The sequence below is a fragment of the Rhizobium sp. 268 genome (assembly GCF_036571585.1).
Lineage (GTDB): Bacteria > Pseudomonadota > Alphaproteobacteria > Rhizobiales > Rhizobiaceae > Rhizobium > Rhizobium redzepovicii.
The window spans coordinates 111,365-339,765 of the sequence record NZ_JAPPSO010000008.1 but is presented as its reverse complement, the minus strand read 5'-3'; the positions used below and the strand labels follow the sequence as shown (position 1 = coordinate 339,765).

207 protein-coding genes, 4 tRNA genes, 2 pseudogenes and 1 riboswitch (2 of these 214 running past the window's edge) are annotated in these 228,401 nt (G+C 61.6%); of the genes and pseudogenes, 102 read left to right on the top strand and 111 right to left on the bottom strand.

The features are described from left to right. Positions 1 to 3, bottom strand: the beginning of a protein-coding gene (locus OS035_RS18140) for an N-acetylmuramoyl-L-alanine amidase (RefSeq protein ID WP_097627257.1). The gene continues 1,272 nt to the left of window position 1, outside the view; 3 of the gene's 1,275 nt are visible here — the first part of the coding sequence; its start codon is at positions 1 to 3; its stop codon lies beyond the left edge, outside the window. 625 nt (positions 4 to 628) lie between these two features. Here OS035_RS18140 and OS035_RS18135 point away from each other — a divergent pair. Beyond that, positions 629 to 3,532: an Rne/Rng family ribonuclease gene (locus OS035_RS18135; RefSeq protein WP_097627255.1), complete on the top strand. Its 2,904-nt coding sequence runs from the start codon at positions 629 to 631 to the stop codon at positions 3,530 to 3,532. Between the two features lie 141 nt (positions 3,533 to 3,673). Further along, complete coding sequence (locus OS035_RS18130; protein WP_097627292.1) at positions 3,674 to 3,883, top strand: type II toxin-antitoxin system VapB family antitoxin; 210 nt, start codon at positions 3,674 to 3,676, stop codon at positions 3,881 to 3,883. A 285-nt stretch (positions 3,884 to 4,168) separates the two neighbouring features. On the opposite strand, the gene OS035_RS18125 is transcribed toward OS035_RS18130, so the two are convergent. Further along, entirely contained in the window at positions 4,169 to 5,827 is a 1,659-nt protein-coding gene (locus OS035_RS18125) for an acyl-CoA dehydrogenase family protein (protein WP_097627253.1), read from the bottom strand. A gap of 179 nt (positions 5,828 to 6,006) precedes the next feature. Here OS035_RS18125 and OS035_RS18120 point away from each other — a divergent pair, with 179 nt between their 5' ends. From OS035_RS18120 to rpmG, 9 genes are all read left to right on the top strand, one after another. Continuing rightward, positions 6,007 to 6,963 (top strand): aspartate carbamoyltransferase catalytic subunit, encoded by a 957-nt coding sequence (locus OS035_RS18120; RefSeq protein ID WP_097627251.1) that lies wholly within the window; start codon positions 6,007 to 6,009, stop codon positions 6,961 to 6,963. Then, complete coding sequence (locus OS035_RS18115; protein ID WP_097627249.1) at positions 6,960 to 8,249, top strand: dihydroorotase; 1,290 nt, start codon at positions 6,960 to 6,962, stop codon at positions 8,247 to 8,249. Before OS035_RS18120 ends, OS035_RS18115 begins: the two co-directional genes overlap by 4 nt. 61 nt (positions 8,250 to 8,310) lie before the next feature. Further along, on the top strand, positions 8,311 to 8,931 hold the full coding sequence (plsY, locus tag OS035_RS18110; RefSeq protein WP_097627247.1) for a glycerol-3-phosphate 1-O-acyltransferase PlsY: 621 nt from the start codon (positions 8,311 to 8,313) through the stop codon (positions 8,929 to 8,931). Beyond that, on the top strand, positions 8,931 to 10,073 hold the full coding sequence (gene dprA / locus OS035_RS18105) for a DNA-processing protein DprA (RefSeq protein WP_097627244.1): 1,143 nt from the start codon (positions 8,931 to 8,933) through the stop codon (positions 10,071 to 10,073). Before plsY ends, dprA begins: the two co-directional genes overlap by 1 nt. A 171-nt stretch (positions 10,074 to 10,244) precedes the next feature. Next, the gene (gene topA, locus OS035_RS18100) at positions 10,245 to 12,899 is read left to right on the top strand and encodes a type I DNA topoisomerase (RefSeq protein ID WP_097627242.1); all 2,655 of its coding nucleotides are present in this window, start codon (positions 10,245 to 10,247) and stop codon (positions 12,897 to 12,899) included. Between the two features lies 1 nt (position 12,900). Further along, entirely contained in the window at positions 12,901 to 15,273 is a 2,373-nt protein-coding gene (gene rnr / locus OS035_RS18095; protein WP_331813948.1) for a ribonuclease R, read from the top strand. 71 nt (positions 15,274 to 15,344) lie between these two features. After that, complete coding sequence (locus tag OS035_RS18090) at positions 15,345 to 15,797, top strand: DUF983 domain-containing protein (protein WP_331813947.1); 453 nt, start codon at positions 15,345 to 15,347, stop codon at positions 15,795 to 15,797. Positions 15,798 to 16,051: 254 nt separating this feature from the next. Then, positions 16,052 to 17,236 (top strand): MFS transporter, encoded by a 1,185-nt coding sequence (locus OS035_RS18085; RefSeq protein ID WP_054181885.1) that lies wholly within the window; start codon positions 16,052 to 16,054, stop codon positions 17,234 to 17,236. A gap of 92 nt (positions 17,237 to 17,328) precedes the next feature. Then, complete coding sequence (gene rpmG / locus OS035_RS18080; RefSeq protein WP_003587245.1) at positions 17,329 to 17,496, top strand: 50S ribosomal protein L33; 168 nt, start codon at positions 17,329 to 17,331, stop codon at positions 17,494 to 17,496. 746 nt (positions 17,497 to 18,242) lie between these two features. Here the strand turns inward: rpmG and OS035_RS18075 are convergent. After that, entirely contained in the window at positions 18,243 to 19,616 is a 1,374-nt protein-coding gene (locus OS035_RS18075) for a PleD family two-component system response regulator (protein ID WP_097627236.1), read from the bottom strand. Between the two features lie 18 nt (positions 19,617 to 19,634). Next, the gene (locus OS035_RS18070; protein ID WP_003547430.1) at positions 19,635 to 20,006 is read right to left on the bottom strand and encodes a response regulator; all 372 of its coding nucleotides are present in this window, start codon (positions 20,004 to 20,006) and stop codon (positions 19,635 to 19,637) included. Between the two features lie 132 nt (positions 20,007 to 20,138). Here OS035_RS18070 and OS035_RS18065 point away from each other — a divergent pair, with 132 nt between their 5' ends. Together OS035_RS18065 and OS035_RS18060 are read left to right on the top strand one after the other, a co-directional pair. After that, positions 20,139 to 20,447, top strand: coding sequence for a DUF3572 domain-containing protein (locus OS035_RS18065; protein ID WP_097627234.1), 309 nt, complete (start codon positions 20,139 to 20,141; stop codon positions 20,445 to 20,447). A gap of 11 nt (positions 20,448 to 20,458) precedes the next feature. Then, on the top strand, positions 20,459 to 21,127 hold the full coding sequence (locus OS035_RS18060) for a hypothetical protein (protein WP_097627289.1): 669 nt from the start codon (positions 20,459 to 20,461) through the stop codon (positions 21,125 to 21,127). Here the strand turns inward: OS035_RS18060 and OS035_RS18055 are convergent. Then, positions 21,102 to 21,689: a GNAT family N-acetyltransferase gene (locus OS035_RS18055; RefSeq protein ID WP_331813944.1), complete on the bottom strand. Its 588-nt coding sequence runs from the start codon at positions 21,687 to 21,689 to the stop codon at positions 21,102 to 21,104. The two genes, OS035_RS18060 and OS035_RS18055, sit on opposite strands and share 26 nt — an antisense overlap. A 75-nt stretch (positions 21,690 to 21,764) precedes the next feature. Here OS035_RS18055 and OS035_RS18050 point away from each other — a divergent pair, with 75 nt between their 5' ends. Next, complete coding sequence (locus tag OS035_RS18050; protein ID WP_331813943.1) at positions 21,765 to 23,057, top strand: DNA polymerase IV; 1,293 nt, start codon at positions 21,765 to 21,767, stop codon at positions 23,055 to 23,057. A 92-nt stretch (positions 23,058 to 23,149) separates the two neighbouring features. Beyond that, positions 23,150 to 24,406: a L,D-transpeptidase family protein gene (locus OS035_RS18045; protein WP_331813941.1), complete on the top strand. Its 1,257-nt coding sequence runs from the start codon at positions 23,150 to 23,152 to the stop codon at positions 24,404 to 24,406. Positions 24,407 to 24,464: 58 nt separating this feature from the next. On the opposite strand, the gene dnaE is transcribed toward OS035_RS18045, so the two are convergent. Then, complete coding sequence (dnaE, locus tag OS035_RS18040) at positions 24,465 to 27,962, bottom strand: DNA polymerase III subunit alpha (RefSeq protein WP_097627228.1); 3,498 nt, start codon at positions 27,960 to 27,962, stop codon at positions 24,465 to 24,467. A gap of 503 nt (positions 27,963 to 28,465) precedes the next feature. On the opposite strand from dnaE, the gene OS035_RS18035 reads away from it, so the two are divergent. Further along, complete coding sequence (locus OS035_RS18035) at positions 28,466 to 28,930, top strand: DUF5680 domain-containing protein (protein ID WP_097627226.1); 465 nt, start codon at positions 28,466 to 28,468, stop codon at positions 28,928 to 28,930. 8 nt (positions 28,931 to 28,938) lie between these two features. On the opposite strand, the gene OS035_RS18030 is transcribed toward OS035_RS18035, so the two are convergent. From OS035_RS18030 to OS035_RS17905, 26 genes are all read right to left on the bottom strand, one after another. Continuing rightward, a complete protein-coding gene (locus tag OS035_RS18030; protein WP_097627223.1) occupies positions 28,939 to 29,622 on the bottom strand; it encodes an ABC transporter ATP-binding protein in 684 nt (227 codons plus the stop codon). A 14-nt stretch (positions 29,623 to 29,636) separates the two neighbouring features. Further along, complete coding sequence (locus OS035_RS18025) at positions 29,637 to 30,941, bottom strand: lipoprotein-releasing ABC transporter permease subunit (protein ID WP_097627221.1); 1,305 nt, start codon at positions 30,939 to 30,941, stop codon at positions 29,637 to 29,639. Between the two features lie 15 nt (positions 30,942 to 30,956). Then, on the bottom strand, positions 30,957 to 32,279 hold the full coding sequence (gene proS / locus OS035_RS18020) for a proline--tRNA ligase (RefSeq protein WP_064838076.1): 1,323 nt from the start codon (positions 32,277 to 32,279) through the stop codon (positions 30,957 to 30,959). 593 nt (positions 32,280 to 32,872) lie between these two features. Next, positions 32,873 to 33,148: a DUF1467 family protein gene (locus OS035_RS18015; RefSeq protein WP_097627219.1), complete on the bottom strand. Its 276-nt coding sequence runs from the start codon at positions 33,146 to 33,148 to the stop codon at positions 32,873 to 32,875. 131 nt (positions 33,149 to 33,279) lie between these two features. Further along, on the bottom strand, positions 33,280 to 33,684 hold the full coding sequence (mce, locus tag OS035_RS18010) for a methylmalonyl-CoA epimerase (RefSeq protein WP_097627217.1): 405 nt from the start codon (positions 33,682 to 33,684) through the stop codon (positions 33,280 to 33,282). 2 nt (positions 33,685 to 33,686) lie between these two features. Next, positions 33,687 to 35,357, bottom strand: coding sequence for a ribonuclease J (locus tag OS035_RS18005; protein ID WP_310806122.1), 1,671 nt, complete (start codon positions 35,355 to 35,357; stop codon positions 33,687 to 33,689). Between the two features lie 17 nt (positions 35,358 to 35,374). Next, a complete protein-coding gene (locus tag OS035_RS18000; RefSeq protein ID WP_310806121.1) occupies positions 35,375 to 36,139 on the bottom strand; it encodes a biotin--[acetyl-CoA-carboxylase] ligase in 765 nt (254 codons plus the stop codon). After that, complete coding sequence (gene nuoN, locus OS035_RS17995; protein WP_003587266.1) at positions 36,139 to 37,584, bottom strand: NADH-quinone oxidoreductase subunit NuoN; 1,446 nt, start codon at positions 37,582 to 37,584, stop codon at positions 36,139 to 36,141. Before nuoN ends, OS035_RS18000 begins: the two co-directional genes overlap by 1 nt. 18 nt (positions 37,585 to 37,602) lie before the next feature. Then, complete coding sequence (locus OS035_RS17990) at positions 37,603 to 39,114, bottom strand: NADH-quinone oxidoreductase subunit M (RefSeq protein ID WP_097627212.1); 1,512 nt, start codon at positions 39,112 to 39,114, stop codon at positions 37,603 to 37,605. Beyond that, positions 39,114 to 41,114 carry an NADH-quinone oxidoreductase subunit L gene (gene nuoL, locus OS035_RS17985; RefSeq protein WP_310806120.1) on the bottom strand — a complete coding sequence of 667 codons (2,001 nt, stop codon included), beginning with the start codon at positions 41,112 to 41,114 and terminating at the stop codon, positions 39,114 to 39,116. Before nuoL ends, OS035_RS17990 begins: the two co-directional genes overlap by 1 nt. Positions 41,115 to 41,121: 7 nt before the next feature. Continuing rightward, positions 41,122 to 41,430, bottom strand: a complete 309-nt coding sequence (gene nuoK, locus OS035_RS17980) for an NADH-quinone oxidoreductase subunit NuoK (RefSeq protein WP_049734055.1) — start codon at positions 41,428 to 41,430, stop codon at positions 41,122 to 41,124. A 22-nt stretch (positions 41,431 to 41,452) separates the two neighbouring features. After that, on the bottom strand, positions 41,453 to 42,067 hold the full coding sequence (locus tag OS035_RS17975; protein WP_003573901.1) for an NADH-quinone oxidoreductase subunit J: 615 nt from the start codon (positions 42,065 to 42,067) through the stop codon (positions 41,453 to 41,455). A 140-nt stretch (positions 42,068 to 42,207) separates the two neighbouring features. Beyond that, positions 42,208 to 42,699, bottom strand: coding sequence for an NADH-quinone oxidoreductase subunit NuoI (gene nuoI / locus OS035_RS17970; RefSeq protein WP_003587270.1), 492 nt, complete (start codon positions 42,697 to 42,699; stop codon positions 42,208 to 42,210). Positions 42,700 to 42,739: 40 nt separating this feature from the next. Further along, on the bottom strand, positions 42,740 to 43,783 hold the full coding sequence (nuoH, locus tag OS035_RS17965) for an NADH-quinone oxidoreductase subunit NuoH (protein ID WP_003587271.1): 1,044 nt from the start codon (positions 43,781 to 43,783) through the stop codon (positions 42,740 to 42,742). A 12-nt stretch (positions 43,784 to 43,795) separates the two neighbouring features. Continuing rightward, positions 43,796 to 45,877 (bottom strand): NADH-quinone oxidoreductase subunit NuoG, encoded by a 2,082-nt coding sequence (gene nuoG / locus OS035_RS17960; RefSeq protein ID WP_131711061.1) that lies wholly within the window; start codon positions 45,875 to 45,877, stop codon positions 43,796 to 43,798. A 223-nt stretch (positions 45,878 to 46,100) separates the two neighbouring features. Beyond that, entirely contained in the window at positions 46,101 to 46,769 is a 669-nt protein-coding gene (locus OS035_RS17955) for a 5' DNA nuclease (RefSeq protein WP_331813937.1), read from the bottom strand. A gap of 2 nt (positions 46,770 to 46,771) precedes the next feature. Further along, positions 46,772 to 48,076 carry an NADH-quinone oxidoreductase subunit NuoF gene (gene nuoF / locus OS035_RS17950; RefSeq protein WP_003558451.1) on the bottom strand — a complete coding sequence of 435 codons (1,305 nt, stop codon included), beginning with the start codon at positions 48,074 to 48,076 and terminating at the stop codon, positions 46,772 to 46,774. 10 nt (positions 48,077 to 48,086) lie between these two features. Continuing rightward, on the bottom strand, positions 48,087 to 49,253 hold the full coding sequence (locus OS035_RS17945) for an NADH-quinone oxidoreductase subunit E (protein WP_097627204.1): 1,167 nt from the start codon (positions 49,251 to 49,253) through the stop codon (positions 48,087 to 48,089). 16 nt (positions 49,254 to 49,269) lie between these two features. Beyond that, complete coding sequence (locus OS035_RS17940; RefSeq protein WP_097627202.1) at positions 49,270 to 49,542, bottom strand: hypothetical protein; 273 nt, start codon at positions 49,540 to 49,542, stop codon at positions 49,270 to 49,272. Further along, a complete protein-coding gene (locus tag OS035_RS17935; protein ID WP_012557331.1) occupies positions 49,542 to 50,732 on the bottom strand; it encodes an NADH-quinone oxidoreductase subunit D in 1,191 nt (396 codons plus the stop codon). Before OS035_RS17935 ends, OS035_RS17940 begins: the two co-directional genes overlap by 1 nt. 63 nt (positions 50,733 to 50,795) lie before the next feature. Next, positions 50,796 to 51,185 carry a four helix bundle protein gene (locus OS035_RS17930; RefSeq protein ID WP_097627200.1) on the bottom strand — a complete coding sequence of 130 codons (390 nt, stop codon included), beginning with the start codon at positions 51,183 to 51,185 and terminating at the stop codon, positions 50,796 to 50,798. Between the two features lie 34 nt (positions 51,186 to 51,219). Further along, positions 51,220 to 51,822, bottom strand: a complete 603-nt coding sequence (locus OS035_RS17925; RefSeq protein ID WP_097627198.1) for an NADH-quinone oxidoreductase subunit C — start codon at positions 51,820 to 51,822, stop codon at positions 51,220 to 51,222. A gap of 18 nt (positions 51,823 to 51,840) precedes the next feature. Beyond that, positions 51,841 to 52,425 carry a NuoB/complex I 20 kDa subunit family protein gene (locus OS035_RS17920; RefSeq protein WP_097627196.1) on the bottom strand — a complete coding sequence of 195 codons (585 nt, stop codon included), beginning with the start codon at positions 52,423 to 52,425 and terminating at the stop codon, positions 51,841 to 51,843. Further along, a complete protein-coding gene (locus OS035_RS17915; protein ID WP_007626195.1) occupies positions 52,416 to 52,781 on the bottom strand; it encodes an NADH-quinone oxidoreductase subunit A in 366 nt (121 codons plus the stop codon). Before OS035_RS17915 ends, OS035_RS17920 begins: the two co-directional genes overlap by 10 nt. 247 nt (positions 52,782 to 53,028) lie before the next feature. After that, positions 53,029 to 53,105 (bottom strand) — tRNA-Asp (locus OS035_RS17910). Between the two features lie 82 nt (positions 53,106 to 53,187). Then, positions 53,188 to 53,264, bottom strand: a tRNA-Asp gene (locus OS035_RS17905). Between the two features lie 383 nt (positions 53,265 to 53,647). On the opposite strand from OS035_RS17905, the gene OS035_RS17900 reads away from it, so the two are divergent. Beyond that, positions 53,648 to 53,723, top strand: a tRNA-Val gene (locus tag OS035_RS17900). A gap of 771 nt (positions 53,724 to 54,494) precedes the next feature. Here OS035_RS17900 and OS035_RS17895 read toward each other — a convergent pair. Both OS035_RS17895 and OS035_RS17890 read right to left on the bottom strand, forming a co-directional pair. Beyond that, positions 54,495 to 55,043, bottom strand: a complete 549-nt coding sequence (locus tag OS035_RS17895) for a glutathione peroxidase (protein WP_012557329.1) — start codon at positions 55,041 to 55,043, stop codon at positions 54,495 to 54,497. A 131-nt stretch (positions 55,044 to 55,174) separates the two neighbouring features. After that, the gene (locus OS035_RS17890) at positions 55,175 to 55,534 is read right to left on the bottom strand and encodes a hypothetical protein (RefSeq protein ID WP_097627195.1); all 360 of its coding nucleotides are present in this window, start codon (positions 55,532 to 55,534) and stop codon (positions 55,175 to 55,177) included. Between the two features lie 163 nt (positions 55,535 to 55,697). Between OS035_RS17890 and OS035_RS17885 the strand changes: the two genes are divergently transcribed. Beyond that, positions 55,698 to 56,303, top strand: a complete 606-nt coding sequence (locus OS035_RS17885; protein WP_097627193.1) for a class I SAM-dependent methyltransferase — start codon at positions 55,698 to 55,700, stop codon at positions 56,301 to 56,303. On the opposite strand, the gene OS035_RS17880 is transcribed toward OS035_RS17885, so the two are convergent. Then, entirely contained in the window at positions 56,304 to 56,705 is a 402-nt protein-coding gene (locus OS035_RS17880; protein WP_097627191.1) for a (R)-mandelonitrile lyase, read from the bottom strand. 250 nt (positions 56,706 to 56,955) lie between these two features. Between OS035_RS17880 and OS035_RS17875 the strand changes: the two genes are divergently transcribed. Further along, positions 56,956 to 57,942: an aldo/keto reductase gene (locus OS035_RS17875; RefSeq protein WP_097627189.1), complete on the top strand. Its 987-nt coding sequence runs from the start codon at positions 56,956 to 56,958 to the stop codon at positions 57,940 to 57,942. A 257-nt stretch (positions 57,943 to 58,199) separates the two neighbouring features. On the opposite strand, the gene OS035_RS17870 is transcribed toward OS035_RS17875, so the two are convergent. The 6 genes and pseudogenes from OS035_RS17870 to clpP form a co-directional block, all read right to left on the bottom strand. Next, complete coding sequence (locus OS035_RS17870) at positions 58,200 to 60,398, bottom strand: esterase-like activity of phytase family protein (protein WP_331813934.1); 2,199 nt, start codon at positions 60,396 to 60,398, stop codon at positions 58,200 to 58,202. An 82-nt stretch (positions 60,399 to 60,480) separates the two neighbouring features. After that, positions 60,481 to 61,400: pseudogene (locus OS035_RS17865) on the bottom strand (DMT family transporter). 84 nt (positions 61,401 to 61,484) lie between these two features. Continuing rightward, a riboswitch (FMN riboswitch) is annotated at positions 61,485 to 61,637 on the bottom strand. A gap of 120 nt (positions 61,638 to 61,757) precedes the next feature. Beyond that, positions 61,758 to 62,033: a DNA-binding protein HupB gene (gene hupB / locus OS035_RS17860; RefSeq protein ID WP_003573937.1), complete on the bottom strand. Its 276-nt coding sequence runs from the start codon at positions 62,031 to 62,033 to the stop codon at positions 61,758 to 61,760. Positions 62,034 to 62,239: 206 nt separating this feature from the next. Then, the gene (lon, locus tag OS035_RS17855) at positions 62,240 to 64,657 is read right to left on the bottom strand and encodes an endopeptidase La (RefSeq protein ID WP_097627185.1); all 2,418 of its coding nucleotides are present in this window, start codon (positions 64,655 to 64,657) and stop codon (positions 62,240 to 62,242) included. A 421-nt stretch (positions 64,658 to 65,078) separates the two neighbouring features. Next, complete coding sequence (clpX, locus tag OS035_RS17850; RefSeq protein WP_003573940.1) at positions 65,079 to 66,356, bottom strand: ATP-dependent Clp protease ATP-binding subunit ClpX; 1,278 nt, start codon at positions 66,354 to 66,356, stop codon at positions 65,079 to 65,081. 301 nt (positions 66,357 to 66,657) lie between these two features. Next, on the bottom strand, positions 66,658 to 67,287 hold the full coding sequence (gene clpP / locus OS035_RS17845; protein ID WP_003573944.1) for an ATP-dependent Clp endopeptidase proteolytic subunit ClpP: 630 nt from the start codon (positions 67,285 to 67,287) through the stop codon (positions 66,658 to 66,660). Positions 67,288 to 67,703: 416 nt separating this feature from the next. On the opposite strand from clpP, the gene OS035_RS17840 reads away from it, so the two are divergent. Both OS035_RS17840 and OS035_RS17835 read left to right on the top strand, forming a co-directional pair. Beyond that, positions 67,704 to 68,957 carry a GGDEF domain-containing protein gene (locus tag OS035_RS17840; protein WP_097627184.1) on the top strand — a complete coding sequence of 418 codons (1,254 nt, stop codon included), beginning with the start codon at positions 67,704 to 67,706 and terminating at the stop codon, positions 68,955 to 68,957. Positions 68,958 to 69,085: 128 nt separating this feature from the next. Continuing rightward, on the top strand, positions 69,086 to 70,330 hold the full coding sequence (locus OS035_RS17835; protein WP_097627182.1) for a cytochrome P450: 1,245 nt from the start codon (positions 69,086 to 69,088) through the stop codon (positions 70,328 to 70,330). A gap of 196 nt (positions 70,331 to 70,526) precedes the next feature. On the opposite strand, the gene OS035_RS17830 is transcribed toward OS035_RS17835, so the two are convergent. From OS035_RS17830 to OS035_RS17815, 4 genes are all read right to left on the bottom strand, one after another. Beyond that, positions 70,527 to 72,656, bottom strand: coding sequence for a bifunctional diguanylate cyclase/phosphodiesterase (locus tag OS035_RS17830; protein ID WP_097627180.1), 2,130 nt, complete (start codon positions 72,654 to 72,656; stop codon positions 70,527 to 70,529). Positions 72,657 to 72,890: 234 nt separating this feature from the next. Then, entirely contained in the window at positions 72,891 to 73,235 is a 345-nt protein-coding gene (locus OS035_RS17825) for a cupin domain-containing protein (protein WP_097627178.1), read from the bottom strand. A 23-nt stretch (positions 73,236 to 73,258) separates the two neighbouring features. Further along, positions 73,259 to 74,542: an O-acetylhomoserine aminocarboxypropyltransferase gene (locus OS035_RS17820; protein WP_097627177.1), complete on the bottom strand. Its 1,284-nt coding sequence runs from the start codon at positions 74,540 to 74,542 to the stop codon at positions 73,259 to 73,261. 143 nt (positions 74,543 to 74,685) lie between these two features. Next, a complete protein-coding gene (locus tag OS035_RS17815; protein ID WP_097627175.1) occupies positions 74,686 to 75,114 on the bottom strand; it encodes a CoA-binding protein in 429 nt (142 codons plus the stop codon). A gap of 118 nt (positions 75,115 to 75,232) precedes the next feature. Between OS035_RS17815 and OS035_RS17810 the strand changes: the two genes are divergently transcribed. Together OS035_RS17810 and OS035_RS17805 are read left to right on the top strand one after the other, a co-directional pair. Beyond that, the gene (locus OS035_RS17810) at positions 75,233 to 75,556 is read left to right on the top strand and encodes a hypothetical protein (RefSeq protein WP_097627173.1); all 324 of its coding nucleotides are present in this window, start codon (positions 75,233 to 75,235) and stop codon (positions 75,554 to 75,556) included. A 475-nt stretch (positions 75,557 to 76,031) separates the two neighbouring features. Next, entirely contained in the window at positions 76,032 to 76,868 is an 837-nt protein-coding gene (locus OS035_RS17805) for an EamA family transporter (protein WP_097627171.1), read from the top strand. On the opposite strand, the gene OS035_RS17800 is transcribed toward OS035_RS17805, so the two are convergent. Continuing rightward, entirely contained in the window at positions 76,869 to 77,693 is an 825-nt protein-coding gene (locus tag OS035_RS17800) for an enoyl-CoA hydratase (protein WP_097627169.1), read from the bottom strand. 96 nt (positions 77,694 to 77,789) lie between these two features. Beyond that, positions 77,790 to 78,020, bottom strand: coding sequence for a DUF1127 domain-containing protein (locus OS035_RS17795; protein WP_097627167.1), 231 nt, complete (start codon positions 78,018 to 78,020; stop codon positions 77,790 to 77,792). A 22-nt stretch (positions 78,021 to 78,042) separates the two neighbouring features. Here OS035_RS17795 and OS035_RS17790 point away from each other — a divergent pair, with 22 nt between their 5' ends. From OS035_RS17790 to rpsI, 3 genes are all read left to right on the top strand, one after another. Beyond that, the gene (locus OS035_RS17790) at positions 78,043 to 78,993 is read left to right on the top strand and encodes a LysR family transcriptional regulator (RefSeq protein ID WP_179867136.1); all 951 of its coding nucleotides are present in this window, start codon (positions 78,043 to 78,045) and stop codon (positions 78,991 to 78,993) included. Positions 78,994 to 79,321: 328 nt separating this feature from the next. After that, on the top strand, positions 79,322 to 79,786 hold the full coding sequence (rplM, locus tag OS035_RS17785) for a 50S ribosomal protein L13 (protein WP_003573970.1): 465 nt from the start codon (positions 79,322 to 79,324) through the stop codon (positions 79,784 to 79,786). A gap of 1 nt (position 79,787) precedes the next feature. After that, the gene (gene rpsI / locus OS035_RS17780) at positions 79,788 to 80,255 is read left to right on the top strand and encodes a 30S ribosomal protein S9 (protein ID WP_003587370.1); all 468 of its coding nucleotides are present in this window, start codon (positions 79,788 to 79,790) and stop codon (positions 80,253 to 80,255) included. 220 nt (positions 80,256 to 80,475) lie between these two features. Here the strand turns inward: rpsI and OS035_RS17775 are convergent, their stop codons facing one another. Next, positions 80,476 to 82,446 (bottom strand): acyltransferase family protein, encoded by a 1,971-nt coding sequence (locus OS035_RS17775; protein ID WP_097627165.1) that lies wholly within the window; start codon positions 82,444 to 82,446, stop codon positions 80,476 to 80,478. Positions 82,447 to 82,828: 382 nt separating this feature from the next. Between OS035_RS17775 and cml the strand changes: the two genes are divergently transcribed. From cml to OS035_RS17755, 4 genes are all read left to right on the top strand, one after another. Next, a complete protein-coding gene (cml, locus tag OS035_RS17770) occupies positions 82,829 to 84,019 on the top strand; it encodes a CmlA/FloR family chloramphenicol efflux MFS transporter (RefSeq protein ID WP_097627163.1) in 1,191 nt (396 codons plus the stop codon). A 261-nt stretch (positions 84,020 to 84,280) separates the two neighbouring features. Further along, positions 84,281 to 85,243 carry an agmatinase gene (gene speB / locus OS035_RS17765; protein WP_097627161.1) on the top strand — a complete coding sequence of 321 codons (963 nt, stop codon included), beginning with the start codon at positions 84,281 to 84,283 and terminating at the stop codon, positions 85,241 to 85,243. Positions 85,244 to 85,301: 58 nt separating this feature from the next. After that, a complete protein-coding gene (gene argC, locus OS035_RS17760; RefSeq protein ID WP_097627159.1) occupies positions 85,302 to 86,234 on the top strand; it encodes an N-acetyl-gamma-glutamyl-phosphate reductase in 933 nt (310 codons plus the stop codon). 4 nt (positions 86,235 to 86,238) lie between these two features. Continuing rightward, positions 86,239 to 87,030, top strand: coding sequence for a sulfite exporter TauE/SafE family protein (locus OS035_RS17755; RefSeq protein ID WP_097627157.1), 792 nt, complete (start codon positions 86,239 to 86,241; stop codon positions 87,028 to 87,030). Positions 87,031 to 87,049: 19 nt separating this feature from the next. Here OS035_RS17755 and OS035_RS17750 read toward each other — a convergent pair whose 3' ends face one another. Next, positions 87,050 to 88,153 carry a COX15/CtaA family protein gene (locus tag OS035_RS17750; RefSeq protein WP_097627155.1) on the bottom strand — a complete coding sequence of 368 codons (1,104 nt, stop codon included), beginning with the start codon at positions 88,151 to 88,153 and terminating at the stop codon, positions 87,050 to 87,052. A gap of 115 nt (positions 88,154 to 88,268) precedes the next feature. Between OS035_RS17750 and OS035_RS17745 the strand changes: the two genes are divergently transcribed. Further along, positions 88,269 to 88,478, top strand: coding sequence for a DUF2842 domain-containing protein (locus OS035_RS17745; protein WP_003573983.1), 210 nt, complete (start codon positions 88,269 to 88,271; stop codon positions 88,476 to 88,478). A gap of 118 nt (positions 88,479 to 88,596) precedes the next feature. After that, positions 88,597 to 89,838, top strand: coding sequence for a GNAT family N-acetyltransferase (locus OS035_RS17740; protein WP_097627154.1), 1,242 nt, complete (start codon positions 88,597 to 88,599; stop codon positions 89,836 to 89,838). A 62-nt stretch (positions 89,839 to 89,900) separates the two neighbouring features. On the opposite strand, the gene OS035_RS17735 is transcribed toward OS035_RS17740, so the two are convergent. After that, positions 89,901 to 92,075 (bottom strand): GumC family protein, encoded by a 2,175-nt coding sequence (locus OS035_RS17735; protein ID WP_183781174.1) that lies wholly within the window; start codon positions 92,073 to 92,075, stop codon positions 89,901 to 89,903. Positions 92,076 to 92,267: 192 nt separating this feature from the next. Between OS035_RS17735 and OS035_RS17730 the strand changes: the two genes are divergently transcribed. Genes OS035_RS17730 through OS035_RS17715 form a run of 4 tightly spaced genes read left to right on the top strand, consistent with a single transcriptional unit; the run spans position 92,268 to position 96,865 of the window. Continuing rightward, positions 92,268 to 92,843: a polysaccharide biosynthesis/export family protein gene (locus OS035_RS17730; RefSeq protein ID WP_003573986.1), complete on the top strand. Its 576-nt coding sequence runs from the start codon at positions 92,268 to 92,270 to the stop codon at positions 92,841 to 92,843. 3 nt (positions 92,844 to 92,846) lie between these two features. Then, a complete protein-coding gene (locus OS035_RS17725) occupies positions 92,847 to 94,016 on the top strand; it encodes a glycosyltransferase family 4 protein (protein ID WP_097627150.1) in 1,170 nt (389 codons plus the stop codon). Positions 94,017 to 94,070: 54 nt separating this feature from the next. Next, entirely contained in the window at positions 94,071 to 95,636 is a 1,566-nt protein-coding gene (locus OS035_RS17720) for an undecaprenyl-phosphate glucose phosphotransferase (RefSeq protein ID WP_097627148.1), read from the top strand. After that, positions 95,633 to 96,865 (top strand): O-antigen ligase family protein, encoded by a 1,233-nt coding sequence (locus tag OS035_RS17715; RefSeq protein ID WP_097627146.1) that lies wholly within the window; start codon positions 95,633 to 95,635, stop codon positions 96,863 to 96,865. Before OS035_RS17720 ends, OS035_RS17715 begins: the two co-directional genes overlap by 4 nt. Positions 96,866 to 96,883: 18 nt before the next feature. Here OS035_RS17715 and OS035_RS17710 read toward each other — a convergent pair whose 3' ends face one another. From OS035_RS17710 to OS035_RS17700, 3 genes are all read right to left on the bottom strand, one after another. Further along, on the bottom strand, positions 96,884 to 97,714 hold the full coding sequence (locus OS035_RS17710) for a carbohydrate ABC transporter permease (protein ID WP_097627144.1): 831 nt from the start codon (positions 97,712 to 97,714) through the stop codon (positions 96,884 to 96,886). Then, positions 97,714 to 98,607 (bottom strand): carbohydrate ABC transporter permease, encoded by an 894-nt coding sequence (locus OS035_RS17705; protein ID WP_097627142.1) that lies wholly within the window; start codon positions 98,605 to 98,607, stop codon positions 97,714 to 97,716. The genes OS035_RS17710 and OS035_RS17705 overlap by 1 nt, the downstream gene beginning before the upstream one ends. Before the next feature lie 131 nt (positions 98,608 to 98,738). Beyond that, entirely contained in the window at positions 98,739 to 100,073 is a 1,335-nt protein-coding gene (locus OS035_RS17700) for an extracellular solute-binding protein (protein ID WP_331813931.1), read from the bottom strand. A 177-nt stretch (positions 100,074 to 100,250) separates the two neighbouring features. Here OS035_RS17700 and OS035_RS17695 point away from each other — a divergent pair, with 177 nt between their 5' ends. Continuing rightward, on the top strand, positions 100,251 to 100,865 hold the full coding sequence (locus OS035_RS17695) for a GNAT family N-acetyltransferase (protein WP_097627138.1): 615 nt from the start codon (positions 100,251 to 100,253) through the stop codon (positions 100,863 to 100,865). A 20-nt stretch (positions 100,866 to 100,885) separates the two neighbouring features. On the opposite strand, the gene OS035_RS17690 is transcribed toward OS035_RS17695, so the two are convergent. After that, positions 100,886 to 102,643, bottom strand: a complete 1,758-nt coding sequence (locus tag OS035_RS17690; protein ID WP_097627136.1) for a glycogen debranching protein — start codon at positions 102,641 to 102,643, stop codon at positions 100,886 to 100,888. A 360-nt stretch (positions 102,644 to 103,003) separates the two neighbouring features. On the opposite strand from OS035_RS17690, the gene OS035_RS17685 reads away from it, so the two are divergent. The 3 genes from OS035_RS17685 (at position 103,004) to OS035_RS17675 (ending at position 104,770) form a co-directional block, all read left to right on the top strand. Continuing rightward, on the top strand, positions 103,004 to 104,185 hold the full coding sequence (locus OS035_RS17685; RefSeq protein ID WP_097627134.1) for an ROK family transcriptional regulator: 1,182 nt from the start codon (positions 103,004 to 103,006) through the stop codon (positions 104,183 to 104,185). Positions 104,186 to 104,234: 49 nt separating this feature from the next. Beyond that, positions 104,235 to 104,528 (top strand): helix-turn-helix domain-containing protein, encoded by a 294-nt coding sequence (locus OS035_RS17680; protein WP_097627132.1) that lies wholly within the window; start codon positions 104,235 to 104,237, stop codon positions 104,526 to 104,528. A gap of 92 nt (positions 104,529 to 104,620) precedes the next feature. Then, complete coding sequence (locus tag OS035_RS17675) at positions 104,621 to 104,770, top strand: hypothetical protein (RefSeq protein ID WP_097627130.1); 150 nt, start codon at positions 104,621 to 104,623, stop codon at positions 104,768 to 104,770. Between the two features lie 3 nt (positions 104,771 to 104,773). On the opposite strand, the gene OS035_RS17670 is transcribed toward OS035_RS17675, so the two are convergent. Next, on the bottom strand, positions 104,774 to 104,986 hold the full coding sequence (locus OS035_RS17670; RefSeq protein ID WP_029872887.1) for a hypothetical protein: 213 nt from the start codon (positions 104,984 to 104,986) through the stop codon (positions 104,774 to 104,776). Positions 104,987 to 105,182: 196 nt separating this feature from the next. On the opposite strand from OS035_RS17670, the gene OS035_RS17665 reads away from it, so the two are divergent. After that, complete coding sequence (locus OS035_RS17665) at positions 105,183 to 105,416, top strand: DUF982 domain-containing protein (RefSeq protein ID WP_097627128.1); 234 nt, start codon at positions 105,183 to 105,185, stop codon at positions 105,414 to 105,416. Between the two features lie 2 nt (positions 105,417 to 105,418). Here the strand turns inward: OS035_RS17665 and OS035_RS17660 are convergent, their stop codons facing one another. Further along, positions 105,419 to 105,637: a hypothetical protein gene (locus OS035_RS17660; protein ID WP_165503912.1), complete on the bottom strand. Its 219-nt coding sequence runs from the start codon at positions 105,635 to 105,637 to the stop codon at positions 105,419 to 105,421. 564 nt (positions 105,638 to 106,201) lie between these two features. Here OS035_RS17660 and OS035_RS17655 point away from each other — a divergent pair. Further along, on the top strand, positions 106,202 to 106,834 hold the full coding sequence (locus OS035_RS17655; protein ID WP_097627127.1) for a class I SAM-dependent methyltransferase: 633 nt from the start codon (positions 106,202 to 106,204) through the stop codon (positions 106,832 to 106,834). 80 nt (positions 106,835 to 106,914) lie between these two features. Here OS035_RS17655 and OS035_RS17650 read toward each other — a convergent pair. The 7 genes from OS035_RS17650 to bcsN all read right to left on the bottom strand — a co-directional run bounded on the left by OS035_RS17650 (position 106,915) and on the right by bcsN (position 117,038). Then, a tRNA-Pro gene (locus tag OS035_RS17650) sits at positions 106,915 to 106,991 on the bottom strand. A gap of 96 nt (positions 106,992 to 107,087) precedes the next feature. Further along, complete coding sequence (locus tag OS035_RS17645) at positions 107,088 to 107,756, bottom strand: HAD family hydrolase (RefSeq protein ID WP_097627125.1); 669 nt, start codon at positions 107,754 to 107,756, stop codon at positions 107,088 to 107,090. A 101-nt stretch (positions 107,757 to 107,857) separates the two neighbouring features. Continuing rightward, a complete protein-coding gene (locus OS035_RS17640; protein ID WP_097627123.1) occupies positions 107,858 to 110,263 on the bottom strand; it encodes a cellulose synthase in 2,406 nt (801 codons plus the stop codon). After that, entirely contained in the window at positions 110,260 to 111,303 is a 1,044-nt protein-coding gene (locus OS035_RS17635) for a glycosyl hydrolase family 8 (RefSeq protein ID WP_097627121.1), read from the bottom strand. The genes OS035_RS17640 and OS035_RS17635 overlap by 4 nt, the downstream gene beginning before the upstream one ends. Continuing rightward, a complete protein-coding gene (locus tag OS035_RS17630) occupies positions 111,300 to 113,753 on the bottom strand; it encodes a cellulose biosynthesis cyclic di-GMP-binding regulatory protein BcsB (RefSeq protein WP_097627119.1) in 2,454 nt (817 codons plus the stop codon). The genes OS035_RS17635 and OS035_RS17630 overlap by 4 nt, the downstream gene beginning before the upstream one ends. Further along, positions 113,750 to 115,942 (bottom strand): UDP-forming cellulose synthase catalytic subunit, encoded by a 2,193-nt coding sequence (gene bcsA, locus OS035_RS17625; protein ID WP_097627280.1) that lies wholly within the window; start codon positions 115,940 to 115,942, stop codon positions 113,750 to 113,752. Before bcsA ends, OS035_RS17630 begins: the two co-directional genes overlap by 4 nt. A 109-nt stretch (positions 115,943 to 116,051) precedes the next feature. Then, positions 116,052 to 117,038 carry a cellulose biosynthesis protein BcsN gene (gene bcsN, locus OS035_RS17620; RefSeq protein WP_097627117.1) on the bottom strand — a complete coding sequence of 329 codons (987 nt, stop codon included), beginning with the start codon at positions 117,036 to 117,038 and terminating at the stop codon, positions 116,052 to 116,054. Between the two features lie 326 nt (positions 117,039 to 117,364). Here bcsN and OS035_RS17615 point away from each other — a divergent pair, with 326 nt between their 5' ends. Then, positions 117,365 to 117,679 carry a DUF1236 domain-containing protein gene (locus OS035_RS17615; protein ID WP_097627115.1) on the top strand — a complete coding sequence of 105 codons (315 nt, stop codon included), beginning with the start codon at positions 117,365 to 117,367 and terminating at the stop codon, positions 117,677 to 117,679. A gap of 148 nt (positions 117,680 to 117,827) precedes the next feature. On the opposite strand, the gene OS035_RS17610 is transcribed toward OS035_RS17615, so the two are convergent. Then, on the bottom strand, positions 117,828 to 119,474 hold the full coding sequence (locus OS035_RS17610) for an ATP-binding protein (protein ID WP_097627113.1): 1,647 nt from the start codon (positions 119,472 to 119,474) through the stop codon (positions 117,828 to 117,830). Positions 119,475 to 119,744: 270 nt separating this feature from the next. On the opposite strand from OS035_RS17610, the gene OS035_RS17605 reads away from it, so the two are divergent. Then, entirely contained in the window at positions 119,745 to 120,092 is a 348-nt protein-coding gene (locus tag OS035_RS17605) for a response regulator (protein ID WP_097627111.1), read from the top strand. 192 nt (positions 120,093 to 120,284) lie between these two features. Here the strand turns inward: OS035_RS17605 and OS035_RS17600 are convergent, their stop codons facing one another. The 6 genes from OS035_RS17600 to OS035_RS17575 all read right to left on the bottom strand — a co-directional run bounded on the left by OS035_RS17600 (position 120,285) and on the right by OS035_RS17575 (position 124,726). Next, entirely contained in the window at positions 120,285 to 120,824 is a 540-nt protein-coding gene (locus OS035_RS17600; RefSeq protein WP_183781160.1) for a MerR family transcriptional regulator, read from the bottom strand. A gap of 150 nt (positions 120,825 to 120,974) precedes the next feature. After that, positions 120,975 to 121,313 carry an integration host factor subunit alpha gene (locus OS035_RS17595; RefSeq protein ID WP_003578475.1) on the bottom strand — a complete coding sequence of 113 codons (339 nt, stop codon included), beginning with the start codon at positions 121,311 to 121,313 and terminating at the stop codon, positions 120,975 to 120,977. Positions 121,314 to 121,418: 105 nt separating this feature from the next. Next, positions 121,419 to 122,390, bottom strand: coding sequence for a beta-ketoacyl-ACP synthase III (locus OS035_RS17590; RefSeq protein ID WP_037073922.1), 972 nt, complete (start codon positions 122,388 to 122,390; stop codon positions 121,419 to 121,421). A gap of 20 nt (positions 122,391 to 122,410) precedes the next feature. Then, positions 122,411 to 123,457 carry a phosphate acyltransferase PlsX gene (gene plsX, locus OS035_RS17585; RefSeq protein ID WP_012557284.1) on the bottom strand — a complete coding sequence of 349 codons (1,047 nt, stop codon included), beginning with the start codon at positions 123,455 to 123,457 and terminating at the stop codon, positions 122,411 to 122,413. A 98-nt stretch (positions 123,458 to 123,555) separates the two neighbouring features. Continuing rightward, positions 123,556 to 124,110, bottom strand: coding sequence for a YceD family protein (locus tag OS035_RS17580; RefSeq protein WP_097627106.1), 555 nt, complete (start codon positions 124,108 to 124,110; stop codon positions 123,556 to 123,558). A 10-nt stretch (positions 124,111 to 124,120) separates the two neighbouring features. After that, positions 124,121 to 124,726, bottom strand: coding sequence for a ubiquinol-cytochrome C chaperone family protein (locus OS035_RS17575; protein WP_097627104.1), 606 nt, complete (start codon positions 124,724 to 124,726; stop codon positions 124,121 to 124,123). Between the two features lie 186 nt (positions 124,727 to 124,912). On the opposite strand from OS035_RS17575, the gene OS035_RS17570 reads away from it, so the two are divergent. Continuing rightward, positions 124,913 to 125,446 carry an outer membrane protein assembly factor BamE gene (locus OS035_RS17570; protein WP_097627102.1) on the top strand — a complete coding sequence of 178 codons (534 nt, stop codon included), beginning with the start codon at positions 124,913 to 124,915 and terminating at the stop codon, positions 125,444 to 125,446. 91 nt (positions 125,447 to 125,537) lie between these two features. Here the strand turns inward: OS035_RS17570 and OS035_RS17565 are convergent, their stop codons facing one another. The 4 genes from OS035_RS17565 to OS035_RS17550 form a co-directional block, all read right to left on the bottom strand. Then, positions 125,538 to 127,676 carry a sodium-translocating pyrophosphatase gene (locus tag OS035_RS17565; protein WP_097627279.1) on the bottom strand — a complete coding sequence of 713 codons (2,139 nt, stop codon included), beginning with the start codon at positions 127,674 to 127,676 and terminating at the stop codon, positions 125,538 to 125,540. A gap of 198 nt (positions 127,677 to 127,874) precedes the next feature. Continuing rightward, positions 127,875 to 128,357, bottom strand: a complete 483-nt coding sequence (gene nusB, locus OS035_RS17560; protein ID WP_054181836.1) for a transcription antitermination factor NusB — start codon at positions 128,355 to 128,357, stop codon at positions 127,875 to 127,877. 3 nt (positions 128,358 to 128,360) lie between these two features. Beyond that, on the bottom strand, positions 128,361 to 128,816 hold the full coding sequence (locus OS035_RS17555) for a 6,7-dimethyl-8-ribityllumazine synthase (RefSeq protein ID WP_097627100.1): 456 nt from the start codon (positions 128,814 to 128,816) through the stop codon (positions 128,361 to 128,363). A gap of 46 nt (positions 128,817 to 128,862) precedes the next feature. Continuing rightward, positions 128,863 to 129,030, bottom strand: a complete 168-nt coding sequence (locus OS035_RS17550) for a hypothetical protein (protein WP_165503913.1) — start codon at positions 129,028 to 129,030, stop codon at positions 128,863 to 128,865. A gap of 130 nt (positions 129,031 to 129,160) precedes the next feature. Between OS035_RS17550 and OS035_RS17545 the strand changes: the two genes are divergently transcribed. The 9 genes and pseudogenes from OS035_RS17545 to rfbA all read left to right on the top strand — a co-directional run bounded on the left by OS035_RS17545 (position 129,161) and on the right by rfbA (position 137,505). Then, entirely contained in the window at positions 129,161 to 129,520 is a 360-nt protein-coding gene (locus OS035_RS17545) for a hypothetical protein (RefSeq protein ID WP_097627098.1), read from the top strand. 175 nt (positions 129,521 to 129,695) lie between these two features. Next, positions 129,696 to 130,214, top strand: coding sequence for a cupin domain-containing protein (locus tag OS035_RS17540; RefSeq protein WP_097627096.1), 519 nt, complete (start codon positions 129,696 to 129,698; stop codon positions 130,212 to 130,214). A gap of 10 nt (positions 130,215 to 130,224) precedes the next feature. Continuing rightward, a complete protein-coding gene (locus OS035_RS17535; RefSeq protein WP_097627094.1) occupies positions 130,225 to 130,740 on the top strand; it encodes a GNAT family N-acetyltransferase in 516 nt (171 codons plus the stop codon). Between the two features lie 294 nt (positions 130,741 to 131,034). Further along, on the top strand, positions 131,035 to 131,841 hold the full coding sequence (locus tag OS035_RS17530; RefSeq protein ID WP_097627092.1) for a hypothetical protein: 807 nt from the start codon (positions 131,035 to 131,037) through the stop codon (positions 131,839 to 131,841). A gap of 253 nt (positions 131,842 to 132,094) precedes the next feature. Beyond that, positions 132,095 to 134,106 (top strand): annotated as a pseudogene (locus tag OS035_RS17525) (glycosyltransferase family 1 protein). Beyond that, a complete protein-coding gene (gene rfbC, locus OS035_RS17520) occupies positions 134,096 to 134,674 on the top strand; it encodes a dTDP-4-dehydrorhamnose 3,5-epimerase (protein ID WP_097627088.1) in 579 nt (192 codons plus the stop codon). The pseudogene OS035_RS17525 and the gene rfbC overlap by 11 nt, the downstream one beginning before the upstream one ends. 6 nt (positions 134,675 to 134,680) lie before the next feature. Further along, a complete protein-coding gene (gene rfbB, locus OS035_RS17515; RefSeq protein ID WP_097627086.1) occupies positions 134,681 to 135,736 on the top strand; it encodes a dTDP-glucose 4,6-dehydratase in 1,056 nt (351 codons plus the stop codon). 1 nt (position 135,737) lies between these two features. Then, entirely contained in the window at positions 135,738 to 136,625 is an 888-nt protein-coding gene (gene rfbD, locus OS035_RS17510) for a dTDP-4-dehydrorhamnose reductase (protein WP_331813930.1), read from the top strand. A gap of 10 nt (positions 136,626 to 136,635) precedes the next feature. Next, positions 136,636 to 137,505 carry a glucose-1-phosphate thymidylyltransferase RfbA gene (gene rfbA / locus OS035_RS17505; protein ID WP_331813929.1) on the top strand — a complete coding sequence of 290 codons (870 nt, stop codon included), beginning with the start codon at positions 136,636 to 136,638 and terminating at the stop codon, positions 137,503 to 137,505. Positions 137,506 to 137,543: 38 nt separating this feature from the next. On the opposite strand, the gene OS035_RS17500 is transcribed toward rfbA, so the two are convergent. From OS035_RS17500 to OS035_RS17470, 7 genes are all read right to left on the bottom strand, one after another. Then, positions 137,544 to 138,155 carry a riboflavin synthase gene (locus OS035_RS17500; RefSeq protein WP_097627080.1) on the bottom strand — a complete coding sequence of 204 codons (612 nt, stop codon included), beginning with the start codon at positions 138,153 to 138,155 and terminating at the stop codon, positions 137,544 to 137,546. Further along, the gene (gene ribD, locus OS035_RS17495; protein ID WP_131711064.1) at positions 138,155 to 139,369 is read right to left on the bottom strand and encodes a bifunctional diaminohydroxyphosphoribosylaminopyrimidine deaminase/5-amino-6-(5-phosphoribosylamino)uracil reductase RibD; all 1,215 of its coding nucleotides are present in this window, start codon (positions 139,367 to 139,369) and stop codon (positions 138,155 to 138,157) included. Before ribD ends, OS035_RS17500 begins: the two co-directional genes overlap by 1 nt. Before the next feature lie 3 nt (positions 139,370 to 139,372). Beyond that, on the bottom strand, positions 139,373 to 139,849 hold the full coding sequence (gene nrdR / locus OS035_RS17490) for a transcriptional regulator NrdR (protein WP_003547190.1): 477 nt from the start codon (positions 139,847 to 139,849) through the stop codon (positions 139,373 to 139,375). A 9-nt stretch (positions 139,850 to 139,858) separates the two neighbouring features. Next, the gene (gene glyA, locus OS035_RS17485) at positions 139,859 to 141,157 is read right to left on the bottom strand and encodes a serine hydroxymethyltransferase (protein WP_097627076.1); all 1,299 of its coding nucleotides are present in this window, start codon (positions 141,155 to 141,157) and stop codon (positions 139,859 to 139,861) included. 215 nt (positions 141,158 to 141,372) lie between these two features. Beyond that, positions 141,373 to 142,674 carry a L,D-transpeptidase family protein gene (locus OS035_RS17480; protein WP_097627074.1) on the bottom strand — a complete coding sequence of 434 codons (1,302 nt, stop codon included), beginning with the start codon at positions 142,672 to 142,674 and terminating at the stop codon, positions 141,373 to 141,375. Between the two features lie 444 nt (positions 142,675 to 143,118). Then, entirely contained in the window at positions 143,119 to 143,634 is a 516-nt protein-coding gene (gene ldtR, locus OS035_RS17475; protein WP_003574072.1) for a transcriptional regulator LdtR, read from the bottom strand. A 129-nt stretch (positions 143,635 to 143,763) separates the two neighbouring features. Then, positions 143,764 to 144,201 carry a DUF6163 family protein gene (locus OS035_RS17470; protein WP_041671367.1) on the bottom strand — a complete coding sequence of 146 codons (438 nt, stop codon included), beginning with the start codon at positions 144,199 to 144,201 and terminating at the stop codon, positions 143,764 to 143,766. Between the two features lie 220 nt (positions 144,202 to 144,421). On the opposite strand from OS035_RS17470, the gene hemB reads away from it, so the two are divergent. The 4 genes from hemB (at position 144,422) to OS035_RS17450 (ending at position 147,937) form a co-directional block, all read left to right on the top strand. Further along, positions 144,422 to 145,435, top strand: coding sequence for a porphobilinogen synthase (gene hemB / locus OS035_RS17465; RefSeq protein ID WP_012557209.1), 1,014 nt, complete (start codon positions 144,422 to 144,424; stop codon positions 145,433 to 145,435). A 180-nt stretch (positions 145,436 to 145,615) separates the two neighbouring features. Beyond that, positions 145,616 to 146,074 (top strand): RDD family protein, encoded by a 459-nt coding sequence (locus OS035_RS17460; RefSeq protein ID WP_003574079.1) that lies wholly within the window; start codon positions 145,616 to 145,618, stop codon positions 146,072 to 146,074. Positions 146,075 to 146,278: 204 nt separating this feature from the next. Next, the gene (locus OS035_RS17455) at positions 146,279 to 147,055 is read left to right on the top strand and encodes an arginyltransferase (RefSeq protein ID WP_097627072.1); all 777 of its coding nucleotides are present in this window, start codon (positions 146,279 to 146,281) and stop codon (positions 147,053 to 147,055) included. After that, positions 147,056 to 147,937: a DMT family transporter gene (locus OS035_RS17450; protein WP_097627070.1), complete on the top strand. Its 882-nt coding sequence runs from the start codon at positions 147,056 to 147,058 to the stop codon at positions 147,935 to 147,937. It abuts the gene before it with no gap. A gap of 10 nt (positions 147,938 to 147,947) precedes the next feature. Here the strand turns inward: OS035_RS17450 and OS035_RS17445 are convergent, their stop codons facing one another. Both OS035_RS17445 and parC read right to left on the bottom strand, forming a co-directional pair. Further along, entirely contained in the window at positions 147,948 to 148,406 is a 459-nt protein-coding gene (locus OS035_RS17445; RefSeq protein WP_012557206.1) for an SRPBCC family protein, read from the bottom strand. 243 nt (positions 148,407 to 148,649) lie between these two features. Further along, the gene (gene parC / locus OS035_RS17440) at positions 148,650 to 150,905 is read right to left on the bottom strand and encodes a DNA topoisomerase IV subunit A (protein WP_097627068.1); all 2,256 of its coding nucleotides are present in this window, start codon (positions 150,903 to 150,905) and stop codon (positions 148,650 to 148,652) included. A 234-nt stretch (positions 150,906 to 151,139) separates the two neighbouring features. On the opposite strand from parC, the gene OS035_RS17435 reads away from it, so the two are divergent. Next, complete coding sequence (locus tag OS035_RS17435; RefSeq protein WP_097627066.1) at positions 151,140 to 152,327, top strand: hypothetical protein; 1,188 nt, start codon at positions 151,140 to 151,142, stop codon at positions 152,325 to 152,327. An 87-nt stretch (positions 152,328 to 152,414) separates the two neighbouring features. Here OS035_RS17435 and OS035_RS17430 read toward each other — a convergent pair whose 3' ends face one another. Beyond that, the gene (locus tag OS035_RS17430) at positions 152,415 to 153,056 is read right to left on the bottom strand and encodes a TetR/AcrR family transcriptional regulator (protein WP_097627063.1); all 642 of its coding nucleotides are present in this window, start codon (positions 153,054 to 153,056) and stop codon (positions 152,415 to 152,417) included. 66 nt (positions 153,057 to 153,122) lie between these two features. Between OS035_RS17430 and OS035_RS17425 the strand changes: the two genes are divergently transcribed. Further along, positions 153,123 to 154,292 (top strand): serine hydrolase domain-containing protein, encoded by a 1,170-nt coding sequence (locus OS035_RS17425; protein ID WP_131711065.1) that lies wholly within the window; start codon positions 153,123 to 153,125, stop codon positions 154,290 to 154,292. A 68-nt stretch (positions 154,293 to 154,360) separates the two neighbouring features. On the opposite strand, the gene aspS is transcribed toward OS035_RS17425, so the two are convergent. Beyond that, complete coding sequence (gene aspS / locus OS035_RS17420) at positions 154,361 to 156,151, bottom strand: aspartate--tRNA ligase (protein ID WP_097627059.1); 1,791 nt, start codon at positions 156,149 to 156,151, stop codon at positions 154,361 to 154,363. A gap of 244 nt (positions 156,152 to 156,395) precedes the next feature. On the opposite strand from aspS, the gene OS035_RS17415 reads away from it, so the two are divergent. From OS035_RS17415 to OS035_RS17400, 4 genes are all read left to right on the top strand, one after another. Further along, positions 156,396 to 157,787 (top strand): multicopper oxidase family protein, encoded by a 1,392-nt coding sequence (locus tag OS035_RS17415; RefSeq protein ID WP_097627057.1) that lies wholly within the window; start codon positions 156,396 to 156,398, stop codon positions 157,785 to 157,787. A gap of 129 nt (positions 157,788 to 157,916) precedes the next feature. Then, positions 157,917 to 159,062 (top strand): ribonuclease D, encoded by a 1,146-nt coding sequence (gene rnd / locus OS035_RS17410; RefSeq protein WP_097627055.1) that lies wholly within the window; start codon positions 157,917 to 157,919, stop codon positions 159,060 to 159,062. A 121-nt stretch (positions 159,063 to 159,183) separates the two neighbouring features. After that, positions 159,184 to 160,245, top strand: coding sequence for an adenylate/guanylate cyclase domain-containing protein (locus OS035_RS17405; RefSeq protein ID WP_097627053.1), 1,062 nt, complete (start codon positions 159,184 to 159,186; stop codon positions 160,243 to 160,245). 106 nt (positions 160,246 to 160,351) lie between these two features. After that, complete coding sequence (locus OS035_RS17400) at positions 160,352 to 161,710, top strand: esterase-like activity of phytase family protein (RefSeq protein ID WP_097627051.1); 1,359 nt, start codon at positions 160,352 to 160,354, stop codon at positions 161,708 to 161,710. A 289-nt stretch (positions 161,711 to 161,999) separates the two neighbouring features. Here OS035_RS17400 and ppx read toward each other — a convergent pair whose 3' ends face one another. The 4 genes from ppx to OS035_RS17380 all read right to left on the bottom strand — a co-directional run bounded on the left by ppx (position 162,000) and on the right by OS035_RS17380 (position 167,630). Continuing rightward, positions 162,000 to 163,520 carry an exopolyphosphatase gene (ppx, locus tag OS035_RS17395; protein WP_097627049.1) on the bottom strand — a complete coding sequence of 507 codons (1,521 nt, stop codon included), beginning with the start codon at positions 163,518 to 163,520 and terminating at the stop codon, positions 162,000 to 162,002. A gap of 12 nt (positions 163,521 to 163,532) precedes the next feature. Continuing rightward, the gene (locus OS035_RS17390) at positions 163,533 to 165,737 is read right to left on the bottom strand and encodes an RNA degradosome polyphosphate kinase (RefSeq protein ID WP_097627047.1); all 2,205 of its coding nucleotides are present in this window, start codon (positions 165,735 to 165,737) and stop codon (positions 163,533 to 163,535) included. Between the two features lie 62 nt (positions 165,738 to 165,799). Then, positions 165,800 to 166,513 (bottom strand): DnaA regulatory inactivator HdaA, encoded by a 714-nt coding sequence (gene hdaA, locus OS035_RS17385; protein ID WP_097627046.1) that lies wholly within the window; start codon positions 166,511 to 166,513, stop codon positions 165,800 to 165,802. Beyond that, positions 166,506 to 167,630, bottom strand: coding sequence for an AI-2E family transporter (locus tag OS035_RS17380; protein WP_097627044.1), 1,125 nt, complete (start codon positions 167,628 to 167,630; stop codon positions 166,506 to 166,508). The genes hdaA and OS035_RS17380 overlap by 8 nt, the downstream gene beginning before the upstream one ends. A gap of 246 nt (positions 167,631 to 167,876) precedes the next feature. Between OS035_RS17380 and purM the strand changes: the two genes are divergently transcribed. Then, positions 167,877 to 168,950, top strand: coding sequence for a phosphoribosylformylglycinamidine cyclo-ligase (gene purM / locus OS035_RS17375; protein ID WP_097627042.1), 1,074 nt, complete (start codon positions 167,877 to 167,879; stop codon positions 168,948 to 168,950). Then, the gene (purN, locus tag OS035_RS17370; RefSeq protein WP_097627040.1) at positions 168,947 to 169,618 is read left to right on the top strand and encodes a phosphoribosylglycinamide formyltransferase; all 672 of its coding nucleotides are present in this window, start codon (positions 168,947 to 168,949) and stop codon (positions 169,616 to 169,618) included. The genes purM and purN overlap by 4 nt, the downstream gene beginning before the upstream one ends. 315 nt (positions 169,619 to 169,933) lie before the next feature. Here purN and OS035_RS17365 read toward each other — a convergent pair whose 3' ends face one another. From OS035_RS17365 to OS035_RS17350, 4 genes are all read right to left on the bottom strand, one after another. After that, entirely contained in the window at positions 169,934 to 170,440 is a 507-nt protein-coding gene (locus tag OS035_RS17365; RefSeq protein WP_131711067.1) for a hypothetical protein, read from the bottom strand. 104 nt (positions 170,441 to 170,544) lie between these two features. Continuing rightward, positions 170,545 to 171,714: an alpha-D-ribose 1-methylphosphonate 5-triphosphate diphosphatase gene (locus OS035_RS17360; protein ID WP_183781136.1), complete on the bottom strand. Its 1,170-nt coding sequence runs from the start codon at positions 171,712 to 171,714 to the stop codon at positions 170,545 to 170,547. A gap of 147 nt (positions 171,715 to 171,861) precedes the next feature. Continuing rightward, entirely contained in the window at positions 171,862 to 172,452 is a 591-nt protein-coding gene (locus OS035_RS17355) for an NUDIX domain-containing protein (RefSeq protein ID WP_097627036.1), read from the bottom strand. Then, positions 172,449 to 174,587, bottom strand: a complete 2,139-nt coding sequence (locus tag OS035_RS17350; RefSeq protein ID WP_097627278.1) for a molybdopterin-containing oxidoreductase family protein — start codon at positions 174,585 to 174,587, stop codon at positions 172,449 to 172,451. The genes OS035_RS17355 and OS035_RS17350 overlap by 4 nt, the downstream gene beginning before the upstream one ends. An 81-nt stretch (positions 174,588 to 174,668) precedes the next feature. On the opposite strand from OS035_RS17350, the gene OS035_RS17345 reads away from it, so the two are divergent. Beyond that, on the top strand, positions 174,669 to 175,541 hold the full coding sequence (locus OS035_RS17345) for a 23S rRNA (adenine(2030)-N(6))-methyltransferase RlmJ (protein WP_097627034.1): 873 nt from the start codon (positions 174,669 to 174,671) through the stop codon (positions 175,539 to 175,541). Positions 175,542 to 175,594: 53 nt separating this feature from the next. Further along, a complete protein-coding gene (locus tag OS035_RS17340) occupies positions 175,595 to 176,191 on the top strand; it encodes a glutathione S-transferase family protein (protein WP_097627032.1) in 597 nt (198 codons plus the stop codon). Positions 176,192 to 176,269: 78 nt separating this feature from the next. On the opposite strand, the gene OS035_RS17335 is transcribed toward OS035_RS17340, so the two are convergent. Continuing rightward, complete coding sequence (locus tag OS035_RS17335) at positions 176,270 to 176,905, bottom strand: outer membrane protein (protein WP_097627030.1); 636 nt, start codon at positions 176,903 to 176,905, stop codon at positions 176,270 to 176,272. Positions 176,906 to 177,270: 365 nt separating this feature from the next. Between OS035_RS17335 and OS035_RS17330 the strand changes: the two genes are divergently transcribed. The 5 genes from OS035_RS17330 to OS035_RS17310 all read left to right on the top strand — a co-directional run bounded on the left by OS035_RS17330 (position 177,271) and on the right by OS035_RS17310 (position 181,830). Continuing rightward, positions 177,271 to 178,038 (top strand): SDR family oxidoreductase, encoded by a 768-nt coding sequence (locus OS035_RS17330; protein ID WP_331813928.1) that lies wholly within the window; start codon positions 177,271 to 177,273, stop codon positions 178,036 to 178,038. After that, complete coding sequence (gene uvrC, locus OS035_RS17325) at positions 178,035 to 180,077, top strand: excinuclease ABC subunit UvrC (RefSeq protein ID WP_097627026.1); 2,043 nt, start codon at positions 178,035 to 178,037, stop codon at positions 180,075 to 180,077. Before OS035_RS17330 ends, uvrC begins: the two co-directional genes overlap by 4 nt. A gap of 204 nt (positions 180,078 to 180,281) precedes the next feature. Continuing rightward, on the top strand, positions 180,282 to 180,872 hold the full coding sequence (pgsA, locus tag OS035_RS17320; RefSeq protein ID WP_003587473.1) for a CDP-diacylglycerol--glycerol-3-phosphate 3-phosphatidyltransferase: 591 nt from the start codon (positions 180,282 to 180,284) through the stop codon (positions 180,870 to 180,872). Beyond that, complete coding sequence (gene moaD / locus OS035_RS17315; RefSeq protein ID WP_097627024.1) at positions 180,869 to 181,123, top strand: molybdopterin converting factor subunit 1; 255 nt, start codon at positions 180,869 to 180,871, stop codon at positions 181,121 to 181,123. Before pgsA ends, moaD begins: the two co-directional genes overlap by 4 nt. Before the next feature lie 245 nt (positions 181,124 to 181,368). Then, complete coding sequence (locus tag OS035_RS17310) at positions 181,369 to 181,830, top strand: molybdenum cofactor biosynthesis protein MoaE (protein WP_097627277.1); 462 nt, start codon at positions 181,369 to 181,371, stop codon at positions 181,828 to 181,830. Between the two features lies 1 nt (position 181,831). On the opposite strand, the gene OS035_RS17305 is transcribed toward OS035_RS17310, so the two are convergent. Next, positions 181,832 to 182,728: a branched-chain amino acid ABC transporter permease gene (locus tag OS035_RS17305; protein ID WP_097627022.1), complete on the bottom strand. Its 897-nt coding sequence runs from the start codon at positions 182,726 to 182,728 to the stop codon at positions 181,832 to 181,834. 64 nt (positions 182,729 to 182,792) lie between these two features. On the opposite strand from OS035_RS17305, the gene OS035_RS17300 reads away from it, so the two are divergent. Both OS035_RS17300 and OS035_RS17295 read left to right on the top strand, forming a co-directional pair. Continuing rightward, positions 182,793 to 183,338 carry a CGNR zinc finger domain-containing protein gene (locus tag OS035_RS17300; RefSeq protein ID WP_097627020.1) on the top strand — a complete coding sequence of 182 codons (546 nt, stop codon included), beginning with the start codon at positions 182,793 to 182,795 and terminating at the stop codon, positions 183,336 to 183,338. After that, the gene (locus OS035_RS17295) at positions 183,335 to 183,838 is read left to right on the top strand and encodes a hypothetical protein (RefSeq protein WP_097627018.1); all 504 of its coding nucleotides are present in this window, start codon (positions 183,335 to 183,337) and stop codon (positions 183,836 to 183,838) included. The genes OS035_RS17300 and OS035_RS17295 overlap by 4 nt, the downstream gene beginning before the upstream one ends. A gap of 89 nt (positions 183,839 to 183,927) precedes the next feature. Here the strand turns inward: OS035_RS17295 and ndk are convergent, their stop codons facing one another. Next, positions 183,928 to 184,350 carry a nucleoside-diphosphate kinase gene (gene ndk / locus OS035_RS17290; protein ID WP_003574140.1) on the bottom strand — a complete coding sequence of 141 codons (423 nt, stop codon included), beginning with the start codon at positions 184,348 to 184,350 and terminating at the stop codon, positions 183,928 to 183,930. A gap of 81 nt (positions 184,351 to 184,431) precedes the next feature. Next, positions 184,432 to 185,121 (bottom strand): glutathione S-transferase family protein, encoded by a 690-nt coding sequence (locus OS035_RS17285; protein ID WP_097627016.1) that lies wholly within the window; start codon positions 185,119 to 185,121, stop codon positions 184,432 to 184,434. Between the two features lie 139 nt (positions 185,122 to 185,260). Between OS035_RS17285 and OS035_RS17280 the strand changes: the two genes are divergently transcribed. The 6 genes from OS035_RS17280 to OS035_RS17255 all read left to right on the top strand — a co-directional run bounded on the left by OS035_RS17280 (position 185,261) and on the right by OS035_RS17255 (position 193,121). After that, positions 185,261 to 185,770 (top strand): DinB family protein, encoded by a 510-nt coding sequence (locus OS035_RS17280; protein WP_331813927.1) that lies wholly within the window; start codon positions 185,261 to 185,263, stop codon positions 185,768 to 185,770. A gap of 134 nt (positions 185,771 to 185,904) precedes the next feature. Next, on the top strand, positions 185,905 to 186,954 hold the full coding sequence (locus OS035_RS17275) for a GGDEF domain-containing protein (RefSeq protein WP_097627012.1): 1,050 nt from the start codon (positions 185,905 to 185,907) through the stop codon (positions 186,952 to 186,954). Positions 186,955 to 187,066: 112 nt separating this feature from the next. After that, positions 187,067 to 188,950, top strand: a complete 1,884-nt coding sequence (locus tag OS035_RS17270) for an ABC-F family ATP-binding cassette domain-containing protein (protein ID WP_097627276.1) — start codon at positions 187,067 to 187,069, stop codon at positions 188,948 to 188,950. Positions 188,951 to 189,128: 178 nt separating this feature from the next. Beyond that, the gene (locus OS035_RS17265) at positions 189,129 to 189,971 is read left to right on the top strand and encodes a polysaccharide deacetylase family protein (protein WP_097627010.1); all 843 of its coding nucleotides are present in this window, start codon (positions 189,129 to 189,131) and stop codon (positions 189,969 to 189,971) included. Between the two features lie 66 nt (positions 189,972 to 190,037). After that, positions 190,038 to 192,080 (top strand): prolyl oligopeptidase family serine peptidase, encoded by a 2,043-nt coding sequence (locus OS035_RS17260; RefSeq protein WP_331813926.1) that lies wholly within the window; start codon positions 190,038 to 190,040, stop codon positions 192,078 to 192,080. Between the two features lie 114 nt (positions 192,081 to 192,194). Beyond that, on the top strand, positions 192,195 to 193,121 hold the full coding sequence (locus OS035_RS17255; protein ID WP_097627006.1) for a Gfo/Idh/MocA family protein: 927 nt from the start codon (positions 192,195 to 192,197) through the stop codon (positions 193,119 to 193,121). 132 nt (positions 193,122 to 193,253) lie between these two features. On the opposite strand, the gene OS035_RS17250 is transcribed toward OS035_RS17255, so the two are convergent. Both OS035_RS17250 and OS035_RS17245 read right to left on the bottom strand, forming a co-directional pair. Then, the gene (locus tag OS035_RS17250; RefSeq protein ID WP_097627004.1) at positions 193,254 to 193,703 is read right to left on the bottom strand and encodes a DNA polymerase III subunit chi; all 450 of its coding nucleotides are present in this window, start codon (positions 193,701 to 193,703) and stop codon (positions 193,254 to 193,256) included. Then, positions 193,703 to 195,193: a leucyl aminopeptidase gene (locus OS035_RS17245; RefSeq protein WP_097627002.1), complete on the bottom strand. Its 1,491-nt coding sequence runs from the start codon at positions 195,191 to 195,193 to the stop codon at positions 193,703 to 193,705. Before OS035_RS17245 ends, OS035_RS17250 begins: the two co-directional genes overlap by 1 nt. A gap of 144 nt (positions 195,194 to 195,337) precedes the next feature. On the opposite strand from OS035_RS17245, the gene OS035_RS17240 reads away from it, so the two are divergent. The 7 genes from OS035_RS17240 to rsmA all read left to right on the top strand — a co-directional run bounded on the left by OS035_RS17240 (position 195,338) and on the right by rsmA (position 203,777). After that, positions 195,338 to 196,111, top strand: a complete 774-nt coding sequence (locus tag OS035_RS17240) for a phosphatase PAP2 family protein (protein ID WP_183781124.1) — start codon at positions 195,338 to 195,340, stop codon at positions 196,109 to 196,111. Between the two features lie 100 nt (positions 196,112 to 196,211). Then, a complete protein-coding gene (gene lptF / locus OS035_RS17235) occupies positions 196,212 to 197,393 on the top strand; it encodes an LPS export ABC transporter permease LptF (protein WP_097627275.1) in 1,182 nt (393 codons plus the stop codon). Then, positions 197,390 to 198,478, top strand: a complete 1,089-nt coding sequence (gene lptG, locus OS035_RS17230; protein WP_097626997.1) for an LPS export ABC transporter permease LptG — start codon at positions 197,390 to 197,392, stop codon at positions 198,476 to 198,478. The genes lptF and lptG overlap by 4 nt, the downstream gene beginning before the upstream one ends. Continuing rightward, positions 198,478 to 200,805 (top strand): LPS-assembly protein LptD, encoded by a 2,328-nt coding sequence (locus tag OS035_RS17225; protein WP_097626995.1) that lies wholly within the window; start codon positions 198,478 to 198,480, stop codon positions 200,803 to 200,805. The genes lptG and OS035_RS17225 overlap by 1 nt, the downstream gene beginning before the upstream one ends. A 165-nt stretch (positions 200,806 to 200,970) precedes the next feature. After that, positions 200,971 to 201,915 (top strand): peptidylprolyl isomerase, encoded by a 945-nt coding sequence (locus OS035_RS17220; protein WP_097626993.1) that lies wholly within the window; start codon positions 200,971 to 200,973, stop codon positions 201,913 to 201,915. Between the two features lie 6 nt (positions 201,916 to 201,921). After that, positions 201,922 to 202,950 carry a 4-hydroxythreonine-4-phosphate dehydrogenase PdxA gene (gene pdxA / locus OS035_RS17215; protein WP_097626947.1) on the top strand — a complete coding sequence of 343 codons (1,029 nt, stop codon included), beginning with the start codon at positions 201,922 to 201,924 and terminating at the stop codon, positions 202,948 to 202,950. Continuing rightward, complete coding sequence (gene rsmA / locus OS035_RS17210) at positions 202,950 to 203,777, top strand: 16S rRNA (adenine(1518)-N(6)/adenine(1519)-N(6))-dimethyltransferase RsmA (protein ID WP_097626945.1); 828 nt, start codon at positions 202,950 to 202,952, stop codon at positions 203,775 to 203,777. The genes pdxA and rsmA overlap by 1 nt, the downstream gene beginning before the upstream one ends. A 1-nt stretch (position 203,778) precedes the next feature. On the opposite strand, the gene gmk is transcribed toward rsmA, so the two are convergent. From gmk to fabD, 7 genes are all read right to left on the bottom strand, one after another. Next, positions 203,779 to 204,441, bottom strand: a complete 663-nt coding sequence (gene gmk, locus OS035_RS17205; RefSeq protein WP_003587504.1) for a guanylate kinase — start codon at positions 204,439 to 204,441, stop codon at positions 203,779 to 203,781. Positions 204,442 to 204,444: 3 nt separating this feature from the next. After that, entirely contained in the window at positions 204,445 to 205,332 is an 888-nt protein-coding gene (locus OS035_RS17200; RefSeq protein ID WP_097626943.1) for a YicC/YloC family endoribonuclease, read from the bottom strand. Positions 205,333 to 205,350: 18 nt separating this feature from the next. Beyond that, positions 205,351 to 206,589 carry an endolytic transglycosylase MltG gene (gene mltG / locus OS035_RS17195; protein ID WP_097627274.1) on the bottom strand — a complete coding sequence of 413 codons (1,239 nt, stop codon included), beginning with the start codon at positions 206,587 to 206,589 and terminating at the stop codon, positions 205,351 to 205,353. A gap of 186 nt (positions 206,590 to 206,775) precedes the next feature. Beyond that, positions 206,776 to 208,038 (bottom strand): beta-ketoacyl-ACP synthase II, encoded by a 1,263-nt coding sequence (fabF, locus tag OS035_RS17190; RefSeq protein ID WP_097626941.1) that lies wholly within the window; start codon positions 208,036 to 208,038, stop codon positions 206,776 to 206,778. Between the two features lie 93 nt (positions 208,039 to 208,131). Further along, on the bottom strand, positions 208,132 to 208,368 hold the full coding sequence (locus OS035_RS17185; RefSeq protein WP_003547058.1) for an acyl carrier protein: 237 nt from the start codon (positions 208,366 to 208,368) through the stop codon (positions 208,132 to 208,134). Between the two features lie 286 nt (positions 208,369 to 208,654). Then, entirely contained in the window at positions 208,655 to 209,392 is a 738-nt protein-coding gene (gene fabG, locus OS035_RS17180; protein ID WP_097626939.1) for a 3-oxoacyl-[acyl-carrier-protein] reductase, read from the bottom strand. Between the two features lie 38 nt (positions 209,393 to 209,430). Beyond that, positions 209,431 to 210,375 (bottom strand): ACP S-malonyltransferase, encoded by a 945-nt coding sequence (gene fabD, locus OS035_RS17175; protein ID WP_097626937.1) that lies wholly within the window; start codon positions 210,373 to 210,375, stop codon positions 209,431 to 209,433. 214 nt (positions 210,376 to 210,589) lie between these two features. Between fabD and OS035_RS17170 the strand changes: the two genes are divergently transcribed. The 6 genes from OS035_RS17170 to OS035_RS17145 all read left to right on the top strand — a co-directional run bounded on the left by OS035_RS17170 (position 210,590) and on the right by OS035_RS17145 (position 216,237). Next, positions 210,590 to 211,633, top strand: a complete 1,044-nt coding sequence (locus tag OS035_RS17170; protein ID WP_097626935.1) for an aldo/keto reductase — start codon at positions 210,590 to 210,592, stop codon at positions 211,631 to 211,633. 314 nt (positions 211,634 to 211,947) lie between these two features. Beyond that, positions 211,948 to 212,415 (top strand): 30S ribosomal protein S6, encoded by a 468-nt coding sequence (rpsF, locus tag OS035_RS17165; RefSeq protein ID WP_003574183.1) that lies wholly within the window; start codon positions 211,948 to 211,950, stop codon positions 212,413 to 212,415. Between the two features lie 14 nt (positions 212,416 to 212,429). Continuing rightward, positions 212,430 to 212,678, top strand: a complete 249-nt coding sequence (gene rpsR, locus OS035_RS17160) for a 30S ribosomal protein S18 (protein WP_003547038.1) — start codon at positions 212,430 to 212,432, stop codon at positions 212,676 to 212,678. Positions 212,679 to 212,892: 214 nt separating this feature from the next. Beyond that, positions 212,893 to 213,813, top strand: a complete 921-nt coding sequence (locus OS035_RS17155; protein WP_442967703.1) for a DUF2232 domain-containing protein — start codon at positions 212,893 to 212,895, stop codon at positions 213,811 to 213,813. A gap of 21 nt (positions 213,814 to 213,834) precedes the next feature. Continuing rightward, on the top strand, positions 213,835 to 214,413 hold the full coding sequence (gene rplI, locus OS035_RS17150) for a 50S ribosomal protein L9 (protein WP_049733920.1): 579 nt from the start codon (positions 213,835 to 213,837) through the stop codon (positions 214,411 to 214,413). A 327-nt stretch (positions 214,414 to 214,740) separates the two neighbouring features. Next, complete coding sequence (locus tag OS035_RS17145) at positions 214,741 to 216,237, top strand: replicative DNA helicase (protein WP_049734132.1); 1,497 nt, start codon at positions 214,741 to 214,743, stop codon at positions 216,235 to 216,237. Between the two features lie 25 nt (positions 216,238 to 216,262). On the opposite strand, the gene OS035_RS17140 is transcribed toward OS035_RS17145, so the two are convergent. From OS035_RS17140 to OS035_RS17130, 3 genes are all read right to left on the bottom strand, one after another. Continuing rightward, on the bottom strand, positions 216,263 to 216,565 hold the full coding sequence (locus OS035_RS17140; RefSeq protein WP_183781116.1) for an AzlD family protein: 303 nt from the start codon (positions 216,563 to 216,565) through the stop codon (positions 216,263 to 216,265). Further along, positions 216,562 to 217,266, bottom strand: a complete 705-nt coding sequence (locus OS035_RS17135; RefSeq protein WP_183781113.1) for an AzlC family ABC transporter permease — start codon at positions 217,264 to 217,266, stop codon at positions 216,562 to 216,564. Before OS035_RS17135 ends, OS035_RS17140 begins: the two co-directional genes overlap by 4 nt. 67 nt (positions 217,267 to 217,333) lie before the next feature. Beyond that, complete coding sequence (locus OS035_RS17130) at positions 217,334 to 218,155, bottom strand: AraC family transcriptional regulator (protein ID WP_097627273.1); 822 nt, start codon at positions 218,153 to 218,155, stop codon at positions 217,334 to 217,336. Between the two features lie 281 nt (positions 218,156 to 218,436). On the opposite strand from OS035_RS17130, the gene alr reads away from it, so the two are divergent. After that, complete coding sequence (alr, locus tag OS035_RS17125) at positions 218,437 to 219,603, top strand: alanine racemase (protein ID WP_183781110.1); 1,167 nt, start codon at positions 218,437 to 218,439, stop codon at positions 219,601 to 219,603. Positions 219,604 to 219,611: 8 nt separating this feature from the next. Here alr and OS035_RS17120 read toward each other — a convergent pair whose 3' ends face one another. Next, a complete protein-coding gene (locus OS035_RS17120) occupies positions 219,612 to 220,247 on the bottom strand; it encodes a LysE family translocator (protein ID WP_331813925.1) in 636 nt (211 codons plus the stop codon). A gap of 164 nt (positions 220,248 to 220,411) precedes the next feature. Between OS035_RS17120 and radA the strand changes: the two genes are divergently transcribed. The 4 genes from radA (at position 220,412) to OS035_RS17100 (ending at position 224,982) form a co-directional block, all read left to right on the top strand. After that, on the top strand, positions 220,412 to 221,812 hold the full coding sequence (radA, locus tag OS035_RS17115) for a DNA repair protein RadA (protein WP_097626923.1): 1,401 nt from the start codon (positions 220,412 to 220,414) through the stop codon (positions 221,810 to 221,812). 90 nt (positions 221,813 to 221,902) lie between these two features. Continuing rightward, a complete protein-coding gene (locus tag OS035_RS17110; RefSeq protein WP_097626921.1) occupies positions 221,903 to 222,523 on the top strand; it encodes a CvpA family protein in 621 nt (206 codons plus the stop codon). Between the two features lie 150 nt (positions 222,524 to 222,673). Then, positions 222,674 to 224,164 (top strand): amidophosphoribosyltransferase, encoded by a 1,491-nt coding sequence (gene purF, locus OS035_RS17105; RefSeq protein WP_097626919.1) that lies wholly within the window; start codon positions 222,674 to 222,676, stop codon positions 224,162 to 224,164. Between the two features lie 77 nt (positions 224,165 to 224,241). Further along, positions 224,242 to 224,982: an SDR family NAD(P)-dependent oxidoreductase gene (locus tag OS035_RS17100; RefSeq protein ID WP_097626917.1), complete on the top strand. Its 741-nt coding sequence runs from the start codon at positions 224,242 to 224,244 to the stop codon at positions 224,980 to 224,982. Between the two features lie 7 nt (positions 224,983 to 224,989). Here the strand turns inward: OS035_RS17100 and OS035_RS17095 are convergent, their stop codons facing one another. Continuing rightward, positions 224,990 to 225,718 (bottom strand): glycoside hydrolase family 25 protein, encoded by a 729-nt coding sequence (locus OS035_RS17095; protein WP_183781104.1) that lies wholly within the window; start codon positions 225,716 to 225,718, stop codon positions 224,990 to 224,992. 303 nt (positions 225,719 to 226,021) lie between these two features. Between OS035_RS17095 and cysS the strand changes: the two genes are divergently transcribed. The 3 genes from cysS to OS035_RS17080 all read left to right on the top strand — a co-directional run. Beyond that, positions 226,022 to 227,413: a cysteine--tRNA ligase gene (gene cysS, locus OS035_RS17090; RefSeq protein WP_183781100.1), complete on the top strand. Its 1,392-nt coding sequence runs from the start codon at positions 226,022 to 226,024 to the stop codon at positions 227,411 to 227,413. A 208-nt stretch (positions 227,414 to 227,621) separates the two neighbouring features. After that, a complete protein-coding gene (locus OS035_RS17085) occupies positions 227,622 to 228,098 on the top strand; it encodes a GFA family protein (RefSeq protein ID WP_097626909.1) in 477 nt (158 codons plus the stop codon). Further along, positions 228,095 to 228,401, top strand: the 5' portion of a protein-coding gene (locus tag OS035_RS17080; RefSeq protein ID WP_097626907.1) for a GFA family protein. The gene runs 182 nt beyond the window's last position; the window shows 307 of its 489 coding nt (coding positions 1-307); it begins with the start codon at positions 228,095 to 228,097; its stop codon lies off the right edge, out of view. Before OS035_RS17085 ends, OS035_RS17080 begins: the two co-directional genes overlap by 4 nt.

Genomic DNA, 228,401 nt, shown 5'->3' with positions numbered 1-228,401 from the left:
CAATAACCCGCCACACCCTATCTGTATTGCGATGGAGCCGACGCGGCCGCGTCGAACGTCGCCTGGACGAAACACCCTTTGCGGCCCGCCGAATCGCAATCACTCTATCCCCAGTTTCTATGCGTTACGAAATCCATCAATATTATGGCACATTTGGCTTTTCCCTTGCTATTGTGACACAGAAAACATACAACGAATTTTAGGGTAAAGTGTTGACGGGATAGAGTCGCCGCAAAGGCTGCCAGCCAGATCAGGACCTGGCGCCACCACCGGTCATCGTCCGCCGTCTCATGCGCTTCATCCCTAGAACTGGATCCTGATTTTCCGGCTTATTGTCGGAATTCATTGGTGGATCAGCCACCACGCTCTCAGGGAGCAAACTCATCGGACCCGAACGGGTCTTCGTATTTGTCGATCACGCTTGGTTGTTGATGGTTTCGCAGCAGGTTTTATCTGAAGTGTACAGGCCCCGGACCGAAATGGTTCCGGCTGCGGTCTGGCTGCTGCCCTCCCCCTCGCATCAGGCGCGACTTTCATTATCCGGCGCGGCTACAGTGGACCGCATTCTTTCTGTTTCAACAGCAGTCGGGAATGCGCTCTCGCGGCCACGCCGAGGAGCACAGCTTACATGGCAGACAAAATGCTTATCGATGCGTCTCACGAGGAAGAGACGCGCGTCGTTGTCGTTCGCGGGAACCGCATAGAAGAATTTGACTTCGAGTCGCAGCACAAGAAGCAGATCCGCGGCAACATCTATCTGGCAAAGGTAACGAGGGTCGAGCCCTCGCTGCAAGCCGCTTTCGTCGATTACGGCGGCAACCGGCACGGCTTCCTGGCCTTCGCCGAAATCCATCCCGACTATTATCAGATACCGCTTGCCGACCGTCAGGCGCTGCTTCGGGCCGAGGCCGAGGAGCATCGCCGCGATGAAGATGTCGAGCATGTCGAAACCGCGCCGATGGTCGATCTTTCCAAGCAGGATCAGCCGGATGTCGGCATCGTGCCGGCAGAGGCGCCGGAAACGGCTGCTGCGACGGAAGAGCCGGCAGCGGCAGCGGTAGAGGCCGCTGCATCGCCCGAGGCCGCTGAGGAAGCGCCGGCCAAGAAGGCCAGACCGCGCCGCAGCCGCAAGAAGGCAGCCGAGCCGGCTGCCGAGACGACCGCGACCGAGGACGCCGTTCCCACAGACGTCGAAGCCGAAGGCGCTTCGAGCGTCGACAACGAGGATGACGGCTCGACCGGCGGCGCGATGGCCGCCATGGTGGAAACAGACTCGATCTCCGAAGACGTCGACACCAGCAAGCGTCGCCACGATGATGACGACGATGATGACGATCACGGCGAAGAGGAAGTCATCGAATCCGTCGGCGCCGAAGACGCGATGGAGGAAGTGCCGGATCGCGTGCAGCGCAAGCCGCGCAAGCAGTACCGCATCCAGGAAGTCATCAAGCGCCGCCAGATCCTGCTCGTCCAGGTCGCCAAGGAAGAGCGCGGCAACAAGGGTGCAGCGCTCACCACCTATCTATCGCTTGCCGGCCGCTATTCCGTGCTGATGCCGAACACGGCGCGCGGCGGCGGCATTTCCCGTAAGATCACCAACCCGGCCGACCGCAAGCGCCTGAAGGAAATCGCGCGCATGCTCGAGGTGCCGCAGGGCATGGGCGTCATCCTGCGCACGGCCGGCGCCAACCGCACCAAGGTCGAGGTCAAGCGCGACTTCGAATATCTGATGCGCCTCTGGGAGAACGTGCGCACGCTGACGCTGGCGTCCACGGCTCCCTGCCTCGTCTATGAGGAAGGCTCGCTGATCAAGCGCTCGATCCGTGACCTCTACAACAAGGATATCGGCGAGATCATTGTTGCCGGCGAGGAAGGCTATCGTGAAGCGAAAGACTTCATGAAGATGCTGATGCCGAGCCATGCCAAGGTGGTTCAGCCCTATCGCGACATTCACCCGATCTTCTCGCGCTCCGGCATCGAAGCCCAGCTCGACCGCATGCTGCAGCCGCAGGTGACGCTGCGCTCCGGCGGCTACCTGATCATGAACCAGACGGAAGCGCTGGTTTCGATTGACGTCAACTCCGGCCGCTCGACGCGCGAACACTCGATCGAGGACACCGCGCTGCAAACCAACCTCGAAGCCGCTGAGGAAATCGCCCGCCAGCTTCGCCTGCGCGACCTCGCCGGCCTGATCGTCATCGACTTCATCGACATGGAAGAGAAGCGCAACAACCGCGCTGTCGAGAAGAAGCTCAAGGAATGCCTGAAGAACGATCGCGCCCGCATCCAGGTCGGCCGTATCTCGCATTTCGGCCTGCTGGAAATGTCGCGCCAGCGCATCCGTGCCTCGGTTCTCGAATCGACGACGCAGGTCTGCTCGCATTGCGGCGGCAGCGGCCATGTGCGTTCGCAGTCCTCCGTCGCGCTGCATGTCCTGCGCGGTATCGAGGAATATCTGCTCAAGAATACCACGCACAATATCAGCGTACGCACCACGCCTGACATTGCGCTCTACCTGCTCAACCACAAGCGCCAGACAATCATCGATTACGAAAACCGTTTCGGCGTCGCTATCGTCATCGATGCGGACGGTTCGGTCGGGGCGCAGCATTTCGCCATCGATCGCGGCGAGGCCGTGGAGAACCCGGTCAAGATCGAGACGCTCTTCAATTTCGCAGCCATTCCCGAGGATGACGACGACGACATCGTCATCGAAATGGATGAGGAAGAAGACGAGGAACTCGAGGAAAAGCCGGCAGCCACTGAGCGACCCGTCGCGGCACGCTCCGAAGGCGAAGGTGACGGCAACCGCAAGCGCAAGCGCCGCCGGCGCCGGCGCGGCCGCAACGGCAATGCCGAGCAGCCGGCATCGGCAGCAGGCGAAGCCGGCGACGAGGATGAAGACGGCGACGACGAGGGCGGCGAAGGTGATGAAACCACCGAAGCCACGTCCGAGACGCTGGCTGAGAGCGAAGAATCGCAGCGCCGCAAGCGCCGCCGTCGCGGCAAGCGCGGCGGCCGCCGCAACCGCGCCGAGGACGGTTCCGAACTGACGGCCGGCGAAGCCGGTGAAGACAATGGCGCTGACGGGGGCGGCGAAGAGAGCGAAGGCGACGACGTTTCGAACAACGGCGCTGCTGGAGAAGCCGAAACAGTCGAAGCGGTTGCCGAGCAGGCTGGCGAAAGCCAAGCCGCAGCTGCCGCTGTCGAGGGTGCGGCTGTTGTCACCGAGGATGTGAAGCCAGCCCGGGGCCGCGGCCGCCGCAAAGCCGCCCCAGCGCCTGTGGAGGAGCCAGTAGCAGAAGCAGCTCCTGTCGCCGAAGCCGAGCCGGAGCTGGTCGAGGCCTCCGCCGATCTCGAAACGCCCGCTCAGGAAGAGGCCCCGGAAGAGGCAAAGCCAGTTCGCGCCAACCGCGAATCCAACATCACCTCCTCCGAGCCGACTGTGAAATCCACCCGCAGCGAAAATGGCGAAAGCGACGACGGCAAGCCGAAAAAGGCCGGCTGGTGGCAGCGCCGTGGCTTCTTCTGAACGCTGATTTTCGGACGTAAATGATCAATCCGGCCGCGGCGACGCGGTCGGATTTTTGCTTGTGGCAACGGTACCTTCAGTGAAGTTGAACCCCAAGGGATGGGCGTGTACCTTCATCATATTGGTACAGCCGAGGTTGTCATGCGGACGACGATCGATATCGATGACGGCTTGCTCGACGCAGCAATGATCGTCACGGGATTGGCGACAAAAGATGCCGCCGTCGAACAGGCTTTGCGAAACCTCATCGAGAAGCACCGCCGGAAAAATGCGATCGCCGATCTCGCAGGCATAGGCTGGGAGGGCGACCTGGAAGAGAGACGTTGCGACCAGCCGGACGACGGACAGTGATCGTCATCCACAGTCGGTGGTGGATCGTGCATCAGCGCGGGACAAGTGTGGCCAGCCAGGTCCGGGAGATCGTCGACACCCCCCTCATCCGCCTGCTGGCACCTTCTCCCCGCGCGCGGGGAGAAGGTGATATGCCGCAACGTCTCCATCCGTCGCCAGTGTCTCGCGGGGCACGTCCCCTCGCCCCGTTTACGGGGAGAGGGTTAGGGTGAGGGGCAGCCGTCGGCGCAGCGCTTCGCTATCGATTGGATCGACGAGGCGAGGTGAACAATACGCCGCCTGTGGTCAGCCCGCCGGCGGATAGAGCAGGTCGACGATGTAGCTGGCGTCGAAGCGGGAATCGAGCATGCCGTAGGTGGAGCGCCAGCCGCCGGCAAGGCGCGTCTCGATGAAGGCATCGGCAATGCGCCCAGCGCCCAGCCGATAGAGTTCGGCGGCACCGGCGGCAAGCGCCAGCTGCTCGACGAGCAGGCGCGCGGCCCCCTCGTCCTGTTCGCAGAGCGCGATTGCAGCGCGCAGCACGTCGATCGTCTTCTTGCCGGCCGGACCGAGATCGCGGGCAAGACCAGCGAACACCGTCTCGAATAGGTCCTTGCCGCGGTTGAGCACGCGCAGCACGTCGAGCGCCATGACGTTGCCGGAGCCTTCCCAGATGGCGTTGACGGGAGCTTCGCGGTAATGGCGGGCGATCGGGCGTTCCTCGATATAGCCGTTGCCGCCGATGCATTCCATCGCCTCGTAGATCAGCGCCGGCGCGATCTTGCAGCACCAGTATTTGGCGACCGGCGTCATGACGCGGGCATAGGCTGCCTGCTCGGCATTGCCACGCGCCTTGTCGAAGGCGTCGGCCAGACGGAAGGACAGTGCGGTGGCGGCGGCGACATCGAGCGCCATGTCGGCCAGCACGCGCGTCATGATCGGCTGGTTGACGAGCATCTTGCCGAAGACGTTGCGGCCGCGGGTGTGGTGTACGGCTTCGGCCAGCGAGGCGCGCATCATGCCTGACGAGGCCAGCGCGCAGTCGAGCCGCGTCAGCGTCACCATGTCGAGAATGGTGCGGATCCCGGCATCCGCGCCGCCGAGCAGGAAGCCGAAGGTATCGGTGAACTCGACCTCGGCAGAGGCGTTGGATCGGTTGCCGACCTTGTCCTTCAGCCGCTGGAACTGCAAGCCGTTGGCCGAACCATCCTCCAGCAGCCGCGGCACGAGGAAGCAGCCCATGCCCTCCTTCGTCTGCGCCAGCATGATGAAGGCATCGCTCATCGGAGCGGACATGAACCATTTGTGGCCGGACAGCCGGTAGATGCCTTCGCTGACCTTTTCGGCAGCACTGCGGTTGGCGCGCACATCCGTGCCGCCCTGCTTTTCCGTCATGCCCATGCCGATGGTGACGGCGGATTTCTGCATGGCGGGTTTGTTCGACGAATCATATTTGCGCGAGAGGATTTTGGGCGCCCAGTCCTTCTGCACCGCGGCCGAGGCCGAGAGCGCGGCAACGGAGGCGCTGGTCATCGTCAGCGGGCAGAGATGGCCGGATTCCAGCTGCGCGGTCAGATAGAAGCGGGCGGCGCGAACCTTGTGGGCCTGATCCTTGGCATCGGCATCGGCCTGCGGATCCCAGACGGAAGAATGCAGGCCGACCGACATGGAGCGGCGCATCAGTGCATGCCAGGCCGGGTGGAATTCCACGACGTCGAGGCGCTCGCCGCGCGGACCGTGGGTGCGCAGCTGCGGCGCGCCCTGGTTTGCCATGCGCGCCAGCTCCTGCGCCTCCGGCGAGGTGACGTAGCGGCCCATGTTTTCCAGGTCTTCGCGAATGCCGCGCGGCAGGGCCGCCGTCAGATCGACGATCAGCGGATCGGACCGATAGGCGTTGATGCCAGACCACAGGCTCGGCTGGTTGAGTTCTGCGAGTTTTTCGTCAGTCCGGTTGGCGGAGGTCATAATTCGCTTCTAGTGTAAGAACCCGGCAAAGGGAAACCGGAAGTTATGATTCGGTTCATTCTGCTCTATCGGAATTCTGGCGAAAATGCATGGGGACATAAGCCTTTGCCCACAGCGCATGCTTGCCCCGGCGGGCCGCACTCTTTATAGACCCGCCAGAGACAGCAAGAGGCAGGGTCATGGTCTTTTTCCCCCACCGCCACCTCATCGGCATTAAGGGCCTCACCGAGCAGGATATCACCTATCTGCTCGACAAGGCCGACGAAGCCGTCAAGATCAGCCGCCAGCGAGAGAAGAAGACATCGACGCTGCGCGGACTGACGCAGATCAACCTCTTCTTCGAGGCATCGACACGCACGCAGGCCTCGTTCGAACTTGCCGGGAAGCGGCTCGGCGCCGACGTCATGAACATGTCGGTCGGCAATTCCTCGGTGAAGAAGGGCGAGACGCTGATCGATACGGCGATGACGCTGAATGCGATGCGCCCCGACGTGCTGGTCATCCGCCATTCGAGCGCGGGGGCGGCCGCCCTTCTCGCCCAGAAGGTCTCCTGCTCGGTCGTCAATGCCGGCGACGGGCAGCACGAACATCCGACCCAGGCGCTGCTCGATGCGCTAACGATCCGCCGCGCCAAAGGCAAGCTCCCGCGCATCATCGTGGCGATCTGTGGCGACGTGCTGCATTCGCGGGTGGCGCGCTCCAATATCCTGCTGCTCAATGCGATGGGCGCCCGCGTGCGCGTCGTCGCGCCCGCCACTCTGCTGCCCGCCGGCATCGCCGATATGGGCGTCGAGGTCTTCCATTCGATGAAGGAAGGACTGAAGGACGCCGATGTGGTGATGATGCTGCGGCTGCAGCGCGAACGCATGTCCGGCGCCTTCGTGCCTTCGGTGCGCGAATACTATCATTTCTACGGGCTCGACGCCGAAACGTTGAAGGCGGCGAAAGAGGATGCGCTAGTCATGCATCCCGGCCCGATGAACCGCGGCGTTGAGATCGCCTCCGAGGTGGCGGACGGTCCGCAGAGCGTGATCGCCGAACAAGTGGAAATGGGGGTCGCGGTGCGAATGGCGGTGATGGAGACGCTGCTCGTATCGCAGAACCAAGGCCCCCGAACCGATGGATTGAAGGCATGAGCAACCCGATCGTCCTCCAGAACGTCCGCATCGTCGATCCCTCGCGCAATCTCGACGAGGTGGGTTCGATCATCGCCGCAAACGGGGTGATCCTGGCTGCCGGCAGCGCGGCGCAGAACCAGGGCGCGCCCGAAGGCGCTGATATCCGCGACTGCGCCGGCCTTGTCGCCACGCCCGGCCTCGTCGATGCGCGCGTCCATATCGGCGAACCCGGCGGCGAGCACCGCGAAACGATCGCCTCGGCGAGCCGGGCGGCCGCAGCCGGCGGCGTCACCTCGATCATCATGATGCCGGACACCGATCCCGTCATCGACGACATCGCGCTCGTTGAATTCGTCAAGAAGACGGCGCGCGACACCGCTGCCGTCAACGTTTATCCGGCCGCCGCCCTGACCAAGGGGCTTGCCGGCGAGGAGATGACGGAGATCGGCCTGCTGATGCAAGCAGGCGCCGTCGCCTTCACCGACGCCCATTCCAGCGTCCACGACACGCAGGTGCTGCGGCGGATCATGACCTATGCGCGCGAATTCGGCGCCGTCATCTGCTGCGAAACGCGCGACAAATATCTTGGCGCCAACGGCGTCATGCATGAGGGGCTTTTCGCCAGCTGGCTCGGGCTCTCCGGCATTCCAAGAGAAGCCGAGCTGATCCCGCTCGAACGCGATCTCAGGATCGCAGAGCTGACACGCGGCCGGTATCATGCCGCGATGATCTCGGTGCCGCAGTCGGTCGAGGCGATCGAACGCGCCCGCAGCCGCGGCGCCAAGGTGACCTCAGGCATCTCGATCAACAATCTGGCGCTCAACGAAAACGACATCGGCGAATATCGCACCTTCTTCAAGCTCTACCCGCCGCTGCGCCCGGAAGACGACCGGGGCGCCATGGTCGAGGCGTTGGCACGCGGCGAGATCGATATCATCGTCTCCTCGCACGACCCGCAGGATGTCGATACGAAGCGACTGCCCTTCGGCGAGGCTGAAGACGGGGCGATCGGCCTCGAAACCATGCTGGCGGCGGCTCTGAGGCTTCACCATGGCGGCCAGGTGAGCCTGATGCGCCTGATCGACGCCATGTCCACCCGCCCGGCTGAGATTTTCGGCCTCCCCGCCGGCACGCTGAAGCCGGGGGCTGCGGCCGATATCGCGCTGATCGATCTCGATGAGCCTTGGCTTGTCGCCAAAGACATGCTTCTCTCGCGCTCGAAGAACACGCCGTTCGAAGATGCGCGCTTCAGCGGGCGGGCGGTCGCGACATATGTCTCGGGAAAGCTTGTCCACGCGCTTTAGGAAACGGTGTCCTTAAAAAACGGGATATTAGGGATAGGCCACGGAGGGGCTGAGGCGGTATATGTTATCCAATCTCATGTCATGGCAGATCACGCTGCCGATCGCGCTTGCCGCCGCCGTCATCGGCTATCTCTTCGGCTCCATTCCTTTCGGCCTGATCCTGACGCGCGCCGCCGGGCTCGGCGACGTGCGCAGCATCGGCTCCGGCAACATCGGCGCGACCAATGTGCTGAGAACCGGAAATCGCAAGCTCGCGGCGGCGACGCTGCTGCTCGATGCGCTGAAGGCATCGGCGGCGGCCTGGGTCGTCGGTTACTTTCTCGGTGAGGAGGCTGCGATCATCGCCGGCTTCTTCGCCTTCATCGGCCACCTCTTCCCGGTCTGGATCGGCTTCAAGGGCGGGAAGGGCGTCGCCACCTATATCGGCACCCTGCTCGGCGTCGCACCGATCATGGTAGTGCTCTTCGCCGCCGTCTGGCTGGCAATCGCCTTCACCACCCGCTATTCCTCGCTGTCGGCGCTGGTCGCCATGCTTGTCATCCCGGTTGCGCTGTGGATATTGGGTAATGAAAAGGTTGCAGCCGTCATGGCGATCATGACGCTGATCTCCTACTGGAAGCACAGGGCGAATATCTCCCGGCTGATGGGCGGCACGGAAAGCAAGATCGGGGCGAAGGGATAATGGATGCGCTGAGCGCGGGACCAAAAGGCACTGTGCTGAGCGAACGGCAGAGAATTGCCTGGCTGCGCCTCATCCGTTCCGACAATATCGGCCCGGCGACCTTTCGCGACCTCATCAATCATTTCGGTTCGGCCGAGGCGGCGCTTGCGGCGTTGCCGGAGCTTTCGGCGCGCGGCGGTGCGACGCGGGCAATCCGTATCGCCAGCGAGGCCGAGACGCATCGGGAGCTGGAGGCGGCGCATCGTTTCGGCGCCCGCTTCGTCGGCATCGGCGAGCCGGACTATCCACAGGCGCTGAAGCAGATCGACGGCGCGCCGCCGCTGCTGGCCGTCAAGGGCACGCTTGCCGCCGCCAAACGACCTGCTGTCGGCGTCGTCGGCTCGCGCAACGCCTCGATCGCCGGCGCCAAATTCGCGGCGATGGTGGCCCGCGACTGCGGCCGGGCTGGATATACCGTCGTCTCGGGCCTGGCGCGCGGCATCGACACATCGGCGCATCGGGCAAGCCTGGAGACGGGCACGATCGCGGCCCTTGCCGGCGGTCTCGACCAACCCTACCCGCCGGAGAATATCGGCCTGCTTGCGGAGATAACCGGCGGCAACGGCCTGGCGGTCAGCGAAATGCCTTTCGGCTGGGAGCCCCGCGCCCGTGATTTCCCGCGGCGGAACCGGCTGATCGCCGGCATCGCGCTCGGCCTCGTCGTGGTGGAAGCGGCAACGCGCTCGGGATCGCTGATCACCGCCCGCCTTGCCGGCGAGTTCGGCCGGCTGGTATTTGCCGTACCGGGCTCACCGCTCGATCCGCGCTGCCATGGCACCAACGGCCTGCTCAAGGACGGCGCTTCGATCGTCACCGCACCCGCCGATGTCATCGAGGCCTTGGCGCCGCTTGTGCAATTCGAGCTGTTCCCGTCGTCGATGGCGGAGGAGCCGCCGCGTGACGGCGGGGCAATGACGATGCCGCCCGGCGATACGGATCGCAATCGCATCATCGATGCGCTCGGGCCGACGCCGGTCGAGATCGACGATATTATCCGCCACACCGGACTGTCGGCATCGGCGGTCTATCTGATCCTGCTGGAACTCGACATCGCAGGCAGGCTGCACCGGCATCAGGGCGGTCTCATCTCGCTTTCCGATTGAGCTTTGCGCGATACGGGCCGGCCGCTTTGCAGCAGCCGCAAGACGTAAAATTGTAGCTAACCCCTTGACCGCAGCGATTTCCCTGTCCATGTCGGAGGGCCGACATCCATGTTGCGGTGTGTGTTGCGCTGGTTTCAACGCTGGCGTCGTTTCCTTTTTTAGAGAATCATCATGAATGTTGTAGTGGTGGAATCGCCTGCCAAGGCCAAGACGATCAACAAGTATCTGGGTTCGGGATACAAAGTGCTCGCCTCCTTCGGCCATGTGCGCGATCTGCCTGCCAAGGATGGCTCGGTCCTCCCCGATCAGGATTTCGAAATGCTTTGGGAGGTCGACGGGGCCTCGGCCAAACGGATGAAGGATATCGCCGACGCGGTGAAATCTTCCGACGGCCTTTTTCTCGCGACCGACCCGGATCGCGAAGGCGAAGCGATTTCCTGGCACGTCCTCGACATGCTCAACAAGAAGCGGGTGCTGAACGGCAAGCCGGTCAAGCGAGTCGTCTTCAACGCGATCACCAAGAAGGCGGTGCTCGACGCGATGGCCGATCCGCGCGACATCGACGTGCCGCTGGTCGACGCCTATCTCGCGCGCCGCGCGCTCGACTACCTCGTTGGCTTCAATCTTTCGCCGGTCCTCTGGCGCAAGCTGCCCGGCGCACGCTCCGCCGGCCGCGTCCAGTCGGTGGCGCTTCGCCTGGTCTGCGACCGCGAATCCGAAATCGAGCGGTTCATTTCGGAAGAATACTGGAACATCTCGGCGCTGCTGAAGACGCCGCGTGGCGACGAGTTCGAGGCAAGGCTGGTTTCGGCCAACGGCAAGCGGCTGCAGCCGCGCGCGATCGGCAACGGCGAGGACGCGGGCCGCCTGAAGGCGTTGCTGGACGGCGCGAGCTATGTCGTCGACACGGTCGAAGCCAAGCCGGTCAAGCGCAATCCCGGACCGCCATTTACGACCTCGACCTTGCAGCAGGCTGCCTCCTCCAATCTCGGCTTCTCCGCATCGCGCACCATGCAGATCGCCCAGAAGCTTTATGAAGGCGTCGATATCGGCGGCGAGACCGTCGGTCTCATCACCTATATGCGAACCGACGGCGTGCAGATGGCGCCCGAGGCGATCGAGGCGGCGCGCCGCGCCATCGTCGACCAGTTCGGTGAGCGTTATATGCCTGAAAAGGCGCGCTTCTATTCCACCAAGGCCAAGAACGCCCAGGAGGCGCACGAGGCGATCCGCCCGACCGATTTCTACCGCTCGCCCGACCGCGTGCGCCAATTCCTCGACGCCGACCAGATTCGGCTCTACGACCTGATCTGGAAGCGCGGTATCGCCAGCCAGATGGCCTCGGCCGAAATCGAGCGCACGACGGCTGAAATCACCGCCGACAACAAGGGCGAGAAGGCCGGGCTGCGCGCCGTCGGCTCGGTCATCCGCTTCGATGGCTTCATAGCCGCCTATACCGATCAGAAGGAAGACGGCGAGCAGAGCGACGACGGCGACGAGGGTGGCCGCCTGCCGGAGATCAATGCGCGCGAGACGCTCGCCAAGCAGAAGATCAATTCGACCCAGCATTTCACCGAGCCGCCGCCGCGCTACTCAGAAGCCTCGCTGATCAAGAAGATGGAAGAGCTCGGCATCGGCCGCCCCTCTACCTATGCCGCGACGCTGACGACGCTGCGCGACCGCGACTATGTGACGATCGACAAACGCAAGCTGATCCCGCAGGCCAAGGGCCGGCTGGTGACGGCTTTCCTCGAAAGCTTCTTCACCAAATATGTCGAATACGACTTCACCGCCGATCTCGAGGAAAAGCTCGACCGGATTTCCGCCGGCGAGCTGAACTGGAAGCAGGTGCTGCGCGATTTCTGGAAAGATTTCTTCGCCCAGATCGAAGACACCAAGGAACTGCGCGTCACCAATGTGCTCGATTCGCTGAACGAGGCGCTGGCGCCGCTGGTCTTCCCGAAGCGGGAAGACGGCAGCGATCCCCGGATCTGCCAGGTCTGCGGCACCGGCAACCTGTCGCTGAAGCTCGGCAAATACGGCGCCTTCGTCGGCTGCTCGAACTATCCGGAATGCAATTACACCCGCCAGCTCTCCTCCGAAAACGGCGGAGAAGCGGATGGTGCCGCCCTCAACGAACCGAAGAACCTCGGCACCGATCCGACGACCGGCGAGGAACTGACGCTGCGCTCTGGCCGCTTCGGCCCCTATATCCAGCGCGGCGACGGCAAGGAGGCCAAACGCGCTTCGCTGCCGAAGGGCTGGAAGCCTGAGGACATCGACTACGAAAAGGCGATGGCGCTGATTTCGCTGCCGCGCGATATCGGCAAACATCCGGAATCGGGCAAGATGATCTCGTCTGGCATCGGCCGCTATGGGCCGTTCCTGCTGCATGACGGTTCCTATGCCAATCTGGAAACGATCGAGGATGTGTTCTCGGTCGGCCTCAACCGCGCCGTGACCGTCATTGCCGAAAAGGCAAAACAGGCGCCGGGCCGCGGTTCGCGCGGCACGCCGGCGGCGCTGAAGACGCTCGGCGATCATCCCGATGGCGGCGCCATTACTGTTCGCGACGGCAAGTACGGTCCTTACGTCAACTGGGGCAAGGTCAACGCCACACTGCCCAAGGGCAAGGATCCGCAGGCCATCACCGTCGAGGAAGCGCTGGCGCTGATCACGGAAAAGGCCGGCAAGGCGCCTGCGGGCAAGACGAGCAAGGCGAAAGCCAAGCCGAAGGCGGCGGCGGCCGAAGCCAAGACCACCAAGACGGCGGCCAAGCCAAAGGCAACGAAGGCGAAAGCGCCCGCGAAATCGAAAAAGAGCTGACGTGAGCAGAATACCGCGCGACAGAACGAACCCTGCGGGCAAGCGCCCGGGCAAGATCGGCCGTGCCGGCAAGGATGCTCCCGCCGTCGAGCCGCTGAATATCGTCCACGGCGCGCTGCCGTCGCGGGAGGTGATCCTGCGCTTCATCGCCGATCATCCGCAGAAAGCTTCCAAGCGGGAACTCGCCAAGGCTTTCGGGCTGAAGGGCGACAGCCGCGTCGAGCTCAAGCACATGCTGCAGGAGCTCGAGCAGGAAGGCATGCTGCAGAAGAACCGCAAGTCGCTAATCCGCCCCGGCGCGCTGCCGCCGGTCACCGTTCTCGATATCACCACGCGCGACAAGGACGGCGATCTGATCGGCCGGCCGGCGGAATGGCCCGAGGATCAGGGTGTCGCGCCCGCCGTCGCCATCCGCCAGCAATCGCCCGCAGGCCGCCAGGGCAAGGGCAAGGCACCGGTCGCCGGCCTCGGCGACCGCATTCTGGCGAAGATCTTCCCGGCCGTCGATCGCGGCGGGCCGGCCTATACGGCGCGGATCATCAAAGTGATCGACAAGCGCCGCGGCGCCTCGATGGGCGTTTTCCGCGCAGCACCCGGCGGCGGCGGCCGGCTGCTGCCGATCGAGCGGCGCGGCGAGGAGATGGTCATCGATCCAGACTTCACCGGCGGTGCCAAAGACGGCGACCTGGTCGAGATCGAAGTCGCCCGTCTCGGGCGCTTCGGCCTGCCCCGCGCCAAGGTGCTTTCGGTCGTGGGTTCGGTCGGCTCGGAAAAGGCGATCTCGATGATCGCCATCCATGCGCACGGCATTCCGCATGTCTTCCCGCCAGCCGTCATCGCCGAGGCGGAGGACGTAAAACCGGCGACGATGTCGCATCGCGAGGACTGGCGCGACGTGCCGCTGATCACCATCGATCCGGCCGATGCCAAGGACCACGACGACGCCGTCTATGCCGAACTCGACCCCTCGCCCGACAACCCCGGCGGCGTCATCGTCACCGTGGCGATTGCCGACGTCTCCTGGTATGTCCGCCCGAAGTCGCCGCTCGACCGCGAGGCGCTGAAGCGCGGCAACTCGGTCTATTTCCCGGATCGCGTCGTGCCGATGCTGCCGGAGCGCATTTCCAACGATCTCTGCTCGCTGAAGGAAGGCGTCGACCGCCCGGCGCTTGCCGTGCGCATGAGCTTTTCCGGGGAAGGCCGCAAGATCGGCCACACGTTTCATCGCGTCATGATGAAGAGCGCGGCCAAACTCTCCTACCAGCAGGCGCAGGCGGCGATCGACGGCAAGCCGGACGACAAGACCGGGCCGATGCTCGAGCCGATCCTGAAGCCGCTCTGGCACGCCTACGAGGTGATGAAGCGCGGCCGCGACCGGCGCCAGCCGCTGGAACTCGATATGCCGGAGCGCAAGATCCTGCTGAAGCCCGACGGCACCGTCGACCGGGTCCACGTGCCGCCGCGGCTCGACGCGCACAAGCTGATCGAAGAGATGATGATCCAGGCGAACGTCGCCGCCGCCGAGACCCTGGAAAAGAAACGCCAGCCGCTGATCTACCGCATCCATGACGGGCCGACGCTTGCCAAGCAGGAAATCCTGCGCGAGTTCCTGGCGACGCTCGGCATCCCGCTTGCCAAGGGCGGCAATATGCGCGCCAACAACTTCAACGGCATTCTGGCGAAGGCCGACGGCACGCCGCACCAGACCATGGTCAACGAGATGGTGCTGCGCTCGCAGAGCCAGGCGATCTACGGCCCCGAGAATATCGGCCATTTCGGCCTCAACCTGATGAAATACGCGCATTTCACCTCGCCGATCCGTCGTTACGCCGATCTCATCGTGCATCGCGCCCTCGTCGGCTCGCTCGGCTTCGGCGAAGGCGGCATCACGACAGAGGAAGAGGCAGCGCTCGACGATATCGCCGCGGAAATTTCGACCTTCGAGCGCCGGGCGATGGCGGCCGAGCGTGAGACGGTCGACCGGCTGATCGCGCATCATTTGAGCGGACGCGTCGGCGAGGAATTTGCCGGGCGGGTCTCGGGTGTTACGAAATCCGGGCTTTTTATCGCCCTGCCGGAGTATGGCGCCGACGGTTTCGTCCCGATATCGACGCTCGGCACCGACTATTTCATCTATGACGAGGCGCATCAGGCGCTCTCGGGTGAACGTACGGGGCTCGGCTATCGCCTTGGCGACAACGTCACGGTGAAGCTTGCCGAAGCAATCCCGCTTGCCGGCGCGCTTCGGTTCGAGATGGTCAGCGAAGGGCGCGCGATGCCGGCGGCGGTGCGCTCCTTCCACAAAGCCGGCCGCCGCGACCGGGGCCCGCTTCGCAAGAAGCCGGGAACGAGGCCACCGCGCGGGCGGCATTGAAATGTTCCGGCTGTCCGAAAGCGGCATTGGGCGAGATTCACCAGCCTATGCGGCCTGAAGAGGAAGATGCGATGAGCACACCGACCGAACCGGTCGTCCGCTATGGCGACAGGCCCGAGGCCGAGCGTCCGCTGGGACGCTCCATCCTGCGCGGGCTGGTGAACCGCTGCCCGGCCTGCGGCAGCGGCAAACTTTTCCGTGCCTTCCTGAAGCCGGTCGATCATTGCGCGGCCTGCGGCGAGGCGATGCATCACCAACGCGCCGACGACCTGCCGCCCTACATCGTCATCCTCGTTCTCGGACACGTCGTGGTCGGCGGCTACATGCTGACCGACATGACCTTCGTGCTGCCGATATGGGTGCATATTGCCATCTGGGCACCGATCACCGTCATCACCGCGCTCGCCTCGATCCAGCCGATCAAGGGCGGCGTCATCGGCCTGCAATGGGCGCTGCGCATGCACGGTTTCGGCGGCGAGAGCGATGGTCCGGACGATTATGACATCCCCGGACGCCCGGAGTGATCACTTTCACCTTCCAGACATATTTACCGTGTAGTGCCAGCGCTCCACCGACCACCACCCAAATGCGGCAGCCGACGATCCTCAACCCGACATGGTAAGCATTTCTTGGCCGAACGGGCTTTACATTCCGCAGATGGTCACTCACATCGGAAATACTGCGAAGCGGCATCCGTCACCCGGATTTGGCACGTCTGTGTCTATCTGTCCGACGGGGACCGGCCGATTCGCTCGCGCAGCTTTCTAAGGATGGATAAATGTCTCAGCCGAGAAACGGCACACCGGGCGATGTCGAGGAAATCCATTGGCCTTCTCTGGTGGCAGCCATCTCGTCGATCTCAGCCGTTGGCATAGCAATCGGCCTCGGGCTCCCGCTTCTTAGCATCATCCTGGAAAAACGCGGCATCTCGTCTACACTGATCGGGCTGAACACGGCGATGGCAGGCGTCGCGGCGATGGCCGCCGCACCCATCACCACCAGGCTCGCGCATAAATACGGCGTTGCGCCGACTATGCTCTGGGCGGTGCTGATTTCGGCGCTGAGCGCGCTTGGGTTTTATTATGCCCAGGATTTCTGGATGTGGTTTCCGTTGCGTTTCGCCTTTCACGGCGCAACGACGACGCTGTTCATCCTTTCCGAATTCTGGATCAATGCCGCCTCGCCGCCGTCCAAACGCGGCTTCGTGCTCGGCATCTATGCGACCGTGCTTTCCCTCGGCTTTGCGGCCGGGCCGCTCTTGTTTTCGATCCTCGGCAGCGACGGCATCTTCCCCTTCCTGATCGGCGCCGGCGCTATCCTGCTGGCCGCCATTCCGATCTTCATTGCCCGCGACGAGAGCCCGGTGCTCGAGGAAAAACCGGAGCTGCATTTCATGCGCTACGTCTTCCTGGTGCCGACGGCAACGGCGGCGGTCTTCATCTTCGGCGCGGTCGAAGCGGGCGGCCTGTCCCTGTTCCCGATCTTTGCCGTACGCGCCCATTTCACCGAATCGCAGGCCGCACTTCTGCTTACCATGATGGGCGTCGGCAATGTCATCTTCCAGATCCCGCTCGGCCTGCTTTCCGACCGCATTCCCGACAAGCGGCCGCTTCTGGCCGGCATGGCGCTGATGGGCTTCGTCGGTTCGATGATGCTGCCGCTGCTGGTTGACAACTGGCTGCTGATGGCCGGGCTCCTGCTTTTCTGGGGCGGCTGCGTCTCCGGCCTTTATACGGTCGGCCTCAGTCATCTCGGCTCACGGCTGACGGGCTCCGACCTTGCGGCGGCCAATGCCGCCTTCGTCTTCTGTTATGCGATGGGAACCGTGGCCGGGCCGCAGGCAATCGGTGCGGCGATCGATGTCGCCGGAAATAACGGTTTTGCCTGGGCGATTGCCGCATTCTTCGGCCTCTACGCCCTACTTTCCGGCATCAGACTGATGTTCATTCGAAAACGGACTTGACTTTTCGGGCGGGATTCGTAGTTTCGCGCCAGAATTTGCCGTGGAGCCCATCCGGCTTCCACGGCTTTCATTTTCTTAAAGGCAGGACGACCATGGCCAAGGCTACAACAATCAAGATCAAGCTGCTGTCGACAGCCGACACCGGTTTCTTCTACGTCACGACGAAGAACAGCCGTACGATGACGGACAAGATGACGAAGACGAAGTATGACCCGATTGCTAAGAAGCACGTCGAGTTCAAGGAAACCAAGATCAAGTAATCACTTGGTTGCCGGATTTCGCAAAAAGCGCGCGCCCTCGGGTTGCGCGTTTTTTATTGCCCGAATTGGCCCTCTTGAAAATGACAGCGCAAACAGAAAAACGCCGCCCTTCCATCTTCGGGAAGTGGCGGCGTTTTCTTGAAAGGGGGTCGGCCAGCATGCAAAACGGCACGAGGAACCGCTATAACTTGCCTACTAGCCGACCGACCCCACGACCCAGGAGATGCGGCGGACCTGAGCATCATGGGGTATCGACAACTCCTCAGCGGGAGCGCTTCTCTTATGAGCCGATAATTTGCGCAAAAATGAAAGAAAATCAACAAATTCTTAATGATGATTTTTGCGGACTTGATTCTATGGTTAAAAGTCCAGTTTTGGTACATACAAAGATTTATCGCCTCTGCTTAGGGATGAAGCCTAGACGCTGACCCACCCAAGAAATTCGACAATATAACGTAATAACCTACACCTGCCCTCCCCCTACGTGATGTGGTGCGGCGGGACTCTATTTCAGCCCATCGGCCGAAGGCGGTTTTTATAGTCGGGGTTTTATTTTTAGCTATGGCCGGACGCCTTCAAGACTATCGGGCAGCGGCGCATCCGCAGCAAAGCCGGAAATCCATTTTTGGGCTATTTGACTGCAAATTTTTCACGCCGCGCTGTGCGGGCGAGCATTAAAAATCGGTAATAGTCCGCTTACCACGGTGGAAAACCCATAAACGGCACATAAGGCGACAGCTGATTCGTCAGGCCGCGGCAGCGACGACGCGATTGCGGCCGGTATTCTTGGCTTCGTAGAGCGCAAGATCGGCCTGCTTCATCAGCTGATCCGGGGTCAGCACCGAACCGACGCGCGACGCGATGCCGAAGGAAGCGGTGACATTCAGCGCCTCTCCCGCGTGTTTCAGCCTGAAGGGCGCGTTTTCGACGGCCGCCCGCAGGCGCTCGGCGACAGCGGCGGCAATTTCCGGCGAGGTATCCGGCATGACGACGACGAATTCCTCCCCGCCGTAGCGGCAGGCGAGATCGGCGCCGCGAATGGTCGAGCGGACACGATTGGCAAATTCCCGCAGCACTTCGTCGCCGCCGTCATGACCATAGGTGTCGTTCACCTGCTTGAAGCGGTCGATATCGGTGATCAGCACCGAAAGCGGCCGGCCGCGCGCCATCGAACGGTTGAAGAGCACGTTCAGGTGATTGTCGAGATAGCGCCGGTTATAAAGGCCGGTCAGCGGATCGGTCACGGCAAGCTCGATCGTCTGCTTGACGCTGGCGCGCAGGCGGTCGTTGCAGCGCTTGCGACGGATCTGCGTCAGGCTGCGGGCAACAAGCTCGTTGGGATCGACCGGGCGGATAATGTAGTCGTTGACGCCGAGATCGAGCGCACGCACGACCATCTCGTCCGCGCCCTGCTCGGTGATGATCAGGATCGGCAGAAAGCGCGTGCGCTCCAGCGAGCGCAGCTGCGAGCAGAGGCGCAGCGGATCATAATCGTCGAAATTGGCGTTGACGATGACGAGGTCGAACGGGCTTTCGGCCGCCTCGAAGAGCGCTGCCTGCGGATCGGAAAGGGCAAGCACGTCGGCGACGGGCTTCAGCGCCTTGATGATGCGCTCCTGCGAATTGGCGCGGCCGTCGACGAGCAGGATCTGACCGGTCTCGTCGGCACGGCCCTCGCCTGCCCGCATGAGGTCGTCGATGCCCATCGTATGGGCGGTGTCGGCGCGGATGCGCAGTTCATCGCTCAACGTCTTCAGCCGCAGCAGGCTCTTCACCCGTGAAATCAGCTGAAGGTCGTTGACGGGCTTGGTGAGGAAATCGTCGGCGCCGGCCTTCAGGCCGCGGACGCGGTCGGCCGGCTGATCAAGTGCCGTGACCATGACGACAGGGATATGGGCGGTCTTGCGGCTGGCCTTCAGCCGCTCGCAGACCTCGAAACCATCGATGCCGGGCATCATGATGTCGAGCAGGATCAGATCGACCTGGTTGCGCTCGCAGATCGCCAGCGCCGTGTAGCCGTCGGCCGCGGTCATCACGTCGAAATACTCCGCAAGCAGCCGCGCTTCGAGCAGCTTCACGTTGGCCGGAATATCGTCAACCACCAGTATTCGCGCAGTCATAGCTGTCTTTCCGATGCGTCAGGCATCGCCCAGATAGGTCTTGATCGTCTCGATGAATTTCGGAACCGAGATCGGCTTAGAAACATAGGCTTCGCAGCCGCCCTGGCGGATCCGCTCCTCGTCGCCCTTCATCGCGAAAGCCGTGACGGCGATGACGGGAATCACGTGCAGCTCGTCGTCTTCTTTCAGCCATTTCGTGACTTCGAGGCCGGAGACCTCGGGAAGCTGAATATCCATCAGGATGAGGTCGGGGCGATGCTTGCGCGCCAGATCGAGCGCCTCCATGCCGTTTCTGGTCTGGATCGTGGTATAGCCGGACGCCTCGATGAGGTCGCGAAAGAGCTTCATGTTGAGCTCGTTATCTTCTACAATCATCACCTGTTTGGGCATGACAAGCTGTCCCTACGTCCGTTCGCGCAGCGGTTCGTCCCATGAGAAAGGCACATGCGGACAAGAGCTCCGTGAAACCGATAGCGCACGCTAGCGGCATTTGGTTGAAGAAAAGGTAACTTACCCCTCGAAATGCAAAGCAACTTCAAGACTTCGAAACAACAGGCCGCCGACCCGCACGCGACCGCGATCGCCGTGCTCGGCTGGCTTGCCGACGACCCCGACATGTTCGGCCGATTTCTTGCGCTGACCGGTGTCGCGCCCGGCCAGGTGCGCAGCGCCGTCAACGACCCCAGCTTTCTCGCCGGCATGATGGATTTCCTGATGAACCACGAACCGACGGCGATGGCTTTTTGCGCGGCGAGCGGCATCAGCCCGGAAGCGGTCACTGCCGCCTGGCAGCATTTCTCTTCGCCGGGCCTCGATTCCGGGGAATATTGACGGTGACCGGCATGGGGGAACTCGATATCTCGCATATCCGGCTCGGCAAACGGCCGCTGATCGTCTGCGACGTCGACGATGTCGTGCTGCAGTTCATCGGCCCCTTCCAGCTTTTTCTTGAAAGCCAGGGTCATGCGTTCCTGCCGCGCTCGTTCCGGCTCCACGGCAACATCGTCTCGCAGACGGATGGCGCGGAGATCGAGGATCAGCAGGTCAGCCGACTGATCGAGGAGTTTTTCGAGGCGCAGGAGCTGTGGCAGACGCCGCTCGATCGCGTCGTCGAAACGCTCGGCCGGCTTTCTGAGGCCGCCGACGTGCTTTTCCTGACGGCCATGCAGCCGCGGTTCCAGGATCAGCGCCGCCGCCTCCTCGACCGGATCGGCCTGCTTTTTCCACTGCTTGCCAGCGAAGAGCCCAAGGGGCCGATCGTTCACGCATTGCATGCCAGCCGCTCCCTTCCCGTCGTCTTCATCGATGATATGGCGCGCAATCTGCATTCCGTTAGGGAACATGTTGCCGATTGCCTGCTGATTCACCTGATGCCCGACTCTCCCGTTCATCGTTTCGCGCCGGCGGCCGCCGACGGCATCACCCGCGTCAGCGACTGGACTGATGCCGCCGCGCTGATCGAGGCGCATTTCCTTGCCGGCGCTTTCAGCCCTGCAGTTCCAGCCGCATGAGCGGACGGCCGTCCTTGCGCCGAGCCACCGTCTCAAAACCGGCCGCGTCGAAGATCGCCGTCGAGCCGATGCAGAGAGTCACCGATTTCGACTGCTTCACATGATCGATCGGACAGGCCTCGAGCAGCCGCGCGCCCTGGCGCCGGGCGTGATCGATCGCTAGGGAAAGCAGGCGATGGCTCATGCCCTTGCCGCGCAAGCGCGGTAGCAGGAAGAAGCAGCTGACGGCCCAGATCGACGGATCGTCCGCATCGCTCTCCTCCAACGGCCGCGAGACCGTGCGCGAAGAATTGAACTGCGGCACGTCATGGCGCGGCCCGACCTGGACCCAGGCGACCGGCGCGCCGTCGGCATAACAGAGAATGCCCGGCGGCGGCCCGGCCTTGATCCGGTCGTGCATATGCGCCTTGCGCTCGTCGGCCGCCATCTTCGTTCTGATCGCATGCGGCAGGCGCAACGCGAGGCACCAGCAATTGTAGAAGGCACCCTGCGGCCCGAACAGGGTTTCGAAATCGTCCCAGCGTTCTGCCGTTACCGGTTCGAAACGAAGATCGTTATCCAAAGGCAAAGCTCCCGCCTCTCTTGAGACTCGGAAGCTTAAGGCGTAGTCTCGCGGCGTTCAACCTTTGTTCTCATGATGACGCCCGCGCCCGACAAGACACCCGGCTTCTGTCGCGACTGCCTTGCCGAGCAGAAGGGCGAGGCGCGCCGTTGCGTGTCCTGCGGCAGCCCGCGTCTGGTGCGCCATCGGGAGCTCTATGCCTTGACGCTTGCGCATATCGATTGCGACGCCTTCTATGCGGCCGTCGAGAAACGCGACAATCCGGATCTTGCCGACAAGCCTGTGATTGTCGGCGGCGGCAAACGCGGCGTCGTCTCCACCGCCTGCTATATCGCCCGCATCCACGGCGTGCGGTCGGCGATGCCGATGTTCAAGGCGCTGGAAGCCTGCCCTCAGGCGATCGTCATCCGGCCGGACATGGAAAAATACGTCCGGGTCGGGCGCCAGGTGCGCGCCATGATGCAGGATCTGACGCCGCTGGTGCAGCCGCTGTCGATCGACGAGGCCTTCCTGGAGCTCGGCGGTACCGAGAGGCTGCATCACGATCCGCCGGCCCGTACACTCGCCAAATTCGCCCGCCGGGTCGAAAAGGAGATCGGCATCAGCGTGTCGGTCGGGCTTTCCTATTGCAAATTCCTCGCCAAGGTCGCCTCCGACCTGCAGAAGCCGCGCGGCTTTTCCGTCATCGGGCGTGAGGAAGCGGTCGAGTTTCTGGCGCCGCGTCCGGTCACTACGATATGGGGCGTCGGCAAGGCCTTTGCGGCGACGCTGGAAGCGGACGGCATCCGCACCATTAGCCAGTTGCAGCAGATGGAGGAAAACGACCTGATGCGCCGCTACGGCAGCATCGGCCAGCGGCTCGCCCGGCTTTCGCGCGGCATCGACGACCGTGAAGTGCATCTCAATGATGCGGCCAAGAGCGTTTCATCGGAGACCACCTTCTTCGAAGATATCTGGCGTTATGACGATCTAGTGCCGATCCTGCGCAATCTCTCGGAAAAGGTCTCCTGGCGGCTGAAGAAAAACGACATCGCCGGCCAGACAGTGGTCCTGAAGATGAAGACCGCCGACTTCAAGTTACGCACGCGCAACCGCAAGCTCGAAGACCCGACCCAGCTTGCCGACCGGATCTTTCGCGTCGGGCTTGAGCTTCTCGAAAAAGAAACCGACGGCACGAAGTTCCGGCTGATCGGCATCGGCGTCACCGATCTCGGCGATGCCGCCCGCGCCGATCCGCCCGATCTCATCGACCGGCAATCGGGCCGGCGGGCGGCCGCCGAAGCGGCGATGGACAAGTTGCGCGACAAGTTCGGCAAGAACACCGTCGAGACCGGCTACACCTTCGGCAGTGGCAAGCGCGATCACTAAAGCGTGAGGCGTGAGCGCCGTGCGACCTATAAAATCTTCCTTAAACTTCGTCCCATAATGTGCCGGGCAAGTATTGCGTATGGTTGGCTATCATGTTCTCGCGTCTCGTCTTCGGCCTCGGCTTGCTGTCGGCCACCGCACTCGTGCACCCTGCTCTGGCCGCGGACGCGCGCACGCTGCAGATCATCGTCTCGAAGGACAAGCAGTCGCTTGCGGTCTATGACGGCACCGAGGTCGTCGCGACCTCGAAAGTCTCAACCGGCAAGGACGGACATACGACGCCGAGCGGTATCTTCTCGGTGCTCGAAAAGCAGAAATACCACGAATCCAATCTCTATTCGAACGCGCCAATGCCCTTCATGCAGAGGCTGACATGGTCGGGCATTGCGTTGCACGAATCCAATTCCGTGCCGCGTTATCCGGCCTCGCACGGCTGCGTGCGCATGCCCGGCGCCTTTGCAAAAAAGCTATACGGGATGACCGAGCCCGGCATTCCCGTCATCATCAGCGATGGCGAAGTGGTGCCGCAGCCGATCGACCATCCGACCCTTTTCCATCCGCAGGCGCCGGCGCCGATGCTTCTGCTTTCGGATGTCGAACTGCGGCCTTCGATGCCCGACAGCCCGGGCACACCGGTGCAGGTGGCGATGAACGACACGGCTGCGATGCCGATGCCGGCAGCACCGCCGGTTGCAGCGCCCGAAGCGGAGCGGCCATCCGAACCGATCAGCATGCTGATCACCCGCCGCACGTTGCGCGAGACGGTGATCGACATCCAGACGCTGCTGAACCAGCTCGGCTTTTCCGCCGGCGTTCCGGACGGGTTGCTCGGGCCGGCGACCGTGCAGGCGATCAAGGCGTTCAAGACGCTGCGGCCGGCGGAATTTGCCGGCGACAGGAGCCTCATCTCCGACACGCTGCTGAAATCGGTCTATGCCGCAACAGGCAAGGGCGAGCCGCCGAACGGCGTCATCATGGTGCGCCGGGCGTTCAAGCCGATCTTCGAAGCGCCAGTGACGATCGCCGATCAGGGCTTGGCGCTTGGCACGCATTTCTTAACGCTGCATGCACTCGATGAAAAGGCCGGTTCGGCGGATTGGCTCGGCATCACGCTCGAAAACAATCTCTCCCGCGAGACGATGAAGCGGCTCGGCGTCACCAATCAGGAAAGCTCGATCGTCAGCGGCAGGCCGATCGCCCGGTCGCTCAACCGCATCACGATCCCGGAGGAGACCCGGCACAGGATCGAGGCGCTGATCGCACCCGGCTCGACGCTGACGATCTCCGATACCGGCCTTGGCCGGGATACCGGCGAAGGCACGGATTTCATCACCATCACCCGGGGTTGATCGCAATCACCCCGGGATGATCAAATCGCCCAGGGTGATGTGCATCACCCCGAGATGATCAGACAAGCTCGACATCGACAACACCGGGCGCGGCGCGAAGAGCGGCGGCGATCTCCGGCGTGATGCGGTATTTCTCAGCCAGCGCCACTTCCACCTCGCGTTTGCCCTCCTCCTTGATGACGATGAAGGAAACGAGGCCATCGCCCCTGGCGTTGAGATGGCCGGCGACCATCTTCAGCGGCCCGGAATCTCTGATATAGACGCGCAGCGCCTTCTGCATCTGCAGCGACTTTTCCTCCAGCGACTGGATCGTCTGGATGCGCAGGCCAATCCCCTCCGGCCGCTCCTCGCCGGTGGCGGTCAGCACGAAGGATTTTCCCGACTCCAGCACGTCGCGGTACTGGTTGAGCATTTCCGAAAACAGCACCGCCTCGAACTGGCCCGAAGAATCGGAAAAGACGATGATGCCCATCTTGTTGCCGGTGCGGGTCTTGCGCTCCTGCTTCGAAATGACGGTGCCGGCGAGGCGCGCATTGAAGGCGCCCTGTTTGATCGCCTGGGAAAATTCGGCAAAGGTCTGCACCCGCATCTTCTGCAGGAGGTTGTTGTAGGAATCGAGCGGGTGGGCGGTGAGATAGAAGCCTAGCACCTGGAATTCCTTGAGCAGCCGCTCGGAGGCAAGCCAGGGCGAAAACGGTGGAAGGGAAATCTTCTCGGGCCCCGAGGTCAGCGTGCTGCCGAAAATATCCGACTGGCCGCTCAGCTTGTTCTCCTGGGCGCGCTGGGCATAACCGAGGATGCGGTCGAGGCCGGCTGAAAGCTGGGCGCGATCGGTGCCGAAACAATCGAAGGCGCCGGCAAAGATCAGGCTTTCCAATACACGGCGGTTGACCTGGCGCGGATCGATGCGCAGGCAGAAATCCTCGATGCCGGCAAAGGGCTTGTCGCCACGCACCTCGACGATATGGTCGACGGCGGATTCGCCGACGCCCTTGAGGGCGGCCAGCGCGTAATAGATGCGGTTGTCACCGGTCTGGAAATGGCGGAAGGACGTCTGCACCGAGGGTGCGATCACCTCGATGCCTAGCCGCTTGGCATCCTGGCGGAAGTCATTGACCTTTTCCGTGTTGGACATGTCGAGCGTCATCGAGGCGGCGAGGAATTCGACCGGATAATGCGCCTTCATATAGGCCGTCTGGTAGGAGACGATCGCGTAAGCAGCGGCATGCGACTTGTTGAAGCCGTAATTGGCGAACTTCGCCAGCAGTTCGAAGATATTGTCGGCTTGCGGCTTCGACACGCCGTTCTTGACGGCGCCGACGACGAAGCGTTCGCGCTGCTGGTCCATCTCGGCCTTGATCTTCTTGCCCATGGCGCGGCGCAGAAGATCGGCCTCTCCGAGCGAGTAACCGGACAGGACCTGGGCGATCTGCATCACCTGTTCCTGATAGACGATGACCCCTTGGGTTTCCTTGAGCAGGTGGTCGATCATCGGATGGATCGATTCCAGCTCTTCGTCACCGTGCTTGCGGGCATTGTAGGTCGGGATGTTCTCCATCGGACCCGGGCGATAGAGCGCCACCAGCGCGATGATGTCCTCGATGCAGTCCGGCTTCATGCCGATCAGCGCCTTGCGCATGCCGGCACTTTCCACCTGGAACACGCCGACCGTCTCGCCGCGCGACAGCATCTCGTAGGTCGGTTTGTCGTCGAGAGGAATGGCCGCGAGATCGACCTTGATGCCGCGCTTGGCGACGAAATCGACGGCGACCTTCAACACCGTCAGCGTCTTCAGGCCGAGGAAGTCGAATTTGACGAGGCCGGCCTGCTCCACCCACTTCATATTGAACTGGGTGACCGGCATGTCCGAGCGCGGATCGCGATACATCGGCACCAGCTTGGACAGCGGGCGGTCGCCGATGACGATGCCGGCGGCATGGGTCGAGGCATGGCGGTATAGCCCCTCGATCTTCTGGGCGATGTCGAGCAGGCGGGCGACGACCGGCTCCTTCGCCGCCTCCTCCTGCAGCTTCGGCTCCTCCTCGATCGCCTTGGAGAGCGGCGTCGGATTGGCCGGGTTGTTCGGCACCAGTTTGCAGATCTTGTCGACCTGGCCGTAGGGCATCTCCAGCACGCGGCCGACGTCACGAAGGGCGGCGCGCGCCTGCAGCGAACCGAAGGTGATGATCTGCGCCACCTGCTCGCGGCCATACTTGGCCTGGACGTAGCGGATCACCTCTTCGCGGCGGTCCTGGCAGAAGTCGATGTCGAAGTCCGGCATCGAGACGCGTTCCGGATTGAGGAAGCGTTCGAAGAGCAGCGAAAACCGCAGCGGATCGACGTCGGTGATCGTCAAAGCGTAGGCAACCAGGGAACCCGCGCCCGAACCGCGGCCGGGACCGACCGGAATGTCGTGCTGCTTGGCCCATTTGATGAAGTCGGCAACGATCAGGAAGTAACCGGGAAAACGCATGCGCTCGATGACGCTGAGTTCGAAATCCAGCCGCTCGCGATAATCCTTTTCCTCGTAGCCCGGTGACATGCCGAGCGTCGAAAGCCGCATATCCAGCCCTTCCACAGCCTGGCGGCGCAGTTCGCTCGCCTCGGCGCGTTCAGCCTCCTCGGCGTCGTCAGTCGCGCCGGTGAAGCGCGGCAGGATCGGCTTTCGCGTCTTCAGCACGAAGGAGCAGCGCTTGGCGATCTCGATCGTGTTTTCCAGTGCTTCCGGCAGATCGGCGAAGAGCTTGGCCATCTCGGCCCGGCTCTTCAGATAATGGTCCGGGGTCAGGCGAAAGCGGCTGTCGTCGGAGACGATGGCATTGTGGGCGACCGCCATCAGCGCATCATGGGCGTCGTAATCGTCGCGTGTCGGAAAGAAGGCCTCGTTGGTCGCAACCAGCGGCAGGTCATTGCTATAGGCGAGGCCGATGATCTTTTGTTCGTGACGTTTGTCGTAAGTGCCGTGCCGCTGCAATTCGACGTAGAGCCTGTCGCCGAAGAGACGTTTCAGCACAAGCAGCCGGGCCTCCCCCTGCGCGGGATGGCCTTCCTTGATCGCCGCGTCGACAGGCCCGGTCAGGGCGCCGGTCAGGGCGATCAGCCCTTCCGTGCCGGCCTCCTCCAGCCAGGAGGCACGGATATGGATAGCCTGGTTGCTTTCACCGCCGAGATAGGCGCGGCTGACGAGATCGACCAGTCGTTCGTAACCGGCATCCGTGGCGGCGAGAAGAACGATCGACGGCAGCTTGACCAGCGCCTGCTGGCCGCCGCGCTTTTCCGTTTCCAGCCCGTCTTCCATGTCGATCGAGACCTGGCAGCCGATGATCGGCTGCAGGCCGTCGTCCATCGCCTTCTGGGAGAATTCCAGCGCGATGAACAGATTGTTGGTATCGGTGATGGCGATCGCCGGCTGGCTGTCGCCGGTTGCCTTGTAGAGGATCTTCTTCAGCGGCAAGGCGCCTTCGAGAAGCGAATAGGCGGAGTGGACCCTCAGGTGGATGAAGCCCGGCGTGCCGCCGATCGCCTCACCCGTAGAACCCTTTGCCGTATCCGCCATGTCATGCCTTCCCAATCACCCGAATGAGTCGGACGCATTGTCGGCATAGAGGGCGATGATGTCCAGAACAAGTCCCGCTTGCGGACCGCATGATGGCCATGCGGTCCCCTGAAAACTTTAGATCGCCATGACGATGAGCGAGAAGCTGGCGACGAACATTGCGATGGAGGTGAATGCTGCGATATCACGGATCATGTCAGTCATTTGGCTCTCCTTTACTCGTTATGTTTTCAATTTGTTCGATTTATGTTCCATTGTCAACAGGAATCTTTTCCTTCTTTCTTGCGTTTTAAAATCCAGGACGCGAATCGCGAATCGATGAGAGTGCCAAGCGATACGATGGGCTGCGCCTGTTCTCTCGCGATCGGTGACGGATCGGACAGGCTACTCAAACGGCAGTGCGCCTCTCGCAGCGACCCGCCTTGCTTGCCGTTTTTGTTCTGTTTCTGTTCTTTACATGCCGCAGCATATTTGCCAGCATCCGGCCGAGAGGAGAACGGGATATGCTCGACATTGCAATGCTCAATGAATTCGTCGTGGAGGCCAAGGCTGCGACCTATGTCGGCGGCGGTGTGCCGCGCGTGCCCTGCCGGCCGGGTGCCCACGATATCGGCTATGAGTGCGGCGACTGGCGCTATCTCGACAGCTACTTTGGCGGCACCGATTTCGCGGGACAGGAGGTTGTCTGGTTTGCCGGGGAGCCTGTCTGGGTGATGAATTATTTCGGCTGGATCGTTGTCCCTGAGCTCATCGACGGCGCTGCCGCCGGCGCGGTGATCAAGGCGGCACTTTCAGCCATGTATCAGCAGGGGCGCTTTCTCGGCGGAATGGAATTCGATCATGCGTTCGGCCGCTACATCGATCACAGCGAAGGGAACTGCGAGCGGTTCAGCGGCAATGAATGCATCATGGTCGATGACCGGAAAGCCTATATGCTCGATTATCGCGGCGGGCTAGTCATCCCCTGACCTCAGTTTCAGAAATCGACGATCTTGCCATCCGAGATGGTCACACGCCGATCCATGCGGCGGGCGAGTTCGTGATTGTGGGTGGCGATGAGGGCCGCGAGGCCGGACTGGCGCACCAGCGCCTCCAGCGCATCGAAGACGTAGCTTGCCGTTTCCGGGTCGAGATTGCCGGTCGGCTCATCGGCAAGCAGCAGGGTCGGCGCATTGGCGACGGCCCGGGCGATCGCCACGCGCTGTTGCTCGCCGCCGGAGAGTTCGCCAGGGCGATGGGCGCCGCGGTGGCCGATGCGCATGTAATCGAGAAGCTGGCCGGCCCGCTCTCCGGCTTCCTTCCAGGACAGCCCGGCGATTAGCTGAGGCATCATGATGTTCTCAAGTGCGGAAAATTCCGGCAGCAGGTGGTGGAACTGGTAGACGAAGCCGATTTCGCTGCGGCGGATCGCGGTGCGTTTCTCATCGCTCAGGCCGTCACAGGCATGGCCGCTGATGTTGACTTCACCGCCGTCCGGATGCTCCAACAGGCCGGCGATATGCAGCAGGGTCGATTTGCCGGTGCCGGAGGGAGCGACGAGAGCGACGATCTCGCCCTTCGACATCGAAAAATCCGCGCCCTTCAGGATCGGCAGCAGCGTATCGCCCTGCCCGTAATGGCGCTCGACGCCGGTAAGCTTGAGAACGACGTTGCGTTTCATAAAGGCGGCATTCCTTATTCGTAGCGCAGGGCCTGCACCGGATCGAGCCTGGACGCGCGCCAGGCCGGAAAGATGGTCGCGATGAAGGAGAGCGTCAGCGCCATGATGACGATCGAGATCGTTTCGCTGAGCTGCATCTCGGCCGGCAGCTGACTGAGGAAATAGACCTGCGGATTGAAGATCACCGTGCCTGAAATCCAGGAGAAGAACTGACGGATGGATTCGATGTTGACGCAGACGAGAACGCCGAGCAGCACGCCGGCAACAGTGCCGACGATCCCGATCGCCGCCCCGGTCATGAAGAAGATGCGCATGATCGCGCCGGCGCTGGCGCCCATGGTGCGCAGAATGGCGATATCGCTGCTCTTGTCCTTCACCAGCATGATCAGGCCGGAGATGATGTTCAGAGCCGCGACAAGCACGATCAGCGTCAGGATCATGAACATGACGTTGCGCTCGACCTGCAGCGCCGAAAAGAAGGTCTGGTTGCGCTGGCGCCAGTCGGTGAGGTTGATCTGGCGGCCGGCCGCTTCCTCCACCTTGGGCCGCAGAGTGTCGATATCGTCGGGGTGATCGACGAAAAGCTCTATCGACTGCACCAGACCCTCGGCATTGAAATAAAGCTGCGCTTCCTCGAGCGGCATGAAGATGATCGAAGAATCATATTCCGACATGCCGATCTCGAAGAGGCCGGAGATCTTATAGGACTTAACGCGCGGGCTGACGCCCATCGGTGTAATGTCACCATCCGGCGAGGTCAGAGTGATGAGGTCGCCGACGCTCAGGCCGAGCTGGTTGGCCATGCCGGTGCCGATCAGCACGCCCTGGCCGGAGGCAAAACCGACCATGTCGCCGGATTTGATGTTCCCGGAGATCGTCTTGAGCTTGGTCAGGTCCTCGGCGCGGGCGCCGCGCACCAGCGCGCCGGTGCTACCACCGGCCTGGGCGGAGGCGAGCACCTGGCCTTCCACCAAAGGCAGCGCCATCTTCACTCCCGGTACGGCAGCGAGCCTGCTGGAAAGGTCGGCATAATCGGTGAAGGGGCCATCGGACGGCTGGACGATCATATGGCCGTTGATGCCGAGGATGCGCGAGACGAGCTCGGTGCGGAAGCCGTTCATGACGGCCATGACGATGATCAGCGTCGCAACACCGAGCATGATGCCGACGAAAGAAAAGCCGGCGATCACTGAGATAAAAGCTTCCTTGCGGCGGGCGCGCAGGTAGCGCCACGCCACGAGGCGTTCGAAAGTGGAAAATGGCTTGCCAGCCGGACCCAAGCCGGATTTCGAACTCCGGTCCACTGCTGCCTCTGCCATTTCGCCTCCGTTTCCTTAAGCCACGAACCTGTTGATCGCCGCTTCGATGGTCATCGTTTCGCGGGCGCCAGTCTTGCGGTCCTTCACTTCGACCTCGCCGTTGGCGACCGCGCGCGGGCCGGCGATGATCTGGACGGGTACGCCGATCAGGTCGGCGGTCGCGAATTTCGTGCCGGCCCGGTCGTCGGTATCATCGTAGAGCACATCCTTGCCGGCCTTGGTGAGCGCCGCATAGATCAGCTCGCAAGTATCGTCGCAGGCTTGATCGCCCGCCTTCATGTTGATCACCACGATATCGAAGGGCGCGACCGAGGCCGGCCAGATGATTCCGTTGTCGTCATGCGATGCTTCGATGATGGCGGGAACAAGGCGTGTCGGGCCGATACCGTAGGAACCCATGTGAACGAAGTGTTCCTTGCCGTCGGGGCCCTGCACTTTCGCGCCCATCGCCTCGGAATATTTCGTGCCGAAATAGAAGATGTGGCCGACCTCAATGCCGCGCGCCGACAGGCGCTCGCCTTCGGGGACGGCGTTGAAGGCCGCCTCGTCGTGCATTTCCGAAGTCGCCGCATAGAGCGAGGTCCACTTGTCGAAGATCGACTTCAGGCCCTCGACGCTGTCGAAATCAGTGCGGTCGTCGGGAATATCGAAGCCGACGAAATCCTTGTGGCAGAAGACCTCGGATTCGCCGGTATCGGCGAGGATGATGAATTCGTGGCTGAGATTGCCGCCGATCGGGCCGGTATCGGCGCGCATCGGAATGGCGCGCAGGCCGAGCCGATCGAAGGTTCTGAGATAGGCGGCGAACATCTTGTTATAGGAATGCTCCGCCCCTTCGCGCGTCAGATCGAAGGAATAGGCATCCTTCATCATGAATTCGCGCGAGCGCATCGTGCCGAAGCGCGGACGGATCTCGTCGCGAAACTTCAGCTGGATGTGATAGAGATTGAGCGGCAGGTCCTTATAAGATTTGACGGAGGAGCGGAAAATATCCGTCACCATCTCCTCATTGGTGGGACCATAGAGCATCGGCCGATCCTGGCGGTCCTTGATGCGCAGCATCTCCTTGCCATAGGCGTCGTAGCGGCCGCTTTCCTGCCAGAGTTCGGCCGATTGTAGGGTCGGCATGGACAACTCGATTGCGCCCGCCCGGTTCTGCTCGTCGCGAATAATGGCGTTGACCTTGTCGAGCACGCGTTTGCCGAGCGGCAGCCAGGAATAGATGCCCTGCGACTGCTGGCGGATCATGCCGGCGCGCAGCATCAGCCTATGGGAGACGATTTCCGCCTCCTTGGGGTTTTCCTTGAGGATGGGCATGAAATAGCGGGACAGACGCATGGCGGATTCCGAAGCAGTTGAGATCCCGCAGCAGGCGGAATCGAAAGACAATGGTTAATGTCGGGAGCGTTCATAGCCGCTTCGCGGCAGGAAGGAAACCCGCAACTGATGCCGGCAACCTCCCGCACGCGCATGTTCGGCCCCGCAAAATGACAGGGCATGAAAAAGCGCGTGTTTATAAGGACTTAAACGAAAATCTTGTCAACAGAAAAATTTTGCTAGAGTGTAGCAAAAATGCAAAAAAAGCTAATGACAAAGCCCAATGTTTGAGCTAGCTTTAGCTCACAAAACAGGCAGGAAGGATAAATTCTTGCCGAATTCGCGGTCAAGTCTTGGGAGGATCAGATCTTAGGCGCGCTCGTCGCTGCCCCGGCAACGGTTACAGATCACGCGATACTTAAAACAAGGCTTTTAGCCTTGTTTTTTTTTGGCTTTTCGGCTTCATCCGACCCCAAAAATCCAGCCAACTACCGTAAGGGAATGATGCTCATTCCGTAACGGCAGCTCTTTTGCCGCAACACCATGACGCTGGTATGACGAATGTCGCTTTTTAATGATATACATATGCCCAAAGTTTGGGCAAAAGTTTGATCTTAATAGAAGCTCGGCCCTAGTTGTGGAAGGGCATCGAAGCCCCAGCCGAAATAGGTGTCGCAGACATACCAGGTGCCGTAGACCAGAGCCGAGATCAGCGTCGTCAGCGAAAAGGTGAAGACGGCACGAAAGCGGCTCGGCGCGCTTGGAACGGTGCCGAGCACGACATCATTGTCCTCGGCCTGGGTGCGCAGACCGATCGGCAGGACAGCGAAAAGCGTCATCCACCAAATGATGAAGTAGACGGCAAATCCCTGAAGAAATATCTGGAGCATTGGGGTTCCCGGTGGTGTCGCGCCGACAGACGTTCTGTCACTTTGAGCTAGGCGCCCTTATACGGCGGAATGGCAGCCAACTCAAAGCCGATGAAGCGCTTGGCCGCCTTGAGGGCATTCTGCCGCAGGCTTCACGCCTGTTCGAGTTCGATCAGCGTGCCGAAGAAATCCTTGGGATGCAGAAAAAGCACCGGCTTGCCATGCGCGCCGGTCTTCGGCTGGCCGTCGCCGAGCACCCTCGCCCCGGCCGCGACCAGCCGATCACGCGCAAGCAGGATATCGTCCACCTCATAACAGATGTGGTGCATGCCGCCGGACGGGTTCTTTTCGAGGAAGGCTGCGATCGGCGAGGTTTCCCCAAGCGGCTGCAGCAATTCGACCTTCGTGTTCGGCAATTCGACGAAGACGACGGTGACGCCGTGTTCCGGCAGAGCCTGCGGCTGCGATACGGCAGCACCCAGCGTGTCGCGATAGGCGGCCGTCGCCGCTTCCAGATCGGGAACGGCGATGGCGATATGGTTTACCCGGCCAAGCATGGTCAGACCTTGGTGACGAAGGCGGTGACAATCGGCTTCTTGCCCCAGGCATGGTTGGCAGCGGCGCGGATAGCGCGGCGGACGGCCTCCTGCACCATGTCGATATCCTTGCGACGGGCGCGCGGAATGCTTTCGATAGCACTGATCGCCGCATCGAAGAGCGTATCTTCCATCTCTTCGCCCTCGTCGTCGTAGACAGGCAGGCCGATCGAAACGAGATCGGGATCACCGACGATGTCATAACGGGCGTCGAGCACGACGCTGACTGCGACATGGCCAACATAGGAGAGCTTCTTGCGCTCGCCGATCCCCATCTCGTCGAAATCGCCGATCAGCGAGCCGTCCTTGTAGATGCGGCCATGCGGCGCCTGGCCGATCACCTCGGCGGGGCCGGGTGCCAGCCGCAGAATGTCGCCGTTGCGCACCCTCGGCACGATGGCGATGCCGGATTGCTCGGCAAGTTCCTTATGCGCCGTCAGATGCGTCGCCTCACCATGCACCGGCACGACGATCTTAGGCCGCGTCCACTCATACATCCGCTGCAGCTCGTTGCGGCGGGGATGGCCGGAAACGTGAACCAGCGCCTCGGTATCGGTGATGATGTGCACGCCCTGCTCGACGAGGCCGTTCTTGATGTCCTGGATCGCCTTCTCGTTGCCGGGAATGGCGCGGGAGGAAAAGACGACGATATCGCCTGCCGCAAAGGCAACGTTGCGCATCTCGTCGCGGGAGAGCTTGGCAAGCGCTGCCCGTGCCTCGCCCTGGCTGCCGGTCAGGATGACGACGACCTTATCGCGCGGGATGTAACCGTATTCCTCCTCGGAGATGAAGGGTTTCACGCCCTCCATCAGGCCGATATCCTGGGCGACGTCGACAACCCGCTTCAGCGAGCTGCCGAGCAGCAGCACTTCGCGGCCAGCCGCCTCGGCCGCCTCGGCGACGGTGCGGATGCGCCCGACATTCGACGAGAAGGTGGTGATCGCCACCCGGCCTTCGGCATCTTCGATGATCTTGCGCAGGCTTTCCGAGACATCCTTTTCGGAGGGCGAAACACCGTCGCGCAGCGCATTTGTGGAATCGCACATCAGCGCCAGCACGCCCTCGTCGCCGAGCTGGCGGAACCGCGTCTCATCGGTCAGGGGGCCAAGCGAGGGCTCGTGGTCGATCTTCCAGTCGCCGGTATGGATGACATTGCCGGCCGGCGTGCGGATCATCAGCGACATCGGCTCGGGGATCGAATGGTTGACGGCCACACCTTCGATGTTGAAGGGGCCGACATTGATGGTGTCGCCTGCCTTGAACGGCGTCACCGGCACTTCGCCGATCCTGGCCTTTTCGAAATTGCGCTTGGCTTCGAGCAGACCAGCGGTAAAGCCCGAGGCATAGACCGGCACGTTCAGGCCCGGCCAGAGATCAGCGAGCGCGCCATAGTGGTCTTCATGCGCATGCGTGATGATGATCGCCTTGAGATTCTTGCGCTCACTGGCGAGGAAGCGGATATCGGGCAGCACGAGGTCGACGCCCGGCAGGTCGGGGCCGGGAAAGGTGACGCCGCAATCGACCATGATCCATTGGCGATGCTCGGGCGGGCCGTAGCCATAAAGAGCGAGATTCATGCCGATCTCGCCAACGCCGCCCAGAGGCAGGAATACCAACTCGTCCTGTTTCGCCATAATTTTCGTTTTTTCCGCTATCCAAAAAACACATCACCGGCAGCAATGGGCATTATCCTGCCAGTGCCGGTATCGAGCATCAACAAGCCATTATCATCAATTCCGGCGAATTGTCCGGAAATCGATCTGTCCGGCAAATTCACCGTGATCTTTTCGCCGATGCCGCAGGCGATCGCGCGCCAGCGTGCTGTGATCTCGGCGATGCCCCGGCCCTCGTCCCATTGATCAAGCACATCCGCCATCGCCGCGAAGAGATGGGCGAAGAGTTCTTCCGGCGACGCCGCACTTGCATGGTCACGCAGGCAAGTGACGGGATAGAGCGGATTATCCGGCATGACCGAGACATTGATGCCGATGCCGACGATCAGAGCGTAACGGCCGTCCGGTAGCCTCTCGCCTTCGACGAGAATGCCGCAGGTCTTCTTGCGGCCGATGAGGATGTCGTTCGGCCATTTGACCTCGAGCGGCTCGGCGCCCGGCGGCAGCACATGGCGGATCGCCTGGTGCACGGCAACGGCGACGGCAAGCGGCAGGGAACTCAGGCGCTCCATCGGCGCCGGATCGATCAGCAATAGAGAGGCGTAGAGATTGCCGCGTTCGGACACCCAGAGCCGGCCGCGGCGGCCGCGGCCGCCGGTCTGCCGTTCGGCCGTCACCCAGAGATTGCCGCCGTCGCCCGCCCGAGCCCGGGCAAGGCATTCGCTGTTGGTGGACGATGTTTCCGACAGAGCCTCGTGCCTGAAATCGCCGAGCGATATCCGGCGCCGTCCGTCGGAAGCCATCAAAAGAGCGTCGCGGCGGCCAGCTCTGCCGCGCCGCCGATCGGGCCGCCGATTAGGACATAGGCGGTGACGAAGAGGCCGGAGAGACCGAAGACCAGACGCAACGAACCGGAGACGCGGGCGAATTCGCCGGTCGCCTCATCGAACCACATCAGCTTGATGACGCGCAGATAATAGTAAGCGCCGACGACCGAGGCGAGAACGCCGATGATGGCAAGCGCATACAGCTTGGCTTCAATGGCAGCGACGAAGACGAAGTATTTGGCGAAGAAGCCGGCGAGCGGCGGAATGCCGGCAAGCGAGAACATCAGCGCCGTCAGCACCACCGCCATGAACGGGTTGGTGGTGGAGAGGCCGGCGAGATCGTTGACCTCCTCGACCACGGTGCCGTCCTTGCGGCGCATCGACATGATGATCGCAAAGGTACCGAGGGTCATGACCATATAGATGACCATGTAGAGCATGACACCGGAAACACCGGTCTGATTGCCGGCGGCAAGGCCGACCAGCGCATAGCCCATGTGGCCGATCGAGGAATAGGCCATCAGCCGCTTGATGTTCTTCTGGCCGATCGCGGCAAAGGAGCCGAGCAGCATCGAAGCGATCGAGATGAAGACGACGACCTGCTGCCAGTCGGCCAGAACCGGCTGGAAGGCAGTGATGACGATGCGGGTCATCATTGCCATGGCGGCAACCTTGGGGGCTGCGGCCAGGAAGGCGGTGACCGGCGTCGGCGCGCCTTCATAAACATCCGGCGTCCACATATGGAAGGGAACGGCGGAGATCTTGAAAGCGATGCCGGCGAGGATGAAGACCAGGCCGAAGATCAGACCGAGCGAACGCGCACCCTCGACCGAAAGCGCCTGGGCGATCTCGGAGAAGTGGGTGTGGCCGGTAAAACCGTAGACCAGCGACATGCCGTAGAGCAGCATGCCGGAGGAAAGCGCGCCGAGGACGAAATATTTCAGACCGGCTTCGGTCGACTTCAGGCTGTCGCGGTTGATCGCGGCAACGACATAGAGCGCCAGCGACTGCAGTTCCAGCGCCAGATAGAGCGAGATCAGGTCGTTGGCCGAGATCATCAGCAGGATGCCGAGGGTCGCCAGCACCAGCAGAACCGGGAACTCGAACTTGTCGAGCTGATTTTCCCTGGCATGGCCCATCGTCATGAACAGGGCAACCAGTGAACCGATGAGCGCTACCAGCTTCATGAAGCGCGAGAAGCCGTCGGCCATGTAGACGCCGCCATAGGCAAGGCCTTCCGCCGGCACGAAGAGCAGCCACAGACCGGCGGCGAGCAGCAGGACGATGGCGAGGCCGGTGACGACGAGGCCAGACCGCTCGCCTGAGAAGACGCCGACCATCAACAGGACAAGGGCGCCGACCGCGAGGATGAGCTCCGGCGCGGAAAGATGCAGACTGAGGAGAATTGTTTCAGCGGTCATGTCCGATAAGTCCCGTCATCAATTCATAGACAGCGCAATATTCTGCGCTGCGTGCACGGCGGCCGTGTAGTTGTTGACCAGCAGATCCACCGAGGCGGCCGTCGCATCGAAGACCGGGGCCGGGTAAACGCCGAAGAAGATGGTCAGTGCGACCAGCGGGTAGAGGATCAGCTGTTCGCGTCTGGAGAGATCGAGCAGCGCCTTCAGCTTTTCCTTCTCGAGCGCGCCGAAGATCACCCGGCGATAAAGCCAGAGCGCATAGGCGGCCGAAAGGATGACGCCGGTGGCGGCAAAGAGCGCGACCCAGGTGTTGACCCGGAAGACACCCAGCAGCGTCAGGAATTCACCGATGAAGCCCGATGTGCCGGGAAGCCCGACATTGGCCATGGTGAAGACCATCATGGCGACGGCATACTTCGGCATGTTGTTGACGAGGCCGCCATAGGCGTTGATCTCCCGGGTGTGGGTGCGGTCGTAGACGACGCCGACGCAGAGGAAGAGCGCGCCGGAGACGATGCCGTGTGAGAGCATCTGGAAGATCGAGCCCTGAACACCCTGCATGTTGGCGGCGAAAATGCCCATGGTGACATAGCCCATGTGCGCCACCGAGGAATAGGCGATCAGCTTCTTGATGTCGTCCTGCATCATCGCCACCAGCGAGGTGTAGATGATGGCGATGACCGACAGCGCGAAGACGAACGGCGCGAAATAATCGGATGCGACCGGGAACATGCCGAGCGAAAAGCGGATCAGACCGTAGCCGCCGAGCTTCAAGAGCACGCCGGCCAGGATCACCGAGCCCGCCGTCGGCGCCTGAACGTGGGCATCCGGAAGCCAAGTATGAACCGGCCACATCGGCATCTTCACCGCAAAGGAGGCGAAGAAGGCAAGCCATAACCAGGTCTGCAGCGCCGGCGGGAACTTATAGGCGAGCAGCGCGGTAATGTCGGTCGTGCCGGCCTGCCAGTACATCGCCATGATGGCGAGCAGCATCAGCACCGAGCCGAGCAGCGTATAAAGGAAGAACTTGTAGCTCGCATAGACACGGTCCTTGCCGCCCCAGACGCCGATAATCAGGAACATCGGAATGAGGCCCGCCTCGAAGAAGACGTAGAACAGCACGATATCGAGCGAGACGAAGACGCCGACCATCATCGTTTCCAGGATGAGGAAAGCGATCATGTATTCCTTCAGGCGCTTCTCGATCGAGAGCCAGCTCGCCAGCACGCAGAAGGGCATCAGGAAGGTCGACAGAATGATGAACAGCATGGAGATGCCGTCGGTGCCGACATGATAGCCGATGCCGGTGCCGAGCCAGTCATGCTTCTCTACCATCTGGAAGCCCGGATTGGCATTGTCGAAGCCGATCCAGATGAAGAGCGAGACGACGAAGGTGAAGACGGTGGTGATCAGCGAGATCCACAGCACGTTCTTCCGGCCGCTCGCGCTCTCGCCGTTCATCAAGAGCAGGAGCACCACGCCGACGAGCGGCAGGAAGGTGACCGTTGTAAGAATAGGCCAATCGGTCATCAGAAGGAACTCCCGAGCATCATCCAGGTAACAAGCGCCGCAATGCCGATCAGCATGGCGAAGGCGTAGTGATAGAGGTAACCGGTCTGCAGGCGGACGACGCGGTCGGTGACGGCGACGACCCGGGCGGCCACGCCGTTCGGGCCGTAGGTGTCGATGACGCCGACATCACCCTTCTTCCACAGGAAGCGGCCAAGCGCCTTGGCGGTGCGGACGAAGAGGAAATCGTAGAGTTCGTCGAAGTACCACTTGTTCAACAGGAACTGATAGAGAACCCGGTGCTGCCTGGCGAGGGTGCGCGGCGTCTGCGGCGAACGGATATACATGTACCAGGCAAGGGCGAAGCCGAGCAGCATGGCGATGAAGGGGCTCAGGCCCACGAGCGCCGGCACGTGATGGAACTGTTCGACGAGTTCGTTCTCGGCGCCGGTGAAGAGCGCGCCCTTCCAGAACTCGGCATATTCCTCGCCGTAGAAGCGACCTTCGAAGATCACGCCGGCAAGCACAGCGCCGATCGCGAGGAGATAGAGCGGCACCAGCATGACCTGCGGCGATTCATGAACGTGGTGCATCACTTCGTGCGAAGCGCGCGGCTTGCCGAAGAAGGTCATGAAGATCAGGCGCCAGGAGTAGAAGCTCGTAAACAGAGCCGCGATGACCAGCAACGAGAAGGCAAAGCCTGCGACCGGCGAATGCGAAGCATAGGTCGCCTCGATGATCACGTCCTTGGAGAAGAAGCCGGCAAAGCCGATCGGCGTGAAGGGAATGCCGACACCGGTAATCGCCAGCGTGCCGATGATCATCAGGCCGCCTGTAACTTTGATATGCGGCCAAAGCCCGCCCATGTAGCGCATGTCCTGCTCGCCATCGACGGCATGGATGACTGAGCCGGCGCAGAGGAACAGCAGCGCCTTAAAGAAAGCATGCGTGAACAGATGGAAGATCGCCGCGCCGTAGGCCCCGACCCCGAGCGCCACGAACATGTAGCCGAGCTGCGAGCAGGTCGAATAGGCGATGACGCGCTTGATGTCGTTCTGCACCAGGCCGACCGTCGCCGCGAAGAAGGCGGTGATGGCGCCGATCACCGTGACGACGACGAGTGCGTCCGGCGACAGTTCGAAGAGCGGCGACATGCGGGCGACGAGGAAGACGCCGGCGGTGACCATGGTGGCGGCATGGATGAGGGCCGAGACCGGGGTCGGGCCTTCCATGGCATCAGGGAGCCAGGTGTGCAACAGGAACTGCGCCGACTTGCCCATGGCGCCCATGAATAGCAGCAGGCAGACGCCGGTCAGCGCATGCGCCTTGTCGAGCTGCATGCCGAAGAGGTTGAGGATCACTTCGCTCGCCTCGCCGCCGCCTTCATGCGGGGCGAAGTTCGAGGCATTGGCGAAAATCGTGTCGAAGTTGATCGAACCGAACAGCACGAAGACGCCGGCAATGCCGAGCACGAAGCCGAAGTCGCCGACGCGGTTGACGATGAAGGCCTTCATCGCCGCAGCCGTTGCCGACGGCTTCTTGAACCAGAAGCCGATCAGCAGATAGGAGGCAAGACCGACGCCTTCCCAGCCGAAAAACATCTGCGCCAGGTTGTCGGCCGTCACCAGCATCAGCATGGCGAAGGTGAAGAGCGAGAGATAGGCGAAGAAGCGCGGGCGATGCGGATCGGTGTGCATGTAGCCGATCGAATAGACGTGAACCAGCGTCGAGACCGTGTTGACGACGATCAGCATGACGGAGGTCAGCGTATCCACGCGCAGCGACCAGGAGACGTCGATGCCGCCGGACTGGATCCAGCGCAGCACCTCGACCTTGATCGGCCCGCCTTCGCCGTGGCCCATGCCGACGGTGAAGAAGACGTACCAGGAGAGGATGGCGGCGATAACCATCAGGCCGCTGGTGACATATTCCGAAGCCTTGGCGCCGATGGCGCGGCCGAACAGGCCGGCGACGATCGCACCGATCAAGGGAAGAAAGACGATAGCCTTATAGAGGAACATGAGCCACTCAGCCCTTCATCATATTGACGTCTTCGACCGCGATCGAGCCGCGGTTGCGGTAGAAGACAACGAGAATTGCAAGACCGATCGCCGCTTCGGCAGCCGCCACCGTCAGGATGAACAGCGCGAAAACCTGGCCGACGATGTCGTTCAGGAAGGAGGAGAAGGCGACCATGTTGATGTTGACGGAAAGCAGGATCAGTTCGACCGACATCAGGATGACGATGACGTTCTTCCGGTTCAGGAAGATGCCGAACACGCCGAGCGTGAAGAGGATGGCGCTGACCGTCAGGTAGTGGGAAAGTCCGATGACCATGTTCTTTGTTCCTTGACCTGCCTTAGACGCCCTGCCCGGGCTTGACCGACACCACCTCGACGGCGGTGGCGGGCGTGCGGGCAACCTGCCTCGGGATATTCTGACGCTTGATGTTGGTGCGGTGCCTCAGCGTCAGCACGATGGCGCCGATCATCGCGACCAGCAGCACCAGACCGGCGATCTCGAAGAAATAGACGTAGTTGGTGTAAAGCACGTCGCCGAGAGCAGCCGTATTCGTGCGCTCGCTGAGCGCCGGGATCGGCATGGCGACGGATTTGGCGATCTCAGGCGAGATGACGCTGCCGCCGATGACGACGATCAGCTCGGCTGCGAGAATGATCCCGATCAGGCCGCCGATCGGCGCATATTCGAGAACCCCTGCCCTGAGCTCGGTGAAGTCGATATCGAGCATCATCACCACGAAGAGGAAGAGCACGGCGACGGCGCCGACATAGACGACCAGCAGGATCATCGCGAGGAATTCGGCACCGAGCAGCAGGAAGAGGCCGGCCGCGTTGAAGAACACCAGGATCAGGAACAGAACCGAGTGAACCGGGTTCTTCGCCCAGATGACCATGAACGCCGACGCCACCGCGACAAAGGCGAAAAGATAGAAAAATAGAGCCTGCAGACCCATGTTGGTGCCTTTTTCATCTTCCCCCGGGCAGCCGGGAGTTTTTCTGCCCGATAGAGTTTGCGCGGCTGACCGGCAAAGCTCCTGTGCATATTGACCGCGACCGGAGCAGCAAAGCTCCCTTGCGGCATTTCAAAACTCGATCAGCGGTACGGCGAGTCGATCGCGATATTGCGGGCGATTTCGCGCTCCCAACGGTCTCCGTTGTCGAGAAGGCGCGCCTTGTCGAAATAGAGCTCTTCGCGGGTTTCCGTCGCAAATTCGAAATTCGGCCCTTCGACTATCGCGTCGACGGGGCAGGCTTCCTGGCAGAAGCCGCAATAGATGCACTTCACCATGTCGATGTCGTAGCGCACCGTGCGGCGGGTGCCGTCGTTGCGGCGCGGACCGGCCTCGATGGTGATGGCCTGGGCAGGACAGATCGCCTCGCAAAGTTTGCAGGCGATGCAGCGTTCCTCGCCGTTCGGATAGCGGCGCAGCGCATGCTCACCACGGAAACGCGGGGAAACCGGTCCCTTTTCGAAGGGATAGTTGATCGTCGCCTTCTGGCGGAAGAAATAGCGCATCGACAGAAAGAACGCGCCGAAGAATTCCTTGAGGAACAGCGAGCTGATGGAGCTGGACAAGCTTCCCATCTTCAACCTCCAATTTTGCCGGAAACGAGAGAGGGCGTCATCATGCCCATCCCATCAGCTTCAGCACGAATGCAACGATGATGACCATGGCGAGCGACAGCGGCAGGAAAACCTTCCAGCCGAGGCGCATGAGCTGGTCGTAGCGATAGCGCGGGACGAAAGCCTTGACCATCGCGAACATGAAGAACACGAAGCAGGCCTTCAGCATGAACCAGATGATGCCCGGGACCCAGTTGAGGATCCAGATGTCGACCGGAGGCAGCCAGCCGCCGAGGAAGAGGATCGTCGTCAGCGAGCACATCAGGCAGACGGCCGCATATTCGCCGAGCATGAACATCATGTATGGCGAGGAGCCGTATTCGACCATGAAGCCGGCAACGAGTTCCGATTCGGCTTCCGGAAGGTCGAAGGGCGGACGGTTCGTTTCGGCGAGCGCCGAAATGAAGAAGATGATGAACATCGGGAAGAGCGACAGCCAGTGCCAGTCGAGGAACGACGCCGGCAGGCCGAGCATGGTGCCGAGGCCGGTATGCTGCGCATTGACGATATCGGTCAGGTTCAGCGAACCGACGCAGAGAAGCACGGTGACGATGACGAAGCCGATCGAGACTTCATAGGACACCATCTGTGCGGCCGAACGCAGCGCGCCGAGGAACGGATACTTCGAGTTCGAAGCCCAGCCGCCCATGATGATGCCGTAGACCTCGAGCGAGGAAATCGCGAAGATGTAGAGGATGCCGACATTGATATTGGCAATCACCCAGCCGTCGGCAAGCGGCACCACCGCCCAAGTGGACAGTGCCAGAAGCACCGTCACCAGCGGGGCAAGCAGGAACACCGCCTTGTTGGCGCCGGCCGGAATGATCGGCTCCTTGAAGACGAATTTCAGAAGGTCGGCGAAAGACTGGAAAAGGCCGAAGGGGCCGACGACGTTCGGGCCGCGGCGCAGCTGCACGGCCGCCCAGATCTTGCGGTCGGCGAGCAGAACATAGGCGATGAAGACGAGCAGGCAGACCAGAAGCAGCAGCGACTGACCGATCATGATGATCGCCGGCAAGACATAGGTCGAAAAGAAAGAATCCATAGTCCCCTGCCCTTACTCTGCCGCGACTTTGAAGTTGTTGCGGGCCAATGCCGAGCACTCCGCCATCACTGCCGAGGCCCGCGCTATCGGGTTCGTCAAATAGAAGTCTTTCACCGGCGACGCAAACCCTGACTTGTTCATCTTGCCGGCTTTTTTCGCAACTGCGGCAATTTGGGCGCTATCGGTTTCGGCGATCTCGTCGATGGCGGCGAAATGCGGGAAAGTGGCATAGAGCCGGACGCGCAATTCGCTCAGCGAATCGAAGGGAAGCTTCTTGCCGAGCACGTCGGAAAGGGCGCGGATGATGGCCCAGTCCTCGCGGGCGTCGCCTGGCGCAAAGCCTGCGCGGTTGCCCATCTGGACGCGGCCTTCGGTGTTGACCCAGGTGCCGGACTTTTCAGTATAGGCTGCGGCCGGCAGGATGACGTCGGCATGATGGGCGCCGTTATCACCATGCGAACCGATATAGACGGTGAGCTTGGCCTTCTTGGCGGTGAAATCGAGTTCGTCGGCGCCGAGCAGGAAGAGCACATCCATCGCCGTCAGCATTTCGGCGGCATTGACGCCCTTGGCACCCGGCACGAAGCCGAGGTCGAGGCCGCCGACGCGCGAGGCGGCGGTGTGGAGGACGGCAAAGCCGTTCCAGCCTTCGACGACTGCGCCGACCGAACCGGCAAGCTTGGCGGCGCTGGCGAGAACACCGGCGCCGTCGGTGCGCGACAGCGCGCCCTGGCCGATGATGATCATCGGCTTGGCCGCGTTCTTCAGCACCTCGGCGAAGGCGTGGCCGCCGTCAACCAGATCCTTCAGCGTGTCCGGACCGCCGCCTAGATAGTCATAGCTATAGCGCAGTTCGCCCGGCTCGCCGATGACGCCGATCGGGAACTTGCCGCGGCGCCAGCGCTTGCGAATACGGGCGTTGAGGATGGCTGCCTCGAAACGCGGATTGGCGCCGATGATCAGCAGCGCGTCGGCCTGGTCGATGCCGGAAATGGTCGGGTTGAAGAGGTAGCTTGCACGGCCGAGCGACGGATCGAGTGCCGCCCCATCCTGCCGACAGTCGAGATTAGCGGATCCGAGCGATTTCACCAGTTCGGAAAGCGCATACATTTCCTCGACCGAGGCAAGGTCGCCCGCGATCGCGCCGATCTTGTCGCCCGATGTGGCGCCGACGGCGGCCTTGATGGCGCCGAAGGCTTCAGCCCAGGTGGCGGGCTGCAGGCGGCCGTCGCGGCGGACATAGGGTCGGTCGAGGCGCTGGGTCTTCAGGCCGTCCCAGATGAAGCGGCTCTTGTCGGAGATCCACTCTTCGTTGATCGCCTCGTTGACGCGCGGCAGGACACGCATGACTTCGCGGCCGCGGGTGTCGACGCGGATCGCCGAACCGACGGCATCCATGACGTCGATCGATTCGGTCTTGTTCAATTCCCAGGGACGCGCGGTGAAGGCGAAGGGCTTGGAAGTCAGCGCGCCCACGGGGCAGAGGTCGACGACATTGCCCTGCAGTTCGGAGGTCATTGCCTGTTCGAGATAGGTGGTGATCTCGGCATCTTCGCCGCGGCCGATCAGGCCAAGCTCGGAAATCCCGGCGACCTCGGTGGTGAAGCGGACGCAACGCGTGCAGTGGATGCAGCGGTTCATCACCGTCTTGACCAACGGGCCGATATACTTGTCTTCGACGGCGCGCTTGTCTTCCTGGTAACGCGAGGTGTCGATGCCGAAGGCCATCGCCTGGTCCTGCAGGTCACATTCGCCGCCCTGGTCGCAGATCGGGCAATCGAGCGGATGGTTGATCAGCAGGAATTCCATCACGCCTTCGCGGGCCTTCTTGACCATCGGCGTGTTGGTGAAGACCTCGGGAAGTTCGCCGTTCGGGCCGCCGCGGATGTCGCGTACGCTCATGGCGCAGGAAGCCTGCGGCTTCGGCGGGCCGCCCTTCACCTCGACAAGGCACATGCGGCAATTGCCGGCAACCGACAGGCGCTCATGGAAGCAGAAGCGCGGAACCTCGGCACCGGCATCCTCACACGCCTGCAACAGCGTGAAATGATCCGGAACTTCGATCTCGTTGCCGTCAATCTTCAGTTTTGCCATCGTCGCTCAGTCCTGTTTCCCGTTTGCCTGATGACGGCAAACAAACCTATTTTTGCAACAGTCTCATTGCCAAGCCGGATCTTTCGTCCTGCCGACATCTGATGCCGCCCAAATTCTCTGTCGCGTGTTCCAGGTCCGGAACCCGCATCGGCTTCTGCAGCGTGAGGCCCCCGCCCGTCCGCCGATCTGCCCATTTTTCCGGCCGATTGCACGGCCGGACAGTTCATTTCTTGCGGCGCGCCCGCCCGGCCAGAACTTTCGCCTGGCCGCTCCAGTCGTCGCGACCGATGCGGCCGTTGAAGCCAAGCTCGGCGTCGAGACGGGCGATGTCCTCATCGTTCCAGCCGGCAATTTCGGCGAAGCTGCAAATGCCCCTGGCGTTCAGCACCTGCTCCAGCTTCGGGCCGATGCCGGCGATCAGCTTCAGATCATCGGCCTTTTTCGCTCGCGCGACCGGTTTTGCCTTCTCAGCCGGCTTCGGCTGGCTTGCCGGTACCGGTTCGCTGACCGGCCTGACAACCGTCAATTTCGGCCCTGCCCTCTTCGCGGCCGCCGGCTTGACGACAACCTTCACGGCAGGGCGAATATTCTCCGGACGGATCTCGACGTCGGGCGTGAGTTCGTCCGGCGGCGTATCATCGAGGGCGGCAGCGACCTTGCCGGTCGTTTCCAGCGCGCTCTGGAAGGCGCCGAAGAAGGCGCCCGCCATCTGCGTCGAGAGGCCGAAGCCGATCGCCGTTGCAGCGGCAAAGGCGGCGGCCGGATGCGCCATCAGCGGATGCACGGGCATTGCCCGTGCATTTTCCAGCATCTCGGCGGCGAGACGGCCGAAGCCGGCCGCGAAATCGGCGGCGTCTTCCTTCTTTCCACTCTTCGATGCGTTGTCCGCCATGATTATTCAGCCGCCTCCAGAACCGCGCCATGATCGAGAGCGCTTGCCGTATACTGGTCGATGCGCTTTTCGATCTCGGGACGGAAGTTACGGATCAAACCCTGCACCGGCCATGCGGCGGCATCGCCGAGCGCGCAGATGGTGTGGCCTTCGATCTGCTTGGTCACCTGGAACAGCATGTCGATTTCGCGCTTCTGGGCATTGCCCTTGGCCATGCGCTCCATCACGCGCCACATCCAGCCCGTGCCTTCGCGGCAGGGCGTGCACTGGCCGCAGCTCTCATGCTTGAAGAAGGCGGAGATGCGGGCGATAGCCTTGATGACGTCGGTGGACTTGTCCATGACGATCGCGGCCGCCGTGCCGAAGGAGGAGCCGACGCCACGCAGGCCGTCGAAATCCATCGGGCAGTCGATGATGTCCTTGGCCGGCACGATCGGGCAGGATGCGCCGCCCGGAATGACGGCGAGCAGATTGTCCCAGCCGCCGCGGATGCCGCCGGCATGGCGGTCGACCAGTTCGCGGAAGGTGATGCCCATTTCCTCTTCGACCGTGCACGGCTTGTTGACGTGACCGGAGAGCATGAACAGCTTGGTGCCGACATTGTTTGGGCGGCCGATGGCCGAGAACCAGCCGGCGCCGCGGCGCAGGATCGTCGGGGCAACGGCGATCGATTCGACGTTGTTGACAGTTGTCGGGCAGCCGTAGAGGCCCATATTGGCCGGGAAAGGCGGCTTCAGGCGCGGCTGGCCCTTCTTGCCCTCGAGGCTTTCGAGCAGCGCGGTTTCCTCGCCGCAGATATAGGCGCCTGCGCCGTGATGGACGAAGATGTCCATGTCCCAGCCGAGCTTGTTGTTCTTGCCGAGCAGGCCGTAATCATAACATTCGTCGATCGCCGCCTGCAGCGCTTCGCGCTCGCGGATATATTCGCCGCGCACATAGATGTAGGCGGCATTGGCGCCCATGGCGAAGCTGGCGACGACGCAGCCTTCGATCAGCGTATGCGGATCGTGGCGCATGATATCGCGGTCCTTGCAGGTGCCGGGCTCCGATTCGTCGGCATTGACGACGAGGTAATGCGGGCGGCCGTCGCTTTCCTTCGGCATGAAGGACCATTTCAGGCCCGTGGGAAAGCCGGCGCCGCCGCGGCCGCGAAGGCCCGAGGCCTTCATCTCGTTGATGATCCAGTCGCGGCCCTTTTCGAGGATCTGTTTGGTGCCGTCCCAGTGGCCGCGGCTCATTGCGCCCTTCAGGGACTTGTCCTTGAGGCCGTAGATGTTGGTAAAGATGCGGTCTTTATCTTGTAACATGCTTCACCTCTTACCGCGGCTTCTTGCCGAAGACCTTGATATATTCCGCTTCGCCGCCCTTGGCGAGCGCCTTGGCCTGCTTGACCCAGTCGTCGCGCTCGATGCGGCCGCGGAAGTTCAGGTAGCCGTCGACCCATTCGCGTTCGGCCTTCTTCCAGCCCGCGACCTGCGAGAAGGTGAAGATGCCGATTTCGTTCAGCGTCGCCTCGATCTTCGGGCCGACGCCGGAGATCATCTTCAAGTCATCCGGCGCGGCGGGTTTTTCGATGCCGGCCGGACGGTTCTTGTCGGTGAGCGCAAGCCTTGCCGCCGGGGCGGCTTCGGCCTTGGCGGCAGCCACCGGTGCCGGTTCGGCGGGCGCAGTGCCGGAAACCGGCTGCTGCTCGGCAGCCTTGGCATTCCTGGCAGCCGCCTTCGGCGCCGTTGCCGGCGTCTTCAGGGCGGCGTTGGTTTCGGCATCGGTGCTCTTCGGGCGGGCAGCCTCGGAGGGCGGAACCGGAGCGGCGTCGACCGGAGCCGAAATGCTTTCGGCATCGGCCTTCTTGGCGCGCGTCCTTGTCTTCGGCTCTTCCGTCGTCAGCGAGGTTGGGCCGCCTTCGGGTGCCGAGAAAATCCGGTCGATCTGGGTGCCGGGCCTGATGCTCGCGCCATTGCCGGTGGCAAAGGTATCGATGATTTCTTCGAGACGCGCCGGCGTCAGGTCTTCATAGGTGTCCTTGCCGATCATCACCATCGGGGCGTTGACGCAGGCGCCAAGACATTCGACCTCTTCCCAGGACAGCGTGCCCTCGGCATTGCGCTCGAAGGCGTGGGCGTGGATCTTGCTCTTGCAGACCGACATCAGCGCTTCCGAGCCGCGCAGCATGCAGGGCGTCGTACCGCAGACCTGGACATGGGCGCGGGTGCCGACAGGATGCAGCTGGAACTGCGTATAGAAGGTCGCGACCTCGAGCACCCGGATATAGGCCATATCGAGCATGTCGGCGATCTTTTCGATCGCCGCGCGCGTGACCCAGCCGTCCTGCTCCTGTGCCCGCATCAACAGCGGGATGACCGCCGACTGCTGGCGGCCGGCGGGGTATTTCTGGATCGTCTTGTCCGCCCAGACCGCATTTTCATCGCTGAAAGCGAATGCGGCAGGCTGAAATTGATCTTCGGCTAATCGACGAACGGACATTCTTCCTCACGCCTTGTCAGTTTAGGGTTCCACACCGCGAAGCGGTCAAAGACTGCATTTCGCAGGCATAGGCCGACTGGTCTTTCTGCATAAACACTACGAATTTGCTGCCATTCGGAATGGCAGCCTTGATTTGATAGCCCTTGGACAAAAGATCGCCCATGGACGTTTGCGCCGCCGGCGGCGTCACTTCCTTACGGCCCAGCGGCGTGCCGAGCGTATCGGTCTCCTGGGCCGAAACCCCGGATGCCGCAAGAAGAAGTACGACAGCAAGCGGCAGACGCTGCATCAGCGGTCCACCTCGCCGAAGACAATGTCGAGCGAGCCGAGCACGGCTGCGACGTCGGCAAGCTGGTGGCCGCGGCACATGAAATCCATCGCCTGCAGATGCGCATAACCGGGCGCACGGATCTTGCAACGATAGGGCTTGTTGGAGCCGTCGGAGACAAGATAGACCCCGAACTCGCCCTTCGGCGCTTCGACCGCGGCGTAAACTTCGCCGGCCGGCACGTGGTAGCCTTCGGTATAGAGCTTGAAGTGGTGGATCAGCGCTTCCATCGAGCGCTTCATCTCACCGCGCTTCGGCGGCACGACCTTGCCGTCGATCGACGAGAAGGGACCGGTTTTGGCATCCGACAGCAGACGGTTGACGCATTGCTTCATGATGCGGACCGATTGGCGCATCTCGATCATGCGGATCAGGTAGCGGTCGTAATTGTCGCCGTTCTTGCCGATCGGAATGTCGAATTCGAGATCGGAATAACATTCGTAAGGCTGCGAGCGACGCAGATCCCAGGCAGCGCCCGACCCGCGCACCATGACGCCGGAGAAGCCCCAAGCCCAGCAATCCTCCAGCGAGACGACGCCGATATCGACGTTGCGCTGTTTGAAGATGCGGTTGCCGGTCAACAGATTGTCGATATCGTCGAGCGCCTTCAGGAAGGGATCGCACCAGTCGCCGATATCCTGGACGAGCTGTTCCGGCAGATCCTGATGGACGCCGCCCGGTCGGACATAAGCGGCGTGCATGCGCGAGCCGCTGGCGCGCTCATAAAACACCATCAGCTTTTCACGCTCTTCGAAGCCCCAGAGCGGCGGCGTCAGCGCGCCGACGTCCATAGCCTGCGTCGTGACGTTCAAAAGATGCGAGAGGATGCGGCCGATTTCCGAATAGAGAACGCGGATCAACTGGCCGCGAATCGGGATCTCGATGCCGAGCAGCTTTTCCACCGCCAGCGCATAGGCATGCTCCTGGTTCATCGGCGCGACGTAGTCGAGACGATCGAAATAGGGCACGGCCTGAAGATAGGTCTTGGTTTCGATCAGCTTCTCGGTGCCGCGATGCAACAGGCCGATATGCGGATCAACCCGCTCCACAATTTCGCCGTCAAGCTCCAGGACAAGACGAAGAACGCCATGTGCCGCCGGATGCTGCGGTCCGAAATTGATGTTGAAGTTGCGGACGTTATGTTCGGTCATGGCGATTAACTCGCTTAGAGTGAGTAGTGAATAGTGAGCAGTGATTAGTTTTCATCACTCTCGCTATTCGTCAGCTTTCCTGTGCTGAACGCTTCGGATAAGCGATCCCAGCATCTTTCCAATTTCGTCGCATTGGTCGAGCAATTCGTCCAAGGCCGAGGCTTGAAGAACGCCAATTCTTCCGGCGATGATCAAATGCGTCTCCAACTCTTTCAACGAGCCCTGTGCGATCTTGAGAAATTGGGCAAACGAACCTCGATTTTCTCTTCCGTATCCCTCCGCGATGTTCGCGGCCACGGAAACGGAAGATCGTCTAATCTGGCTGGTCATTCCATAGATCTCTTCGCGCGGGAAGGTTCTCGTCACCTCATAACAAACGACAGACAGCTCGATAGCAAATTGCCAGACTTTCAAATCACGGTAGGAACTTATTTTCCCGTTCGTTACCCAAATATCTGCCCACTATTCACTACCAACTAATCACTACTCACTGCTTCGCCTTCTCATCCCCCGGCAACACATACTCCGTCCCCTCCCAAGGCGACATGAAGTCGAAGTTGCGGAATTCCTGCTTCAACTCGACCGGCTCGTAGACAACGCGTTTGGCGGCGTCGTCGTAGCGGACCTCGACGAAACCGGTCGTCGGGAAGTCCTTGCGCAGCGGATGGCCTTCGAAGCCGTAGTCGGTCAGGATGCGGCGCAGGTCCGGATGGCCGGTGAAGAGCACGCCGTACATGTCCCAGGTTTCGCGCTCGAACCAGTCGGCGCCGGGATGGACGGCGCAGGCCGACGGAACCGGCGTATCCTCGTCGGTTGCGACCTTGACGCGGATGCGCAGATTCTGCTTCGGCGACAGCAGGTGATAGACGACGTCGAAACGCAGCTCGCGCTGCGGCCAGTCAACGCCGCAAATATCGATCAGGTTGACGAAACCGCATTTGGCGTCGTCGCGCAGGAAGGTCAGAAGCGCGATCAGGTTTTCACCCGTCGTCGTCAGCGTCAGCTCGCCATACTTCATCTGCGATGCGGCGATCAGATTGCCGCGCACTTCGCCAAGGTAGGACGCAAGCTCAGTCAGGGCTTCACTCATATGCCTTGTCCTTAACCCTTAGCGTTCGATCGTGCCGGTGCGCCGGATCTTCTTCTGCAGCAGAAGCACGCCGTAGAGCAGCGCCTCTGCCGTGGGGGGACAGCCCGGCACATAGATATCGATCGGCACGATGCGATCGCAGCCGCGCACCACCGAATAGGAATAGTGATAATAGCCGCCGCCATTGGCGCAGGAGCCCATCGAGATGACGTAGCGCGGCTCGGGCATCTGGTCGTAGACCTTGCGCAGAGCGGGCGCCATCTTGTTGGTCAGCGTGCCGGCGACAATCATGACGTCGGACTGGCGCGGCGAAGCGCGGGGCGCAAAACCGAAGCGCTCGACGTCGTAACGCGGCATCGACAGCTGCATCATTTCGACGGCGCAGCAGGCCAGACCGAAGGTCATCCACATCAGCGAGCCGGTACGGGCCCAGTTGATCAGCTCGTCGGTCGAGGTGACGAGGAAACCCTTGTCGGCAAGCTCATTGTTGATCTCGCCGAAAAATGCGTCGTTGCTGCCGATCGGCTTGCCTGTGGCGGGATCGATGATCCCCTTCGGCTGCTGGGCGACGAGCGGCTGATTGCTCACAGGGGTCACTCCCATTCCAGGGCTCCCTTTTTCCATTCATAGATAAAGCCGATGGTCAGCACGAAGAGGAAGACCATCATGGACCAGAAGCCGAACCAGCCGATGGCGCCGAAGGAAACGGCCCAGGGGAAGAGGAAGGCGACTTCGAGGTCGAAGATGATGAAGAGGATCGACACGAGGTAGAAGCGGATGTCGAACTTCATGCGGGCGTCGTCGAACGCGTTGAAGCCGCATTCGTAAGCCGAGAGCTTTTCCGAATCGGGCGCTTTGAAAGCGACGGCGAACGGCGCAATGAGCAGCGCCAGGCCGATAACGAGAGCGATAGCGATGAAGATAGCGATCGGAATATAGGAACTGAGCAGTTCAGTCATCATGTTCATCCCTGCTTGCCGGAGGCGCCAGGCGGCGCATTTGGGCAAATGCCCGGCAAGCGAACGTGCGTTGCAACAAGCCGTGGTTAGCGCAGCCGACGCCCCGGCGCAAGAGATTTACAGAGGCAATTCGACGCGCCGCGCGCGGACATTATCAAGCAGATGCAACGATGTCGCGACAAATCCACACAAACCGATTCAAGCTGCATGCCTGACCCCTGGAAAGTGCATGGCTTTCGAAAGAGAATGGCGCGAGTGACGGGGCTCGAACCCGCGACCTCCGGCGTGACAGGCCGGCACTCTAACCGACTGAGCTACACCCGCGCATTGATCGGCCTTTTGCGGCCGCTGGGATGAAGAAACCGGACAAACGACAAATCACATTTGCGTTCTACAAGACTTGAAATGGCGCGAGTGACGGGGCTCGAACCCGCGACCTCCGGCGTGACAGGCCGGCACTCTAACCAACTGAGCTACACCCGCAATTCATTTCAAGCAGTCCGGATGCCTTCGCACCCTCACCAAAACGGCTGCCCGTTTCGATGAGCGGCTAACTACGGGGTTCGTCTTTTAGTGTCAAGCAGGTTTGGAGACAAAACCATGACAGTCGTTTGAATTGTTTCGGCAAGGCCGGCAATTCCCCTACCCACTACGACACTGACGCCCGATCGAAGCCGGCAGCGCGGTCGACGTCGACAGGCCCCCTCCCCTTTATCCACAGCCCGGTGACGCCCGATCGCCATCACAAGGAGCGGGACCGCCACCAAAAAAATCAAAAAATCTTCACAAACACTCTTGCGGTTTTGCCGCGATCCGCATAGATCACGGCCACCAACGCGGCAGGCCGATCCGGCTTCGTCAGCGATGGGCGATTAGCTCAGTTGGTAGAGCGCCTCGTTTACACCGAGGATGTCGGGAGTTCGAGTCTCTCATCGCCCACCATTTTCTCCCTTACGTGCCAAATCGCAGCTTTCGCAGTGGGATGTCTCAGCTGCGTCGTGATGTATTTGGAATTCCAATTGGATCCATTGGCGCGTCCGGCAGGTCGCGATGCGGCGCGGCGTCTGAAATCAGCACTCCACCAGAACGGACTACTCCGGGCGCGGCGCCACCTCCTATTGGGCGAATGGATGGGCGCGGGCAAAAGTGTGAGAATTCACCGCCCGGAAAATCTCCGCGCTTGCTACACCTGGAGGTGTTCCATGAGGACTCTCTGCTCCGCACTGACGCTGTGCATCGCGGTCGCTCTTTATGCGCCAAGCGCCAGATATGTCAGCCTGCCCGGTTACGCCTTCAAAACGAATCCGCAATGCCAGCGCCACGAACCAAAGACGCGGTTTGACAGAAGGTGCGACTGGCCGAGGGTGGGCTTCAAGGACTTTACGCCCCCGCTTGTGACCGTGCTTGGGATCTGAAGCTCAGCCTCTTTACGAATCATCGCAGTCCTGGCGCGTTTTGCAGCCGAAGGGCATTCATGGCTCGGTGACTGCGACAGTGTTTCTGATCGTGGCGAAATGCCTTGGCTCAGACTTCCTACCAGACTCTATATAGCCCTTCGGAATCCCGAAATTGGTTGCGGGATTGAAATCATTGCATGATTTTTTCTGTCGACACCGTGCGAAACGCTGCGGATTTCGGAATCCCGAAGCGGGGAATTTCGGGATTCCGAAGTGGCGTTCTGGAATCGTGACAGCCGGGCTCATCGCCGACCATTCACCCCTTCGCCAGTTCTTTATCCACCGCCGAGACCAGCCGCGAATCATCGGCCGTCACGTCAGGCGCGAATCGGGCGGCAACTTTACCGTCGCGGCCGATCAGGAATTTTTCGAAGTTCCAGAGAATGTCGTCCTCGTCGCCGCCCGATATGCCGTGGGATTTCAGGCGTTCGCGCATCGGGCCGTCACCTGTGGTCTTCACACCGGACTTGGTCAGTTGCCGGTAGAGCGGGTGCTGGGTCTCGCCCTTGACCGAAATCTTCGAGAAAATCGGGAAAGTGACATCGTAGGTGCTGGTGCAGAAGTCGAGGATCTCGGCGTCGGTGCCGGGCTCCTGACCCTTGAAGTCGTTGGCGGGGAAAGCGGCGATGACGAAGCCGCGCTCGCGCTTTTCGCCGTAGAGCTTTTCGAGACCCTCATATTGAACGGTCAGCCCGCATTTGGAGGCGACGTTGACGACCAGGAGCACGCGGCCCTTGTATTCGCTGAGTGTGGTTTCACGACCATCCACTGATTTGACAGGGATATCCAGCACATTGCCTGCCATGGGAACCTCCAAATTGATAAGATATGTCTCGCCAACTTAGCGATATCGCCGCCGTTGTCATCAACGTCGGAATCAACTCGGCGTTAGCAGGACGCCGGTGCGGGCTACGGCCTGCATCGGCGGTCAGCACATCAGGCGGGGGATGTTTCCTTCACGTCGTCGAGCAGGAAGTGCACAACGATATAATCCGTCTTGTAATGGCGACCGCTGTCGGACACGGATTCGACGCTGCCGCCGTCCTTCGGGTGCCAGGAGTGGTAATGGGGGTTGGTGGTGATCAGTGTGATGGCCTTGCCTTCCAGGGCTTCCTCGCCAAGCCGGAAGCGCATCTCGGCCAGCGGCCAGATCCGCTCGTAATCCGCCATGCTGATGCGCGCCTTCAGCGCCTTGCGATTCAGCGGTGCTTCGCCGGCCTCTGCGGGTGCTTCCAACATCACCTCCTCGGCTCCGTTGATGATGGCGTTGAACTCTTCAGGCCACATGCGTCTCATGAAATCGCTCCTCCCGGGGCTCTCGTCAGTCCACAGGTGAAACTTAGCGATTTGTTCGAAAGAAGCAAATTCCCGTCATGTGGTTGTCATCGAGGTCGGCTGCTCCTACGTTCGCCGCAGACCGCATCAGGGCCGTCAGACGCCCGCAATCCCGAGATCAGAGATGAAGACACGTGAAGACAGGCAGGCACTCCGGGCGAGCATGCCGCGCACCCCGCTCAGCGCTCATCATATGGAAAATGCCCGCCTGCTGCCGGATCGCGGCGAGCTGCTCTACCGGATCCCGAACGGCGGCATCGGCGTCGAGGTCGGGGCTGCCTTCGGCGAATATACGGCGGAGATTCTGGAAAAGAATCGCCCAGCGCAGCTCTACCTCATCGATCCCTGGTCGATGGACCGCTACAGCTCCGGGTTCGATACGATCCACACCAAGTTCGCGGCCGAGATCGACGCCGGCCGGCTGCATCTGATGCAGGGTACGTCGCTGGAAAAGCTCGCCGAATTCGAGGACGATTTCCTCGATTGGGCCTATATCGATACCGATCATTCCTTCGAGCTCACCTGGCAGGAACTGCTGCTCTGCGAAAAGAAGGTGAAGCGGACGGGGCGCATCGCCGGGCACGACTTCTGCACCGGCAACACGGTCAAGCCGATCGTCTATGGCGTCGTCGAGGCGGTCACCAAGTTCTGCAAGGATTACGGCTGGCAATTCGAGTTTCTGACGGTCGAATCACATGCGCATTTTTCCTATTGCCTGAAACGGCTCTGATCAGCTTTTGCCGAAATATTGCGCGTCGCTGACCTGTTCCATCCAGTCGACATGCTTGCCGTCCAGCGCCTCGTGAATGGCGATGTGCGTCATCGCCGTATCCTCGCCAGCGCCGTGCCAATGTTTCTCGCCCGGCGAAAACCAGACCGTGTCGCCGGCGCGAATCTCGCGGATTTCCCCGCCCCAGCTCTGGGCGAGGCCCTTGCCAAAAGTGACGATCAGCGTCTGGCCGAGCGGATGCGTGTGCCAGGCGGTGCGGGCGCCGGGCTCGAAAGTAACCGAGGTTGCCTTCACCCGGGCCGGTGCCGGCGGCTCCATCAGCGGGTCCTGGCGAACAGCGCCGGTGAAATAGTCGGCCGGCGGCGTCATCGAGGGGCGAGAGCCGGCGGGTTTGATCTCCATGATCTTTCCTTTTCCATTCCATTGCAGTTGAAGCCTTGTAATCCGACGATATTTCATCGAGGCGACCAATCAAGGCCGGATCGACAATTGCCGCATCCTCGCCCGGCTGATAGGCCAATCTCTTTCATCACCTAAAGCGCGTCACATTGAACTTGGTTGATGCGATGCGCTTTAGTTCTCTGTTTTTACGCATGTCGCTATCCCGGAACCGCTGCACACTTCCGGGCAACATGCATTGGGAGAATTTCTCATGAAACACCATGCTTTCGGCCGCATGCCCTTCACGGTCACCAATGTCGGCTTCGGCGCCTGGCAGATCGGCGGCTCATGGGGCGATATCAGCGAAGCGGATGGACGCGCGGCGCTGAATGCCGCACTCGATGCCGGCATGACCTTCATCGATACAGCCGACGTATATGGCGACGGCCGCTCGGAAAAGATCATCGCCGACGTGCTCAAGACGCGTGGCGGCCAGCGCCCGATGGTCGCCACCAAGGCGGGCCGCCGGCTCAACCCGCATGTCGCCGAAGGTTATACCAAGGCCAATCTCGAAGGCTTCATCGACCGCAGCCTTGAGAATCTTGCCGTCGACAGCCTCGACCTCGTGCAGCTTCACTGCCCGCCGCGCGAGGTGTTTTACCAGCCGGAGGTCTTCGAAGGTCTCGACGCGCTGCAGAAGGCCGGCAAGATCAGGGGTTATGGCGTTAGCGTCGAAAAGGTCGAGGACGGGCTGAAGGCGATCGAATATCCCGGCGTCGTCAGCATCCAGATCATCTACAACATCTTCCGCCAGCGCCCCGACCACCTGTTTTTCCAGGAGGCGCGCCGCAGGAACGTGGCGATCATCGCCCGCGTGCCGTTGGCCAGCGGTCTGCTCTCCGGCAAGATCACCAGGGAAACGCACTTTGCCAGCGACGACCACCGCAATTTCAACCGTCACGGCGAGGCCTTCGACGTCGGCGAGACCTTTGCCGGCGTGCCCTTCGAGGTCGGCCTGCAGGCGGTGGAGGAGGTGCGCAAGCTGGTGCCCACAGGCGCCACCATGGCCGCCTTTGCACTTCGGTGGATCCTGATGGCCGACGCCGTCACCGTCGTCATCCCCGGTGCCCGCAATGGCGAACAGGCGAGAGCCAATGCGGCGGCAGCCGATCTTGCGCCGCTCTCGGCCGATGTCATGGCGGCGACACGCGAGCTCTACGAGCGGCTGATCGCCCCGCATGTGCATCAGCGCTGGTAGGGCTGGAGCTGCTTGTTTTTGAGGGTTGTGGGCTGCCGCTCTACCCCTCCCCATAAGGGGGAGCGACTAGGCGCTGTTGTCCGGCAGCGACCAAAAGCAGAGGTCTTGCTGGCTGTTACCGTTCGACGAATTCATACGATGGAGTTTACGTGAAGCGGTGCGGCATCTTAGCCCCTCCCCTTGTGGGGAGGGGTCTTGGATTCAACGACAGAGGCCGGGCTTTCGCCCGGCCTCTTCCTTTATCTCTTTATCCCAACTCAGTTCGTCGCGTTCAGCTCAACCGGGAAGAACAGCGTCTCGCCGGAGGAATCGCTGACGCCGTCGTTGTCGGTGACGGCGTAGGGCTTGCCTGAGGCGTCGAAGGTGAAGCCTTCGAGCTTGTCGAGCACGTAACCGTTGGTCGTGGTCTTCAGTTCGCCGAGGAAGTCATGGGCTTCGGTTTTCTTGACGACCGGCAGTTCGCCGCCGAGCTTGGCGGGCTTCAGCTCCGCGATCGCCACCTTGTAGAGCTTCTTCAGCTTGGCAGCGTCGCCGACGAGGTTGTCGCGTTCGATGATGTAGACGCTGTCGCCCTGCGCCGAGATTTCAGACAGGCCGACCCAGCCGCTTTCCGTCTTGTCGAGCGGATAGCGCATGGCACCCCATTCCTTCTTCTTCGGATTGTAGGAGACTAGCTTGACGAAGCCCTTCTCGTCGTCACCCCATTCGCGCTGGACAGCCATCCAGAGCGTGGCATCGTCGCCGGTGCCGACAATGGTGACACCTTCGAAGCCGTAGCGGATTTCGTTGGCGGCGAGTTCCTTCGGCAGCGCGATCTCGGCCTTGATATCGCCTTTGGCGTTGACGTTGTAGAGGGCGTGAGGGACGAGACGCTCGCTGTAGCCTTCCGAGGCGAGCCAGAATGAGCCATCGGCGGCCACCGCGATGCCTTCGATGTCGAGCTTCTGGGCCGGGGCGCCGTCGCGCTTGACGATGAGCGCATCGGTGATCACCGCCGGCTTCTTGCTGGCATCGATCGTGTAGATCGTCGGCTGCAAGCCGAGAACGCTGTCGCTGACGGCATAGAGCCTGCCCGGCTTGCCGGGAACGGCAGCGAGACCCGATAGGGCTGCGAAGCCGATCGGATTGCCGTCCTTTTCGGCGGAAACGATCTGAGGATAGGCTTTCTCGCCTTCCGAACGCTCATAGATCATCACATGCGAGCGCGTGCCGCCATCCTTGCCGAGGTCGAGCTCGTTGGCAGTGGCGAAGAGGTTGCGCTGGGGAATGGCGATCCCGCCTTCCGGCGAAATGCCCGATGGCAGCAGCTGCACGAGCTCGGGATCGGCGCCGGTATCTTTAAAGACGCCGACGACCGAGGCGCGCTCGGCGAGCAGGAAGAAATACTGGTCGTCGCCGAACTTGGCGGCTTCGAGGCCTTCTGGCTCGACGCCCTTCGATCCCGAACGGCTTTCCGGATAGTGGCCGATATGGGCGACGGCGCGTTCGAAGGATGCGCCCGATTCGTAGAGAAGCTTGCCCGTCTTGTCGAAGATGGTGAAACCGCGCGAGCCGCCCTGGTAATCGCCTTCGTTGGCGATGACGAGGCGGTTGTCGTCCAGCCACTTCACGGCGTCGGGCTCACGCGGAACGCCCTTCAATTCGCCGGTGAATTTCAGAGCGCCGTCACGCTTGGTGTCGATGCCGGTAAGATCGACGCTGCCGGCGGAGAAATGCGTTTTCACCTCAGCCGTAGTGGCGTCGATGATGACGATCTCGTTGTTTTCCTGCAGCGTCAGTGCGATCTCGTTCAAGCCGTTAAAGGCGACGAATTCCGGCTCCGGATCGTCAGGGGCGACGCCGGCAAGGCCGGTCAGCGCCACGTGCTTGATGGTGGCGCAATCGACGGCACCGTTCTTGAGCTGGAAGACGACCAGATCGCCGGCCGGCATCTGCGGGATCTTGCCGTCATTGACCTCTTCGTCGCGCTCGTTTTCGATCGCGATGGCGCCGAGCGTCTTGTCCCTGTTGAGCGCGATCGAATCCGGCTGGCCGCCGAGATCGCAGGTGTTCTCGATCTTCTTCGTCGCCACGTCGACGATCGCCAGACGGCCCGAGGGCTTGGCCTTGCTTTCGGAGGTATTGACGGCGACCAGCGCCTTGCCGGCGCTCGAGGTGACCGAGGTCGGCTCGCCGTCCATCATCAGCGCGCCGCCTGATTTCGGGGCCTTGGCATCGGTGATGTCGATGAAGCCGATCGCACCGAGCGGGCTATCGCTATAGATCAGCGTGTTGCCGTCGTCGGTCGCGGTGATGATTTCGGCTGAAGTCGCCGAGAGCTTGTCCTTGTCGGCAGGCAGGTTCTGGGCGACCGGGAAGGAGGCGATGCGGTTGAAAACCGGCTCGGCGGCGGCCGGGAAGGCAACGGAAGCGAGAAGCACGGCAGCAAGTGCTGCCTTGCGCGATGAAATGGTCATGAAAATCCCCCATGTGTCGAATAGTCGAAACATGGGTTTTCTGCGGGACTGCCATGACAGAGGCATGACAGCCCCCGCCATTTCACGCGGTTTGCGTCAGGCCGCCCTTTTCCCGGCGCATCTCGTCGCGCATGATGAAAAGCGAGGCGGCAAGGATGAGAGCAGCTCCGAGCCAAAGATAACCGGCCGGCGCATAACCGAAGAACAGCCAGCCGGCCAGCACATTCAACGGCAGCTTCAGATTGTCGAAGGGCTGGACGTAGGCGGCGTCGGCGCTGGCATAGGCAAGGGTCAGCAGGTATTGCGCTACGACCGTCAGCAGGCCGCCAGCAGGAAGAGAGCAAGCGCGGTGCCCGTCGGCACGGCAAAGCCCGCCGCGAGCGCCAGGCCGCCATTGATCGGCGTCAGCAGCACCAGCAGCCAGACGGTGATCGTCTCGGGCTTTTCGATGCCGGTCAGGCTCTTGGTGATCAGCGACGAGGCGCCCCAGAACAGCGCCGAGAGCACCGGCAGCAGGGCTGCCCAGGTGAAGCTGTCGGACCATGGCTGCAGGATGATCATCGCGCCGGCAAAGCCGACACCGGTCGCCGCCCACCGGACAGGACCGACACGTTCGCCGAGGAACAGGCGGGCGCCGAGAATGATGAAGAAAGGCGAGGTCATGACGAGGGCGATCGCCTGCCAGATCGGCACCGACGCAAGGCCGGAAATCCAGGCCTCGACGCCGAGCGCGGCAAAGATCACGCGCACAATATGCCGCCAGGGATAATCGGTGCGCATTGCCGAAAGGCCTGATTTGCGCAGGAAGGGCAAGGAGAACAGAAATGCGAAAGCATATTGCCAGAAGGCCGCGGAAGCCGAGGGAAAGGCGAGCTTCATCGTCAGCCACTGGGTGACGACGTTGAGGAGCGAGAAGACCACGCCTCCAAGCACCATGAAAGCTGCGCCGGCAAAGGCGCGCGACTGCGACACTGCAAGGGAATTCTGATTCATGTCTTTCATCCGAAACCAGGGACCAACATAAATCAGGACGCAACGAGCGACGGCACGCTGACGCTGGCAGTCTCCTGCCCCGCACGCGGCCATGCTCATTCTCTTCCATCCGGACTTTGACCGTCGGCTCCGGAATCGCACCGGATCTGCTGACCCTTCCCAAGCGACAGCTTGGGAAGGCGCTCGCGGGCTCGGGCCGAGACCCTTACCGCCGGTGGGGAGTTTCACCCCGCCCTGAGAACAGCTCTGTCGTAGAACAATGCGCCGCATGCGGCAAGCGGCGAAAGCAAAAGGGGTCCGGCAAAGCCGAACCCCTCCCAAATCCTGCACAGCCGGTCTCGTTTACGGCTGGCGGATAATCTCAGATCAGCCGTTGACGGCGTCCTTCAGGCCCTTGCCGGGCGTGAACTTCGGCACGTTGCGAGCCGGAATGTCGACTTCAGCGCCCGTCGACGGGTTGCGGCCCTTCGATGCGGCACGATGAGAAACGGTGAAGCTGCCGAACCCTGCGAGGCGGATGTCGCCCTTGTTCTTGAGTTCACCCTGGACAACGTCAAAAACCGCGTCAACAGCGGAAGCCGCGTCAGACTTCGTCAGTCCTGCCTTTTCGGCGACTGCGGACACGAGTTCATTCTTGTTCATGTTTCCACCCCTTTCTAAATGGTACGAAACGACTCAAAAGTAAGCTAGGCGCAGAATAGGTTTCATCAGGCCCGCCGGGAACCCAAAAGCCCTGCAAATCAAGGAAAAGCAAGCGTCTACATGACGTTTTCACAAAAAAGGCTGGCGTTTTCGCCAGCCTTTTTCCGTCTTTTCAGCCAATGGGGCATAAATGTGGCCGAGGCCACTCAATGCGCTATGGTCGCGCCCGTCTCGTCGAGGCCTTCGACCGAGGTGATGACAGGCGTTTCCACCGTGCCGTCCCATTCGATCGGCTCCGGCCGCCGGACCAGCGCATGCTTGATCACCTCGCCCATGCGGGACACCGGGATGATCTCCATGCTGTTCTTCACGTTGTCCGGAATCTCCGCCAGGTCCTTGGCGTTTTCTTCCGGAATCAGCACCTTCTTGATGCCGCCACGAAGCGCTGCGAGCAGCTTTTCCTTGAGACCGCCGATCGGCAGCACACGGCCGCGAAGGGTGATTTCACCGGTCATGGCCACGTGTCTGTTCACCGGGATACCGGTCATGATCGAGACGATGGCGGTCGCCATAGCGACGCCGGCCGAGGGGCCATCCTTCGGCGTCGCGCCTTCCGGCACGTGCACGTGGATGTCGCTCTTGTCGAAGCGCGGCGGCTCGATGCCGAAATCGACAGCGCGCGAGCGGACGTAGGAGGCCGCCGCCGAGATCGATTCCTTCATGACTTCCTTCAGATTGCCGGTGACCGTCATGCGGCCCTTGCCCGGCATCATCACGCCTTCGATGGTCAGCAGTTCGCCGCCGACTTCCGTCCAGGCAAGGCCGGTGACAACGCCGACCTGATCCTCGCCCTCGGCTTCGCCATGGCGGAAGCGCGGAACACCCAGATAGTCGGAGATGTTGGCGGCCGTCACATGCACGGACTTCGTCTTGCCCTTGATGATCTCGGTGACCGCCTTGCGGGCGAGCTTCATCAGTTCACGTTCGAAGCTGCGCACACCGGCTTCACGGGTGTACTGCTGGCTGATCGCCATCAGAGCGTCGTCGCTGACCGAGAATTCTTCCGGCTGCAACGCATGTTCCTTGATGGCCTTCGGCAGCAGATGCCGCTTGGCGATCTCGCGCTTTTCATCTTCGGTGTAGCCGGCGATACGGATGATCTCCATGCGGTCCATCAGCGGCGCAGGGATGTTCAGCGTATTCGCCGTCGTGATGAACATCACGTCCGACAGGTCGTATTCGACTTCCAGGTAATGATCCATGAAGGTCGAGTTCTGCGCCGGATCGAGCACCTCGAGCAGGGCCGAAGACGGATCACCGCGATAGTCCTGGCCGAGCTTGTCGATTTCGTCGAGCAGGAACAGCGGGTTCGACTTCTTCGCCTTCTTCATCGACTGGATGACCTTGCCGGGCATCGAGCCGATATAGGTGCGGCGGTGGCCGCGGATTTCGGCTTCGTCACGAACGCCGCCGAGCGCCATGCGGACATACTCACGGCCGGTCGCCTTGGCGATCGACTGGGCGAGCGAGGTCTTGCCGACACCGGGAGGGCCGACGAGGCACAGGATCGGGCCCTTGATCTTGGTGGCGCGAGCCTGCACGGCCAGATATTCGACGATGCGCTCCTTGACCTTGTCGAGACCGAAGTGATCGGCTTCGAGGATCTTCTCGGCATTGTTGAGATCGGCCTTGATCTTCGACTTCTTGCCCCAGGGGATGCCGAGCAGCCAGTCCAGATAATTGCGCACGACGGTGGCTTCAGCCGACATCGGGCTCATCTGGCGCAGCTTCTTCAGCTCCGCGTCAGCCTTTTCACGGGCCTCCTTGGAGAGCTTGGTCTTGGCGATGCGCTCTTCCAGTTCGCTCATCTCGTCGCGGCCTTCTTCGCCGTCGCCGAGTTCCTTCTGGATCGCCTTCATCTGTTCGTTCAGGTAGTATTCGCGCTGGGTCTTTTCCATCTGGCGCTTGACGCGCGAGCGGATGCGCTTTTCGACCTGCAGGACCGAAATCTCGCCTTCCATGAAGCCGAGGGCCTTTTCGAGGCGGGCCTTGACGCTGGTGGTTTCCAGCATCTCCTGCTTCTCGGTGATCTTGATCGACAGATGCGAAGCGACCGTATCGGCGAGCTTGGAATAGTCGTCGATCTGGCTGGCGGCACCTACCACCTCAGGCGAAATCTTCTTGTTGAGCTTCACATAGCTTTCGAATTCGGAGACGACCGAACGCGACAAGGCTTCCAGCTCGACCGGATCGTCGTGCGGCTCCTCAAGCACATGGCCGAGCGCCTCATAGAAATCTTCGCGGCTGGTATAGGTGTCGATCTCGGCGCGGGCGCGGCCTTCGACCAGAACCTTGACCGTGCCATCGGGCAGCTTCAAGAGCTGCAATACGTTCGCCACGGTGCCGACCTTGTGGATCGCGGAGGGATCCGGATCGTCGTCACTGGCGTTGATCTGCGTCACCAGCATGATCTGCTTGTCGGAACCCATGACCTCTTCGAGCGCACGGATCGACTTTTCCCGTCCGACGAACAGCGGCACGATCATATGCGGGAAAACCACGATGTCGCGCAAAGGCAGAACAGGGTAGGCAGTGCTGCTCGCTACAGACGTTTTCTTCGTCATTTTTAAGTCCTTTCCATCGTCCCGTTACCGGGCTCTCTGCACGGCCGCTTGGGACCGGCCGGCACTCTCACTTGTTGCTACAAGTGGAGGTTCTGACTACGCTTTTCAAGCCACGCTAACGCCCGCGTTCCCCGGATGTGACAGCTTTATTACAACGGAACACCAACACTATGAAGCGCGTGGCTGGACCGGCGCTTACCACTTCCAACCGACTAAAATACAAGCACCGACAATAGGCTTACGGAATCACGGCATCATTGCCAAGCACTCTTCCTTGCACAACATCGGCCCCTTCCCAACATCGGCAAAGTCAATTCCGGTTCCCACCGGCAGAATACTAACAGTGCCTCGGATGGTTTTTCAAATAGAAAGGGGCCCGCCGATGGCAAGCCCCCAAAATAATCGTGCGAAAGCGCAAAGGTTACGCCGAAGCGTTGGCCTTTTCTTCCTGACGATCGGCATAGATGTAAAGCGGGCGGGCCGAACCGCGCACCACTTCCTCGGAGATGACGACTTCGCGCACACCTTCCAGCGTCGGCAATTCGAACATCGTGTCGAGCAGGATCTTCTCCATGATCGAGCGAAGGCCCCGGGCGCCGGTCTTGCGGACGATCGCCTTGCGGGCGATTTCGCGCAGGGCATCCTCGTGGAAGGTCAGTTCCACGTCTTCCATCTCGAACAGGCGCTGATACTGCTTGATCAGCGCGTTCTTCGGCTCCGACAAGATCTGGATCAGCGCATCCTCATCGAGATCCTCCAGCGTCGCCAGAACCGGCAGACGGCCGATGAATTCGGGGATGAGGCCGAACTTGACCAGGTCTTCCGGCTCCAGTTCGCGCAGGACTTCGCCGACGCGGCGGTCGTCCTGGGCCTTGACGGTGGCGCCGAAGCCGATCGAGGTCTTCTCGCCACGTGCGGAGATGATCTTGTCGAGACCGGCGAAGGCGCCGCCGCAGATGAACAGGATGTTGGTCGTGTCGACCTGGAGGAATTCCTGCTGGGGATGCTTGCGGCCGCCCTGCGGCGGAACGGAAGCGACCGTGCCTTCCATGATCTTCAACAGCGCCTGCTGCACGCCCTCGCCCGAGACGTCGCGGGTGATCGACGGATTGTCGGACTTGCGCGAAATCTTGTCGACTTCGTCGATATAGACGATGCCGCGCTGGGCGCGCTCGACATTGTAGTCGGCCGACTGCAGAAGCTTGAGGATGATGTTTTCGACGTCTTCGCCGACGTAACCGGCTTCGGTCAGCGTCGTCGCATCGGCCATGGTGAACGGAACGTCGATGATGCGGGCGAGCGTCTGGGCGAGATAGGTCTTGCCGCAGCCGGTCGGGCCGACCAGCATGATGTTCGACTTCGCCAGCTCGACTTCGCCGTTCTTGGAGGCGTGCGCCAGGCGCTTGTAATGGTTGTGAACGGCGACCGACAAGATCTTCTTCGCCTGCCGCTGGCCGATGACGTATTCGTCGAGGACCTTGATGATGTCCTGGGGCGTCGGAACGCCGTCGCGGGACTTGACCATCGAGGACTTGTTCTCCTCGCGGATGATGTCCATGCACAATTCGACGCATTCATCGCAGATGAAGACGGTCGGTCCGGCAATCAGTTTCCGGACTTCGTGCTGGCTCTTTCCGCAGAACGAACAATAGAGTGTGTTCTTGGAGTCGCCGCCGTTGCTGCCGCTGACCTTGCTCATATCACTTTCCTTCCAGCACGCCGCATTTCAAGGCGAAATCGCGGTCCACTCAATCAGCTCCTGGCGGCACTCCGTCACCGGAGCCTTTGCCGAGAAGGGCTTCAGGGGCTACGAACCGGGCCCAATCGATCATGTCCGGGTTCCGGTGGCAACGAATTCCCCTTCGAATGCCGATGCTATGTCATAAAATTTCAACATAGCATTAATAGCTACTATTAGCGTCTTCGTCGCCAGTTGAAAGCCTTGTTCGATCACAAATGAGATAGAACTGTGGCGACGAAAACACCATCCCAATTAATTACTAGGCCTGTTCGCCTTCCATTTCGAGGCGCGACGTCAGAACCTTGTCGATCACGCCCCAGCCCTGGGCTTCGTCCGCATCCATGAAATGGTCACGATCGAGGGTCTTTTCAACTTCCTCGTAGGTGCGGCCGGTGTGCTTGACATAGACCTCGTTCAGGCGGCGCTTCATCTTCAGGATGTCGCGGGCGTGGCGTTCGATGTCCGAGGCCTGGCCCTGGAAGCCGCCCGACGGCTGATGCACCATGATGCGGGAATTCGGCGTGGCGAAGCGCATATCCTTGTGGCCGGCGGCCAGCAGCAGCGAGCCCATGGATGCGGCCTGGCCGATGCAGAGCGTCGAAACCGCCGGCTTGATGAACTGCATCGTGTCGTAGATCGCCATGCCGGCGGTGACGACGCCGCCCGGCGAATTGATGTAGAGGGCGATTTCTTTCTTCGGGTTTTCGGCCTCGAGGAAGAGAAGCTGGGCGCACACGAGCGTTGCCATATGGTCTTCGACGGCACCGGTCAGGAAGATGATGCGCTCCTTCAACAGACGGGAATAGATGTCGTAGGAGCGTTCACCGCGGTTGGTCTGTTCCACGACCATCGGCACGAGGGCCATTGCGGTATCGACTGGGTTTCTCATGTGCGTCCTTTGTCAACGTCTCGCCGGCCGGCGCCGGGAATCAAAGAAAATGTCTTATCCCTACATAGAGTGTCCGTGCCCTTCTCTTCAAGACACGCATGCGGATAACGTTAAGAAGGCGGGCAAGGTGGCCCTGGCTGTAGCCTCTTTCCAACAAGCGCCTGTTAACGGCGAGCCTATGGCACCGCCTTCCCCGGCTTTTCTCCATGACAGGATGAAGGAATGCTTACTCCATTCGAGAGTGCTCACACACATTTACCCGGCGGAAAGCTTACCGGGAGATATCCGCCCAAAACCATACCGCAGCGCAGCAGCATTAAGGAAGTGGCGAGCTTCCTCGGCAAGGATGCAAGCCAACAGATCGGGGCCGACAGACAAGGCCACCCGATAAGACAGACGGGCAAGGGGTTGCTGCCGTGTTCAATATCGCTACAGGTCTCGCCATCTGGTGTTCGGAGGCCATGACGCTCGCTTTGGTGCTGTTCGTCGCCTGGCGCCACAATGTCCGGAACGAGGCCTATCTCTATTGGGGCCTCGGCTTCCTGCTGACCGGCATCGGTTTTGCGATGATCGCGCTGCGCGACCAGGTCCCCAGCCTGCTGTCGATTGAGATCGGCAATGCCATCGCGCTGCTCGGCCAGAGCGCCTGGGTGGCGGGTTTTCTGGCGCTCGACCGCAAGAAGATCGAATGGTGGGCGCTGCTGCCGCCGGCGATCTGGCTCGCTGGCGTCTTCCTGCCCTGGGTCAACAGCGACTATTCAAACCGGGTGGTGCTCTACAACCTCGCTTCGGCGACAGGGGCGACGGCGCTTGCCCTGGCGGTTTCCGCCGGCGACATGCGCCGCGAGCGCACCCGCGTCAAGCTGATGGGCGTCTTCGTCATCCAGGGCTGCCTGTGCTTCGGCTCAGCGCTGACGATGGCGCTGACGCTGCCAAGCGATATCGAGGCAACCAATCTCGGCGGCGCCTCCGCCATGGCAAGCGCCTTCCTGCTCACCATCGCCTTCGCCTTCACTTGCCGGCTGATCATGGAGCGCTCCGAGCGGCACCTGCGCGCCCTCACGCTCACTGATTCGCTGACGGGTGTGCTCAACCGCCGCGGCCTGCTCGGCTATTTCGACGCCATCCAGGAAAAAGCCCATGACGAGCAACACCAGGTCGCGGTGATGCTCTTCGATCTCGATCATTTCAAGCGCGTCAACGACCGTTTCGGCCACCAGTCCGGCGATGCCGTGCTGACGGCTTTCGCCCGCATGGCCCGCCAGTATATTCCAAACAGCATCTTCGGCCGCATGGGCGGCGAAGAATTCGCAGCCTTCGCCGCGGTCACCGACCAGACCGAAGCTGAGGCGATCGCCGAAGCGATCCGAACCGAATTTTGCCGCCTGCCCGTCAGCACCGGCGAAGCTATCGTTCCGGTCACCGTCAGCATCGGCATCGCGCTCGCCTCCTCGCTCGAAGCCAATATCGACAAGCTGATCTCGGCCGCCGACCGGGCGCTCTATGCCGCAAAGGGCGCTGGCCGCAACTGCACGGTCACCTTCGGCAAAGCCGAGGCCGCAGCCCCGGCCCCGGCAACGCCGAGCACCACCGCCGGCGAACTCGTGCCGACGGTCGACGACCAGGTCGAGGCGCTGCGGCGCATGGGCACGCTGTCGCGGGCCGGCTGACCGGAAAACCGGAGTCAATCCCCACGGTTAGACACGGATCTTAATGCGATCGGCGCGTCGTTTCAGGACGGCTTGCCCTCGCCCCGCCATCTTTCCGAGGCCCGGCAAATCCGCTAAGCCTTCGCGTCATGACGATACCGCCCTTTCTCTCGATCGATTCATCCAACCGCCACGTCTCGCTGGACGCCCGCAATCCGGCCTTCTATGGCGATCCGAATGCCGTCTATGCCGCACTTCACGCCCATTGTCCGACGTTCTACTGGACCGAGCAGAAGCAATGGTTCTTCACGGGTTACGAGCACGTGAACGGTCTGCTGCGCGACCGCCGCTTCGGTCGGCAGATCCTGCATATCGCCAGCCGCGAGGAGCTCGGCCTTGCCGAGCCGATGCCGCACCTTGCCAGTTTCGATCTCTCGGAACGCTATTCCCTGCTCGAACTCGAACCGCCGGAGCACACGCGGCTGCGCACGCTGGTCAACCGCGCCTTCGTCTCCCGCCATGTCGAGAAGATGAAGCCGGAGCTTGCCGAGCTTGCCAACCGGCTGATCGACGGATTCGCCGACAAGCGCGAGGTCGAGCTGCTCTCGGCCTTTGCCGACATCATTCCGGTGACGATGATCGCCCGGATGATCGGCATTCCAGAGGAGATGGGGCCGCAGCTGCTTGCCTGGTCGCACGCCTATGTCCGCATGTACATGTTCGGCCGCACGCGCGAGCAGGAGGATGAGGCCGAACGGGCGGCGAAGGAATTTTCCGACTACGTCAGAACAGTGATCGCCGAGCGCCGCGCCGAGCCGCGCGACGACCTGCTGACCCACATGATCCATACCGAGCACAAGGGACAGTATCTCACCGAGGAAGAGCTGATCTCGACGACGATCGTGCTGCTCAATGCCGGGCACGAGGCGACCGTGCACCAGATCGGCAATTCCGTGCGCACCATCCTCGAAAGCGGCTCAGATCCGGCTGCGCTCTTCCGTGACGAGGCGACGACCGAGCGCACCGTCGAGGAAACCCTGCGCATCTGCGCGCCGGTCCACATCTTCCAGCGCTGGGCGCTGGAGCCCGCCGAAATCGACGGCGTCTCCTTCCAGCGCGGCGACAAGGTCAGCCTCGTCCTCGCCGCCGCCAATCTCGATCCGGCGAAATTCACCGATCCCCTCGCCTTCCGGCCCGACCGCAACGAGGCGGCGAACCTCTCCTTCGGCGCCGGCATCCATTTCTGCATCGGCGCGCCGCTGGCGCGGCTGGAACTCAACATCGTGCTGCCGATCCTCTTCGAGCGGCTTTCCGGTCTGAAGCTGGCGAAGACGCCTGTGGTCAAGGATGTCTATCATTTCCACGGGCTTGACCGGCTGGATCTGCAGTGGTGATCCACCCCTGACAGATCAGCCGTAGCGGCCGGTGATACCGCAGCCTCAGCCTTTTGATTGAAAACGCGGATTGACAAAACTTATCGAGACAGCCGCCGCATGACCCGGCGGCGGCCATGCCTGAAAATGTGGCAATCGATGCGGAAAGTGCTGGTTGGTACGCCTGATCGGAGCATATGCCACGAAATCCACGGCGTCAGGCGGCCGACTGTTCTTCCAGCTTGCTGGATATGTCGCGTGCCGACATCGGTCTGCCGATCAGATACCCCTGAAGCTGATCGCAGCCGGCCTCTCGCAAGATCGCAGCCTGGCGGCTGTTCTCGATGCCTTCAGCGGTCACGGGAATTTGCAGGGCGGTGGCAAGCGAAATGGTCGCCCGAAGAACATCGGCGCCATTGGCGCCTTCATCGAGAGCGGACACAAGCGAGCGGTCGATCTTCATGCGATCGAACCCGAACTGCCGCAATGCGCCAATGCTGGCATAACCGCAGCCAAAGTCATCAAGCGCGAATTTTATGCCGACGCGCTTGAGCTGGTCTATCGACCGCCGAGCCTGATCCGGATTCGTCATCAGGACGCCTTCGGTAATCTCCAAGGTCAGGCGCTTTGGATCGAAGTCGAGCTCCTGCAGGACCGAAATCACTTCGGCGGCAAATTCCGGATTGCAGAGCTGGATTGGCGAGACGTTCACAGACAATGCCAGATCGGGCCAGCTCCTGGCATGCTCGATCGATGTTCTCAGCATGTGAACGCCCAGCGCATCGATGAGGCCGCACCGCTCGGCGAGAGGAATGAAAATCTCCGGGCTGATGTTTCCTGTCGACGTTCGCCAGCGCGCCAGCGCTTCCAAACCGGTGACAGCGCCTGTCGTCGCAGAGACGAGAGGCTGAAAAACGGCCTCGATCGCACCACTGCCGATGGCGCCTTTCAAAAGGCCTTCCAGTTCGGCGACCCGCTGGCGCTCCTCGTCCAGCTCGGGGTCGTATTCGATCGCTTGGCCTCGGCCATTGGCCTTGGCGCGATAGAGGGCCATGTCCGCTCTGCGGAGAAGCTCCAAGGGCTCGATGTCTGCGTCGCCCGCGGCAGCTCCGATGCTTGCGCCGACTTCGATCGTCCGGCCGTCGATTTTGAAGGGCTCGGCAAACAGCGCCAGAATGGTCTTCTCCATATCTTCGCAGGTGGCGGACCCAACATGCACCAGCGCAAATTCATCGCCTCCCAGCCGCGCCGCGGCAACGACTTCGGGGTGGCAGGCCGTCAGCGCGTTCGAGACCAGCCGGATCAAATCATCGCCGACCGCGTGCCCCCAGGCATCGTTGACGGCCTTGAAACCATCGAGGTCGACCAGATAAAGCCGTGGCGGCGAAGAGCCCGAACTCTCGAACTCTTCCAACAGGTTGAGAAGACCATGTCTGTTCAACAGGCCGCTCAGGCTGTCATGGCTCGCTTCGAAAAGCGCTGCTTGCGCCAATTGGCGCAGGCGCCGCGCCTCGGACGCGCCGACCATCAGCACGCCGATCAGGAACAGCGCAAGGATGGCGACGGCGGCCGCGACATAGGGCGTCACCTGCTGAAACACGGTGCTTCCCGGCGCCTTGCTCGGCCAGACGAGATAGCCGATGACGGCCCCCTTCATGTCTGTAATCGGCGTGTTCAGAAATTCCGGCCTGGGCTTCGTCTCAAGGTGTAAGCCCTCCAGTTCATGTTCGTTCGAGAGTGCGTCGAGAACCTCGGGCGAAAATTCCTTGTAAAAGGTCAGTGTGCTGAGCTTCGGAAGCTCGGTGGCGGCCTCGTATGGCTGGATCGCCTGCGATGCGAGCAGGGCGATGCCGCTTTCGGTCTTGATGAAATTGACCACCGGCGCCCGCGCGGGATCGGCAGCTACTCTGATCTGCCGATAAAAGCCTTCGCCGAAAAAGGCGCTCGGCTCGAAGGGCTTGCCTTTGGCATAGGCGGAGACGATCGAAGAGCGGTCGGGGCCGATGACGACCGCACCGTCATACAGCGCGTAATCCTCGCTGGTCTTTCCCCAATTTTCATAGGCCCAAGCGGCCGCGGTCGGAGACGAGGCTGCACTATAGGCATCGTCCCAAATGGCATTGTCAGTCGTCGTCCCGCTCAGGCGCGCCACAAAGGCTCCGATTGCCGCACGGGCGGCGCGCGTGGCCCTGGCATCATCGATCTCATTCGCCGACCGGGTCATCGTGACGACGACATGCGCCATCAAGCCGGTCAGGATGAGGGCGACGACAAGGAAACAGACCGTCGTCGCGATGATGGAAGACGTTTGGGTGCGAACGTGCCTACCTGCAAGAGTCGACGACATGCAAATTCCGCAAAATGTTAATTGCAAGGCCATGTCTGGGGGACGGCAGGAGACATCATGTCCGCTATGCGCTGCAGACAAGATATAGCATTTTGACAATGTAGGGCGGATTAATGGGATTGGTTAAAAGCTTTCTATCCGGCAAAGAGGCGCACGCATTTGAGGAAAAACGGGCCGCCCTCGCCGCAAATCGGGACAGGCCCGCCGTCAACGGCGGCGATTTACCGGCGCTACTTAGACCTTGATCACATAATCCTTGCGAGTCGTTTCAACGACTTCCCACGTCCCTTTGAAGCCGGGTCTTAAGATCATCCGGTCGCCGATCTTCAGATGAATCGGCTCGCCGCCATCCTCGGTCACGATCGAATGGCCGGACAGCAGGCTGAAATATTCCCATTCCTCATAGACGATCCGCCATTTGCCCGGCGTCGCCTCCCAGATGCCGGAATAGAGCCCGCCTGCGGCTTCCTCCAGGTTCCAGCTGCGGAATTGCGGATCGCCGGAGATGATCCGGCCGGGCTCCGGGGCGCCGAACTCCGGTTCGACGCCGTCAATGCGGAAGTGAATGAAATTTGCCATGGTCGTCACGGACCTCTCCGATGTCAGATTTTCGAGAGCGCCTGTTCGAGATCGGCGATGATGTCCTTGACGTCCTCGATGCCGACGGAAAGGCGCACCACGTCGGGCCCGGCGCCGGCGGCGATCTTCTGCTCGTCGCTCAACTGCCGGTGCGTCGTCGAGGCCGGATGGATGACCAGCGAGCGGGTGTCGCCGATATTGGCAAGATGGGAGAAGAGCTGCAGCCCCTCGACCAGCGTCTTGCCTGCCTCGTAGCCGCCCTCGACGCCGAAGGTGAAGACGGAACCGGCGCCTTTCGGCGAATAGCGTTGCTGCAGGACGTGGTTCGGGTCGTCGTCGAGGCCGGCATAATTGACCCAGGCGATCTTGCTGTGCGCCTTCAGCCACTTTGCGACGGCGATCGCATTGTCGCTGTGGCGCTGCATGCGCAGCGGCAGCGTCTCGATGCCGGTCAGGATCAGGAAGGCATTGAAGGGCGAGATTGCCGGGCCAAGATCGCGCAGGCCGAGCACGCGGGCAGCGATCGCAAAGGCGAAATTGCCGAAGGTCGCGTGCAGGACCATGCCGTTATATTCCGGCCGCGGGCTCGACAGCATCGGGTAGTTGCCGGATTTCGACCAGTCGAAAGTGCCGCCGTCGACGATGAGGCCGCCCATGGAATTGCCGTGACCGCCGAGAAATTTCGTCAGCGAATGCACGACGATATCGGCACCGTGCTCGATCGGGCGGATCAGATAAGGGGTTGCCATCGTATTGTCGACGATCAGCGGCAGGCCGTTGCGATGGGCGACATCGGCGATGGCGGCGATATCGACGAAGGTGCCGCCGGGATTGGCCAGGCTTTCGATGAAGATGCCGCGCGTCTTGTCATCGATCTGGCTTTCGAAGCTTGCCGGGTCGGCGGGATCGGCCCAGCGCACCTGCCAGCCGAAATTCTCGAAGGCGTGGCCGAACTGGTTGATCGAGCCGCCATAGAGCCTGTTGGCGGCGATGAAATTCTCGCCGGGGCGCATGATGGTGTGGAAGACGATCATCTGCGCCGCATGGCCGGAGGCGACGGCAAGGGCTGCCGTGCCGCCTTCGAGCGCTGCGACGCGCTCCTCGAGCACGGCCTGCGTCGGGTTCATGATGCGGGTGTAGATGTTGCCGAAGGCCTGCAGGCCGAAGAGGGCGGCGGCATGATCGGAATCATCGAAGACAAAGGCGGTCGTCTGATAGATCGGCGTGACCCGCGCGCCGGTCGCCGGGTCGGGCTGGGCGCCGGCATGGATCGCCAACGTGTTGAATCCCGGATCGTTCTTGGCCATGTCGTCCTCCAGTTGTTGCTGACGGGCAGGATCATAGCCTGTCGCTAACGAAAGTTAATCGCGATCCGTTTCAACCCATAGGCGTTCGGTGGAAAATCCGTCTCAGCCGACAGCGACTCAAGCAACGAGAGCAGCCAACGAGGTCAGGCGATGAGACGGGGATATTCGATCGCCGGGCAGCGGTTCATCACCACCTTGATTCCGGCCGCTTCCGCCTTTGCCGCGGCCGCGTCGTCACGCACGCCGAGCTGGGCCCAGATGATCTGCGGCAGCGGCCTCAGCGCTAAGGCCTCCTCGACCACCCCATCCAGATATTCGGCGGCGCGGAAAACGTCGACCATGTCGATCGGCACGGGAATGTCGGCGAGCCGGGCATAGACGGTGCGACCTTGGATCTGCTTGCCCGCCTGCCCCGGATTGACGGGGATGACTTCGTAGCCGCGCGACAGCAGATAACCCATGACGCCGTTGCTCGGCCGGGCCGGATTGGGCGAAGCGCCGGTCAGCGCGATGGTCTTTACCGAATGCAGGATTCCGGTGAGATAATCATCCGTATAGCTGTCGTGGTTCATGTCCGCTTCTCCACTTGCAAAGCCGATTGGCATGGCCCGCAGGTTTTTTTGCATTTCCGTGAAACCGGCTGCACGCCTTTCCCGTATATATGAACAGGATACTCCTGAGGATGATTCGATGAAAAAAATCGCTCTTGCCCTCATTTTCGTGCTCGCCGCATCGCCGGCGCTGGCGATCTCGCGCCACAATCCGCTTGCCATGAGCTGTGCCAGCGTGCGCGCCGCCATTCACAATCAGGGTGCGGTCATCTTCCGTTACCAGTCTCCCCGCGGACTGCAGCTTTACGATCGCTATGTCCGCAACAGCAATTATTGCGATGCCACCGACTATGCGGAATGGACGCATATCCCCTCGAAAGACGATCCGCGCTGTCCCGTCCTGAACTGCCAGAACATCGACAACCTTGACGGGATGCTGTTCGTTCCGCATTATCAACTTTGATGGTTTCGCCGTCCTGACCGCCGCAGGAACTATGCGTCTTTCGCGTTTGCGAAAGGCGCGCATTCAATCCCGCGCTGCGATATTTCGAAAGTTACACAATCAGAAGCTTTAAAATCCCAGTATGTCAAAGTTATAGAATAATATCTATATTTCAGCATCATAGAATAGTCGGTTACCGGGTTCCCGCAAATGGTTTCTTCTTTTGTTCCCGATACTATCGGGCTCCGTTCCCGTATCCATTAGAAACATCTCATAGTTGAAAGGATCGCCTGGATTGAACGCATGTCGCGCGCACGTAAAAATTGCCTCGAAGCGCCGCAATTGTGCCCGTGCCGAAAGAATGCTATTCGACACATCAACACGTCCGCGACCGCTGCCGTGTATTTTCGTGCAAATCCCAGTTGTCTTTTCAGGAATTTGAAACGTCCAAGGCGAGGCGTTTCCAGCGTCTCTCATCTTTTCCGGATTTACTCCCTTGCCGCTCGACGTCATCCTGCTCGTTCTCTTCGGCGCATTGCTGCATGCGACATGGAACGCCATCGTCAAGGCAGGAAGCGATAAATCCCTCGATGCGGCATTGATCTCGGCCGGCGGCGCGGTTTCAACTCTACCGTTCCTGGCATTCCTGCCGCTGCCGCAAGCCTCTGCCTGGCCGTTCATCGGCGCTTCGGCCATCCTGCAATTCGCCTATTTCCAGCTGGTCGCCGCCGCCTACCGGGCCGGCGATATCGGTCTCGTCTATCCGTTGATGCGCGGCTGCGCACCGCTGCTGATCGCCGCGACAAGCGGTTTCATCCTGAAGGAAAATCTTTCCGGCGGCGCCCTGGCCGGCACAATGACGATCTGCGCCGGTGTGCTGACGCTTGCTCTTGAGGCTCGGCGCGGCAGCAGCCGCGCCGTCATGCTCTCGCTTGCCAATGCCTGCGTCATCGCCAGCTACACCTATGTCGACGGCATCGGCGCGCGGCTTTCCGGCAATGCGGTCTCCTACACATTGTGGATGTCGCTGCTGCCGCCGGTGCTGCTGTTTTCCTGGGCGGTTTCGCAACGCGGCACCATCGCCGTGGCGCGTCACGTCCGTTGCAACTGGTGGCGCGGCCTGATCGGCGGCGCCGGCTCGATCGCGTCTTACGGGCTGGCCCTCTGGGCTATGACGAAAGTCCCGGTCGCAACCGTTGCCGCCCTGCGCGAAACCGCAATCCTCTTTGCGCTGGTGATCTCGATTACTGTCTTCAAGGAAAAAGCCAGTGTCTGGCGCTACGCCGCCGGCGTCGTCATCGCCATCGGCGGACTGGTTCTGAAACTGGCGTGATCACTCGCCGGTCCATTCCGGGGCGCGCTTGCCGAGGAAGGCGCCGATCCCCTCCTCAGCATCCTGCGTCAGCATATTGCCGACCATCACTTTGGCGGCATAATCATAGGCTGCCTCGACCGGCAGTTCGATCTGCCGGTAGAACGCTTCCTTACCGATCTTCAGGGTCAGAGACGACTTGCTGGCGATCACGCCGGCATATTTGGCAACGACCTGCGCCAGATACTGCTTCGGCACGATGCGGTTGACGAGACCGAAATCCTTAGCTGTGGAGGCGTCGATCGTCTCGCCGGTCAACAGCATCTCCATCGCCTGCTTGCGATGCGCGGCCCGGGTAACAGCGACCATCGGCGTCGAACAGAACAGGCCGATATTGACGCCCGGCGTGCAGAATGTCGACGTATCCGTGCAGATCGCCAGATCGCAGGAGGCAACGAGCTGGCAGCCGGCCGCCGTCGCCAGCCCGTCGACCTCGGCGATGACCGGCTTCGGCAGATTCGCGATTTTCAGCATCAGATCGGCGCAGAGCCGGAAGGCCTTGTCGAAGAAACCGGCTCCCTGATCTTCATCGGCACGATGGGCGGTGAGTTCCTTGAGATCGTGGCCGGCGGAAAAGACATTGCCGGTCGAGGCGATGACGAGGACGCGCACGCTCGCGTCCGATCCGGCCTTGTCGAGTTCGGCCATCAGCGCTTCGAGAAGCGCGATCGACAGCGCATTGGCCGGCGGGTTGTTGAGCACGAGACGCAGCACGCCGTCGCGCAACGAGCGGAGCAGTAATCCCTCCGCCCTGCCTGCGTCCGGGAAGGATACGATTTCGGCCATGATGCTGCTCCCTGCGCTCGATTTCCAGACGGACGTATTGCCACAAGGCGCCGGCAATTTCGAGCAGGATCAGCGCTTTCCGCTGAGCCGCAGCCGTTACGACCAGAACCAGGACTTTGCTGTCTCGGCCCTCGCCTGCGCACGGGTCAGGCCGACATCGCGAAGTTCGTCCTCGGTGAGATCGCACAGTATGCGGCGACTGCGGCGCTTTTCCAGCCGATGTTCGACCGCCGCCAGCAGCCGCCGGCCCCAGCGCGCCGTTGCGCGAAATTTCGATCGAACGATATCGTGCGGCGTCTCTAGTCTCTCACTCAATTCCAGGGCCATCTCGTCTTCCTTTCTTCGATGGATGAAAGATGCGCTGGAGAATGCCGCGAAGGAAGCTTATGGATATTATGAGAGGCATAAGGATTTCTTTGGCATGGCGCTAAAGTTGGATCAGCTCGCAACCTTCGTCCACGTTGCCGATCTCGGCAGTTTCACGGCGGCCGCCGACAAGGAAGGGCTGACGCAGCCGGCCGTCAGCCTGCAGGTCAAGGGGCTCGAACAGCGGCTCGGCGTCCGGCTGATCGAGCGCGTCGGACGGCGGGCGCAGCCGACCGCGGCAGGCCTCGATCTGTTGGCGCACGCAAGGCGGCTGCTGCAGGACGCGGCCGCCGCGGAGGAAGCGATGATGCCGCACAGGGATGGCGCCAGCGGTCGCGTGCGCATCGGCAGTGGCGGCACCGCGTCGATCCACCTGCTTCCTCGGGCCATCTCCGCCGCCCGCAAATCCATGCCAGGCCTCGAAATCACCGTCCATATCGGCAATGCCGACGACGTCTTGCGCGATCTGGAGGCCAACAGCCTCGATATCGCCGTCATCGCGCTACCGGCCTCGGGTCGGAACCTTGAGATCGAACCGTTCTACGAGGAGGAATTGCTGGCGGTCGCGCCCGCCGGCAGCCGCATGCCCGACGGCGGACCGGACGCCGCTTTCATGCGCGACAGGACGCTCTTGCTTTACGAGGGCGGCAATACGAGACGGGCAATCGACGCATGGCTGGCCGCACCGGACACCCGGATCCGGCCGGCCATGGAGTTCGGCAGCATCGAGGCGATCAAGGAACTGGTGGCTGTCGGGCTCGGCTGGTCGATCCTGCCGGGGCTGGCGGTGCAGCGCGACCGCGCCGGCCTGGTGACGACATCATCGCTGCAGCCGAAGCTCACGCGCCGCCTCGGCATGGTTCTGCGGCGGGACAAACATCTGACCCGCGGCCTTCGCGAAATGATGAAATGCCTGCGCGCGTTCGAGGGTTAGCGGCTGCTTTCGACCGCGGCACGCTCCTTAAAGTCCGGCAGGCTCAAGCCCGCCACGGGCGACGTGAAAACGTCCGATGCACCGGCCTTCAGTCAACAAAAGTGAGGTAACATAATACCATATATCTAACTTATTGTTTTTGCTGGTTCTTTTTTCCAGACGTCGGGAAAGTCGATGTTGACCCCCTATCACATTGCCTTTATACACCGCGCAGAACGCAGCCTGTCCGGGCTGCTTTCTTTTTGGCATGCCGCAAGCCTGTCAATCCAAGCAACAAGAAACGCCCTTCAAGCCCTCGGGCCAGGGGTCTCAAAAGAGAGTATTCACTATGGCAACCTTCTCCCAGAAGCCTGCAGAGGTGGAGAAGAAGTGGGTGATCATCGACGCCGAAGGGCTGGTCGTTGGCCGTCTCGCTTCCATCATCGCTATGCGCCTGCGCGGCAAGCACAAGGCAACCTTCACGCCCCACGTTGACGACGGCGACAACGTCATCGTCATCAATGCCGACAAGGTCGTTTTCACCGGCAAGAAGTATTCCGACAAGGTCTACTACTGGCACACCGGCTTTGCCGGCGGCATCAAGGAACGCACCGCTCGCCAGATCATCGAAGGCCGCTTCCCGGAGCGCGTCCTCGAAAAGGCCGTCGAACGCATGGTTCCCCGCGGCCCGCTTGGCCGTCGCCAGATGAAGAACCTGCGCGTCTACGCCGGCTCCAACCATCCCCATGAAGCCCAGCAGCCGGTCGCCCTCGACGTTGCCGTGCTCAACAAAAAGAATGTAAGGAGCGCCTGATATGGCTGACCTCTCCTCCCTGAAGGATCTCGGCACGGCTACCGAAGCTGCTGCTCCGGCCCACGTCCGCAAGGTCGATTCGCTCGGCCGCTCCTACGCAACCGGCAAGCGTAAGAACGCCGTCGCCCGCGTCTGGGTCAAGCCGGGCTCCGGCAAGATCATCGTCAACGGCAAGGAATTCGCGGAATATTTCGCCCGTCCGGTGCTGCAGATGATCCTGCGCCAGCCGATCGTTGCAGCTGCCCGTGACGGCCAGTTCGACATCGTCGCAACCGTCGCCGGCGGCGGTCTCTCCGGCCAGGCCGGTGCCGTTCGCCACGGTCTCTCCAAGGCGCTCACCTACTTCGAACCGGGCCTTCGCTCGGTCCTGAAGAAGGGCGGCTTCCTGACCCGCGACAGCCGCGTCGTCGAACGCAAGAAGTACGGCAAGGCAAAGGCCCGCCGCTCGTTCCAGTTCTCCAAGCGTTAATCGCTTCGGACAGACGGAATTTTACGAAGGCCGGGGCAACCCGGCCTTTTTGTTTTGCAATCGGTTAAAAGGGCAGAACCACTGCCGCGCGCGCTCTTCAGAACGCCAAAACACCGCGGTTCCGCGGTAACGGTATCGGTCAAACAAGAACAGTAGCAGCGCGTCTGAAAGATAGCGACGCGCTTTAATTCGCCCCAGGCGACGTGCATCGCGACGTGCATCAGTCGGAAGAAAGGGCGGCCACGCCGTTTCCATCCATTATGTCGTCTTGCCTGAGAGCGACCAGGATTTCGTCGGCGACGGCTTCCGCACCCGCCGAGGTGAAATGCACCTTGTCGGAAATGAAGGTCTTGCCGTCCCGCGCCAGATCGCACCGGCCCGCCTCTCTCCCACAGAAAATCTTGGCCGGATCGACGCGTAGGACATGCCTGTCTTTGGGATCGTCGAGATAGGCGTAGGAAGGCGACGATTGCTGGAGAAATTCATCCTGGGCGATCGTGATCGTCGGCGCCGGGGTGCCCTTGTGCATCAGCTTCGCGACCTTGGCGGCGATCTCCGTGTCGCCGCGCGGATGAGGATAGACGATGATGACGCGGATGCCGGCCGATGTCAGCGCGCCGACGGTTTTGTCGAACGCATCCCTCAGCCTCTGTCCCACGTCTGATGTCGCGACTTCTTCGCCATTGAAGATGTACCGGGATTGCTCGAAAAAGATCTTCCAGGAGGCGGCGAGGAAGACCGTTTTCACCTTGCTCTTGACGAGATATTCGATCGCTGCAGCGTTGAAGGCGCCGCAGTCGCGCGCCTGGTGGGGAACCATCGAGACGTCGGCGACCGGCGCACAGAAGCTGTGGGTGATCTGCTGCAGGCCAATATTCATTCCGTCCAGGCGCTTGGTCAGCGCCGGTGTCAGCGACGAGGCCAGCGAATCTCCGAGGATGGCGTAAGTCTGGGCGTGGCTGCCGTTAAATATGCAGTTCTCGATCGGCATCGCATCCCAGCCCGACGAGCCCTCGAGCAGGCAGGTCTTGCTCCAATCATTGTCCGCCATGAATTCCTTGATCGGCGCCGGCAGCCGCCAGGGAATGCCGCGCGTGTCGTGGCCGTAGATGCCGAAGGTGATGAAGGCTGCAAGCACCAGGGATACGGATGCGACCAGGCTGCGGGTGGACGGCAGCAATCGGCGCTCGCCGCGGCGGAACGGCTGCTCGACGAAACGCCAGGAGAGATAGGCGAGCATAAGAGAAAGGCAGGCGAGAGCGCCCATCACGATCAGCGGGGGCGGATCGATACTGCGGATCCGCGCAAAGGCAAAAAGCGGCTGGTGCCAGAGATAGGCGCTGTAGCTGATCTGCCCGATCATGGTGAAAACGCGGGTCGAAAGCAGTGCCGACACCCAGGTTCCCTGTCGTGCATAGAGCAGCACGAGCATCGCGCCGATCACGGGAACCACGGCGAGCGTGGAGGGAATGGGCGAGGTTTCGTCGAAATAAAAGACGGAAAAGGCGATCATGCCGAACCCCAGCAGCGACAACGGATCGCTGCCGCGCTTCTGCCCCTTCGACTGCACCAAGCTGCAGATCGATCCGGCCAGAAATTCCCAGGCCCGCGAGGGCAGGAAATAGAAATTGGCCGAGGGAAAAACCCGCGAGGCCCACTCGCTGTAGACAAGGCTGGCACACGCGATCGCAACCAAGACCGCAACCATCCAACTCGGCTTGCGCTTCCACATCACCATGACGAGCAGCGGAAAGAACATGTAATACTGCTCTTCGACGGCGAGGCTCCAGATGTGGAGCAGCGGCACCTCTCCGGCCTCCGGGGCGAAATAGCCGCTCTTGAACCAGAACAGGAAATTGGCGCCGGAAAGACTGGTGGCAATCAGGCTGTCGGAGAAGGCGCGAAACTCCTCCGGCATGACCCAGAGCCAGGCGAAGGGCAGACAGCACAGGACGACGAGAAACAGGGCCGGCAGGAGCCGGCGAGCGCGGCGCTCATAGAATGCCGCCAGCGAGAAGGTGCCGTCGCGCATCTCCTCAAGGATGATCGAGGTGATCAAAAAGCCGCTGATCACGAAGAAAACGTCGACACCGATGAAGCCGCCGCTGAAGAAACTGAAGCCCGCATGAAACAGAATGACAGGCATCACCGCGGCCGCCCGTAGGCCGTCAATCTCTCTTCGGTAAATCACTGTAAATATTCCTGAAATATAATGTTTTTGCTGACTGTGCGGACCGAATCTGCAACCCGGACTTGCATAGGCAATCGCCAATTTTTCTGCAAGTATGAATTTTATAAAAAATTTGACTAAACCACCGCTTTTATCGGTATCGGCGGCGCGGGAGGAAGAGCGTTCTGTTGCCGAGCCCCGGCTACGCTGCTAGACAAGGGGCAAATGGCATCGCGAATGAGCGGAGCCGCAGTCCGGGGCGCATGATGAGAACAACCAAGTCCGCAGACAAATAGGCCGCAACAACCCTGCCCTGTTGTTGCGGCGTCTGTCCGGCCAATCCCCGATCCTGACGAAAAGACAGATCGCCGCCGAATGAAATCATTTGAGCGGTCTCTTTCCCATGTCTTATTCCAAAATCCAGCGCTGGACCTATTCCGTGCCGGCAGCCTTGCTGCTGATGGCGCCTTTCGACATCCTGGCCTCGCTTGCCATGGACATCTATCTGCCGGTCGTGCCGACGATGCCCGAGGCGCTCGGCACCTCGCCTGAGGTCATCCAACTGACCCTCAGCCTCTACATGCTAGTGCTCGGTGCCGGGCAGATCGTCTTCGGTCCAGTCTCCGATATCGTCGGGCGGCGGCCCGTTCTGCTCGGCGGGGCGGCACTCTTCGCCACTGGCTCACTCTTGCTTGCCGAAACATCATCGGCACCCCTCTTCATGATCCTGCGATTGCTGCAAGCCATCGGCGCCTCAGCGGCGCTGGTCGCCACCTTCGCAACTGTACGCGACGTTTACGCCGAGCGCCCGGAAAGCAGCGTGATCTATAGCCTGCTCGGTTCCATACTGTCCTTCGTGCCCGCATTCGGGCCGATCGTCGGAGCGATGATTGCGGATCTCTACGGGTGGCGAGCCATCTTCGTCGTCATCGGCCTGCTTTCGGTCGCCGCAACTCTCAACGCCGGGATGCGGTGGCATGAAACCCGCCCCACCACGGCGGCGGCGACCATCTCGTTCCAGCCAATTCTCGCGAGCTTTCCCTTCTGGGTCTACACAACCGGCTTCAGTGCGGCGATGGGGGCCTTCTTCGTCTTCTTCTCGACCGCGCCTCGCATCCTGATCGATCAAGCCGGGTTTTCCAGCATCACCTTCAGCTTCATTTTTGCCTCGGTGGCTTTAGTGATGATCGTGACGGCGCGCTTTGCCAAACGCTTCGTCACGCGCTGGGGCATCGCAGGCAGCCTCGCCAGAGGCATGGCGATGCTGCTTCTCGGCGCCGGGATGCTTGCCGCCGGAGAGGTGTTTCTGCAGGCACCCCTCATCGGCTTCGTCCTGCCGATGTGGATCATCGCGATCGGCATCGTCTTTGCGACCGCGGTCACCGCCAATGGTGCGCTCAAGGCGTTCGACGATACCGCCGGTACGGCGGTGGCGCTCTATTTCTGCATCGAAAGCCTCCTGGTCGGCGTTCCCGGCACCTTGTTCGTCGTATTGCTCGGCGGCGACACCGCCTGGCCGCTGGCAGCTTATGCCGCGGTGACGGCGCTGATCACCCTCGCCGGACTGCGGCGGCTTTCGTGCAAGACAGCCTGACGAACTTGCTGCTGAATGGCGGCCGCTCGAAAGCCAGGAGCGGCTGCCAGGCGAAGCATCGCTTGAAATCTCGACCCACCTCGCCTACCCCTTTCCTGCCCCGAAAGGAAACATCGGTTGCTTTCGGGAGATCAGGCAAACCTGACCGTCCGGAGCAGCCTATTTCGTCGCCCGGCGGTTTGGTCGTGACCGGTGACCGGCCGATATAAGGCCGACATCGAACGCGACTATGGTTTAGCGCCCATAGAGAAGGAGCCCCTCTTGGCGAACAAATCCATCGATCATGCCTTTACGGCGACCAGCCTCACTTCCGCCGCCAGCGATCCGACCTTTGCCGGCGCGCTGTCCTTCATGCGCCGCCGCTTCACCAAGGAGCTTGCCGGCGTCGACGTTGCCGTCTGGGGTATTCCCTTCGATGCGGCAACCTCGAACAGGCCGGGCACACGCTTCGGGCCGCAGGCAATCCGCCGCGCTTCGGCGATCTTCGACAATGATGCGCAATATCCGTTCAACCGTGATCTTTTCGCCGAGATGGCGGTGATCGACTACGGCGATTGCCTGCTCGACTACGGCAATCACCAGGATACGCCCGATGCCATCGAACGGCAGGCGAATATCATCCTCGACAGCGGCGCCTTCCTGCTGACGCTCGGCGGCGATCACTACGTCACCTGGCCGCTGCTGAAAGCCCATGCGGCAAAACACGGCGCCCTCGCCCTTGTGCAGTTCGACGCCCACCAGGACACCTGGTTCGACGAGGACCGGCGGATCGACCACGGCTCCTTCGTGGCGCGGGCCGCCCGCGAGGGCATCATCGATCCCGACCGCTCGATCCAGATCGGCATCCGCACCCATGCGCCGGAGGATTGCGGCGTCAATATCCTCTACGGCCATCAGGTCGAGGAGATGAGTGCGGGCGATATCGCCTCGGCGATCATCTCGCATACGCGCGGCGCGCCTGCCTATCTCACCTTCGATATCGATTGCCTCGATCCGGCCTTTGCGCCGGGCACCGGCACGCCGGTTGCCGGCGGACCGTCGAGCGCCAAGATCCTCTCGGTGCTGCAGCGCCTGCACCAGCTCGATATCCGCGGCGCCGATATCGTCGAGGTGTCGCCGCCTTACGATCATGCCGATATCACCGCCATTGCGGGGGCAACGGTGGCGATGTATATGCTGGGGCTTCATGCCGAACGACGCGCCATCGCCGTGTCACAAGGCTGACCTATTATCCCAAAATGAATCCGGAAACCTTCTGAACCCATTGAAAGCGCAGGTTAACATGGCACCGAAAATCTTCATCGACGGCGAACACGGCACGACGGGTCTGCAGATCCGCACGCGCATGGCCGGCCGCCGCGATGTCGAGCTTCTGTCCATTCCAGAGGCCGAGCGGCGCAACGCCGCCATGCGCGAGGACATGCTGAACAGCGCCGATATCGCCATTCTCTGCCTGCCCGACGATGCATCGAAGGAAGCGGTTCAGATGGTCTCGGCCAACAACAATGTCCGCGTCATCGACACGTCGACCGCCTTCCGCGTCAATCCCGGCTGGGCCTACGGCTTTGCCGAAATGGACGGCGCGCAGGCTGACAGGATCAAGGCCGCGCGTTTCGTCGCCAATCCCGGCTGCTACCCCACCGGCGCAATCGGCCTGATCCGGCCGCTGCGCGCCGCCGGGATTCTGCCGGACGGCTACCCGGTCGCGGTCAATGCGGTTTCCGGCTATACCGGCGGCGGCAAGCAGATGATCGCCCAGATGGAAAATCCGGATCACCCGGATGCGATCACCGCGCCGCATTTCGTCTACGGCCTGCCGCTCACCCATAAACATGTGCCCGAAATGACCGTGCACGGGTTGCTCGATCGCGCGCCGATCTTCTCGCCGTCGGTCGGCAAGTTCGCGCAGGGCATGATCGTGCAGGTGCCGCTGCATCTCGGCGACCTCGCCGAGGGCACGACGATGGAAAGCATTCATGCCGCCCTCGCCGCCCATTATGCCGGCCAGGAGATCGTCACCGTCGTGCCGCTTGCCGAAAGCAAGACGCTGCCCCGCGTCAACGCCGTCGAGCTCGAAGGCAAGGACACGATGAAGCTCTTCGTCTTCGGCACGCCGAGCGGTTCCCAGGTCAATCTGGTGGCGCTGCTCGACAATCTCGGCAAGGGCGCCTCGGGTGCCGCCGTGCAGAACATGGACCTGATGCTCGCTTCCTGACGCCATGACGCTGGATGCGCTTTTCGCCGGCGTGCACGTCTGGTTTGCCGCCGCCCTGCCCGACCATGGGATCTATGCGCTGATGGCGTTTGCCTTCATCGCCGGGCTTGCCCGCGGCTTTTCGGGCTTCGGCGCCGCATTGATCTTCATTCCGCTCGCCGGCGCGATCGTCGGGCCGAAGCTGGTTTCGCCGATCCTGCTCGTCATCGACGGCATTGCCACATTGGGTATGATCCCGCCCGCCTGGCGCGGCGCCAACCGGCCCGAGGTCTTCGTCATGGCGGCCGGGGCCGCACTCGGCGTGCCGGCCGGCACGGCGATGCTGGCACTGCTCGACCCGCTGCTCCTACGCTGGAGCATCACCATCATCGCCATCGGCCTGCTTACGCTTCTCGCATCGGGATGGCGCTATCACGGCGCGCCTTCGGCTCCGCTCAGCAGCGGCGTCGGCCTGATCGCTGGGCCTTTCAGCGGCGCCGCGCAGCTTGGCGGCCCGCCTGTCGTCGCCTACTGGCTTGGCGGCAAGAGCGACTTCACGCGCGTCAGAGCGAATGTCGTGCTCTATTTCTCGATCTCATCCGTCTTCAGCGCCATCAGCTATTACGTCGGCGGATTGTTCGTGCCTGCGGTCTTCGCGCTGACCGCCGTCATCCTGCCAAGTTACGCGGTCGGGCTCTACGGCGGCTCGAAACTGTTCGGGCTCGCCGAGGAGCGGACCTTCCGCATCGCCTGCTACATCCTGATCGCCACCGCCACGATCATCGGCATGCCGCTGCTCGATGGGGTGCTGCGCTAGACTGGCTTACGACACCGCTTCACCCGCGCTCCGCGATGGCGGTGGCGTGCGGATATTCGCCATAAAAACCGCGCCAGTTGGCGATGGCGAAACCGAAAACCACCAGGGCGCCGGCCTGATGCAGCAGGCCCCAGTGTAGCGGCACCTGCAGCAGCAGCGTGGCGATGCCTATTGCCGCCTGCAGCGTCACCAGTGAGAAAAGCACGACGGCGCGGCGGGCATGCGTGGTCCAGGCTGCGGCGCGAAGCGCGATCACCATGTTGATCAACGTCAACGCGAAGAGCGTATAGGCGCCGATGCGGTGGATGAACTGCACCGTCTTCGGGTTCTCGAAGGCATTGATCCAGAAGGGCTGCTGGATCAAGAGATCCGACGGGATGACCGCGCCGTCCATCAGCGGCCAGGTGTTGTAGGAAAAACCGGCGTCTAGCCCCGCCACCAGCGCGCCGAGATAGATCTGGAACAGCGCGAAAATGGCGATCGCGGCGGCAAATCCGCGCGAGCTGCGTGTCGGCGCCGGATCGTTGGAATGCGGTGAGAGCCCGCGCATGATCCACATGCAGCCGGCAAAGATCAGGCAGGCCATAATCAAATGCGTCGCCAGCCTATACTGGCTGACGTCGGTGCGGACGGACAGCCCTGAGGACACCATCCACCATCCGATGAAACCCTGCAGGCCGCCAAGCGCCAGGATGCCGACGAGCGGCCAGCGCAGGCCCTTCTCGATCCGCCCCGTCAGCCAGAAAAAGAGGAGCGGCAACGCGAAGATCACGCCGATGCCGCGGGCGATCAGCCGGTGGGCCCATTCCCACCAGAAGATACCCTTGAACTCGTCGACGGTCATGGAATTGTTCAATTGCTGAAATTCCGGAATGCGCTGGTAGAGGCGGAATTCCTCCTCCCATTCGGCGGCCGACAACGGCGGGATGACGCCATGGATCGGCTTCCACTCGGTAATGGACAGGCCGGAATTGGTCAGCCGCGTGGCGCCGCCGACGAGCACGAGACAGAAGAGCGCCAAAAGCACGAAACCCAGCCAGAAGCGCAAGGCGCGGCGGTCGCGGTTCTGCTTGCGCACTTCGCTCAGGATCGCCTGTTCCGTGGTCGGGTTTGCGACGGCCATGATGTCTCCTTCTATCCGGCAGTTGATTTGCCCCAGCGGCTCATGCAAAACAAGCCCCGAACCTTTGCGGCATGCCGTCGCGCCGGTCCGCCCCGTCCCTGCCGAGAGATAATTGATGCCCGTCCGCCTCCGCAAATTCATCGGCACGATCCTCATCATCGTGCTCGTTCTGGTCTATGCGCTGGTGGCGAACACGATCGCGGTGGCAACGCTCGGCAACGCGCCCTGGTGGGGGCACCTGCTCTATTTCCTGCTCACCGGCCTGCTCTGGGTTCTGCCGGCGATGGTAATCATCAAATGGATGGCCGGGCCGCGGCAGCAATAGGCCATTAACGGCCGAATAACCGTGATAGGCGGAAAACCTCGCCCATGGCGTGCGAGTAAACCAAATATACGTCCTGCATTCCTACCTTCCCGTTCAGCATTCTTGACCGGAGAAAACCGTGCAGACGCAAAAGCTCGATGTTCATGAACAGCCGTCGGAGGACGGGGCGCTGGCCCAAACGACCATTTCGCGCCTGCGCCAGCTCAGCATGAAACTCGCCATGGCCGAAGTCGACATCAGCGTTTTCGACGCGATGCAGCCGCTGGAGGACGACTGGCGGGTGCTAGAGCGCGACAATCTCCAGTCGCTGCATCAGAGCTATGACTGGTGCGCCGCCTGGGTGAGCGCGTTTCAGCGGCCGCTGGCGATCCTCAAAGGCACCCATGCCGGTGAGACGGCTTTCATTCTGCCGGTCGAAATCGTCAAGTCGCGGGGGCTTGGCGTGGCGAAGTTCATCGCCGCCGATCACAGCAATATCAATACCGGCCTGTTTTCCCGAAATTTTGCCGAAAGCGGCGGCAGCATCGACGCCGAGAAGTTCGCAGGGCAGCTTCGGCACGCCTTGAAGGGCCGGGCCGATCTGCTGCTGCTGCAGAATATTCCGCTGGAATGGCGGGGAAGACAGACCCCGCTCACCGGGCTGCCGATGGTGCAGAACCAGAATCACGCCTATCAGCTGCCGTTCTTTCCGGCTTTCGAGGAGACGCTGAAGCAGCTCAACGCCAAGAACCGGCGCAAGAAATTCCGCGTTCAGTCGAAACGCCTCGAGGCGGCCGGCGGCTTCGAATACCTTGCCCCCGAGGAATCGGAGGAACAGCACCGGCTGCTCGACATCTTCTTCCGGCTGAAGAGCGCCCGTTTCGCCAGCCTCGGCCTGCCCGACGTCTTTGCAGACAAGGAAACGCAGGCCTTCCTGCACGGTTTGATCGACAAGCGGGGTGACGGCAGGCAATATTTCGGGCTGCAGATGCATGTGCTGCGGCTCAAGGGAGAGAATGAGGGTCGGGTCGCCGCGATTTCAGGGATTTCGCGCAAGGGCGACCATATCATCTGCCAGTTCGGCGCGATCGATGAGGAGCTGGTGCCGGATACGAGTCCCGGCGAATTCCTCTATTGGCAGACCATCTCGGGATTGCATGGCAAGGGGGTGGCGCTGTTCGATTTCGGACTCGGCGACCAGACCTACAAGCGATCCTGGGCGCCTGTGGAGACTGCGCATTACGACGTGGTGCTGCCGGTCTCGCCGTTCGGCGTTCTCGCCGGCGCCGCGCACCGTATCGTCACCCGCGGCAAGGCCCATATCAAGGCCCGACCGAAGCTCTATAAATTCACGCAGAGCATCCGCGCACGGATCGGCTAAGCGGTGTTTATGTTACGCGTGTCGTTACCGCAAAACCGCTGAACACTTTTGCGCGACATGCATTAGGCAGCCCGGCCGAGCGTCTGCTCAGCCCCTTCCCCGCCCGACATCAGCACGACGCGCTCGTAGCCGGCAGCCTGGAATTCCGTCATCAGGGTCACGAAGATCGTTTCCTCGATCTCCGGTAGGGAGAGAATGATCTCGACATCGCGGCTGCGGGTCAGCCGCGAGACGCCGGCGACATCGGCCGAACCGCATTCGACCACCACGAGGTCGTAGGCGGCGGCAAGCGCATCGAGCAGCAGCGACAGCCGGTCGACAACGCGCATGGCCCGGCGCACGTCGCTCTGGCCCTGGGGGATCACATGGGCTAGGGAAAGACGATCGCTGTGGATCGTGTCGCCGAAGGCGGCCTCGCCGCAGAGCAGATCGGTGACGCCGGGAGCAGCCTGGTCCTCGGCCATCAGCTCCGTGGGGTAACCGGAACCGGTCATATCGATCAGGATGACGCGGCGGCCGGCGTCGGCGAGCATGCGGGTCAGCAAAACTGTTGCCGCGGAGCCATTGTCACCGGTCGGAGATATTGCGATAGCCAGCGGCGCACGGCTGCCCGTGAGATAATCGGCAACGGAGGCGACGGAGAATTCATTGTCGTCTTCCGGCAGCTTCTCGGCGGCCTCGGTGTCTTCGATCACGTCCTTTTCGTCTTCATCCCCGACAATGGCGAGCATGCTCGGCTGGATGGGCTTTCTGACGGCAGAGACAACCGGAGCGGCCTGCGGCGCAACCCTCTCCTCGACGAGAGTTTCCGCCTCGATGGTCTCGGGGGCCGCATCGACGGGACGGAGCGCCCGGCCGCTGAAGAGTTCGGCCAGCATGGTGACGATGGCGCTCAGGATCAGAGTGGCGACCGCAGCGACAACGACGATCGGCACCACCTTCGGGAAATAGGGATCGACCGGCTCGATGGCCTTGGAAACGATACGGGCATCCGCCGGGCTCGAATTGCTGTCGGCGCGGGAAGCGGCCTCGCGGTAGCGCACCAGATAGGTTTCGAGCAGCTGGCGCTGGGCGGTCGCCTCACGCTCCAGCGCATTGAGGCCGACCTCGTCCTCGCCGGCGCGGGCGCTGTTGGCCTGCACCGTGTCCGACTGGCGCTCGAGCTCGCTTGCCCTTAGATCCGCAACCTTGGATTCGTTCTCGATGCTCGTCAGGATCTTTTGCGTCTCCTGGCGGATCTGGGTGCGGATATCGGCGAGCTGGGCGCGCAGGCTTTTCAGCCGTGGATGGTTGTTGAGAAGGCTGGTCTGCAGATCCGAGATTTGCGACTGCAGACCGGATTCCGTCGCTTTCAGCCGCTGGATCGCCTGGGACGACATGATGTCAGGCAGCGTGTCGGAGGCTTCGCCCGAAGACAGCGCATTGCGTACCGCCTGCGCCCTCGCCTCGGCATTGGCCTTGTCGCCGCGCACGCGGGTCAGCTCCGCCGAAATATCGTTCAGCTGCTGGGCGGGAAAGGTGGTCGTGCCGTTCGTCTGCAGCAGCCCGTGCGAGGTGCGGTATTCGGCGACCTTCTTTTCGGCTTCGCTGACCTTGCGGCGTAGGCCCTCGATCTCCGGCTCCAGCCAGCGCGTCGCTTCCGAATTGGAATCAAGCTTGGCGCCGCTCTGGGTCGAAAGATAGACATTGGCCATGGCGTTCGGAATGGCGGCCGCGAGCTTCGGGTCCTTCGAGGTGAAACTGATGCCGATGACGCGTGAACCTGGCACCTGGTACACCTGCAGGCGTTCGACGAAAGCGTCGATCACCCGCTCTTCCGGCGGGTTCTCCATCGGGTTCTTCTTCAGATGCAGCTTCACCATGATACTGCTCATCGCCGAGCCGTTGGCGGCATCGTCGAATTCCGGCAGGTTATAAAGCTTCAGGTCGTTGATGACCTTCTTGAGGAGATCGGCCGATTGCAGCAGTTGCACTTGGCTGGCGATATTCAGCTCATCCATCAGCGGGCCAGCGCCGGCGTCGTTGACTTGCTGGGTGCTGGCGAAGGCCGGCGCCCGGGGTTCGATCAGGATGCGTGTTTCGCTGCGATATTGCGGCGACATAATCTTGGCGCCTGTAAAGGCGATGCCCGCCCCCGCAAGCGTAATCGCCAAAATCCTGAGCCGCCGCGCCCAGACGGCGCGGACCAACTGGCCGAGGTCGATGTCCACATCCTGATCACGCGCTACGCCGGACATGCTCTTACTCCACAACAAATGTGCCGCAAGCGTAAACGACCATGGTAACTCAACGGTTAATGGCAATCTTGCCGAGTAATAAGCGACGGCCGATGAAAGGAACTCAGGAAATTGCAAGCGGCCTTTACCGAGCATTAACCCTAACGGATTGATAACGGCTCTACCGAGTTCATTTTCTGTGAGCACAAACGGATGTCTGTCGTCCAGCCCAAGATCCTTTTGGCCCTGAGCCTTGCAGCCATGACGGCGGCATTGGGCGGTTGCACGACATACAAGCCGGCACCGAAGGCGTTCAACGAGGCGACCATCCAGCCCTATACGCTTGATAGCGGCGATCGGCTGCGCGTTACCGTCTTCGACCAGCAGAGCCTAACCAACACCTATACCGTGGATCAGGCCGGTTATATCGCCTTCCCCCTCATCGGCCAAGTCCCTGCCCGCGGCCGAACCCTGCAGCAACTCTCGGGCCAGATCGCCCAGAAACTGCAGCAGGGCTATCTTCGCGATCCTGATGTTACCATCGATGTCGATCGCTACCGTTCGATCTTCCTCATGGGCGAAGTCGGCCAACCCGGCCAGTATGCCTATGTCCCCGGCATGACCGTGCAGAACGCCATTGCGGTCGCTGGCGGCTTTACCAGCCGCGCCAACCAGAGCATGGTCGACGTCACCCGCAAGATCAACGGACAGGTGCTGACCGGCCGCATCAACATATCCGGGCCGATCATCGCCGGCGACACGATCTACGTTCGCGAACGGCTTTTCTGAGCGATGACAATACAGAAGCCGCTCCGCATCCTCCATTGCTTCAGGTCGCCGGTCGGCGGAATTTTCCGCCATGTCCGCGATCTCGTCGAGGAGCACAGCAAGGCCGGTCATCAAGTCGGCATCCTCTGCGACAGCTCGACCGGCGGCGAGTATGAGGACAGCCTGTTCGACGATATCCGTCCCTATCTCTCGCTCGGCCTGACACGCGTGCCGATCCGGCGTTCGATCAGCCCGTCCGACCTTGCGACGATGTGGGATACATACAAGAAAATTAAAAGTTTGCGGCCGGATGTGCTGCACGGACACGGCGCCAAGGGCGGCGTGCTCGCGCGACTTGCCGGCTCAGCGTTGCGGGTGAACAGGTATCGCGTAGCCCGCCTCTATACCGCGCATGGCGGAAGCCTGCATTATTCGCGTTCCTCGCTCAGCGGACAATTCGTCCTGAGGATGGAGCGCCTGCAGGAATATTTCACCGATGCGCTGGTCTTCATCTGCGAATACGAGCGCGACACCTATGCGCGCAAGGTGGGCAAGCCGCGGACGAAGACCAGACTGATCTATAACGGCATCGCCGAGCGCGATTTCGAGCCGATCCCCACCCGCTCGGATGCCGTGCACTTCATCTATGTGGGTATGCTCCGGGACCTCAAGGGTCCCGATCTGTTTGTCGATGCCTTTGCCAAGACCGAGCGGCTGCTCGGCCGGCCGCTGTCGGCGCTGATGATCGGTGACGGACCGGATCGCGACCGCTACCGCGAGATGATGGTCGAGCGTGGCCTCGGCAAGCGCATCGGCATGCTGCCGGCGATGCGGGTCCACGAAGCCTTCTCCATGGCGCAGAACCTCGTCGTTCCCTCGCGCGCCGAAGCCATGCCCTATATCGTGCTCGAGGGGCTCGGGGCCGGCAAGACGATCATCGCCAGCCGGGTCGGCGGCATTCCCGAGGTGCTCGGCGCCGACAGCGCAGCCCTTGTGGAGGCCGGAAATTCCGATGATCTTGCCCGCGTCATGGCGGAAACGCTGAGCACGCCCGACTGGCACGCCAAGACGATGCCGAAGCCCGAGGCGGTAAAGGCGGTGTTTTCCTCGGCCATCATGGCGCGCGATGTCCTGAAATTGTACCATGAGCTCGTCGATCCGGCCGCTGGCCGAGCAATGCCCGCCGCCCCGTAAATATTTCTTAGGGGCTTTCTGGTAATTCGCTTGGTGACAACGAGCGAAAGCCCCATGAACAAGCTGGAAAAAGGCGATCAATTCGACGTGGAAGCACTGCGCAAGCAGGTCTCCGACATCGAGGTGCGCGGCGACGCGGGTCAGGAAAAACCGTCCGACCCGACAGAAATTAATCCCTATGCCCGGCAGATCGCCGAACAGTTCCGTGACGGAACCAAGTCGCCGGTGATCATCATCGGGCAATTGCGGCTGCTGGAATTCCTGGCGCTCTTTGCGATCGCCCTGATCGCCCATTATTTTTGGCCCGGTGACGGCTACGATTCATCGCTGGTGCGGACCGGCATGGCGGCGATCGCCTCGGCCTTGACCGTTATCGGCCTGCAGCTTGGCGACACCTACACCATTCCGGCACTTCGGGCCAAGCTGCGGCTGATCCCGCGCATCCTGGGGTCGTGGATGACCGCACTCCTCCTGACGGTCGGCCTGTTCGCGCTGGTTCGCGGCAGCACATGGGCGATGGTCGTCGGCGCCTATCTGCCCTGGTTTACGGCTGGCGCACTCTTCCTTGCGGCCGAGCGTTTCCTCGTCGCCTACGGCATCCGCAACTGGGCGCGCAACGGCATCATGGAGCGTCGCGCCGTCATCGTCGGCGGCGGCGAGCCGGCCAAGGAGCTGATCCGCATCCTCGAACAGCAGGATGACAACGACATCCGCATCTGCGGCATCTTCGACGATCGCGGCGAGAAGCGTTCGCCGATCATGGTTGCCGGTTATCCGAAGCTCGGCACCGTGGCTGAACTCGTCGAATTCGTGCGATTGACGCGCATCGACATGCTGATCATCGCTCTGCCGCTTTCGGCCGAGGCGCGTATATACGACCTTTTGAAGAAGCTTTGGGTTCTGCCGGTCGATATCCGCCTTGCTGCGCATGCCAACCGGCTGCGCTTCCGGCCGCGCGCCTATTCGCACGTCGGCAGGGTGCCGATGCTCGACATTTTCAAGATGCCGATCCGCGACTGGGACTCCGTTGCCAAGCGTGGCTTCGACATCTTCTTCACCGTGATCGCGCTGGCGCTGCTCTGGCCGCTGATGGTCGCGACCGCCATCGCCATCAAGGCGACCTCCGAAGGCCCCGTCTTCTTCATGCAGAAGCGCCACGGATTCAACAATGAAATCATCAACGTCTTCAAGTTCCGCTCGATGTACACCAACATGGCCGACCCCACGGGCAAGGCCGCGGTGACCAAGGGCGATCCGCGTGTCACCCGCGTCGGCCGCTTCATCCGCAAGACCTCGATCGACGAATTGCCACAGCTTTTCAACGTGCTGCGGGGCGAACTCTCTCTGGTTGGCCCGCGCCCACATGCCGTTCTCGCCCAGGCCCGCGACCGCGCCTTCGGCGATGTCGTCGAGGGTTATTTCGCCCGCCACCGCGTCAAGCCCGGCGTCACCGGCTGGGCGCAGATCAACGGCTGGCGCGGCGAAGTGGACAATGACGAGAAGATCAAGTTCCGCACCGCCTACGACCTCTATTACATCGAGAACTGGTCACTCTGGTTCGATCTGAAGATCCTGTTCCTGACGCCGATCCGGCTGCTCGACACGGAAAACGCCTATTGAGCGCGATCGAGGCGACATATCCCCGTGTCGCCCAGCCGCAGCGGATGACGCTGCGCCTGATCGGCTCGGCCTTTGTCGCCTTCGGTGTTTTCCTCTCCGGTTTCGTGATCGACGAGCCGGCGCCCTACGAGCTCTGGATGGCTGGACTGATCGGCCTCTGGTTTATCCTGGGCCTCAGGATTTCGCGCGGCGTCGCACCGCTGCTTGCCCTGCTGCTCACCTTCAACATCGGCGGCATGCTGTCGCTGACGCAGATGAAAGATCTGGCGACCGGGCCGATGTATATCGCGGTCTCGACCTTTTTGGCGCTGACGGCGGTCTTCTACGCGGCGATCATCGAGGACAGCCACAAGCGGCTGCCGCTAATCTTCAACGCGTGGACCTTCGCCGCCGTCGCCACCTCCGCGCTCGGCATACTCGGTTATTTCCACGCCTTTCCGGGCGCTGAAATCTTCACCCTCTATGACCGCGCCAAGGGCGCCTTCCAGGACCCGAACGTCTTCGGCCCCTTCCTGGTGCCGCCATCGCTTTATCTCGTCCACGGCATCCTCGTCGGCGACCTGAAGAGATCGCCGCTGAAGGCTCTCGCTCTGCTGGTGCTTGCACTCGGCATCTTCCTGTCCTTTTCGCGCGCCGCCTGGGGGCTCTTCGCGCTCGGCGTGGCGCTCCTGATCTTCATCATGCTGCTCAAGGAGCGCAGCGGCGCCTTTCGCCTCAGAGTTCTGGGGCTGTCGCTGGCGGCGATCATCATGCTGGTCGCCTCGCTGCTGGTGGCGTTGCAGATCCCGAAGGTCGCCGAACTGTTTTCGGCGCGCGCTCAGCTGGTGCAGCAATATGACGGCGAACATCTCGGCCGCTTCGAGCGCCACCGGATCGGCTTCACCATGATGATGGAGCGCCCGCTCGGCATCGGCCCGCTGGTGTTCGGCACGATGTTTCCCGAGGACGAGCACAATATCTGGCTGAAATCGCTGACCACCTATGGCTGGCTCGGCTTCGCCACCTATGTCGGCATGCTTGTCTGGACGCTGGCGCTCGGCTTCCGATACCTGCTGCTCGACCGGCCGTGGCAGCCCTTCCTGATGATCGCCTGGATCTCTGTTCTCGGCCACGCCACCATCGGCAACGTCATCGATATCGATCACTGGCGCCATGTCTATCTGCTGCTCGGCACGGTCTGGGGCTGCGCGGCGCTCGAGGTGCGCCACAAGCGCGGCCGTGGGCCATAGCTGCGAGCACATCGCTGCCTATTTCGTCGCGCCTGCCGTCAAGCCGGCGATGAACCGCCGCTGGAAAACCAGATAGGTCAGAATGAGCGGGAAAATGACGATCACCGCGCCGGCGGTCAGGACCGGCGTATTGACGGTGTAACGCCCCTGGAAAAACAGCATGCCGAGGGGCAGCGTCCGATAGGCGTCGTCATTGACCAGGATGAACGGAATGAGAAACTCGTTCCAGGTCCAGATGAACAAGAACAGCGCCAGCGTCGACATTGCCGGTATCATCAGCGGGATAACGATCTTGCGCAGGATATAGAAGCGTCCGGCGCCATCAAGCACCGCGGCTTCGAGAACTTCCTCCGGCAATTGCTGCATCGCGCTGGCAAGGAAGATCGTCGAGAAGGGTATCGACATCGCGATCTGCGGTATGATGAGAGCCGCATAGGTATTGATCAGCCCGAGATAGCGCATCTCATAATAAAGCGGGATGATGAAGGCCTCCGCCGGCACCATCATGCCGAGCGTCAGGATCGCAAACAGCGTGCGCCGGAGCGGAAACGACAGGTAGGCGAAGGCAAAACCGGTCAACAGGCCCAAGAAGACGCTTGCGGCAACGACGGGTATGACGACGACGATCGAGTTCCAGAAGTAAATGTTGAAATGCCCGGCATTCCAGGCATCGACGTAATTTTCGAAATGCGGATAGGCCGGAAGGGCGAATGCGCCCTTCAGAACGTCAGCCTTGCTTTTTATCGAGGTCAGCAGCAGCAGCAGGAACGGGGTGATCGTTACGAAAGCGAGAAGCCAGAGCACAATGCGAAGGAAGAGCGCGGCGGGGTAGTTGGACGAGCGGCCCATCAAGCCATTCCTTTGCTTCTTGAGCCCACCAGCCGGTGAATTGCATAGTTGATTGCGAATGTCAGCAAGGCGCCGACAATGGCGATGGCGGCCGCTGCGCCGAACCGATTGAGCTCAAAGCCGAGCTGATACATGTAGATATTCGGCACGAGCGTCGCGTTGGCGGGTCCACCCCGGGTCATCGTGAAAATCAGGTCGAAGCTTTTGATCGAGGCTATAACCGTCAGAAGCAAAACCACCCTGATCTCGGGCATGAGAAGCGGCAGCGTTATCCAGAAAAAGGTCTTTCGCGGCGACGCGCCGTCGACCTTGGCGGCGTCGAAAAGAGACGGGTCGATGCGCTGGATTCCGGTGAGGAAGATGACCATGCAAAAGCCGAAGAAATACCAGGTGGCAACGATCCCGACCGCGGGAAGCACGAAATTGAAATCTCCGAGCCAGGGTAACGCGAACCGGCTCAATCCTATCGCTCGCAGAAACTGATTGAACGGGCCGAATGCAGGATTGTAGAGCCATGCCCAGATGATGCCCAACACGGCGGTTGGCATGATGTAAGGCAGGAACAGGAAGGTTCTGAGGGCGAGTTGTTCGCGTTGCTTCAGATTCCACACGCAGGCGGCAAGCGTTATGCCGAGCACGAGCGGCAGGACGCAGTAGAAGATCATCAGCTCGGCATTGTTGCGCAAGGCAATGTAAAAACGGCTATCGGAAAAGAGATCGGCGTAATTGCCGAGGCCGACCCATCTCGGCATCGTCAAGCCGTCCCAACTGGTCAGGCTCAAACCCAAGGCCGCGACGATCGGCCCAAAGACAAAAGCCGTATAAAGCAGCAATCCCGGCAATAAATAGATGAAATTGGTCTGTTGCGAGCCATCCAGTGCGGAGCGTTTCATCCAGTACTCCATGAAGCCAAAGCTCTGGTCATCGTGCGGCAAGTCGTCAGCTCGCAGCGCTCATTTTAGCGTGGTGGATAGGACGCCGGCCGGACCGCCTAGTGCGCGGTCGTGACCGGCGTCCGCACTTCCTATTTCTTATCCTTCAAATAGGCCTGATAGTCCTTGTCCATGGCATCGACAAAGGCTTCGGGCGTAATCTTGCCGGACAGGAGAAGTGGCGTGTTGTCGTCGATTGTCTTCAGCATCGTCGGGCTCGACCAATCGGGGTAATGGCCGAGCGCATCGTTGGCGTTGAGTGTCTTCCACATTTCGATGCCGGAGGTCAGGAGCGGCGTGAGCTTGAGCTTGGCATCCGCCGGGAGCGATGTTGCAGGAAGATAGCCTGCAGCGGCCCAGCTTTCGGCGGCCTTTTCGGACACCATATAGTCGATGTACTCGCCGGCCAGGTCCTGTTTCGCCTTGTCTTTGGCAAGGCTGGTTATCGCCCAGGCAAGATCGACGCCGCCGACGCTCATGGGCTTGGAAACGCCCTTAGGAGCGGGAATGGCCATGAAGCCGATATCCGGATTGTTTTGCATGTCGCCGAAGTACCAGGTTCCGGAGATCAGGAATGCGCCCTGTCCTGATATGAACAGCTGGACGGCGTCGTCACCCGATATGCCCTCGAAACCGGGGTAGAAATAGCCGCCCTGCGCCCATTGCTGCACGAGTTTGGCCGATTCGATGTTGCCCTTTGTGTTCCAAGAGCCGCCCTTGCCGTAGATCAGGTCGTCAAGCTCGGCGCGATTGGCCGCGTCAATATGCGCTTGATCGATAGCGCCGATCATGTGCAGGGCAAGATGCTGCTTGGCGGAGCCCATCATGAAGGGCGCAACGCCTTTTTCCTTCAGCTTGTCGAGGTCGGCCAAAAGCTCCTCGAAGGTCTGCGGCAGCGCCACGCCGGCGTCGTCGAGGATCTTCTTATTGTAGTAAAGGCCGACGATCTCGCCGAGACCTGATATGCCGTAGGTCTTACCGACCCCGAATTTCGCCCCCTCCCAGCGGTCTCTGGCCAGCACGGAATCGGACTGCCGCTTATCCCAGCCATATTTCTGAATGTACTCGTCGACCGGCAGGAGCAAGCCTTCCTTGACCATCGCGCCCATGTCGCCGGCGCCCTGGTTGACCTTGGTGATGACAGGGCCATCGCCCGCCGAAACTGCAAGTTTCAGCGTCAGCTTCATGTCATCGAAAGTGCGCGCAGTGCGTTTGATCGTGACACCGGGATGCGCGGCTTCGAAATCCTTATTCAGTTGCTCGATGACCGCGCTCTGGCCTTCGAAGGTCTGGTCATCCCACACGGCCAGATCGTCGGCCCGGGCGGCGGAAAGGCCGAAACTCACAAGCGCCGCGCCGGCGAGCGCGACAGCTGCTTTCAATCGGTATGCCGGCAGTATGCTGATCGATCTCACGGTTCTGTTCATCTGCTCCACCTCATTTGGTTTATTCTCCACTCCCCGTCCGGGCCTCGCACCTGGCGCCGGCCGAACGTTTTCTTTCCCCAGAGCTTTGCCTGGTTGGCGAATCTGGGGTAATCGTCACTGCATCGGCCCCTCTCGCGATCCAGAATGACAAAGCGCCACGCAGGAGGTGGCAAAACGATGGACAGCAACTGCTTCATCCGCCCGGCGATTGAAGCCGATATCGACGCTCTTTTCGACATCTGCCTGAAAACCGCCAATGGCGGCGAAGATGCCAGCGCGCTTTACAGCGACCCGCATCTGCCCGGTTACATCTGGTCGGTACCCTACCTCAAATTTGCCAGAGACTTTGCCTTTGTTCTGGTTCAGGGCAACCGGCCGGTCGGCTATGTCGTCGGGACGCCCGATACTGTCGGGTTCGACAAAGATCTGAAAGCAGACTGGTGGCCGTTCGTCCGACAGCAGGTCGCCGGGCTGACGCCCAACCGTCCGCGCGATGCCGACGTGCTCGAACGAATTCAAAATCCGCGCAGCGGAACGACGTGGCTTCAAGACGACTACCCGGCGCATCTTCACATCAACATTCTTCCCGGACTTCAGGCCGGCGGCTGGGGGCGCAGGATGATCAGCACCGAGCTTGAAGCGCTCCGCAATCACGGAGTCGGAGCGGTGCATCTCGGTGTCGATCCGAACAACGAACGCGCCAGAGGTTTCTACCGTCATCTTGGCTTTTCCGAACTCGAACGCGATGGCTCCGTCGCCTTCGCCATGCGGATTGATAAGAGACCCGAGTAGAACCGACCGAGCCGTCATGCTCATGAGATTGGCTCCGCATTTGCGGCGTCAAGCCCATATTTCAAAACGACTGCCGCCGGCATGGCGCTCCAGCCCTGAAGCAGCGAGCCGCGCCCATAGGGCGGCGAGAAATATTCCACCGCACCGATCCAGCCATTGTCGAGACAGGTTTCCCACCAGCGCGTCAGGGCGTAACGCGCCCCTCCAAGTCCGTGGCGAAGGCGTTCTTCGGCATAGGCGCCATCCCAATAGGGCCAGTCCGAGCCATTGTGGTAGCGGTAGGGAAACGCCGTCTTGGATCGCAGATCGCTTGGCCGCTTGAAGGGCGGATAGGCGCACATTACACCCCAGCTGCCATAGGGCTGCTCGTGATTGTTGCGCGTTTCCAGCTGGCTTTCAAAGGCTCTCAGCAAGCCAATGGCCTGCTGTTTTGAAATTGCGCCGAACCGCGACAAGGTCAGGCTGTCGAGAGCCAGATGATCCTCGACAAAAGCGCCAGGCGTTCCATAGTCGACATATCCTCCCGTTGCCGGGACGAAGAGCTTGGCCTCGATCTCCTGGCGGGCCAGATTTGCGGTCCTGCCCGCGCGTTCGGCAAGAGCCGGATCCAGACCGTCGCCAAGCCTTGCCACCGCATCCATGGCGCCGATGAAAAGACCGAGATCATAAGAGACCAGGCCCTCGCGATAGACGTTGTCGGCCCAATCCCGATCGTTACGTGGCTTTACCGGCAGGACGCTGTCGGGGCCGGCCAGGCTGAGATAGCGGTCGACGATTGCCCGAACGATCGGCCAGTGCAGCTGCGCCTCGGCGAGGTCCTTCGTGGCCCTGACGTAGTCGTCGATGAACAGGATGAAAAAAAGCGGGCTGTCGAAGTGGTCGCTCCACCAGTCTTGCGGACGGTTGTGGTATTCCGGGACCGCCTTTTTGTGGGTTTTGGGATTGGCCTTGCTGTCTTCGACAAAGCGCTGCCACGCCTCCGATTGCGCAGGCCCGGTCAAGATCACCCCGCTCGGGGCTTCTCCATCCGGCTGCACCCCCTTGGCAAGCAGCCGGATCTCGTCGCGCACCGCCTCCGGTGCGAGCGTCAAAAGCGGCTGCATCGTCCAATAGCCGTCGCGGTAATAGGTCCGCGCCGGGGCACTGTAGGCCTGCCCCGCGGCAAGACCGGCGAAGGCGCCGTTTTCGTCGCGCCTGATGCTGGAAAGCGCGGCATGGATGCCCTGGCTGACCATGCTGCGCATCAGCGGGTCGGCGTCGGGCGCCAGATCGCAACGCGCGACATATTCGGCGGCTTCGGCAACGATCGCTTCGCTGGCGAGGCTGAGAGCCCTCTCGGCTTCGTCTCTGGAGGCGCCGACGGCAATCCGCAAATCGGAACCGAGAACGTCCACGATGAGGACACCCCAGCCCATTTCGGCAGTCTGCCGATGGGGGCCCCGAGTAACCTTCGCGCTCGCGCCGTCCCCATCCGGCTCATGCCACCAGGCGCAACGACGCGCCGGATATACGCCCTGAAGGCGTGCGCCGCTGATCAACATCACCGGCAGCGACTGCGCGACGAATATGCCGCCCTGCCTGGAGACCATTCGGTTCGGCGCATAGGTATAAGGGCCAGCGATGGCGGAAAACCTCACGCGCCCCAGACTGCCGGCGCCCCAGAGGGCGAGATCAGCATATCCGTCCGGATGAACATCGGCCTGAAGGCGCGGCGCCATTATAGGCAGTAAAACGCCTTGTTCGGCGGAAAGCTGTCCATCGGTCGAGGGCTTTATCATCGATAATCCCCCCACAGCGAAGTTGAAGAGGCTGCAGAACGCGAAAGAGAGCAATAGAGGGACAAGCCGGGGCCTGCTCCTCTTCGGGCGACCTTGGCGAGCGCGCGGCTATCCAGACAATGCGGGTGGCGCATACTTGTCCTCGACCCTCTTTATTTCGCCGTGCATTTCATTGCACGTTGATATCAGCCTACAGGCGACCTCCCATTTGTCAAGGACATAGACAAATCTCCACCTTGGGTGTACTGAAATCCGCTTATATGACGAAGTTGAGCCGAAGCCCTCCTTTCTACGAGGGTTTCGGGTCAATATCGACCCCTGATTAGGTATATGCTCCGAACTAACTGGAAGAGCTAGCCGATGGCACTGACACTTTCTGCCACGCAGACGCCCATCGCACGAAAAATCTCAACTCATGCCGTGATCCGGACCGTGTTGGCGAGCGGCTCGATTTCCCGCGCCGACATTGCCAAGCTGACCGGCCTTTCGAAACAGACGATTTCCGATGTCGTGCGCGACCTCGAGGATGATGGATGGTTGAAACCTGTCGGCCAGACCGATGGCCGCCCGGGCCGCAATGCGATTACGTATGAACTCAACGCCAGGGCGGGTCTTGCGGTCTCCATCGATCTCGGCGGCACCAAGATCGCTGCGGCGATCTGCGATCTGCTAGGTAACATCATAGCCGAAACCAAAGTGGCCACCGACCCCCGCGGCGGAATGCATCTCGTCAATCAATTCAGCGATCTCATCGTCGAACTCTTGCTTGCAGCCGGAACGACTGCCGACAAGCTCCGTCTCGTCGTTCTGGGCAGTCCCGGCGTGCTCGATCCGGCCACCGGCCATATCAATGTGGCGCCGAATATCCCTGGCATCGACGCGATCAATCTGCGGCAGGTCTTCTCCGACAGAATGGGCATTCCGGTGATCGTCGAAAATGACGTCAACCTCGCCGCGCAAGGCGAGAAATGGCGGGGACACGGTGTCGAAACCGGCAATTTTGCCTTCGTCGCGCTCGGAACGGGCGTCGGCATGGGCATCATCGCCAATGGCGCACTGCTGCGTGGCGCGCGTGGCGCGGCCGGCGAGATCGCCTATCTCCCGATCGGCGGCGATGTTTTCGATCCCGGCGGGTTTACGCTCGGGACCTTCGAGAGTGCAGTCGGCAGCGTCGCGATGTTACGCCGCTACACCGGCTTCGGCGGGCGCAACGCTGCCACCGTGGCCGATCTCTTCAACGCCTTCAATGCAGGCGATGCCAGCGCCGTCGCCGCAATCGAAGAGACGGCAAGGCTAGTGGCGCTCGCCATTGCCGCCATCGGAGCAACTCTCGATCCCGAACTGGTGATCACCGGCGGCAGCATCGGCGCAAGACCGGAATTGGTAAACGCCATCCGGGGTTTCCTGCCGCGCTGCACGCCTTATCCGCCGCGCATCGAGATCAGCCGGTTTGGGAACCGGGCCGCCCTCATGGGAGGCATGGGGGTCGCGGTCGAGCGCATGCACGACGATCTGTTCGGCGTGAAATTGAAGGATACTTGATCGGCCTGCGCCACTTGAGAACTGCGGTAAATGCGCTAGATTTTCCGCCATGATAACAGCGACACAGATACGCGGCGCGCGCGCCATGATCGGGATGAGTATCGAAGAGCTCGCCGCCGCAACCGGCCTGCCTGTGGAGACCGTGACGGCGCTGGAAAACGGCGAATTTGCGGGCGAGCCGCACGCGCTGTTCGATGTGCGCAGCACGCTGGAGGCGCACGGCATCATCTTCCTGTCGAGCGGCAATCAGGATGAAGGCGGCCCCGGCATCCGGTTGCGTGCGCGCACCGTCAGCGACGACGGTATCCGGCCGGAAAACCTCAACGCCGCAAACGACGATTAGGCCGGCGCGGGCTCAATTCATCCTGTTGGTTGCGGAACCAATCCGACACTTGGCCGTTTCCGCTGTCCTATCAGATATTTGAGGGCAGTCATTTGAACAGCAGGAATGGTCTCTACGTTCTCATCGGCGTTCTCGTCGTCACCGTCATCGGCCTCGGTACTTATATCTACCGTGAGGAAAGCAAGCCGCAGGGGATTGAGATGAGCATCGGCAAGAACGGTGTCTCGATCGAGCAGAACTGAACGTCAGAGGTAGGTCTTTGCCAGGTCGGCGAGTTTGCCGCCGTCCTTCACGCCCTGCCTGTAGAGCTGAATGATGACCGCACCGATGCGCTCGGCCTCGGGTGTCGTCCTGGCGAGGCCGCGTTCATCGCAGACCTTGTCGAGCACCTGCGAAAGCAGATCGAGATCTTCCGAAAACAGCGGCAAATCATGCGGATGAATTGATGACCGTAACATCACGCCGCATTCCCTCCGAGGGCAAACGCATCCACGCTTGCATCGCCGGCCGCCCTCCGCAACCGACAGAAATGATTATGCGCGACGGCTTGAATTTTAGCAACTGCGCAAATTTCCACGAAACAAAATCCGGGAACAAATTTTCGTCCCGCGCGTTTTGACGCCGCCCTGTGGCAATAATCAGTGAGTGCAGACGTTGAGTGAAATACGCTTCCCCTCCCCCATCCGGGTGTTTTCTCCAGAGAGCAGCCTGATCGTGTCCACCGTCTGGGAAGCCGTCGAATATCTCAAACAATGGCCGAGCAAGCGTGGGCGTCACTATCGCGTCGCGCGCCAGCATTGCCTGGACGCGCTCGACGGGCTGCGCAGCCCGCGCGCCGCACAGGCTTCCTTCATCACAGCGGCGAAGACGGCGGGATTGCTGCTGTGAGATCAGCTGCTGTGGCGGCTGGCGGCGGCGAGCTGGGGGTGAATGGAGCCTTCCATAATCACCTTGGCGGTCACCTCGATCACCTGCTCCTCGGCAAGTTCAGCAAGCGCGAGGGCGACATCGCCCTCCGACCAGCCAGCCTTAACGGCCTCCTCGGACAAAGCCTGGAATGCGCCGGCGAGGGCTTGCCTGCAAGTGAGATTCTGCTTCATTTCCGCCATGCGCTCGCACTAGGCTATTTGTGACAGGGACGCTTTTAATCTACACATATTCGCATGAAAGCGAAGAGGTTTCACGTTTTTTAGATTCGAAATTGCGTATCTCATACTTAATCTTGGTATAACCTTAACAAAAGGCAACAAATAACAGCTCCGTAACTCAAAGCGTACCAAAAAGAACTAATAGATTTATTTGATTCCACACCCACAAAGGGTATTTCATAGCGTTATTTACTGCAAATGGTCGCAATATCGAAGTCGAAACGACGACTGGGTACCCGTCCCGGCAAAGTGAAATCCGATTTGCGCCACGTTTCATCATCTTCCCTGCACCCTGTCAATCGGCTTCAGGATCTCCCATCGGCGAGCGCCGGCGCTCTTCGTTCGTGAGATGACGGCTAGCCTAGCCGAATGCGCATATCCGCCAACCGCCATCCTCAGCTGCCGCGAGCGCCTCCTGCGCTAATCACTTTAATACCACAACGACACCACACTGCCGTCAAACTCCGCCGTACGATTGTGTTGCGTATTATTGGGTTGGCGGGCTCATTTTCTCCAGGAGGTAAAATGTCTATCGAACTAGACGCGACGACCTATGTGCATGCTAAACCGGCGACGGCCCATTCCTATATTCTGCCGGCCGTAGTCGATGTTCTTGAGAACAGTTTTCAGGAGGCAAAAGAAACATCGGTCTTCGACCTCGGTTGCGGTGCCGGCGGTGCTGCGGCCGTGCTTGCAGGAAAGGGCTATGATGTCACCGGTGTCGATCCCTCCGAGGACGGTATCGCAAAAGCGAGAACGGCCCATCCGGATCTGCCGCTGGAAATCGGCTCCGGTTACGAAGATCTCTCCAGCCGGTACGGGACCTTCGATGCGGTGATCAGCCTCGAGGTGGTGGAGCACGTTTATGATCCCAAGGCGTTCTCGGCCACCATGTACGATCTGGTGAGGCCCGGCGGCATCGCGGTCATGTCGACGCCTTTTCACGGTTACTGGAAAAATCTGGCCTTGGCCGTCAGCGGCAAGATGGACGATCATTTCATGCCCCTCAAGGACCATGGCCATATCAAATTCTGGTCTCCGGAAACGCTGAGCACGCTGCTGCATGAAACAGGTTTCGAAGACGTCGACTTCGAATATGTCGGGAGGATTCCGCTGCTGGCAAAATCGATGATCGCGATTGCCCAGAAACCGCACTGAAGATCAACCGTTTTCCGCAATGGCCGCGAGAGCGCCGCCATACGAAACGTGATGTTCTGACTGGATTTCAAGGGGATAAATGGTCGGGGCGACTGGACTCGAACCAGCGACCCCTTGACCCCCAGTCAAGTGCGCTACCGGGCTGCGCTACGCCCCGACCTGCCGAAACGGCTTGCTTCGTTTAGTTTTTCGGCGCGTGCAATGCAAGCGGAAAAACTCGCCTCCCACAAAAAGAGGCGGTTTGTCTAATTGATCAGATCGCCGCGAGCGTCAGCCGGCCTTCGGCGGTATGGCGGGGCTGCCATGCCTGGTAGTTGGCGATCGAGAAATGTGGGGTCTCGAAGGGGGTGGCGTGGGTTTCGGTAATGACGGTCACGTCGGCACCGGCGGCTTCGCCGGCGAGGATGCCGGCGACGGCGTCTTCGAAGACCAGGCATTTCGCGGGATCGACGCCAAGACGGCTGGCGCCGAGCAGATAGCCTTCGGGGCTGGGCTTGCCCGATTTGACCTCCTGGCCGCTGACGATGACCTTCGGCATCGGGATGCCGGCGGCGGCCATGCGGCGCCTGGCAAGCTCGATCGGCGCCGAGGTGACGATCGCCCATTTGCCGTCGGCAATGGCGGAGAGGAAGCGGATGGCGCCGGGGATTTCGACGATGCCGGAGACATCCTCCATCTCCTCGACGAGCAGCAAGTCCGCCTCATGGGCCGGATCGACGCCGGGAAGGCCGAGCCCGCGGATGACGTCGGAGGCGCGAATGCCGTGGATGGTCTTCAGAAAGACCTCCGGTTCGAAGCCATGGCGCCTTGCCCATTCGCTCCAGACGCGTTCGACGACGGCGATGGAATTCAACAGCGTCCCGTCCATGTCGAAAAGGAAGGCGTCATAGGATCTGTCGAGGATATCGTGGAGAGCGGGCACGGGGCGTTCCTTGCGGGTGCGAGGCCGGGGCGACCCCTGCACAGGCGAGTAGCGGAGAGCGGCGGCGGCGTCAACGCTAGTCGTTGACGTCGACGTCAACGCTAGTCGTTGACGTCGGGATGGGTGACGTTGCGAACGTCGGCCAGACCGCGGGCAGCGTCGCGGCTGCCGGTCGCGGCAGCGGCTTCGAAGATACGGGTCGCATCGCCATACATTTTGAGATTGAGGTAGCAATAGCCGCGCAGAACCATCAGGTCGATGCGTTCCTGCTGTAGCTGGGCGCGCTGATCGAGATAGATCAGGGTCTCGCGATAACGCCCGGCATCGAAGGCCGAAAGCGCGCGGTCGGCGAGGATCGCCACCTGCAGCTCAGCGGCGCGCTGGCGGTTCTGCGGCGCCTTGGTGGCGGCAACGGCGGCGTTGCTGGAAAGGCCGGCGCGCAGATAGGCAAGGCTCTGGCCGTAGGCTGCGTCTTCACGGTCTTTGCGGACCGGGCTCTGCAATGCCGCCTCGAAGGCCGAGATGGCCTCCATCGGCCGATTGATATCCATCAGGCACCAGCCGCGCGACAGCGCATTGGCCGGGCTGAGCTGACCCGCATCGAAGGTCGTCGAGCAGCCGCGTGTCTGGCGCGAACCGCGCGCAACGGTCACCGTCTGCATCGCCGGCCTTGCCGGGCGAACGGCCACATCGGGCTCCGGCTGCAGCGGGGTGCGGCGTTCGGCCGGAAGCGGCTCGGCCGCCGTGGCAGGGCGTTGCACCGGCTGCGTCGGCTGAACCGGCTGCTGCGGGGCAAGCGTGCCCTTCTCCGGCGGCACCGCGCCCCCATTCGGCATCAGCGATGAGGTGTCTTCGAGATTGATGATCCGGGCCGACCGTCCGGCCCAGGCGCGCTGAAGCTCGAGCACACCCTTGCGGTCACCCAGTTGCTCGCGGGTGACGACAAGGCCATAGGCCGACGGTTCGTCATCGGGCTTCCAGACGAGTGCGGTCTCGAACCAGCGCGCGGCGGTCTGGAACTGGTTGAGCGAGCGGGCATACCAGCCGAATTGCTGCGCCGTCGGCACGTATTTCCGGGCGATAACTTCGGCGGCGATGCGATGCAGCACGTCTTCGGCGAGATCGGCCGGGGGCTGCAGCGCCATCAGATTGGCGGTCGCGGCGAGATAGGTGGCGCTCGCATCGTCGGAATCCGCACGCCAGCGGAACATCACGTCCTCGGCTTCCTGAGGCGCCTTGCGGGCGATCAGCGCCAGCGCCAGCCCCTGCGAAGCGGCGGCCGTATCCTCCTTGGCGCGGGCGGCGCGGAACCACTTCTCCGCCTCAGGATCGTTGTTGCGGCGAAGCTGGTACCAGCCGAGCAGCAGCGCATCCGAGGCAAGCCCCTCGGTCCCGGCGAGTTTTTCGAGGCGGGCGACATATTCGGGCGCGATGGCGAGCTTCGGATCGTCATTGCCTTCGGCCATGAAGCGCCGGGCGAGATTGTCGCGGATCGCGTCGAATTCCTTGCTGCCGTCGGCAGCGGGCTTCTCCAGCGCCAGCAGCGCCTGCATCGGCTGGTAGGCAAGCAGTGTCGAGGCCTTTTCCACAGTCGCCTGCCGCTCGGCCGGATTGGGGCAGTTCTTCAGGATATAGCTGTAGGCGTCCTGGCCGCGCTGCTGCCTCTTCGTCTGGATGAAGGCTTCGGCGACACGCCAAAGGACGTCGACCTCGCTGCAGGTGAGCAGGCTCGGCGTTGTGGCTGCGATATCGACCACCGTCGCATATTGCTTGAGGTCGGAAGCATTGATGAGGCGGGCGCGGTCCTCGGCGACAGCGAGCCGCTCGAGCAGATCGGCCGGCGGCTGCCATCCGGCATCGGCTGCCTGACGGTCGGCGAGCGCCCTGCGCAGCTCGGCGTATCGGCCATCGGAATAAAGCTGCCACATGGCCTCGAGCTGTTTGTCGCCGTTCTGCGGCACGGCGAGCGGATCGGCCGGCGGAACCCAGTTCGGGTAGAGCGCCTGAAGGCGAGAGATCTCGGCCTGCAGGCGCACTTTGTCGCCGCGGCTGGCGAAATAACGAAGCGCGCTTTCATCGACAGCAGGCTGCGTCGGGGCGACGGCCTGCTGCGGCGCTGGAGGCTCGGACACGATGGCAGGCGTGACCGGGGACGGAGAAGCCGTCGGCTGAGGCGTGGGTTCTGGCGCGGATGGGGGCGCAGATTGAGGCGCGGCTGATTGCGGCGGTTCTGGCTGCTGCGCGACGGCATTCGGATCTGAAGTATCCGATGCCGATGGCGGCGGGGACGTGATCGCCTCGATCTTGTCGGCGACGAGTTGCGCATTGAATTCGGAATTGCCGGCAGCATCGTTCGGCTTGATACGGCCCATCATCATCAGTTCCGGCGCCGGCTTGCCGGCAGAGCCAAGGCCGAACCTTTCCTGCAGAGCGGCACGGTCCTTCAGTCCGGTGACAAGGCTTGCCACCACCACTGCCGCTGAAACCGCCACGAGAGAAGACTTCACAGACACTCCGGATGCTTCTCCCCGATATAGGCCAGCCCCAGCAGTTGAAGGGTGGACGGATAATAGAGCGCAGGGGCAAACTGCAGCGCCGAACTCGGCAGCCTGGTCCCATCGACAACACAGGCCACAACATCGTTAACAATTCGATAACCGGGGTCCGACAGCACGGTCTTCGGCCGGCCGGTGGTCAGATCGATCGTGGCGGGAACGCCGTCTTGCGACATCCCCTTTTGCAGGCGGACGAGCAGTGCCTTATCGGTGATGCCGCCGCGGGCGAGATATAGCGGGATGCGGATGGCGTTGTAGCCGAATTCGGCGTCGAACCCCTCTGCCGGCCGCGGCTTGTCGTGCAGGCTCACCCATTCGGCAGGAAGCTTGCGCGGGCCGAACTGCATCGTCTTCAACAGTTCCACGCCATCGTCCGACAGTTTTTTCCAGGCATCCGACGGCGCGAGCGCTGCCATCACCGGGATCGCCTCATAAATCCAGTAGGACGGGTTGACGACCGGACCATCGTCGCGGTCGCTGCCGGTAAACCCTTCGGTTCCCGGCATCAGCAAGGTGCGGCCCTGCGAGCTGCCGACGGTTTCGGCAAGCAGCGCCTGCGCCATGCGGGAGGCAGCGAGGATATAATCTTCACGTTTCCATGCCGTGCCGGCAAGCGCCAAAGCATAGGCGATCAGCATGTCGCCGTCGGTGGCATTGTTGGTGTCGGCCACGTGCGGCTTGACGTTCGGATCCCATTTCCAAACGGCCAGGCCGTCGTCGCGCAGCAGCAGCTCGGTGCGGGTAAAATACCAGATCTGCTCGAAATCGGCGGGGCTTGCCGAGAGATAGGCGAGCAGCAGGCCGTAGCCCTGCCCTTCGCTGTGGCTGATGTTGCCGTTGCCGTTGTCAACGATGCGGCCGCTCGGATCGAGAAACTTCGCCTTGTAGGCCGACCAGGCGTCGGCATTAATCATCGCCTGCTGCGCGGTAGCCGGCAGGCCCGGTGCAACCGCGACAGAGGCCGCCAGCAGAAGCGCGCGCCACCGCCTCATTTCGACCGGCCCAGCTTCTTCAGCATCGTCGACGTGGTGACGCCGATCAGGAGCACGAAGACGACCAGCAGCGAGGCATAAGAGAGGATATTCGTCGACAACCAGTTGGCGGCGATCAGGCGATAGTTGGCGATCGACCAGGGCGTCGACGGCACGAAATCGAAACGGGTGACGGGCAACGCCTCGATCTTGCCGGTCTTGCTGGAATAGGTGGTGATGTGGCCCGACAACTGCGGCCAGTTCAGCTGCGAGGTCAGAACCTCGACCCCTTCACGCAGATCCTTCGCCGATGGCGCCGCCACCACGGTCCAGGAGCCCGCTCCCGCGGGGCTGGAGCCCTGGGCCACCAGAAGCGAAGCGGTGTTGGGCGGCGTAAAGATTTCCTCGGCGCCCGGCACGAATTGCAGCGAGCTGCGGGAAATATCGAAATTGCGCCACAGCCACTCGCGGAAGGCAATCATCCGGGTGCGAAAGACACCGCCGCTGACCTTGGAATTCCATTCCTCGAAGGCCGTACCGGTGTCGACGACGCCCGTCTGCGCATCCGTCACCGGACGCCATGAGGCCTGGCTCGCCGTTGCTATATTGGTCTGCGACAGCGCAGTTGTCGGCATCTGCGAGATCGAGCCGATGAAGATCGCGTCACGATCTCCGATCGTATTCGGCGAGGCAACGGTTTCCACGGGGATCGGATGGCCGGCCATGATCGCCATCTGGCCGAGCAGGGTCGCGGCGGCCGAAAGCGTGTCGGCGTCGACGCGGTCGATGAACAGCGGCATCGGTTCGGTGGCCCGGCCATAGGGATAGGCGGTGCCGGCCATGGCGGCCAGATTCGGCCGCTGACCGACGCGGGCGAAATCCGGCATCTGCAGCTCTGAGGTATCGAACAGGGCAAAGCGGGGATTGGCGCCGGCTGTCGCGCCAGGCGCGCAAGCCGCATCGTCCTTGGTCATCAGGATCGCCTCGATCGCCACCGTATTCAGGCCGGGCTTGACGTGCCGCATCGTCACGCGGATCGGCAGATGGCGCAGAATGCCGCCTGTTGTCGTGGTGATCGGCACGGTGGAGGCGATATTGTCGTTGACGTAGATATCGATGTGGCTGCCGGGCAGGACGTTGTCGGTATAGGCGGCGTCGAGCAGCACCTTCGCCTCGCCATAGGCATTGGCATAAAAATCCGCCGGCACGGCGATGTTGAAGCTGGTCCGCAACCGCCGGCCGGAAAATTCGGTGGTCTTCACGCCGAGCTGAGACAAAGCGATGTTGGTATCGGAAAAGACCAGCGGCGCGTTCGGCGCGCTCCAGCGTTCGGTGGTCAGCACGTCGCGGCGGATATCTGCGGATCTGTCGGTCGGGGAGACGATGGTATCGATCGCCGATGAGACTGCCGGCCAGGACGGGCCGCTGATCAGAAGCACCGGTGAGCCGCTGCGCGGATCGGTGACGAAAGCGGCGAGTGCCGCACTTTCGGCGCCGGGCGGCAGGCCCGGAAAGAGCGGCCGCAGTTCCGCCGCGGTACCGACGAGCACACTGAGCTTACCCGGCCCGCCGGCCGGAAGCGAAGCAGTGCTGAAGGCAAAGACCTGGTTCGGCATGCTGCTCAGCACGGAGAGGCCCTGCGCCAGCCGCAGTAGCGGCTTGGTGGTGCCCGGCTGCTCCAGCGCCGGGACGACGATGTCGAACTCGGTCTTGCCGGCGCCGTCGACGCCGATGGCGCGGATCGCATCGGCGCTCGCCGGCTCTGCGGCATCGCTGCCGGCAAAGCTCAGATAGGTTCCGGCCGGATCGATATTCGACCACAATTCATAGGTCGACTGGATGCTGCAATCGGTGCGGTGGCGCTGGGCGGCTTCGAAGGTAACGACATTGGCGCCCGGCTGCAGCAGGCCTGGCGGAACCGCGAAGGTGACGGCCGACGGGCCGTCCGGCGAGCCGACGCGCTGCTGGCCGATCGGGCGATTGTTGAGATAGACGGTCAGCGCCGAGGCCTCAGGCGCGACGACGATCGAATTCTGGTAGGCGAAGGTGAAGCTCGCCTTTGCGGCCGCCTGTTCCTGCGTCAGGTAGACGGACCATGACCGCCGATCATATTCACCGCTGAGACCGAGCTTCGAAAAGGGAACGACATAGCGACGGATACTGTTGGGGCGCTGAACCGGAGCCGTATTCGCCGCCGCGGCCGGCTGCAGCGCCGGCTGAACGGCGATTGCCGGGGGAACCGGTGTAGGAGCAGGAGCAGGTGTCGCCTGGGGTGCCGGTGCCGGCAATACGGTAACCGGGGGCGTGACGGGAACCGGCGCAGCCGCTGCCGGCGGAGCCGGCGGTGTCTGTCTCGGGGCAACGGCGGCGCCGGGCGGACGCTCCCCGGACATGTCGAAGGGTGCCGTCTGCGCCTGGGCGAAGGCGGAGGCATTCAGCAGGAAAAGCGAGGCAGCGACGATGCTTCTCATCCGGCGTTGACCTTTGCGGCCTGCTGCTGGGCTTCGCGTTCCGGCCGCATACTGCGGAAGAAATAAACGAGGCCGCGGCTCGTCTGGTAGAACGACAGACCGAGGAACCAAATGGTGCCGCGGATCAGGCCCGGATTGCGGCGGCGCGAGGCCTGGAACTCGGTCCACTGGCCCGAGTTGGCAAACATCAGGTCTGCGATCAGGCGGTGGTCGAGCGCGCTTTTCGGCACGTACTGGCAGCCGACATTGCTGATGTCGCCCGACGGCTCGATGTTGCGGACGATCAGCGGCAGGGTTTCCAGTTCCGCACCGCTATAGGGCCGGAAGCGGATTTCACCGAGGGCACCGACCAGCATCTCGTCGAGTTGCTTGTTGAAGATGTGGAGCCTGGCGCCATGGACCGAGACGTCCTCGATCGAGGCGGTATACCACTTGCCGTTGGCGCCGAATTCGCAGCGCCGGTTGACGCGGACGCGGCGGGACAAGGCGCGCTCGCCGCGCTCGGACACGACACCAAGCGCGCAGCCGGCCATGATCAGGTTGATGAGGTTCCAGCCGCCGACGACAAGGGTGACGTCGGCCTTATAGGGCTCGGCATAGATTCTATAGATGGTGATGACGAGCGCGATGATCTGCACCGCAAAGATGACGAAGAACGGGCGGCTGATCTCGGACAGGCGGCTGACGGCGATCGATTCGTCCTTGGCGGTGACCTTGAAGGTCGGCTTCCTCGGATTGAGCATGACGGAGATGACCGCCGGCAGCAGATGCACAGTCTGAACATATTCGTAGAGTTCGGAAATCCATGGCCAGCGGAACGACCCGTAGAGGTAGTTCTGCATCATCAGGTTCACCAGCATGTAGGCAAGCGTATAGGCAAGGAACTCGCCGCCGGAGGCTGTGAAGATTTCCAGATCGAAGAACAGGTAGAAGAGCGGTGCAAACAAGAAGATCGTGCGCGGGAACGGGAAGAGCCAGAACAGCGTGGAGGACATGTAGCAGAGGCGCTGCGGGATCGACAGGCCGCGTTTCAGCAGCGGGAAGCGGAAGCGCAGGATCTGCATCATGCCCTGCGCCCAGCGGCTGCGCTGGCCGATGAAGCTTGCGAAGGTGGCGGGCTGCAGGCCGGCGATCAGCGGCTTGTCGACATAGATGCTGTTCCAGCCGCTGCCGTGGAGCGCTAAGGCCGTCTCGCAATCCTCGGTGATGCTGATGCCGGAAAAGCCGTTCTGGGAGTCGAGCGCCCTGCGGCTCAGGACCGCCGCCGAACCGCAGAAGAAGGCGGCGTTCCATTTGTCGAGGCCGCGCTGGATGATGCCGTAGAACATTTCGTTCTCGCTCGGCATCTTGTCGAAGGTGCGCAGGTTGCGCTCCAGCGGATCGGGATTGATGAAGAAGTGCGGAGTCTGAACAAGGAAAAGCTTCGGGTCGTCTTCGAAGTAGCCGACGGTCTCGAGCAGGAAATCGCGGGCCGGCGCGTGGTCGGCATCGAAGACGGCGATGAGTTCGCCAGTCGAATGTTTCATGCCGTTATTCAGATTGCCGGCCTTGGCGTGCTCGTTTCGGTCGCGCGTGAGATAGCTGACGTCGAGGTCTTCGCAGAGCTTCTTCAGCTCGATATGGCGGGCAGCGGCGGCCTGGGCTTCGAGCAGCTTGCCGGAATTTCGCTTCTGCAGGGTGCCGCCATCGTCGAGCAGCCAGACATGCAGCTTTTCGGCCGGATAATCCATGGCCTTGGCGGCCGCCAGCGTGTTGCCGAGAAGCCCGGCATCCTCGTTATAGGACGGAACGAAGACATCGACATGCGGCAAACGCCCGGGATTGGCGGCGCGCGAGGGGCGCGGCGGCAGCGGTGTGGCGACGATGAACAGGCTCAGCGCCAGCATCGCGACGCTGTACATTTCGGCGAGATAGAGCAGCAGGCCGGGAATGAAATTCTCAGGCTGGTTTACCGGCGGCAGGGTGTTGGTGGTGCGCCAGTAGACATAGCGCAGCACGATCGAGGTGCCGAAGGCGAGCGCCACCAGGCGCCAGGTCCCCTCGCCCTTCAAGACCTTGATCAGCGCCATCACCGTCACCACCGTGATGCTGGTGATGAGCTGGGTCTGCAAGTTGACCGGCAGCGTGATCAGCACGATCAAGCAGAGCGAAACCACGGCCCATATGAAGACACTGCGGGCTTTGCGCATCGACGTTCCTTCGAAATTGCTCAACCGGACACCATCGGCGCTCCGGGCATGCTCACTAGAACGGGCATGATGTCGTCCGAAAACCGCTCACACTTTTCGGCATCATGCTCTATCTCCGGCAGGCGGCCGTCATGGCCGCGTCGCCTATGCAGTCTGGCGAAGGCACGGTGACGCCGATCGCCCTTGCGGATTGTTCGACCGGCTGTTCGGGCGGCGCGGCTGCCGCATCCGGCATCACCCTCGCCTGCGGCGCCTCGCCGGGCAGCGGCACGCGCGGGCCGATGGGCGCGGGCATCGGTGCGGCGCCCGGTGCCGGGGTCGAAGCGTTGCGGGGCAGAACCGCCCGCGGCCGGCTGATAATCGCGGGCGCCGGCTCGTAGCCGATCGGCATCGGGCTGGCGCGATAGCCGCCCTGGTCAGGATAGATCGGCGCGCCCGTGCGGCCGAGCGCAACGTCGGCCGGCGGCGGATTGCCGTAGGGATTCCAGATCACCCCGTCGAAAGTGCCCGATATGGTATAGCCATAGACGATGCCGAGCAGTTGGCGTTCGCTGGCATTCGCGTCGCAGAGACGCAGGCGCAGCTGGATCATGCCGAAATTGCGCGCCTGGGTGTTGGCATTGACGCTCGAGCGGATCTGCTGCCAGGCATAGATGCAGGTGTCGCCGCCACGGCTGCGGCCGGAGGCGTAACCAAAAGGGCCATAGCTGTTCTGCAGAAAGGTCGCCGACGTCGCCATGGGCACGCCGGGGGCGGAGCGCGCCACTTCGCGGGCAATGCCGCTCTCATTGATCATGCTGAAGCCGGCATTGCCGGTGCCGGGGTTGGCCCCGGACGCGCCGAAAAATTGGACCTTCAGGAAGTTCTGGCCGGGCACGGAGGATGAGGTAAACAAGGAAACCGTCTGCTCGACGCCGTTGCCACGCTTGCGTTCGACCACGCTGACGATCGACGGGCCGCCCGGCGGCGGCAGGACCAGCGCCTTCTCGGGCGCCACGGTCTCCGGCCCGGAGGGCTGGCGGACACCGCCTGTCGACGTGCAGCCGGCCATCATGCCCGCCACTGCCACCAGCGATATCGTCATCCGCAAACGCATGTCTTGAGCCGCCGCAATCGTCTTTCCAGATATCCATCCGCAAACCGAAACGCGACGGACCTTCGAATCAACGACCACGCGGCCGTTCACAGGGTATAAATCGCCAACATGGTTAACGAAGCGTAAACGGCCGACCCTTGATGCCGTTAAACGAACCCGCGCTGACCGTGATTCGGACAGCTCAACCGTATGGTGCATAAATTGATTTAGCAACACCTTAACTGCGCTGATGGCGACTGTCTTGTGCCACGATGAAAGGCCGGCGGGGAACTATGCCGCATGGCCAGCGTTGCCTCGGTGTCCAAAGTTAAAAAGGAGAACATCCCATGCGCAAGATCATGCTGGCTGCGGCCGCCATGCTGACCATCAGTTCCACCGCCTTCGCGCAGAGCACCGTCATCGTCACCGATCCCGCACCGACCGGCTCCGTCGTGTTGCCAGGCGAAGTTCGCACCTATGTCATGGAGCAAAATACGCCGTCCGTCGTCTATGACGGCGATATCGCCGTCGGCGCGACGCTGCCCGATACCGTCGAAGTGCACACCGTGCCGAATATGGACGGTTATGGCTATACCGTCGTCAACGAGCGACGCGTCATCGTCGAGCCGAAGACGCACCGCGTGATCCAGGTCATCGAATAAGGCGATCGGGGACAGAGGACATGTTGCCGCCTGGAACAGGATGATTTTAGGCTCGGTTGGCCTAAAATCCAAATCCTGTTTTAAATTAAAGAGTTAGAGCATGATGTCATGAGAAAGCCGCTCACACTTTTCGGCATCATGCTCGGCTTCACGTGCTCTCATCTTCCATTTTCGCCGGCACATTCAGAAGTTCGCGGATCTTGTGGGCTAGCTGCTCCAGGCTGAAGGGCTTGGCGAGCAGGGAGACGCCATGATCGAGCACCCCGTTATGGACGATGGCATTACGGGTATAACCGGTGGTGTAGAGGATGCGGATCGCCGGCCATTTTTCCTGGACGATATCGGCAAGCTGGCGTCCGCTCATTTGCGGCATGACGATATCGGTGAAGATCAGGTCGACCTCCCGATTTTCTTCCAGAAGCAGAAGCGCCTCCATGCCGCTTGCCGCCTGCAGCACGGTGTAACCGAGCTCATGCAGGCTTTCGGCGGTCATGATGCGGACGTTCTCATCATCTTCCACCACCAGGATCGTATCGTTGACGCTGCCTTGGGGAATAGGCTGGGCGCCAGCCGCATTCAACCTGGCGCTCATCGCGCCGACATGCCGGGGGAGATAGATCTTCACCGTCGTACCCCTGTCGATCTCCGAATAGATCTTGATGTGGCCGCCGCTCTGCTTGATGTAGCCGTAAACCTGGCTGAGGCCGAGACCGGTGCCCTTGCCGGGTCCCTTGGTTGTGTAGAAAGGGTCGAATGCACGCTCGATCACGTCAGGCGACATGCCGGTGCCGGTGTCGGTCATGCTGACCATCACATATTGCCCGGCATCGACCTCCGAATGCATGCGGGAATACCGCTCGTCGAGTTCGGTATTGGCGGTCTCGATGGTCAAATGTCCGCCGCCGGGCATGGCGTCGCGGGCGTTGACGGCAAGGTTCAAAATAGCGTTCTCAAGCTGGCTCAAATCGGCAAAACTCGGCCAAAGGCCGCCGGCAAGCACGGTCTCGATCCGGATCTGCTCGCCGAGTGTACGCCGCAACAGCTCGGACATGCCGCCGACGAGCTTATTGAGATCGATCACCTCAGGGGCGAGCGGCTGCTGGCGCGAGAAAGCGAGCAGACGCGCGGTCAGGACCGCGGCACGCTGAGCGCCGTCTTTGGCATTCTGGATGGAGTTCAGCACGCGGGGATCCTCATGCCCGGTCATGCGTCGCTGGGCAAGATCGAGGTTGCCGATGATGATCGCCAGCATGTTGTTGAAATCATGGGCGACGCCGCCTGTGAGCTGACCGATCGTCTCCATCTTCTGCAGCTGGCGCACCTGCGCCTGTGCCGCGGCATTCTCTTCCATCTCGTGCCTGAGTTCGGCGGTGCGCTGGACAACCGTCTGTTCGAGGCGCGTGTTGAAACCGTTGAGCTCGTTGCGGAGGCGGCTCTGCCGGCGATGCGCGATGATGATCATCTCCATCAGCCCGATGATGATCGCCGCATTGATGAGATAGGTCGACAGCCCAACCCATTGGCCGGCGCTGACCGGCCAGAAGATATTGTGCGGCTCGACGAAAAACTGCTGGACAATGAAAGCGGCAAGTATCGCCGCGACGAGGCCCGGCCCCGCGCCGCCAATGAAACTCGCCAGCAATATCGCCGGGAGGAAGCTCAGAAAGGGAAAGCCGGAAAGATAGTCGCTGGCGGCAAGCCGCAGAAGAAACGTCAGGCCAACGAAGGCAACGGCCAGCGGATATGTATAACCCGGCCTGTGACGCAGCCAATCCGTGGCACTCAGCAAATCCATTCCAGACCCCTCCTTACGGCGCTGCGCCTTATCAGACGCGCAAAGAGCGCCGTAACACTTTGAATTGCTGCAGAGTTTTATCCCAAAATCGATTCCGATTGAAGGAATTATGCAGTTGCCGTTGCGCAGGCGGCGTCCCAGCTTTTACACATGGAATTTCACCCGGCAATATGCTGTTTCTCGCACTGCCGGGCACGACGGCTTGACGAGACATGCCAGGAGTCCACATAAATCCGCATGCCCGGCAAGGGGAAATGGGTGGACGCGAACATGAAAGACATATTCATCGTCGAAGACGATGCGCTGATTGCCATGCTGCTCGAGGACATGCTCGCCGATCTCGGCTACCGGGTTTGCGCCAGCGCGCCCGATCTCGAACGGGCGCTGGCAGCCGCCAGGGATACTGAATTCGACGCTGCAATTCTCGACGTCTCGCTTGCCGGGCAGAGCTCGCTGCCGGTCGCAAACCTGCTCGACGAACGCGGCAAACCCTATATCTATGCAACGGGATACGGCGCCGCCCCTGCCGGCAGCAGCCCGAGCACATTGCCGGTGCTGCAAAAACCCTTCCAGCTCAGCGAACTCGAACAGGCGATGAAGCGGCTTACCGAAGTCTAAAGCGCGTCGCGATCTTTCAGATTCGCTCCTTGCGCTTTGTGTCTTTGTTTTACGCATGTCGTTGCGGCAAAAGCGCTTCGCGCTTTGCTTGGGAAACCGCTGTACACTTTTGCGCGACATGCTTTGAAGCGTCTCGCCCGGAGCCGTGCGGCGATCCCGGGATAACGACATGCATAAGAATAAGAGTTCCGGTCAGCGCACCTGATCGAGCAGACGCTTGCATTCCAGCAGGTCGTAGAGCGCCTCCTGCAGCAGCGCCCTGTCTTCCTTGCCAACGCTCGACTTGCCGATCGAGACTTCCTGCTCGTCCTCGCCAGCCACAAAATTGAAGAAGCGGCGGGTAATCGGCGGCTTGGCGCGGCCGACAATCTGGTCTTCGTCGGCCATGCCGACGCGCGGTTCCCCGGCGGCCGCCTCCTGCACGCCCGAGGCAAGCGCCTCGACGCTGGCGAGATCGCCGTGGCCGACCGATATGACGAACTTGTTGCCGTTGGTTTTCAGAAGCTTCTGCACACCCTTGATCGTATAGCCGTGATCATAGAGCAAATGCCGGATGCCCTTGAGAAGATCCACATCCTCGGGCCGGTAGTAGCGACGGCCGCCGCCGCGCTTCATCGGCTTTATCTGCGGAAAACGCGTTTCCCAGAAGCGCAGCACATGCTGCGGCAGATCAAGATCGTCTGCGACTTCGCTAATGGTGCGAAAGGCATCGGGGCTCTTGTCCAACGTCATACTGCTACGCGACCTCGTGGCTCGATCTTACGGCGACTCATCGTATTTCAACGGTTTGGCGCCGACAATTCAAGTCATGTCTCGACGTTGCGCACAACGCAGGACGGTGCGAAGGGAGAAAATCGCCGTTTCGAAACGGGAAGCCGATGATCAGGAGGCCGGATTCTGCGGCTTCAGCTTGACCTTGCGGGCGACATGCGCCTTGAGGATGCGCGTCTTCAGCACGTTCGACGCCTTGAAGGTCATGACCCGGCGGGGAGAAATCGGAACCTCTTCGCCGGTCTTCGGGTTGCGGCCGATCCGCTCGTTCTTGTCGCGCACCTGGAAGGTGGCGAAGGAGGACAGCTTGACGGTTTCACCACGCACGATGGCGTTGCAAACTTCGTCGATGACGGTTTCCACAAGTTCCGCAGATTCGGTCCGGGAAAGCCCGACCTTGCGGAAAACCGATTCCGCCAGGTCTGCTCGCGTCACTGTTTTTCCAGTCATGGTTTCCCCGCCCATTTCAAATATTTTGTGAAATCGCGCAAAGAGTATTTGTCTTGCGCCTTACGGTCAAGCTCTTGTTCGCCGCCAGTTTTTTTGGATTCGTGCCTACCAGCGCAGCAGAACGGCGCCCCAGGTGAAGCCGCCGCCCATCGCTTCGAGCATCACCAGGTCGCCCTTCTTGATGCGGCCGTCGCCGGCAGCGGTCGCAAGCGCGAGCGGGATCGAGGCCGCCGAGGTATTGCCGTGTAGATCGACGGTGATGACGACCTTCGCCGCATCGATGTTCAGCTTCTTGGCCGAACCGTCGATAATGCGCCGATTGGCCTGATGCGGCACCAGCCAGTCGAGATCCTCGGCGGTGGTCCCGGTCGAATCGAAGGCAGCCTGGATGACATCGGTGATCATGCCGACGGCGTATTTGAAGACCTCGCGGCCTTCCATGCGCAGCTTGCCGACGGTACCCGTCGTCGATGGCCCGCCATCGACATAGAGCTTTTCCTTGTGCGAGCCGTCGGAGCGCAGATGCGCCGTCAACACGCCACGATCGGCAACGGTGCCCTCGCCTTCGGTCGCTTCAAGCACGATCGCACCGGCGCCGTCGCCGAACAGCACGCAGGTGGTACGGTCGTTCCAGTCGAGAATGCGTGAAAAGGTTTCAGCGCCGATGACGAGAACGCGCTTGGCTAGGCCGCCGCGGATGTAGGCATCCGCCGTCGTGACAGCATAGACGAAACCGGTGCAGACGGCCTGGACGTCGAAGGCGAAGCCGTGGCTCATGCCGAGGCGGTTCTGGATGTTGACCGAGGTTGCCGGAAAGGTGTTATCAGGCGTCGAGGTGGCGCAGATGATCAGATCGATATCGGCCGGCGTCAGGCCGCCATTGGCAAGGGCAGCTCGCGCGGCGGCCTCGCCGAGCGAGGCCGTCGTCTCGTCATCGCCGGCGACATAACGCTGGCGGATGCCGGTGCGCTGGACAATCCATTCGTCCGACGTGTCGACGATCGCTTCCATGTCACCATTGGTCATCACGCGCTTCGGAAGTGCGGCTCCAAACCCGCGAACCACTGAACGGATCATATTCGATTGAACCCCATTGCTCATGCAGCTTCCGGGCCCATTGGGGGCAGCCGCTTGGCATGATATTTCTTAAGATCGTTTTCTATTTTCTGATTGAGGCCGTTCTTGGCCATGTCGTAGCCGACTTCGATGGCTGCGGCGATGCCTTCGGCATTTGCCCCGCCATGGCTCTTGATGACGATGCCGTTCAGGCCGAGAAACACACCGCCATTGACCTTGCTCGGATCGAGCTTCTCGCGAAGCATGTCGAAGGCGCTTTTGGCGAAGAGGTAGCCGATGCGGGCGAGCAGCGTGCGCGACATGGCAGCACGCAGATATTCGCCGATCTGCTTGGCGGTGCCTTCGGCGGTTTTCAGCGCGATATTGCCTGAAAACCCTTCGGTGACGACGACATCGACCGTGCCCTTGCCGAGGTCATTGCCCTCGACGAAGCCGGAATATTCGAGCGAATCGATATTCGCCTCGCGCAACAGCCGGCCGGCCTCCTTGACCTCTTCCTGGCCTTTCATCTCCTCGACGCCGACATTTAGCAGGCCGACCGTCGGCCGTTCGACCTCGAACAGCGCCCGCGCCATGGCGCCGCCCATCAGCGCAAAATCCATCAGCTGCTGCGCATCTGCGCCGATCGTCGCACCGACGTCGAGCACGATGCTCTCGCCTTTCAGCGTCGGCCAGATCGCGGCGATCGCTGGGCGCTCGATATTGGCCATGGTGCGCAGACAGAACTTCGCCATTGCCATCAGCGCGCCGGTATTGCCGGCCGAGACCGCGACATCGGCCTCCCCCGTCTTCACCGCCTCGATCGAGCGCCACATGGTGGAGATATAGCGGCCGCGGCGCAGCGCCTGGCTCGGCTTCTCACTCATGCTGACGGCAAGCTCGCAGTCGTGAAAGACCGATTTTTCCTTGAGCTTCGGAAACTTGGCGAGAACCGGATCGCACTGTTCCTTGAGACCGTAGAAAACGAAGGAAATATCCGGATGCCGGTCGAGCGCCTTGGCGGCGCCGGGGATGACAACCTGGGGACCAAAGTCGCCACCCATGAGGTCGAGAGATATTCTGATCACGCGTCCCTGATCCTTCTTTTCGCCGAGGGCGAAATTTCGGCCAAAATACCGGTTTTGGCGTCGCTTACAACTGAATTATGTCAAATGCCAGAGGCGCTTCAGTCCTTTTTCCAATCCTTGAGGGCCGCGAAAGCCGAAGGCTTTTTGTCCTCCTCGCCGCTATCTTCGATATGGCCGGCGAATTCGATGCCCCCCTTGCGCGGATAAGGATCGATCGCCAGAGCGGCGAATTCGGCAACCACCTCGCCGGCATCAATCGTATCGCCGACAAAGGTCTCGGGCAGATCGGGACCGTCGGGATCGAGCAACATCTCGCCGGTATCATTGCCAGCCTGGCGGGCAAGCTTGGAACCCTCCGGCACGAAGATCTGCTCGAAGCTCTCGTCGATGGCGGATTCGACCGGCTCCAGCGTCACCACGCAGGATTGGACGATCTTCGCCTTCACGCGGCCCTTGATGCGCACGCCGTCACGCTTCCAGCGGGCAATCTGCAGATCGGCGCTGAGATCATCGACGGAGACGACGTTCCAGCTCTCGGCAAGCGCCGTCAACTCGTTTGCGTCGGCCTCGACATGAACCTCGACGGGGTTGGCCGAGATATGGCCTACCTTGACTCGATAGGAGAAGGGAACATCGTCCCGATCGTTCTTCATGATTTCCTCCTCAGGCGACAGGTGGGCGGGCGACCGGCGGCAGCGTCGCCGAACCGGTGGCGATCTCCTCTTCGGCAAGCGCCGACAAATGCGCTTCCGCGGCCATCATCCAATGGGCCAGGCCGGACATATCGGCCGGCACCGGGCTTTCCGGATAGATATTGCGCGCGAGGGCGAGCGCGAGCGCTTCGGCATCGCCGGTGTCCATCGCCTTCGAATAGGCTTCGAGCCGGCCGTAAAACATGCCGGCGAGCTTCTTCATGCGCTTCGGCACGCTGTTGTCACCGATGCCGAGTTCGCGGATCGAATAGTCGATATCCTGGAAGAAGGCGTCAACGATTTCCTGGGCGATCTCCTGGCCGCTGGTGGCGGAGCTGCGCGTGCGGCGAAAAAACAGAATCATGGCGATCGACAGCATCTCGAAACGGCCCATGACCGTATCCGGCACATTGAGCCGCTCATAAATCTCTGGCATGCGGGCGCCCGCCGTCAGCACCGCATATTGCCTGTCGACGATTGCCTGATTGTTGTTTTTCTTGCGGAACAGCCCGAAGATCATTGTTTTTTCCGGAAATGCCTCATTCTTCACGCTGGCCGGCCTCTGGCCTTGTTGCATGATTTCGAAAGCTGGTTTACCGAAGCAGGCGCGAATTGCAATGCCGATCGTGGCCAGTTTCGGGACGACGCCCTCGATGCGTCAGCGAAGCAAATCGGGATAGTCGACCCGGAATGGCCACAATGGTTTTGCAGGAGGTAAAGCGTGCAAGGCCCAAATGGCTGCTATCGATACTTTAGGGAGTAGATGTCGTTGAAGAAACGGTATTTCAAGTCTGACGTGAAACTCTTCAGCAGTGCGGCCATTGCCCTTATAATCGCCTCCACATCCGTTCTTTCCGGTTGCCAGACCGGCACCGTGCTCAATGGCGGATATGTCGCCGACCAGCAGTCGCTGAACCTCGTTCCGGAGGGCTCGAGCCGCGAGCAGGTGCTGCTTTCACTCGGCACCCCGTCGACGACGGCGACCTTCGACGGCGAAGTCTTCTATTACATCTCACAGCGGCGCACGCGCTCGGTCGCGTTCCAGAAGCTGAAGGTCGTCGACCAGAGCGTCCTGGCGATCTATTTCGACAAGGACGGCGTCGTCAGCCGCCGCGCCAACTACGCGCTTCAGGACGGCAAGGTGTTCGACACGATCGGACGCGTCACGCCGACCGGCGGCAAGGAACTCACCTTCCTGCAGCAGATGCTTTCCGGCGGCAGCGCTGCGAGTGCTGCCCGCAGCCTGTTCGGCGGCGGCGCCGGCGGCACGCCACAGAATCCGAGCAGCCTGCGCTGATCAGCTACAGACCTCCGATAAAAAACCCGCCTTCCGGCGGGTTTTTTGTTGTCAGGTATGGCACCGCGGCGAACCGCGGTGCTTGGATGTATCAACCGGCGAGAACAGCGAGCAGCAACAGCGCGACGATGTTGGTGATCTTGATCGCCGGGTTGACGGCGGGGCCGGCCGTGTCCTTGTAGGGATCCCCGACGGTGTCGCCGGTGACCGACGCCTTGTGCGCATCCGAGCCCTTCATGTGACGTACGCCGTCCTTGTCGACGAACCCGTCCTCGAAGCTCTTCTTGGCATTGTCCCAAGCGCCGCCGCCCGATGTCATCGAGATGGCGACGAAGAGGCCGTTGATGATGACGCCCAGCAGCGATGCGCCGAGAGCGGCGAAGGCCGAGGCCTTGGAGCCGGAGATGAGCAGCACGCCGAAATAAACGACGATCGGCGCCAGCACCGGCAGCAGCGACGGCACGAGCATCTCGCGGATGGCGGCCTTGGTTAGAAGGTCGACCGCCTTGCCGTAGTCCGGCTTCTCCGTGCCCTGCATGATGCCGGGCTTTTCCTTGAATTGACGGCGCACCTCTTCGACGATCGAACCGGCGGCGCGGCCGACGGCGGTCATGGCGATGCCGCCGAAGAGATAGGGGATTAGGCCGCCGAACAGCAGACCGGCGACGACATAGGGGTTCGACAATTCGAACGAGATTTCGCCGATATTGGCGAAATAGGGATACTGGTCGCCATGCGCCGCAAAATACCGCAGGTCGTTGGCGTAAGCGGCAAAGAGCACCAGCGCGCCGAGACCGGCCGAGCCGATCGCGTAACCCTTGGTCACCGCCTTGGTGGTGTTGCCGACGGCGTCGAGCGCGTCGGTCGACTTGCGCACCTCAGGCGGCAAATGCGCCATTTCGGCGATGCCGCCGGCATTGTCGGTGACCGGGCCGAAGGCGTCGAGGGCGACGATCATGCCGGCAAGGCCGAGCATGGCGGTAACCGCGATGCCGGTGCCGAAAAGGCCTCCGAGCTGGTAAGTGGCAAGAATGCCGCCGACGATGACGATGGCCGGCAGGGCGGTCGATTCCAGCGAGACCGCCAGGCCCTGGATGACATTGGTGCCATGACCGGTGACCGAGGCCTGAGCGATCGAAACGACAGGACGCTTGCCGGTGCCGGTGTAGTATTCGGTGATGACGACGATCAGCGCGGTGACGACCAGGCCGACAAGCCCGCAGACGAACAGGTTCGTGCCGGTCACGTCGGCGCCGGCGACTGTGCCGAGCGAGCCCCAGCCGACCGTCAGCGAGGTGGCGGCGCCGAGACCGACGATCGACAGCAGGCCGGTGACAATGAGCCCCTTGTAGAGCGCGCCCATGATCGAGCCGTTCGAACCGAGCTTGACGAAAAAGGTGCCGATGATCGAGGTGATGATGCAGGCGCCGCAGATCGCCAGCGGATAGATCATCGCCGACTGGAGGATCGGGGCGCCGGCAAAGAAGATTGCGGCGAGAACCATGGTGGCGACGACGGAGACCGCATAGGTCTCGAAAAGGTCGGCGGCCATACCGGCGCAATCGCCGACATTGTCGCCGACGTTATCGGCAATCGTTGCCGGGTTGCGCGGATCGTCCTCGGGAATGCCGGCTTCCACCTTGCCGACGAGGTCGCCGCCGACGTCGGCGCCCTTGGTGAAGATGCCACCACCGAGACGGGCGAAGATCGAAATCAGCGAAGCGCCGAAGCCAAGCGCCACCAGCGCATCGATGACTTCGCGCGAGCCGCTCTCATGGCCGAGGCCGAAGGTCAAAATCGTATAGTAGATGGAGACGCCGAGCAGTGCGAGGCCCGCCACCAGCATGCCGGTGATCGCACCTGACTTGAAGGCGATGTCGAGGCCGGCGGAGAGGCTGGCGGAGGCCGCCTGGGCGGTGCGCACATTGGCGCGGACGGAGACATGCATGCCGATGAAGCCGGCAGCCCCGGAAAGCACGGCGCCGATCAGGAAGCCGATGGCGGCCGTGGCGGAAAGAAGCAGCCAGGCTGCGATGAAAACAACGACGCCAACAAGGGCAATGGTTCTGTACTGGCGGGTCAGATAGGCCTGAGCGCCTTCGCGGATATAACCCGCGATCTCCTGCATGCGGCTATTGCCCTGATCGGCGGCAAGCACCGACCGGGTTGCCCAGGCGGCATAGACCACCGAGAGCAGACCGCATGCGATTACGCATAAAAGAATCGTCATTTCGCTCTTTCCTCCCATAGGCCGGAGCTCACTCCTTCTCCGGCAGATACGCCGCCGAATCGCCTTCCTCTCCACAGAAATGCCACAGCTAAGCGGTGCGGAGATTGCGTGGTCGATCACGTGGCGTCAAGACCGCAACGAGCGAAAACCGTTGCAGTGCGAAGAAAGACTTAGGGAGATTGTTTGGCGGCTAAAGACTTACTTCTTCGTGTCGCCGCGAACCTGCTTTGCAATGCGGTCGAGCACCGCATTGACGAGCTTCGGCTCGTCGTCATCAAAGAAGGCCTGGGCGATCTCGACATATTCGGTGACGATGACCGCCACCGGGACGTCCTTGCGGTCGGTGATCTCGAAGACGCCGGCGCGCAGGATGGCGCGCACGGTGCTGTCGAGGCGCGACAGGGCCCAGTCATCCTGCAGGGCTGCGGCGATCAGCGGATCGAGACGGGTCTGATCGCGCACGACGCCGGAGACGATGGAACGGAACCAGCCGGCATCGGCCTTCAGATAGGTCGCGCCGTCGAGTTCCTGGCCGAGACGGTGCGCCTCGTATTCGGCGACGATTTCCAGAACGCCGGTCCCGCCGACATCCATCTGATACAGTGCCTGAACGGCAGCAAGACGGGCAGCGCCCCGCTGGTTTGCAGTCTTGACCGGCCGTTCCGTCTTGTCGTCATTCATTCGTTATGCACCCAGTTTCTGCTTCAGCTCGATCATCGTCAGAGCGGCGCGAGCGGCAAATCCGCCCTTGTCCTTGTCCGAGCGGCGCGCACGCACCCATGCCTGTTCGTCGTTCTCGACGGTCAGAATGCCGTTGCCGATGGCAAGGGACTCGCTGACCGCAAGATCCATCAAAGCGCGCGAGGATTCGTTCGACACGATATCGAAATGATAGGTCTCGCCGCGAATGACCATGCCGAGCGCGACATAGCCATCATAATGCGTTCCGCCATTGTCGTCTCCATCGAGCGACATGGCAATCGCCGCCGGAATTTCCAGTGCGCCGGGAACGGTGACGACCTCGAAAGTGGCGCCGGCCTGTTCCAGTGCGAAGGTCGCGCCTTCGAGCAGGGCGTCGGCCATGTCGTCGTAGAAGCGGGCCTCAACGATCAAAATATGGGGAGCGGTCTCTCTCGGCATGGTTCACCTTCGTTTTGTGGGGCGTTTTCCACTCGGCAGCCCGCGGTCAAAACATGCCTTCACCAGAATGGCAAGCACTTTCGCCCGATGCCGCAAACGCCAAAGAAGAAATATCCGCAAGGGGATAGCCGCGCCGCGCCTGCACTGCTCGGCACGCTTCTCGAAGCGGTATTTCCGGATGCCTGGAAAACGGCAATTCGAAGGCGGATTTCATGAACAATTCTTAATGGCTTTTCAGTGTGTTAGCATATTGAATCGCGAGGAAGAGAGTGCCAATTCCATGGCGTGACAGACGATCCCCTGCAACGACAGTCGACCGTCAAAGCAGATGAAAGGATACAATCATGAACCGCGTTGTCACCATCAGCATCGCTGCAGCCCTCTCCTCCCTCGTATTTGCCGGCGTCAGCCGAGCCGAAAGCCTCGGTATGAACACCGCCCAGGGCATCGAGCAGACACTCCGGACCTTCCACGGCAATGATTTCAACGTCGAGCAGGTCCATAACTGGCGCAACCTCGACGACGAGGATACCGGGCCGCGCTCGGCGCCGGAACGTTCCGGCCAGGCCGTGCACGCCATTCAGGCCTCGATCGACGCCAACAGGTCACTTGCCCACCGGCTCAACAACGAGGGCGTCGACGTCCGCAACATCGTAAATGCCGAACAGGCAGCCGACGGAAGTCTGACCTTCTACGTCCGTTGACGCTTCAGCGCATCGCGGCCCCTTCGGTGCGCGGCGCTCAAAGCATGGGCGGCGGTCTCCTCTCCGCCCATGCCTTTCTCTGCCATGCCTTTTCTCTGTCATGCCGGGATTTTCCAGAAAACCATTGAATTTTCCCGGGCGATGATGGCTTCTCTTCCTGCAACAGGAGGACATCATGGCCAGGGAATCGAAGGCGGTGATCAATATCGCCGATCTCAAGCTCGACCACTGGAAACAGGGCGCGCTCTATGAAAGCGTCGACACTTCGTTCGGCACCCTTCTTGGCCTGACCGGCCTCGGCATCAGCTACAACGAGGTGCCGCCGGGGAAATCCGGCTGCCCCTTCCACAACCACCATGTCGAAGACGAGCTTTTCTACGTGATTTCAGGCACCGGCGAATACCGCTTCGGCGGCGAGCGCCATGCGATCAAGGCGGGTGACACGCTCGGCGCCCCGGCCGGCGGCCCGGAAACGGCGCACCAGATCATCAACACCGGCACGGCTCCACTCGTCTATCTCGGCATATCGACAATGGCGAAGACCGAGATCGTCGAATATCCGGATTCCGGAAAGTTTCTTGCCAAAACAAACAGGGCCAAAACAAACGAGGAAGGTTCCGAACCTTCGCGCTTCCGCCATATCGGCCGGCCGGAAAGCGATCTCGACTATTGGGACGGCGAACCCGGCGCTTGAAGGAACCGAGATGACCGATATTCCAACCCTCGAAACCGAGCGGCTGACGCTCCGCCCGCACCGCCTCGACGATTTTGAGGCGCATGCGGCACTCTGGGCGGACGAGGACGTCGTTCACTTCATCACCGGCATCCCATCGACGCGAGAGCAGAGCTGGAGCCGGATGCTTCGGATTGCCGGCATGTGGCACCATATGGGTTTCGGCTTTCTGGCAATCGAGGAACAGGCCAGCGGCCGGTTCATCGGCGAAGCGGGCTTCATGGAATCCCGCCGCGAGATGGAACCCTCGATCGAGGGGACGATGGAACTCGGATGGGCGCTGATGCCTTCGGTACACGGCCGCGGTTACGCCACCGAGGCGCTGACCGCGCTGATCGGCTGGGGGCAAACGCATTTCCCCGGAAAGCCGATGAGCTGCATCATCAGCCCGGAGAACCAGGCCTCGTTGAGGGTCGCAGCCAAACTCGGTTTTCGCGAGATCACGCGCACGCAGTATAACGGCGAGATCATTCAGTTTTCGCGTTAGCGAATTCCGCCAAGCGGGCAACGCAGCGCGCGTAAGCGGCGCTTGCTGACATTTGCCGATATCGGCAAGCAAACCCAAGCTAACGGGTATCGACGACCTCAGCTTGCGTCCCCGGATGGGTCCAAGCCTCGCACCTGCTACGCGCAAGGAACGCGCTTTAGAGTCACTGACAAGAGGCAGAAGCGCTTGGAATACCGACGTCCGCCACCTTGACACAACTAAGCATTGACGGGCGAGCTGCGTGGTAATTGCAGCCGGCAGAAACTCCCGATCTATCAGAGGCTGATCACAAATATGACCATTTTCATCATCTGCCATAAGGATTTGCCGAGCTATCCTCCGCCCGAGGGCTCGAAAATCATATGGCTCAACTCTAAACTACCTTCGGAAAACAGGGGAATGGATGTCATTGCCGGCTATGATTTTTTCAGCGAGCCGGAGGAGCTTCACGCGAAATTGTCAGGATCTCTGGGAACGATCGTAGTCGCGAAAGTCGTTTCGGAAGAAGCAGCAAAACCTCGTACCATTACTATCTGGCAGTATCGAAAATTCTTGACACGGCTCAAAATCGGAACGCCGAACCCCGATTATCCCGGGATGAACACAGCAACATCGGAAGAAACAGAAATCACAAGACCAGAGGATCCGGCGTTTTTTTCAGAAAGTTTCTTTCTGCCTCGGCCGCTAAATCTCCATAACATATCTCAACACTACGCACGCTTTCACAATATTGTTGACTTCTTGAGATATACAGCGTGTGCGATCGAAACAAATACTTTAGCGCAAGCCGAAGCTTTGCAGTTTTTCAATTCCAGCACTTTCGTTCCTGGTGGCATTGAACTCGGCACGTATCCGACGGACTGGTGGCTGGATACTTTTGTCCGCATGGTGGCGCCGTCTTTTGAATTTGCGAAACGATATCAACCGTTTCAAGCCGATGACCCCGTGCAGAAACGTGCGATCTCATTCTGCCAGGAGCGTCTGGGAAGCTATCTTCTCGTCAAGCGGATAGCCGAACTCTATGGCAATACCCTACCCGGGTCCCTGTTCGGGGATATTGCGACGGTATCGAATGACGGGGTCTACAGGAGCGGCGTATAAGCGAGGCTCCCAATTGCAAACGCAACATCGCAACTTTTTGCGATACTGGCAGCAGAAGCGGCTGAGCCAATAAGGCTGACTAGATAAAACTGACCACGGTAGTCGAGTGCCCTCACCCCACCCCAGCCGGAACAGCGACAGTTCTGCAAACAGTGTGGCGCAAGCTTCACCTCAAATAGTAGCACCAAACAGGCTCAAATTGCCGTCCTGCAGATTTCCATGCAGACGGTAGCCTTTCGCGAAGGACAATACCTTGACGATCAATCAGCCCATTCCTTCTTTGCCGGCCGGCCTTCCTGATCTGGCGCTTCTCACGGAGAAAGCTGCCGGCACGGGATCGGTCATCATCTATCAGCCCTATCTCGACGCTTCGCAGCGCAGCCAGCTCGATACGGCTGCCATGCCGCTCGACATCTCGTTCAATACGCAGGCTACGACCCGCGAATATGAACTCTTCCTCACCCTGCATCAGCATCACGAGGCGATCGGCCTCGGTGACGACGTGTTCTGGGGGCTGCTCTCCAGCAAATTCGAGATGAAGTCGGTGACAAGCTTCCCGTCCTTTGTGACGGAGGCGGAAAAAGCCAGAGCAGAAGGAGCGGACGCCTATCTTTACAATCCGTTGATCGGCCACGCGGCGATCTACAGCAACGTCTGGGAACATTCGCTGCTTGGCGGTCACCCCGGCATGGAGCCGATCTTTCTGCATATCCAGGAGCTCGGCTATCCTATCGCGCCGCCGCAGGACAAGATTGCCTTCATGTTCTGCAACTATTTCTGCGGCAACCGAAAATTCTGGTCCGGCTATTTCGCCTTTTGCGAACGCATTCTTGAATCGCTGGAAAACCAAGCGCGCGCCGGCACGGCGGCGGGTGCTGCCTATGCCGGTACGGCTAATTATTCACGCGATGCCAACGCGAAAATGCGCCCCTTCGTGATCGAGCGCTTGCTCGGACTTTATGTCCAACAGGCTATCGCCTCCGGACTGAAGATCGCCGCCTTCGTGCCCACCCTTGCCGATTTCGAATGGAAGTTCGGTGTCCGCCTCGGCCGGATGCTGCATGGCCTCCTCGCCGCCAAGGAAGCGTTTTTGCAGAGCCGTGACGAGGCTCTCCTGACCGCGTGGCAGCAAGGCCGCCAACCGCTCATCAAGCAGCCGCATCTGATCTGGGGGGCTGATGATCCGCCCGGCTGGATGCCGCGAGGCCAATTTATCGGCGGCCGCGAATTGATGCGCGCCTATGCCCGGCAGACCTCTGATTCTTCTCCGGTACCGCCGCTGCCGGGCCGGACGGGAAGGCCCGCCATACCGGCCGCGCCGAAGATCGAGCAGCCGCTGCGCAATTCATTGCAGCCCTTTGCCGGCGGATGGCAGGCACACAAGGACCGTCATTGCATCTGGATCGTGACGCCCGAAAACTACAATCACAGCCATGCCTTCGACGAAGTCGCGCTCGGCCTGCAGGGCGCCTTCGAGGAACTCGGCGGCTCGGCACCGATCGTCCGCGACATGAACGCATTCGCCGGCCGTGCGCCGATCATTTATGGCGGCAATCTTCTCGCCGCCGAAATCGTCAGCCATCTGCCAAAGGACAGCGTCGTCATCAATCTCGAGCAGGTGTCCGAAGAAAGCAGCTGGATCAATTCGCGCTACACCTCGGTCCTGAAGTCGCTTCCGGTTCTGGATTACAGCCCGCGCAATCGGGAAAATCTCGCCGCCAAGGGAATCGATCACGCCGGCGTGCTCGAAATCGGCTATAGCCGGTGCCTCAGCCAGATAAGCCACGCCACCGTCAAAGATATCGACGTGCTCTTCTACGGCTCGATGAACGAACGCCGCCACCATATCCTGAAGACGCTGAAGGACGGCGGGCTCAAGGTCGCCCATCTCTTCAATATCTATGGAGCGGAACGCGATGCGGCGATTGCCCGCTCCAAGATCGTGATCAACATCCATCATTATGCCAGCGGCGTCTTCGAGATCGTACGCATTTCATATCTGCTCGCCAATCGCGTTTGCGTGCTGACGGAAGGCGACATCCGCGATCCAGACCTCCAGTCCTTCATCGGCGGCTTGGCAATCGAGCCGTATGACAACATGATCGAGCGCTGCTACAAGCTGATCGCAGATGCCGACGAGCGCGATGCCATTGCAACGACAGGCCTTGCAGCCATGCAGAGCCGCTCGCAGGCTGACATGCTGATGAGCGTCATGAAGGCAGGCGCCTGATGAAGGCCGCAGAAAAGGTATGTCATGCGCATTGAGACCGCAGCCATCGAGGGCATTGTTGCGATCACGCCGCCACGCTTCGGCGATCACCGCGGCTACTTCTCCGAGGTATTCAAGGATGCCTGGTTCCGGGAAAATGTGGCCGACGTCACGTTCGTCCAGGACAATGAATCGCTTTCGGCACAGGCCGGAACCGTCCGGGGGCTGCATTTCCAGATCCCGCCCTTCGCACAGGGCAAGCTGGTGCGGTGCCTTGCCGGCCGGATCATCGATGTCGTCGTCGATATCCGCGAGGGATCGCCGAGCTTCGGCAAATGGCTCTCTCAGGAGCTCGCGCCGGAGACCGGCAAGCAGCTCTGGATACCGGCCGGTTTCGCACACGGATTCGCAACGATCGAGCCGAACAGCGTCATCAGCTACAAGGTAACCGCACCCTACAGCCCGCAGCATGATCGCGGCATCGCGTGGAACGATCCGGCGATCGGCATTCGCTGGCCCTTCGATGAGAAAGACATGGTATCATCCGACAAGGACAAGACGTTGCCGCGGCTCGCCGATCTGCCAGGTCATTTTTCCTATTCAACACAGCAACCCCAGGATTGATCGACGATGCGCATACTGGTCACGGGCGGAGCGGGCTTCATCGGATCGGCATTGGTGCGCCACCTCGTCAACGAGATCGGCGCCGAGGTGCTGAATGTCGACACGCTGACCTATGCCGGCAATCTGGCATCGCTGAAATCCGTCGAAGCGGCGCCGAACTACCAGTTCCTGCGCGCCGACATCTGCGACAACGTCGGGATGCAGGAAGCATTCGCGTCCTTCCGCCCTGATATCGTCATGCATCTCGCGGCAGAGAGCCATGTCGACCGCTCGATCTCGGGCGCAGCCGATTTCATTCAGACCAACATCGTCGGCACATTCAGCCTGCTGGACGCCGCACGGCACTATTGGGATGGGCTTGACGCTCGCCGCAAGAGCGCCTTCCGTTTTCTGCATGTCTCGACGGACGAGGTCTACGGTTCGCTCGGCGACGAGGGCCTCTTCGAGGAGACGACGCCCTACGATCCGTCCTCGCCCTACTCCGCCTCCAAGGCCGCGAGCGACCATCTGGCGATCGCCTGGCACCGCACCTATGGCCTGCCCGTCGTTGTCTCCAATTGCTCCAACAATTACGGCCCGTTCCATTTCCCTGAGAAGCTCATTCCGCTGATGATCCTGAACGCACTGGAGGGCAAGCCTCTTCCCATTTACGGCAATGGCTCGAATGTCCGCGACTGGCTCTACGTCGAAGACCACGCCCGCGCCCTCTTCACAATCGCATCCAGAGGGCGCCCCGGCGAAAAATACAATGTGGGCGGCCGCAATGAGCGTAGGAACATTGATGTCGTTCATCGCATCTGCGCCATTCTCGACGGCGTCTACAGTGACAAGGCACCGCATGCGCATCTGATCACCAACGTCACCGACCGCCCCGGACACGACGCACGCTATGCGATCGATGCCTCGAAACTCGAAAGCGAACTCGGCTGGAAGGCGCAAGAGACCTTCGAAACCGGCATCGAGAAGACCGTGCACTGGTATTTGGAAAACGAATGGTGGTGGAGGCCGCTGCGCGAAAAAGTCTACTCCGGCGAACGCCTCGGCGTTTTCAAGGGGCGATAAGATGCGCATTGCCGTGACCGGCAAACACGGCCAGGTCGTTCAGTCGCTGCTCAGACGCGGTGCCGAAACGGGCGTCGAAATCAACACAGTCGGGCGCCCGGAAATGGATCTTTCGGATCCTGCAAGCGTCGCAGCCGCCTTCTCGGCTCTGCGGCCGGATGTGATCGTCTCGGCCGCCGCCTATACGGCGGTCGACAAGGCCGAGAGCGAAGCCGAGCTTGCTTTTTCCGTCAATGCAGCCGGTGCCGGGGCAGTTGCCGAGGCTGCCGCGCGGATCGGGGTCCCGGTCATCCACATTTCGACCGACTACGTCTTCAGCGGCGACAAGGCCTCCGCATATTGCGAAGAGGATGCGACGGCGCCGATCTCCGTCTATGGGCGTTCGAAACTCGCGGGCGAGAAGGCCGTCGCGGCGGCGAATCTGAACCACGTCATCTTGCGCACTGCCTGGGTCTATTCACCCTTTGGCGCCAATTTCATGAAAACGATGTTGCGGCTTTCCGAGACGCGCGATCTTCTTCGCGTCGTCGCCGATCAGAGGGGATGCCCGACCTCGGCACTCGACATCGCCGCCGCGATTCTTGCGATTGCAACCCGTATCGTCGCGGACCCCGCGCCATCGCTCCGCGGCACCTTTCACCTGACCGGCAGCGGCGAAGCAAGCTGGGCGGATTTCGCCGAAGCGATATTCGCTGAGCTTTCCAAATCCGGCGGTAGAAACGTCGGCGTCGAACGCATCCCGACGGCGGACTATCCGACGCCGGCAAAGCGTCCCGCCAATTCACGCCTCAATGGCGAGAAGCTCGCCGGAACCTATGGACTCCGGCTCCCGGAGTGGAAGAAATCCATGACGATTGTCATGCAAGACCTTTTGAACAAGGGTCTTTAAGGAGATAGGCATGAAGGGAATTATTCTCGCCGGCGGTACGGGCTCACGTCTGCATCCGATCACCCAGGCCGTCTCGAAACAGTTGATGCCGGTCTACGACAAACCGATGATCTACTATCCGCTGACGACGCTCATGCTCGCCGGCATCAGGGAGCTGCTGATCATCACCACGCCTCACGACGTCGAAGCCTTCAAGCGTCTTCTCGGCGACGGCTCGCAATGGGGAATTTCGCTGAGCTATGCCGTACAGGCGAGCCCGGACGGCCTCGCCCAGGCCTTCATCATCGGCGCCGACTTCGTGCACGGCGACAGCTCGGCACTCGTTCTCGGCGACAATATCTTCTACGGGCACGGACTGCCGGAAATCATGAAATCCGGCACAGGTCGGCGGGAAGGCGCAACGGTGTTTGCCTATCACGTCACCGATCCGGAACGTTATGGCGTCGTGGGCTTCGACGAAAAGATGAATGCGCAGTCGATCGAGGAGAAACCGAAGGAGCCAAAATCGAACTGGGCGGTGACCGGCCTCTATTTCTACGACCAGCAGGTGGTCGATATCGCCGCGAACCTGAAGCCGTCACCGCGCGGCGAACTGGAAATCACCGATGTCAACCGCACCTATCTTGAGCGCGGCCAGCTTTTCGTGGAGCTGATGGGCCGGGGCTATGCCTGGCTCGACACCGGCACGCCGGATAGTCTGCATGATGCCGCAGGTTTCGTCAGCACGCTGGAGAAACGCCAGGGCTTCAAGATCGCCTGTCCCGAAGAAGTCGCCTGGCGCATGGGTTACATCTCGCAGGACGACCTCGCCAAGCTCGCAGAGAATCTCGGCAAGAGCGCTTACGGCCAGTATCTGACGAAGCTGTCCCCGGATTGGTGAGTGACTTGTGACCCCGGAAACCGGTACAGGTTTTCGATTCAGGTGCTCGGGAATTCCGCCAGCCGGGCGGCGTAACGCGCCATGGTGTCGACTTCGAAATTGACGAAATCGCCGGCCTTGCGCTCGCCCCAGGTGGTGACCTCGAGCGTGTGGCGGATGAGCAGGACGTCGAAATCCGTCCCGTCGACCGCGTTGACGGTCAGCGAGGTGCCGTCGAGGGCGATCGAACCCTTGGGGGCGACGAATTTCGCCAGATGCTCGGGCGCGCGCAGCCGGTAACGGGTGGCGTCGCCTTCCGATGTCACCGAGAGGATTTCGGCCTTGCCGTCGACATGGCCGGAAACGATGTGGCCGCCGAGTTCATCGCCGATTTTCAGCGACCGTTCGAGATTGATGCGGCTGCCTTCCCGCCAAGCGCCGATCGTCGTCAACCGCAGCGCCTCTTCCCAGGCCTCGACCTCGAACCAGCGGCCATTGCTGCCCTCGGCCGGCAGACCCGTCACGGTCAGGCATATGCCGGAATGCGAAATCGAGGCGCCCATGTCGATCGTTGAGGGATCGTAGGCGGTGGCGACCCGCAACCGGATGCCTTCCTTCAGCGGAGAAACTGATTCGACCGTGCCGACATCGGTGACTATTCCGGTAAACATCAAAGCCCTCTTTCGTATTCGTCCAGGCGATCTTCGCCGAACATCTGCGTGCCCGTGTGGGCAAAACCCGATGGTATGTCGGTTGTATCAAGCGGCGATTCAATACCGCCCTCGCCGATGACGACAGGCGCCTGGTAAAGCTGGATGCGGTCGACGAGACCGGCCTCGAGGAAAAGCCGGGCGGTCTTGGCGCCGCCCTCGACCAGAAGTGAGGAAATGCCGCGTGTTGCCAAGGCCGGCAGCAGGATTTCCGGATGATAGGGATTGCAATAGACGATCTCGACACCGGTGGCTTCGAGAGCGATGCGGCGGGAGTCCAGGTCCGTAGCGGCGTCGGAGAGTGTGGCACCCCCCTCTGTCCTGCCGGACATCTCCCCCACAAGGGGGGAGATTGGCTGGGGGGTAGCTCCCAGGACAGAAGGGTGTGACCCTTCCTCTGACCCTAACGGCGAAATCTCTTCACTCGCCACCACGATCACCGGCACATCCCGCGCCGTCTGAACCAGCTTGCTCGTCAGCGGCAATGCCAGGGAGGGATCGAGCACGATGCGGATGGGGGACTGCGCTTCAAGGCCTGGTGTGCGCACCGTCAGCAGCGGGTTGTCGGAAATTGCGGTACCGATGCCGACGAGGATCGCGTCGGTTTCGGCGCGCAGCGCCTGAACCTCGGCGCGGGCCTCCGGGCCGGTTATCGCCACCTGGCCCTCCCCTTGGCGGCCGATCATGCCATCGGCGGAAACGGCAAGCTTGAGAGTCACATAAGGGCGGTTCTTCGTCTGGCGGGTGAGATAGCCGGCAAGCGAACGCCGGCCGTCGGCCTCCAGCACGCCTGCATCCACCTCGATGCCGGCTTCACGCAGCATGGCGATGCCGCGGCCGGAGACGCGCGGGTCGGGATCGGTGACGCTGATGACGACGCGGGCGACACCATAGGCGAGCAGCGCCTCGGCGCAGGGTGGGGTCTTGCCGTGATGCGAGCAGGGTTCGAGTGTCACATAGGCGGTGGCGCCGCGAGCAGCATCGCCCGCTTCGGCGAGCGCCTGCGGCTCGGCATGCGGGCGGCCGCCGACGGCGGTGACCGCCTGGCCGACGACGACGCCGTCCTTGACGATCAGACAGCCGACGGAGGGGTTGGTGGCGGTGCGGCCGAGATGCCGGCGCGACAGGCGGATTGCCGCCGCCATGAAACTCTCGTCATGCGACGTGACGCTCATGGCTCACCTGTCCAGCGGGTCGCGGGCGATCTTGGCGTTGATTTCGGAAATGACCTTTTCGAAATCCTCGGCAAGCGAGAAATCCCGATAGACGGAGGCGTAGCGCACAAAGCCGACATCGTCGAGGCTCTTCATCGCTTCGAGCACCTGCAAGCCGATCTGCTCGGAGGAGATTTCGGTTTCGCCCGAGCTTTCAAGCCGGCGGACGATGCCGGACACGGCGCGCTCGATGCGGTCACGCTCGACAGGGCGTTTGCGCAGAGCCACTTCGAAGGAGCGCACCAGCTTGTCGCGATCAAAGGGAACCTTGCGGCCGGTCTTCTTGATGACCATCAGCTCGCGCAGTTGCACGCGCTCGAAGGTCGTGAAGCGGCCGCCGCAATCCGGACAGATACGCCGCCGGCGGATGGACGTATTGTCCTCCGCCGGACGCGAATCTTTAACCTGTGTATCTTCCGAACCGCAATAGGGGCAGCGCATCGCTACTCCTTATCCCATGTAGTCATACATTGGGAAGCGGTCAGTGAGGTTGACCACCTTGCCACGTACGGCGGCTTCGACGGCGGCATTGCCTTCATCGGAATTGGCAACCTTCAGGCCGTCGAGAACCTCGACGATCAGATTGCCGATTTCGCGGAATTCGGCTTCCTTGAAGCCGCGGGTCGTGCCGGCCGGCGCGCCGAGGCGCACACCGGAGGTGACGAAGGGCTTTTCCGGGTCGAAGGGAATGCCGTTCTTGTTGCAGGTGACGTAGGCGCGGCCAAGAGCTGCCTCGGCGCGTTTGCCGGTGGCGTTCTTCTTGCGCAGGTCGACCAGCATCAGATGGTTGTCGGTGCCGCCGGAGACGACGTCGAGACCACCTGCGATCAGCGTTTCGGCCAGTGCCTTGGCGTTCTTGACGACCTGGGCGGCGTAATCCTTGAACTCGGGCCGCAGCGCCTCACCGAAAGCGACAGCCTTGGCGGCGATGATGTGCATCAGCGGACCACCCTGCAGACCGGGGAAAACAGCCGAATTGAACTTCTTCGCCAAATCCTCTTCATTGGTGAGGATGACGCCGCCGCGCGGGCCGCGCAGCGACTTGTGGGTCGTGGTCGTCGCAACATGGCAATGCGGGAACGGCGACGGATGCTGGCCACCGGCGACGAGGCCGGCGATGTGAGCCATGTCGACCATCAGATAGGCACCAACAGAATCGGCGATCTCGCGGAAGCGCTTCCAGTCCCAGATGCGGGAATAGGCGGTGCCGCCGGCGATGATGAGCTTCGGCTTCTGCTCTTCGGCCTTGCGGGCGACTTCATCCATGTCGAGCAGGTTGTCGCCTTCGCGCACGCCGTAGGAGACGACGTTGAACCACTTGCCGGACATGTTGACCGGCGAACCATGCGTGAGGTGGCCGCCCGAATTCAGGTCGAGGCCCATGAAGGTGTCGCCGGGCTGCAGCAGCGCCAGGAACACGGCCTGGTTCATCTGCGAACCCGAATTCGGCTGGACGTTGGCGAAATTGACGCCGAACAGCTTCTTGGCGCGCTCGATCGCCAGCTCCTCGGCGATATCGACGAACTGGCAGCCGCCGTAGTAACGCTTGCCGGGATAACCCTCGGCATATTTGTTGGTCATGATGGAGCCCTGGGCTTCCAGCACGGCGCGGGAGACGATGTTCTCGGAAGCGATCAGTTCGATCTCGTGCCGTTGGCGACCGAGTTCCTTTCCGATCGCACCGAAAATCTCGGGATCGACGTCCGCAAGCGAGCGATTGAAGAAGGACTCGGTGGAAGCATTGGTCATGGCGGGCTCCTCAACTGGAATGCGCTGAGGTATTAGCCTTCCGCCGTGGCAAGGGCAATACGGAGAACGACATTTGCTGAGCAAAGCGCGCGCTCCTGTCATTTTGCGACAGCGCAGCGCTGAGGACCGGCGGTCACGTCACCGGGTGCCCTCCCCGGCATAAAAAAACCGCGCCGGGAAGGCGCGGTTTGAAGATGCGATGCAGAGGCCGCCGTTTATTGGACCGGCTGTTCCATGCCGGCCGTGGTATCGAGCGCCAGCTCGGCATTGCCGTCCATCTGATAGATGTCGTCGCGGAACTGGACGATGCCGTCGGGCATGCCCCAGGCGGAGATGTAGACGAAATAGACCGGAACTTCCGTGGCGAGTTTGACCGGCGTGTTGACGCCGGATGCGATCACCTGCTCCATCTGCTGGCGGTTCCAGCCGGGGGTCTCGCGCAAGAGCCAGTTCGACAAGTCGCGCACGTTCTGGACGCGGACGCAGCCAGACGACTCGAAGCGCATCAGCTTGTTGAACAGGCCCTGCTGCGGCGTGTCGTGCATGTACTCGCCGTTCTTGTTGTAGAAGTTGATCTTCGTCGACGCCATGGCGTTGGTCTTGCCGGGGTCCTGGCGGAACATCAGGTTCGGTGCCTCGCCGTTCCAGTCGATGGTCTCGGGGGCAACTTCGTTGCCCTTGCCGTCGATCAGGCGGATGGCGTTCTTTTCGAGATAGGTCGGATCCTTGCGCATCAGCGGCATGATGTCCTTCTCGACGATCGAGCGCGGCGAGGTCCAGTAGGGGTTGAGGATGACCTCGTAGATCTTCGAATTGACGAGATGTGTCGGACGGCTGAGACGACCGACAACAGCGGTGTGGCGCGTCGCGACAGTGCCATCCTCGACAGCCTCGACATAGGCAGCCGGGATGTTGACCATCACGTGGCGGCGGCCGAGATCCTCGGGGAAAGTCTGCAGGCGGACGATATTGGTGTTCAACTGCTGCAGGCGGACATCGGCGGGGATGTTCATCGCCTTCAGCGTGAATTCGCCGAGCACACCATCGGACGGCAGGCCGTGGCGGGCCTGGAAACGCTTGACCGCACCATCGACATAGGAATCGAAGGCGCTCGACATGCCGGCCTCGCGCGGCAGGTCGCCGGTGATCGCCAGACGCTGGCGCAGCGCCTGAACGGCGGGATGGCTGACGCCGAGCTGCAGCTTCTGGTCACCGGGATTGACCTCCGGCCAGCCGCCGGCGGCCGCGATCTGCTGATACTGCATGACCGCCTGCTGGGCGCTAGCGACCGATTGGGGGCCGAGGATCGGCGTATTGGAAACGACGGCGCTTGCCGTGCGCGAAGCCGCCTTGGCGTCAAACTGGTCGTCCCAGTTGCCGCGGCGCGGCGCGTTGATCAGCGTATCGATCGCCGATTGCGCGAAGGCCGGCGCGGCAATCGCGCTAACGCCAACCGTTGCCGCGGACGCAAGGAAAGCGCGGCGCGAGAGAGCTTCATTTCCGTTTTTCTTCGACATAGTCCCAACCACTGAATGCGGCGATAAAGAGAAGCCGCGGCTCTTTGCGATATCACTGCGCTCTGACGCAGATCTCTGTGCATTTGTTGTCCCGGCAGATCAAAACTTTCCGCTTGCCCCATCACAAGATTGCGATGCGACAGCCTGACCATTTTTGATCGGTCCCTTGAAAGCGCCGGTTGTTAAGCCTTCCGCTGCCACACCAATATGGCCAATTCGTGTTGCCGTGCCGGAAGGCGGAATATCCGGCTACCGGAAACACGACACAACAAACCATATGACGGGCTAAACCGTGCCGGTTAATAACGGCTAAAAAACGGCTTGGATACGGGAGATAATGCTTGTCTGCCTTGCGTTGCAAAGATGCCACGCGTTGCCAACGGCAAAACCGGACGCGCAGGGAACACGTCCGGTTTTCTGCAACCCTGAAGGAGGTCGAGGGTCTCAGAGGCGATACATGATCGAGTCGTTCCAGAAGCGGTCGAGGCGCTGGAGCAGCTTGTTCATCTGGGTGAACTCGTCGGTGCCGATGCCGCCGACCTTGTCGATTGAGGTGATGTGGCGTTCGTAGAGTTTAGCCACCGTTTCGGCAATGTCCTGGCCGGTTTCGGTCAGGCTGATGCGGACGGAACGGCGGTCGATGCGCGAGCGCTGGTGGTTGATGAAGCCGAGGTCGACCAGCTTCTTGACGTTGTAGGAAACGTTGGAGCCGAGATAGTAGCCCCGCGAGCGCAGCTCGCCGGCGGTCAGTTCGGAATTGCCGATGTTGAAAAGGAGCAGCGCCTGGATGGCGTTGACGTCGCTGCGACCCTGACGGTCGAACTCGTCCTTGATGACGTCGAGAAGACGGCGGTGAAGACGTTCAACAAGATGAAGGGATTCCATGTAAAGATCACGGATGCCCTGGTCCTGCTGGTCACGGAAGTTCGATACCGCCTGCGGCTTGATTTTCGTGTTCATATTGACTGCCTCACTGTTTGTTTGGCGGTGTCGTTTTCTTCCCGCCTTGAGTGAGACCCTATCGAATACATATAAAATTCGACTTAAACCGCAGGCTTAACGGAGCCTTACTGGAAACCCCACGTTGTCTCAGGGTAAATCAACACTTACCTGGCGGCGGTGCCGGCGTTTTTCCAGCCAGAGCAGCAGGCGGAAAATCAGGTAGACGACGGCGACCATCACGTGCAGCAGGATGATCAGTTTGTTGGCTCCGAAAATATTGGGCAGTAGGCCGTACATCAGGATTTGCCCGCCGGCGGCCAGCACCCAGATGACCGGCCCCCAGGAGACGGTGAGCCAAAGGCCGAGGGAGGCGACGGGAAAAAGCACGGCGAGACTGGTGCTCGCCACCTTCCACGGCAGGCTCAAAAGGTCGAAGCGGCCGGCGCCGACCAGCGAATAGCCGACGAGCATCGCCCAATATTGCAGGCCGAACCAGAAGCAGGAAACGGCGACCAGTCTCAGGAAAAGAATGAAGAGTATATCCGCCAGCGTGCGTTTCGGTATCGTCGGAGAATCGGTTTCCATAGCGCAGACATCGGTTCGGGGTTGCATCTTCATACGAGCGCCGCGCCTCTGACGACGCGCTGAAGATGCTCTATCACATCGCGCTCGCGCGTAACGCCGAAAATCGATTTCGGGCTTTACGCCTCAAGTTTTTCCGCCGCGGCCAATCGTCCGGTTTGGATTTTTCGGGGGTCATGATAATGAGCGCTCCGATAAATGGAATGGGCCAGGGGCAGATATCATGCAGGATAGGACGCATCTCGTCGACGACATCACCGGCCATCGCCGCATGCGGCGCAACCGCAAGGCGGAATGGACACGCCGGTTGGTGCAGGAGAACCGGCTGACGGTCGACGACCTGATCTGGCCGATCTTCATCGTGCCCGGCTCCGGCATCGTCGATCCGATCCCGGCCATGCCGGGCGTCAACCGCATGAGCATCGACAAGGCCGTCGAGGCAGCACGCGAAGCGGCCGGCCTCGGCATTCCAGCGCTCGCGACCTTTCCGAATATCGAGATGGAACTGCGCGACGAAACGGGCTCGAACAGCCTCGAAGCCAATAATCTGATCAATAAGGCGACGTCGGCGATCAAGAAGGCGGTGCCCAATATCGGCGTCATCACCGACGTCGCGCTCGATCCCTTCACCAGCCATGGCCATGACGGCATTTTGAGAGGCAGCGAGATCGTCAACGACGAGACGGTCGATCAGGTGGCGCGTGCCGCCGTGATGCAGGCGGATGCCGGCGCCGACATCATTGCGCCGTCCGAGATGATGGACGGGCGCATCGGCGCAATCCGCATGGCGCTTGATGCAGCCGGCCACCAGAGCGTCGGCATCATGAGCTATGCGACGAAATTCGCTTCCGCCTTCTATGGCCCCTATCGCGAGGCGATCTCGACGGGCGGGCTGCTGAAGGGTGACAAGAAGACCTATTATATCGACCCGGCCAACGGCACCGAGGCGATCCGCGATGCGGCCCTCGACGTCGAGGAAGGTGCTGATATGCTGATGGTCAAGCCCGGCCTGCCCTATCTCGACATCTGCTGGCGGATGAAGGAGGCCTTCGGCCTGCCGACCTTCGCCTACCAGGTTTCCGGCGAATATTCGCAGATCAAGGCAGCGGCGATGAATGGCTGGATCGACGGCGAGCGGGCGATGCTCGAAACGCTGCTGTCATTCAAGCGGGCGGGATGCGACGGCATCCTCACCTATTTCGCGGTCGAGGTGGCGAAAGTCCTCGCGAAGCGGTGATTGCGAGCATGATGCCGAAAAGTGTATGCGGTTTTCGGGTGACATCATGCTCTATTTCTTCGATTTAGATGCGGATGTTTCAGGTCGGATCGGCCTGAAACATCCGCAGCCAGGAAGAATTATTGTATTTTGTTCTGCCGATACCATATCTGCGGCATCGCTTTTCCGCAGGAGATTGAGATGAGCTACAACCCCAATCCGCTTTATGCCGCACCGGAGGACTGGCGCGCCTATAGCGGCGTGTTGAGCCGCCGTGTCTTCGCCTTCATCCTCGACTATTTGATCGTGCTGCTGCTCTGCATCCCCGCGGGGATCGTGCTGTTCTTCCTGTCGATCGTCACGCTCGGGCTTGGCTTCCTGCTCTACCCTGCACTCTTCGTCATCGTCGCCGGCATCTATTTCGGCCTGACTGTCGGCGGGCGGAGCCAGGCCTCGCTCGGCATGCGCGCGATGGGCATCGCCATCGTGCGCGTCGACGGTCGGCCGATGGATTTCCTGACGGCGATCGTGCATCTGGCGCTGTTCTGGATCCTCAACTCGGTTCTGACGCCGCTGATCCTGCTTGCCGGCCTGTTTACCGAGCGCAGCCGCCTCATCCACGACCTGCTGGTCGGGACAGCGACGGTTCGCACCGCCTAAGCGATGGCTCAAGACCACGGCTAAACCATTCAGCGGAGACGAAATAAAGTCTCCGCTTTCTCTTTGCCGGGGCCGCCACTGCTCCATATTTAAAATTAGAAGACCGATATGAAGGGCAAGAACCGCCCCGCTGTTGACGTTTTTTATTCTTAGGTCATGCTGTCAAGAAACGGCACGGTCTCGACAAGGAAATTTCCGCGACAGATGAATACGCAGACAACGCCATCTCCGCAGTTTTATCTGACGGCTCCGGCTGCGTGTCCGTATCTGCCGCATGAGATGGAGCGTAAGGTGTTCACCCATCTGGTCGGCCCGCGCGCCGCCGAGATGAACGACATCCTGACCCAGGGCGGTTTCCGCCGCTCCCAGAATATCGCCTACCGCCCGGCCTGCGAATCCTGTCGCGCCTGCGTTTCCGTGCGTATTCTCGCCCAGGAATTCGAGCCGACGAAATCGATGAAACGGGTGCTTGCCGCCAATTCCGACGTCATTGCCACCGAATTCACGGCCCAGCCTTCGAGCGAGCAATATTCGCTTTTCCGCCGCTATCTCGATTTTCGCCACCAGCAGGGCGGCATGTCCGACATGACAGTGCTCGACTATGCAATCATGGTTGAGGACACGCATGTGAACACGCGAATTGTCGAGTACCGGCGGCGTGAAGAAGGCTCCGGGCTGGAACAGCGGCCGAAGGGCGAGCTGCTTGCCGCCGCGCTGACCGACACGATGAGCGATGGGCTGTCGATGGTCTATTCCTACTTCAATCCCGATCTCGAGCGGCGGTCACTCGGCACCTTCATGATTCTCGACCATGTCAGGCGCGCGAAAGCGCTGGGCCTGCCGCATGTCTATCTCGGCTACTGGGTTCAAGGGTCGCGAAAAATGGACTATAAGACGCGCTTCCAGCCGCAGGAGCACCTGACACCGCGCGGCTGGGAACGTTTCGATCCCTTGTCCATGCCCGAAAGCCCCCACGACTGAATGTCCACCGCTCTTTCCGATCATCGGAAGGGCCTGCTGCTGACGGCGATCGGCGGGCTGGCGCTTTCCATGGATATTCCGCTCGTCCGCCTTGGCGGCGGCGACATCTGGTCGATCCTGGGCATGCGAAGCGCAGCCACGGTTGTCGCCACGCTCGTCATCCTTGCAGCAATGCGCGTTGCCTCGGGTAAATGGCCGGTGCTCGTTCCGGGGCGAGCCGGCCTGCTCGCCGGTCTGCTCTACGGCCTCTCATCCCTCACTTTCGTGCTGGCCGTCTTCAATACGACCACAGCCAATGTCGTCTTCATCGTCGCCTTCAACCCGATGTTCGGGGCGCTCCTTTCCTGGACTTTCCTCAAGGAGAAGCCGCAGGCCGCGACGCTGATCGCCATGCTGTTCATGATCCTCGGCGTCGGATTGATCGTGCGCGAAGGGCTTTCCAGCGGTCATTTTTTCGGCGATGCCATGGCGCTTCTCAGCGCGTTTATTCTTGCCGCAGCTATTACAATCGGGCGCGCCTCGCGCCGGGATATGGGCTTCGTGCCGCTGCTTGCCGCTATCCTGCCGGCCGTGCTCGGCCTCGCGCAAGCTCTGCCCTCAGGGCTTTCCATCGCCGATCCCGGCTGGATTCTCGTCAACGGCGCCATCGTCATGCCGGTCGCCTTCTGGTGCCTCGCGACCGGGCCGCGTTACCTCTCCGCCCCCGAGGTCGGCATGTTCTATCTGCTCGAAACAGTGCTCGCCCCAATCTGGGTCTGGCTGATCTTTTCGGAAACGCCGGCGACGATGACACTCGTCGGCGGCGGCATCCTGATAGCGGCGATCGCCGGGCATTGCTTCTGGATGGTGCACGGCAGAAGCATCAGGCCATTGGCGGGATAGGCGTTGTCGCTCAACCGGTAGCCTTCATCTGCTGCTGTTCCAACTCCCTGCCAAGTCCTTCGAGCACGTGCGCCCAGCCTTGCCGGGTTTTTTCCTCGTGTTCGGCCCATTCGGCGCACATTTCGTGGGTCAGCGTCAGGCGGCTGCCGCCGCCGAGCGGTTCGATGTCGATTTCGACTCGGTCGCAATTGTGGTCGTGGTCCTCGACGGAAAAGCTGAAGACCATGCGTTGCGGGCGCTTCAATTCCAGGAAGACGCCCTGGTGAAAGGCGTCGCCGGTGGGACGGCGGTCGACGATGAAGAAACGGCCGCCGACATGCGGATCGATATCGGCGCGGATGACATGACCGTCATCGGTGGCAAACAGAAAGCGGCGGGCGATTTCGGGGTTGAGCCAGGCGTCGTACACGACAGCAGGCGGAACCCTGTAGGTATGGCTGACATGCAATTTGATGGTGCTGGCGGGCATCGATTTTCCTCCGGTAACGGCGCGCGCCTGCTCCAAGCGCGCGGCCCACAGCCGTTCCGTCCGCCCACAGACCGGCCTTCTCTTGTTTTGGATAACAGCGAAGAGATAGAGAAGTTCCGGCGCCCGCCAAGAGACGAGCACGGAATTTTTATATCGCTAGCCCGGAACCGCTGCGCGCTTGCGGGCGACAAAGTTAGAGCATGATGTCGCCCGAAAACCGCTCACACTTTTCGGCATCACGCATTAACCGGCGAATTTGCCGCTGCGCGGAAAACCCTTCGGCACGGTGCGGCCGGCGGTGGCGCGGTCGGCCAGCCATTCCGCAAGCTCGTCCTTGTTCTTCGTGAAGGTGCGGCCGGCGCTGTCTTCCCAGACGAGGCCGCCCGATATTGCGAAGCAGCGGACGTCGGAAATGCCGCCATCCTTGTAACGCTGCAGGCGCACGCCCTTGCCGCGCGACATTTCCGGCACCTGTGCCAGCGGGAACACCAGCAGCTTGCGGTTTTCGCCGACGACGGCGACATGGTCGCCGCTGACGGGCACGAGCAGCTGCGTCTCCTCGGGCAGCGCGACGTTCATGATCTGCTTGCCCTTGCGCGTATTGGCGACCAGCTCGGCCTCCGGAACGACGAAGCCGTTGCCGGCTGTCGAGACGATCAGCTGCTTGCGCGACGGATCGTGGACGAAAGCCGTCAGCACCGCCTGGTCGTTGTCCATGTCGACCATGATGCGCAGCGGCTCGCCATGGCCGCGACCGCCCGGCAGCTTGTCGCCGCCAAGGGTGAAGGCCTTGCCGCCTGTCGTGACGATCAGGATCTTGTCCGTCGTCTGCGCCGGAAAGGCTATCTTCAGGCCGTCGCCCTCCTTGAAGGTCAGCGTCGCCGTATCGGCGATATGGCCCTTCAGCGCTCGGATCCAGCCCTTTTCGGATATGACGACGGTGATCGGTTCTTTCTCGATCATCGCCTGCTGGATTGCTTCCTCGTCGGCCTCGGGTGCGTCGGCAAACTGGGTGCGGCGGCGGCCGACCTCGGTCGCCTTGGCGAATTTCTTCTTCACTTCGCCGATTTCCCAGGCGACCGTCTGCCACTGCTTGTCGTCGGAGGCAAGCAGCGCTTCGATCTCGCCCTTTTCCTTGGTGAGTTCGTCGAATTCCTTGCGGATCTCGAACTCTTCCAGCTTGCGCAAGGCGCGCAGCCGCATGTTGAGGATCGCCTCGACCTGAATGTCGGTGAGATCCCAGCGCGCCATCATCACAGGCTTCGGCTCATCCTCCTCGCGGATGATCCTGATCACCTCGTCGATGTTGAGATAGGCGATCAGAAGGCCGCCGAGGATTTCGAGACGCCTGTCGATCGCGGCCAGTCGGAAGCGCGAGCGGCGCTGCAGCACCTCGCGGCGGTGATCCAGCCACTCCTTCAGCACTTCGTTCAGCGCCATGACCCGCGGGATGCGGCCCATGGACAGCACGTTCATGTTGAGCGGGAAGCGGCTTTCGAGCTCCGTCAGCTTGAACATCGATTCCATCAGGATCGTCGGATCGACGCTGCGGGTCTTCGGCACCAGGACGACACGGATGTCCTCGGCCGATTCATCGCGGATGTCCTCCAAGAGCGGCAGTTTGCGGGCGATCAGCAGCTCGGCGATCTTCTCGATCAGCCGCGACTTCTGCACCTGGAAGGGAATTTCGGTGATGACGATCTGGTAGCCGCCGCGGCCGAGATCCTCGGTTTGCCACTTCGCCCGCACGCGGAAGCCACCGCGGCCGGTGCGATAGCTCTCGATGATGCTGTCGCGGCTGTCGATGATGATGCCGCCCGTGGGGAAATCCGGGCCGGGAATGAATTCGACGAGCTTTTCGACGGTCGCATCCGGATGCTTGATCAGATGCAGCGCGGCGTCGCAAAGCTCGTGGGCATTGTGCGACGGGATCGAGGTCGCCATGCCGACGGCGATGCCGGAGGAGCCGTTGGCGAGCAGGTTCGGGAAGGCGCCGGGAAGGACGGTCGGCTCGGAATTCGATTCGTCGTAGGTGTCGCGGAAATCGACGGCATCCTGATCGATGCCTTCAAGCAGCAGTTCGGAGACCGCCGTCATCTTCGATTCGGTGTAACGCATGGCGGCGGGGCTGTCGCCATCGATATTGCCGAAATTGCCCTGGCCGTTGACCAGCGTGTAGCGTTGCGAGAAGTCCTGGGCGAGACGGGCAAGCGCATCATAGATCGACTGGTCGCCGTGCGGATGGTAGTTACCCATCACCTCGCCGACGATCTTGGCGCATTTCCTGAAGGCCGACGTCGGCCTCAGCCCCATCTCGTTCATCGCGTAGACGATGCGGCGATGAACGGGCTTCAGCCCGTCGCGCACGTCAGGCAAAGCACGGTGCATGATGGTCGACAGCGCATAGGCGAGATAGCGCTGCTCGAGCGCCGCCTTGAGGTCGACCGGTTGGATGTGATCGTCGTCTCCGCCGGACGGCGGCAAAATCTCTTGTCCCATAGGTTCTGACTAGCCCAGAAGAGGCTGGCGGGCAAGGAATCCAGGCCATTGCAGCTGTGGATGAAGTCTTGGCACCGACATCAAAGGATGAGACAAACGTTCGGCCGCAATTTGGACTTCGTTTGCCGTTCCTTTCAACGGAAATTTAGAAGTCCGCAAATATAAAGCGGGCCCAATCCGTAGTAGCGTAACTGCAGATTTCCAACCGCCACACGCCACCAGAGGAATCACCCCATGAATTTTTACCGGACAACGCGGCTGATGCTGTCGGGCGCCGCCTTTTTCTCGCTCGCCGGCTCGGCGTTCGCTCTCGACGGCACCGATCTCTTGAAGAAGATCAATGCCGCCTATGCCGCCCAGGGTGGGACGATTGCGGCTGACAGCGTCGATATCGACGGCACGACCGTCACGTTGAAGAATGTCACCGTCAAGCCGACCGGCGGCGAAAGCCTGCCCATCGGCGAAATTACCCTTTCCGGCGTCGAAGAAGACGAGGACGGCGGCTATTATATCGAAGAAGCCGCCTTCCCCGACATCAACAAGACGCAAGACGGCGTCACCGTGACGGCGCAGGAACTGACGCTCGGCGGCATCTCCGTGCCGGCAACGCCGGGCGGCGACACGCTCGACACCATGATGCTCTATGAGACCGCGCATATTGGCCCGGTGAAGGTGGTCAAGGACGGTGCGGAAGTGTTCTCGCTGCTCGAAAGCAACATGAACCTGACGCTGCGCGAAGACGAATCCGGCTTCGATTTCGACGGCGCCTTCAAAAGCATGAAGGCCGATCTGACCAAGACCGAAGATGCGCAGAGCAAGGATGCGATCGAGAAGCTCGCCCTGCAGCACGTCCAGGGCGACATCACCATGAAGGGCGCCTGGGAACTCGCCCCCGGCACGGTCGACATTTCGGAATTCGCCTTCGACTTCACCAACGTCGGCAAACTGAACCTCGGCTTCAAGATTTCGGGCTACACGATGGCCTTCATGAAATCGATGCAGGATGCGATGAAGGAATCCGAAACCAACCCGAACAAGGAGCAGTCGCAGCAGGCGCTCGGCCTCGCCATGCTCGGCCTGATGCAGCAGCTTTCCTTCGAAGCGGCGCAGGTGCGTTTCGACGATGCCTCGATCACCAAGCGTGCGCTTGATTACGCTGGCTCGCAGCAGAACATGTCGGGCAAGCAGATGGCGGATTCGCTGAAGGCGATGACGCCGATCATGCTGGCGCAGCTCAACATCCCGGAACTGCAGAACGCCGTTTCGGCTGCGGTCAACACCTTCCTCGACGACCCGAAGAGCCTGACCGTCAAGGCCGCTCCTGCAAAGCCGGTGCCCTTCCCGACGATCGTCGGTGCTGCCATGGGCGCTCCGAACACGTTGCCGCAAGTGCTCGGCGTCAAGGTTTCGGCCAACGACTGATCGCTTTACTCTTGCGGTGAAAGGCCCAGCAATGTGTGACTGACTCCAATAGTCGGTGTCAGTCACGGATTGCCGGGCCTTTTCGATTCAAACGCGGTGTCGGGCGAGTTCTGAGATGGCGAGGCTTGCGATATCGAGCAACTCCTCGAGCGATGCGCCGTCCCTTGCCTGCACGGACATGCCCTGCACGATAGCGCCGAGGAATCGCGCCAACGCACGCGGATTCGTCTCCGCGCTTATATCGCCCTCGCGGATACCACGCTCGATCCTTGCCGCAAAAGTATCCAGCGACCGACGGCGCAGCGCCGCGACATGGTCGGCGATCATGTCGTTCTCGCTGGCGCAATTCAACGCAGCCGTCGAAATCATGCAGCCTTTCGGATGTTCCGGTGCCGAAAATATCGCCGCCGACCCCTGCAATATCCGTTCGAAGGCAGAGACGGTGTCGATCGGCTCGCCGAGCGCGGAAAAGGTACCGGCGCCCAGCGCTCTATATTGCTCCAACGCCGCGCGGTAGAGATCGGCCTTCGAGCGAAAGGCGGCATAGAGGCTTTGCGGCGTAATGCCCATGGCGGTCGTGAGATCGGCGATCGAGGCGCCTTCGTATCCATGCGCCCAGAAGGTCTCGCGGGCGGCCGCGAGAACCGTCTCGCGATCGAAGGCGGGCGGGCGGCCGCGGCGGCGCGCCGAAAGATTTTTCATCTCTGGACTATTTTTCACAACGATCACTCTAGATATTCCGCCTGATCCATCTAATTCAGGAATGGTCATTGTGATTATAGAAGGTTTGATCTGATGAGTCTTCCCCTCGAAACGACACGTGCCAACAAGAATTCCCTGCTTTCCGCGGGCGTCGACGCGGCAATTGCAGATGCGCTTGACGACAGGCGCCTGGTCGGAGCGGTCGTGCTCGTCGCCCGCGACGGAGAAATCATCCACCGCCGAGCAGCAGGCCTCGCCGACCGCGAAAACGGCCTGGCAATGCGCGAGAATACGATCTTCAGGCTTGCCTCTATCACCAAGCCCATCGTCACCATCGCCGCGATGCGGCTCGTCGAGCAGGCGAGAATCGACCTTGGCGACGCGGCGACCAGATGGCTGCCGGAATTCCGACCAAAGCTGCCCGACGGCAGCGAGGCGACCATTCGTATCCGCCACCTGCTGACCCATACATCAGGCCTCGGCTACAGCTTCTCAGAAGAGGACGACGGTCCCTACATCCGCGCCGGCATTTCCGACGGGCTCGACCAGCCGGGACTGGCGCTCACTGAGAATCTCAGGCGGATCGCCAGTGTGCCCTTGCGTTTCGCACCGGGCAGCGACTGGCAATATTCCCTTGCTATGGATGTTATCGGCGGCGTCATCGAGGCGGAAACCGGCGTGCCGTTGGCTGAGGCCGTCGCCGAACTGGTGACAAGACCACTCGGGCTTGCCGACACGGCGTTTTCGGTTCGTGACCGCAGCCGGCTCGCCGCCGCCTATATGAACGCTTCACCCGAACCGGCGCTGATGGGCGAAAATGCGCTGGTGATGTCGCTGATGGGTCCGATCCGCTTCGCCCCAGACCGCATCTTCGATCCCGCCTCCTATCATTCGGGCGGCGCCGGCATGGCGGGAACGGCTGATGACGTTCTGGCCGTACTTGAAACCATCCGCAGGGGCGGTGCACCGCTGCTCTCGAGCGACACCGTTGCGATGATGATGACCGACCAGTCCGGCGGGCACCGCCAGCGGTATGAACCCGGCTCGGGCTTCGGCTTCGGCTGGTCCGTCATCACCGATCCGGCCGAGGCAGGCGTCCCCTTCCCCAGAGGCACGGTGAAATGGGGCGGCGTCTACGGCCACAGCTGGTTCATCGATCCGGTCAACGGAGTGACCGTCGTTGCGCTGACGAACACGACGCTGGAGGGCATGTGGGGCAAGTTCACGGTCGATCTGCGCGAGGCGATCTACGCGGCCTTGTGAGCGACAGCAAAAAGCCCGACGACACCTGAACGGTCGCCGGGCCTTTCACATTCGGGATCGGACGATCCTCAGTCCTTCTTGACCGGCGGGATCGGCCGGATCGAAAGCTCGCGCAGCTGCGTCGGGGTTGCCGGGCTCGGGGCGCCCATCAGCAGATCCTGGGCCTGCTGGTTCATCGGGAACAGCGAGATTTCGCGCAGGTTTTTGGCGCCGACGAGCAGCATGACGATGCGGTCGATACCGAAAGCGGCACCACCGTGCGGCGGCGCGCCGTACTGGAAGGCGCGGTATAGGCCGCCGAAGCGATCCTCGACATCCTGCTGGCTGAGACCGACCTTCTCGAAGGCGGCGACCATGGTTTCCGGCGACTGGTTGCGGATCGAGCCCGAGGCGATTTCGAAGCCGTTGCAGACGGCGTCATACTGGAAAGCCTTGATCGTCAACGGATCCTGGTTCTGCAACGCGTCCAGGCCGCCCTGCGGCATCGAGAACGGGTTGTGGGCGAAGTCGACCTTCTTGTCTTCCTCGCTCCATTCGAAGAAGGGGAAATCGACGATCCAGCACAGTTCGAAGCGGTCGCGGTCAACGAGGTTCAGTTCCTCGCCGGCCTTGGTGCGCGCCTCGCCGGCAAACTTGTAGAACTTTTCCGGTTCGCCGGCGACGAAGAAGCAGGCGTCACCATCGCCGAGACCAAGCTGGGTGCGGATCGCATCGGTGCGCTCCTCGCCGATGTTCTTGGCAAGCGGGCCGGCACCTTCGAGCTTGTCGTTTTCACTGCGCCAGAAAATATAGCCGAGGCCCGGCTGGCCCTGGCTCTGTGCCCAGGCATTCATGCGATCGCAGAAGGCGCGCGAGCCACCGGTCTTGGCCGGGATCGCCCAGATCTGGACCTTTGGGTTCGAGGCGATCATACCGGCGAAGACCTTGAAGCCGGAACCGGCGAAATGCTCGGTCACCGCTTCCATGACGATCGGGTTGCGCAGGTCCGGCTTGTCCGAACCATATTTGCGGATCGCTTCGTCATAGGGGATGCGCGGCCACTCCTTGGTGACCGGCTTGCCTTCGGCGAACTCCTCGAACACGCTTGTCATCAGCGGGCCCATCGTGTTCCAGACGTCCTCCTGGGTGACGAAGCTCATTTCGAGGTCGAGCTGGTAGAATTCACCCGGCAGGCGGTCGGCGCGCGGGTCTTCATCGCGGAAGCACGGCGCGATCTGGAAGTAGCGGTCGAAGCCGGCGACCATCAGCAGTTGCTTGTACTGCTGCGGCGCCTGCGGCAGCGCGTAGAATGTGCCGGGATGGATGCGCGACGGCACGAGGAAGTCGCGCGCGCCTTCCGGCGAGGAGGCCGTCAGGATCGGAGTCGTATATTCGGTGAAGCCGACATTGCCCATTTCGCGGCGCATGGCCGAGATCACCTGGGTGCGCTTGACAATGTTCTTATGCAGCGTTTCGCGGCGGAGATCGAGGAAGCGGTATTTGAGGCGGACGTCTTCCGGATAGTCCGGCTCGCCGAACACCGGAAGCGGCAATTCCTTGGCAGCGGAGAGCACTTCGATCTCCTGGGCGTAGAGCTCGATTTCGCCGGTCGCCATCGCCTTGTTGACGGTATCTTCGGTGCGGGCCTTGACGAGGCCGTCGATGCGGATGACCCATTCGCCGCGCACGGTCTCGGCCATCTTGAAGGCCGGGCTGTCCGGATCGGCGACGACCTGGGTGATGCCATAATGGTCGCGAAGGTCGATGAAGAGAACGCCGCCATGGTCGCGGACGCGATGGACCCAGCCGGAGATACGGACGGTCGAGCCGACATCCGTCTTGCGGAGGGCGGCGCATGTGTGGCTGCGATAGCGATGCATGATCTCAAATCCTGGAATGTGGCTTAAGACGGCAGCAAGGGTTCAAAGACCCTCAAGCGCCGACAAGAAAATCGGGCGGAAAAGCGCATGGACGCTCCGATTTGTCAAGGCTTGGCGCGTGCCGCCCACGCGTTTGTGGCAACGCAGCGGCCCGTATGCTGCGGCAGTTTGGCCGCGCTTCGCGTATTGATGAAGAAGCTGGTCAACTTTAAAAGGATCGGCATTCTCACTGTGGAGCGCCCGCATGCCCCTCCTGACCCGTCGCAATCTTCTCAAGGCATCCGTCGTGGCGGGCGCCTATGGCGTCGGCCTCGGCATTGCCGGCAAATTCGGGCCTGCCGAGGCGGCTCCCGAGCCGCAGTTGCTGACGGCTGTCAAGACCGAGGCGATGCTGACCGAGATCGGACCGACCCGGGAGATCATGAGCTGGGGCCATGACGGCATGCCGCCGGTTCTCAGGATGACGAAGGGACGCCCCTATGCGGCGCGGCTGAAAAACGGGCTCGACGAGCCGACGACGATCCACTGGCATGGGCTTCGCATCGATAACCGCATGGACGGCGTGCCCTTCATGACGCAGCCCTATGTCTATACCGGCGACAGCTTCGACTATGCCTTCACGCCGCCGGATGCCGGCACCTTCTGGTATCATCCGCATTGCAATACGCTGACGCAGATGGGGCACGGCATGACCGGGGTCCTCGTCGTCGAAGATCCGGCCGACCCTGAATTCGATGCAGAGGTTGTCCTGAACCTGCGCGACTGGCGGCTCGGCGGCGACGGACAGTTCATCGCCCCTTTCCGGCCGCGTGACGCCGCGAAGTCGGGCACCTACGGCACGGTGCGCACCGCCAACTGGCATCGGGAGCCGCAATATGACGCGCCGGCCGGCGGGCTGGTGCGGCTGCGCATCGCGGTCACCGACGTGACGCGGATCTTCTCGCTGAAGGTTGAAGGCGCCGATACGACCGTCATCGCCATCGACGGCAATCCGGTGCCGAAGCGTTTTCCCCTCGACCTGCTGCAGATCGGTCCGGGCCAGCGGCTCGATCTTGCCGTGCGCATGCCGGATAGAGAAGGCGCTGTCGCGACGCTCGAGGATATCCGCGGCACGACACCGAAGACGATCGCCAGCCTGCGTGCCACCGGGCCGTCGCTGAAGCGTGAGGTCGGTGATCTCGGGCCGCTTGCCGAAAATCCGGTGGCGAAGGCCGATCTTTCCACTGCCGAGCAGATCCCCTTGGTGCTGAGCGCCACCGCCGAGAATACCGCCACTGAGAGCATTTGCGGCACGCTCGGCTATAGTTTCTGGGCGATCAACAAGGTGCCGTGGCCGGGCGACACGCCGGATCCGACGGCGCCGCTGGCGGAATTGAAGCTCGGCCGGAGCTATGTCTTCAATCTGGAAAATGTCACGCCGCATGCGCATCCGATCCATCTGCACGGGATGAGCTTCACGGTGATCTTCTCTTCGACGCGGGAGGTGATGCCGCTCGTCTCCGATACCTATCTCATCCAGCCGGACGAGAAGGTGCAGCTCGCCTTCGTCGCCGACAATCCCGGCGACTGGCTGCTGCATTGCCATATCATCGAGCACCAGAAGACCGGAATGACCAGCTACCTCAGAGTGAGTTGAGGCAGTCTGTGCCGCAGTTTGGACGTTATTCTTAGCCAGCAATGCGCGAAGCTTATGCTGTTGTATTGACATATCGAAGCGAAAGGAGAAGGAAGGTTCAACCGACCTTTTCCTTGCGAATGAAATGATATGATCGAAACCACCGCCGATTTGGCGGCCGCCTGCAAAGAGCTGGCCAAGTCCGACTTCATCACCATTGACACCGAATTCCTGCGCGAGACGACCTTCTGGCCGGAGCTTTGCCTGATCCAGATGGCAAGCCCGACGACCGAAGTGCTCGTCGATCCGCTGGCCAAGGGCATCGATCTTGCCCCCTTCTTCGAGCTGATGGCCGATACGAAGGTGCTGAAGGTCTTTCACGCGGCCCGCCAGGACATCGAAATCATCTTCAATCGCGGCAATCTCATTCCGCATCCGATCTTCGACACGCAGGTCGCCGCGATGGTCTGCGGTTTCGGCGACAGCGTCTCCTATGATCAGCTGGTCAGCCGCATCAAGAACATCCATATCGACAAGTCGTCGCGCTTCACCGACTGGAGCCGCCGGCCGCTCTCCGACAAGCAGCTGGAATATGCGCTGGCCGACGTCACCCACCTGCGCGACGTCTATCTGTCGCTGAAGGCCGAACTCGATCGCGAAGGCCGCACCTCCTGGCTCTCCGAGGAAATGGACATTCTCGAGGCGCGCGAAACCTACGATCTGCATCCTGACGATGCCTGGCAGCGGCTGAAGATGCGCCTGCGCAAGCCGCAGGAGCTGGCGATCCTGAAATTTGTCGCCGCCTGGCGCGAACGCGAGGCGCGTTCGCGCAACGTGCCGCGTTCGCGGGTGCTGAAGGATGATGCGATCTACGAGATCGCCCAGCAGCAGCCCAAGGATACCGAAGCGCTCGGCCGGTTGCGCACCATTCCCAAAGGCTGGGAGCGCTCGACTTCCGGCGCCGCCGTCATCGAGGCCGTCAACGCAGCACTCGCTCTTCCGAAAGCCGATATGCCACATGTGCCGCGCCAGGCGCAGGCGCCCGAAGGGGCCGCTGCTGCCGTCGAATTGCTAAAGGTACTCTTGAAGCTGATTTCGGAAAAGCACGGCGTGGCGCCGAAGGTGATCGCCAACAGCGAAGATCTCGACAGGATCGCCGCCGAGGGCGAGAAGGCCGAAGTCGCGGCCCTCAACGGCTGGCGGCGCGATCTTTTCGGCGAGCCGGCGCTGCAGCTGATCCAGGGTCAGATCGCTCTGCGCTTCGTCGGCCGCAAGGTCGAAACGGTCAGCCTCTAGGTTCAAGTGCCTCGGCGCCTTTGCGCGTCCGCGCGGCGTTGTAAGACGATATTCGAATTCGCTTGACGCTTTTTTCCCAGCTGAAACAATGGCTGACGGCAAATCACGGCGAAGAGGCGGCATGCGGGAAATATCTCCGACGCAGAACTGGATCCTGATCACGATGGTTCTGGCTGCCAGCGGCGTGGTCTATGATCTGATGTTCTACTCCAACCAGACGCCCGTTGTCGGCGCGATCTTCGCGCTGTTCATCGGCATGCCGATCATCGCCTTCGAGCGCAAGGCGCTGTTCCGCACGCTGTACAGACGTATTCAGAAGCTGCCGACCTTCGCTTTCATCATCAGCGAGCTGGTGATCTACGAAATCCTGATGAGCATCGGCTTTGCCTGTGCCGCTCTGCTGCTCTCATCGCTCGGCATGGTGAAGCCAACGTCGTTCCTCGATCTCGTCATCATGCCCTACGAGGTCTTCCTCTATGCGCTTGCCGTCTGCTCGGCGCTGATCTTCATCCTGCGCGTGCGGGAACTGCTCGGCCGCGAGGTATTCGTCAGCATGCTCGTCAGCCGCTACCGCAATCCGGTCAGGGAAGAGCGTGTCTTCCTGTTCATCGATCTGGTCGACTCGACGGCTTTTGCCGAAAAGCACGGCGACCTCCGCGCCCAGCAATTGCTGAGCTCGCTGTTTGCCACCTTCGCCGAGCCAGTCAGGCGCCATAAGGGCATGATCAACGACTATGTCGGCGATGCGGCAATCATCACCTGGCCGCTTGCCCGCGGCATCAAGGGCGCGCGCTGCGTGCGCTGCATCTTCGACATTCTCGCCGATATCGAAGCCAACGCCGCCGGCTGGCGGAGAAGCTACGGACAGGTGCCGAAGCTGCGCGCCGCCCTTCACGGCGGCGAGATCATCACCGCCGAAATTGGCGTCGATCATCACAAGATCAGCTATTTCGGCGACACGGTGAACACCACCGCCCGCCTGGAAACGCTCTGCCGCAGCCTGAACCGGCCAGTGCTGATTTCGGCCGAACTTGCGCGGCGCATGAAATTTCCCGACGATATTTCCTGCGAGGATCTCGGCACCCATGCCGTCAAGGGGCGCGGCCAGGCGCTCGGCGTCATGGCGCTTTCCTCGCGCGCCGTCACCGTGCTGAACACACCTGCCGTCATTCTGCACGGCTGAGCAAACGCTTTTAACCCGCGTCACCAAAACTTCACCCAACCGTCAATTCGCTGACACGGAAGCCCTGCAAAGCGGATGCCATTCGCATCCGTTCCATGGGGATATTATGAAGAACGTCCTTTTTGCTTCCGTATCGCTTTTCATCCTGATGACCGGCTCCGCTTCGGCCGACCAGCAGCAGTTTCCGGCCAAGCTCGCCGGCCAGGCGATCCTGCCTGCCAACACCATGGTTCCGGCTCCGGCCGATGCCCCTGAATTCCTGAAACATTCCGGCAAGTTCACGACGGCGGACCGCAAGCGCACCGAAGCGCTCGGAACGGTGCCCGGCAAGGACGGTGCCCGCGTCACCGACCTGAGGCTCCCCTTCGACGGTCAGGCGATCCAGGGCTTCTCCGGCATCAAGACGATGGCCGACGGCACCTTCTGGACGCTGACGGACAACGGCTTCGGCTCGAAGGCCAATTCCTCCGACTCCATGCTCTTCCTGCACCAGATGAAGTTCGACTGGGCAGCCAACAAGGCCGAAGTCGTCAAGAACCTCTTCCTCTCCGATCCGAACAAGATCGCCCCCTTCCCAGTCGTGCTGGAAGGCACCGATACGCGTTACCTCACCGGCGCCGATTTCGACATCGAATCGATCCAGCCGGTTGCCGACGGTTTCTGGCTCGGCGACGAATTCGGTCCCTACATCCTGAAGGTCGATAACGAAGGCCGCCTGACGGACGTCTTCCCGACGACGCTCGATGGCAAGCCGGTGCTTTCGCCCGACAATCCGCTGATTCAGCTTCCGGGCAATCCGACCGCGAAGATGCCGGTCTTCAATCTGAAGCGCTCCGGCGGCTTCGAAGGCCTCGCCATGTCGAAGGACGGCACCAAGCTCTACGGCCTGCTCGAAGGCGCCATCTACAAGGATGACGGCCAGATGGAATCGGCCGACGGCCACACCGCCGTCCGCATCATCGAGTTCGACGTCGCCGCCAAGAAGTGGACCGGCCGCAGCTGGCTCTATCTGTTCGAGGACAAGGGTGTCTCGATCGGCGACTTCAACATGCTTGACGACACCACCGCTCTCGTCATCGAGCGCGACAGCGGCGCCGGCACCAAGGACAAGGCCTGCGCCGATCCGAAGCAGCCGAAGCCGGATTGCTTCGAGGCCCCGGCCGAACTGAAGCGCGTCTACAAGATCGAGTTCAACGACGCCAATGCCGGCAAGGCCGTCCGCAAGATCGGTTATATCGACCTGTTGAATATCCAGGATCCCGACAACAAGAAGAAGGCCGGAGCCAAGGACGGCGTTTACGACATGCCGTTCGTGACGATCGAAAACGTCGACCGTGTCGACGCCACCCACATCATCATCGGCAACGACAATAACCTGCCCTTCTCGGCCGGCCGCACCGTCGACAAGGCTGACAATAACGAGTTCAGCCTGCTTGAGGTTGGCGAGTTTTTGAACGCGAAATAAGTTTGGGTTGATGTGAGATGGAAGGGGCGGTGCGTGAGCGCCGCCTTTTTCGTTTGGTTTGGTGGGTACATCGTACGGCATCCATGCCAGGCCCCTCTGCCCTGCCGGCCATCTCCCCCACAGGTGGGGAGATCACAAGTGGCTCACGCCACCTGCCCATCTACCGTTTCGTCGCGCTGCCACGCCAATTTTTTTGGGAAACCGGTGCGCCCGGCGATCTCCCCACCTGTGGGGGAGATGGCCGGCAGGCCAGAGGGGACTGGCACGGCACGACGACCATTGCACCACCCTACTCGAACCGGAACGCCAGCCTCTTGTTCGTCAACCTCGATAGCTGCTGCAATCGCCCGTCCAGGCGTTCGCCGGCGAAATCGCGGTATTCGGGGGGCACGACGAATTCGAGGTCAAGGTCCGGGTTCGACGATTTGCGGAAGCTCAGGCTTTTGACGATGCCGGGCATCGAGGCCGAGAACAGATAGACGACGCGCAGCATACCGCCGAGCAGCTTGGCGCGTTCGATGAACTGGGGGGTGGCGATCTGCGCCAGAGGGCCGGTGGCGCCGTCATCGTGCAGGCCTTCGAAACGGTAGTAATTTGTCAGCGCGATGAAGGCGCGGCCGGGATGGCTGATGCCGACGAAGGAGGAGTGGGCGATGACGTTCAGCGCCTGCAGGCCGCGATAGTCGGGATGGGCGCGCCAGCTGATATCGGCAAGCAGACAGGCGGCCTGACGATAGCGGCTTTCCTCTTCGGTTTCCTGGACGCCGAACAAGGGCATCATGCGGCCCGTCCATTCCGCCAGCTCACGGGCATGCTCGGGCGAACGGGCACGCAGGATCGCTAGCTCGCCGGCAGCGGCCAGCAGCGGATCCAGGCGGCGCTCGGCCTCCGACAGCAGCGAATAGAGATATCCCTCGCGCACGCCCTGCGCCGAGAAGGAAATGACCGATGGTTTCATCGCGCTCAGCACTTCCGTCATGGCGACGGCGCCGAAGGGCAGCAGCGAACGGCGGTGCTTGGAAACGGCCTGAAACGCAGGCTCCCTCGAATCACGCGCACTTACCACCTGTTCGAGGAACAGCATTATCGCTTCAAGCGATACCTCGTAGCCCTGCATCATGTGCAGCGGATAGTTTGTGATTTCCATGTGCAGCTTGGCGATGTTTCGCCAGGTGCCGCCGACGGCGTAGAAGGTGCGCCCCTCGCCTTTCGACAAGAGCTTTGCCGTCTTCACCTGCTTGCGGGCAAAGGTGCGTGCCTTGGAGAGCGAGCCGCCGGCATATTCCGACAGGCGCAGGCCGCCGAGCGGCAGCGTGATGCCCTTGCCAAACTCCTTGCCCTTGATATCGATCAGCTCAAGCGAGCCGCCGCCGAGGTCGCCGGCGATGCCATCAGGATTGAAGAAGCCGCTGATGATGCCGAGCGAGGCGAATTTCGCCTCCTCCTCACCGGAGAGCACACGGACCTTACGGCCGAGGATGGTTTCCGCCTGGTGGATGAAATCGGGCCCATTGCTCGCCTCGCGGGCGGCGGCCGTCGCCAGCACATACATGGTGGCGGCGCGCGCCTGATCGGACAGGGCCTTGAAACGGTGCAGCGCCGCCAGGGCCCTGATGACGCTGTCTTCATCCATCTTGCCGGTGACGGCTATGCCTTTGCCGAGGCCGCAGAGGACCTTTTCGTTGAAAAGAATGGTCGGCGAGCGGGACATGCCTTCGTAGACGACGAGACGAATGGAATTCGATCCAATGTCGACAACGGAGACCGGGGCGATCCCCGGAAGGCGCCCCTGGGCTTCAGATTCAACCATTTAGGTCCAGTTTTACTTGTTGTTGCGGCCTTCGAGCAGGCCGGCGATCAGTTTCGGCGCGCTGGACTTCAGAGCTTCACCACGGCCTGACAGGCTCGGATTGGTCATGAAGTACTGCTGCGCATTGAACGGTTCCTCGCCTCTGCGCACTTCCATGCGCCGCGACGTACCGTCGGGCAATATCTCGTAGCTTTGTTGATTGTCAATCACGTTGCCGAGCATAATCTGGGACAAAACCTGCTCGTGAACGGTCGGATTCGTCAGCGGAACCATGGTTTCGACGCGTCGGTCGAGATTTCTCGGCATCATGTCGGCCGAACCGATATAAACCAGCGCCTTGTCGGACGGCAGGCCGTGGCCGTTGCCGAAGCAAAATATGCGGCTGTGTTCGAGGAAGCGGCCGATGATCGACTTGACGCGGATATTCTCCGAAAGACCGGGCACCTGCGGACGCAGGCAGCAGATGCCGCGCACGACAAGATCGATCTCGACGCCGGCATGGCTGGCGCGATAGAGCGCGTCGATGATGTCGGGATCGACAAGCGAATTCATCTTCATCCAGATCGCGGCCGGGGCGCCATTCCTGGCATGCTGGATCTCTTCCTCGATGTGGCGCAGGATGCGCGGGCGCATCGTATAGGGCGAGATGGCAAGCTGCATGCCCTGTTCCGGCTCACCGTAGCCGGTGATGAAATTGAAGATGTTCGCCATGTCGTGGGCGATGACCGGATTGCAGGTGAAATAGGACAGGTCGGTATAGATCTTCGCGGTGATCGGGTGGTAGTTGCCGGTTCCCAAGTGGCAATAGGTCCGGAGCTTGCCTTCCTCGCGGCGGACGACCATCGACATCTTGGCGTGGGTCTTGAGCTCGATGAAGCCGAAGACGACCTGCACGCCGGCGCGCTCGAGATCGCGCGCCCAGCGGATGTTCGCCTCCTCGTCGAAGCGGGCCTTGAGCTCGACCAGCGCCGTCACCGACTTGCCGGCTTCGGCGGCATCGACCAGCGCACGCACGATCGGGCTGTCGTTGGAGGTGCGGTAAAGCGTCTGCTTTATCGCCAGGACGTCAGGATCGCGCGCAGCCTGGAGAAGGAACTGGACCACCACGTCGAAAGATTCATAGGGGTGATGGACGACCATGTCCTTTTCGCGGATGGCTGCGAAGCAGTCGCCGGCATGTTCGCGGACGCGCTCGGGAAATCGCGCATTGTAGGACGGAAACCTGAGATCCTCGCGGGGCGCTTTGGTGATCTCGGACAGAGTGTTCAGCGCCAGAAGGCCCGGCAGAACGGCGACGCGATTATCTGGGATGTTCAGCGCCTGGACGACGAACTGGCGCAGCGAAGCCGGCATTTCCGAGTCGGTCTCGATGCGGATGACCTTGCCGCGGCGGCGGCGCTTCAGCGCCGTTTCGAAAAAGCGGACAAGATCCTCCGCCTCTTCCTCGACTTCGATATCGCTGTCGCGGATGACGCGGAACGTACCGGAGCCCTGCACTTCGTAACCCGGGTAGAGCCGATGGATGAAGATGTTGGCGACATCCTCAAGCGTGATGTAGCGGATGGTGTTTCCATCATCCGGCAGACGGACGAAGCGGTCGAGCGCCGGCGGCAGGCGTAGCAAGGCCGTCATCGGCTCGCGGCCGTTCTTGCTGACGAGCTGCAGGCCGATCGAGAAGCCGAGATTCGGAATGAAAGGGAACGGATGGGCTGGATCGATCGACAGCGGCGTCAGAACCGGAAAGATCGCCTGTTCGAATTCGGTGGCAAGCCACTGGCGGTCGGCATCGCTCAAGGCGCCGGGGCGGACGATCAGTATGTCTTCCTTGGCGAGATATTGCTGCAGCACGGCGAGCGAGGCCTGCTGCTCCATCTGCAGATGGTCGATCTCCTGCAGGATCGAATCGAGCTGCTCGGCCGGCGTCTTGCCGTCCGGACTGCGGATGACGATGTTCTGGCGTACCTGGCCCTCGAGGCCGGCGACACGCACCATGAAGAATTCATCGAGGTTGGCAGCCGAGATCGACAGGAAGCGGACCCGCTCGAGCAGCGGATGCTCGGTATTCAAGGTTTCTTCCAGGACACGGCGGTTGAACTGCAGCCAGGAGAATTCTCGGTTGATGAAGCGCTCGGGGCTCTTGAGCAGCTCTTCCAGCGGGGGCGTGTTGTCGTTGGTTTCCGGAGTGAGTTCCTGATGCTCTGCGACTGCGCTATCCATGGTCTACCCCGTTCTCAATCGCCGAAGGCAATTATATCAGTTTCACGACGGAACTGTGACAGTCAATCGGCCGAGTCCGAATTTCCCAATTCATTCAATACTTCAGCAGCAAGAGACCGGGTGATCTTCGTGCCCCGTGACAGGGCGAGCCTGTCAAGCCGTTCGACGATCATCTGGGCCGCGTTCAGCGACCGCTCCATCCGGTTGACGATATAGAGCACGAGTTTGTCATCTATATAAAGCTGGCGGTCGGCGAACAGCTTGACGATCACCTGCGACAACAGCGCCTCGTCGGGTTCGCCTATCTCGACGACGGTCGCAGCCTTCAGGCGCGAGCGCAGATCGGGCAGCAAAACCGGCCAGGAGATCGGCCAGAGACGGCTGGTCATCAACAGGCTGGTGCCGTTTTCGCGCACGCTGTTGATGACATGGAAGAGCGCATTGTCGTCGAAGCCGAGCCGGTCGGCATCCTCGAACAATACCGGCCCGGCGGCGGCGGCAATCGCCGCCTCCGAGCCCAGCTCGGGATGGATGTCGACGGCGCCGCTCAATTCCCGCCAGATGCCGGCGAGATGCGATTTTCCCGAACCGACCGGGCCGGCGAGCACGACGACCGGCGACGGCCATGCCGGCCAGGCATCGACGATCGACACCGCGGCGGCGAGGCGCTCCGAGATCAGGAGATCGTCGCGGCCGCTGGCGGCATCGTGCGAAAAGACCAGCGGCAACTGCTCTCCGGCCTTGCGCTTCAGATCAGCGTTCTTCACGTCATTCATTGGGAACTGATTTCGTCTTCCGGGCGCGGCCACCGAGCGACCCGCCAAAATAAAGATCACTCTGAAGGTAGCGTGAAAGCGCAAAACGAACAAGGACGCCGACCGCCGCGGCGGCCGGCACGGCGACCAGAAGCCCTACGAAACCGAAGAGCGCGCCGAAGGCAAACAGCGCAAACATCAGCCAGACCGGATGCAGGCCGACGCTGGAGCCGACGAGCTTCGGCTGCAGGATATTGCCCTCCAGGAACTGGCCGCTGAAGAAGACGGCCAGCACCAGGCCGATCCAGGGATAATCCGGCCAGAATTGCACAAGCGCCACGCCGATGGCGAGCACGAGGCCAACCAGCGAGCCGACATAAGGAATGAAACTGATCATGCCGGCGAAGAGCCCGATCAGCAGGCCGAAATTCAGACCGACGAGAGATAGGCCGACGGCATAATAAATGCCGAGGATGAGGCAGAGCGAGCCCTGGCCGCGGATGAAGCCGGCGATCGCCTGGTCGATCTCCTTGGCGATCTGGCGGACATCATTGATATAATCGCGTGGGATCCACTGATCGACCTTGGCGACCATGCGGTCCCAATCGAGCAGGATGTAGAAGGCGACGACGGGAGTGACGACGAGCAGCGATATGACGTCGACGATCGCCTTGCCGGAATTCCAGATCTGCGCGAAGAGCCCGGTCAAGAAGCCCATGCCTTCGGAGAGGATGCCGGAGAGATTGTCCTTGATCGTGCCTGCCTGGCTCTTGACCCAGTCCGGCAGCAGCGAATTCTGCGTCTGGGTGACAAACTGCTGCAACTGGTTGATATAACCCGGCAGCCGCTCGGCGAAATCGTTGAACTGACTGACGAGCACCGGAATGAGGATCATCAGCGCCAGGGCGAAGGTGATGACGAAGGCGATCAGGATGACGACCGTCGCCATCATGCGGCTCAGACCCAGCCGCTCCAGCCGGTCGGCCACCGGATCGAGGAAATAGGCGATCGCCATGCCGGCGATGAAGGGCAGCAGGATCGAGCTGAAAACATAGAGAAAGACGATGAAGAAGGCGAGCACGCCCAGCCAGAAGAAAATCTGACGCTTGAGACTGTTGCCGCTGACTTGCTGTGGCATCGCTTCCCCGCTGATCGCTTTCCGCCGCCAAACGCCGCATTCGAACCGACGCGGCCATTCAGCACATAGGATGCAGGCGCAAAGATGGTCAACCCTGTCGCGGCAAATCCCGGAAAGGCCGGTTGAAGACGCGGGAAATTGGGGGCTTTTGCCATGCGGCGCTTGCATAAAAGCCCCTGTCATGCAATTGCGACCGGCAGATGACGCGGCATGTTAGCCGCCTGAAAATAGCCATCGGAGACCAGCATGAGCCAGTCTGGGAAAAACGGCCTGACCTACAGCGATGCGGGCGTCGACATCGATGCCGGCAACCTCCTCGTCGAGAAGATCAAACCGGCGGTGCGCTCGACCCGACGCCCCGGCGCCGATGGCGAGATCGGCGGCTTCGGCGGGCTCTTCGATCTCAAGGCCGCGGGCTTTACCGATCCGGTTCTCGTTGCCGCCAATGACGGCGTCGGCACCAAGCTGAAGATCGCGATCGATGCCGATTATCACGACAGCGTCGGCATCGACCTCGTCGCCATGTGCGTCAACGATCTCGTCGTTCAGGGCGCCGAGCCGCTGTTCTTCCTCGATTATTTCGCCACCGGCAAGCTCGACCCCGACCAGGGTGCCGCGATCGTCGGCGGCATTGCCGCCGGCTGCCGGCAGGCGGGTTGCGCGCTGATCGGCGGCGAGACGGCCGAAATGCCCGGCATGTATTCCTCCGGCGACTATGATCTCGCCGGTTTTGCTGTCGGCGCTGCCGAACGCGGCAAGCTGCTGCCCTCGGGCGATATCGCCGAGGGCGATGTGATCCTCGGCCTCGCCTCCTCCGGCGTGCACTCCAACGGTTTCTCGCTGGTGCGCAAGATCGTCGAACTCTCCGGCCTCGGCTGGGACGCACCGGCGCCATTTTCCGAAGGCAGGAAGCTCGGCGAAGCCCTGCTGGAGCCGACCCGCATCTATGTGAAGCCGTTGCTGAAGGCGATCCGCGAGACCGGCGCCATCAAGGCGCTCGCCCATATCACCGGCGGCGGCTTCCCGGAAAATATTCCGCGGGTGCTGCCGAAGCATCTGGCGGCCGAGATCGATCTTGCCGCCGTCAAGGTTCCGCCGGTCTTCTCGTGGCTCGCCAGGACGGGCGGCGTCGAAACCAAGGAGATGCTGCGCACCTTCAACTGCGGCGTCGGCATGATTGTCGTCGTCGCCGGCGAGAATGTCGCGACCGTTTCCGCCGCCCTCGAAGCCGAGGGCGAGACCGTCGTCACGCTCGGCCGCATGATCGCTCGCGACGAAGGTGCCACCGGCACAGTCTATAAGGGCACACTTGCTGTATGAGCACGCCGCGCAAACGCGTCGTCGTCCTCATATCCGGCGGCGGCTCCAACATGATGGCCCTGGTTGCGGCGGCGAAAGCCGCCGACTACCCGGCCGAAATCGTGGGCGTGATCTCCGACAAGGCGGAGGCCGGCGGGCTTGCCAAGGCGGCCGCCGAAGGCATCGCCACCTACGCCTTTCCCCGCAAGGAGTATGCCAGCAAGGATGCGCATGAGGCGGCGATCTTTTCGGCACTCGACGAACTTTCGCCCGATATCCTCTGCCTGGCCGGCTATATGCGACTGCTCACGCCGACCTTCATTCAGCGTTACGAAGGCCGGATGCTCAACATCCACCCTTCCCTGCTGCCGCTGTTTCCCGGCCTGCATACCCATCAGCGCGCGATCGACGCCGGCATGCGCATCGCCGGCTGCACCGTGCATTTCGTCACCGAAGGCATGGATGAAGGGCCGGTCATCGGCCAAGCCGCCGTCCCGATCCTTTCCGGCGACACGGCCGAAAGCCTTGCCGCCCGCGTGCTGACCGTCGAACACCAGATTTATCCGCAGGCACTGCGGCTCTTCGCCGAAGGCCGCGTGACGATGGAAGGCGGCAAGGCCATCGGCGAAGAGGCTTCGGCCGTTGCGCCCAAGGCCCAGCTCATCTCGCTGATCGGCGACCGCTGTTAGGTTGCTGATATACCTGCCAGGCAGGTAGCTTTCCCAAGTCAAATACCATGCGCACAACCGCTGCAGCGCATATACCCGTTGGCAGGAACGAGCCCCTGATCGAACAGGCGCGGCAAGCCTTCCAACTCCTTTTCGATCAGCGTAATCTCCCGGCGTCTGCCGGTTTTCCTGCAGTCATTTCTCAGTGCAGCTGTGGCTGTTGCGATACAAAAGGAATGAAACAAGAAACAAGTTGTACGTCATGAGGCAAACAATCTGTGATTCCAGCGCTCGCGACATGAAGGATAAGGCGATAATCACCCCACTCTCATCGTCTCAGCCATTTTTGGTTCTTCCTCTAAGCCAGCGCTTGGCTAAGAGAACAATGTTTCCAATGATCACGTAGGACGACAAAAACAACACCGGAAGATGGATCGCAACAGATCCGTAACCTCCTCTTTCGCACATGGTCTCCATCGAGGATTCACTTAAAACAATCTTGGATCCAGCCAATATGGTGGTGAACGGATAGCTGAAAAGAACAAAACATATTATTATAAATATAAACATACCTCTGTCATAAACATAACAAAAAATAACGGAACTCAATGAAATAACTATAAGAGCCAATCCTGGGTATTTATACACCAACGCTATGGCATTTAATAAGGAAGCAACCGACTTCTGGCACTGTATGTATCTACCGCCTATGTAGATCTTCGGGATTTCATATTGGTTATCATAGTAAATTGATATAATAATTACAGATACTGTTGCAATTCCACTTAAAACCAGAGGCAGCAGCCCCCACTCCTTGTGCAGCAACCTTGGCTCAGATGACATCTTGATTCCGCATCGTTGGCAGTCTTGTTCAGTCCGGGTACCGCCGACGAGAAAGCCCGTTTCGCCGTGATCTCGTCATTCTGTCTCGACGCTCAGACGTGCCGCTAAGCCGCCAACGCCCGCAACGGATGCAGCGTACCGTCGCTGTAGACGAAGCGACCGGCGCGGAAGGTGGCTCGGATGCGGTTGATGTCGCCCCGCTCGACCACGACCAAATCGGCGCGCTGGCCGATGGCGATTTCGCCGCGGTCCGATAGGCCGGCGGAGCGGGCGGCGTTGCCGGTCGCCATGGCGACGGCTGAAGGCAGGCCGCCTTCCACCATCTCGGCGAGCTTGAAGATGCCGGGCACAAAGGCGGCCGGATGATAATCGGCGGCGATGACGCTGAGCAGGCCGGCCCTTGCGGCATCGAGCGCGCTGAGATTGCCCGACATCGACTGGCCGCGCAGCGCATTCGGCGCGCCCATCAGCGTCCAGAGACCGCGGCGGCGCGCCTCTTCTGCGGCGGGCGCAGTGACCGGGAACTCGCTGATGGTGACGCCGAGATCGTGCATTTCGGCGACCTTCTCGACGCTGTCGTCGTCATGCGAGGCAAGCGAGAGCTTGTGCTTCAGCGACAGCGCGACGATCTCCTTCAGCTTGGCTTCGATTTCGGGGTTATTGCGCATGGCGATGCGCTTGGCGACGATCTCGGCGGCCATCTCCTCGGAGATGGCGCGGCGCTCGGAAATGCTGAGGATGTAGCTTTGCAGGTTGTTGTACTGGCCCTGGCCGGGCGTGTGGTCGGTGAGCGACACCATGTCGATCTGATCGGCATTCAGCAGGCGCTCGAGCGCGGCAGCGGCGCCGATATTGGTGATTTCATAGCGGGCGTGGACGCGGTGGTCGATCAGCAGATCATCGCGCAGGCGGTTGATGCCTTCGATCACCGCCGAGGTCGTCTCCAGCGAGCGGACGTGGCCATAGACGCTTTCGGTGGCGAAGGAGACGGCGGCAAAGGCCGTGGTAACACCGGCGGCGGCCAGCTTCTTGTCGAGTTCGTGGATGCCGAAATCGATCGGCATCGTCGCGTTCGGCCGCGGCGCGATCTCTCGCTCGATCATGTCGCCATGGAGATCGACGAATCCCGGCATCAGAAGCCGCCCGCCGCCATCGATGGCAGCCCCGGCGACCGGCTCGGGTCTGATTTCGGCGATGGCGCCGTCTTCGACCCGCACGGAACCTTCACTCACCACCTCGTTTGGCAGAACGAGGGTGAAATTGCTGAGCCACATGGGCTTTCTCCTGATCGCATCGATGATTGACAGACCGCAGCGGATAGAACCGCTTCGTGACAAACGTATGAAATTTCGAACGCCACAACCGCGATCGCGAAACCGTCTTGAGGCCAACCTGCGGGCTTGCCCGAGACCGCGCATCCGCTATCGAAGTTTATGCCTGTTCAACAGAGCCCATTGCAGCAGCATGATCGTCTTGGCGTCGAAGATCTCGCCGTTTTCGATCATTTGGGCGGCCTCATCGAGCGGGACTTCGAGAACCTCGATATCCTCGTGCTCCTCGTCCAGGCCGCCGCCTTCGGCCACGCGGTCGGCGCTGTCGATCAGCGAGACGAAGAAGTGGACGACTTCGGTGATGGCGCCGGGCGAAGTGTAGCATTTGAACAGGAAACGCGCGTCGCGCAGGTGGTAACCGGTTTCTTCCATCGCCTCGCGGCGGATCGCCTGTTCGGGATGATCGTCATCGAGAAGGCCGGCCGGCACCTCGATCATCCAGGCGGGATCACCGTTGATATGAACGGCAAGGCGGAACTGGCGGACGAGAACGACGAGGTCGCGCTTGGGATCATAAAGCAGGATGCAGGCTGCCGGCGTGCGATGGTAGACCTCCCGCTTCAAGCGTTGGGTCGCGCCCTTGCGGTCGATGTAATCGAGCAGATAGCTGCTGAGCTTCGTCCACCCATTCGACAGCGTTTCCGTGCTGACGATCTTCACGCGTGATTTCGGCTGCATCATGCTGTGTCCTTGCGAAGCCAGACCTTGTTATCGTGCACGGCCGCCCCGCCATAGGGCGCGACCGGGTCGGCGCCGGTGAGCACGTTGATGCCCTCGCCATCGATATGCGCCTTGTTCGGCCAGAGGCCTTCAGCGATCAGCACGCCAGGCTTCACCTCGGTGGTGACGCGGGCATGGATGCGCAGGTCGCCGCGACTATTGCCGATGCGGACCAGATCGCCGTGGGCGATGCCATTGGCTTCAGCGTCGGCCGGATTGATCATCACCTCGGGACGGCCCTCTTTCTGACGCGACGTCTTGGTCTCGGCGAAGCTCGAATTCAGGAAGTTGCGCGCCGGCGAGGTGGCCAGACGAAAGGGATGGTCGGTATCAGCGACTTCGATGACATCGACCTGATCGGGGAATACAGGCAGCTCCCCATGCGGCCCGAGCAGGCCGACCGCCGCCGGCGGCTTGTTCGGCGCCGGCTGATCGATCCAGTCCGGGCGGAAATGGAATTTGCCGTCGGGATGAGCAAAGCCGTTCAGGAAATGCGCCTCCTCGAAGGCCGGCTGGCGATCGAACCATTTGTGTTCGAGGAAATGCTCGTAATCCGGCAGGCCGCTCGATTCCAGCAAGCGATCGACCATTTCGCGGGCTGAAAAGCCGAAGCCGGGGCGATCGGCGACGCCGAGGCGTTTGGCCAGTTCCTCGATGACGAAGAGATTGGTGCGCACGCTCGGCGGCGGCTCGACCAGCTTCGGCCCGAGCAGGATATGGTTCTGGCCGCCGGCCCGGTAGATATCGTCATGCTCGACGAACATCGTCGCCGGAATGACGATATCGGCGATCTCCGCCGTCTCGGTCATGAACTGCTCGTGCACGGCGACGAACAGGTCGTCGCGGGCAAAACCGCGTCTGACGAGGCGCTGCTCGGGGGCGATGTTGGCCGGATTGGTGTTCTGGATCAGCATCGCCGTCACCGGGCCGCGATGGCGCAGCGCCACCGGATCGCCGGTCAGCACCCGGCCGATCTGCGACTGATCGAGCATGCGGATATCGCCGTCCTTCATCGAGCGGCCGGTCAGTTCCGCATTGTTCATGCGGAAGATATCGTTGTTGGAATGGAAGGCGCCGCCACCCTCATACTGCCAGGAGCCGAGCACGGTGGCGACCGAGGCGGCCGCATGCATGGCGACCGCGCCATTGCGCTGGCGGGTGAAGCCGTAGCCGAGGCGGAAGAAGGTCTTTTTCGTCGTGCCGACGAGGCGGGCAAAGGCTTCGATCTCCTCGACCGAAAGGCCGGTGATATTGGCGGCCCATTGCGGCGTCTTCGTTTTCAGATGCTCTTCGAGGCCGGCGGGATCATCGGCATAGCGCGCCATGTAGTCGCGGTCGGCATGGCCGTCGCGGAAGGCGATGTGCATGACGGCGCAGGCCAGTGCCGCATCGGTGCCGGGCCTGACGATCAAGGCCATGTCGGCCTGCTTCATCGTCGGATTGTCGTAAATGTCGATGACGACGATCTTGGCGCCGCGCTCCTTGCGCGACTTGATGGCGTGGGTCATCACATTGACCTGCGTCGACACCGCATTGGTGCCCCAGATGACGACGCAATCGGTGCGGCCCATCTCACGCGGGTCGGGGCCGCGCAGCGTGCCGGTCGCCACGGTGAAGCCGGTCCAGGCCGGGTTGGTGCAGATCGAGGAGAAAAAGCCGGAAAAGCGCTTGGCGTGACGCAGGCGATCGATCGAGTCGCGCTGTACCCAGCCCATGGTGCCGGCATAGAAATAAGGCCAGATCGCCTCGCTGCCGTCCCGCGCCTCGGCCTTCACGAAGGCTTCGGCGATCTCATCCAGCGCATCGTCCCAGGAAATCTGCTGCCACTGCCCGGCCCCCTTGGCGCCGGCGCGGCGCAAGGGATGCATCAGGCGGTCGGGATGGTAGAGCCGCTCGGCATAGCGGGCGACCTTGGCGCAGATGACGCCCGAGGTGTAGGAATGATCATTGGCGCCGCGCACGCGCCCGATGCGGCCGTCCTCGGATAGTTCGACCTCCAGCGCGCAGGTGGAGGGACAGTCGTGCGGACAGGCGGTGTGGCCGACCCTGGTGTCCGGCTTCGGGGATTTGGCGTGGATGGGGGTCGCAATGTTCATGGCATTTGTATATTCCAAGCCTTGCACGGCCAAAAGCCACAAACTTTCCCATGACGCGAATTCATACGGACATCAGCGAAAATGAACTACCGCCACATCTATCATGCGGGCAATTTTGCCGATGTGCTGAAACATGCCGTGCTGGCGCGGCTGATCCGCTACATGCAGAAAAAGGATGGTGCCTTCCGCGTCCTCGACACGCATGCCGGCATCGGGCTCTACGACCTCTCCTCCGAAGAAGCGCAGAAAACCGGCGAATGGCTCGACGGCATCGGCAAGCTGATGGAGGCCGATCTCGGACCGCAGGTTTCCGAACTGCTGGAGCCCTACCTTGCAGCCATCCGCGAACTCAACCCTGAGGGCGGCGTCCGCTTCTATCCCGGATCGCCGAAACTGGCGCGCCTGCTGTTCCGGCCGCAGGACCGGCTGTCGGCGATGGAGCTGCACCCCGAGGATTTCGCCCGCCTGCACCGGCTGTTTGAGGGCGACCACCATGCGCGAATCACCGAACTCGACGGCTGGCTGGCGCTCGGCGCGCATCTGCCGCCGAAGGAGAAACGCGGCATCGTGCTTGTCGATCCGCCTTTCGAGGAAGAGGACGAATATCAGCGTCTGGCCGAGGGGCTGGAAAAGGCCTATCGCCGTTTTCCAGGCGGCACCTATTGCCTGTGGTATCCGCTGAAAAAGGGCGCGCCGATCAAAGAATTCCACGAGAGGCTACAGGCGCTCGACATTCCGAAAATGCTCTGCGCCGAGCTTTCTGTTCGCAGCGACCGCGGCATCACGGGATTGACGGGTTCAGGCCTCGTTATCGTCAATCCGCCCTTCACCCTGAAGGACGAGCTGCACCAACTGCTGCCGGCGCTGAAGGACCATTTGGCGCAGGATCGTTTCGCCTCGCACCGCGCCTTCTGGCTGCGCGGCGAGACCAAGACGGTCAAGGACGACGATTGACCGGACAACCCGGTTCGGGAATAGTCCGCGCAGTTCCACAAATCAGGTGCTGCATGAAGCTTCTTTGGTCGCCCCCCTCACCCTATTCCAGCAAGGTGCGGATGGCCGCGCATTTCCTGGATCTCGAGTTGAACGCCATCCGGGTCGACACCAATACGGCGCCGGCGATCCTGGTGGAGAATAATCCGCTCGGCAAGATCCCGACGCTGCTGGCCGATGACGGCGCCTCGGTCTTCGACAGCGTGGCGATCATGCACTATTTCGACCGGCTGGCGAAGGGCAAGCTCTATCCCTCCAAGAAGGGCAAACGCACGGATGCCGACGTCCTCGAATCGCTCTGCGACGGCATCTGCGATTGCCTGCTGGCGATCATGTATGAGCGGCGTTTTCGCGACGAGGAAAAGATCCACCAGCCCTGGATCGACCGGCAATGGAAAAAGGTGACGAGCGGGCTTACGCATCTGAGCGCCAAGCCGCCGAAATTGGGCAAGAAACTCAACGGCGGGCATTTCGCCTTGGCCGCCACGCTCGGCTATCTCGATCTGCGCTTCAAGGGCCAGTGGGAAGCCGATCATGCGCCGCTGATCGACTGGTTGCGGCAGTTCGAAAAGAAATTCCCCGCCTATCAGGAACTCAAGACCCAGGCCTGAGCGCTTGGCAACAACAGGCGAGCAGCAAAAAGCCGGGCGTTTGCCCGGCTTTTCCATGTTTGAATAATTCCGTTCGGCTTAGAACTTGACGCCGATACCGAGCTTGACGCTGTTCTCGTCGTAACCGCGTGAGAAGCTGCCGGAGTCGAGGTCGTAATCCTTGCTCTGGTAGTCGGTGTAGCGATATTCCAAGCGCGTCGTGATGTTGTTGGTCACGAAGGCTTCGACGCCGGCGCCGACCGTATAGCCGTAGTTCGTCTTGCTTTCGTCCGAGGTGCCGTCGGAAACCTTGACGTCGCCGAGCGCAAGACCGGCCGTGCCATAGAGCAGGAAGGGGTTCATGTCGTAGCCGACGCGGCCACGAACGGAGCCGTTCCAGCCATACTTGTTCTTGACGCCGCCCGAGGAAACGTCGTCGCCGCTGTAGCCGAGGTCGGATTCAACGCCGTAAACGATCTGGCCCTGCTGCCAGTTATAGCCGGTGAAGACCTGGCCGCCGAAACCATAGGTGTGGCGGTCGGAACCGAAGTCACCCATGTTGTAGGTGCCGGCGCCGCCGAGGTAGAAGCCTTCCCAGCTGCCGGCCGGCTTGACCGGGGCTTCCTGGGCGACCGGTGCTTCCGGAACCTGGTCGACGGCATCGGCCGCCTGAGCTGCCGAGACGCCCGCAATTGCAAAAACGGAGGCCATGAGGCCAGCAATGAGTACACGCATACTTAGTCTCCTTTCAGTCCCGCGCCGCTGATCATCTGTCTATCAGTGAAGCATTGGCGGGATATTGCCAGATGTCCCTTCCGGATCGAGACTGAAATTGGAACTCAAATGCGGATTTGAAAGAGCCAAATTGTGATATCATTGTGGCTGCCGCATGGCCGAAATTCGATGTTGCTTGCCTGCAACATACACTTCATTAACCCTACTGAAGAGTTAAACTGAAAATACTTATTTTAGGAAATCGCATTCTTAAATAATACATAGAATATCCCGCCCACGGACGCAACCACAACGACCTATTTATATAATCTCCGCCCGCGCCTATATAGTCGGCAGACAGACTCGCGGGATTAGAAGGCAGGATTTTGAACCACAAAAGACTTCGCTCGGCCCTTGTAACAGGGGCTGCTAAAAGAATAGGCCGGGCAATCGCCGAAGACCTTGCTGCAAATTGCTTTTCCGTTGCCATCCACGCGAAGGGCTCCCTCAGTGAAGCCGAAGAGCTGGTGGCGGAATTGCGGCAGAAGGGATATCGGGCGATCGCGCTCAAGGCCGATCTTACCAATATCGGCGAAACCGGCGAACTCGTAAAAAGAGCGTCGGAAGACCTCGGTCCGCTCGACCTGCTCGTCAACAACGCCTCCATCTTCCGCCAGGATTCGGCCCGCAGTTTCGATGAGCAGGCATGGGCGCAGCATTTCGACGTCCATGTGCGGGCGCCCTCGATCCTTGCCGCAGCCTTTGCCGAACAGCTACCCGACGATGCGACCGGATTGATCGTCAACATCATCGACCAGCGGGTCTGGGCACTGAGGCCCAGCTTCTATTCCTATACGCTATCCAAATCGGCGCTATGGACGGCAACGCAGACACTTGCCCAGGCATTGGCGCCGGCCATCCGCGTCAATGCCATCGGCCCCGGCCCGTCGATGCCGAGCGAACGGCAGGCGCAGGAGGACTTCCAAGCGCAGGTCTCAGCCCTTATCCTGCAGCGAGGGCCGGCGCTGGAGGAATTCGGACAAACGATTCGCTTCCTTTACGACACGCCCTCGATCACCGGCCAGATGATTGCCCTCGACGGCGGCCAGCACCTTGCCTGGCAGACGCCCGATGTGGCGGAGATTACGGAATGAACGGACGAAAGCTGCCGGATGGCGGGGTTCTCTACGACGATACGGATGAGAGCGAAGACGAGATCGAGGTGGAAGGCGACCTTTCCGCCGCCGCCCCGCTTGCGACTGCGGTCGACTGGAACGCCGGCAGCCTCAACGAGACCGGACTCATCGGCGCCGAGCTGATCGGCGAATTCGTCAAGCGGCTGCCGAACAGCCCCGGCGTCTACCGCATGTTCAACGCCGAGGGTGACGTGCTCTATGTCGGCAAGGCGCGCAGCCTGAAGAAGCGCGTCGGCAATTACGCCGTCGGCCGCGTGCATTCCAACCGCATAGCGCAGATGGTGCGCCAAACGGCGAACATGGAATTCGTGACGACGCGCACGGAAACCGAAGCGCTGCTCCTGGAAGCGAATCTGATCAAGCGCTTGCGGCCGCGCTTTAACGTGCTGCTGCGCGACGACAAGTCCTTTCCCTATATCCTCATCACCGGCGATCACCGGGCGCCGGCCATTTTCAAGCATCGCGGTGCGAGAGCGCGGAAGGGCGACTACTTCGGGCCGTTCGCCTCGGCCGGCGCGGTCGGGCGGACGATCAATTCGTTGCAGCGCGCCTTCCTGATCCGCACCTGCACCGACAGCGTCTTCGAAACGCGCACCCGCCCCTGCCTGCTCTACCAGATCAAGCGCTGTTCCGGGCCGTGCACCCACGAGGTCAGCGACGGGGGCTACGCCGAACTGGTGCAGGAGGCGAAGGACTTCCTCTCCGGCAAGAGCCAAAAGGTCAAGTCGCATATGGCCGAGGCCATGAACCAGGCGGCCGAGGATCTCGACTTCGAGCGGGCGGCAATTTATCGCGACCGCCTGGCCGCACTTTCGCATGTGCAGAGCCATCAGGGCATCAATCCGGCCGGCGTCGAGGAGGCTGACGTTTTCGCCATCCACCACGAGGGCGGCGTCTCCTGCATCCAGGTATTCTTCTTCCGCACCGGACAGAACTGGGGCAATCGCGCCTATTTCCCAAAGGCCGATCCGCAGCTTTCCGGCGCCGAAGTGTTGAATGCCTTTCTCGCGCAATTCTACGACGACAAGCCGGTGCCGAAACAGATCATGCTGTCGGAAACGATCGAGGAGATGGAATTGCTCGCAGCCGCCCTTAGCGAAAAGGTCGGCCATAAGGTTTCGATCCTGGTGCCGCAGCGCGGAGAGAAGCGCGATCTGGTCGACCATGTCGTCGGCAATGCCCGCGAGGCGCATGGGCGAAAGCTTGCCGAAACGGCGTCGCAGTCGCGGCTGCTCGACGGTTTCAAGGACACGTTCGGGCTTGCCTATGTGCCGCAGCGCATCGAAATCTACGACAACTCGCATATTATGGGCACCAATGCCGTCGGCGGCATGGTGGTCGCGGGGCCGGAAGGCTTCGTCAAAAACCAGTACCGCAAGTTCAACATCAAATCGACCGACATCACCCCCGGTGACGATTTCGGCATGATGAAGGAAGTGATGACGCGGCGGTTCTCGCGGCTGATCAAGGAGGAAGGCATTCCCGATCGTACGGCGCAGGCAGGCCCCGCCGACGCCGCCGACATGCCCTTCCCGGCGTGGCCCGACGTGATCCTGATCGACGGCGGCCAGGGGCAGATGACGGCGGTGCGCGCCATCCTCACCGAGCTCGGCATCACCGACAGCGTCATGGCGATCGGCATCGCCAAGGGTGTCGACCGCGATGCCGGGCGCGAGCGCTTCTTCCCTCCCGGACGCGAGAGTTTTACCCTGCCGCCGCGCGATCCTGTGCTCTATTTCGTCCAGCGCATGCGCGACGAGGCGCATCGTTTCGCGATCGGCTCGCACCGGGCCCGGCGCAAGAAGGAAATGGTCAAGAACCCGCTCGACGAGATCGGCGGCATCGGTCCATCGCGCAAGCGCGCGCTGCTTCAGCATTTCGGCACGGCGAAAGCGGTTTCGCGCGCCGCACTCTCCGACCTGATGGCGGTGGAAGGCATTTCGGAGGCCGTCGCCAAGCAGGTCTACAACCATTTCCACGACGACGCCGCGAAATAACCGGCGCCCGTCGCAAATTCCACGCAAAGGCAGTGAAAAGACAGAAAGAATGTTGACGGTCCGCGGTCAAAGCCGTCATCTACCGCATCGGCCCGTACATCGGACTCGATATCAGAAAAGCCCGATGCGTCGATTCAAAGTGTTACAGCGTCCTGAAAAGACGCGCGGCGCTGCAGCGGCGCATCAAGTCAGAGAAACGATCCCATGGCATCGCGTGCGTACAGCATCCCCAACCTCCTGACCTACGGCCGTATCCTCGCGGTACCGCTGATCGTTCTCTGCTTCTTCATCGAAGGCAGGCTGTCAATCAGCAACACGGCGCGCTGGGTGGCACTGTGGATCTTCGTCATCGCCTCGATCACCGATTTCCTCGACGGCTATCTCGCGCGCATCTGGAATCAGACCTCGAATATCGGCCGCATGCTCGACCCGATCGCCGACAAGCTGCTGGTCGCCTCGATCCTGCTCCTGGTCGCAGCCGACCAGACGATCGCCGGCTGGTCGATCTGGGCGGCGATCACCATTCTCTGCCGCGAGATCCTCGTTTCCGGCCTGCGTGAATATCTGGCGGCGCTGAAGGTCAGCGTGCCGGTGACGCGGATCGCCAAGTGGAAGACGACGCTGCAGCTCGTCGCCATCGCCTTCCTGCTCGCGGGTCCTGCCGGCGACGAGATATTCCCCTATACGACGCAGACCGGCATCGCGCTTCTGTGGATCGCCGCATTGCTGACCATCTATACCGGCTATGATTATTTCCGCGCCGGGCTGAAACATATCGTGGATGACGAGGAATGACGCGGCTTGTCTATTTCGCATGGGTGCGCGAGCGCATCGGCAAAGGCGAGGAGGAGATCGACCTTCCCTCCTCGGTCGTCACCGTTACCGATCTGTTGAATCATTTGAAGACGCTAGGCGAAGAATATGAGGCCGCGCTTCAATATCCGGACGTGATCAGGGTGGCGCTCGACATGGAGCATGTCGAGCATGACGAGCCGATATCGGGCGCACGGGAGATCGGGATATTTCCGCCGATGACGGGGGGGTGAAGTCCGGTCCGTCCGGGCTTGGGAAAACTTACAATGGGTAGGACTGCGTCTTCCTCTATCTCCCTCATTCCTGTGCTTGTCACAGGAATCCAGTGCGCCCAAGTCCTTGGGCGCGGGAGAAGCACTTGCCAAAAGGAAAGAGTCATTCACCGCGCGGACGCGCGGTGGCTGGATTCCTGTGACAAGCACATGAATGAGGGAGCTTGGGGATACGGCAGCGCATCAAAGCAGCGGAGGTCCCCGTGGTGACCATCACTCCCACCATCCGTGTCCAACATGAGGATTTCGACCTGCAGGCGGAGGTCGACCATCTCTCCAAGGGCAAGCCGGGCATCGGCGCCGTCGTCACCTTCTCCGGCCTCTGCCGCGATGACGGCGGAACCCTCGCCGCCCTCGAACTCGAACATTACCCCGGCATGGCCGAAGCCGAGATGACCCGCATCGGTAAACTCGCCATCGAGCGCTTCGGGCTGCTCGGCCTCACCGCCATCCACCGATACGGCAAGATCGCCGTCGGCGAGAATATCGTGCTCGTCGTTGCGGCCGCACCGCACCGGCAAGCGGCGTTCGACGGCGCCAACTTCGTCATGGACTTCCTGAAGACAGCAGCCCCCTTTTGGAAGAAGGAACATGGCAAGGATGGCGCGGCCGGCGACTGGGTCGCGGCGAAAGATGCCGACGATACGGCGCGCGGCAAGTGGAAATAAGCTAAAGCACCACTCGCTCCCTGCGGCTCATGACCAGCAATAGAACGAGCAGCGAGAAAATGACCAGATCGCGCCAGACGAAGGGGCCATAGGCGCCCCATAGGGTCTCGACGACGGCGAGCCCGGCGGCCCCGCCTGCCGAGCGCAGCGGATCGGAGTAACCACCGACGGCTGATATCAGCAGCACCTTCAGCCCGAACATCAGGCCCGCGCCGAAATCCATCGAGCCGTAATAGAAGGTCGCGAGGATACCGCAGATCGTGGCGACGAGGGCGGCCGCGGCATAGGCGACGAGGAAGACCCGGTCGGCGCTGGTGCCGCAGAGCTCGGCGGCCAGCGGATCGTCGGTAACGGCGCGCCAGATGCGGCCCCAGGCCGTGCGCCTGAGGATCAGCGCACCCACCGCGACCATGGCTGCCATCAGTACCGTGTCGATCAGCTGGATATAGGTCAGCGTCACCTTGAACGGGCCGTCGCTCCAGAAGACGACCGTGCCGTTCAGGAAGGGTGGCAGCCAGATGGCACGGGTATCAGCGGCAAGCCGGGCAGTTTCCATCAGCACGATCATGATACCAAGGGCGGCGACGATCACCGTATTCGGCGATTTGCTGACCAGCGGCAGCATGATCGAGCGGCCGATCCATATGCCCGCCGCCAACGAATAGACGATGGCAGCGCCGGCGCCGACGGCAAGGGCCGCCGGCAGCACCAACCAGAACTTGACATAGGCGAGTTCGGTGAAGAGCAGCAGGATCTGGCCTGCGAAGGCGAAGATCGCCCCATAGGTGATGTCGGCTCGCTTGGTCACGCCGAAGGCGACGGCATAGCCGAAGGCGAGCGCGGCATAAAGAGCAGCGAGCGGAACCGCATTCGCCAGTTGCTGCAGAAGATAGGCCATTCCATGCACCCCGCGTCGGCAAATTATAACTGGTAAAACCTATTTCACCAGTTATAATTTCATCATGAGCTTTTCCTGGACCCCTCACCGCTTTGCCGGAGGCGCGCTGGCGCTCGATGTCGCCAATAGCGTCGTGCTGCGCCACGATGCAGCGCGGCGGATCGACCGCTTCGCGGTTCAGGGCCAGATGCAGGACTTTCCGCGCGCCGCTGCCGAATTCTGTGCCGAACGGGCCCTCTTCGGCGACATCGCTCCGGTGGCTAGTGAAGACGAGACGGATTTCCTCGCGCTGCGGGAAGCGATCGACCGCTATTTCCGCAAGCGTATACTGGATGGCGGCGACGACCAATTGCTGGCCGTGCTGCTGGAGCTGCTGGCAAAAGTGTTGCGCGAGGCAAACCCCGGCAGCGTGGCCAGGGCCACAGCCCATTCGGTGCTGCGGTTGGTCGCCATGCCGGATCCGGAGCGCATGAAAATCTGCGGCAATTGCGGCTGGCTGTTCATCGATCGCAGCAAGAACAGGAGCCGCGCCTGGTGCGACATGGCGGTCTGCGGCAACCGCGCCAAGGCGAACCGCCACTACCGCCGCAAGAAGGAGGAGACGCCATGAGAATATATTTGATCATAACAGCGGCAGCGGCCAGCCTTCTACTTTCGGCCTGCCAGCGCCAGGCCGAAAATCTCGTCGAGGTCACCGGCCATCTCTTCGTCTTCAACTATCGGGTGGCGAGCGCCACCTATCTGCTGACGCTGAAGAAGACAGGTCCCATTCCCGATGGTTCGGTCATCATCGCCGAATTCGAAAATCCTCAAGGCGGCGAACCACTGGTGCTGAACCAGAAAATCTATCCGATCGACGACAAGATCGCACTGCAGAGCCAAAACCTGCACTGCGTACGCAAGGACCGTCCCTATTCCGTCAGCCTCCGTCTGGTCGACAAGGACGGCAAGGTGCTGCAGGAATTGAAGACGCAATTCCGATCCGACCTGGACCAGACCGTGCTGCCGAGCAAGCCGCTCGTTGTTGGTGCGCTTTATGACAAGAACCCTGAGGTCTTCAAGCCGGACGGCAGCGTCGATTTCTCAAACACCGACAAATGCCCGGCATAAAGGAACGCCCGGCATAGAAAAAGCCGGAGCGAAGCCCCGGCTTTCGAGAGTCAATTCAAGGCATTGCGCGCCAATGCCGAAGCGTGGCCTCAGCCGACGACTTCGGTATCGGAGAACCAGTACTTGATTTCCTGGGCAGCCGTTTCCGGAGCATCCGAACCGTGAACGGAATTTTCGCCGATCGACAGGGCATGAACCTTGCGGATCGTGCCTTCGTCAGCGTTTGCCGGGTTGGTCGCGCCCATGATCTCGCGGTTCTTGAGGATGGCGCCTTCGCCTTCCAGAACCTGAACGACGGTCGGACCGGAGGTCATGCCTTCGACGAGTTCGCCGAAGAAGGGGCGATCCTTGTGAACGGCGTAGAAGCCTTCGGCTTCGCGGCGGCTCATCCAGACGCGCTTGGAGGCGACGACGCGCAGGCCGGCATCTTCGAGCATCTTGGTGATGGCGCCCGTCAGGTTGCGCTTGGTTGCATCCGGCTTGATCATCGAGAAGGTGCGTTCAATCGCCATAGTCAAATCCTCTGGTTTCTCGGGAAAAGTGGGCGGTCTTTACCCGCCCCACCGCCCGAAAACAAGAGGTCGGCGGCAATTTCACGCCGCTGTCACAGTCCGGCCGCGGCTTTGATGGAGATCGAGGCAGCGTTCGAACCAGCCCAAGACGGGATCGTCGGCGGCCAGCATGGCGAGACCAGTGCAGATACGCAGCCATTGCAGCGCCCCGAAGACGATATAATCGGCAAAGAGCGGCGTTTGCCCACCGATGAAAGGCTGGAATTTCAGCATGTGCCGGAGCGGCTCCAGCTTGGCGCCGAAGGCGGCCTTCTCCGCCTCGCTACCCGCAGCAACGACTTCGAATGATTTCCCGAGACGAGCTTCGCGGCTCTCGCGGAAATAGGCCTTGTCTCCCTCGTCGAGATTGGCGTGGATGTCGAGAAGGGCGATCCGCGTGATGGCCGGATGGATGATCATCTGCGAATAGCCCTCGACCATGCGCGACAGCGCCTTGCCGCCCTCGCCGTTAAACAGCGACTGCCGCTCGGGATAGGCCTCCTCCAGATAGAGAGCGATGTCGAAACTGTCGGGGATCAGCCTGCCATTGTCGTCGAGAACGGGCACGGTCTGCGAGACGCCGCCGCCGATTGCGCGGATGCGGGCATAGGTCGTCGGGATCTCCTCGAAATCCAGCCCCTTATGCGCCAGCGCCATCACTGCCTTCCAGCAATGAGGCGAGAAGAAGTGCTGCTTGTCTGCACCGCATAGGGAATAGAGGGCTCTGGTCATGACAGTCCTTTCGAGATCGAAACGCAGCGCATTCCACGACAGAAAAAGCCTGCGATCAAATCAGGAATTTTCATGGCGCCATCACTCGGATTTCTCGGGAAACTGATTAGACTGCCGTAATCAGGACAGGGGGGATCGAATGCTCCGACATTACAGCATGTTTGCTGCGTATAACCGCTGGGTCAACGCCCAGGTCTACGCGGCAGCGGCCGAACTCAGTGATGCGGAATTCCGCAGCGACCGCGGCGCCTTCTTCGGCTCACTGCACCGCACGCTCAATCATCTGCTCGTCGCCGACCGGATCTGGATGAAGCGCTTCACCGGTACCGGCGAAGCGCCGACGACACTCGATGCCGTTCTTTATGAAGAACTGGATGCGCTTACCGCCGCACGGAGGGCGGAGGACGAGCGGATCATTGCCTGGACGGGCACGCTTGATGAGGCAAGCCTTGCCGCCGACTTCACCTATGTGCCGGTGACGCAGCCGATCGAAATCACCCAGCCATTGCAGCCGGCCCTTGCGCATCTCTTCAATCACCAGACCCATCATCGCGGCCAATGCCACATGACGCTGACGGCGCTCGGCAAGCCGAGCCTCAGTCTCGATCTCATCTACTTCCTGCGCAGCGACGGCCGCGAGTGGATGTGAGGCAGCCTTTATCATCAAGACGGTATTAACCGCCTTTGCCGGTTGCGCAGGCAATTCAGCCAAAGATTCAGCCTCTCTTAAAGCCTTGCAGGCATAGCGGAATGAAGGAATAAGCCAGGCTGCGAGGGATTGTCATGCAGAATGCAAGCGCAAACGCTTTGGTGCCGCGCGAGGCCGCGCATCCGACGCCTATGGCCGACATTCAGAGGATCGCCCAGCACCTGACGCGCCTGAACATTGCGGCGCTGCCGCGCAATTACGAACTTTTCCACGAAGCGATCATCGGGCTCAATGCCGGCCTTGCACAGGATATCGCGGCGCTCGGTGCGCAGCCGCAACAGGCGATGCTCGACGAACTCGGATTGAAATACCGCCTTGTCGGCCATTGCGGTCTGGCCGGCGAGACGTCGCGCAACGAGGCGAGCCGGATGCTGCGCGAGGTGGCGGAGAGGCTTGCCGAGGGGCTGCGGCACAAAGACGCCTTTGCACGCGCCTGCGGCACGATCCTGAAATCGTTTTCCGGCAACGACAACCAGAGCCTCACCGCCTTCCTCGGCGAGATAGACTACCTCTCCGCCTCGCTGGCGACGGTGTTGTCGGCGGAAACGGAGATCGCGGATAGGCTGCAGGACGACATCAAGAGGCTGGAGACGCTGGAGCGCGGCATTTCGGCGATGCAATCGGCCGCCGTCGCCGACCGGATCACCGGACTTCCGAACCGCATCGCACTGAACCGCCAAATCGCCGATCTCTATCAGCGCGACGAAGGTTTCGCCGGCAGCGCGCTTGTTATGGTCGATATCGACAACTTCACCGATCTCAACGACAGATACGGCACCCAGGCCGGCAACAAGCTGCTGAAGAAGCTCGCCGCCCTCTTCCGCAAATCGGTCAAGAAGAACGACTTCGTCGCCCGCACCGAGGCGGACGAATTCGCTTTCCTGTTTGCCAATGTCGGCATGCAGGATGCGATGACGATCGCCGAGCGCCTGCGCGCTTCCGTCGAGGACAATCTGGTCTTCGCGACCTCCGACAGGGCCGATCGCGGCAGGCTGACCATCTCGATCGGCGTCGCGCTCAGCACGGATGCGGCAACGCCTGGACAGTTGCAGGCCAATGCCCGCGTGGCGCTCCTCGCCGCGCAGACGAACCCCCGCCAGCCGGTGCAGGCTTTCGGCCACTGAAGGCGCTGACAGCGCGCCGCCGGCCACAAGCAAGCTTCTCAGCGCCCAAGCAAGCTTGGCGTGGGAACAAGCGCTCTTGCCTTGGCGGGCGCTTTCGGCCAAAACGCCGGCCATGATCACGCTCACCGATATTTCCGCCCGCATTGCCGGGCGCCTGCTTCTCGACAATGCCAGCATTTCGCTGCCTTCGGGCACGAAGGCGGGGCTGGTCGGGCGCAACGGCGCCGGCAAGTCCACGCTGTTTCGCGTCATTACCGGCGATCTCGGCTCGGAGACCGGATCGGTGTCGATCCCGAAGGCGGCACGCATCGGTCAGGTGGCGCAGGAAGCACCGGCAACCGAGCAATCCCTGATCGAGATCGTGCTTTCAGCCGACAAGGAACGCGCGGCCCTCGTGGCCGAGGCGGAAACGGCGACCGATCCCCACCGCATCGCCGAAATCCAGATGCGCCTTGTCGATATCGACGCGCATTCGGCCGAGGCGCGCGCCGCGAGCATTCTTGCCGGCCTCGGCTTCGACCAGGCGGCGCAAGCCCGCCCCGCCTCTTCCTTCTCCGGCGGCTGGCGCATGCGCGTGGCGCTTGCCGCCGTGCTGTTTTCCGAGCCGGATCTGCTGCTGCTCGACGAACCCACAAACTATCTCGACCTCGAAGGCACGTTGTGGCTGGAAGACTATGTCCGCCGCTATCCGCACACCGTCATCATCATCAGCCACGACCGCGACCTCCTGAACAACGCGGTCAACGCAATCGTCCATCTCGACCAGAAGAAGCTGACCTTCTATCGCGGCGGCTACGATCAGTTCGAGCGGCAGAAGGCGGAAGCCGACGAGCTGCAGACCAAGGCCAAGGCCAAGAACGACGCGGCGCGCAAACATCTGCAGAGCTTCATCGATCGCTTCAAGGCCAAGGCCTCCAAGGCCCGGCAGGCGCAATCGCGAGTCAAGGCGCTCGAGCGCATGGGAACCGTCGCCGCTGTCATCGAGGATCACGTACAGCCGATCACTTTTCCCGAGCCGGAAAAGCAGCCGGCCTCGCCGATCGTTGCGATCCAGAGCGGCGCCGTCGGCTACGAGCCCGGCAATCCGATCCTGAAGAACCTCAACCTGCGCATCGACAATGACGACCGCATCGCCCTGCTCGGCTCGAACGGCAACGGCAAATCGACCTTCGCCAAATTCATCTCCGGCCGGCTTGCGCCGGAAAGCGGCGAAGTGAAGCTGGCGCCGAGCCTGAAGATCGGTTTCTTCGCTCAGCATCAACTCGACGACCTCATTCCCGAGCAGTCGCCGGTCGAGCACGTGCGCCGGCTGATGCCTGGCGCGCCGGAGCCGAAGGTGCGCGCCCGCGTCGCCCAGATGGGGCTTGCGACCGAGAAGATGGCAACCGCCGCCAAGGATCTTTCGGGCGGCGAAAAGGCCCGGCTGCTGATGGGGCTCGCCGCCTTCAACGCACCCAATCTGCTGATCCTCGACGAACCGACAAACCATCTCGACATCGACAGCCGCCGGGCGCTGATCGAGGCGCTGAACGATTACGAAGGCGCCGTCATCCTGATCTCGCATGACCGCCACCTGATCGAGGCGACGGTCGACCGGCTGTGGCTGGTCAACGACGGGACGGTGACGACCTTCGAAGGCGACATGGACGAATACCGCGACCTGATCGTCACATCCGGTAAAAAAAAAGAAGAAAAGCCGCAGCTGACTGAGGATGCGACGTCGAAGGCCGACCAGCGCAAGCTCAATGCCGAACGTCGCGCCTCGCTGACGCCGCTCAAGAAAAAGATCAACGAAATCGAATCCTTGACGGCGAAGCTGGAGAAACAGATTCAGGCGCTTGACGCGGAACTTGCAAATCCCGCCCTCTACGAAAAGACGCCCGCCAAGGCGGCCGAAAAGGCAAAGCAGCGCGGCGAAGCCGCGGCCAAGCTGGCTGCCGCCGAGGAAGACTGGCTGATGCTTTCGGCCGAATACGAAGAGGCCATGGCAGGATAGCCATATTCCTCAGAGTGTGATGTCGCCCGAAAACCGCTGACGCTTTTCGGCATCATGCTCCGTCCAAAGCGTGGCGAAGTGCCGCGGATCGGCACAATTCCGGCCGCCTTCAACCAATCGTTAACCATAATTCGAAAGGTTGTCTCAACATTCGTTACCGATTTGTTGAGCCCTTTCGATGTATCGCTTTTTCATTCTGTCCTGCATGGCCCTCACGGCCGCGCTGTCTGCCTGCAGCACCACAAAACAGGCCCCGGATACATCGATCAAGACCTCCTCCGTGATTGCGCCCGAGTGGCGGAAACTTGGCTATGCCGCCGACGATGCGGCGCCGCGTATGAGCGGCTGGCACCGTCTGGCCGGGCGGACGCTGGAAGTCTCCTCGCTTGCCGATCTCAAGCTGCAGGACAAGGAAGTGATCCTGAGCTTCGACGACGGTCCGATCCCGGGCCGGACCGACAAAGTGCTGGCGATCCTCGACCGGTTCGGCGTCAAGGGCGCCTTCATGATGGTCGGCGAAATGGCCGAAATGCATCCGGCGCTGGCCCGCAGGGTCGCCGAGGACGGCAATACGATCGGCAGCCACACCTACGACCACGCCGACCTGACATCGCTTGATTTCGACGCAGCGATGGCCGAGGTGGTCAAGGGCGAATTGGCGGTGACCAAGGCGACGGGAACCGACGTCGCCTTCTTCCGCTTCCCCTATCTGGCCGAGAGCCACAGGCTGCGCGCCGCGATCGCCATGCGCGATCTGGTGGTCATGGATGTCGATGTCGATAGCAAGGATTATTTCGCCATCACGCCGGCCTCCGTGACTCAGCGGACGATGGACCTGCTGCACAAACGCGGCCGCGGCATCATCCTGATGCATGACATCCACAAACGCACGGCAACGATGCTGCCGACCCTGCTCTCCGAACTCGAAGCCGAAGGCTACAAGGTGGTGACGCTGAAGTTCAAGAAGACGCAGGCGCCGAGCAACCTCGTCGCCTCGGCCGATTTGGTGACGACCCGGTAAGCCGGGTTGCCAAGTCCGGACGCGCTGCCTAGATCTGTTCGACGTCAACGAACCGGCAGGTCAGCTATGAACCTTCATCTCGAAACGGACGACGATCCGCGCACCCGCCAGTTTATCGACGAGCATAACCGGGTTTCGGACGCGGCGTTCAGAACGGCCGAATTTGCCAGGGATCGTGATGCGATCAAGGCGCTGATCGAGCGGCAGGACAGGCTGATCGTGCCGATGCGCCGCGGTGCATGGCTGTTCGATTTCCGGCAGAGCAAGGATAATCCTCTCGGCGTCTGGCTCCGTCTGCCTGCCGACCAGGAGCCGCTGCCGGACGCCGGTTGGGAACAGGTCTTCGATCTCGATGCCTTCTGCATCCGTGAAGGCAAGCGCTGGAACTGGCGCGGCGTCGTCACCTGCCCGTGGGAGCCGACGCGAGTGCTGCTCACGCTTTCGGACGGCGGCTCGGATCTTCTTCGGCTGCTCGAATTCGACGCCGAGAGGAAAGAGATCGTCGAGGGCGGTTTCGACACACCGGCTGCACGATCGCATGCCAATTGGCTGAGCCGCGACGAGATCTGCTATTTCGGCTCCATCGATCGATTTTCGGCGACCCGCTCCGGATGGCCACGGGTCGGGCGGCGATTGAAGCGCGGGCAGCGGCCGGAGGATGCCGCCGTCATGTTCGAAGCCGCGGATGAAGACGTCTATGGCTTCAATCTCATTATCGACCCTTCCCTGTCGGGCGGTTCGGCGGATGCCGGATTGATCGACATTTTCGTCACCGCCCATGAGATCGGCGTCGCCAGCGCTTTCCTGACCGCCGTCGACGGCACGCAGCGGCGCATCGATCTGCCCAAGGAGGCGGACTTCCAGTTCAATCACGATCATTGCCTCTGGCGGGCAAAGACCGATGAGCGCGTTGCCACCGGCAGTCTCGTGCTGCAGCGCTTCGATCCCGGCTCGCAGACAGTTCCGCTCGGGCCGGAGCGGATCCTGTTTCGGCCTGACGAGGGCCAGTCGATCTCGCAGATGATGCTGATGCGCGAGTGGTGTGTCTTCATCATTTCATACCGGCTGCGTCCGCGCCTCATGGTGCTGGATCTCACGAAGCCCGATGCCGAACAGCGCGAGATCGCGCTGCCGGCCGACATGCAGACGGCTCATTTCAGGCCGCTTTATGCGGATCTGCATCTTGGCGACGATACGCTCTGCATCATCGGCCAGGGCTTTCTGCAGCCGCCGGCCTGTTACCGGCTCGAGCTGTCGGATCGCAGCAAGGAGGCCGAGCCGATTTTCATCGCTGGGGCGCCCAGTTATTTCGATGCGGCCGATATGTCATCCGAACTGCTGGAGGCGGTTTCCGAAGACGGAACCAGGGTTGCCTACCGGCTGATCCTACCGAAACACTGGACCAAGGGCGCGCTGCCGGTGCTGCTTTACGGCTATGGCGGGTTCGATGTTTCGCTGTCGCCGACCTATTCCGGCGTGACGGGACGCTGGCTGGAACAGGGCGGCGCCTATGTGCAGGCCTATATCCGCGGCGGCGGCGAATTCGGCCCCGATTGGTATCGCAGCGCCAAACAGCAGGGGCGAGACCGGGCGTTTGCCGATTTCGTCGCCATCGCCCGCGATCTCGTCGCCCGCGGCTACACCGTGCCGTCGCGCATCGCCTGCCAAGGCGGCAGCAATGGCGGCCTGCTAACCGGCGTGATGCTGACGCGCTATCCGGAGGATTTCGGCGCCGTCTGGTGCCAGGTGCCGGTGCTCGACATGACACGCTTCCACCTGTTCAGCGCAGGCCAGGCCTGGATGGACGAGTACGGCGATCCGGAGATAACAGCCGACCGGGATTTCATGCTCGGCTACTCGCCGCTCCATAATGTCCGGCCGGCAACCGAGGTCTCCTATCCGCCGATTTATATCGAAAGCTCCGCCAATGACGACCGGGTGCATCCCTCGCATGCGCGCCGCTTCGCCGCGCGGCTGGAGGAAGCCGGACACCGGCCGCTCTTCCATGAGTTCGGCTCGGGCGGGCATGGCGGCGACGGCAATTCCGAAGAGCGCGCCGCCCGGGCGGCCATGGGTTACAGCTTCCTTCGCCAAACTATCATGAGGTAAGACGAGCCATCATGCGGTAGGATAGAAGAGAATGAAGGGGAGAGCTTGTCGGCGCTCTCCTTTCTGCTAAAAGAAGCGCAATAAATCATACTTTTCACAGGCTCGAGCGAAACCATGTCTCCTATCAACCTCGCCATCGTCGGCGTCGGCAAGATCGTCCGCGACCAGCACCTCCCTTCCATCGCCAAGAACGCCGATTTCAAGCTCGTCGCCACGGCAAGCCGCCACGGCACGGTCGAAGGCATCAACAGCTATACGACGATCGAGGCGATGCTCGACGCCGAGCCGTCGATCGATGCGGTGTCGCTCTGCATGCCGCCGCAATATCGCTACGAAGCGGCTTATAAGGCGCTCGTCGCCGGTAAGCACGTCTTCCTGGAAAAGCCGCCGGGTGCCACGCTGAGCGAAGTGGCCGATCTCGAGACGCTTGCGAGCAAACAGGGTTCGTCGCTGTTTGCCAGCTGGCATTCGCGCTATGCGCCGGCCGTCGAGGCCGCCAAGGCGTTTCTGGCTGCGACGACAATCAAAAGCGTGCATGTGATCTGGAAGGAAGATGTCCGCCACTGGCATCCGAACCAGGACTGGATCTGGCAGGCTGGTGGCCTCGGGGTTTTCGATCCCGGCATCAACGCGCTGTCGATCGTCACCCATATCCTGCCGCGGCCGATCTTCATCACCGAGGCCGTGCTCGAATTTCCTGAAAACCGCGATGCGCCGATCGCGTCCGACATTCGCTTCCGCAATGCCGACGGCCTGCCGGTTCATGCCGAATTCGACTGGCGCCAGACCGGCAAGCAGAGCTGGGACATCGTCGCGGAGACCGCGGCCGGCCAGATGGTTCTCGCCGAAGGCGGCGCCAAGCTTTCCATCGACGGCACGCTGACCTTCGCCGAGCCGGAGCAGGAATATCCCTCGCTCTATCGCCGCTTCGCCGAAATCATTAAAGCCGGCACGTCGGATGTGGATCTCGCGCCGCTGCGCCACGTCGCCGACGCCTTCATGCTCGGCAAGCGGAAATTCGTGGACGCGTTCCACGACTGAGCCGTCGGCGGCGTTGCGACGCCTTCTTAGGCTTGCAGGCTGAGCAACAAGACCCGCAGTAAGGTCAGGTTTTTCGGAGGCCGACAATCGGCGCCATACCGGCGCCGATTGTCGGTATGTCCGGTGAAACGCTCAGGCCTTCTTCTCCCATCGCCCTTCCGGCGTCTGCTGCCAATAGGTGAGGCTATGCCCCTCGCCTTTCAGCTTCTTCCATTGCGCCCGGGCGGCCTCCAGTTGCACCTGGTCGTGACCATCGAACATGAAGACGACGCGTTCATAGGCATCGACCGGCGGCGGCTCGGCGCCGTCTATGATGAAACGCACGGTCGCCGCATTGGCATTGCCTGAGGTCACCGTCAAAAGCACCGGCTGGCTTTCGGCGAAATCCCCCTCATCGGTGCCGTGCGGCAGAAAACTCTCCTCGCGGAACGTCCAGAGATGCGAGTCGAGAGCATCGCGCCGCGCTGGCTCGCGCGTCTGGACGGCGACGCGCCAGCCGCGCTCGACGCTTTTGTCGATCAGCGGCGGAAGCGCGTCTTCCAGCCTGGTTTCGGTCAGATGATAAAAGAGAACGTCCGTCATCAGGATTCATAATGGGCGCGAACGAGCTCGTCGAGCAGGCGCACGCCAAAACCTGAACCCCAGGACTGGTTGATCTCGTCCTGCGGCGAGCCCATCGCCGTGCCGGCGATATCGAGATGCGCCCAGGGCGTGTCCTGTACGAAACGCTTGATGAAATGCGCAGCGGTGATCGAGCCTGCCTGCCGGCCGCCGGTGTTCTTCATGTCGGCGAACTTGCTGTCGATCAGCTTGTCGTAGTCCTTGCCGAGCGGCATGCGCCAGAGTTTCTCGTTTGTGGAAAGGCCGGCTTCCGTCAGCTGAGCGGAAAGCTGGTCGTCATTGGAAAACAGGCCGGCATGCACATTGCCGAGCGCGACGACGATCGCGCCGGTCAGCGTGGCGAGATTGATCATGAATTGCGGCTTGAAACGGTCGTTGCAATACCAGAGCGCATCGCAGAGCACGAGACGGCCTTCGGCATCGGTATTGATCACCTCGATCGTCTGGCCTGACATCGAGGTGACGATATCGCCGGGACGCTGGGCGTTGCCGTCAGGCATGTTCTCGACCAGACCGATGACGCCCACGGCGTTGACGGCGGCCTTGCGCGAGGCGAGCACATGCATGAGGCCGGTGACGGCTGCCGCACCGCCCATATCGCCCTTCATGTCCTCCATGCCGGCGGCAGGCTTGATCGAAATGCCGCCGGTATCGAAGACGACGCCCTTGCCGATGAAGGCGACGGGACGATCCTTGGCTTTGCCGCCCTTCCACTGCATCACCGCCAGGCGCGGCGGGCGCACGGAGCCCTGGGCAACGCCGAGAAGGGCGCCCATGCCGAAACGGCGCATCTCCTTCTCGGTCAGGATCTCCACTTCGACGCCGAGCTTTTCCAGCTCCTTCGCCTTGGCGGCGAACTCGACGGGGCCCAGCACGTTCGGCGGCTCGTTGACGAGGTCACGGGCAAGATTGACGCCGCCGGCAATCGCCTCGGAATCGGAAAACGCCTTCTTGGCGCCGGCCGGATCGGCGGTGACGATCGTCACCTTGACCGATTTGCCCGTCTTTTCCTCGTCGTCGCTCTTCTTCGTCTTGTAGCTATCGAAACTATAGGCGCGCAGCAGCATGCCGAGGGCGAAATCGGCGGCTGCCCGCGCGCTCGTCTGAAGGCCAGGCACGTCGATGAAGACGGCGGCCTTGTCGGTATTCTTGATTCTCGCTGCCGCGGTACCGCCGGCCTTCAGCCAATCATGGGCGGTGAGGTCGGCGGCCTTGCCGAGCCCGATGACGACAATGCGCTCGACGGATGCGCCTTCCGGAGCGACGATATCGAGCGCGCTCATGGATTTCGCGGAGAATCGGGCGATCCGGGCGGCCTTGGCGATCACGCCTGCCGGATCGACTGTTTCGGCGCCCGCAGCGCTGTCGGCCTCTGTGGTTTTCAACAGGATCGCCAGGCCGCCAGTGAGCTTCGCCGACTTTGAAAATGAGATTTCGAACTTTGCTGACATGTCTTCTCCGCTGGGATTCTTTGAAATCCGTCCGCCGCGGATAATTTCGCGTTTGGCGGGTCTGTCAATGGCTTGCGACAATTGTTATGGTCGCCCGCGGCCATCAAGGCCCTCATGTTTTCGTCAGTTTCGTAGTTATTCGCGTTGACAGTTTCCTCGAAAAATCGCCCGCGGGGTCCGATAATCCGCCTGCCGCAAACGACCTTCGGCGCCTTCATGCTGCTGTTCTGGACGTGGTGGGCACTGCTGATCGTCTTCCGCGCCTTCCCCGGGATAGACATCTATTTTTCCCAGCTTTTTTTCTTGCGTACGGATTGCGACGCGGCTGCCGCGGCCGGCAGCGTCTGCGGCGGATTTCCCTATCGCGACTCGGGAAACTTCGACCTCTTGCGCACCGTCTTCTTCCGCCTGCCCTATGTCGTGGCGATCGTGATGGTGTGGAAGCTCATCGAATGCCACCAGCAGCATGGCGCAACCTTCAACGTCGGACGGGCGCGCAAGCTGAAAGTCGCGCTCGGAACGCTGCTGATTGGACCGGTGCTGCTCGTCAATGTCATCCTGAAGGAACATTGGGGCCGGCCGCGACCGATACAGACGGACATTTTCGGCGGCGCGCTGCATTTCGTCGAGGCGGGTTCGCTTGCCGGAAAATGCGTTTCGAACTGCTCTTTCATCTCTGGCGAGGCAGCAAGCGCCGGCTGGCTTTTCTGCCTTCTGCTCTTCGTTCCGAAATCCTTGCGTTATGCAGTGGCAGCACCGCTGGCGGCGGTCTCGATCCTGACGCCTGCGATGCGGCTATCCTTCGGGGCGCACTACCTGTCCGACGTCGTTCTCGGATGGCTTTCGTCGCTTGTCGTCTTCGCCGCGTTGCTGGCATTAACCGAGTCGCAACAGCATCAAAAAAATTCTGAAAATTGAATGAATTTTTGACACCAGCTTGTCGCAAAACCGCGACAAAGAGCGTAGAGGGTTTCTCCTGCAAAGCCGTTTGGGCGTGCAGGTGCTTTCAAGGGCAGGCATGAAACTACTCGAGACATACATATTACGGCGCGTCGGCCAGATGTTTCTCGTGGCGCTCCTGCCCGTTCTGGCGATCATTTGGACGACTCAGGTGTTGCAGCGCATCAACCTGGTCACCGACAGCGGCCAGTCGATCGGCTCGTTCGCCAAGCTCGCGACGATGATTCTGCCGTCGATCATTCCCGTTGTCCTGCCCTTCGCCCTCGTTATCGCGATCACCCAGACGCTGACGACGATGAACAACGATTCCGAGCTCACCGTTATCGACGCGGCCGGGGCGCGGCGCAGCGTGCTGATCCGCCCGATCCTGCTGCTTGCCGCCGTCGTCAGCGTTTTTTCCTTCTTCGTCGACAACGTCGTCGAGCCGCGCGCCAAAACCGTCGTGCGCCAGATGATCGCCGAGACCTATGCCGACCTCTTGTCTTCGGTGATCGAGGAAAAGACCTTCCGCAAGCTTGATGAAGGCCTTTATGTGCAGATCTCGAAGCGGATGGCCGGCCGCATGCTGAAGGGCCTTTTCGTCGCCGACGAGCGCGATCCGGCCTACGAGCTGATCTATTATGCGAAGGAAGGCGCCGTCGACGATACGGGCACGACGCTGATCATGCATGAAGGTGAGGTTCACCGTAAAACGCCCGACGGCAATGTCTCGGTGATCAATTTCGATTCCTATTCCTTCGACCTCTCGGACATGACGGAGAATCGCGGCCAGGCGACGCTGCGCGCCAGCGACCGCGACCTGTGGTTCCTGCTCAATCCGGATCCGGCCGACAAGGACTATACGATCCGGCCGCAGAGCTACCGCGCCGAACTGCATCGCCGGCTGACGGACTGGATCCTGCCTGTCGTCTTCGCGCTGTTTTCGCTGGCAATCGCCGGCGATGCGCGCTCGCACCGCGAAGCGCGACTGCATCCGATGGTGAGCGCGCTCGCCTATGCCTTCGCGCTGCGCTGGGCGGCATTCTACGCGGCCAATCAGATCGACACCGATCCTGAATATATCGTCGTTCTCTACGCCATACCGATCGTCAGCAGCATCATCTCGATCGTCTTCCTCGGCCTGCACAAACGACTGGCCGTACCCTCGTTCATTCGCGACCGGATGTCGTCTTTCTGGAGACGGACGCAGGAAAGGCTGCTGGCCGCAACCGGCAGGGCCGGCGGAGACGCCGCCCAATGATATTCGGGACATTGTCGCGTTATTTCTTTCGCCGCTACCTGGTGACGATGGGCTGGTTCCTGATCGGCGTCTCGGCGATTTCCTTCCTGCTCGATTTCAGCGAGACGGCGGGCCGCATGTCCGGCCTACCCGGCTACACGATCGGCGGCGGCATCCTGATGACCGCCGTGCGCCTGCCGCTGATCCTGCAGCAGACGGTGCCTTTCATCGCGCTGTTCGTCGGCATGACGGTGCTGATCGGGCTCAACCGCAAATATGAGCTCGTCGTCACGCGCGCTGCCGGCATTTCGGTCTGGCAGTTCATGTTCCCCTTCATCGCCGGCTCGCTGATACTTGGCCTACTGACGATGACAGCGCTCAATCCGCTTGCCGCCTGGGGGCAGCGCCAGGCGCTGCTTGTCGAATCCGACTGGCGCGGCGAAAACGCCGTTCTGCGCAAGGCGCCGCAGATTCCGTGGCTGCGCCAGATCAGCGGCCGGGACGATGTCATCATCGGCGCCCACACGGTTCAGGAGAACGGAACCAAGCTGATCGACGCCGTGTTGATCCATTTCGATTCAAGCGGTCAGGTCATTCTGAGACAGGACGCCGCGACGGCAAAATTGGAAGATGGTTACTGGCAACTTAACAACGTTGTCGAGCGCAAGCCTGGCGAAATCCCCGTGCGTAAAGCTTCGGTTCAACTTCGCACCAATCTGAAACAGGACTTCGTCCAGGAGCGGCTGACAGCGCCGGAAACAATTGGTTTCTTTGACCTTTCCAACCGCATTGCCGCGGCCAAATCCTTCGGCATCTCGACCAAGGCGCTGGAGACGCAATTCAACTCCCTGTTGTCCCAGCCCCTGCTGCTGGTGGCAATGACTTTCATTGCTGCAACAGTGTCCCTAAAATTTAGCCGGTTCAACCAATCCCGCTCCGTGATTCTGGGTGGCATCCTCTCGGGCTTCATGCTTTATGTCATCACCGTGCTTGTAAAGGCATTCGGAAGCAGTGGAGTTGTGCCCCCCTTCGTGGCGACGTGGATACCGGTGATCGTCGCGCTGGCCTTGGGTGCGACTATTCTGCTTCATCAGGAGGACGGCTAGTGGCGGCAGGCGACCGCAAGTATTTTAGTAAACAGTTGGTTGCCCTGCTCGTCGGCGCGACTCTATGTTCCTATTTCGGCAGTGTCCCGGTCTCCTACGGCCAGGCCAATACGTCCGCTCAAGATATCGGGAAGAATATTCCGGAAGGGGCCAAGCTTCTGCTTTCGGCCAATGAACTCGTCTACAACCGTGACGCCGATCTGGTGTCGGCGATCGGTGGCGTGCAGATCAACTATGCCGGCTACAAAATGGTCGCGCAGAAGGTCGAGTACAATCAGAAGACCGGCCGGATGATGGCGCTCGGCAACGTCGAGCTGGTCAGCCCGGACGGCAACCGCATCTATGCGGACAACCTTGACGTGACCGACAATTTCGCCGACGGGTTCCTGAACTCGCTGCGCATTGAAACCTCCGACAATACGCGTATCGTCGCCGAAAGCGGCCAGCGTGTCGGCGGCACGATGATGATTCTCAACAAGGGCGTCTACACCGCCTGCCTTCCCTGCGCCGAAGATCCGAAGCGCGCGCCTTTCTGGCAGGTCAAGGCGAAGCGGGTGATTCAGAACGGCGTGACCCACACGATCCGTCTGGAGCGGGCGCGCTTCGAGCTGCTCGGTTACCCCATTGCCTTCGTGCCTTTCATCGAGGTCCCCGACAATACGGTGAAGCGCAAGTCAGGCTTTCTCTTCCCAACGATGAGCCTGTCGCAGAATCTCGGCTTCGGTCTTTCTATTCCTTATTACTACGTGATCTCGCCGAGCATGGACGCGACGGTCACCACGACCGGCTACACCGCCCAGGGCTTCCTCGTCGAAGGCGAATTCCGCCAGCGCTTCGAAAACGGCACGCATATCCTGCGCGTCGCCGGCATAGATCAGGCAAAGCCGGACAATTTCAGCTCCGGCACCAGCGATGCCGAAGCCAGTCGGCGTGGCATGGTCGCCTCGAAGGCCGAATTCCGTATCAATCCGCGCTGGACGTTCGGCTGGGACGTCATGGTGCAGAGCGACAACAATTTCTCGAAGACCTATAAGCTGAAGGACTTCACCGGCACGGATCGCACCAACCAGATCTACCTGACCGGACTTGGGAAACGCAATTATTTCGACATGCGGGCGTTCTATTTCGACGTCCAGGATGCCGATCGGAAGAACACGGCCGAAAAGCAGCAGGCGATCGTCTATCCGGCGCTCGACTACCACTATGTGGCGCCGCAGCCGCTGGCCGGCGGCGAATTGTCGGCGGATGTCAACCTGACGAATATTTCGCGCACTCATGACGACTTCTATACCGTCGACGGCTTCGACCGCTTCCGCGGCCTGAAGGGACAGACCTCGCGACTGACGGCCGAACTGCAGTGGAAGCGCACCTACGTCACGCCGACCGGCCTGGTGATCACGCCACTTCTGGCCGCCCGCGGCGACGCTTTCGCGCTCAATATGGACAACCCCACGGGTTACACCGGCAACTATCTCGACGACAATTCCGCCACCCGCTCGATGTTCACCGCCGGGCTGGAGCTGCGTTATCCGATCCTGATGACGACCGAGAACAGCACCCATATTCTCGAACCTATCGCACAGATCTATGCCCGCCCCGACGAGCAGCTCGCCGGCCGGCTGCCGAACGAGGATGCACAGAGCTTCGTCTTCGACGCCACCTCGCTGTTCGATCGCGATAAGTTCTCCGGCTACGACCGCGTCGAAGGCGGCACCCGCGCCAATGTCGGCATCCAGTATACCGGGACGTTCGACAGCGGCTACAAACTGCACGGCATCTTCGGCCAATCCTATCAGATTGCCGGCCAGAACTCCTTTGCCACCGATGATCTCGTCAATGTCGGCGCGGATTCGGGCCTGGAAACCGACCGTTCCGATTATGTCGGCCTTGGCGGCGTCGAAACACCATACGGCGTTTCCGTCGCGGCCTCCTACCGCCTCGACGAGAAGGATTTCGAGTTCCGCCGCGGCGACCTGACGACGGCCTACCAGAACGACACCTTCCAGACGCAGGTGACCTACACCCATCTCAGCGCCCAGCCGGCCTATGGCTTTGCCGAGGACAACGACGAAATCCAGACCAGCAGCAAAGTCAAATTCAAGGATTATTGGGCGATCTTCGGCGGCATCGCCTGGGATCTGAACAATGATGTGCTCAGCCGCCGGACGCTCGGTCTCTCCTATGAGGACGAATGCACGATCTTCACGATCGCCTATACCGATACCCGGGACTCCGACGACGAGTCGGCCAGCGACTGGACGATCGGCGCACGGCTGACCTTCCGAACGCTCGGCGATATCAAGATCGGTTCAGACACCCTTGAGTGACGGGCGGCCGGCGCAAACATGGCCTGAAGCCATTCTTTCGCCGTATGCCTGTGCAGGACATTGCCGCCAGTCGGTATCTGAGGCATAGGGGTTTCGCCGCGTGTCTCGCACTGTGATAAAAAACGCCGCGAACGACGTCTCGCGGCGCTATCGGGAGGTCAACATATGATTGACGCGAAAAAAGCCATAACCAAGTTCCTTGCCGGGGCAGCGCTTGCCTTGCTGACGGGGGTTGCCGCTCCGGCATTTGCCGCAAGCGAGGTCAAGGCCGTGGTGAACGGCACCGCCATCACCAGCGGCGACGTCGCCAAGCGCCAGGCCTTCCTGCGCCTTCAGCACACCAAGGCCGATGCCAAGGCTGCCGAGGAGCAACTGATCGACGAAACGCTCAAGCGGCAGGAGGTCTCCCGCGTCCATATGTCGGTCTCGCAGCAGGACGTCGATGCGTCTTTCGCGCGCTTTTCGGCCGGCAACAAACTTTCCGTCGAGCAGATGTCGCAGATCCTCGATCGCGCCGGCGTCGGCGTCGACCATTTCAAGGGTTTCATTGCCGTGCAGATGAGCTGGCCGCGGGTCGTCAACGCGCGCTACGGTTCGACCTCGCGGCTGTCGAACTATGATCTCGTCTCGCGCATGATGCAGAACAACAAGCAGAAGCCGGTGACGACCGAATATATGCTGCAGCAGATCATCTTCGTCATCCCGCAAGCCAAGCGCAACGCCATCACCGGCAAGCGCAAGGGCGAGGCCGAGGCGTCGCGCTCGAAATTTCCGGGCTGCGACCAGGCAAAGGTCTTTGCCGCGACGATGCGTGACGTTTCCGTGCGCGATCTCGGACGGATGCTCGCGCCCGAAATCCCGCCGGATTGGAAGCCGCTGGTCGAGCAGGCCAAGGGCAATACGACAGGGACCCGCGTCACCGATAAGGGCGTCGAATATCTGGCGATCTGCAGCCAGCGCCAGGTTTCCGACGACCAGGCTGCCGAAATGGTCTTCCGCCAGGAAGATCTCGGCAAGGCCAAGGGCGGCAAGGACGCCAGCCCGGAAAACGAAAACAGCAAGAAGTACCTGGATGAACTGCGCAAAAAGGCGCAGATCGCCTATCGCTGACCTGCGATGACGATACCATTTTCGCGACCGCTTGCGCTGAGCCAGGGCGACCCCGCCGGCATCGGGCCGGATATTACGCTGATGGCCTGGCTCCGGCGGCGTGAACTCGGGCTGCCGCCTTTCTTCCTGATCGGCGATCCCGAGGTGTTGGCGTTGCGAGCCCGCCAGCTCAACCTTTCGGTTTCGATCCGCGAGATTGAAAAAACCAGCGAGGCTGCCGGTATGTTTGCCGATGCGCTGCCCGTCATGACGGTGCCTGCCGGTATCGAGGTGGTTGCCGGCGAGCCGCATGCAGCAACGGCGAAGGGCACGATCGCGGCGATCGAAAAAGCCGTTTCGCTTGTCATCATCGGCGAGGCGCTCGCGGTCGTCACCAACCCGATCGCCAAATCAGTGCTCTACGAGGCCGGTTTCCGGTTTCCCGGCCATACCGAATTTCTCGCCGATCTCGCCGCCAGGGCGACGGGCAGGCCGGTGACGCCCGTCATGATGCTATCGGGACCGAAGCTTCGAGCCATTCCCGTCACCATCCACATTCCGGTCCGGGACGTGCCGCAGGCGCTGACCGGCGACCTGATCGTGGAAACCTGCCGGATCGCCCATGAAGACCTGAGGCAGCGTTTCGGCATCGCGGCGCCGCGGCTCGCGGTTGCCGGCCTCAACCCGCATGCGGGCGAAGGCGGGACGATAGGCAGGGAGGACGAGGATGTCATTCGCCCGGCGATCCAGCGCCTGCGCGACGAGGGCATCGATGCGATCGGCCCCCTGCCCGCCGACACGATGTTCCATGACGAGGCGCGGGCCCGATATGACGTCGCCGTCTGCATGTATCACGATCAGGCGCTGATCCCGGCCAAGGCACTCGGTTTCGACGACAGCGTCAACGTCACGCTCGGGCTTCCCTTCGTGCGCACCTCGCCGGATCACGGCACCGCTTTCGGCATCGCCGGCAAGGGACTGGCGCGCGAGCAGAGCCTCGTTGCAGCGCTGAAGCTCGCCGCCCAGCTTGGCCGCACTGCGGAAAGCCACCGTTGATGGCAACACTCGATGGCCTGCCGCCGCTTCGCGACGTCATCCAGCGTCACGGCCTCGATGCGCGCAAGGCGCTTGGGCAGAACTTCCTGCTCGACCTCAACCTCACGCAGAAGATCGCCCGCACGGCGGGTGCCCTCGAAGAGACGACCATCTTCGAAGTCGGCCCCGGCCCCGGCGGGCTGACGCGGGCGATCCTGGCGCTCGGCGCCCGGAAAGTCATCGCCGTCGAGCGGGATACGCGCTGCCTGCCGGCGCTCGCCGAGATCGCTGATCACTATCCCGGCCGGCTCGAGGTGATCGAAGGCGACGCGCTGAAGACCGACTTCGAGGCCTTGGCGCCGGAAGGCCCGGTCAAGATCATCGCCAACCTCCCCTACAATGTCGGCACGCAGCTTTTGGTCAACTGGCTGCTGCCGAAGGCCTGGCCGCCATTCTGGCAGTCGCTGACGCTGATGTTTCAGAAGGAAGTCGGCGAGCGTATCGTCGCCTCTGAAGACGACGACCATTATGGCCGGCTCGGTGTGCTCTGCGGCTGGCGGACACAGGCGCGCATGGCCTTCGATGTGCCGCCGCAAGCCTTCACGCCGCCACCAAAGGTAACGTCGACGGTCGTGCATCTGACGCCGCGTGAGAACCCCATCCCCTGCGCTGTCGGCAATCTGGAAAAGGTAACGCAGGCGGCCTTCGGACAGCGCCGCAAGATGCTGCGCCAAAGCCTGAAGCCGCTCGGCGGCGAGAGGCTGCTCGTCAAGGCCGGAATCGATCCGGCCCGGCGGGCGGAAACCCTGTCAGTCGAGGAATTCTGCCTGTTAGCAAATAGCCTTTAGACTAAAGCGACGGTGTCTCTTCCAGCAGCTCGCGGACGAAATCGAACATCCCATGGCGGCGGTCGCGGCGCAGGCGTTCGGCCTTGACGATCGACTGGACGGCGTCGAAGGCGGCGTTGAGGTCGTCGTTGACGATGACATAGTCATATTCGCGCCAATGGGCGATCTCGGCGCGGCTGTTGGCGAGGCGCGTCTGGATGACCTCCTCGGAATCCTCGGCGCGGCGGTGCAGCCGCGACTGCAGCTCGGTCATCGTCGGCGGCAGCACGAAGATCGAGACGACGTCGGCCGACATCTTCTCCTGCAATTGCTGGGCGCCCTGCCAGTCGATATCGAAGAGCATGTCGCGGCCCTCGGCCATGGCCTGCTCGACAGGCTCGCGCGGCGTGCCGTAGAAATTGCCATGCACCTCGGCCCATTCGAGCAGCGCGTCGCTATCGCGCATCCGCTCGAACTCGCGCACACTCTTGAAGTGGTAGTGCACATCCTCGATTTCGCTCGGGCGGCGCTGGCGCGTGGTGACGCTGACGGAGAGGCCGATTTGCCTGTCCTTCTCCAGCAACGTGCGCGCGATGGTGGACTTGCCGGCGCCCGACGGCGACGAGATGACAAGCATCAGACCGCGGCGGGCGATCTGGACGGGCGAGGATTTCGCCGGATTCATGTCCTACTCCAAATTCTGGACCTGCTCGCGGAACTGGTCGATCACAACTTTCAGCTCGATGCCTGCGGCGGTGACCGCCGAGGCATTCGATTTCGAGCAGATGGTATTCGATTCGCGGTTAAATTCCTGTGCAAGGAAGTCCAACCGGCGTCCAGCGGGGCCATCTTTCACCAGGAGATCGCGCGCCGCGGCGACGTGCGCCTTCAGACGATCGATTTCCTCGCGCAGATCCGCCTTGGTCGCGAGCAACGCGGATTCGGCATGCAGCCTGTCGCGGTCGAGCGCGGCCATGCCGTCCATCAGCAAGGCGACCTGACCGGCAAGCCGTGCGGCGATCTCCTGCGGCGAGCGCGAGGGATCGGCCTCGATCGTCCGCGTCAGACCTTCGACCGTCGTCATATGGTCGAGGAGAATGCGGGTCAGCGCCGAGCCTTCCTGTTCGCGCATGGCTCTCAGATCGGCAAGTGCTGCCAAAAGGCCGGCAGTGATATCGGCGTCACGGGCGGCAAGCGCCTCCTCGCCATCCTCGCTTTCGCGGAATTCCACGATGCCACGCACCAGAAGCAGCGTATCGAGCTTCAGCGGCGCCGGATCGATTATCCCGTCCAATTGCTCGCGCATGGCAAGTACGGCGGCAAGCGCTTCCTTGTTCAGCACGGCCTCGAAGCGGTTTTCGTCAGCGGTGACGGAGAGCGATGCCTGCAGATTGCCGCGACTGAAGCTTTCGCCGGCAAGGCGGCGGACGTCCGCCTCCATGCGCTCGAGGCCGGGCGGCAGGCGCAGCCGCAGGTCGAGGCCCTTGCCGTTGACCGAGCGCAGTTCCCATGCCCAGCGCCAGCGGCCGCTCGTTCCCTCGCGCCGCGCAAAACCGGTCATGGACTGCAAAGCCATACGAGCCTCCAGAAGCTATCAGTTGATCTTCTTTTTCTTCGGCGGCGTGACAGCAGCGCCGTCATCCGCCGGCTGCTCCTCAGGCTGGCCGTCGACCGCGATGTTCGGGTCCGAGCCCTTGTCGGCTTCGAGCTTGCGCCAGCGCTTGACGTTGGCATTGTGCTCCTCGAGCGTCGCTGCGAAAACATGGCCACCGGTGCCGTCGGCGACGAAATAGAGGTCCTGGGTCTTCCAGGGATTGGCTACGGCCTCAAGCGCATCCTTACCGGGATTGGCGATCGGCGTCGGCGGCAGGCCCTTGATGACATAGGTATTATAGGGCGTTTCCCGCTTCAGGTCCGACTGGTAGATCGGCCGGTCGGCCGGTTTGCCGTCGCCGCCGAAGAGGCCGTAGATGATCGTCGGGTCGGACTGCAGGCGCATACCTTTGCCCAGCCGATTCAGGAAAACGGAGGCGACATGGGCGCGTTCGTCGGCAACGCCGGTTTCCTTTTCGACGATCGAGGCGAGCGTGACGAACTCTTCCTTGGATCGCAGCGGCAGCGAGGAGTCGCGCTTGTCCCAGATCTGATCGACGATTTTCTGCTGTGCCGCCGCCATCTGCTGGATGATTTCCGAGCGCTTGGTGCCGCGCGAGAACTTGTAGGTATCGGGGCGCAGGCTGCCCTCGGCCGGCAGCGCGGCCGGCAGGTCGCCTTCCAGTACCTGGTCCTCCAGCATGCGGTTGAACATCTGGCGGACCGTCAGGCCCTCGGGGAAGGAAACGGAATAGAGAATGGATTTGCCCGACTTCAGAAGCTCCATGATATCGCTCATCGAAGCTCTGGCCTTGATCTCATATTCACCGGCCTTCAGGCTCTCACCGGCAGACAGATGCGTTGCCGTGATATAGCGGAAGATGCGGGCATCGCTGATGATCGCATTGCGCTCGAGATTGGAGGCAATTTCGGCGAGACCGGCGCCGTTGCGGATAATGAAGTTGGTGTTGGTCTGCAGCGGACCGGGGTTCCGGTAGGTCGACGTGGCGTAATAGAAGCCGATGACGGCCACGACGCAGACCAGCACCGCCATCGTCATGATGAAGTTCAGGAAAAGAACGACCTGGCCGCGGGCTTTCTTGGACCGTTTAGGCGGCTCCGGAACGCGCTCGGGACGCAAGGCTTCGCTCGGCGACTTCGGGATGATCGGTCCCTTCTGCGCTTGCCGGCCGTTCTCGCCCTGCGGGGTATCGTTGCTCTGGTTCGTCGTATCGCTCACCGGCAATCCTCTAAAACTTGACCCTCACTTCGCTATTTCGCGAAGCAATGCGGCAAAAGCAGGTTCTGCCGCCGTTCAATGGCGCCGCTGCCGGCCGTTATGCTCCCGCACACGCTGTTACGCAATGTGAAGGACCGGCCCGGTTTGCGGTGTAAGGGACACCCATTACACCGCGCGTACGAGACTCTATTGCGCGTAACGGCGCAGGACGAGCGACGCGTTGGTGCCGCCGAATCCGAACGAATTGGACAGCGCCACATTGATTTCCCGTTCGCGCGCCTTGTGCGGAACAAGATCAATCGCCGTCTCGCGTTCGGGATTGTCGAGGTTGAGCGTCGGCGGCGCGACATTATCGCGAATGGCGAGCGTGGCGAAGATCGCCTCGATCGCGCCGGCAGCACCAAGAAGGTGTCCGGTCGCCGACTTGGTCGAGGACATGGAGATCTTCGATGCCGCATTGCCGACCAGCCGCTCGACGGCGCCAAGCTCGATCGTGTCGGCCATGGTCGAGGTGCCGTGAGCGTTGATATAATCGATATCGGCCGGGGTCAGCCCGGCGCGCTTCAGAGCCATCGCCATGCAGCGGCCGGCGCCCTCGCCGTCTTCGGACGGCGCGGTGATGTGATAGGCGTCGCCCGACAGGCCGTAGCCGACGATTTCGGCGTAGATCCTGGCGCCACGCGCTTTGGCATGTTCCAGTTCCTCGAGCACGACGATGCCGGCGCCCTCGCCCATGACGAAGCCGTCGCGGTCGCGATCATAGGGGCGCGAGGCCTTCTGCGGGTCGTCGTTGTGCTGGGTCGACAGCGCCTTGCAGGCGGCAAAGCCGGCGAGCGAAATGCGGCTGACGGGGGATTCCGTGCCGCCGGCGACCATGACGTCGGCGTCGCCAAGCGCAATCAGCCGCGCGGCATCGCCAATCGCATGCGCGCCCGTCGAGCAGGCGGTGACGACCGAATGATTGGGTCCGCGCAACTTGTGGCGGATCGAGACCTGGCCGGAGACGAGGTTGATCAGGCGGCCCGGAATGAAGAAAGGCGAGATGCGGCGCGGGCCCTTGTCGCGCAGGGTGTAACCTGCCTCGACGATGCCTTCGATGCCGCCGATGCCGGAGCCGATCAGCACGCCGGTAGCGATCTGGTCCTCATCGGTCTCGGGATGCCAGCCGGCATCGGCAAGCGCCATGTCGGCGGCAGCCATGCCGTAGATGATGAAGGGATCGACCTTGCGCTGCTCCTTCGGCTCCATCCACTGATCGACATTGAAGGTGCCGTCGGTGCCGTCGCCAATCGGAATACGGCAGGCGATCTTGGCGGGAAGGTCGTCGACCTCGAATTCGGTGACGAGGCGGGCGCCGTTCTGACCGGCAAGCAGCCGGGACCACGTCACCTCGGTTCCGCATCCCAAGGGTGATACCATGCCGGTACCTGTTATGACGACACGTCTCATCGCGTGCTTTCCCCCGTCTGTTATGTTCTATGGAGAAATAGGCCGAAAAGAAAAGGGCGGACTCCAGGCCCGCCCTTTATCAAAATTACAGAATCAGGCCTGGGCCTTCTCGATAAACTTAACGGCGTCGCCGACCGTCAGGATCGAGTCGGCAGCGTCGTCAGGAATTTCAACGCCGAATTCTTCTTCGAAAGCCATGACAAGTTCGACCGTGTCGAGCGAGTCAGCGCCTAGATCGTCGATAAAGCTGGCGCTCTCGACGACCTTGTCGGCATCGACGCCAAGATGATCAATAACAATTTTCTTTACGCGTTCTGCGATATCGCTCATGTCGGTTTCCTCGACCTTATGTCCTGATCGGAATGCCGTTGCGGCACCCCTACCCTGTTTCAGCCTGCGATGTTTTCAGACATCCTCGGCAAACTCGTTTACCCGGCTTCAGAGATGTCCCAGGCTTGCGAAAAGCCCGCCGGTCCGTCTGCTTTCTCGGGACGACTGTTGACAGTCATGGCCCGCTTAACATGCTTTAGGTCCGCCGCAAAGCGAGAAAATCAACGGTTCGTGATTGCTCAACATGCTATTGGCGGAAATACTCCCATGCCAGCGGTTTGTCGTTTCAGATCATCGCCATGCCGCCGTTTACGTGCAGCGTCTGGCCCGTCATATAGGCAGCCTCGGCGGAGGCAAGATAAGCGACAGCCGAAGCAACTTCCCCCCCTGTGCCCATGCGCTTCATCGGGATTGCCCCCATGATCGCTTCCTTCTGCTTGTCGTTCAGCTTGCCGGTCATGGCGCTTTCGATGAAGCCGGGCGCCACGCAGTTGACCGTCACGTTGCGGGTGGCGATTTCCTGCGCGAGCGACTTGGTGAAGCCGATCATGCCGGCCTTGGAGGCACAGTAATTGGCCTGGCCCGGATTGCCGGTAACGCCGACGACGGAGGTGATGTTGATGATGCGGCCATAGCGGCGGCGCATCATCGGATGCGTCAATTCGCGCGTCAGGCGGAAAGTCGACGTCAGGTTCACTTCGAGAACGGCGTCCCAATCCTCGTCGCTCATGCGCACGAAGAGGCCGTCCTTGGTGATGCCGGCATTGTTGACCAGAATGTCGACGCCTTCGAGTTCGGCTTCGGCCTTCTGGCCGAGGGCCTTGACCTCGTCGCGGTCGGAGAGGTTTGCCGGGAAGATCTTGACGCGCTCGCCAAGATCGGCCGCCAAGGCTTCCAGCTTCTCGACGCGGGTGCCGTGCAACCCGACGATGGCGCCCTGCTTATGGAGAAGGCGGGCGATTTCCTCGCCGATACCACCCGATGCGCCGGTGACGAGAGCCTTGCGGCCAGAAAGATCGAACATGGAAACGTTCCTTATATCTGGATATCTGGAAATACCAATCAGGCCATGAGGGCGGTAACAGTCGCGTCGATATCCGCCGGACCGTTGACGGAGATTCCGTTGATTGTCTTATCGATGCGGCGGGCAAGGCCGGTCAGCACCTTGCCGGAGCCAAGTTCATAGAGCGTCGTGACGCCATTGCCGGCGAACCATTCCACCGTCTCGCGCCAGCGGACCTGACCGGTCACCTGCTCGACCAGCAAGTTGGCGATCTCGTCGGCTGTGGTCACGGGCGCGGCGCGGACATTGGCAATGACCGGCACGACGGGATCTGATTTGGCGACCTTTGCCAGTGCTTCGCGCATGGCGTCGGCGGCGGGCGCCATGAGTGCCGAATGGAAGGGTGCCGAGACCGGCAGCAGGATGGCGCGCTTGGCGCCCTTGTCGGTGGCGAGCCCGGCGGCCTTTTCGACGGCTGCCTTCTCGCCCGAAATGACGATCTGGCCGCCGCCATTGTCGTTGGCGATCTGGCAGGCGCCGGTGGCCGCAGCCTCTTCACAGACAGCGACGACGTCGGCATGTTCGAGGCCGATGATCGCCGCCATGGCGCCGACGCCGACGGGGACGGCCGCCTGCATGGCGTTGCCGCGGATGCGCAGCAGCCGCGCGGTGTCAGTGAGCGAAAAGGTGCCGGCGGCGCACAGGGCAGAATATTCGCCGAGCGAGTGGCCGGCCACATAGGCGACCTTGGACTTCAGATCCAACCCCTTGGCCTCAAGAATGCGGACGACGGCAATCGAGACGGCCATCAGCGCCGGCTGGGCGTTCGCCGTCAGGGTCAAGGTCTCCTCGGGACCGTTGAACATGACGTCGGAAAGACTTTCACCGAGCGCCTCATCAACCTCGTCGAAAACGGCGCGGGCTTCCGCGAAATTCTCGGCCAGATCCTTGCCCATGCCGACGGCCTGACTGCCCTGACCGGGAAAAGTGAAAGCAATGGTCATTCTCGTATCCCTGGCTCATGCCCCTGATTGCGCGCCCCGCGAGGCGTTTTGCCTCCAATTGACATTCTTTCCGGCAGAGTCAAGTGGCGGCCCATTCTCTGCAAAGCCTTCCGGACCGGCGGAAAAGCCAGGTTTTTACTCTTGCGCTCCGCCAAATCCGGCCTAGATTTGCCCGGTCCTCCCCAAGGCTTCAGCTCTCTCCCAAGGTTTTCACATGAAGTACAATTCACTCGGCCGCACCGACATTTCCGTTTCAGAAATCTGCCTTGGCACCATGACCTGGGGTTCGCAGAACAGCGAAACCGACGCGCATGCACAGATGGATTACGCCGTCGAAAAGGGCGTCAATTTCTTCGATACCGCCGAACTCTATCCTACCACCCCGGTTTCGGCCGAAACTCAGGGCCGGACCGAAGACTATATCGGCAGCTGGTTCGGCAAATCAGGCAAACGCGGAGATATCGTGCTTGCGACCAAGGTCGCCGGCCGCGGCCGCGAGTATTTGCGCGGCGGCGAAGGTGCTGATGCCAGGAATATCCGGCTGGCGCTCGAGGCCAGCCTGAAGCGGCTGCGGACGGATTATGTCGACCTCTACCAGATCCACTGGCCGAACCGCGGCCATTTCCATTTCCGCCAGAACTGGAGCTACAATCCTTTCAACCAGGATCGCGACAAGGCCGTCGCCAATATGCTCGACATTCTTGAAACACTCGGCGCACTGGTCAAGGAAGGCAAGATCCGGGCGATCGGCCTTTCCAACGAAACCACCTGGGGCATCCAGAAATACCTGACGCTGTCAGAACAAAAGAGCCTGCCGCGCGTTGCCAGCGTCCAGAACGAATATAATCTGCTCTACCGCCATTTCGACCTCGATCTGGCCGAGCTCTCGCATCACGAGGATGTCGGGCTGCTCGCCTATTCGCCGCTCGCCGGCGGCATCCTATCCGGCAAATATGTCGGTGGCGCCAGGCCGAAGGGTTCGCGCGGCTCGATCAACCACGATATCGGCGGCCGCCTGCAGCCGCTGCAGGAGCCGGCGACCAAGGCCTATCTGCAGATCGCCGCCCGATATGGTCTCGACCCGGCGGGAATGGCGCTCGCCTTCTGCCTGTCCAGGCCCTTCATGGCTTCGGCCATCATCGGCGCAACCTCGATGGAGCAATTGAAAGTCGACATCGGCGCGGCCGACCTGACGCTTTCGGCCGAGGTACTGGCGGAGATCGCCAAGGTGCACCGGCAGTATCCGCTGCCGCTCTGATCCTGTTCCTCTCGTCCAGCCCGACGCGACCGATCGGCCTGCGTTGGGCTTGCATGTCCGATTGGGCTTGCCTTCCCGCGAAAAATCCGTATAAGCCGCCCTGTTCGTTAACCCGGTCTTCTGGCTGGTGGCTGAACGGAGGGCCGGTTTCCGCTTGGAAATCGTTCGGAACGGAAGCGTTCCAGCCTCCCGTGTCTCCGCTCTCGACCGTCTCGGAAACGCTTTCTTGCCTGGGTCCGCCCAATCAGGAGCAGTCGTTGAGGCTTAGCCGCCGAATATCGGGTTGAACCAAACGCAAGAAAGGCAAAGCTGTCATGGCTCTTTATGAACATGTATTCCTTGCCCGGCAGGATATTTCCGCCCAGCAGGTCGATGCCCTCGTAGAACAGTACAAGGGTGTGATCGAAGCTAACGGCGGTAAAGTCGGGCGTATCGAGAACTGGGGCCTCAAGTCCCTCACCTACCGCATCAAGAAGAACCGCAAGGCACACTACGCCCTGATGGACATCGATGCACCGGCTGCTGCCGTCCAGGAAATGGAACGTCAGATGCGCATCAGCGAAGACGTTCTTCGCTACATGACGATCGCCGTCGAGAAGCATGAAGAAGGTCCGTCTGCCATGATGCAGAAGCGCGACCGCGACGACCGTCCGCGTGAAGGCGGCCGTGGCCCGCGTGAAGGCGGCTTCGGTGATCGTGACCGCGGCCCGCGTCCGCCGCGTGAAGGTGGCTTCGGCGACCGTGAAGACCGTCCGCGCCGTCCGCGCGAAGACCGCGTATAAGGGAGACCTAAGATATGTCTGAAACTTCCTCCGCTCCGGTCCGCCGCCCGTTCCATCGCCGCCGCAAGACCTGCCCGTTCTCCGGCGCCAACGCGCCGCGGATCGACTACAAGGACGTACGTCTGCTGCAGCGTTACATTTCCGAGCGCGGCAAGATCGTTCCGTCGCGCATCACGGCCGTTTCTCAGAAGAAGCAGCGCGAACTCGCCCAGGCGATCAAGCGTGCCCGCTTCCTCGGCCTGCTGCCCTACGTCGTCGCCTAATAGAATATGTGACCCCCGGATTGCTGATCCGGGGGGCGCCTCCCTTCCGCGATGGGCGCGGATCGGAACTCTAAAAACCCATGTTGAGACGTTTCTGAATTCGATTCAGCAACATCCTCTAACTGCTTGATGAAGCAGGACAGCGACCTTGAACCGACCGAACGTTAAAACGCTGCTGATCGGCGCACTCGCCGGATTGACCGCCTTCCTGCTGATGCTGGGGGCGAGCATGCAGCCGTCGTTTTTCAGCGCGCTGCTCTATACGGCCTCGGCGCTGCCGATTTTGATCGTCGGGCTCGGCTGGGGCAATGCCGCGGCCATCGCCGCTGTCGTCACAGCAGCCGCACTCGGCGCGGCCCTCATCTCCCCCTCTTTCGCGCTGATCATGACGCTGGTGACGCTGTTGCCGGCCGGCTGGCTCAGCCATCTCGCCAATCTCGCGCGGCCGGCTTCCGAACTCGGCGGCCCGGACCATCTGCTTGCCTGGTATCCGCTCTCCGATATTCTGCTGCATCTCTGCGGCCTGGTGACGCTCGCCGTCATCGTCATCGGCGTGATGATCGGCTACGGGCCCGCCATCACCGATCAGATCGTCGATCTGCTGATCGCCTCGGTCAAGGAGCAGCAACCGGAATTCATGCCCGATCCGACGGCGACCGCGCAGACCAAATCTCTGATCGTGCTGATGCTGCCGGCGATGCAGGGCGGTATGTGGGTGTCTATGCTGTTTGCCGCCTATTATTTTGCCGTGCGCATCGTCGCAGCCTCCGGCCGCGGCCTTCGCCCGCGCGAGGACATCCCCTCCTCGCTGCGCATGAACCGCAACTCGATCTTCATCTTCCTCGCCGGGCTTGCCGCCTGCTTCTTCGGCGGCGTGCCGGCGCTGGTCGGCGCGACGGTGATCGGCACCTTCGGCGCCGGCTTCATGCTTTCCGGTTTCGCCTCGCTGCATTTCCGCACGCGCGGCAAGGACTGGCGCCTACCGGCCCTCATCCTCAGCTACCTGGCCTCGATGCTCATGCTGCTGCCAGCTTTCCTCATCCTCGTCCTCGGTCTCAGCGATACGCGCAAGGCGATCGCGCTGACCCCGACGAAAGATGCTGATGCCCCCAAACAATCCGACACGAAAATCTGAGACACAGAAAGGTAAAAGAAAATGGAAGTCATCCTTCTCGAACGCATCTCCAAGCTCGGCCAGATGGGCGAAACCGTAAAGGTTCGCGACGGTTTTGCCCGTAACTACCTGCTGCCGCTTGGCAAGGCGCTGCGCGCCAACGCCGCCAACAAGACCCGCTTCGAAGCCGAGCGCGCGACGCTCGAAGCCCGTAACCTCGAGCGCAAGTCGGAAGCCCAGAAGGTCGCCGACGTTCTCGACGGCAAGTCCTTCATCGTCGTACGCTCCGCCGGCGAAACCGGCCAGCTCTACGGCTCGGTCGCCGCCCGTGACGTCGTCGAGATTCTCGCCGCCGAAGGCTTCAACATCGGCCGCAACCAGGTTCACCTGAACACGCCGATCAAGGCGATCGGCCTGCACAAGGTCGAGCTGCAGCTGCATGCCGAAGTCGAAATCCACGTCGAGCTGAACGTTGCCCGTTCCGCCGAAGAGGCAGAGCGCCAGGCCAAGGGTGAAGAACTCACCTCGGTCGACGCCATCTACGGTGTCGACGAAGACGCTCTGCGTCCGGAAGATTTCTTCGATCCGGAAGCTGACGGCGTCGACGAAGACGAAGCATAATATCGCCGGAGCAATCCGCGACAGGAGCCCGGCCATCGCGCCGGGCTTTTTCGTTGGGGATTTTCCGGATGTTTTTGCTGCGGGCCTTATGGCATCGCGCTAAAATAACATTCTCCGAAATGAATGGGCTGAGTCGGCGCCATGCCGTGTCATACGGGTGACACTCACAGTATTTCTCCTTTGTGTTGCCCGGGACTGTGGAGAAGTCGAACAACGTGCACAGCGTTCAGGATTTAAGCGAAGCGAGCCCTCGCTCCTTTCGCGGCCTCTTGATTTTCGCGTCCGGAATTGCAAATCCGGAGCTGGAAAAAGACAGAACGGATGATGATGAACGACGCCGCTCGAAAGATTGCAGCCGTTGCCCCCTCGGAGCAGCATTATCGCGAAGCACCCAACAACATCGAAGCCGAGCAGGCGCTTCTGGGTGCCATCCTGATGAACAACGACGCCTATTACCGGGTGTCCGACTTCCTGAAGCCGATCCATCTCTACGAACCGCTGCACCGGAAGATCTTCGAGGTTGCCGGCGATATCATCCGCATGGGCAAGATCGCCAACCCGGTGACGATCAAGACCTTCCTGAAGGCCGACGAGAAGGTCGGCGACATGACGGTGTCGCAATATCTGGCGAGCCTCGTCAGCAACGCCGTCACCGTCATCAATGCCGAGGATTACGGTCGGGCGATCTACGACCTGGCGCTGCGCCGGGCGCTGATCACCATCGGCGAGGATGTCGTCAACATCGCCTATGATGCGCCGCTCGACATGCCGCCGCAGTCGCAGATCGAGGATACCGAACGCCGCCTCTTCGAACTGGCGGAAAACGGCCGCTATGACGGCGGCTTCCAGGCCTTCAACGATGCGGTTGCGCTGGCGATCGACATGGCCGCCGTCGCCAAGGAACGAGACGGCGGGCTTTCCGGCATTTCCACCGGTATCCATTCGCTGGATTCCAAGATGGGCGGCCTGCAGCGTTCGGACTTGATCGTGCTTGCCGGACGCCCCGGCATGGGCAAGACCTCGCTTGCGACCAACATCGCCTACAATATCGCCGCCGCCTACGAAGGCGAAGTCCAGTCGGACGGCAGCATGAAGGCGAAAAACGGCGGCGTCGTCGGCTTCTACTCGCTCGAAATGTCGTCGGAACAGCTTGCCACCCGTATCATCTCCGAGCAGACGGAAGTCTCCTCATCGAAGATCCGCCGCGGCGACATCAATGATGCCGATTTCGAAAAGCTTGTCGCCTGCTCGATGATGATGCAGAAAGTGCCGCTCTATATCGACCAGACCGGCGGTATCTCGATCGCCCAGCTGTCGGCGCGCGCGCGCCGTCTCAAGCGTCAGCGCGGCCTCGACGTGCTCGTGGTCGACTATATCCAGCTGATGACCGGCTCGGGAAAATCCAGCGACAACCGCGTGCAGGAAATCACCCAGATCACCACCGGCCTGAAGGCGCTCGGCAAGGAACTCAACGTTCCGATCATCGCGCTGTCGCAGCTCTCGCGTCAGGTCGAAAGCCGCGACGACAAGCGGCCGCAGCTTTCCGACCTTCGCGAATCCGGCTCGATCGAGCAGGACGCCGACGTCGTGCTCTTCGTGTTCCGCGAGGAATATTACGTCAAGAACCAGGAGCCGCGCGACATCAACGATCCGAAATATCCGGAATGGGAAGCGTTGTTCGACAAAGTGAAGGGCACCGCCGACGTCATCATCGCCAAGCAGCGTCACGGGCCGACGGGCACGGTGAAGCTCGCCTTCCAGTCGGAATTCACCCGCTTCGCCGATCTCGCCGATCCCTCCTTCACACATTACGAGGAACATTGACGCGGTCCCGCGTCGATTTCCTTAGCTAAAGCCCGGCGGCCCGCAACAGGGCAACCGTTGCGACGCCAATCACGACGCTCATAAGCATTGGCAAACGGCGCGCGGCGATTGCCGTTGCCGCGCAGGCCAAGGTCTCTGCCCAGCCCGCCGCAAAGGCGGTCGGGGCAATGACCGCCATCAGCACAGCCGGCGGAATGGCCTCGATCGCCGCTCTCCGCCGCTCATTCATCTCGACATGATGGAGCAACACGAGGCCGCTGACGCGGGTGAACACCGTTGCGGCGGCCATCGCGAGGATGGCGATGAAGATGTTGAGATCGAGCGTCATGCCGCCTGCTCCCGCGCCCTGTGCTGCCATAGGGCCGTTGCCAGCCCGGCCAGAGCGCCGGCGGCGATATACCAGACCCCCGGCACGAAGTGGTGGACCGCAACGGACGCGGCACCACTTGCCGCAAGGACGGCGCCGGTTTCCGGCCCCTTCCAGAAACCCATGACGAGCACGATGAAGACAGCCGGAAAAGCGAAGTCGAGGCCGACGACCGTTGGATTGCCGAAAAAGGCGCCGAGCAGTGCGCCTGTCAGCGAAGAGCCGACCCAGGTGAGGTAGAAGGGCGTGACGATGCCCGCATACCAGGCCGGTGTCAGTCGTGTGGCTCCCGCGCGGAATTCCGCCATGGCCCACAGTTCATCTGCGAGGAATAGCATGGCAACATACCGTTTGACGCCGGAGAAGGACTGCATCTTCGTGCCGATCGACGCGCTCATCAGCACGTGACGGATATTGACCAGCAGGGCTGCAAAGCCGACGCCGATCCAGCTTGCCGGATGGGTCCAGATGTCCATGGCCACGAATTGCGAACCGCCCGCAAAGACAAGCGCGCTCATCAGCGTCGTTTCCAACGGGGAAAGCCCCTTGGTGGCTGCGACCGCGCCGAACACCAGGCCGATCGGTAACACGGCGACAACAAGCGGAAAAATGGCGCGCATTCCGGCAAAAAATTCGCCGGATGGCCGGCTGTGCTGCAACATGGCAACCTCCTGATCAAGATCGCGGAGGATTAGCCCGGCCAGCCAGGGCCGTATTGAACGAAAGTGATCAGCCCGTGCGGAATTGACCTGGTGTTACGCCTGTCCGTGCCTTGAAGTGTCGGGTGAAATGCGCCTGATCGGCAAAACCGCATTCGAGCGCAATATCGGCAGGCATGCGCCCCTGGCGCAGCAGCCGACGGGCCACCTGCACGCGCCGATCCGTCAGAAAAGCGTGCGGGGTAATGTGATATTCCTTGCGGAAGGCACGGATGAGGTGGGCGCGGCTCAAACCCGCCACTCCGGCCAGCTCCTCGAGCCCGACATCGCTGTCGAAGTTCTCGATGAGGTATTCGCGGGCACGGGCCACCGCGCTTCGTTCCTGCGTATCGACAGGAACGATGATTGCGCTGCCGTGACGCGCAAAGATCGCTGCCAGCACCGAAAACATTCCCTCATCCGATTCCAGCGCGCCTGCCCCGCTCTCAAGCGTTCGATGGGCGGCGTGGAAGGCATTGGCGAGCTGTGGATCGCGTGGAAGCCCGCCGGAGAAAGAGGGCGTCGCATGGAAGGCCTTGCCGGTGACATCCTCCAAAATATCGACGAACAGCTTCATATCGGGATAGATCATCCGGTAGCGGTAGCCCTCTCCGCCCGGAGCGCCGTCATGGATGACACCGGGATCGATGAGATAAAGGTCGCCCGGGCCGGTTTCCTCCCGCCTGCCGCTGAGAGTGGCGATCTGGCTGCCGCTTTCTATTGCGCCGATGCTGAACGTGTCATGCGCATGCGGCGCATATTCGTGCGTCAGGAAGGTGGCGCTCAAACACTCCATGTCGCGGAAGCGGCCATCCCGCCAGAAGCGGGCCGATTCCACGTTCGCAAGCGGCATGGCCGCCGCCGCCTCTTTTTGCGATACGTTCTGCATCCACTGAGATTATCGCGGAAGCCTGCACGCGTCTTGAACAAAAGTGATCAGATGACAGGCAAAGGGTGGTATGTGACCTGCCTTGGCCATAATGCTCTCCAAAGCGTCGCGATCTTTCAGATTCGCTCCCTGCGCTTTAGCTCTTTGTGTTTACGCATGTCGTTATCGCAAAACCGCTGCACACTTTTGCGCGACATGCTTTAGACTGGCTCCGGCGATTTCCTTCCATTAGTTCACGGCGATTCATGACAGATTTCCCCATCCCCTTCGAAGATGACGATCTTTTCGCTTCCGCGGGCCTGCGGCTGACCGTCGATCTGACCGCGCTGACGGAGAACTGGCGCGACATGGCGCGCCGCTCCGGCGCGGCGCGCGCCGCAGCCGTTGTCAAGGCGGATGCCTACGGCACGGGCATCGAGGATGCCGGTGAAGCGCTCTATATGGCCGGCGCCCGGGATTTCTTCGTTGCCACAGTCGACGAGGGCGTCACACTTCGCCTCTATGCGCCAGAGGCGCGCATCTTCGTGCTCGCGGGCATATGGCCGGGCACCGAGCGGCGCTTTTTCGAAAACGATCTGGTGCCGGTGATTTCCTCCGACGAGCAGCTCGCCTTCTGGATGGCAGTGCTTGCCGACTACGGCGATTATCCCTGCGCACTGCATGTCGATACCGGCTTCAACCGGCTCGGACTGCACATGGACGATGCGATCGCGCTCGCCGACGACGTTTCGCGGCCGGCGAGCTTTGCGCCGGTGCTGGTCATGAGCCACCTCGCCTGCGGCGACGAGCCCAGCCATGCGATGAACCGGCAGCAGCTCGAATCATTCCGCAGGGTTAGCGCCGCCTATGAAGGTATCGATTCAAGCCTTGCCGCCTCGGCCGGCATTTTCCTTGGCGAGGATTATCACTTCGACCTGACCCGTCCCGGCATCGCGCTTTATGGCGGCGAGGCGGTCTGCGGCCGGGCCAATCCGATGCGGCCTGTGGCAACCGCGGAAGCGCGCATCATCCAAGTGCGCAGCGTCGAAGCCGGCGAGACCGTCAGCTATGGGCGGGCGCTGCAGCTTCGCCGCAAAAGCCGACTGGCGATCGCCTCGGCCGGGTATGCCGACGGCTACATGCGCGGGCTGTCGAGCGGCGGCGTGCCGCTGCGCCAGGCCGTGCCGCAGGGCGGGCTAGGCTTCATCGCCGGACACAAGGTGCCGGTCGCCGGCCGGATCACCATGGACCTGACGATCTTCGATATCACCGACCTGCCCGATAACGCCGTGCGCGCCGGCGATTATGTCGAGCTGTTCGGAAAGAATATGCCCCTGGACGAGGTGGCGCGGGCGGCGGGCACGATCGGCTACGAGATCCTGACCAGCATGGGGCTGCGCCACGAACGGCGCTATGTCGTCGACGAGGAATAGCTTCCCCGTCAGCGGCTGCTGAGCGCCAGCCGGACACCGAGCGCCAGGAAAAGCGCGCCGAGGCCGCGATCGAGCCATAGCCCGATTCTTTGATTATGCCTGAGCGCATCGGCAAGCCGCCCTCCGAGAAGGACGAACGGCGGTTCGATGAAGGCGGCGACGACGATGATGAGCCCGCCATGCAGCATGAGCTGGGTCCATGCCGGCCCTGCCCCTTCGACGACGAATTGCGGCAGGAAGGCCAGGAAGAAAATCGCCACCTTCGGATTGAGCAGCGACACCAGAATTCCCTGCCGGTAGATCTTCGCCGCCGGCAACTTTTCACCGGCAGCCTTTATCAAGCCATTGCCGCCGCCGGCGCGCAAAGCCTGGATTCCCAGCCAGACGAGATAGGCGGCGCCGATCCATTTGACCGCGGAGAAGGCGACCGAAGAAGCGGCGAGCACGGCGGAAAGGCCGAGCGCTGCCATCAGAACATGCAGGCAGGCGCCGGACCAGACGCCGAACAGTGCGGAAAAACCGGCGCGTTTTCCGCCTCTCATCGTGTGACCGAGGATGAAGGCGATGTCGGGCCCGGGCGACAGATTGAGCAGAACCGCGGCCGGGAGAAATGCAAACCAGTGCGCGAGCGAATAATCGAACATCTTCCACCGTTCAGGATGAGCAGAAGCAAAGGATAGGCACGGGAGGTGCTGATGGGAAAATCATTAGTTTTGATCCGTCGCGATAGCCATTATCTCAGGCACGACAGTGATTCGATGAAGCATGCATCTGCTTCGCTCGAGACCCCGGACTGAAAGAGTATTCGATGGCGAAGGCCAGGACACAATTCATCTGCCAGAGCTGCGGCACGGTTCATAACCGCTGGGCGGGCAAATGCGAGAACTGCGGCGAGTGGAACACCATCGTCGAAGAAGACCCGATGGGCGGGATCGGCTCAGGCCCCGGCAAGACGCCGAAGAAGGGGCGGCCCGTGACGCTGACGGCGCTGTCGGGCGAGATCGAGGAGGCGCCGCGCATCCATACCGCCATGTCGGAGCTCGACCGGGCGCTCGGCGGCGGCTTCGTGCGCGGGTCGGCGGTGCTGATCGGCGGCGATCCCGGTATCGGCAAATCAACGCTGCTGATGCAGGCCGCCGCCGCCCTTGCGCGGCGCGGCCACAAGATCATCTACGTCTCCGGCGAAGAGGCCGTCGCCCAGGTCCGGCTGCGGGCGCAGCGGCTTGCAGCGGCCGATACCGATGTGATGCTGGCGGCGGAAACCAATGTCGAGGATATTCTGGCGACGCTTGCCGAGGGCAAGCGGCCGGACCTCGTCATCATCGATTCCATCCAGACGCTGTGGAGCGAACTTGCCGAATCCGCCCCGGGAACGGTGACGCAGGTGCGCACCGGCGTGCAGGCGATGATCCGTTTCGCCAAGCAGACCGGGGCCGCCATGGTGCTCGTCGGGCACGTGACCAAGGACGGGCAGATCGCCGGACCGCGCGTCGTCGAGCACATGGTCGATGCCGTGCTCTATTTCGAGGGCGATCGCGGCCATCATTACCGCATCCTTCGCACGGTCAAGAACCGCTTCGGACCGACCGACGAGATCGGCGTCTTCGAAATGTCGGACAAGGGCTTACGCGAGGTCGCCAACCCCTCGGAACTCTTCCTCGGCGAGCGCAACGAAAAATCGCCCGGTGCTGCCGTCTTTGCCGGCATGGAGGGCACGCGCCCGGTGCTGGTCGAAGTCCAGGCGCTGGTGGCGCCAACCTCGCTCGGCACGCCCAGGCGCGCCGTGGTCGGCTGGGATTCGGCCCGGCTGTCGATGATCCTGGCGGTGCTGGAAGCCCATTGCGGCGTCAGGCTCGGCCAGCACGACGTCTATCTCAATATCGCCGGCGGCTACCGCATCACCGAACCGGCGGCCGATCTCGCCGTCGCCTCGGCGCTCGTTTCCTCGCTTGCCGGTATTGCCCTTCCCGCCGATTGCGTCTATTTCGGCGAAGTCAGCCTGTCGGGCGCCATCCGGCCGGTTGCGCACACCGCCCAGCGCCTCAAGGAAGCCGAGAAGCTGGGCTTTTCCGCAGCATTGCTTCCGTCCGCCTCCGCCGAACTGCCGAAGGGTTCCGGCGGACGCTGGAGTGAGGTCGAAAGCCTGCCGGATCTGGTTGCGCGCATCGCCGGGTCGAAGGGGGCGCTGCGTGTGGAAGACGAGGTTTGATCCTTTCATTGCCAAGATTGGTGATGATATAGGAGGCACACGATAAGGCACGACACGGCCGCCCAGCGGCAGTCCTGGAGTTGAATTTACATGCCCATTACGATTTTCGACGGTATTGTCATCGGCGTCGTGCTCTTCTCCGCCGTGCTGGCGATGGTCCGCGGCTTTTCGCGCGAGATCCTCTCGATCGCAAGCTGGGGCGGCTCGGCAGCAGCCGCCTATTACCTCTATCCCTACCTGCTGCCCTACGCGAAGAAATACACCGATGACGACCGCATCGCGATCGTCGGTTCGGCAGCGGTCGTCTTCCTGATCGCGCTCATCGTCATTTCCTTCATCACCATGAAGATCGCCGATTTCATCATCGACAGCCGCGTCGGCGCGCTCGACCGCACGCTCGGCTTCCTGTTCGGGGCTGCGCGCGGCGTGCTGCTGCTGGTCGTCGCCGTCGCTTTCTGGAACTGGCTGGTCGATGCCGACCACCGCCCGGCCTGGGTCAACGAAGCGAAGTCGAAGCCCTTCCTGGATTCGATGGTCGTGAAGCTGAAATCCGTTCTGCCGGAGCAATTTGCCCAGATGATACCGGCGAGCATCCGTGATAAGCTTCAGCCGCCGGCACAGGGCGGCGCTGAAGGCACCAATCCGCCGACGGGCGACCAGGCGCCGGCGGAAGACGCACCGACAGCGCCTGCACAGCAGCCGGCGAATTGACACAGTGTTCAAGAGCTTGACCCGCCTTCCGGCAATTGCCATTTGAGCGGGAGTTGAAATGAGAGGTCCGGCCGGGCATTCCAGCTCTGTCGGGCTTCAGCTATTTCTGGAAATGCCGATCCATTCTTGTGAGAGCAGAGGCCCGCAGAAATGAACCAGTCCCATTCCTTGCCCACCGACGATCCGCTCGACGGAGATACGCTGCATGAAGAATGCGGGGTTTTCGGAATTTTGGGACACCCCGATGCCGCGGCACTGACGGCTCTCGGCCTGCATGCTCTGCAGCATCGCGGGCAGGAAGCGGCCGGCATCGTCTCCTTCGACGGCAAGCGCTTCTACCAGGAGCGCCATATGGGGCTCGTCGGCGACCACTATACCAATCCGATGACGCTCGCCCGCCTGCCCGGCAGCATATCGATCGGTCATACCCGCTACTCGACAACCGGCGAAGTGGCGATGCGCAACGTGCAGCCGCTCTTTGCCGAACTTGAGGAAGGCGGCATTGCCGTTGCCCATAACGGTAATTTCACCAACGGCCTGACGCTGCGTCGCCAGATCATCGCGACCGGCGCCATCTGTCAGTCGACGTCCGATACCGAAGTGGTCCTCCACCTCATCGCCCGCTCCCGCCATGCCTCCACATCCGACCGCTTCATCGATGCCATCCGCCAGATGGAAGGCGGCTATTCGATGCTCGCGATGACGCGCACCAAGCTGATTGCAGCGCGTGACCCTACAGGCATCCGCCCACTTGTGATGGGCGAACTCGACGGCAAGCCGATCTTCTGCTCGGAAACCTGCGCGCTCGACATCATCGGCGCCAAATTCATCCGCGATGTCGAAAACGGCGAGGTCGTCATCTGCGAAATTCAGCCCGACGGCTCGATCAGCATCGATGCCCGCAAGCCCGGCAAGCCGCAGCCGGAGCGCCTCTGCCTGTTCGAATATGTCTATTTCGCCCGGCCGGACTCGGTCGTCGGCGGCCGCAACGTCTATACGACGCGCAAGAACATGGGCATGAACCTCGCCAAGGAATCGCCTGTCGAGGCCGACGTGGTCGTGCCGGTGCCGGATGGCGGCACGCCGGCGGCGCTCGGCTACGCACAGGAAAGCGGAATTCCCTTCGAATACGGCATCATCCGCAACCATTATGTCGGCCGCACCTTCATCGAGCCGACCCAGCAGATCCGCGCCTTCGGCGTGAAGCTGAAACATTCCGCCAACCGGGCGATGATCGAAGGCAAGCGCGTGGTGCTGGTCGATGATTCCATCGTGCGCGGTACGACGTCTCTGAAGATCGTCCAGATGATCCGCGAGGCTGGTGCGCGCGAAGTCCATCTCCGCGTCGCCAGTCCGATGATCTTCTTCCCCGACTTCTACGGCATCGACACGCCCGATGCCGAAAAGCTCTTGGCCAACCAATATGCCGATGTCGAAGCCATGGCCAAATATATCGGCGCCGATTCGCTTGCCTTCCTGTCGATCAACGGGCTCTACCGCGCCGTCGGCGGCGAGGACCGCAATCCGGCCCGCCCGCAGTTCACCGACCATTACTTCACCGGTGACTATCCGACCCGCCTGCTCGACAAGAACGGCGAGTCGATGGGCAACAAGCTTTCGATGCTTGCCAGCAACGGCTGAGCCGCCGCTGCATTAACCTCCCTTCCGAGGGGCTGTTGCGCCCCTCGCCTTCGCAAGCAAATCCGGAACCGGAGCAGATGAATATCAATCTTGAGGGCAAGATCGCACTCGTCACCGGTGCATCGCGCGGCATTGGCTATTTCACGGCGCTTGAGCTTGCGAAAGCCGGCGCCCATGTCATCGCCTGCGCCCGCACGGTCGGCGGGCTCGAGGATCTCGATGACGCGATCAAGGCCATCGGCGGCACGGCGACACTGGTGCCCTTCGACCTGGCGGACATGAACGCAATCGACGCGCTCGGCGGCTCGATCTTCGAACGCTGGGGCAAACTCGATATCCTCGTCGCCAATGCCGGCGTACTCGGCGTCATCTCGCCGATCGGCCATATCGAGGCGAAGGTGTTCGAGAAGGTGATGACCATCAACGTCACTGCGACATGGCGGCTGATCCGATCGGTCGACCCGCTGCTCGCCCGCTCGGATGGCGGCCGCGCCGTCATCCTGTCATCGGGTGCCGCCCATAAATGCCGGCCTTTCTGGAGCGCCTATTCCGCCTCCAAGGCCGCCGTCGAGGCACTGGCCCGGACCTGGGCCGGCGAAAGCCAATCGACGCCGTTGCGCATCACCAGCGTCGATCCCGGCGCGACCCGCACGGCGATGCGCGCCCAGGCGGTGCCCGGCGAAGATCCGCAGACGCTGCCGCATCCTTCCGAGGTCGCCAAGGCGATCCTGCCTCTGCTCGGCCCCGGCGTGACCGAGACGGGCAAACTGTTCATTGTGCGGGACAATAAGCTCGCCGATTACCGGCTGCCGGAATAAGCCAGGCTCACTTGGCTGCAACTGCCGGGAACAGATGCGCGAAGCCTGTCTCCGACGGGCAGAGCGCATTGAGGTCCACCGCCCCCTGAATGCCGTTGACACTGCCATTGTCGGAAAATTGCCAGATCGACCAACGACCGCAGCCTTGCTGCGCCGGTTCCTGAAACACGCTCCGCAGCCAGAGGTAATGATCGGGGAAGCGGGATTCATTGCCCTTTAGATACTGATCGTAGAACTCCTGGGTGACATAGAAAATCGGCTTTTCTGGAAAGGCACCCTTCAGCTCGGCGAAGAAGGCGTTCACCTCAGTCGCCATTTCCTCGACCGTCGGGACCTTGTTGCAATTGCCGACGAACTCCAGATCGACGGTGATGGGCAGGGTCCCCGGCTGCCGCGGCACGGTCGCCAGGACATTCTGCGCCTGATCCTTGCCCGGGCGGCAGAAGGTGAAGAAATGATAAGCGCCCCTGACCATTCCGGCATCGCCGACGCGCTGCCAATTGTCGGCGAACCTCGAATCCTTGTGGTCGCCGCCTTCGGTCGCCTTCATAATCGCAAAGCGCACGTTCGGCTGCGCGGCCACCGTCTTCCAATCGATATCGCCCTGGTGATGGCTGACATCGATGCCCTGGATCGGATAGGTTGACAAAGACGGATTATTGAAACGAGGCATACCGAAATCGTATGCGAAATATGCGGTCGATGCGACTGCCAGAATTGCAATCGCTCCGATCATCCCCCGGCCCCAGCCTCTCACGCAGTCCTCTCCTATTGAGCAACTCCCAACTGCCTATAAGCGATTTGCGCCACGAAAATGGCAGGTGAGCCGTGCCGCGGATCATCGCTTGCCCCTCTTGACCAAAGGTCATTCCCGCGCCATAAATCCCGCCATGAAAACGGTTATCTGCATTATCTGCCGGAAGATTATTCGCTAGCGCACGCGCTGGCCCGGCCGTTTTCGTCTCCCAAATAGTCAGATGCGAAACGCCCCGGCCCGCCGGTCGCGATATTTTTCTAGTTGTGCTTATGGGAGAGTGGAATGGGCGGCATGCCGGAACTGAAGCTGTACAACACGCTGACACGGGAAGAATCGGTCTTTGCGCCGATCGATCCGGACAATGTCCGCATGTATGTCTGCGGCCCGACCGTCTATGATTTCGCTCATATCGGCAACGCCCGCCCGGTCATCGTCTTCGACGTGCTGTTCCGGCTGCTGCGCCATGTCTATGGCGAGGATCACGTCACCTATGCCCGCAACATCACGGATGTCGACGACAAGATCAATGCGCGGGCGCTGAGGGATCATCCGGGCCTGCCGCTCAACCAAGCGATCCGGGCGGTCACCGAAAGGACCGAGACGCAGTTTCACGCCGATGTCGCCGAACTCGGCTGCCTGGAGCCGAGCGTCGAGCCGCGCGCCACCGACAATATCGTTGAGATGACCGAGATCATCGAGAAGCTGATCGGCAACGGCCATGCCTATGTGGCAGCGGGCGAAGTGCTGTTCGACACTAAGTCCATGGCGGATTACGGCCAGCTTTCGAAGCGCCCGCTCGACGAACAGCAGGCAGGCGCCCGCGTCGCCGTCGATGCGCATAAAAAGAACCCGGGCGATTTCGTGCTCTGGAAGCTGTCGAGCCACAACGAACCCGGCTGGGAGAGCCCATGGGGCCGTGGCCGACCGGGCTGGCATATCGAATGCTCGGCGATGAGCCGGCGTTATCTCGGCGATATCTTCGACATTCACGGCGGCGGGCTGGACCTGATCTTCCCGCACCATGAAAACGAGATCGCCCAGTCACGTTGCGCCCATGGCACCAAGGTGATGGCGAATGTCTGGATGCACAACGGCTTCGTGCAGGTCGAAGGCCGCAAAATGTCGAAATCCGAAGGCAATTTCGTCACCATTCACGATCTGCTGCATACGCAGATTTTCGGCGGCCGCAAATGGCCGGGCGAGGTGCTGCGCCTTGCGATGCTGATGACCCATTACCGCGAGCCGATCGATTTCTCGATCAAGCGGCTGGAAGAGGCTGAACGTCTGCTCGCCAAATGGCCGGCGACGGAAGCCGGCGATGCCGCGCCGGATGAAACCGTGCTGACCGCGCTCGCCGACGACCTCAACACGGTCGCGGCGGTGCAGGCCTTACATGCGCTGGCGCAGGCCGCCCATAACGATCCCGCCGCGGCCGCCCGTTTTGCCGCGACGGCTGCGTTCCTCGGCCTGCTGCCGAAGAAAGCCGAAATCGACCAGGCCGTCGCAGCGGCGGTCGATGCGTTGGTCGCCATGCGGCTTGAAATGCTGAAGGCGAAAAACTTCGCCGAAGCCGACAAGATCCGCGACGAACTGACGGCAAAGGGCATCCAGCTGAAAGACGGCAAGGATGCGGCGACCGGCGAGCGGGTGACGACGTGGGAGGTCAAGCGGTGAGACCCGTGTCTTCGGATAAGGCCCCTCCCCAACCCCTCCCCACAATGGGGAGGGGCTACGGCGCTGTACTGCTCCGAAGCGACCTCACCGCAAACGCAAGCCTTCGAGGCGGGAATGAAGGCGGCATCACGGGAGAGCCCTCCCCCTTGTGGGGAGGGTTGGGAGGGGTTCTCTTTTTCTCATCCACATTGTTGCGGAGGGATTGTCCATGACCACCTATACCGGCGGCTGCCAGTGTGGCGCGGTGCGCTTTCGCGTCAGCGGCGAACTCAAAGATTCGTCGATCTGTCATTGCCGCATGTGCCAGAAGGCGTTCGGCGCCTACTATGCGCCGCTGGTCTCGGTGCGCGGCGCCGATTTCGCGTGGACACGCGGCGAGCGAAAAAAGTTCCGCTCTTCCAATTTCGTCGAGCGCGGCTTCTGCGGCGATTGCGGCACGCCGCTCTCCTACGAGGCGCCTGACGGGGTTGCAATTGCCGCAGGCGCCTTCGACGATCCTTCGGCGCTTCCGCCGGTCGTGCAATACGGCATCGAGGGCAAGATCGGCTTCGTCGATCATCTGCACGAGTTGCCGGGGCACCGGACGGAAGAGGATGCACAAGCCGCCCCCTTCGTGCTCGAACTCGTCTCCTACCAGCATCCCGATCATGAGACCCAGACATGGCCACCCAAGGAGCCCAGATGACAGCGGACGCGGACAAAAACGGCGGGTGCCAGTGCGGAGCGGTGCGTTACCGCGCCGAAGGCGAAGTCGGTTCTCCCCATCTTTGCCATTGCCGCATGTGCCAGAAAGCGGCCGGCAATTATTTCATGCCGCTTGGCGGCGTGAAGCACAGCAATTTCACCCTGACGCGCGGCGCGGCGAAATGGTTCCACTCCTCTGACCTCGTGCGGCGCGGTTTCTGCGGCGATTGCGGCACGCCGCTGTTCTACGATATTCCGGGGACGGATTTCATCAACATCACCCTCGGCTCGTTGGACGATCCCG

What these genes read in the sequence shown, in the direction of transcription:
- OS035_RS18135 (WP_097627255.1), top strand. Translation starts at nt 629, where the DNA reads ATGGCAGACAAAATGCTTATCGATGCGTCTCACGAGGAAGAGACGCGC.
- OS035_RS18130 (WP_097627292.1), top strand. Translation starts at nt 3,674, where the DNA reads ATGCGGACGACGATCGATATCGATGACGGCTTGCTCGACGCAGCAATG.
- OS035_RS18125 (WP_097627253.1), bottom strand. Translation starts at nt 5,827, where the DNA reads ATGACCTCCGCCAACCGGACTGACGAAAAACTCGCAGAACTCAACCAG.
- OS035_RS18120 (WP_097627251.1), top strand. Translation starts at nt 6,007, where the DNA reads ATGGTCTTTTTCCCCCACCGCCACCTCATCGGCATTAAGGGCCTCACC.
- OS035_RS18115 (WP_097627249.1), top strand. Translation starts at nt 6,960, where the DNA reads ATGAGCAACCCGATCGTCCTCCAGAACGTCCGCATCGTCGATCCCTCG.
- plsY (WP_097627247.1), top strand. Translation starts at nt 8,311, where the DNA reads ATGTTATCCAATCTCATGTCATGGCAGATCACGCTGCCGATCGCGCTT.
- dprA (WP_097627244.1), top strand. Translation starts at nt 8,931, where the DNA reads ATGGATGCGCTGAGCGCGGGACCAAAAGGCACTGTGCTGAGCGAACGG.
- topA (WP_097627242.1), top strand. Translation starts at nt 10,245, where the DNA reads ATGAATGTTGTAGTGGTGGAATCGCCTGCCAAGGCCAAGACGATCAAC.
- OS035_RS18090 (WP_331813947.1), top strand. Translation starts at nt 15,345, where the DNA reads ATGAGCACACCGACCGAACCGGTCGTCCGCTATGGCGACAGGCCCGAG.
- OS035_RS18085 (WP_054181885.1), top strand. Translation starts at nt 16,052, where the DNA reads ATGTCTCAGCCGAGAAACGGCACACCGGGCGATGTCGAGGAAATCCAT.
- rpmG (WP_003587245.1), top strand. Translation starts at nt 17,329, where the DNA reads ATGGCCAAGGCTACAACAATCAAGATCAAGCTGCTGTCGACAGCCGAC.
- OS035_RS18075 (WP_097627236.1), bottom strand. Translation starts at nt 19,616, where the DNA reads ATGACTGCGCGAATACTGGTGGTTGACGATATTCCGGCCAACGTGAAG.
- OS035_RS18070 (WP_003547430.1), bottom strand. Translation starts at nt 20,006, where the DNA reads ATGCCCAAACAGGTGATGATTGTAGAAGATAACGAGCTCAACATGAAG.
- OS035_RS18065 (WP_097627234.1), top strand. Translation starts at nt 20,139, where the DNA reads ATGCAAAGCAACTTCAAGACTTCGAAACAACAGGCCGCCGACCCGCAC.
- OS035_RS18060 (WP_097627289.1), top strand. Translation starts at nt 20,459, where the DNA reads ATGGGGGAACTCGATATCTCGCATATCCGGCTCGGCAAACGGCCGCTG.
- OS035_RS18050 (WP_331813943.1), top strand. Translation starts at nt 21,765, where the DNA reads ATGACGCCCGCGCCCGACAAGACACCCGGCTTCTGTCGCGACTGCCTT.
- OS035_RS18045 (WP_331813941.1), top strand. Translation starts at nt 23,150, where the DNA reads ATGTTCTCGCGTCTCGTCTTCGGCCTCGGCTTGCTGTCGGCCACCGCA.
- dnaE (WP_097627228.1), bottom strand. Translation starts at nt 27,962, where the DNA reads ATGGCGGATACGGCAAAGGGTTCTACGGGTGAGGCGATCGGCGGCACG.
- OS035_RS18035 (WP_097627226.1), top strand. Translation starts at nt 28,466, where the DNA reads ATGCTCGACATTGCAATGCTCAATGAATTCGTCGTGGAGGCCAAGGCT.
- OS035_RS18030 (WP_097627223.1), bottom strand. Translation starts at nt 29,622, where the DNA reads ATGAAACGCAACGTCGTTCTCAAGCTTACCGGCGTCGAGCGCCATTAC.
- OS035_RS18025 (WP_097627221.1), bottom strand. Translation starts at nt 30,941, where the DNA reads ATGGCAGAGGCAGCAGTGGACCGGAGTTCGAAATCCGGCTTGGGTCCG.
- proS (WP_064838076.1), bottom strand. Translation starts at nt 32,279, where the DNA reads ATGCGTCTGTCCCGCTATTTCATGCCCATCCTCAAGGAAAACCCCAAG.
- OS035_RS18015 (WP_097627219.1), bottom strand. Translation starts at nt 33,148, where the DNA reads ATGCTCCAGATATTTCTTCAGGGATTTGCCGTCTACTTCATCATTTGG.
- mce (WP_097627217.1), bottom strand. Translation starts at nt 33,684, where the DNA reads ATGCTTGGCCGGGTAAACCATATCGCCATCGCCGTTCCCGATCTGGAA.
- OS035_RS18005 (WP_310806122.1), bottom strand. Translation starts at nt 35,357, where the DNA reads ATGGCGAAACAGGACGAGTTGGTATTCCTGCCTCTGGGCGGCGTTGGC.
- OS035_RS18000 (WP_310806121.1), bottom strand. Translation starts at nt 36,139, where the DNA reads ATGGCTTCCGACGGACGGCGCCGGATATCGCTCGGCGATTTCAGGCAC.
- nuoN (WP_003587266.1), bottom strand. Translation starts at nt 37,584, where the DNA reads ATGACCGCTGAAACAATTCTCCTCAGTCTGCATCTTTCCGCGCCGGAG.
- OS035_RS17990 (WP_097627212.1), bottom strand. Translation starts at nt 39,114, where the DNA reads ATGACCGATTGGCCTATTCTTACAACGGTCACCTTCCTGCCGCTCGTC.
- nuoL (WP_310806120.1), bottom strand. Translation starts at nt 41,114, where the DNA reads ATGTTCCTCTATAAGGCTATCGTCTTTCTTCCCTTGATCGGTGCGATC.
- nuoK (WP_049734055.1), bottom strand. Translation starts at nt 41,430, where the DNA reads ATGGTCATCGGACTTTCCCACTACCTGACGGTCAGCGCCATCCTCTTC.
- OS035_RS17975 (WP_003573901.1), bottom strand. Translation starts at nt 42,067, where the DNA reads ATGGGTCTGCAGGCTCTATTTTTCTATCTTTTCGCCTTTGTCGCGGTG.
- nuoI (WP_003587270.1), bottom strand. Translation starts at nt 42,699, where the DNA reads ATGGGAAGCTTGTCCAGCTCCATCAGCTCGCTGTTCCTCAAGGAATTC.
- nuoH (WP_003587271.1), bottom strand. Translation starts at nt 43,783, where the DNA reads ATGGATTCTTTCTTTTCGACCTATGTCTTGCCGGCGATCATCATGATC.
- nuoG (WP_131711061.1), bottom strand. Translation starts at nt 45,877, where the DNA reads ATGGCAAAACTGAAGATTGACGGCAACGAGATCGAAGTTCCGGATCAT.
- OS035_RS17955 (WP_331813937.1), bottom strand. Translation starts at nt 46,769, where the DNA reads ATGGCGGACAACGCATCGAAGAGTGGAAAGAAGGAAGACGCCGCCGAT.
- nuoF (WP_003558451.1), bottom strand. Translation starts at nt 48,076, where the DNA reads ATGTTACAAGATAAAGACCGCATCTTTACCAACATCTACGGCCTCAAG.
- OS035_RS17945 (WP_097627204.1), bottom strand. Translation starts at nt 49,253, where the DNA reads ATGTCCGTTCGTCGATTAGCCGAAGATCAATTTCAGCCTGCCGCATTC.
- OS035_RS17940 (WP_097627202.1), bottom strand. Translation starts at nt 49,542, where the DNA reads ATGCAGCGTCTGCCGCTTGCTGTCGTACTTCTTCTTGCGGCATCCGGG.
- OS035_RS17935 (WP_012557331.1), bottom strand. Translation starts at nt 50,732, where the DNA reads ATGACCGAACATAACGTCCGCAACTTCAACATCAATTTCGGACCGCAG.
- OS035_RS17925 (WP_097627198.1), bottom strand. Translation starts at nt 51,822, where the DNA reads ATGAGTGAAGCCCTGACTGAGCTTGCGTCCTACCTTGGCGAAGTGCGC.
- OS035_RS17920 (WP_097627196.1), bottom strand. Translation starts at nt 52,425, where the DNA reads ATGGGAGTGACCCCTGTGAGCAATCAGCCGCTCGTCGCCCAGCAGCCG.
- OS035_RS17915 (WP_007626195.1), bottom strand. Translation starts at nt 52,781, where the DNA reads ATGACTGAACTGCTCAGTTCCTATATTCCGATCGCTATCTTCATCGCT.
- OS035_RS17895 (WP_012557329.1), bottom strand. Translation starts at nt 55,043, where the DNA reads ATGGCAGGCAATGTGCTGGATATCCCTGTCAAATCAGTGGATGGTCGT.
- OS035_RS17890 (WP_097627195.1), bottom strand. Translation starts at nt 55,534, where the DNA reads ATGAGACGCATGTGGCCTGAAGAGTTCAACGCCATCATCAACGGAGCC.
- OS035_RS17885 (WP_097627193.1), top strand. Translation starts at nt 55,698, where the DNA reads ATGAAGACACGTGAAGACAGGCAGGCACTCCGGGCGAGCATGCCGCGC.
- OS035_RS17880 (WP_097627191.1), bottom strand. Translation starts at nt 56,705, where the DNA reads ATGGAGATCAAACCCGCCGGCTCTCGCCCCTCGATGACGCCGCCGGCC.
- OS035_RS17875 (WP_097627189.1), top strand. Translation starts at nt 56,956, where the DNA reads ATGAAACACCATGCTTTCGGCCGCATGCCCTTCACGGTCACCAATGTC.
- OS035_RS17870 (WP_331813934.1), bottom strand. Translation starts at nt 60,398, where the DNA reads ATGACCATTTCATCGCGCAAGGCAGCACTTGCTGCCGTGCTTCTCGCT.
- hupB (WP_003573937.1), bottom strand. Translation starts at nt 62,033, where the DNA reads ATGAACAAGAATGAACTCGTGTCCGCAGTCGCCGAAAAGGCAGGACTG.
- lon (WP_097627185.1), bottom strand. Translation starts at nt 64,657, where the DNA reads ATGACGAAGAAAACGTCTGTAGCGAGCAGCACTGCCTACCCTGTTCTG.
- clpX (WP_003573940.1), bottom strand. Translation starts at nt 66,356, where the DNA reads ATGAGCAAGGTCAGCGGCAGCAACGGCGGCGACTCCAAGAACACACTC.
- clpP (WP_003573944.1), bottom strand. Translation starts at nt 67,287, where the DNA reads ATGAGAAACCCAGTCGATACCGCAATGGCCCTCGTGCCGATGGTCGTG.
- OS035_RS17835 (WP_097627182.1), top strand. Translation starts at nt 69,086, where the DNA reads ATGACGATACCGCCCTTTCTCTCGATCGATTCATCCAACCGCCACGTC.
- OS035_RS17830 (WP_097627180.1), bottom strand. Translation starts at nt 72,656, where the DNA reads ATGTCGTCGACTCTTGCAGGTAGGCACGTTCGCACCCAAACGTCTTCC.
- OS035_RS17825 (WP_097627178.1), bottom strand. Translation starts at nt 73,235, where the DNA reads ATGGCAAATTTCATTCACTTCCGCATTGACGGCGTCGAACCGGAGTTC.
- OS035_RS17820 (WP_097627177.1), bottom strand. Translation starts at nt 74,542, where the DNA reads ATGGCCAAGAACGATCCGGGATTCAACACGTTGGCGATCCATGCCGGC.
- OS035_RS17815 (WP_097627175.1), bottom strand. Translation starts at nt 75,114, where the DNA reads ATGAACCACGACAGCTATACGGATGATTATCTCACCGGAATCCTGCAT.
- OS035_RS17810 (WP_097627173.1), top strand. Translation starts at nt 75,233, where the DNA reads ATGAAAAAAATCGCTCTTGCCCTCATTTTCGTGCTCGCCGCATCGCCG.
- OS035_RS17800 (WP_097627169.1), bottom strand. Translation starts at nt 77,693, where the DNA reads ATGGCCGAAATCGTATCCTTCCCGGACGCAGGCAGGGCGGAGGGATTA.
- OS035_RS17795 (WP_097627167.1), bottom strand. Translation starts at nt 78,020, where the DNA reads ATGGCCCTGGAATTGAGTGAGAGACTAGAGACGCCGCACGATATCGTT.
- OS035_RS17790 (WP_179867136.1), top strand. Translation starts at nt 78,043, where the DNA reads ATGAAAGATGCGCTGGAGAATGCCGCGAAGGAAGCTTATGGATATTAT.
- rplM (WP_003573970.1), top strand. Translation starts at nt 79,322, where the DNA reads ATGGCAACCTTCTCCCAGAAGCCTGCAGAGGTGGAGAAGAAGTGGGTG.
- rpsI (WP_003587370.1), top strand. Translation starts at nt 79,788, where the DNA reads ATGGCTGACCTCTCCTCCCTGAAGGATCTCGGCACGGCTACCGAAGCT.
- cml (WP_097627163.1), top strand. Translation starts at nt 82,829, where the DNA reads ATGTCTTATTCCAAAATCCAGCGCTGGACCTATTCCGTGCCGGCAGCC.
- argC (WP_097627159.1), top strand. Translation starts at nt 85,302, where the DNA reads ATGGCACCGAAAATCTTCATCGACGGCGAACACGGCACGACGGGTCTG.
- OS035_RS17755 (WP_097627157.1), top strand. Translation starts at nt 86,239, where the DNA reads ATGACGCTGGATGCGCTTTTCGCCGGCGTGCACGTCTGGTTTGCCGCC.
- OS035_RS17750 (WP_097627155.1), bottom strand. Translation starts at nt 88,153, where the DNA reads ATGGCCGTCGCAAACCCGACCACGGAACAGGCGATCCTGAGCGAAGTG.
- OS035_RS17745 (WP_003573983.1), top strand. Translation starts at nt 88,269, where the DNA reads ATGCCCGTCCGCCTCCGCAAATTCATCGGCACGATCCTCATCATCGTG.
- OS035_RS17735 (WP_183781174.1), bottom strand. Translation starts at nt 92,075, where the DNA reads ATGTCCGGCGTAGCGCGTGATCAGGATGTGGACATCGACCTCGGCCAG.
- OS035_RS17730 (WP_003573986.1), top strand. Translation starts at nt 92,268, where the DNA reads ATGTCTGTCGTCCAGCCCAAGATCCTTTTGGCCCTGAGCCTTGCAGCC.
- OS035_RS17725 (WP_097627150.1), top strand. Translation starts at nt 92,847, where the DNA reads ATGACAATACAGAAGCCGCTCCGCATCCTCCATTGCTTCAGGTCGCCG.
- OS035_RS17720 (WP_097627148.1), top strand. Translation starts at nt 94,071, where the DNA reads ATGAACAAGCTGGAAAAAGGCGATCAATTCGACGTGGAAGCACTGCGC.
- OS035_RS17710 (WP_097627144.1), bottom strand. Translation starts at nt 97,714, where the DNA reads ATGGGCCGCTCGTCCAACTACCCCGCCGCGCTCTTCCTTCGCATTGTG.
- OS035_RS17705 (WP_097627142.1), bottom strand. Translation starts at nt 98,607, where the DNA reads ATGAAACGCTCCGCACTGGATGGCTCGCAACAGACCAATTTCATCTAT.
- OS035_RS17700 (WP_331813931.1), bottom strand. Translation starts at nt 100,073, where the DNA reads ATGAACAGAACCGTGAGATCGATCAGCATACTGCCGGCATACCGATTG.
- OS035_RS17695 (WP_097627138.1), top strand. Translation starts at nt 100,251, where the DNA reads ATGGACAGCAACTGCTTCATCCGCCCGGCGATTGAAGCCGATATCGAC.
- OS035_RS17690 (WP_097627136.1), bottom strand. Translation starts at nt 102,643, where the DNA reads ATGATAAAGCCCTCGACCGATGGACAGCTTTCCGCCGAACAAGGCGTT.
- OS035_RS17685 (WP_097627134.1), top strand. Translation starts at nt 103,004, where the DNA reads ATGGCACTGACACTTTCTGCCACGCAGACGCCCATCGCACGAAAAATC.
- OS035_RS17680 (WP_097627132.1), top strand. Translation starts at nt 104,235, where the DNA reads ATGATAACAGCGACACAGATACGCGGCGCGCGCGCCATGATCGGGATG.
- OS035_RS17670 (WP_029872887.1), bottom strand. Translation starts at nt 104,986, where the DNA reads ATGTTACGGTCATCAATTCATCCGCATGATTTGCCGCTGTTTTCGGAA.
- OS035_RS17660 (WP_165503912.1), bottom strand. Translation starts at nt 105,637, where the DNA reads ATGGCGGAAATGAAGCAGAATCTCACTTGCAGGCAAGCCCTCGCCGGC.
- OS035_RS17655 (WP_097627127.1), top strand. Translation starts at nt 106,202, where the DNA reads ATGTCTATCGAACTAGACGCGACGACCTATGTGCATGCTAAACCGGCG.
- OS035_RS17635 (WP_097627121.1), bottom strand. Translation starts at nt 111,303, where the DNA reads ATGAGGCGGTGGCGCGCGCTTCTGCTGGCGGCCTCTGTCGCGGTTGCA.
- OS035_RS17630 (WP_097627119.1), bottom strand. Translation starts at nt 113,753, where the DNA reads ATGAGAAGCATCGTCGCTGCCTCGCTTTTCCTGCTGAATGCCTCCGCC.
- bcsA (WP_097627280.1), bottom strand. Translation starts at nt 115,942, where the DNA reads ATGCGCAAAGCCCGCAGTGTCTTCATATGGGCCGTGGTTTCGCTCTGC.
- bcsN (WP_097627117.1), bottom strand. Translation starts at nt 117,038, where the DNA reads ATGCGTTTGCGGATGACGATATCGCTGGTGGCAGTGGCGGGCATGATG.
- OS035_RS17615 (WP_097627115.1), top strand. Translation starts at nt 117,365, where the DNA reads ATGCGCAAGATCATGCTGGCTGCGGCCGCCATGCTGACCATCAGTTCC.
- OS035_RS17610 (WP_097627113.1), bottom strand. Translation starts at nt 119,474, where the DNA reads ATGGATTTGCTGAGTGCCACGGATTGGCTGCGTCACAGGCCGGGTTAT.
- OS035_RS17605 (WP_097627111.1), top strand. Translation starts at nt 119,745, where the DNA reads ATGAAAGACATATTCATCGTCGAAGACGATGCGCTGATTGCCATGCTG.
- OS035_RS17600 (WP_183781160.1), bottom strand. Translation starts at nt 120,824, where the DNA reads ATGACGTTGGACAAGAGCCCCGATGCCTTTCGCACCATTAGCGAAGTC.
- OS035_RS17595 (WP_003578475.1), bottom strand. Translation starts at nt 121,313, where the DNA reads ATGACTGGAAAAACAGTGACGCGAGCAGACCTGGCGGAATCGGTTTTC.
- OS035_RS17590 (WP_037073922.1), bottom strand. Translation starts at nt 122,390, where the DNA reads ATGATCCGTTCAGTGGTTCGCGGGTTTGGAGCCGCACTTCCGAAGCGC.
- OS035_RS17580 (WP_097627106.1), bottom strand. Translation starts at nt 124,110, where the DNA reads ATGAAGAACGATCGGGACGATGTTCCCTTCTCCTATCGAGTCAAGGTA.
- OS035_RS17575 (WP_097627104.1), bottom strand. Translation starts at nt 124,726, where the DNA reads ATGCAACAAGGCCAGAGGCCGGCCAGCGTGAAGAATGAGGCATTTCCG.
- OS035_RS17570 (WP_097627102.1), top strand. Translation starts at nt 124,913, where the DNA reads ATGTCGTTGAAGAAACGGTATTTCAAGTCTGACGTGAAACTCTTCAGC.
- OS035_RS17565 (WP_097627279.1), bottom strand. Translation starts at nt 127,676, where the DNA reads ATGACGATTCTTTTATGCGTAATCGCATGCGGTCTGCTCTCGGTGGTC.
- nusB (WP_054181836.1), bottom strand. Translation starts at nt 128,357, where the DNA reads ATGAATGACGACAAGACGGAACGGCCGGTCAAGACTGCAAACCAGCGG.
- OS035_RS17555 (WP_097627100.1), bottom strand. Translation starts at nt 128,816, where the DNA reads ATGCCGAGAGAGACCGCTCCCCATATTTTGATCGTTGAGGCCCGCTTC.
- OS035_RS17550 (WP_165503913.1), bottom strand. Translation starts at nt 129,030, where the DNA reads ATGAAATCCGCCTTCGAATTGCCGTTTTCCAGGCATCCGGAAATACCG.
- OS035_RS17545 (WP_097627098.1), top strand. Translation starts at nt 129,161, where the DNA reads ATGAACCGCGTTGTCACCATCAGCATCGCTGCAGCCCTCTCCTCCCTC.
- OS035_RS17540 (WP_097627096.1), top strand. Translation starts at nt 129,696, where the DNA reads ATGGCCAGGGAATCGAAGGCGGTGATCAATATCGCCGATCTCAAGCTC.
- OS035_RS17535 (WP_097627094.1), top strand. Translation starts at nt 130,225, where the DNA reads ATGACCGATATTCCAACCCTCGAAACCGAGCGGCTGACGCTCCGCCCG.
- OS035_RS17530 (WP_097627092.1), top strand. Translation starts at nt 131,035, where the DNA reads ATGACCATTTTCATCATCTGCCATAAGGATTTGCCGAGCTATCCTCCG.
- rfbC (WP_097627088.1), top strand. Translation starts at nt 134,096, where the DNA reads ATGCGCATTGAGACCGCAGCCATCGAGGGCATTGTTGCGATCACGCCG.
- rfbB (WP_097627086.1), top strand. Translation starts at nt 134,681, where the DNA reads ATGCGCATACTGGTCACGGGCGGAGCGGGCTTCATCGGATCGGCATTG.
- rfbD (WP_331813930.1), top strand. Translation starts at nt 135,738, where the DNA reads ATGCGCATTGCCGTGACCGGCAAACACGGCCAGGTCGTTCAGTCGCTG.
- rfbA (WP_331813929.1), top strand. Translation starts at nt 136,636, where the DNA reads ATGAAGGGAATTATTCTCGCCGGCGGTACGGGCTCACGTCTGCATCCG.
- OS035_RS17500 (WP_097627080.1), bottom strand. Translation starts at nt 138,155, where the DNA reads ATGTTTACCGGAATAGTCACCGATGTCGGCACGGTCGAATCAGTTTCT.
- ribD (WP_131711064.1), bottom strand. Translation starts at nt 139,369, where the DNA reads ATGAGCGTCACGTCGCATGACGAGAGTTTCATGGCGGCGGCAATCCGC.
- nrdR (WP_003547190.1), bottom strand. Translation starts at nt 139,849, where the DNA reads ATGCGCTGCCCCTATTGCGGTTCGGAAGATACACAGGTTAAAGATTCG.
- glyA (WP_097627076.1), bottom strand. Translation starts at nt 141,157, where the DNA reads ATGACCAATGCTTCCACCGAGTCCTTCTTCAATCGCTCGCTTGCGGAC.
- OS035_RS17480 (WP_097627074.1), bottom strand. Translation starts at nt 142,674, where the DNA reads ATGTCGAAGAAAAACGGAAATGAAGCTCTCTCGCGCCGCGCTTTCCTT.
- ldtR (WP_003574072.1), bottom strand. Translation starts at nt 143,634, where the DNA reads ATGAACACGAAAATCAAGCCGCAGGCGGTATCGAACTTCCGTGACCAG.
- OS035_RS17470 (WP_041671367.1), bottom strand. Translation starts at nt 144,201, where the DNA reads ATGGAAACCGATTCTCCGACGATACCGAAACGCACGCTGGCGGATATA.
- hemB (WP_012557209.1), top strand. Translation starts at nt 144,422, where the DNA reads ATGCAGGATAGGACGCATCTCGTCGACGACATCACCGGCCATCGCCGC.
- OS035_RS17460 (WP_003574079.1), top strand. Translation starts at nt 145,616, where the DNA reads ATGAGCTACAACCCCAATCCGCTTTATGCCGCACCGGAGGACTGGCGC.
- OS035_RS17455 (WP_097627072.1), top strand. Translation starts at nt 146,279, where the DNA reads ATGAATACGCAGACAACGCCATCTCCGCAGTTTTATCTGACGGCTCCG.
- OS035_RS17450 (WP_097627070.1), top strand. Translation starts at nt 147,056, where the DNA reads ATGTCCACCGCTCTTTCCGATCATCGGAAGGGCCTGCTGCTGACGGCG.
- OS035_RS17445 (WP_012557206.1), bottom strand. Translation starts at nt 148,406, where the DNA reads ATGCCCGCCAGCACCATCAAATTGCATGTCAGCCATACCTACAGGGTT.
- parC (WP_097627068.1), bottom strand. Translation starts at nt 150,905, where the DNA reads ATGGGACAAGAGATTTTGCCGCCGTCCGGCGGAGACGACGATCACATC.
- OS035_RS17435 (WP_097627066.1), top strand. Translation starts at nt 151,140, where the DNA reads ATGAATTTTTACCGGACAACGCGGCTGATGCTGTCGGGCGCCGCCTTT.
- OS035_RS17425 (WP_131711065.1), top strand. Translation starts at nt 153,123, where the DNA reads ATGAGTCTTCCCCTCGAAACGACACGTGCCAACAAGAATTCCCTGCTT.
- aspS (WP_097627059.1), bottom strand. Translation starts at nt 156,151, where the DNA reads ATGCATCGCTATCGCAGCCACACATGCGCCGCCCTCCGCAAGACGGAT.
- OS035_RS17415 (WP_097627057.1), top strand. Translation starts at nt 156,396, where the DNA reads ATGCCCCTCCTGACCCGTCGCAATCTTCTCAAGGCATCCGTCGTGGCG.
- rnd (WP_097627055.1), top strand. Translation starts at nt 157,917, where the DNA reads ATGATCGAAACCACCGCCGATTTGGCGGCCGCCTGCAAAGAGCTGGCC.
- OS035_RS17405 (WP_097627053.1), top strand. Translation starts at nt 159,184, where the DNA reads ATGCGGGAAATATCTCCGACGCAGAACTGGATCCTGATCACGATGGTT.
- OS035_RS17400 (WP_097627051.1), top strand. Translation starts at nt 160,352, where the DNA reads ATGAAGAACGTCCTTTTTGCTTCCGTATCGCTTTTCATCCTGATGACC.
- ppx (WP_097627049.1), bottom strand. Translation starts at nt 163,520, where the DNA reads ATGGTTGAATCTGAAGCCCAGGGGCGCCTTCCGGGGATCGCCCCGGTC.
- OS035_RS17390 (WP_097627047.1), bottom strand. Translation starts at nt 165,737, where the DNA reads ATGGATAGCGCAGTCGCAGAGCATCAGGAACTCACTCCGGAAACCAAC.
- hdaA (WP_097627046.1), bottom strand. Translation starts at nt 166,513, where the DNA reads ATGAATGACGTGAAGAACGCTGATCTGAAGCGCAAGGCCGGAGAGCAG.
- OS035_RS17380 (WP_097627044.1), bottom strand. Translation starts at nt 167,630, where the DNA reads ATGCCACAGCAAGTCAGCGGCAACAGTCTCAAGCGTCAGATTTTCTTC.
- purM (WP_097627042.1), top strand. Translation starts at nt 167,877, where the DNA reads ATGAGCCAGTCTGGGAAAAACGGCCTGACCTACAGCGATGCGGGCGTC.
- purN (WP_097627040.1), top strand. Translation starts at nt 168,947, where the DNA reads ATGAGCACGCCGCGCAAACGCGTCGTCGTCCTCATATCCGGCGGCGGC.
- OS035_RS17365 (WP_131711067.1), bottom strand. Translation starts at nt 170,440, where the DNA reads ATGTCATCTGAGCCAAGGTTGCTGCACAAGGAGTGGGGGCTGCTGCCT.
- OS035_RS17360 (WP_183781136.1), bottom strand. Translation starts at nt 171,714, where the DNA reads ATGTGGCTCAGCAATTTCACCCTCGTTCTGCCAAACGAGGTGGTGAGT.
- OS035_RS17355 (WP_097627036.1), bottom strand. Translation starts at nt 172,452, where the DNA reads ATGATGCAGCCGAAATCACGCGTGAAGATCGTCAGCACGGAAACGCTG.
- OS035_RS17350 (WP_097627278.1), bottom strand. Translation starts at nt 174,587, where the DNA reads ATGAACATTGCGACCCCCATCCACGCCAAATCCCCGAAGCCGGACACC.
- OS035_RS17345 (WP_097627034.1), top strand. Translation starts at nt 174,669, where the DNA reads ATGAACTACCGCCACATCTATCATGCGGGCAATTTTGCCGATGTGCTG.
- OS035_RS17340 (WP_097627032.1), top strand. Translation starts at nt 175,595, where the DNA reads ATGAAGCTTCTTTGGTCGCCCCCCTCACCCTATTCCAGCAAGGTGCGG.
- OS035_RS17335 (WP_097627030.1), bottom strand. Translation starts at nt 176,905, where the DNA reads ATGCGTGTACTCATTGCTGGCCTCATGGCCTCCGTTTTTGCAATTGCG.
- uvrC (WP_097627026.1), top strand. Translation starts at nt 178,035, where the DNA reads ATGAACGGACGAAAGCTGCCGGATGGCGGGGTTCTCTACGACGATACG.
- pgsA (WP_003587473.1), top strand. Translation starts at nt 180,282, where the DNA reads ATGGCATCGCGTGCGTACAGCATCCCCAACCTCCTGACCTACGGCCGT.
- moaD (WP_097627024.1), top strand. Translation starts at nt 180,869, where the DNA reads ATGACGCGGCTTGTCTATTTCGCATGGGTGCGCGAGCGCATCGGCAAA.
- OS035_RS17305 (WP_097627022.1), bottom strand. Translation starts at nt 182,728, where the DNA reads ATGGCCTATCTTCTGCAGCAACTGGCGAATGCGGTTCCGCTCGCTGCT.
- OS035_RS17300 (WP_097627020.1), top strand. Translation starts at nt 182,793, where the DNA reads ATGAGCTTTTCCTGGACCCCTCACCGCTTTGCCGGAGGCGCGCTGGCG.
- OS035_RS17295 (WP_097627018.1), top strand. Translation starts at nt 183,335, where the DNA reads ATGAGAATATATTTGATCATAACAGCGGCAGCGGCCAGCCTTCTACTT.
- ndk (WP_003574140.1), bottom strand. Translation starts at nt 184,350, where the DNA reads ATGGCGATTGAACGCACCTTCTCGATGATCAAGCCGGATGCAACCAAG.
- OS035_RS17285 (WP_097627016.1), bottom strand. Translation starts at nt 185,121, where the DNA reads ATGACCAGAGCCCTCTATTCCCTATGCGGTGCAGACAAGCAGCACTTC.
- OS035_RS17280 (WP_331813927.1), top strand. Translation starts at nt 185,261, where the DNA reads ATGCTCCGACATTACAGCATGTTTGCTGCGTATAACCGCTGGGTCAAC.
- OS035_RS17275 (WP_097627012.1), top strand. Translation starts at nt 185,905, where the DNA reads ATGCAGAATGCAAGCGCAAACGCTTTGGTGCCGCGCGAGGCCGCGCAT.
- OS035_RS17270 (WP_097627276.1), top strand. Translation starts at nt 187,067, where the DNA reads ATGATCACGCTCACCGATATTTCCGCCCGCATTGCCGGGCGCCTGCTT.
- OS035_RS17265 (WP_097627010.1), top strand. Translation starts at nt 189,129, where the DNA reads ATGTATCGCTTTTTCATTCTGTCCTGCATGGCCCTCACGGCCGCGCTG.
- OS035_RS17260 (WP_331813926.1), top strand. Translation starts at nt 190,038, where the DNA reads ATGAACCTTCATCTCGAAACGGACGACGATCCGCGCACCCGCCAGTTT.
- OS035_RS17255 (WP_097627006.1), top strand. Translation starts at nt 192,195, where the DNA reads ATGTCTCCTATCAACCTCGCCATCGTCGGCGTCGGCAAGATCGTCCGC.
- OS035_RS17250 (WP_097627004.1), bottom strand. Translation starts at nt 193,703, where the DNA reads ATGACGGACGTTCTCTTTTATCATCTGACCGAAACCAGGCTGGAAGAC.
- OS035_RS17245 (WP_097627002.1), bottom strand. Translation starts at nt 195,193, where the DNA reads ATGTCAGCAAAGTTCGAAATCTCATTTTCAAAGTCGGCGAAGCTCACT.
- lptF (WP_097627275.1), top strand. Translation starts at nt 196,212, where the DNA reads ATGAAACTACTCGAGACATACATATTACGGCGCGTCGGCCAGATGTTT.
- lptG (WP_097626997.1), top strand. Translation starts at nt 197,390, where the DNA reads ATGATATTCGGGACATTGTCGCGTTATTTCTTTCGCCGCTACCTGGTG.
- OS035_RS17220 (WP_097626993.1), top strand. Translation starts at nt 200,971, where the DNA reads ATGATTGACGCGAAAAAAGCCATAACCAAGTTCCTTGCCGGGGCAGCG.
- pdxA (WP_097626947.1), top strand. Translation starts at nt 201,922, where the DNA reads ATGACGATACCATTTTCGCGACCGCTTGCGCTGAGCCAGGGCGACCCC.
- rsmA (WP_097626945.1), top strand. Translation starts at nt 202,950, where the DNA reads ATGGCAACACTCGATGGCCTGCCGCCGCTTCGCGACGTCATCCAGCGT.
- gmk (WP_003587504.1), bottom strand. Translation starts at nt 204,441, where the DNA reads ATGAATCCGGCGAAATCCTCGCCCGTCCAGATCGCCCGCCGCGGTCTG.
- OS035_RS17200 (WP_097626943.1), bottom strand. Translation starts at nt 205,332, where the DNA reads ATGGCTTTGCAGTCCATGACCGGTTTTGCGCGGCGCGAGGGAACGAGC.
- fabF (WP_097626941.1), bottom strand. Translation starts at nt 208,038, where the DNA reads ATGAGACGTGTCGTCATAACAGGTACCGGCATGGTATCACCCTTGGGA.
- OS035_RS17185 (WP_003547058.1), bottom strand. Translation starts at nt 208,368, where the DNA reads ATGAGCGATATCGCAGAACGCGTAAAGAAAATTGTTATTGATCATCTT.
- fabG (WP_097626939.1), bottom strand. Translation starts at nt 209,392, where the DNA reads ATGTTCGATCTTTCTGGCCGCAAGGCTCTCGTCACCGGCGCATCGGGT.
- fabD (WP_097626937.1), bottom strand. Translation starts at nt 210,375, where the DNA reads ATGACCATTGCTTTCACTTTTCCCGGTCAGGGCAGTCAGGCCGTCGGC.
- OS035_RS17170 (WP_097626935.1), top strand. Translation starts at nt 210,590, where the DNA reads ATGAAGTACAATTCACTCGGCCGCACCGACATTTCCGTTTCAGAAATC.
- rpsF (WP_003574183.1), top strand. Translation starts at nt 211,948, where the DNA reads ATGGCTCTTTATGAACATGTATTCCTTGCCCGGCAGGATATTTCCGCC.
- rpsR (WP_003547038.1), top strand. Translation starts at nt 212,430, where the DNA reads ATGTCTGAAACTTCCTCCGCTCCGGTCCGCCGCCCGTTCCATCGCCGC.
- OS035_RS17155 (WP_442967703.1), top strand. Translation starts at nt 212,893, where the DNA reads ATGCTGGGGGCGAGCATGCAGCCGTCGTTTTTCAGCGCGCTGCTCTAT.
- rplI (WP_049733920.1), top strand. Translation starts at nt 213,835, where the DNA reads ATGGAAGTCATCCTTCTCGAACGCATCTCCAAGCTCGGCCAGATGGGC.
- OS035_RS17145 (WP_049734132.1), top strand. Translation starts at nt 214,741, where the DNA reads ATGAACGACGCCGCTCGAAAGATTGCAGCCGTTGCCCCCTCGGAGCAG.
- OS035_RS17140 (WP_183781116.1), bottom strand. Translation starts at nt 216,565, where the DNA reads ATGACGCTCGATCTCAACATCTTCATCGCCATCCTCGCGATGGCCGCC.
- OS035_RS17135 (WP_183781113.1), bottom strand. Translation starts at nt 217,266, where the DNA reads ATGTTGCAGCACAGCCGGCCATCCGGCGAATTTTTTGCCGGAATGCGC.
- OS035_RS17130 (WP_097627273.1), bottom strand. Translation starts at nt 218,155, where the DNA reads ATGCCGCTTGCGAACGTGGAATCGGCCCGCTTCTGGCGGGATGGCCGC.
- alr (WP_183781110.1), top strand. Translation starts at nt 218,437, where the DNA reads ATGACAGATTTCCCCATCCCCTTCGAAGATGACGATCTTTTCGCTTCC.
- OS035_RS17120 (WP_331813925.1), bottom strand. Translation starts at nt 220,247, where the DNA reads ATGTTCGATTATTCGCTCGCGCACTGGTTTGCATTTCTCCCGGCCGCG.
- radA (WP_097626923.1), top strand. Translation starts at nt 220,412, where the DNA reads ATGGCGAAGGCCAGGACACAATTCATCTGCCAGAGCTGCGGCACGGTT.
- OS035_RS17110 (WP_097626921.1), top strand. Translation starts at nt 221,903, where the DNA reads ATGCCCATTACGATTTTCGACGGTATTGTCATCGGCGTCGTGCTCTTC.
- purF (WP_097626919.1), top strand. Translation starts at nt 222,674, where the DNA reads ATGAACCAGTCCCATTCCTTGCCCACCGACGATCCGCTCGACGGAGAT.
- OS035_RS17100 (WP_097626917.1), top strand. Translation starts at nt 224,242, where the DNA reads ATGAATATCAATCTTGAGGGCAAGATCGCACTCGTCACCGGTGCATCG.
- OS035_RS17095 (WP_183781104.1), bottom strand. Translation starts at nt 225,718, where the DNA reads ATGATCGGAGCGATTGCAATTCTGGCAGTCGCATCGACCGCATATTTC.
- cysS (WP_183781100.1), top strand. Translation starts at nt 226,022, where the DNA reads ATGGGCGGCATGCCGGAACTGAAGCTGTACAACACGCTGACACGGGAA.
- OS035_RS17085 (WP_097626909.1), top strand. Translation starts at nt 227,622, where the DNA reads ATGACCACCTATACCGGCGGCTGCCAGTGTGGCGCGGTGCGCTTTCGC.